Genomic DNA, 181,325 nt, shown 5'->3' on the forward strand with positions numbered 1-181,325 from the left:
GAACGGCGACAAGACCGTGCTGTTCCTGCTTGACGCCGATGGCGAGAGGGTCTCGCACAACCCGGATTTGACCGGCAGCGACATTCCGCTCGCCGGCGTCCCGCTGTCCGAGAGCGGTACCTACGTCGTGGTGGTCGCCGTCGGTCTGGGCGCCTTCGCCCCCCTGGAGTACGAACTCTCCGTCGAGGAGGGGGTCGACGAACCGGGAGACGACCTTCGGTCGATCTCGATCGGCGAGACGAAGCGTGGTGAGATCGACCTCGCGGACTCGTTCGGCGGGGAGTACGACCTCTACTACGAGCCCGTTCGTTTTCGTGGGGAGGCCGGGGAGTCCGTGACGATCGAGATGGTCGCCGACGACATGCTGCCCGAACCCGCTCTATACGGACCGGACGGCGACAAGGTCGCGGAGATTGACGGCAGCGGTGACTTCAGTACGGGCCGGATTCCGGACGTGGAACTTCCCCGGACGGGCGAGTACACGATCAGAGCGCGAGTGCTGGGCGGGATCGGAAGACAGGAGTACGAACTGACCGTCGAATCGGCCTGACCGGGCACAACGCTCCACCGCCGCCGGCGTAGTTCGGAGGCGATCAGTCGAGCGAGATGTACGTCTTCGTGTCGGTGACGCCGCCCAATCCCCGGACGCCCGAGGACGCCGTGTCCAGAACCTCGTACACCTCGCCGACGTCGAGCTCGGCGATGATGTCGTAGTCGCCGGCGACGATGTGGGCCTCGGCGACCTGCGAGAGCTCGCGGATCGACCCGAGCAGATCTTCGGACTTCCCCGCGGCCGTTTTCACCATTATAAACGCGTGGACCATCGTGGTCCGTGGTACGCTTTGACACGACAAAAACGTTTGCCCGCCGTCCCACCGGTTCGACCGGTGTGGCGGCGCGCTCGGCGACGGAGCGGGGTAAAGTTATTCAAGGACCGTCGCGTACGGACTGACATGCGGTTTGTTATCATAGGAGCGGGTCGCGTCGGACTTCGAACCGCCCGCGTGCTGCAGGAGGAGGGCCACGAGGTGACGCTCATCGAGCGTGACCCCTCGAAGGCCGACCGCGCTCGCAAGCAGGACTACGAGGTGATCGAGGGCGACGGGTCGCGCGAGGACGTCCTCGAGGACGCGGGCGTCGACGACGCCGACGCGCTGGGGGCGCTGTCGGGCGATCTGAACGCGAACTTCGCCGCCTGTCTGATCGGCGACCACTACGGCTGTCGCACCGTGTTGCGGATCGACGAGGACTACCGCGAGGACATCTACCGAAAGTACGCGCGTGAGGTCGACGAGATCGTCTACCCCGAGCGCCTGGGCGCGATCGGCGCCAAAAACGCCATGCTGGGCGGCGACATCCGTGCCATCGCCGACATCGCCCAGCACCTCCAGGTCGTCGAGTTGACGATCACCAGCGAGGCGCCGACGGCGGGCTACACCATCAGCGAACTCCAGTTGCCCGCCAACGCCACCGTGCTCGCCTTCGGCAAGCGCGACGCCGCGGTCGGGATTCCCTCGCCCGACGAGTCGATCGAGCCCGGCGACCGCCTGATCGTGCTCGCTGACTTCGCCGTGCTCGACGACGTCAGACAGATCTTGGTCGGCGACTCCAGTCGCGCGACCGCGCAGGCGGGGGGTGTCTGAGATGGTGACTGCCTACGTGATGATCAAGGCCAACACGGGCGAGGCCGACCGACTCCGCGACGACATCGAGTCGATCGAGGGCGTCGAGCACGCCCGCATCGTCGCCGGCGACGTCGACATCATCGCCAAAGTCGCCGTCGGGACGCCCGCGGAAGTCAAGGACATCGCGGCGACGGCGATCCAGGACATCGACGGCGTCGAGGACACGCAGACGTACATCGCGATGGACTAGCGACGACCTTTTTGACGGTTCGGGTCGCCTTCGGCGACCGCTCACCGCAAAAAGCTCGGCCAAAAACTCTCCTCACTCGCTTCGCTCACGGCTTCGCCGTTCGCGTGGTCGCGGTTCTCGCGCCTGCGGCGCTCCGAACCGCGCACCGCTCGTTCGGAGTGAAACGGCGGCTTCGCCGCCGTACGCTGGACCGCACTACCACATCCGCACAGCTCGGGCAGCTACAGCGGCGTCCCGCCGCGATTCGTGCCCTCGCTGTCAGCGTTCTGCTGGGCGCGATTGAGCAGGCCGGCGACCGGTTCGCCGTACTCGTAGCCCGGGATGACGCCCTGGACGTACGTGCCCTCGACGTAGTCGATCAGCGCCTTGGCGTCGTCGGCGCCCTGATCTGCGGTCCACGCCTGGACGCCGAAGCGCGCGACGACCTCGTCGTCGAAGCGCTCGATCTCGGGGTCGAGCCGGTCGCTGGACTTGACGACGTCGTAGGCGTCTTCGAGGCGGCGTTCGAGCGTGTCGAACCAGCCGTCCTCGACGACCTCGGCGACCGTCTCGCTCTCGACGACGGCGTCGAGCGTCGGGACGCGGACCTCGACCTCGAACGTGGCGTCCCGGTCGCCGGGAGCCGGCGAGAGCGTCGCGACGGCGTCGAACGGCGTCGTCGTGCAGCGGTACTCGTCGGCGTCGACCTCGAACGCGCCGTGGCGTTCGAGCGCCCGGCGGGCCGCGTCGGATACGTCGTCGGTCATCGTCGAAAACAGGCGTCGAGCGGTGTTGGGCGTTGCGCTTTCAGAGCTCGTCGCGGAGCACTTCCTTGATCGACGTCGTGACGTTCTCGAAGTCCTGCATCGTCAGTCCGTCCGTCGTGACGAACACGCCCTCGCGCTCGTCGGTCACGCGGACCAAGTAGCCGTTGTCGAACGCCCGGATCGTGTAGTTGTACGCGCCGAGTTCGGTCCCCTCGTAGGCGGCGTGGGCCGTCTTGAAGTCGTGCCACTCGTGGCCGATGAAGCTCGTCAGGTCGGCGTCCTGCTCCAGATCGTCCCGGAGGTACAGCTGGTCGTAGTCGTCGCGCGTGAAGTACGTCACCGACCGGAGACTGTCGCCGATGGCCGTTCGGCTGACGGTGACGATCTTGTCGGCCGCCTCGTCCGCGAGTAGGTTGCTCGCCATCCTAGCTGGTCCTTGCGTACAGCCCTACAAGAAACTGCCCCCGCCGGAATCACCCGGCGAGTCGCGGGCCGCGCCGCGGTTCGGCGCCGACGTTTTATGTCCGCCCGCGCCCCACACCGGAGCATGCAACGTCGTGGTGGTTTCTGTGGCTGATCGGTTCCGCGGGCTCGCGACGCTCGGGGCAGTGTTGGCGGGCGCGGCGATCGCAGCCGTGATCGGCTACGTCCTGTTCGTCGAGATCCCGTTCGGGCTGGCCGAACTTCTCGGAATCGTCCTGACGCTGGCGCTCGCGCTGGTCGGTGCGCGTCTGGCCGGGAACGCCGTCCAGTCGCTGCTGCCGGGCTACGACGTCGCGGAGGTCGCCGTCGAGGGGCCGATCACGCGCGACGGCGGCGGCGGGCCGCTGCCGAGCCAGCCGGGGTCGACGCCGGCCGACGACATCGTCGACCAGATCGAGCGCGCCGACGCCGACGACGCGGTCGACGCCCTGCTGGTTCGGCTGAACACGCCCGGCGGCGAGGTCGTCCCGAGCGACGACATCAAGCTCGCGGCCGAGTCGTTCGACGGCCCGACGATCGCGTACGCCCAGGACACCTGCGCCAGCGGCGGCTACTGGATCGCCAGCGGCTGCGACGAGCTGTGGGCCCGCGACGCCACGATCGTCGGGTCGATCGGCGTGATCGGCTCGACGGTCAACGCCGCCGACCTCGCCGAGAAGGTCGGACTCAGCTACGAGCGGTTCGCGGCCGGCGACTACAAGGACGCGGGCACGTCGCTGAAGGAGATCGACGACGACGAACGCGAGTACCTTCAGGGGATCGTCGACGACCTCTACGATAACTTCGTCGAGCGCGTCGCGGAGGGCCGGGGGCTGGATCCCGAGGCGATCCGCGACACCGAGGCCCGCGTGTACCTCGGCGAGGACGCCGCCGAGATCGGGCTGGTCGACCGGCTCGGGACGCGCGAGGACGTCGAGGACGAGCTGGCGAAGCGGCTCGGCGTCGACTCGGTCGCCGTCGAGGAGTTCGAGCCCGAGCGCGGCATCGCGGCGCGCATGCGCGGCGGCGCCGAGCGGGTCGCGTACGCGCTCGGCGCGGGCGTCGCGAGCGTCGCGGCCGACGACCGCGAGATCGACCTGCAGCTTCGCTGAGGCGTCGATCGCGCTGCGGCCGACGCTTGCGAGCGTGCGAACGCGGCCGGACGCCGCCGCCGCGGCGTCGCGACGATTCTGCTCCGGCGTCGCGGTGACTGATCTCGCCTCACGGCGTTGCGCCGAGACGAGAGTTTTTATTCCGGGGTCGACATGGTTTCGACAGTGACAACGCTGGTGCTCTGCGTCGACCGGGCGAACGACGTCGGCCACAAGACCGGCCTGGAGACGCCGGTCGTCGGGTGGGAGGCCGTCCGCTCGCTCGTCGTCGACGTCGGCCTCGCCGACCCCGAAGACTCGAGCGTCAACTCGCTGCTCGAGACGCTCTCGGTGGCCCGCGAGCTGCGGGACGGCGACGACGACGCCGTCGTGGCGGTCGTCTCCGGAGCCAGCGACTCGATGGTCGGCGCCGACCGCACCGTCGCGCGCCAGCTCGACGAGCTGATCGAGACCCACGACCCCGACTCGGCGATCGTCGTGATCGACAGCGCCGAGGACGAGCGGCTGGTCCCGATCGTCGAGAGCCGGCTGCAGGTCGACTCGGTCGACCGCGTCGTCGTTCGGCAGGCCCGGGATATCGAGTCGACGTACTACCTGCTCAAGCAGTTCCTCGCCGACGAGGAGCTGCGCCAGACGGTGCTGGTGCCGATCGGGCTCGCCTTGCTCGCCTTTCCCGCGCTCACGCTGTTCACCGGGATCGCGGAGGCGCTGGCGACGATCACGGCCGTGATCGGCGTGTTCCTGCTGTACAAGGGGATCGGCGTCGACGACACGCTCCGGCAGCTGGCCGGCCAGGCGCGGGACTCGCTGTACTCCGGACAGGTGTCGGTGGTGACCTACGTCGTCGGCGCCGGGCTGACGCTGGTGGGCGTGTTCGCCGGCGCGCTCGCGGTCTCGGATCTCGGCCGCACTACCGACGTGTTCCTGCCGGCGATGCAGTTCGCCCACGCGAGCGTCCCCTGGCTCGCGATGGCGGCGCTGGCGGCCTCGACCGGCCGGCTGCTCGACGAACTGATCCAGAACGACGGCATCCGTCCCTCGTATCTCAACCTGCCGTTCGTGGTCGTCGGGCTCGGCCTCGTCGTCCGCGGGTTCGCGGGCTACTTCCTCGAACGCGCGAACCTCGTCCCGCCGATCGACGTGCCCGCCATCGAGGCCGGTGCGGTCTCGGTCGAAGGATTCACGCTCAGCCTGGGCAACCGACTGGGCGTGTTCGTCGTCGGTGGCGTCCTCGTGACGCTGATCGGCGTCCGCGTCGCCACCTCCTTCAACGGGTCGGCGATCGAGGACGCCGAAGCCGAGTTGCCCGACGGCGACGACGGCAATCCCTCACGACCCGACCCGTAGTTCGGCGCCGCGGACGCCTCACGCCGGCTTGCAGGTCGAGGCGACGGAGCGCCGCGGTGACTCGGCCGCTGTGGCTTCGACGCATCTATCCTCCGGGCCCGACAACGATGCGGCATGACAGACGACGCCGGCCGCTGGGTCAGCCTCTTTTCCGGCGGCAAGGACTCCTCGTGGGCGCTGTACCGCGCGCTCGAACGCGACCTCGACGTCGGACGGCTGCTGACCGTGCATCCGGAGGGCGATTCGTACATGTACCACGTCCCCGCGACCGAACTGGCCAGCCTCGCCGCCGAGAGCGTCGGCGTCCCGCTCGTCGACGTCCGCCCGGACGACTTCGAGGCCGAGGCCGCCGCCGACTCCGGGACGCAGGGTGACGCCGAAGTCGAACCGCTGGAGGCCGCGCTGCGCGACCTCGACGCCGAACTCGACGGCGGCGTCGCCGGCGTCACGGCCGGTGCCGTCGAAAGCGAGTACCAGACCAGCCGGATCGAAGCGCTCTGCGACCGGCTCGGGATCGAGCTGTTCGCGCCGCTGTGGCAGCGCGACCCCCGCGAACTCGCCGACGAGATGCTGTCGGCCGGCTTCGAGATCCGGATCATCCAGGTCGCCGCGGAGGGCCTCGACGAGTCCTGGCTCGGGCGGCGTCTCGACGCCGACGCGCTGGCGGAACTCGAAGAACTCAACGAGGAGTACGGCGTCCACATTCTCGGCGAGGGCGGCGAGTTCGAGACGCTCGTCACCGACGGCCCGCACATGGACCGCCCGATCGAACTGGAGTACGAGACGGAGTGGGACGGAACGCGGGGGAGTGTGCGGATCACGGACGCGCGACTGGGCGAGTAGCTCTACCGTGAGGAGGGGAGCGAAGCGCGGTTCGGAGCGCCGAAGGCGCGAGAACCGCGACCACGCGAACGGCGAAGCCGTGAGCCGAGCGATCGACGAGCGGATTTTTGGTCCAGATTTTTGCGCCGAGAGGTGGGCGAGCGAAGCGAGGCCACCCGAGGCGAAAAAAGGTGGGTGCGGACGGGACGCGTGGGAGCGTGCGGATCACGGACGCGCGGCTGGGCGAGTAAGGTCGATCGACCGCGGGAGTTCGTCGTCGATGTCTTACCGGTACGGATGAGTAGGTTGCCAATTGTACCGACCAACCGCAGCACAGTAAAATGAAATAAAATTATACTATTTATTAGCTATCAAAACTCTGAAAAGATTTTTCAACACGGTTGTACTATCTACGAATGCGATGAGAGAAACTACGTCACGGCGAGCACTGCTCCGAAGTCTCGGCGGCGCACTCGCGGCGACGGCCGGAATCGGCGCTGCGGGAACGGCATCGGCCGAAACGAGTCAGGGCGCGGGCAGCTACTGGTCCGAGCCCCGCGTGATGATCGACGCGGTCTCTTACGACGGCGCCGAGCGCAAGGGTGCGCTGCTCGAAGACGTCGTCTACGACGACCCCGACGCCGGGCTGATCTCGGACATACACTACGTCGTCCACGACGGGGCCGACGCCCACGACGTGCGCGACGACGCGGCGACCAGCGAGGTCGGCGCGACCGCCGCGCAACTCGAGGAGGTCTACCTCTCGACGACGCTCCCGGTCGCCGACGGCGACGCCGAGCTGTACCAGCAGGCGCTGGTCAGCGAGACCGACAACGCGCCGGCGCTGCTGATCGACAACGAGCTGACGCTACCCGCGGCCGGCGACTACGTGGTGACGACGCTTCCGAACCCGGATCTCGGCGACGGCGACAACGAGGCCTACACCGTCGAGGACGGGCACTATCAGCTGCTGGTCGCGACCGACGGGACCTACTACGCCGCGTTCGCACAGCGCGAGTCCTGGCGCAAGCAGTTCGACGACCAGCGCGTCGGCGTCGAGGGCGTCGCCAGCGGCGAGGACAAGTCCGCCTGGCGCGACGCCTACGTCGAGGGCGACGGCGACCTCGACACGAACGCCTCCAACGACGGCGACATCGACCTTGCCTTCGAACTCGACGCGAGCGGGTACTCGGAGCTCTCGTGGACGACGGCGATCGGCTTCGGCTTCGAGGAGGCGGCCGCTGTCGACCGCGCCGTCGCGTCGCTCGACAGCGGCTTCGACGCCGAGCGCCAGGAGAGCTACTGGTAACGCGCTCCGGAACGGTGAGGAGGTGACAGTGGCGGGCTCGTCGTCGGCGTCATTCCACCGACTCGACCAGTCGGGCGCAGGGCGGTTCGTCGGCCAGTTCGATGTCCGGTTCGCTACAGAGGCCGCTGAGACACGCGTCGCACAGGTACAGATCGATCTGCTTCGCGTGCCTGCCGGCCGGTGAGAACCGAAGCGTGTACCGCACCGCGAGCGGGCTCGACCCGCAGTTCGTGCAGGTCATCTCCCGGCCCGACCCTCGCGCTCGCTGCTGTCGACGATCATCGTGCCCCGAATGACCCCCGGGGAGTATCATGTTATCCCGTGGGATCTGTGCAGACCGTGCACGCGCCGGCCGAGTTCAAAACTCGTCGATCGGTTTCGGCTGCGCCGCCGCTCGGTACTCGTCGTAGACCGACTCCGCCCACTCCCTGACCGCCGTCGTATCGGTGTCGAGCAGCGCGCGCGGGAACCCCTCGTCGTCTTCGACGCCGATCTGGACGCGCTCGTCGTCAGCCAGCCCCAGGTAGAAGGGTAGATCACCGTCGTAGACGAGCACGGTCAACTGTCCCGTCGCCAGTTGCTCCCGGAACAGGTCGGCGTACTCCTCGGTTTCGATCGTCTCGTCGACCCCGGCAGAGACGACGATCTCGGCCGCGAAGTCGCGTTCGGTGATCTGCTCGTGGACGACCTCGCTTCCCTCGAGGTCGATCGCCGGGAGGAATCCCCGGAAACGGGTCGTGGACCGCAGCAGCTCGGTCTGCGCTCGCCCGGGTGCGTACGGGTCAGAGGACGTCGAGGTCGTGATCGTCGCCGCGCGCAGCGCGGCACGGTCGAGATCGAACTCGGCGTAGGGGAACCACCGCAGGAACGTCGACTGTTCGTCGGTCAGTCGGAGCGCGTCCACCATGTTTCCGAACTCCTCGGCCACGATCGTCCCGGCGGGGGTGAGACGGTACGCACCGCCGACCGACTCGATCCAGCCGCGCTGTTCCAGCCCGGTCAGCGTACGCGCGATGGTTGACCGGGAGGCGTCGAGGTGGGTTCGCAACTCGCGTTGGGTCGCCGGTCCGGACGCCAAAAGCCGTTCGAGCGCTCGAACGCGCGACTCCGAGCGCGCGAGAAACGATATCTGTTCGATTGGGTCTCCCTCGTCAACCATCGGTGTACACTCCCCGGAACACTCACGGCTATAAACCGCTCGCGGTCGCGCGCTACCGGCCGTTCGAGATCTGCGTGTGCGCCCCGATCAGCGCGCCCTGAAGGTTCAGCCCGTTCAGATCGGTGTCGCGATCGATGATCGACGACCGGATGTCGCAGTCACGCAGCGTCGCGTCGGAGAAGACGATCGACTTGTCGAGGTCCGAGTCCACCACCTCGGCGTCGGGCATGACGTGGACGTTCTCGCCGAGCCGGGAGTTCTCGATCGTCGCGCTCTCGGCAACGTGCGTGTCGCCGCCGAGATACCAGGCGATCGCTTCGAGGTAACTCTCGGGCGTGCCGATGTCGAACCACGCCTCCTCGAACGTGAAGGCGTACACGGAACTGCGGTCCTGCAGCCACTGGATGAACCAGCCCGGCTCGTCGGGGTTGTTCCCCGATTCGAGGTACTCTTCGAGCAGGCCGAGCGCGTCCGCGGGGAAGCCGTAACACGCGATCGAGACGAGCGTGCTGTTGGGATCGTCGGGTTTCTCCTGGAACTCGACGACCTCGTCGCCGTCGAGATCGACCAGCCCGTAGGATTTGGCCTTCTCGCGGGAGCCGACGTCGTAGGCCGCCAGCGAGGGCGAGCCCTTCGACTCGAAGAAGTCGATGAACTCCGAGACGTCGAAGCTGATGAGGTTGTCGCCGGCGATCACGACGGTGTCCTCTTCGACGTTCTCGCGGTCGACCAGCTGGGCGAGCGCGCCGACGACGCCGAACTTCTCGTCCTCGGCGACCGTCTCCTCGATCGTCAGCGTCGGCTTCTCGAAGCGGCTCTCCGCGAGGTGCTCGCGGAAGTCCTCCGCGAAGCGCTCGTTCGTCGAGACGAACACCTCGGAGATCCGATCGTCGTCCTCGAGATCCGCGAAGATGCGGTCGATAACCGTCGTGTCGCCGATCGGGAGGAACATCTTGGGCCGATTCTTCGTGATCGGCCAGAGTCGGGTGGCGTAGCCGCCGGCCAGAACGATCGCTTTCATACTCCAACACTCGTAGACCGCCACTAAGGCCTTTTTGCTCCGCGGCGCCGGGCTGCGGTTTTCCGGCGTGCCATTCGACGGTTCGGGGCCGGGCCGCGGCCCGGACGGTGCGGTGTTATTACCCGCGCCGTGGAACAGTCGATGGAGGTACCTGTTCGTGGAATGGGGGGTCGTCGCGGCGGGGCAGGTACAGCCCCCGCCGACCGACGCGCTGGTCGTGTTCGGGCTGGTCGCACTGGCGTTTCTGGCGTTCGTCACCGAGCCGCTGCCGATCGACGTCTCGGCGATCCTGCTGATCGTGCTGCTGGCGGTGCTGGAGCCCTGGACGGGGATCTCCTCGGCCGAGAGCGTCTCCGGGTTCGCCAGCGAGGCGACGATCACGGTGCTCGCGATGTTCGTCCTCAGCGAGGGGATCCGACGGACCGGGACCGTCCAGTTGCTGAGCCGCCGGATCGTCGCGTTCGCGGGCGGAGACGAGCGAAAGCAACTCGCGTCGATGATCGGCGTCTCGGGGCTGGCGTCGGGCTTTATCAACAACACGCCGGTCGTCGCCGTGCTGATCCCCGTCGCGACCGACATCGCCGACCGGACGCGCACGTCGCCCTCGAAGCTGCTGTTGCCGGTGTCGTTCGCGTCGATGTTCGGCGGCATGCTGACGCTGATCGGCACCTCGACGAATCTGCTGGCGTCGGACGTCTCCGCGCGACTGATCGGCGAGCCGTTCTCGATGTTCGAGTTCACGCGGCTCGGCGCCGTGGTGCTGGTCACCGCTGCGGCCTACCTGCTCGTCGTCGGCCGACACCTTGTCCCCCCGCGGATTCCGCCCAACGAGGACCTCACCGAGGAGTACGGGATGGGTCCGTACCTGACCGAGGTCGCTGTCGGGCCGGCGGCGCCGCTCGTCGACCAGCGCGTCGGGAGCGCCGCCGCGCTGGCGGCCGTCGAGGTGCTGGAAGTGGTCCGCGACGACGAGCCGGTCGCAGCGGACGACCCGCGGATTCGGGCGGGCGATCGGCTCGTCGTCACGGCCACGGGCGAGGCGGCCGCGGACCTCTCGGAACTCCGGGGCGTCGACGTCCTGCCGGACGCGAACGTCGAGGACGACCTCGCGACGCGGCAGGCCGATCGCGACGTGCTGGCGGAGGTCGTGTTGACGCCGCGGACGGGGACCGCCGGCCGGACGCTCGCCGAGCTGGCGTTCGGCGCCGAGTTCGACGTGTCGGTGCTGGCGCTGCGCCGCGGCGAGACGGTCGTTCACGAGCAGATCGAGGACCTACGGCTTCGCGGCGGCGACACCCTGCTGGTCCGGGGCGACGAGGCGTCGATCCGCCGGCTGCGCGAGCATCGCCACTACATCGTCGCCCAGGAGATCGCCCGCCCGTCGTACCGCACCGAGCGGATCCCGATCGCGCTCGGCATCGTCGGCGCCGTGGTCGCGCTGGCTGCTCTGAACGTGCTCTCGATCCTAACGGGTGCCCTCGCCGGGGTCGTCGCGATGGTCGCGACCGGCTGCGTCAGGCCCGGCGAACTGTACGACGCCGTCGACTGGAGCGTGATCTTCCTGCTCGCCGGCGTGATCCCGCTGGGCGTCGCCCTCGAGCAGTCGGGCGGTGCGGCGTACCTCGCGAGCCTCGTCGTCGCGGGCGCCGGCGACTACCCACCGATCGTCGTGTTGGGGCTGTTCTACTTCGTGACAACGCTGATGACCGAAATAGTCAGCAACAACGCCAGCGTCGTCTTGATGATCCCCGTCGGCGTCGACGTGGCGTCCCGCATCGGCGCCGACCCGTTCGCGTTCGTGCTCGCGGTCACCTTCGCCGCCAGCACGTCGGTACTGACGCCGATCGGCTACCAGACGAACCTGATGGTGTACGGCCCCGGCGGCTACCGCTTCTCGGACTACTTCCGGGTCGGCGCGCCGCTACAGGCGATCATGGTGGTCGTCACGACGCTGGGGATCGCGTTCTTCTGGGGGGTGTAGCGCCCCCGAGGATAGTGTTCTACGTCGCGGCGTCGGTGCCCCGCATCGTTCAGGCGATCGCGTAGACGAGCACCGTCGCCGCCGGAACGGCGAGCAGCGCGAGCACGGTGACGACCGGCCGGTCGCGACGGGACGCCGCCGCGGCGTACAGTCCGCCGAAGACGCCGATGGTCCCGAGCAGGCGCAGCAACGCGGCCAGCCATAGTTCGGCGCCGCCGGACAGCAGGACGGCCGAGACGGAGACCTCGCCCGCGAACGCGGGGCCGACGCCGAACCAGATCACGTCGGCGAGGCGCTGGGCGATCAGCCCCCAGACTGCGACCACGCCGGCCTCCCACGGCGTCGTCGCCGGACGACGGCGACCGTACGCGAGGATCCCGACCACGACCGGTACGAGGATGACGAGCCGTTCGAGTTCGATCGTCAAGGACGTCGTCGTGGTCGCCAGATACGCCTGTATCGCCAGGCCGAGGGCGGCAATCCCGACCACCAGGCCGACGAACCACGGCCGGCTCAGGGCGGCGATCGGCGAGCGACGGGATGGAGGGTTAGACACGATCGAACATCTCCGCGATCACATAAGTGTTTTCGGATGATATCTATCGTCGCTTGTCCCTTCGCCGGCGCCGCTGGCGCTCAGGCGTCCAGTTCGTCGGCCAGCTCGTGAAAGTCCTCGACGGTGACGTCCGGTTCGATCTCGTAGGGGCCCCACGTCGTTCCCTGCCGGTTCACCCACGCGCCGGACATCCCGGCGTCGACCGCGCCGGGCACGTCCCACCAGCCCGCCGCGGCGAACGCGACGTCCTCGGTCGACTCGCCGATCCGGTCGGCGGCGTGGCGGTACACTTCGGCGTCTGGCTTGAACGTCTCGATCTCGGCGACGCTGATCGCGTCCTCGACGTACTCGTCGATGCCGGCGTGATCGAGCAAGGTGTCGAGCATCTCGGGGCTCCCGTTCGACAGGACGTACAGATCGTAGCCCGCGTCGTGGAGCCGCTCCATCCCCTCGGGAGCGTCCGCGAACACGTCGAGCTCGTCGTACGTCGAGAGGATCGCCTCGCGCTCCTCGGCGCTCGTCTCGGCGCCGGCGACCGATAGCGCGTACTCCAGGGCTGTACGGTTCATCTCGTAAAACGAGTCGTACTCACCGACGTGGTTAGCGACCATCGCGTAGTTCAGCGAGCGCTCGCGCCAGATCTTCGAGACGAGCTTCGGCCGGTCGACGTACTCCGCGAGCGGTTCCTCGACGGTCGTCACGTCGACGATCGTTCCGTAGGAGTCGAACGCGACGGCCTCGACGTCGTTCGGATCGATTGGCACGGTCGAGCGTTCGACGCGGCGGTCCAAAACACCCCGGTGTGAGGCAGCCGATCGACCGCGGGCGTCACTCCGCGACCGCCGGCTCGGCGTCCTCGACGATCGCGCGCTTCCACGTCCCGCGCGTGAACCACGCGACGGCGGCGATCGCGCCCACGACGTCCCCGATCACGACGGCCGTCCAGATGCCGGTGGTCCCCCAGTCGGCGGCGAACACGAGGACGTAGGTCGCCGGGACGCGAGCGATCCAGAGGGTGACGACCGAGAACACCAGCGCCGTCTTCGTGTTCCCGGCACCCCGGAACGCGCCGAGCATGACCTGTAGCACGCCCATGAACACGAACATGCCGGCGACGAACCGCAGGTACGTGCTCCCGTAGGCGATCGTCTCCGCGGCGCCCTCGGTGTCGGCGGTCATGAACACGCTGACGATCGGTTCCGGGAACGCGAACGCCGCCAGTCCGGCGGCGGCCATCACGCCGGCGATGGCGACCGCGGCGACCCAGGTCGCTCGCTCGGCCCGCTCGGGGTTGCCGGCGCCGAGGTTCTTCCCGACGATCGTGTCGGTGGCCTGTCCCAGTCCCATCGCGGGCAGCAGCGCCAGCGAGATGAGCCGGTTGCCCAGCCCGTAGGCCGCGACGACGGTCGGCGGGAACGACGCCACCATCGCTGTCAACGTGACCATCGCCAGCGAGCTCATCGACTGTTCGAGCGCGGTCGGGACGCCGATGCGCGTGATCTCCCGGACGTACTCCAGCCGGGGCACCAGGTCGGACCGCGAGATCGCGGGCCCGACACCGCCGCCCAGCAGCAGGTACATGCCGAGCACGGTCGCGACCGCGCGCGAGAACACCGTCGCCACCGCGGCGCCCTGGATCCCGAGCTCGGGGAACGGCCCGACGCCGAAGATCAGCAGGGGGTCGAGCGCGAGGTTGAGAACCACGCTGACGAGCATCACCCGCATCGGCGCGCGGGTGTTGCCGTACCCGCGCATCAGCGAGACGAACACGAAGAACCCGAACACGAAGGGCACGCCGAGCATGAACAGCCGCATGTAGTCGGCCGCGAGCGGGACGATCAACGCTGCCGTCTCGGCGTCCGCGGGCAACCGCGCGAGCAGGGGGTCGGTCACAAAGTAGCCCACGACCGCGAGGACGATCGAAACGAGCGTAATAAAGGAGATCGTCTGCCCGGCGACGAGACCGTCCTCGCCGCTGTTCGCGCCGGTGTGCTGGGCGATCAGGATCGCGCCCGCGGCGGTGAACCCCCCGCCGACCGAAATCAGCAGGAAGATCAGCGGAAACGCGAGGCTCAGCGCCCCGACGGCGTTCTCCGAGAGCGCGCCGAGCCAGAACGTGTCGCCGACGTTGTACGCGACCTGCAGCAGTTGGATCGCCACCAGCGGCCACGCCAGCCGGAACATCGGCCGGAGGAGCTCGCCGCTGGTGAGCTCGCTCGCGTCGCGTTCGTCGCCCGTAGATGCCACTTCCTAACGGATTTGGTCGTCTGTCTTCAATTTTCATACTCGATCGGCGTGTGCGACGCCGTTCCACGGGTGCGGCGCACACGCTGTGCTATCGGTTGGGGGCAAGAACGGCGTCGCAAAGAGACGACCGCGCTACCCGTCGATGCCCAGCAGGCGGTCGACGAGTTCCTCGGGGTCGAACGGCTCGATGTCGTCGTACCCCTGACCGGTCCCCAGGAAGAGGATCGGCTTTCCCGTGACGTGGGCGATCGAGATCGCCGCGCCGCCCTGCGCGTCGGCGTCGGCCTTCGTCAGCACGGCGCCGTCGATCTCGGCGGCGTCGTTGAACTGCTTGGCGCGCTGGACCGCGTCCTGACCGGCGACGGCTTCGTCGACGAACAGCGTCATGTCGGGCTCGACCACGCGGTCGATCTTCGAGAGCTGCTCCATCAGGTCGTCGCTGGTGTGCAGGCGCCCGGCCGTGTCGCCGAGCACGACGTCGACGTCGTTGGCCTCCGCGTACTCGACGGCGTCGTAGATCACCGCGGCGGGGTCCCCGCCCTGCTCGTGGGTGATGATCTTCTTGTCCAGCGCCTCGGCGTGCTCCTCGATCTGCTCGTTGGCGCCGGCGCGGTAGGTGTCGCCGTTGGCCAGCACCGTCGAGAGCCCGCGCTCCTCGAAGTAGCGGGCCATCTTGGCGATCGAGGTGGTCTTCCCGACGCCGTTTACCCCTGTGAACACGATCGTCAGGGGCTTGTCGGCCTCGGCGACGTGCTCGTCGAAGTCGAACTGCCCGACGCTGATAACCTCCAGCAGGGCGTTCTTGAGCGCGCGCTGGACGACGCCGGTCGTCGACTTCGTGAAGCGGTGGGTCTCGCCGACCAGCTCCTCGCGGAGCGTCGCCATGATCTCCTGTGCGACGCTGAACTCCACGTCGCTCTGGAGTAGCGCCATCTCTAACTCTTCGAGGGGCGCTTCGAGGTCTTCCTCCTCGATGACGGTCTGCCCGGTGGCGAACGACTTCGCGCGCTTGGCGAAGCCCGGCCCGCCGTCATCGTCGTCCTCGGCGACGGTATCGGTGACGGCGCCGGCCACGTCCGCGCCGCCGGAGTCGCCTTCGGCGTCGCTCCCGGGCTCGCCGCCGCCCGTCTCGGTTTCGGCTCCGTGCTCGGCGTCGTCGCCCTCAGGCTGGGTCGCGTCGGACCGGGCCGCCGCGGCGGTCGCTTCGGCTGTGGCGTCGGCCGCCGTCTGTTCGGTCGCGTCAGCCTCGGCGTCGGCCTCCTCGACCGCCTCGGCTTCTTCGGCCGCGTCCTCGCTCTCGGCTTCCGCCGCCTTCTCCTCGGCGGTCTCCTCGACGTCCTCCCGGAAGCTGCCGAGCTTGTCCTTCAGGCTGTCGAACATGCGCTACTCGTCGCCTTCTTCCTCGCCCTGCATCTGCTGCATCTGCTGTTGCATCTGCTGTTGCTGGAGCTGCTGGGCCTTCTGCTCGAGCTGCTCGCTCTCGGTCTCGATCTCGGCGATCTCCTCGTTGACCTCGTCGATGCGGTCGTCGAGCGTCTCCTTCTTGCTCTCCAGGGTCGAGACGGCGTCGCCCTGCTCCTGCTCGGCCGCGTAGCCGCCGCCGAGGCTGACGATGACCTCGTCGATGTCCTGAACCTCCGCGCGGAGGTAGGCGTCGCCGCCCAGCGGGACCTGCACGGTCGAGCCGGTCTCGAGCGTCTCGATGGCCTCGATGGCCTCGTCGACCTCGACCTTCTCCTGCTGCAGATCGTCGACCTCGCCCTCGAGGGCCTCGATCTGTTCCTGGAGCTCCTGAAGCTGCTGGCTCAGTTCCTGGAGTTGCTGCTGACCGCCGCCACCGCCCATCATTGTGCCACCTCGTCGATCTCGATCTGGCGGCGCTTCAGGCCGTGCTTGCTGCCGAAGTTGGAGTAGACGTACTCCTCGGCGACGTCGTCGTTCTCCGCCTCTACCTCGGTCTGGAACGTTTCCCACCCGTCGCGGGCCTCGAACCGTCCGCTAACCGAATACTGGTTCATGCCCTACACTGCGTCGGGGAGTCGGAAGAATCTTCCCTTCCGTATCGGTCCGACGGGCGACGATCAAAGCGGCGGGAAACGCAGGAAAGCGTCGCCGTAACGACCCGATCGGGCCGATCAGTCGATGTAGCCCAGCGCGTCCTCGATCCGGCCCAGCTCGGGGCCGGTGGTGTCCTGGCCGACGACGTAGCCGTGCTCGTTGGCGAGCAGGCCCGAGCCGACCAGCGGGGCGCCGTAGTTGATCGTCCCGACGTCGGCGTGGACGTCGAGCAGCTCCTCGAGGTAGTCGAGCTCCGGATCCGAGGTCTTGGGGTGACAGAGCACGCCCTCGTCGTTGACGACCGCGGCCGTCCCGACGGTCCGCACGCCCGCGAGCTCGCCCTGCTCGACGGGGACCTCCAGCGCCCGTTCGACGGCGTCGATCGCCTCCTCGGGAAGGTCCGGGTGGACGTACGCGCCGTAGTCGTTGGCGAGCACGACGTTACCGGCGGCGTTGATCCGTCCGGGCAGTTCGACGATCGGCACGTCGATAGCCTCCTCGAGCCGGTTCCGCTCGCGGTCGGTGACGCGGCTGCTGACCAGCAGCCCGTTCTCGTTCCCGACGACGAGCGCGCCGACGGTGGCCGAGCCGGCGATCGTCGTGGGCGTGACCGGCACGCCCAACTCGTCGCCCAGATCCTCGACCAGATCGTCGTCGGCGTCGGGACGCACCAGCAGGTGATCGTCCGTGGCGCGCGCGAAGACGCCGACGTACGCCGATCCTGTGAACGCGGCGCGAAGCAAAGTTACTCTGCGTGCTCGGCTTCGACGATTGCCTCGCCCTCTTCCTCGAATCGGGCGGCGCGCACGCGGAGCTTGCTCGGCGGGTTCTTGCGGCTCTGTGACCAGATCGCCTCGTTAATCGAGGGGTCGAGGCGGACCTGCTCTCCGTCGACGGAGAAGTGCTTGGCGAGGTGCTCGCGCAGCAGCTTCATCGCCTTGTCGGCGGCTTCGTGCTTGGGTGCCGCTTTGGCGTCACGCAGGGGAACGGTCATGACCCGCTCCTCGAACTCTCCGGCGCTCATTATTCGTCAGTGCTCTGGCGCCGCCAGTTGCGCCGCTTGGGGTTGCGAGTGACTTCGCGGTCCGTCTTCAGCATGACCCACGCCGGAACGCGGCTGTTCTGGCGCTCCAGCTTGGAGAGGCGCTTCTTCTTGGCCTTCGATTTCTTACCCATAGTGGGCGCATCTACCCGACCGTAGCTTAAAATCTTGTTCCTTTGCGGGCGGAGCCCCGCCGCGGACGTCGACGGCATCGGGGTGGCGTCGCGTCGCGGGACGGGGACGACTGCCGTCGCGACTGTTTCTTCCGTCCGCCGAACCGTTGAAGTGTCCGCTGGGCGAACGTCGTCGACATGGATTCGTCCGCGCGCGAACGCTCCGGCCCGTTCGGCCGCATGATCTGGGACTACCACGAGGGCGATCTCGCCGAGCAGCCCCGCCATCGCCGCGACGACGGCGAGGAGAGCGAGGCGCCCCTGGAGTGGTACTTCTCCGGTCCCGACGCGTGGCCCGAGGTCGAGCACACCGCGTTCGCGGACGTCTGCGGCCGGGTGCTCGACGCCGGCTGCGGTGCCGGGCGCACCGCGCTGTGGCTCCAGGAGCAGGGGTACGAGGTCGTCGGCGTCGACCGCAGCCCCGGCGCCGTCGCGGTGGCGCGCGATCGGGGCGTCGAGAACGCGGTCGTCGGCGACATGGGCGACCCCGGACTGTTCGAGGACAGCTTCGACACCGTGCTCGTCGCCGGCCAGCAGGTGGGCGTTGCCGGCGACAGGGACGGCGTCCGCGAGCTGTTCGACGCCTTCGCCGAGCTCACGGGGCCAGACGGACGGGTCATCGCTGACGTCTCCGACCCGACAGAGGCGCCGCCGGAGTTCCGCGAGTACCTCGGCGACGTCTCGGACGGCACCGCGTCGCGCACCTTTCGAACGGTGTACGACGGCGACGTGGGCGATCCGATCTCCCTCCTGATGTTCTCGCCCGACGCGCTCCGACGAATTGTCGCCGACACACCGTGGTCGATCGAGACGCTGTACGGCGTCGACGAGGAGGGCGGGCACTTCTACTTCGTGCTTGAGAAGTAGCCCGGACGGTCCAATTTCGACCGCAACCCCACCGTTTTTCGACGCTGGCGTCCGTCTCCCCGCGCATGGACGTCGTCACCGTCACGGCCGACGCCGACAGTTTCACCTGCAACGCCTACCTCGCGCTGGGCGAGCGCGACGTACTGGTCGACGCCGGCGCGATGCCGGGCGTCGAGGACGTGGTTCGGGAACACACCGATTCGCTGGACGCCGTCGTGCTGACCCACCAGCACGGCGACCACGTTCAGGAGCTGGACGCCGTGCTCGACGCGTTCGACGCCGATCTGTACGCTTACGCCGACCACCCGCGCCGGACGCACGAAATCGCCGATGGCGATTCGGTCGAGATCGGCGACGAGTCCTTCGACGTGGTTCACACGCCGGGCCACGCCGACGACCACGTCTCGCTAATCAGCGACTCGACGATCTTCAGCGGCGACGTCGTCGTCCACGACGACGGCGCGTTCGACTACGGCAGCTTCGGCCGGACCGACATGGCCGGCCAGTCCCGCGAGGTGCTGATCGAGAGCATCGAGCGCATTCTGGATCGACTGCCCGACTCCGTGGAGCACATGTACGCCGGCCACGGGGACGAGTTCCACGGCGAGGTCGTGGACGTGATCCGCACGGCACTGGAGCGAGCCGAGAAGCGCGAGCCGAAGTACCCCGACGAGTAAGTGATTCGCCGAACAGTCACTCCATCGTGACGTGCTGGCAGTCCGCCTCCATGCGGAGCGACGGCGTCCCGTCAGCGCCAGTCTCGATCCACAGCTCGACCCCGGCCCAGTTTGACCCGTCGCAGGGGAGTTCGGGCTGCTCGAACCCCGGCCAGTCGCGCTCGAACCGCGCCTCGTCGACCGTCACGACGACGGTCGCGGGGTCGGACGATTCGGGAAACGGGGCGTCCTCGTCGGCCTCGTTGCTGTCCGAGAGCGAGTACTCCTTCTCGAAGACGGCGTCGCCGCTGTCGTCTCGCACGGTGACGCTGACGTCGTACGCCGCTTCGCGGTCGGCCAGATACACTGTCACCCAGTGGGCGGGCGTCGGCGACGAACTCTGAGCAGTACATCCCGAGACGCCGGCGAGTGCGGTCCCCGCACCGGCGAGCAGTGATCGTCTGTGTATGGAGGGCATTCATCCCAGAGAAGTCAACCGTCTTACGTTACTCTTACTATGAGCAGTACATAGCCGAACGTACTTTCGCCCCGATTTCGCGGGCTAATTGCTACCGTTGGTTCCGATGGATCTACTCAGCCCAGATACGTCTCGAAATCCCGCCCCAGCTCGAAGCCCTGTTCTTCGGCGGCATCAGCCATCGTTGCTGTCGGACCGTCGAAGAACTCGTTGATGTGGACGAGGATCGTTCGATCCGCCTCCGCTTCGGCGACCATCTTCACGAAGTCGATCTCGTCGTAGAGGTCCTCTCGAAGGATCGGCGACCCCTCCACGAACAGGATATCGGCGTCCCGGTATTCGGTGCCTGCCGGTCGATCGGGACAGAATCGTTCGACGTCCGGAGCGTAGACCACTTTCGTCCCCTCGTGATACACCGCGAACCCGACCGTATCGAACTCCGGTCGACCGTGCGCTACCGGGAACGGAACGACGGTGAGATCCCCGACTGTGACCCGGTCACCGTGTCGGACGGTCTCGACGCCGATATCGTCGAGCAAGTACTCGCGTTCGTTTCGAAGGTGTTCGACTGCAGTTTCCGTCATCCGAACGTCGGTCCCCACGTGCGGTACGAGGAGACCGAGATCGTCGATACCGCCGACGTGATCGTGGTGGAAATGCGTCACGAACGCGGCGTCGAGCGTGTCGATCTCGGCTTCGAGAACCTGTTCGCGTACGTCAGGACTGACGTCGAGCATGACGGTCGCCGCTGCAGTTTCGACGAGCAGTCCCGGCCGACGGCGTCGTCGTTCGGCGCCGATCGACTCTAGATCCGTGAACATCGGCGGGACGCCGGTCATTTCTCCGCTTCCCAGTAGAGTTACATTCATATCATTTCTCTCGAAGAGTTTCTGAAAAGCGTGCTGGTGGGTGGCCTGCTTACGCGTATGCTCGCTACCCGGTGATTGGCCGCTGCATTCCCGTCGGTCTTTCGGCGATTCACTCGTCGGAGTCCGGCGGGTCGACCCGGTAGTCGTCGGGGTCGTACGAATCGGCGAGCGAAAGCAGTAGCAGGGCCGCGAACGCGACGACGGTAGCGTAAAACGCGTCGAACTGCACTGCCCCGACGCCGATCCGGTGAACGCCCGGCTCGTGGAACGCCACCGTGTACGCCAGCCCGGCCGCACCGATCACCGGATAGTGGTAGTAATCGATCCTCGATAGGATCCGGAGCCAGCGTTCCATGCTGTAGTCGACCTCAGTTGTCCTCCAACTGCTTCGCGTCCTCGCGAGCTTGCGAGCGAGGGCTCGATGAGCAAAGCTCATCGGCGATCGACGCCAAACTGTCGTCGGGCGCCTCGGTGGCGTCGTAGAAGACGCGCTCGCCGGGCTCGCGGACGCCGTACTTGAACCCCGCCTCGATCACGTCGACGAGCACCGACTGGCCGAGTTCGAGCCCGGCGTCGTCGGTCCAGTCGACGAGCCGGTTCGACGCCGAGCCCGGGTTGCGCGCGATCGACGGCGCGTCGTAGGCGCCCGGGATAGAGCGATCGCCGGCGTACTCCTCGATCTTCGCGTGGCGCTCGGCGCCGTCGACCACGAGGCGGACGACTTCGCCCGCGGGGAACGCGTCGGCCCCCGAGGAGTCGGGCAGTTCGATCGCCGGGCGGTTCGTCGAGCCGCGTCGGGCCAGCGTGGCGCGGACGGTCGTGATCGAGTCGTGGTCGGAGGCGACGCGGTCTGCCATCGTCTCCCGCTCCGGGCCCGCGGCGCTTAAATCGTACGTCGCCAGATTGCCAGCGCGCCTACGCCGAGCGTCGCCATCGCCCCGCCCAGCGCCGCGAGCGCGCCGGGAAGCAGCCAGTTGCCGCCGAACGCTGGCTCTCGCGAGAACGCCCTCGTCAGGCGTTCGGGCGGCGACTCGAGCGCGTCCGGAACGTCGACGATCGCCCCGTCGATCGGGTTGCCGTCGACCGCTTCCGGCGCGTCAGCGTCCACCGGCGATCCGTTCCCCGTCACCTCCGGGGCCCCGTCGACGTTCGCGAGGTCGTCCACCGCGTTCGGATCGAGCGCCTCGTTCGACGGATCGTCGCCGTCGCCCGGCGCCCTCCCGAGGTCGATGCCGTCACCGGACAGGTTTGCGATGTCGAGCGCGTCGGGATGCTCGGCGACCGACGGTACGGGTTCGACGCCGTCGCGGTCCGCGTCGCCGCGCTCCCGGTCGAGTTCGGTCACGACGGTTTCGGTTCCCCCGTCCGTCCTGACGACGACGACCAGCACCGCCCGGTCGTCGTCGAGTTCGTGGACTGCGGCGTCGACGACGCGCGGGTCGGAACTCGTGGCGGCGGCGTCCGCGGCCGACGCGCCGGCCTCTGTACTGGCGTTTTCGTCCGCCGCCGAGGCCGGATCTGCGACCGCACCGACCGTCGCCGTCGCTAGCAGGACGACCCCGACGACGATCGCGATCCGGCGGACGACGCCGCTCGCCGCGGCGGATCGACACCGTGCTCCCCCCACTTTTTCTCGTAATCATCGACTTCCGTAATTAGTATGCGCAGCGTGGAAAACAGTAGACATCGTCTGAACGGCAGTAAAGAGTCTCTACGAGCCGGTTCGTTCCGGAACACGGCGCCGCGGCTGTCGGGCGTCGACCGACGAAAAAGTCGGGGAGTTACTCCTCGTCCTCGTCGCCTTCGCCGAGCAGCTCCTCGACGTCGGTGGAGCCGCGCTCGGAAATCTTGGCGTTGATCTGGGCGACGGCCTCGCTGACCTCGGCGCCGCGGACGGTGACGCGCTTGCGCTCGCCGTCGCGGGACGGCTCGTAGCCGACGCCGCCGGTCAGCAGCACTTCGCGGAGGTCGGGGCCGTCGACGTCCCCGCGCATCGGGCGTCCGGCGTCGTCCGAGCCGCCGGTGAGTTCGACCGTGTAGCCGTCGAGACCGACGGCGCCGCCGTCGACGTCCTCGCCGATCGATCGGCCGATGAACCGGTTGGCGTCCTGTCCGTCTACGTCGCGCTGGTACGTCGCGCCCGTCTCGGGGTCAGCGACGACGACCTGAAAGCTTGCCATACGCCAAGGGAGCGGGCCGTGACTCAAAAGCGTATTGAAACGCCGTTCGTCGTATCGCCCCTCGCACTACCGGTTCGCTGCCGCTCGGTTCGTCACTCCGGCCCGACGACCTCGACCTTGAGGCCTTCGGGATCCTCGCAGTAGAGCGCGTAGTAGCCGCCGGCGAAGGGGTGCTGGTCCTCGTAGAGCACCGCGGCGTCGTCGCGCTCGCGGACGCCCGCGGTGATCCGGTCGACCCGTTCGCGGGAGCCGGCGTGGAAGGCGACGTGATTCAGTCCCGGCTCCCGCCGGTCGAACGGCCGGTCGGTCCTTTCGGTCGACGCGAGGACGACGTACGTCGGGCCGTTCTGCCACGACCGGCCGCCGTCCCACTCGCGTTTCGGTTCGTACCCGAGTTCGCCCAGCAGCCATCCCCAGAAGTCGACCGACGCGGCGAGATCCGACGCGTACAGTTCGACGTGGTGGAGCTGTCCGGCGCGGTCCGGATCGGCGTGGTCCTCCTGCACGGGTCGTCGCTATCGCTCCGAGTGCAAAGTTCCTCGGCCGCTCGAACCGACGAACGCAAGCCGCTCAGATCGCTTTGCTTCGGTAATGGAACTCCGGTTTCTGGGCGGCGCCCGCGAAGTCGGGCGCAGCGCGATCCTCGTCAACGACTCGCTGTTGCTGGACTACGGCGTCCTGACGGACACCCCGCCGCAGTACCCCGTCGGCGACGTCGAGCCCGACGCCGTCGTCGCCTCGCACGGCCACCTCGATCACGTCGGCGCCATCCCGTCGCTGCTCTCCGGCAGTTCCCGGCCGCCGATCCACTGGACGCCGCCGACGCGCGAACTCGCGCTGACGCTCGCGCGGGACACGCTGAAACTGCACGGCAGGACCCTTCAGTGTCCGTTCACCGAGAACGACGTCCGGCGAGTGACGCAGGTGTCAGAGACTCACGGCTACCGCGAAACGTTCGAGGCCGCGGGCCACGAGGTGACGCTGTTCGACGCCGGGCACATCCCGGGGAGCGCGCACGTGCTCGTCGACGACGGGGAGACACGACTGTTCTACACGGCCGATTTTCACACCGGCGATCAGCGGCTGGTGTCGGGCACGACCGCGCGGCCGGACGCCGACGTCGTGCTCTGCGAGAGCACGTACTCCGACGTCACCCACGAGGATCGGGCGGTCGTCGAGGAGCGGTTCGTCGAGAGCGTCGAGACGACGCTGTGGGAGGGCGGGACGGTCGTCGTTCCGGCCTTTGCCATCGGGCGAACACAGGAGATGCTGCTGATCTGCGACGCCTACGACATTCCCTGTTACGTCGACGGGATGGGCACGGACGTCACCGAGATGCTCCGCCGGCATCCCGAGTTCGTCCGGGACGCCGACGCCCTGCAGCGAGCGACATCTCACGCCCGGTTCGTCACGGGTCGCGACGGCCAGCGCAAGCGCATCGCCGACCAGCAGACCGCGATCGTCACGACGAGCGGGATGCTCTCGGGCGGCCCCGCGATGACGTACGTCCCGGCGATCCGGGCCAATCCGACGAACAAGGTCACGATGACCGGCTATCAGGTCCAGGGGACGCCGGGGCGGGAGCTCCTGGAGACGGGCAGCGCCGAGTTCGACGGGCGCGTGCTCCCGGTCAGCGCGCGCGTCGAGCAGTACGACTTCTCGGCCCACGCCGATCGGAGCGGGATTCTGGACGTGCTCAACGACTACCGCGACGCCGAGATCCTCGTGAACCACGGCGACCGCTGTGAGGCCTTCGCCGAGGAGCTCCGTGCGGCGGGCTTCGACGCGAGTGCGCCGGCGCTCGGCGACGTGCGGGAACTGTCAGCTCATCGTTAATCGCGACCTCGAACGCCCCTCCGTCACCGACCGACGGCGCCCGCGCGAGTTCTATCAGCCCCGGTCTATTTTCGACCCCGTTAGTCGAGAAGTCCCTGATTAGCGCTCCAAACGGGCGTATAAGCGCACAATGACAAAGGAGGGGCGTCCAGTACGGCATCGCATGTTCGAACGTCGGCCGGCGGTGAGACGCCGTAGTATCACCGACGCGGCTCGGACGGCGACGCGGGCCTATCGGGGCGCCCGAGTCGTCGGGAACCGGGCGGTGATGACCGCTCGCCGCCAACTCCGAGAGTCCGATGTCGGCGCCGTCGCCGAGTCGCGACTCGACGCCGTACTCGATCGATACGACGACCACGCGACGGTGTTCGTCCACGTCGGCCTCAGCGACGTCGAGACGGCGTTCGGCTGCGATCCCTACGAGTTCCTGCTGGCCAAGCTCGACGAGCACTTCGAGAGCGTTCTCGTCCAGGGCTTTACGCCCTCTTTCCGGCATCCCGACGTTCGCGTCTATCACAAGGAGTACTCGGTTCCCAAGTACGGGACGTTCTCGTCGCTGTTCATGGAGGACAGCGACTACCGGACGGACGACGCCACGAACTCGATTCAGGTCCGCGGGGAGTACCGCTTCGACGACTGCGACCACCACGATACCTGGTCGCCCGAGGGCTGTTTCGGCGCGCTGGATCGCGATAACGTGCTCTTTCTCGACATCGGTACCGACTGGATTCGGGCGGCGCAGATCCACTACCTCGAAGTCCTGCTGAACGTGCCGTACGTGACGACCGCCGAGTACGAGGGGTACATTTACTACGACGAGGCCGACCACGAGCCCGTGACACAGCGCTCTCACGAATACGAACTCGCGATGACGTGGAATCGCGCGAAGATCCGGCAGTATCTGGAGCGACGCGGCGTCCTCGATCACTACGACTTGAACGGGCTGACACTGTTCGCGTTCCGCGCGCGCGATCTCCGTCACGCCCTCGCGCCCCGCATCGAAGAAGAGCCTTACTTCTTGGTGACGTGAGCGGCCGACGCGCTGGCTCGTAGCCGCTGCCGGCAGCCGAGCCGAAACGGATTCGGCGTCCGACCACGTAGCTCGCGCCGTGCAACGCGCTTCGCTCGACTTCGAGGAGTACTTCGAGGTCGTCTTGGAGACCGACGACGCCCAGGCCGCCGAGATGACCGTCGCCCCCGACCGGACCGTCGGCGGGCCCGACAACCGCCATCCCGACAGCGACCAGTGGCTGTTCGCCGCCTCGGGGTCGGCGCTGGTCACCGTCGAGGGCGAGGACCACCGAGTCGACGCGGGCGATCTGGTCTGTATCGAGGCGGGTGAGGGCCACGAGATCACGAACGACGGCGACGAGCCGTTCGAGACCGTGAACCTCTACGTTCCCCCGCGCTCCTAGAAGTTTCCGTCACCGTAGTCGGCGCCGCCTCCCGGCCGCGTTCGACCCGATTCTGTAGTAGCTGATACGAACGACGAGCAAAGCGCGATCAGATTGCGTCGTCCCCGCCGTCGGCTTCCACCGTCCCCACGTCGCCGACCTGCGCGCGCCAGAGCCGGGCGTAGTGGCCGTCCTCGGCCAGCAGCTCGTCGTGGCTCCCGCGTTCGACCACCGCGCCGTCCTCCAGCACGACGATCGTATCCGCGCCGGTCACCGTCGAGAGCCGGTGGGCCACGGTGAACGTCGTCCGATCGGTCGCCAGCCGATCGAGCGCGCGCTGGATGCGCCGCTCGGTCTCGGTGTCGACCGCGCTGGTCGCCTCGTCGAGCACGAGCACGGCGGGGTCCTGCAGGAACACCCGGGCGAGCGCGATGCGCTGGCGCTGACCGCCGGAAAGCTTGACGCCGCGCTCGCCCACCTCGGTGTCGTACCCGTCCGGAAGTTCGGCGATGAACTCGTGAGCCTCCGCGGCCGTCGCCGCCTCGACCACGGCCTCGTGATCGGCGTCGAACCGCCCGTACCGAATGTTCTCGGCGATCGTGCCGTCGAACAGGAACGTGTCCTGACTGACGTAGCCGACCTGTCGGCGCAGGCTCGCCAGTTCGTACTCGCGGACGTCCCTGTCGTCGACGCGGACCGCGCCGTCGGTCACGTCGTACAGGCGCATGAGCAGCTTGACGAGCGTCGACTTGCCCGCGCCGGTCGGGCCGACGAGCGCGACCGTCTCGCCGGGCTCGGCGTCGATCGAGACGCCGTCGATCACCGTCTCCGCCTCGCCGTCGGCCGTCAGCGCCGAGTCGTACCCGAAGGTCACGCCGTCGTACTCGACGCGGCCGTCGGGGTCGGTCAGCTCGACGGCGTCCTCGGGATCGTGGAGGTGGACCGGGATGTCCGAGAGCCCGAACACGCGCTCGGCGGAGGCTTTGGCGTTCTGGGTCTGGTCGACGATGTTCGAGACCTCCGCCAGCGGCGCGACGATCCGCTGGGTCATGAACACGAACGTGACGAACGTGCCGATCTCGACGGGTTCGGTCAGAAACAGCGGCGTGGCGCCGGTCATCAGCGAGTAGCCGCCGACCAGAAAGGTCGCGGTGAAGGCGACGCCCGCCAGCAGCTCCATCCCGGGTCGGTAGAAGTAGCTCAGCCGCAGCACCGACATCACCCTCCGGTAGAGGTCGTGGGCGGCGTCGTCGACGCGGTCGACCTCGTGGGATTCGCTGGCGGTGGTCTTGGCGAGTTCGACCCCGCTGATGCCGTTCTCGATGCGCGTGTTGAAGTCGGCGACCGACTCCTGGCGTCGGCGGTACCGCGGCGCGATCGCGCGCATGAACCACCACGTGAACCCGACCATCACCGGCACGGCGACGAGCGTCACCAGCGCCAGCTGGGCGTGGAGCTTGAACAGCACGGCGGCGATCCCGGCGACCATCACGACCAGCCGCAGCGAGTTCATCAGCGCGTCGTCGAGGAAGCGTTCGAGGTTCGCGGCGTCGTTGTCGAGGATCGCCATCACCTCGCCGGTCTGCTTGTCGTCGAAAAAGGCCATGTCGAGCCGGAGCAGCTTCTCGAAGCTGTCCGACCGGACGGCGTACATCACGCCGTGGGCGAACTCGTTGCCGACGACGCCGTAGAGCCACGTGAACGCCGCGGTCACCAGAAAGGAGCCGCTGATCAGCGTCACCGAGAACCAGAACTGCGCCTCGGCGCCCGCCGGGATCACCGCCTGCGGGACGAAGATGAGGTCGTAGGCCTGATCGCCGCGGAACAGCGAGTCGATCGCGGCGCCGAGGACGATCGGCGGAACGAGCGAGGCTACCTGCGCGAACACGTTCGCGACCACGCCCAGTACCATCCAGCGCCAGCGCGGGACGCCGTACTCCCGGAACAGCCGGACCAGCGGCCGGTCGACGTGCTCGCGGTAGCGCTCGAACGCGCTGGACTCGTCTGCGCTCATTACAACCGTGCAAGCCTGCGCGTCCCAAAGACCCCGCGGCTTCGAACGGACTTGCCGGAGGCAACGCGGCGCCGTGACGCCATCTCCGCCGCGGCGTCAGGATGCCGCTCCGGCCGCCGTGGCAGGATGCCGCCTCCGCCGCGGCGTCGTGACGCCGCACCGCCGGTGTTCGCCCCCGGTCGACGCCGCCGCTACCCTCAGCCCTAACCGGGCGAGCATCCACAGTGCGAGTATGGTCACAAACGAGAGCGATGTCTTCGAGCTCGGCGGCGAAGATGAGATCCACCGACTGGGGTACGGCGCAATGCGCATCACGGGCGAGGGGATCATCGGCGAACCGGACGACCCCGAGAACGCCCGCGAGGTGCTCCGCCGGGCGGTCGATATCGGCGTCGACTTCATCGACACGGCCGACTCCTACGGTCCCGGCGTCAGCGAGCGGCTGCTCCGCGAGGCGCTGCTCTCGGATCCGGAGTACCGCGACGAGGTGCTCGTGGCCACGAAAGGTGGTCTCCTCCGGAACAAGGGCGGCGACTGGCTCCCGAACGGCGATCCCGATTACTTGCGGGACGCCGCGCTGTCCAGTCTCGACCGGCTCGGCGTCGACGAGATCGACCTCTACCAGTTCCACCGCCCCGACCCGGACACGCCGTTCGAGGACTCCGTCACGGCGATCGCCGAGCTGCAGGACGAGGGGCAGATCCGCCACGTCGGCGTGAGCAACGTCACCGCCGAGCAACTGGACGAAGCGCGCGAGATCACCGATATCGTCACGGTGCAAAACGAGTACAACCTCGGTAATCGCGAGGACGAGGCCGTCCTCGAAGCCTGCGAGGAGCACGGGATCGGCTTCATCCCGTGGTTCCCGCTCGGCGCCGGCGACCTCGGCGACAAGGAGGAGGTTCTCGAGGAGATCGCCGACGCCCACGACGCCACGCGCTACCAGATCGGGCTGGCGTGGCTGCTCGAACACTCCGACGTCATGCTGCCGATCCCCGGCACCTCCTCGATCGAGCATCTGGAGGAGAACGTCGCCGCCTCGGGGATCGACCTGACCGACGAGGAGTACGAGCGGCTGTCGGCGTAGGACGACCAGTGCGCCAGAGGGTCGACTAGCGCTCCCACGCGCTGGGCGCGTAGCCCAGCCGCGCCACGAGCGGTCGATACCCGACGGCGATGACGAAGGCGATCAGTAGCTCTACCCAGAGCCCGACGTCGCCGACGAGCACCCGCACGGCGGTGAGCGCCAGCAGCAACAGTACCACCAGAGCGACGTAGTGGGGAACGAGTTCCAGCAGCTGGTCTCTGTCCATAGGTGCCGTTTGTCTACGATTCGTTAAAACAGTGCGCTCCGCGCTTCGGCGCCCCCAGATTGCGCACGCCCGGGTTCGACGGCGCCGCGTTCGCCGGTGTGTCGACGGCGCCACGTTCGCCGGTGCGTCGACGGCGCCACGTTCGCCGGTGCGTCGACGGCGCCACGTTCGCCGGTGCGTCGACGGCGCCGTGTCCCGCTGGTGCGTCGATCCCGACCATGGGTGGGGTGAATTACTATCACATCGGCGGCCGATGGATCACCTATGAGCCAGACAGCCGACGCGGATCTGCACCGACACTACATCGGCGGCGAGTGGAGCGACGGCGCGGGCGAGGAGACGTTCGACAGCGAGAATCCGGCGACAGGCGAGACGCTGGCGTCGTTCCGCCGCGGCACCGAGGACGACGTCGACCGCGCGCTGGCGGCCGCCGAAGACGCCGAAGACGAGTGGCGCGAGCTCTCCTACATCGACCGCGCGGAGTACCTGTGGGACATCTACCACGAGCTTCGCGATCGCACCGACGAGCTCGGACGAGTAGTCACGAAGGAGTGCGGCAAGGAGATCAGCGAGGGGCGAGCCGACGTGATCGAGGCCTACCACATGGTCGAGTGGGCGGCGGGCAACGCCCGCCACCCCCACGGCGACGTGGTGCCCAGCGAGATCGCCAGCAAGGACGCCTACATGCGCCGGAAACCGCGGGGCGTCGTCGGCTGCGTGACGCCGTGGAACTTCCCGGTCGCGATCCCGTTCTGGCACATGGCCGTCGCGCTGGTCGAGGGCAACACGGTAGTCTGGAAGCCCGCCGAGCAGACGCCGTGGTGCGGCCAGATCATCGCCGAGATGTTCGAGGACGCCGGCATTCCCGACGGCGTGTTCAACATGGTCCAGGGCTTCGGCGACGCCGGCGCGGCGATCACCGAAGACGAACGCGTCGACACGGTCCTCTTTACGGGCTCCGCGGAGGTCGGCCTCGAAATCGCCAGCAAGGTCGGCGGCGAGCCCGGCAAGCTCGCGGCCTGCGAGATGGGCGGCAAGAACGGCATCGTGATCGCCGAGGACGCCGATCTGGACATCGCGGTCCACAGCGCCGTGATGTCGAGCTTCAAGACGACCGGCCAGCGCTGCGTCTCCAGCGAGCGTCTGATAATCCACGAGGACGTCTACGACGAGTTCAAGGAGCGCTTCGTCGAGGTCGCGGAGAAAGTGACCGTCGGCGACCCGCTGGAGGAAGGCACGTTCATGGGACCGGCGATCGAGGCCGAGCACGTCGAGAAGATCCACAAGCACAACGAGCTCGCCCGGAAGGAGGGTGCGAACGTGCTCGTCGATCGCGCCGACCTCGACGCCGACGAGATTCCCGACGGCCACGAGGACGGCTACTGGGTCGGCCCGTTCGTCTACGAGACGGAGTACGACTCCGACCTGCGCTCCCTCCAGGAGGAGTGTTTCGGCCCGCACGTCGCGCTGATCGAGTATTCGGGCGATATGGACCGGGCGATCGAGATCCACAACGACACCGACTACGGGCTGGCCGGCGCCGTCATCAGCGAGGACTACCGCAAGATCCACCAGTTCCGCGACGACGCCGAGATCGGGCTGGCGTACGCGAACCTCCCCTGCATCGGCGCGGAGGTCCACCTGCCGTTCGGCGGCGTCAAGAGTTCCGGCAACGGCTACCCCAGCGCCCGCGAAGTGATCGAGGCCGTGACCGAACGGACGGCGTTCACGCTCAACAACTCGAAGGACATCGAGATGGCCCAGGGCCTCTCGGCCGATATCACGACGCAGGACGACGACTGACCCGCCGCGGTGCGCTGGCCGATCGGCTCGTCAGGGCTCCATCCGAAGCGCGTAGAGTATCGTCAGCAGGCCGACGAGCTGGCTGCTCTGCTGGACGACGAAGGCGACGGTCCGACCGTTCGTCCCGAGCAGTAGCTGCAACGGGAACAGCGCGAGCGGGATGCCGAGGGTCAGAAAGAACCCGAGGGCGATGAACAGCATCGGCCGCGAGTCGTTGCGCTTGTACCCGCGATAGGCCTGGTACGCGATGAACAGCCCGATGACGGCGCCGACGAGGCCACTGAGCTGGCCGAACGCGACGACCCAGTCCGGCGGCCGGAACGTCTCGGTCAGCTGCAGGACGATCAGCTCCACGGTTAGATCCCCTCGATGAGCTGAGTGAACCGGTCGGCGATGTCCTCCCGGCGGTCGACGCTGAGGTGCAACTCGCCGTCGCGAAGCTCGACGGTGATCCGGTCCATGTTCGTCGAGTACACCGTCCGGTGGTGGCCGCCCTCCGGGTCGGGCTCGGTCTGCTCGACCAGCAGGTCGAGCTCCCGAAGGTCCTCCAGGCGTCGGTACACCGTCGGCTTCGAGGCGTCGCAGCGTTCGCTCAACGTGTTCGCTGACATGGGTTCCAGGCTCGTCTGGGTGAGGATCGTCCGGGCCGTCGCGTCCTCCAGCATCGCCGCGACGGCTTCGATCTCGCAGTCCTCACTCACTGTAGGGGAGTCGACGCCCGAATCACATAAATCGGTACCGACGACTGCACGAGCTGAAGCTGCGCTGGCGGTACTACGTCGTTCCGGACCGTTTCTCCGATCGTGATGCCCGCGACCGCCACCTCGAACGACGACGCCGCAGAACCGTTCCTCGACCGCCTCGCTCGGCTGTACCGCCCGCTCCAGAGCACCGCCGTCGCGCTGACCGTCCTGACCGTCGCGGTCGGCGTCTGGGCGGCCGCGACGCTGTCCGATCCGATGACGATCCGCTGGACGCTCGGCGCCGACGGCGGCCTCGTCGCGGACCGCACCGTCGACTCGTTCGTCGGGAGCTTGCTACTCCCGGCGTTCTCGGCCGCCACATTGCTCGTCTGCGCGACGGTGGCTCGGTTCGTCGAGGATCGCGCCGCGGGAGCGCTGGCCTACGGCGTCGCCGCGCTCACTCTCCTCGCACTCTCGGGCTCAGAGCTGCTTCTCGTCTGGCTCAACCTGGGCTGAGTCGTTCGCCTCGTCCATCGGGTCCCGTAGCTCGCCCATCACTTCCTCGACGGCGTCGGTCGTCGTCACGAGGCCGACGACCTCCTCGTCCTCGCGAACGAGCGCGAGTTCCTGGCCGGCCTCCTGGAACCGGTCGACGGCGCCGCTGACCGACTCCTCGGCGTCGACGGTCATCGCGTCGTGCGCGATCGCTTCGAGGTCGACGTTGCCCTCGCCGAACCGCTCCCACTCGCGAGTGAGTTCGGGGACGTAGACGATCCCCTTGAACTCCGAGAGGTCCTCGCCGATCAGCGGGAACCGGGTGTGTGGCGACTCGGTGACCCGGCGGACGTTCTCCGCGGCGTCGATGTCCGTCGAGAGCGCGACGATATCCTCGCGGGAAACCATCACGTCCCGGACCGGCGTCTCGCCGATCGCCAGCGCGCGCATCACCTCGGCCTGCCGCTCTTCCGAGAGCTCCCCCTGTTCGAGCACGTCGTTGAGGCGGTAGTGCAACTCCGCCCGCGACTCGACGACGTCCTCCTCGGCTTCGAGCCACGCGCCGGTCATCTCGACGCCCATCAGCCCGAGCGTCCACTTCGCGACCGTGTCGCCGACGCTGATGATCGGCGAGATGAGCCACGTGAACCAGTACAGCGGGCCAGCGCCGTACCGGCAGACGGTCTTCGAGCGCTCGACGCCGAGGTACGTCGGCGTCTGCTCGCCGTGGGTGAGGTGGACGAGGTTGATGATCAGGAACGCGATGACGGCGCCGGCGCCGATCGACGCCAGCGCCGTGTTCGCGAACAGCGGCTCGAAGATCGCGGCCAGCGCCGGCTCGGCGACGATCCCGACCGCGATGCTGGAGGCCGTGATGCCGACCTGACAGCTCGTCAGGTAGATCTCCAGATCGTCGGTCATGTCCCAGGCGCGCTGGAGCCCCGCCTCGGCGAACTCCGATTCGGGGTACTGGCGCGCCCGCGTGAGCGCGAACTCGATCGCGACGAAGAACGCGTTCGCCAGGATCAGGCCCAACCCGGCGATGATCCGCAGTATGATCCAGAGCGGTTCCATCTCGACCCTCCCTTCGTCGTTGCGACAGGAAAATCCAGGGGTCTTTCGTCGTATCACAACCGACAAGTTCGTCGACCGTCCGAGCGCGTTGCTCTCCCCGGTTCCCCGGTCTTGGCGGCGTATCGCCACGATTTAGACGCCGACTCCCGTTCGGACGCCCATGACCATCGAGGACAGCGGTACCTTCGACATCGGCGGCGAGCTGACGGTCCATCGGCTGGGCTACGGCGCGATGCACCTGACCGGCGAGCACATCACGGGCCCGCCGGCAGACGAGGAGTCGGCCCGCGACGTGGTTCGCCACGCGATCGAGCTGGGCGTCGACTTCGTCGACACCGCCGACTCCTACGGCCCGGCCGTCAGCGAGCGGCTGGTCGGCGAGGCGCTGGCGGGCGCCGCCGTGGCTCGCGAGGACGTCGTCGTCGCGACGAAGGGCGGCCTGATCCGCACGGTCGACGAGGAGTTCGAGTGGGACCGCCACGGCCACCCCGGCCACCTCCAGCACGCCGCCTACTGCAGCCGGGACCGGCTCGGCGTCGACGAGATCGACCTCTACCAGCTCCACCGCGTCGATCCCGAGGTCCCGATCGAAGACTCGGTGACAGCGCTCGCCGAACTGCAGGACGAGGGCGTGATCCGCCACGTCGGCCTGAGCAACGTCGGCGTCGAGCAACTCGACCGCGCGCGGGACGTCTGCGAGATCGCGACCGTCCAGAACCAGTACAGCGTCGTCGAGCGAGACCACGAGCGCGTGCTGGACGCCTGCGAGGAGTACGGCATCGGCTTCATGCCGTGGTCGCCGATGAACTCGGGCGACCTCGGGGCGAAGGCCGACGCGCTCGACGCCGCCGCCGAAGCTCACGACGCGACCCGGCGCCAGATCGCGCTGGCCTGGCTGCTCGAACGCTCGCCGAACCTGCTGCCGATCCCAGGCACGGCGTCGATCGACCACCTGGAGCAGAACGTCGCCGCCGCCGAAATCGAGCTGACCGACGACGAGTTCGCGCGACTGACCGAGTAGCGGCATCGAGACGCCGCTGCGACCGCGGCGCCTGCAACTGTTTTGTCCGCTGCCGTCGTACTATCCGTATGTCGCGCGAGGATCTCACCGACGACGAACGCGACGCGCTTCACGAGTTTCAGCTGGCCGCCGAGTACCTCCAGCGAGCCTACGGCGACTTGCTGGAGTGTCACCACCAGGTCGGCCACGCGATGGACCGGATGTCCGACGCCGAGGAACTGCTTCGCGGCGCCGGCCACGAGGAGCTGGCGGACGAACTCCGCCACGAGCATCTGCCCGCCGGCGCGATTGAGGATAAGTGGACCTACGAGATCGTCGAGTCGTTCCGCGACGGCTTCTACGCTGATCTCACCGACTACGAGGCCGCCGTGCGGGAGGAACTGGCCGACGGTGAGCGCCACATCACCGAGAAGCGACAGCGCGATCAGCTCCGGGAGCGCGCCGACGACGGCCTCGCCGACAGTCCGGGGGAGTAGCTCCCGGCGAATCCGGACTACTCCGACTGCGCCGACTCGACCTTGTCGGCGTGCTTCTCCAGATCGGCCGCCAGCGTCCGGGCCTGCTCGGGCGTCAAGTGGACCTCCTCCATGTGAGCCGGCAGGTATTCTTCGGTCATGTTGTCGAGTTCGAGCTGGAGCTTCACCTCGTCGGGGTTCTTGCGCGGCGAGGTGGCGTTCAGCACCGCCAGCGAGTCGTCCTCGAAGTCCTGTCCGGTCACGGTCGCGTCGATCAGGTCGAACGTCGTGTAGGCGTTGACCTTCATCAGCCGGTCCGTCATGTCCGGAGCGTGGTGCCGGGCGCACTTAGCCCTCGCGACAGTCGGTGGCGAGTCTATAGATCGGGGTCTCGCTGAGCGACAGAAACTGAAAACGGGAGTTACGATCGACCGGAAACGGTGGCGTCAGGGATCCGGCTCGACGCAGACGGGCCCTCGCGACCGATTAATCGTCGGACGGAAGCGGCTCGCCGTCGGCCGTCGCCGGCGCCGGGCTGTCGTCCAGACCGTCCTCTTCGGCGTAGGGGTACCAGGTCTGCTTGGTGTTATGCATGAACGGGTCGTCGTAGCTGGTCTCCTCGGGCTCGACCAGCTCGGCCAGCTCCTCGTCGTCGCGGTCGACGACGAACTCGCGGAACGTCTCGCCGTCCTCGCGTAGTTCGGCGTAGTTCGCGACGAGGTTCTTGATCGCGCCGGGCACCTCGTCCGCGGGCACGCGCTCGGTGACCCAGGAGGCGAACTCGGGGTTCTCGCCGAGGCCGCCGCCGAGGCCGATGTCGAGCGCCTCGACCGGCTCGCCGTCCTTGCGCGTCTTCATCCCACGCAGCGAGACGTCGGCGATCTGGGGCTGGGCGCAGGAGGCCGTGCAGCCCGAGAGGTGGACGTGGAAGTCCTCGAGATCGTCGGGCAGCTCGACGTTGTCCTTGAGCCAGCGGGCGTAGCGCACCTGGCGGTTCTTCGTCTCGACGATCGACAGCGAGCAGAACTCGGTGCCGGTGCAGGCGATCGAGCCGCGCATGAACGGGTGCGGGTCGGGCTCGTAGTCCTCCAGCAGCGGCTCCTCGAGCAGCGCGTCGAGGTTCTCCTCGGGCACGTCGGTGAGGATGACGTTCTGGCGCTGGGTGACGCGAGCCTCGCCGCTGCCGTACTCGTCGGCGATGTCGGCGAGCTCGATCACTTCGTCGGCGCCCATCCGTCCCACGAGGACGTTCAGGCCGACGTAGTAGTTACCGTCCGCCTGCTCGTGGACGCCGACGTGGTCGGCGTGGCCGTGGTCAACGCCGGCGTTGTAGGAGTACTCGTCGCGGTAGTCCTCGCCCGCGGAGTGGAGCTCGAAGTCGACGTACTCCTCCTGGAGCACGTCGCGCATCTTCTCGGTCCCCCACTCGTCGACGAGGAACTTGATGCGGGCGTTGTAACGGTTCTCGCGGTCGCCGTAGTCCCGGAACAGTCCGGACATCCCGCCGGCGACGTCGGTTGCCTGCTCGGGCGTGACGAACACGTCGATGTCGCGGGCCAGGCGGGGCTCGTTGCGCGAGAGACCGCCGCCGACGCGAATATTGTACCCCTCGACCTCTTCGCCGTCGATCTCCTTGGTCGCGGGCTCGAAGGCCAGATCGTTGATGTCGCCCTGACCGCAGCCCTCCGAACAGCCCGTGACGCTGACCTTCCACTTGCGGGGCAGGTTCGCGTAGTCGGAGTTGCCCTTGAACGTGTCGTGGAGTTCGTGGGTCGTCTCGATGGCGTCGACGTGCTCGTGCTTGTCCTTGCCGGCGACCGGACAGCCGACGATGTTCCGCCAGGAGTCGCCGCAGGCCTGCAGGGTAGAGAGACCGACTTCTTCGAGTTCGTCCCAGATATCGGGCACGTCCTCGATGTTGATCCAGTGGAGCTGGATCGCCTGTCGCGTGGTGAAGTCCGCCCAGCCGTTGCCGAACACGGGGTTCTCGGCGGGGCCGGTCGAGTACTTCTTGGCGATTTCGCCGATCTTGCGGAGCTGGCCGGGCTCGAGGATGCCGGCCGGCGGGCCGATCCGCATCATGAAGTAGCTCTCCTGACCGGCGCGCTGGTGGTACAGACCGTACCACTTGAACCGCTCGAACCAGGCGTCGTGCTCGTCGTCCGGGATGGCGTCCCAGCCCTCCTCCGCGAATCGCTCCATGTGGTCACGGATGTCCGTTCCGTAGACCTCGTCTTTCCATTCCTCGACGTCGGTAGGCATGTATACCCTCTCTATACGTCCCCCGCTTAAACGCTCCCGTCTCGCGTCAGTTCTCCCCTCGTCTCGCGCTTACCGGAAAACGTTGCCTGGCAGGGGCTTGCATGCCGCGTGCGGAGGTCTCACACTCTAACGATCGAGCGCTCTGACGCACCTCGGCCGCCGGATTCGGGCGCCGACAGCCTCGACCGGTGCGCTCAGTTCTCGGGTTCGATCAGCGACTGGAACTCGCTCGCCTCGTAGGCGTAGAACTCGCCGTCGACGATCCGCCCGACCGGGAAGTCGTCGATCGAGTCCTGATGACCGCACTCGATGCACTGGCCGATCGTTCCCACGACGACCTCGTGGTGGTCGATCCCCACGTCGTAGAACGACTCCAGCAGGACGTACGCGACCTCGCAGTCACAGAAGTCGTAGTGGGTTAGCGGCCAGATGCCGCTGTTCGAGACAGCCCGCGAATCGTTGATGCTGATCCAGGCTCCGTCGTCGAGCGTCCGCACGGCGACAGTCATTGTTTAAGTACAACGGATCCAGCTACCTTAGCCCCTCGGCGGTCACAAGGATTACCGATGGTATGACGCGACATCTCTGGCAAAAATGGATGACGTGAGCGGAATCGGTCCCGAAACCGACGACCGAGAAACCGGATACGATTTCCGGTACGCGGGAGCCCGGGTAGGGTTTGTTGGTGAAGCTCTTTTTTAAGGTAATCGCGATAATAGAGATGGGTGATGACAGACCGTTCCCGCGGAGAGTCGGCGTCGCGACACGACGCGCCTGCGGACGTCGCGCCGGAGCTCTACGAGGGACACGAGACGGAGGTTCAGCGATGACAAAGGCAACAGCTACTCACGAGACTGACGAAGAAGAGCCGGAGGACGACCATCTCGCGGATATCGAGGAAGGCGCCGGCTGCACGGAGATCTGGGAGCACCTCTCCGAGCAGCGCGACGACGACTGACGCGGTCGACGCGGACCCTGCCCCCGTCGAGTAGGGGGCTTTTTTACGCTGCCCCTACTAGCTCGCAGTGATGACTGCAGACCGGCCGGAGGACCAGCGAGAGGCGGGTAGCCGAGACGCGAGGGACTCCTCGAACGCGTCCGGACAGCCCCGCGACGACGCCTCCGGCGAGGCGGTGCAGCTCCCATCGGATCGGGCTGAACCCGTCGGCGCTCCGGTCGTCCGCGGCGACGAGGCGGTCACCGGCCAGCACGCCCACGAGGCAGTCCAGTTCGATCCGGACGACTCCGAGAGCCTCGAACAGGCCGCCGAGACCGTCCGCGCGTTCGCCGAGAACACCGCCGGTGCGGACGACAACGTCTACATGTTGCGCGGCGCCGCCGCCTGCGCGGCGCTGGTCCGCGGCGAGGGGTCCTACAAGGCGGCCGCCGAGCGCGCCGGCGGCGAGGCCAGCGTCGCCTTCATCCGCAAGTGGGCCCGCGTTCACGACCTCCCGCAGTCGATCCGCCGCCACGTGGCGATGGGCCACATCGCCCCGACCGCCGCCAAGCACGTCGCCCGCGTCAGCGGCGAGGCGCGGTTCGACCTCGCGTGGGCCGTCCTCGACAACGATCTGACCGTTCGCGAAGTTCGGACGCTCGCGAGCGAGGTCAACGACGGCACGAGCGCCGAGCGCGCGCTCGCCGACCGCGAAGTTCGGCTGGGCCGGATCGCGCTCGATCTCCCGCCGGACGTGTATCGGGAGCTTCGGCGCCGCGCCGCGCTCGACGGCAGCGACCCGGACGACCTCGCGGCCGAGGCGCTGGCCCGCGAGTTCGACGTCGACTGATCGGGGGGCATCAAAAGCGTTTAACCGTCGCTGCTCCAAACGAGTGACAGAGGGCCGGTAGCTCAGTTAGGGAGAGCGTCTGGCTTTTAACCAGACGGTCGGGGGTTCAACTCCCTCCCGGCCCGCTACTTTTGTCTCGAACGGACGTGAGCGACAAATTGAGGACCCGGAGAGCGTTGAACCCTGGAAGACGAGCGAGGCGAGTCTTCCTCCGGTTCAACTCCCTCCCGGCCCGCTTCTGCGAGGAGCGGACGCGACGAGCGAAGCGGCATCGGTGGAGTTGAAGTAGAGAACGCCGAGCGGTAGCGAGGCGTTCGCGTAGTTCAACTCCCTCCCGGCCCGTTTTCCTGCGTCGTCGCGAACGCCGTAAACGACGGCTCGGGGCGGCAAAGCCGTCCCGGCGAACGAAGTGAGCAGTAAAAACGCCACGGCGGAGTTGAACCCTGCCAGTCGCGCGCAGCGAACAGCGTGAGCGAGCACGTCTGGCTCCGGTTCAACTCCCTCCAGTTGCTTTTCTCGCCGCCGCGTCCGATGTCGCCCACGTTCACAGTGCTGCATCGACGACGAGCGGCGGGTCGTGCGATCGAGTTGTGGCGTCGAACGAGCAGTGGCGGCGACCGGGCGTAAATCGAGTCGAACGAACGAACAGCGGCGTCGAGCGGCGTTGAGAAAAGCGGTTGGCGCGTTACTCCCGGCGCGGCAGGTAGGCCATCCCGAGCAGGATGAACCCGGTCGCGCCCGAGAGGAACGAGATCATCAGCAGGCCGTCGGTCCGGTCGTGGAAGAACGACTGCTGGTCGGCCTGTTCGGAGTACGCATCGAGGTTGGTGCTGAGCACCATCGCGCTGTCGCTCGTGAAGTGCGCGACGAACGTTTGATCGGCGATCTGATCGGTCGTATCACCTTCTGCCAGCGCGACGTCCTGGGTCACCTGCTCGGTCCAGGAGACTTGCACCGTGCCGTTGGACACGTTTCCGACCGTGGCGTTCTGATCGTTGTACTGGAGCGAGTCGCCCTCGGCGAACTCGATCCGTTCGAGACCCTCGTACTCGTCGATCGGCACGATCCGCGTATCGCCGCCCTGCTCGACTTCCACGACGCGGTTGCCGTCGGCGTCGGTGTAGACGGTGACGTTGTCGCTCGGCGTCTCGCGGAGCGTGAACTCCGAGACGTTCGTGGCGTTTTCTATGACGACCTCGTACTCGCTGCCGCTGTACTCGACGGCGTTGTCCGGACCGGTCGCCCACTCCTCGCCGCCCTCTTCGGTCACGTTCCATTCGATGGTGGCTTCGAGGTGCGCGCCCCCACCGCCACCGTGGCCGCCGCCGCTGGCTTCCGTCATGCCGAGACTGGCTACGGTGTAGGTGGTGCCGTTGATGTCGAACTCCTCGCCCTCCGAGAGATTGTACTCGGGGTCGTCGACCGTAATCACGGGTTCCTGTGCCGCCCCCGCGAACGCGAACGCCCCGACCGCGATGACGAGAAAGAGAGCGGTATACACGGCCGCTGCTCGTCGTTGCATAGTCGGGAGGTGGGACGCGTACCGTATAACGATTACCTTTCGTCCGAGGCTCCGCCCGGCACCGTTTCGATCCGCGGCGACGCCGCGGATACATTATTTTTATCTATCATATCGAAGCTATTAATATCGCGTCGATCCACGTTTTCGATGCCAGCGTCTGCTGGGATGCCGCGTCCAGCTGTGTATCCTCGCGTTCGTCGACTGGTCGGGCATCGGACGTAATACGCGGGTTCCCGCGGGCGGGCGAGTCCCGCCGTCCCGTTTCGACGCGAGCTGGCGTTCGACACGTAGAGCGTCGCTGCTCGTCGGTGGCTGTTCCATTCGACGCCGCCAACGTTTTTACCCGTTCGCTGTTCATCTCCTCAGTATGATATTCGACCGTGACGGACCGGCGGGCGGACGGAGCGGAAGTGTCGCGGGTGAGCCATGAACGTGCTCGGGCGAGTTCGGCGACCCGAGTATACGGGGCGGAACCGCTGTTGGCCCTGTACGATCACGAACGCCGTACTGCTGGTCGCTCTGAGCGCCGTCGCCGGTGTCGTCTGGCTGCCGCTTACGGCCGCGGTGCTCGTCGCCGGCGCCGCCGGGATCTGGCTGCGGGGGTATCTGGTGCCGTACACGCCGCAGGTGGCGCCAGCGCTGTTCGACCGGCTTCCGATTCCGTCTCCGAAGTCCCGCGAGCCGGTCGGTCGGGGCAGCATCGCGGGCACCGGCGACGAGGCGGTGCCGGACGGCGAAGCCGTGCTCGAGGCGCTACTCGACGCCGGCGTCGTCGACGCCGACGAGGAATCGCTCGCGGTCGACCCCTCGTTCCGGGACGCGTGGAGCGACGAGCAGCGTGCGCTCCAGAACGCCGACGGCGAGGCGTTAGCGGCAGCGATCGAGTCGACGACGCCCGTGGGAGTGACTGCGCGGGCGCAAGGGAGCGACGGCTCGCTGGTCCTCGTCGAGGGAGCGGGCGGAGGCGTCACGCTTGCGCGGCCGATCGCGATCGCCGAAGCCGCGGCGGCGCGGGCTCTCGAAGCGACGGCGCCCGAGCTGTCGGCCGAGGTCCGAGCTGGCGCAGTCCGCCCCCTCCGCGGCTTCCTCGAGAGCTGTCCGGTCTGTGACGCTGACGTCGTCGAGACGACGCCGCGGAGCTGCTGTGGCACGACGAACCCCCGCGACGAGGATGATCGCATTCTCGCCTGCCCGTCGTGCGATCGTCGACTCTACACCTTCCCCTCCTGACGCCTACACGTTCCCTTCCTGACGCTCGCGTCCGCAGCAGGCCGGAATCTTTTCACGACGGGATGAATATCTACGTTCCATGCAATCGTGCGACCGTCTGACGGGACGTGCTCCGACGCATCGCTGTTCGGGTCCGTCGATAGACCGCAATGGACCGCCGATCGGCACCGACGGCGAAGCTCCCGCGAGCAACTGACCTCATGGAGTACGACGACCTCGTTTCGATCCTCGAGAACGCCGGGCTGTCGCCGTATCAAGCGGACGCCTACGTGACGGTGCTCGAACTGGGCGCCTCGCCCGCAACCGAAATCGTCGACGCCTGCGGCGTCCCGGACCCACGAATTTACGACGTCCTGCGCGATTTGGAGGACCGAGGATACATCGAGACCTACGAGGAAGGATCGCTGCACGCCCGCGCTCACGACGTCGAGTCGGTGTTGGAGGATCTTCGGTCCCGCGCCGAGCAGCTTTCGGAAGCGGCCGAAGACATCGAAAAGCGGTGGGAGCGCCCCGAACTAGAGGACACGGACGTTCGGATCGTCAAGCGGTTCGATACCGTCCTCGAGCAGACGGCAGAGGCGATCCGTTCGGCCTCCAATCAGGTACAGATCTCGGTCTCGCCCTCCCAGTACGAGACGCTCCGGCCCGCACTGGCTGACGCGCGCCGGAACGACGTGAACGTCAAACTCTCGATCCACACCGCCGGAGAGGGGCAAGAGGAACTCCCTACGCCCGAGGACGTGGCCAAGGTCTGTTCGGAGGCACGCCACAGGGAGATCCCCTCGCCGTTCCTCGCCATCGTCGACCGATCGAAGGTCTGTTTCGCGCCCCACGCCGGTTCGATCAACGAGTACGGCATTATCGTCGAGGATCGAACCCACGCCTACGTGTTCCACTGGTTCTTCCTCAGTTGCCTGTGGGACGTCTGGGACCCGCTGTACGCGGCCGATCAGGACGACCTGCCGCGGACCTTCAGTGACATCCGCTACTGCATCCGCGACATTACGCCGCACTTGGAGGCGGGTGCGACGGTCCGCGTCGCGGTTCGAGGGATCGATACGAGAACCGGCGAGGAACGTAGCTTCGAGGGCGACGTCGACGACATCATCACGACCGGCAACCTCCATACCGACGACGACGTCTCGGTCGCGCAGTACGCTGGACAGGCGACGATCGTCGTCGAGGCCGACGACGGCCCGATCGAGGTCGGCGGCTGGGGGGCGACGCTCGAACAGATCGAAGCGTTGCGCATCGTCGTCACCGACATCGATCCGTAGGGGCGTCGGGTCCTGCGAGCGACTCCGCGTGATCACTTTCTGCCGACGAGTCGTCGAGTGGACTTCCTTCTGAGCCCAACTCTATTCTGGGCGCGCTGCCGCGTTCACCGGAGCTTGCGTGAGGCGATGTCGCGTGGTGTGTTAACTCTAAACAAACATTTATGCGGGACTACGATGTGTGTTCGCACGGAACGATGAGCAACAGATCGCGTGGCGCGGTGGTCGCCGCTCGACGGAGTTCAGCGCCAGTGACGTGCATCCTGTTTTCAGTCGTTTTATCGGTGTAGTTCCACCGTAGCGTCGTAGTGTCCTCGATCCGCCGTCGTCCGGACGGCCGATTCCGCCTCTTTGTACTATCCATTTACAACAGCAGTTGTATTACACCATTAATTATATATAGCTCTCTACGGACTGTGTAGTAGATGCCTGGTAAACAATCGGACAATGGATCGCGAGTGTCGCGACGAAACTTCGTCAAGGCGGCCGGCGCGTCGGGTGCGGCGGTCAGCATGGCCGGCTGTATCTACGGTGGCGGCGGCGACAGCGATGCCGTCGTCTGGGGGTTCGACCCGAACGCGGCCGACGAAATCGGCGAAGACGTCAAGCAACTGTACTCCGACAACGGCGTCGACGCGGATATCGAACTCCGCCCGGGCGACTCCGACACCGGCGCGCGGCGTGACAACTACCAGCGCCTCCTCGAGGCCGGCGAGGCCGAGCCCGACATCTTCATGATGGACAGCGGCTGGGTGAACGTGTTCATCCAGCAGGGACTGATCAGCAACCTCAGCGAGGAACTGGAGAGTTCCGAACTCCAGACGGTCCAGGACGACTACTTCGAGGGCTTCACCGCGACGGCCCGCGACCCGGGATCGGGCGACCTCTTCGGGATGCCGATGTACCCCGACTTCCCGGTGATGCAGTACAACAAGGAGTACGCCCGGCAGGCCGGCTACGGCGAGTCGGACTTCGAGACCTGGGCGACCGAACCGATGACCTGGCAGGAGTGGTCCCAGCTCACCGCGGAGATCCAGGAAGCCGCCGGCGTCAAACACGGCTTTACGACCCAGTGGGACATCTACGTCGGAACGTCGTGCTGTACGTTCAACGAGGTGATGTCCTCGTGGGGCGGCGCGTACTTCGGCGGCCGCGAGAACCTCTTCGGGCCGGTCGGCGACCGCCCGGTCACCGTCAACGGTCAGGAGACGATCGATTCGCTGCGCATGATGCGCACGTTCGTCGACGAGGACTACGACGACGCCCTCGACGGCTACGCCAGCGGCATCATGCCGTCGAACGTCACCCAGTGGACCGAGGAGGCCTCCCGCTCGCCCATGGCCGACGGGGACTCGGTCATGCACCGGAACTGGCCCTACGCGATCGGGCGGAACGCGGCCGAGGACGCGCTCGGTCAGGAGAACTACGGGACGATGCCGATCCCCTACGCCGTCACGGAAGACGAGGCCGCCCAGCCCGGCACCGGCGGCACCACCTCCGCGCTCGGCGGCTGGCACATCGTCCTCAACCCCAACTCCGAACGCAAGGAAGAGGCCATGGAAGTCATCCGCACCACCATGAAGGACGACGTCTACCTCGGCCTCTTCGAGCTGTGGGGATGGCTGCCGCCCAAGCCCGAACTGTTCGAGTCCGAACGGGCCGCGGAGACCGGCGTCGTCGGCAACTACCTGGACACGATCCGCGTCGCCGGCGAGAACGCGATGGCGCGCCCGTCGACCACGGTGTGGCCCACCCAGGCGACGATGATCGCCGAGCAGGCAAACGCCGCCGTCGCGGGCGACAAGTCTCCCGAACAGGCGATGAACGACCTCCAGAGCTCGCTCGAAAACACCGAACAGCAGTAGGACATGGCAACTGAAACACAGCCGGACGCGACGACGCGGGAATCTCGGCGCTCGGGGCCGCTGGTCGCGCTCACGCGCCGGATCGAGAATCTCGGCGAAACCGGGTTCGCGTACCTCCTGTTGACGCCGGTGTTTCTCCTCCTGGGCACCGTCGCGCTGTATCCGCTCTTGCGGACGTTCGAGCTGTCGCTGTACCAGGGACTCGTCGGGCTCGGCGAGGCTGAGTTCGTCGGGATCGAGAACTACGTCAACCTCTTTACCGGCAAATCGGACCGGTGGCTGCCGGGATCGACGACGTTCCTCCCCGGCGTGAACGTCAACGGTACGTTCCCGTTCGTCCACCTGAACGGACTGTTGCGTAGCGCGCTCGCGGTGACGCTGATCTTCACGCTCGTCAGCGTCTTCTTCGAGACGCTGATCGGCTTCGGACAGGCGCTGGTGCTGGATCAGGAGTTCCGTGGCCGCGGCTGGGTCCGCGCCGCGATCATCATCCCGTGGGCGATCCCGATCGTCATCCAGGGGATGATCTTCTTCCTGATGTTCCACCCCGACACCGGCTTCCTGACGTCGTATCTGGCCGAGTGGGGCATCGTCGCGCAGACCAACACGCTCAACGACACGTTCAGTGCGCTGTTGATCGTCACCGTCGGCGACATCTGGAAGACCTCGGCGTTCATGGCGCTGTTGATCCTGGCGGGGCTCCAGAGCATCGACCGAGGTCTCTACGACGTCGCGAAAGTCGCGGGAGCCACGAAGTGGCAGCGGTTCAAGCTGATCACGTTCCCGCTGATCCTCCCCACGCTGGGGATCGCGATCCTCTTCCGGACGATCTCGGCGATGCGCATCTACGGGCTCATCGACTCCGTGTCGAGCTGTACCGTCGTCCCGTCGCTGTCGTGTATGGTCGTCGAGACGTTCAACAGCCAGCGCGGCCTGTCGGCGGCGCTCGCGTTCGTCACGGCCGCCATCATCGGGGTCGCCGTGATGGGTGTGATCTACCAGCAGTACAAATCGGGTGATATCTAGATGGCAACCGATCCGGACTCCAAATCGAACCTCGGCCCGCTCTCGCGGTGGACCAACCGCATCATTACCGACCAGGACGCCCGCGACCGACTCTACCGGGTGTTGTTCTACGCCATCACGATATTCTTCCTCGTGACGACGCTGTTCCCGTTCTACTGGCTGCTGGTGCTCGCGTTGACGCCGAATAACGAAATCCTGAGCGGCGGCTGGGATCTGCCGTTCCTGCGCCCACAGGGGTTCAACCCGGCGGCGTTCCAGGAGGTGTTCCAGCAGATACCGTTCCACCTCTACGTGCTGAACAGTTTCATCCTCGCGACGATGACGACGATCATCGTTCTGGTCATCGCCAGCCTCGCGGGCTACGTGTTCGGTCGTCTGGAGTTCCCCGGCCGAGGGCTGTTGATGCTCGGGATCCTGATGATCTCGTACTTCCCGCCGGCGGCGTTCCTGCTGCCGCTGTTCGACGCGTTCGTCGGCAACGCGATCGAGGTGCCGTTCCTCGGCGTCGAGCTGTTCACGCCGCCGCGGCTGGTCAACACGCCGGGAGCGATGGTGCTTCCCTTTAGCGCGTTGTTCCTGCCGCTGTCGATCTTCATCCTCACGACGTTCTACGCCCAGATCCCCGACGGGCTGGAGGACGCTGCGCGCGTCGAGGGGACGACCCGACTCGGCGCGCTGTTCAGGGTGATTATCCCGCTGTCGGCGCCCGGCGTCGCGACGGCGGCGGTGCTGACGTTCATCTCGGTGTACAACGAGTACTTCTTCTCGTCGATCATGTCGCTCCAGAACGAGCCACAGGAGTGGTCGCCGCTGGTCGGCGGGATCCTCAGCTACCAGACCCAGTACACAACTGAGTTCAACCTCATGGCCGCTGCGGCGGTCGTCGGCGTGTTGCCGGTCGTCATCCTGGTCATCATCGCACAGGAGAAGATCGTGAGCGGACTGACCGCGGGCGCACTCAAAGAGTAACCATGGCAAACGTAACACTCGAACACGTGACGAAAAGCTACGAGGACGTCGTCGCAGTCGACGACATGAACCTCGATATCAGGGACGGCGAGTTCGTCTGTCTCGTCGGCCCCTCGGGCTGTGGCAAGTCGACGACGATGGAGACGATCGCCGGCCTCACCAAACCGACCGAGGGGACCATCAAGATCGGCGACAGGGACGTGACGAAGCTGCCGCCGAAAGACAGGGGCGTGGCGATGGTGTTCCAGAACATCGCGCTGTTTCCCCACATGGACGTCTACGATAACATCAGCTTCGGGCTGCGACTCCGAGACTACGACAAGGAGGAGATCGACCGTCGGGTCGAACGCGCCTCCGACATCGTCCAGCTCGAAGGGATGCTCGACCGAATGCCCGAGGAGATGTCCGGCGGTCAGCGCCAGCGCGTCGCCATCGCCCGCGCGATCGTCCGGGAACCCGACGTGTTCCTGATGGACGAGCCGCTGGCTAATCTGGACGCCAAGCTCCGGGTCCACATGCGCACGGAGCTCCAGCGACTGCACAAGCAACTGGACACGACGATCATCTACGTCACCCACGATCAGGCCGAGGCGATGACGATGTCCGACCGCATCGCGGTGATCAACAGCGGCGAACTCCAGCAGATCGACCCGCCGCTGACCTGCTACAACGAGCCGACGAACCGGTTCGTCGCGGGTTTCATCGGCTCGCCCAGCATGAACATGGTCGACTGCGAGCTCGCCCCCGACGGGCTGGAGTCCGACTCCTTCGCCGTCGACCTCGATCCGGCGACGCTGTCCGGCGCCGGCGTTGGCGATCACGTCGCGCTCGGAATCCGACCGGAGGACGTTTACCCCGTCGAGAAGGCCGACGAACTCACAGCTTCGACCGCGCCGATCGAAGTGACGACGGACGTTCTCGAGCCGATGGGCGACGAGATCTTCGTCTACCTCAAGTTAGAGGGCGCTCCCGAGGACGAAACGATGGAAGGCGAGCGCTCGTCGAACTCGCTCCTGATGAGCGTCGACCCCGACAGCGACATCGCGGAGGACGACCAGATCAACGTCGTGCTCGACGCCTCGAAGCTCCACCTGTTCGACGGCGACTCCGGCGACGCGATCGCCCACGGCATCGTCGACATCGGCGCCGCGGCAGCCGACTCCGCGGTCGCCGAGTCGGAGGGAGGTGACTGAGCGTGGCCAGCACGGTCGCGCTGGTGTACTTCGGTGGTATGGCGGTCCTGTTTTTCTTCTGGATCTACGGGATCGTCTCGTTCGGCCTCGATCTGAAGAACAAGATCGTGCCCGGAACTCGCCAGTACCTTCGCGGCCGCCGGAAGCTCAAGGAGAAACGCAAGCAAGAGAAGGAACAGGAAGAACGCGAACAGCAGCTGTACTGACGGCGGTTTCGAGTTCTCGATTGCCGGTTCTCTTTTCGCGGCGAAGCGGACCTCTGACGCCAGCCCGGCTGTGGAGCTCACGTCGCGGTCGCTGACGATCTCGACCGGAACGTCCTCCAGAGGGTAAGCGGTAATCGCGCCGCTCCGGATGTCGTGGGGCGACTGCGAGGACGGGCGCTCACTCACCTCCTTCGGTTCCATCGCCTCGACGATCGATCTCGAGCCCGAGCGTACGATCATAGGGACTGCCGTCGTACCGGGACGTATGCGAACGTTCGAACTCCGCGCCGACGATACCGGAACGATCGAACTCGTCTGCGAGCGGACCGACGAGGACGCTCCCGCACCTCACGTCCGGTCGTTCGCGGGACGAGATGAGTTCGGGCTGCTCGTCGACGATCTGACGCCCGGCGAACGCGTTCGGTTGTTCGTCGACGACGCCGATCCGGAAGAGTAGCACCGATAGCGGTCACGTCGACCACCCTCGACAGAACTGTTCTCGTGATAGCCGGGCGACGTTTCCGGGTCCAACGTCCACACGTCGAGTCTGACGGCGCTTCTTTCCTGCAGTCGTACCCGGGCATCGCACCGTGGGCAACGATGGGCGCGATCGTCGGCGTCGCCGTAGACTCGTCGGAAGTCTCCCGAGACGTTGGCCTCGCAGTGGAGACAGTCGCTACTGCGAGCTGCCGATCAGGGTGAGATCGTCACACCGAACACCCCCGTTCGGCTACGGTGATCGCCGGACTGCGCGGGGCACCGCTTCGGAACGGAGCGAACTCACCGAGCGCCCCCGAAAATTCGGAAACGCTATTCGCTACTCTTCTCGGTTCTCGGGCGCTATCGCGTACGTTTCGGAGCCGGCCACAGAACGCTTCGTTTCGAAGTGGGCCCGCTCGGATTTGAACCGGAGGAAGACTCGCTTCTTCGTCTTCCAGGGTTGCAAATCCGATCGGCGTACATTTTTCTCTCCTCACGTCCGTTCGTCGCCGAAAAATGGGCCCGCTCGGATTTGAACCAAGGACGAAGCGGTTATGAGCCGCTCTCTCTAACCAGACTGAGATACGGGCCCGTGAGTCGTCGTTGGATGATCCCGAACTAAGGTTTGTCGCATTGGGGACTGCGGAATCAGGACGGACTCTCGGCTTCTCACGAGGTGCAGCACAGAAACGACGCCACCGCCAGGGCTCGAACCTGGGACAACCTGGGTAACAACCAGGTGCTCTACCAACTGAGCTACGGCGGCCCGTTGCACTCCGATGTAGTCGGGTGGTTTTGATAGGGCTTTCGTTTTCGCTCGGGGTCGGGCATCGATATCCTTTCACGCGGCGCGGCGCAACTGCCGAGCGATGAGCGATGCCGAGGACTTCGAGACCGCCGTCGCCGCGGTGCGCGAGGAGGTCGACCCGTCGGCGGCCGAGCGCGAACGGATGGAGTCGGTCGCCGCCGAGCTGCGCGAGCGCGCCGGGCGCGCCATCGCGGCGCTGCCGGTCGACGCCGACGTGTTGCAGGTCGGCAGCACCGCTCGGGGGACCTGGATCAGCGGCGACCGCGACGTCGACGTGTTCGTCCGGTTCCCGACCGATCTCGACCGCGAGGAGCTAGAGGAGCACGGCCTCGCGGTCGGCCACAGCGTCCTTCCGGAGGGCCACGAGGAGTACGCCGAGCATCCCTACGTCAAGGGAACCGTCGAGGGGTTCGACGTCGATCTGGTGCCGTGTTACGACGTCAACGACGCCGCGGCGATCCGCTCGGCGGTCGATCGAACGCCGTTTCACACCGAGTACGTCGCCGCGCGCCTCGACGACGATCTCGCCGCCGACGTCCGGCTCGCCAAGCAGTTCCTGACCGGGATCGGCGCGTACGGTAGCGACCTTCGAACTCGCGGGTTCAGCGGCTACCTCACCGAGCTACTCGTGCTCGAGTACGGCGGCTTCCGCGAACTCGTCGAAGCCGCCGCGGAGTGGCACCCGCCCGTCGAGATCGATCCCGAGGACCACGGCGAGGAGACGTTCGACGACCCGCTGGTCGTGATCGACCCGACCGATCCCGGTCGCAACGTCGCCGCGGTGCTGTCTCCCGAGAACATCGCTCGGCTACAACACTACGCCCGCGAACTGCTGGCGGAGCCCCGCGAGGAGCTGTTTTTCCCCGCCGCGCTCGATCCGCTCTCGACGGGCGACGCCGAAGCCGCGATCGCCGACCGCGGGACGATCCCGGTCGCGATCAGGTTTGCGGCGCCCGACGTCGTCGAGGATCAGCTCTACCCGCAACTCGCTCGGTCGCTCGACGGCGTCACCGAGGAGCTCGACCGGCGGGGGTTCGACGTGGTGCGCTCGACCGCGGTCGCCGCCGATCGGGCCGTCCTGCTGGTCGAACTCGGCGTCGCCGAGCGCCCGACGATCGAACGCCACGAGGGGCCGCCCGTCCACGTGCGCGACCACGCGACCGGCTTCTACGAGAAGTACGTCGACGATCCCGACGCCTACGGACCGTTTATCCACGAGGGTCGATACGTCGTCGAGCGGGAGCGGGAGTTCCGGACCGCCGCGGCGTTTCTGGAGAGCGACCGCCTGCTCGACGTCCGCCTCGGGACCCACATTGAGAGCGCCCTCGAAGAAGAGTACGACGTGCTTGTCGGCGACGACGTGGCGACACTGGCGGAGGAGTTCGGCGTCGAACTGGCGCGGTACTTCGATCCCACACCCTGAAAACCGCGATCGCTATCGGGACGACCGTACCCGGATACGCTCGCTTCGGTGCCGCTCAAAATCCGCTCAAATCCCGGTCAGCAGCGGGTGTCGCGAGCCGACGCCCGTCAGTAGCTCCTCGACGTCCTCGTCGATATCGCCGTCGGGCTGGACGGGGTCGAGCCCGTCGAACACCTCGTGGACCATCGCGACGCCCTCGGCGAGCACGTCGAGCCCGTATCCGCCTTCGAGGACGAACGCGAGCGCGGCGCCGGTCCGGTCGGCGAGATCGCGCAGGCGTCCGGTGAGCACGCCGTACCCGTCGGTGGAGACGCGCAACCGGGAGATCGGGTCGTGGCGGTGGGCGTCGAAGCCGGCGCTCACCAGCAGGAGATCGGGATCGAACGCCTCGACGGCCGGCTCGACCGCGCGCTCGAACGCCGCGGCGAACTCGGCGTCGCCCGCGCCGGCGGGCATCGGCAGGTTCAGCGTCGCCCCCTCGCCGTCGCCGGTGCCGGTCTCGCCGGTGCCGCCGGTGCCCGGGTAGATCCCCTCCTCGTGGGTCGAACAGAAGAACACGTCCTCGCGCTCGTAGAAGATGTCCTGCGTGCCGTTGCCGTGATGCACGTCCCAGTCGACGATCGCGACCGACTCGGCGTCGGTGTTCTCGAGCGCGTGCTGGGCCGCGACGGCGACGTTGTTCACGAAGCAAAACCCCATGGCGTCGTCGACGACGGCGTGGTGGCCCGGCGGGCGCCCGAGCGCGAACGGCGTCGAGCGGTCGTCGTCGCCGGCCAGTGCGCGTTCCGCGGCCCACGCCGAGAGGCCGGCGCTCTGGAGCGCGGCGTCCCAGGTTCGTTCGACGGCGACGGTGTCGGGGTCCCAGTTGCCGCCGCCGTCGGCGCAGAACGAGCGGAACTCCTCGACGTAGTCGTCGTCGTGGATCGCCGTCACCGTCTCGACGTCGGCCGGATCGGCGTCGACGTACTCGACGCCGTGTTTTCGCTTCAGCCCCTCGCGGATCGCCCGCAGGCGGTCCGGCGTCTCGGGGTGGCGATCGCCGGTGTCGTGGTCGAGGCACGTCTCGCTGTAGCCGAATCTCATCTCATTCGAACAGCTCGAAGTACGTTTGGATGTCCTCGGCCTTGACTGTTCGCCGGTCGGCGTGTCGCGCGAGCGTCGCTGCCGCGGCGGCGACGTTGTCGGCGTAGTCCTCCAGAATGTCCGCCAGCGCGATCCGGGCGTCCATCGCGACGCGATAGGAGTCGTCGATGTCGATGCGGGCGATGCGATCGATCGGCGCGATCGGGAGCGTGAGGGCTTCCTTGTCGACGACGGTCTCGACGCCGAAGTCCTCGGCCATCAGCGTCTTGCGCCCGTCCTCGGTCGCCAGCTCGGCGGCGTCCTCGGCCAGTTCGGCCCCGCGGAGCTGGATCCGGTGGGCGAGTTCCTCGGCGGCCTCGGCGCTGACGCGCAACTCGCCTGCGTTCCGACGGATAATCGTGTCCACGGGCGCAAACGGTAACTCGACGCTCATACCCAATTTCGGGGAAGTGGGACCCTTAACATTTTCCGTTACGCTCGTTTCAGCCGGGGAAACGGGCAGAGAATCCGTCGTTCGAAGCCGAATCCACCGCGTCGGCGCTCTCAGAACACGTCGTCGGCGTCCAGCCGCCCGTCACGGAGTTCGCCGCGCGCGGTCACTTCCTGGCCGAGGTGGACGTCGGCGTCGGTCTCGACGCTGATCGTCTCCTCGCCGTCGTCGAGCACGACCGGTTCTCCGGCCTGCACGACGGTCCCGGTGAACTCCGTCTGCTCGCCGTCCGCGAGCGCCGCGCCGCCGCCGGCCGCGACCGCGGCGTCGCCGCCGGACTCGTCGTCGCCGGACGCCGAAGCGCCCGCGGCGGTCCCGCCGTCGGCGTCCGACGCGTCGGCCGCGCCGTCACTGCCGCCGTCGTCGAACGAGCCGAGCGTCTGGTCGGCGCCGCTCGACGCGCTCGCACTCTCGTTCGCCCCCTCGCCGTCGGCGTCGATGGCGCCGGTTTCGAGCACCGTCACTGTCGATTGCCAGCCCGCGGAAGCTTCGAGATCGTCCTGCCAGCCGTCCTGAATCTCCACGTCGGCCAGCGCCACCTCGTCGCCGGGCGCGATCTCCTTGTCGGCCTTCTCGCCCCACAGCGCGACGCGGATGTCGCCGCTATCGTCCTGCACGCGGACGTTGCGGACCTGGCCTTCGCTGCCGTCGTCGCGATCGAACGTTCGCTTGGGATCGGCCGAGCGGACGACGCCCGCGAGATCGACCGTCTGGCCCATCTCGACGGTGTCGATCGGCGTCCGATCGGGCTCGTACTCGATCGTCTCGTCGATCTCCTCGACGGCGCCGTGATCGCCGACGTGCAGTTCCAGCGAGCCGTCGCGCTCCCGGACGTAGCCGTCGACGACCTCGACGGCGGTGCCAGGGTCGATCTCCTCGGCTCGATCGGCGCGCTCGTCCCACATCGTGACGCGGATCTTCCCCGTCGGGTCGCCGAGCACGAGGTTCGCGACCTTCCCCTCGCTGCCGTCGTCGCGGTCGAACGTCCGGACGGACTCGGTGTCGAGCACCAGCCCGGCCAGATCGACGTCCGAGAGGCCCAGCGAGAGATCCTCGACCCGATAGGTGTCCGTGATCGCGACGTCGACCTCGACGTCGTCGTCGGGCTCGGCGTCGTCGACGCTCACTTCGATCCCGTTGAACCCCTCCTTGGGGCGGCCCTTGATGCGCAGCACGTCGCCTTCTTCGAGCTCGTTTTTGACGGCTTCCGCTCGCTCGTCCCAGAACGCCGCCCGGAGGCTGCCGGTTTCGTCGGCCACCTCGACGTTGATCACCTGTCCCTCCGGTTGCTCGTCGTCGTCGCGCTCGAACGTGCGCAGCTCGCCGACGTCGATCACCTTGGCGATGAACTTCACCTCCTCCATCCCCGGCTCGATGTCGGCGATGCCGTTGACCTCCTCATCGTTGACCTCGTGGGCGACGAGCATCGCCGCGGTCTCCTCGTCGGCCAGCCCGCCCATCTGGTCGACCTTGGCCTCGACGGCCTCCCGGAACTTCTCCAGGTCCACGTCGGCGTCGAGGTCTTCGTATACGTCCTCGATAGCTCCCATTCTAGTAGTCTGTGGTGGTGTGGGCTCCGGTTAAGCGTTGTCCTTGCCGGGCACGACGCCGCCCTCGTGCGATTCCGCTCGCGTCGACGCCCGGCCGGATTGCCGACATTTCGGGGATGCTGGTGATCACAACGCGGCGTCGCCGCCCCCTCGTAGAAAAACCTGTGGCGCGCTACCGGCGCGAGTCCTCGGCGACCGTGGTCGTCTCGCCGCCGGGAGTCTCGTGGCGCACCGTAACGTGGATCGGCGTCCCACCGTCGAAGGTGGCTTCGAGCGCGTATTCGATGCCGGTGACGACCTGCGCGCAAAAGCCGTCGGAGTCGGCAGCCTCGGTCGTCATCGTCACCCGGAACTCGTCGTCGGCTTCGCTGTACTCGGCCGACTTCACCGCCGCCTCGTGGCACGGCGTCGGCGCCGAGATCGCCCCCTCGACGGTCACGGATTCGTCGCCGAACGAGACCTCAGCCTCGTCGCGCGCCTCGTCGGCGTCATCGTGCGTCTCGACGTCCGTCCCGACGAGTTCGGGCGAGGACACGCCGCCGTCGGTCGCGACCGGCTGCTCCTCGGGTTCGGCGTCTGGGTCGTCACCCCCGGCTCCCGGTCGATCCGCGATGCAGCCCGCCAGCGTCGCCGCCGCGCCGGCACCGGCCCACTGGCACAGGAACGCTCGCCGGTTCATACTTGTCGGTACTCGCGCCGGTATGAAGTGAATGCCGTTGGCTCGAACGACCGTTTGAGTGTCGGCAATCTCCCCGACGGCACCGTCACGCAATACCACTCCGCCCCCGTATCGTAACCCCTTTAAGTAAACGCGGGATACGTAGAGATGAGTCCGGATAGGGTAGTGGACTATCCTCTTGGCTTGCGGAGCCAGGGACCGGCGTTCAAATCGCCGTCCGGACGTTCCTTCATTCCTTTCAGTCGTTCAGTCACGACCGGACGAGCCTCACGCTCGCTACCGCTCGCGTGAGACGCCGTCCGGACGCTACATTTTGTGCGAACTACACGGCTAGCAGCCTCTCTGTCACTTACTTCTTGAGCGCTTATGCGGTTCTGAGGCGATTTGAGCAGCGAGTGAGCGATAATCGAATTCGGAGGCTCGTCAGGACTGTTCTGCAGTCAAAAACCGCCCGAAATTCACGCTCGACTGATCCACAGCCGACTCGCACCGTCGAACTCGACGGACACGCCGGCGTACGAGAACGTCAGGCGGTGGTCCGCGCCCTCGATCGAGTCGAGAAAGGCGTCGAGCGCGTCGGGGTCGATCGCGTCGTACAGCGGCGGCAGCGACAGCGGGTCGACGTCGAGCGCGTCGGCGACCGACGTGACGACCGTACGGCTCGGCGACTCGCCGTCGGGAATGTCGTACGATCGTGGACCACCGGAGAGAGATTCGTCTGTCGGGGGTGCTCGGGCGGCGCTGCCGTGTGTTCCATCCATACTGAAACTCCGACGGTGGCCCACATTCGCGTTGCCCCTACCTACGTAACGTGTTCAAATAGGGGTGACAACTCGGTGACGGCACCGCCGTCCGGTTTTCGAACTCCCCCGCCGCTCGGCCGCGGGTCGCACCGCTTTTCCCCGTCCGGACGAAACGGCGCGTATGACCGACGCTCGCGAGGAGTTTCTGGCCGGACAGCGCCCCGAGGACGTCGCCTTCTACGTCGCGGACGACGCCGTCGACGACCCGTCGACGCTCAACGAGTACGGCGACCGGGTCGACGACGGGACGCTGATCGTCGTCGAGGGCGAGGCGGGACGCAGCGCGTTCCAGGCCGCTACGGGCACCGACGCGATGGGCTTCGCCAAGCAGGCGATGGGGGCGGAAGGCGAGATCCGCGAGGATCTCACCGGCGGCGCGTGTCCGGACGCCGACGGCGGGGACGGCGACGCCGGCGACGGGGACGCCGACGGCCACGACGCGCGGTTCGTGTTCGCGTTCGCGGAGGAACAGAACGAGGACGTCGGCGGCCTCTACGGCGAGGGCGACGTGATCCACGCGTACGCCCAGTGCGCCTGTGGCGCCGCGTACTCCCACAAGTGGGTCGCCGGCGAGCGGTGAGAACGGGGTTCGGCGTCGTTACGACTCGTCGTCTTCGGCGTCTTCGGACTCGTTCTCTTCGGGGACGACGTTCCGAAACGCGTCGAGAATCACCTGCTTCGTCGTGGCGCCCCGAGAGGTCCAGTGGTTGGCGTAGTCGAGCATGTCGTCGTAGATGTCGGGCTTGCAGCCCGCCGCCTTCGGGTGGCCGCCGCCGTTGACCTGCCCGGCGACCTCGTGGCACAGCTCGAAGCCGTCCGTGCCGCGGATCGACGCCGAGCCCGCGGGCTTGACGATCACCGAGGCGTCGGCACCTTCTTCGCGCATCGCCTCGGCGACCTCGTTTTGCGAACAACGGCCGTACGTTACCCCGACCGTCCACGGGCCGATCTCCTCGTACTCGGCGCGGGTGACCGCTCGCTCGATCAGGTCTTCCTTTTCGACGCGCTGCTCGTCGAGGAACGCCAGCACCTCTTCGGGGAGGTCGGCACCGTGATCGAGCACCGTCGCGACGTACTCCTCGGGATCCGACCAGTAGGAGTAGTCCGCCAGATCGTCGCTGCGGGGGTCCTCGCGGATCCAGAGGTCGTGGTCTCGCGTCACGGCGGCCAGCTCCTCGAAGCGCCGCGGGAACTCGTGGTCGAGTTCGCGCAGCGCAACGTCTGCGGTACACTCCTCGTCGGACTCGCCGACGACCAGCTCGACGCCGGCGTCGCGCACCGCGGCGGCGACCTCCTCGTCCCACTGGTGGTGGTCGAACCAGCGGACCTCGCTCGCGCGCTCCGATAGCGCGGCGAGCTCCTCGTCGACGTACTCGAACTTGTCCGGACAGAGGTCACAGACGAACGCTCGGATTCCCTCCTCGCCGTACTCGGCGACGTACTCCATCCCCTCTTCGAGGTCGTGGGGGCCGGCGGGCACGAGCGCGGCCTCGCCGTACAGTTCCCGGAGCAGGGCGACGCAGGCCAGCCCGTCGGCGTCCGGGTCCGCGACGACCGCGACCTCGGCGCCGTCGAGTTCCTCGGCGGCTTCCTGCTCCTCTAAGTCCTCCTCGAACGAGTCGGGGACGAAAAAGCCCTCGCCGGGCAGCACGGACTTGCGCGGCGGGGCGAGCTCCTCGTCGTCGATGAGTTCGTCGTCCATGTAATCCGGTGTGGCCCGCGGACGCAAGAAGCCGCCGATTGCTCGACTGCGGCGTCGGACGACGCCGTGTCGCCGCCCGATCAGGCGAGCTGGCGCACCGACAGCACGGGCACCGGACAGGAGCGAACGACCCGCTCGGCGACGCTGCCCAGCAGGAAACGGTGCTCGCCGTGGCGCCCGCGGGTGCCCGTCGCGACGACGTCGGCCTCGACCTCGCGGGCGTAGTTGGAGATCTCGACGGCGGGCCGGCCCTCGCGCACGTCGGTCACGAGTTCGCGGTCGGTCCGCTCGCGGACCGCATCGAGCGCGTCCTGGCCTTTCTCTTCGAGCGCGTCGCGCAGTTCGTCGCGCAGCTCCTCGGGCGACCCGTCGACTTCGCTCTCGTCGATCACGTACAGCGCGTGGACTTCGGCGTCGAAACGGGTTGCCAGGTCGAGCGCGACGTCGACCGCGCGCTGGACGCTCGCCGACCCGTCGGTGGCGACGACGACCGTGTCGATCATACTGGTGGGTTTCGCCGCACTCGGCATTAAACCTCGGAACGCGACCCGCCGCGGTGACGCCGCTCCCGCCGCGGCGTTCGCGAGGGGAGAGTTTTTGCACCGCGGCTTCACAGGGGTACGTATGAACGCGAACGAACAGGGTGGGGCGCAAGACGCCCAGACAGCGGCCGGGGACCCGCTCTCGGTCGAGCGCGTGCTCGTCCCCGTCGACGGCAGCGACGAGTCGACGGAGGCCGTCGAGTACGCCGTCGCGATCGCCGACCGGTACGACGCCGCGGTCTCGGCGGTGTACGTCGTCGGCGAGGACGTCGTGCGCGGCCTCGAGAGCGGCGAGATCGACGAGGACGACGTCGCGGAGAACAACCGAGCGTATCTGGAAACGGTCGCCGAGATCGCCGCCGAAAGCGGCGTCCCGATCGACACGACGATCGCCTTCGGCTTCTCGACGCGCCGGAAGACCCGCCATCCCGGCAGCGTCGTCCTCGACGTCGCCGAGGAGGTCGATGCGGACTTCCTCGTGATCCCGCGAGAGTCCCACACGGACGACGAGCCGGACGTTCTCGAAAAGGCCGCCGAGTACACGCTGCTGTACGCCAGCCAGCCCGTCCTCTCGGTGTAGGTCGGGCGAGCTGTCTTCGCTCGATCAGCCCAATCGGAGCGACATCTCCAGCTCGAAGCTCTCGGTGCCGCTGCGCTCGAACCCGACGTCCTCGTACAGCGCGACGGCCGCGCGGTTCCAGCGCTCGACGGTGAGCCAGACGTGCTCGACGCCCTGGCTCGCGCCGTGGCCCAGCAGCGCGCGGATCAGCCGCCCGCCGATGCCGGCGCGCTGGTACTCCTGGGTGACGAAGATCGCCAGCTCGTACGCCTCGGCGCCGTCCGGAACCAGCGTCGCGTGCCCGGCGACGGCGTCGCCGTGCCAGGCGATCACGTTGTGGCCCTCGTCGACGATCAGCTCTAGCCAGTCGCGGATCCGCTCCTCGGTCGACGGCGGGATCCCCTGGGCGCGGTCGGCCGGATCGAACGCGTCGTACATCGCGACCAGCGCCTCGACATCGCCGTCCTCGTAGGGGCGCACCTCGATCGCCCTGCCCTCGCGGTCCTCGAACTCGACGGGCGGTTCGGGGAAACCGTCGGCCGGTTCGTCGGGGTAGATGCGGTCGCTCATCGTACCAGCTTCACCGTAACCTGGGCGTTCAGGAGGACGAACTCGGTGACCGATCCGAGCTGGATCTTCCCCATCGGGCTCACTTCGCCGCCGCCGATCACGAGCTGGTCGTACTCCTCGGCCTCCGCGATCTGGACGAGCTTGCTTCCGGGGTCGCCCTCCAGATGCCGGATCGTGGCGTCGACGCCCGCCTCGTCGAGGCGCTCGCGAGCCGTCGCTTCGATCTCGTCGGGATCGCGCTCGACGCCGGGCTTCTCGAAGATGGCGATCGTCAGCTCGTCGTCCGTCTCCGCGGCCCGCGCGACCGTCTCGTCGAGTGCGCGCTGGGACTCGTCGCTCCCCCCGATCCCGAGCAGTACCTTCATCGGGTGGAGGTTTTCGTCCCCCCGTCAAAACAGTTGTGCCGGGACGGGTCGCAGGCCTGACCCGCAGAACGCGCGAGCTGGCGTCCTGCGGAGGTCCGATCGCTCGGCTTGAATACTCAAACGGGTGTTTGAGTCATCGGTACCGGAATGGTACCGTTCGTCGTAGGTGCCCTCACGATGCCAGAGACGAACAAGCTCGCCGCGGTGGGACTCGTCGTCCTGTTCGCCGGCGCGCTGGCGGTCGCCGGCTTCGCGCTGGGACCGCCGGGCGCCGACGACGGGACCGACGAGCCGGCCGACTGGCGAACCGAGGGCGCGACCGTCGAGACGTTCGACTCCGAGGCGCAGTTCCGCGACTACCTCGGCAGTACGCAAGCACAGAGCGGCGTCACGTTCGCCGGCGGAGTGTCGGGCAACGCCGACGTGGTTCGAGAGGACGCCACGACGGGCGCCGACGACGCCGCGAGTTCGGACGGCGCCGCCGGCGGCGCGAGCGGGGGCGAGTCGGCGTCCGGCGGCGCCGACCGCCACGCCGACACCAACGTCCAGGTCGAGGGGATCGACGAGCCCGACGTGCTCAAGACCGACGGCCGGTCGGTGTTCTACGCCGGCAACCGGTACGGCCGCTACGTCGACACGCGCGTGCTCGACGCCGCGGAGCCCGCCGACCCCGAGATCGTTTCTGGCGTCCCCGAGACCGGCCAGTTGTTGCTCGCGAACGACACGCTCGTCGTGCTGCAGGGCGACGAGCTCCACGGGTTCGACGTCTCCGACCGCGAGAACCCCGAACGGGTGTGGACGAAATCTCTCGACGGGCGGCTCGAAACGGCCCGCCTGAAGGGCGGTGACGTCTACCTCGTCGTCGCCGAACACACCGACCGCGAGAATCCCTGCCCGGTCGAACCGCTCGGCGCGGGCGACGACGCCGCAGACGCGGCCCGCGTCGCGTGCTCTGACGTTCACTACTCGCCGGACGCGTCGGGCGCGGATACGACCTACAGCGTCGTCCGGATCGATCCGGCCGACGGCGAGATCGAGGACACCGCGAGCTTCGTCGGTTCGGCGGGCCACACCGTGACCTACGTCTCCGCGAACGCGGTGTATCTCACCTACCCCGACTCGGCGTCGCGCGCGGAGATGCGCATGGAGTTCCTGCTCGGTCCCGGCAGCGACGTCCTCGACGAGCGGGCCGTCGCTGATCTCGAACAGCTTCGGGAGTACGACCTCTCCGAGCGTGCCCGCTTGGCCGAGATCGAAGCGATCCTGAGCGAGTGGCGCGCCCGCCTCGACGAGGACGAGCGCGGTGACGCCCGGGAGGAACTCGAAGACGCCTTCGAGACCTACAGCGAGGAGCACCTGCGCGAGTTCCAGTCGACGGGGATCGTCCGCGTCGACACGAACGGCTCGCTCGACGTGAGCGCCACCGGAAAGGTCCCCGGGCGCCCGCTCGACCAGTTCTCGCTCTCCGAGCACGAGGGGCACCTCCGAATCGCGACGACCGTCGAGGCGCCGGCCGCCGAGTCCGAAAACGACCTCTACGTGCTCGACGGCGAGCTGGATGTCGTCGGCGAGGTTCAGGGGATGGGCGTCGACCAGCGCATCTACTCGGTGCGCTACGTCGGCGACGAGGCCTACCTGGTGACCTACCGGCAGATCGACCCGTTCTACACCGTCGACCTCTCGGACCCCGAGGATCCCGAGATCATGGGCGAGCTGAAGCTGCCGGGCTTCTCGACGTACCTCCACCCGCTCTCGGAGGACCGCGTGCTCGGCATCGGTCAGCAGGACGGCGAGGTCAAGGCCGTCACGTTCGACATCTCCGACCGGTCGAACCCGACCGTCGAGGACGACGCGATCCTCGACGCGCGCTGGTCGGCGATCTCCGAGACTCATCACGCCTTCCTGCTCGACGAGCGCCACGGCGTGTTCTTCCTGCCGACCGAGAACGGAGGGTACGTCTACGACTACGAGGATGGCCTGACGCGCGAGATGGTCGTCGAGACCGACGGCCCGGCGGTGCGCGCGACGTACCTCGACGACTACCTCTACGTATTCGGCCAGCAGGAACTCGTCGTCGTCGACGAGACGACCTGGGAGGAAGAGCGCCGCGTCGATCTGTAGCGCGATCCGCAACTACGCTCGGTCCGGGCGTCCTCGACCGTTCGCGTCGCGCGTTCGGGCGTCGAACGCCATCATTCCCCCGACGATGCCGATCACGACCGCGACGTCCTCCGGACCGAAACTGAACGCGAGCGGCCCGACCGACCCTTCGACCGTCCCGACGCCGATCGTCAGCGCGAGGAAAGCGGCCGGGACGGCGATCAGCCCGGCCGCGACGGCGGTGACGCCGACGTCGACCGCGCGCCGCTGGACCGACGCCGATTGGTACTGCGCCTCCGCGACGGCGTCGTACCCGGTGAACGCGGTCAGCGTCGCGAGCACCGCGGCGACGTACGCGGCCGTCGTCGCGGCGCCGTAGGCGTCCGGCGCGCCCAGTCGATCGAACACCGTCCCCTCGACCGTTCCGACGATGATCGCTCCGACGATCAGCGCGGCGGCGATCGTCGCGAGTTGCTTCCAGTTCACGGCCGGACGTTGCGCCTCGAATCACCTAAATGTCAGTGCGACGGCTCGACGGTGATCGGCGACGCTCCACGCCGGCGACCGCGTCCGCTTCACCACGACAACGCTTTTAGTGGGGCCACGGCAACGTCTCGCCATGTCCGACGAGTCGCCGAACCCTTCTGTCGACCGAGACGATCTCTCTGCGGACAGCTCCGACGATCCCGCCGACTCCGACACGACGGCCGAACCGGCAGCCGCGTCCGACGACGCCGCGGACGCCGCAGCGTCGGCCGCCGCCGATGCGCAGGACGCCGCCGATGCGCAGGACGCCGCGACGGCCCAGCCGTCCGTCCCGGACCCCGACGCGGCGTCGGGCGGCGACGACGCGCCCGACGTGCCGCCGGACGTCCAGAAGTACGCTCGATTCAAGAAGATGGACGGCGCCCAGTACGATCGGGTCAACGAGTTCCTGCGCGAGCGCACGTACGTCACCGCTCGCGAGTGGGCGATCGCCCGGCTCTGCGCGGACTTCCGAACCGAGACGGGCGTCGAGATGACGAAGATCGGCGAGAACCTGCCCGACCTCGTGCCCTTCATGACCGACACGTACACGCCCCAGGCGGTCAACCAGGCCCGCTCGTCGTTCGAGGAGAAGGTCCGGAAAGCGGGCGCGACGTTCCTCTACGGCGCGATGTGCGACTTCTTCACCGCCGAGGAGCTCGACGACGTGATGTACGAGGCGACCGAGGTCGCGAAGTTCCTGCTGGAGGTCGAGGGCGTCGATCTCACCGTCGAGGAGGAGCTGGACGCCGAAGATCGGATCTCGGCGGTGATGCGGGACGTTCGCGAATCCAGCGCCGAACTGCGCCACGACCACTCGGAGTGCCCCGAGTGCGGCCACGACCTGACCGCCGACGACTGAGCCGCCGGCTCCGATCCTCGCCCGGTCAGCGCACCAGGTAGTACGGATCTTCTTCGATCTTGGGCTTCAGCGCGTCGAGCAGCTCGTCGGCCCGCACCGAGATCACCGTGAGTCCGTTGAGATCGAACAGGTCGAGGACGCCCGCTTCCATCAGGTCGCGCTGGACGCCGACGCGGTTCCAGTAGTATACGTACTTGTTCTTGCTGTAGTTGCGCTGGACGACGTCCTCGCGCTCCCCGTCCGCGTCCTCGACGGTGCCCTCGACCTCGGTCGTCCGCGCGTAGGGGACGTCCAGCACGCGCTCGACGTAGTGGAGCTGGGTCGAGACGAGCCACGGCGTCCCGACGTTGAGGATGCGAACGCCGTCGTCGTGGAGCTTGCCGAAGCAGCCGTCGGGCGCGAACGTGTCGCGGTGGGTCCGGTCCTCGAAGCGGTAGTCGCCCCGGACCAGGATCGAGTGTAGCGGATCGCGCGTCCGGTAGTCGGCGTCGTCGAAGAACAGGCTGGCGAAGGCGCCGACGGCCGGCTCGGTCTTCTGGCGGTGGAAGTGGCCCGTCTCGCGGAACGACTGGGTGTAGCCCGGCGTCAGGATCGATTCGAACTCGGCGTCGAGCCGATCGAGCAGGAACTCGTAGGGGTTGCCGTCGAACGCCGCGCTCACGTCGCTCAGGCCGGCGTGAACGAAGGCGGCGTCCTCCTCGTACTCGGCGAGAATCGACTCGAACAGGTCGGGGGAGGCGGGGCCGGTCGGCTCGTCGCGCTGCTTGCGGACGTAGTGCGTCGCGCTGCGCCAGAGCGTCTCCGGCAGGTGGGCGACCATCACCACGAGACTCCCCCTCGACGCCGGTTAGTTATGACCGGCTTATCGGCGGACGTTCCGCCCGACGGCGTCGCCGAACTCGCCGTCTCGATAGACGACCTCGCCCCGAACGAGCGTGAGTTCGGGGAAGACGCCGCGCCGGCCCTCGAACGGCGTCCATCCGCACTTCGAGTTCAGATCCTCGCCCCGAATCTCCCGGCTCGCTTCGGGGTCGAACAGCACCAGGTCGGCGTCGCGCCCCTCCTCGACCCGGCCCTTGCTCGGCAGGTCGAAGATGTCGGCGGGATTGGCGGCGATCAGGTCGCGGACGCGCTCGTAGGAGAGGTTCTCCCGTCTGGCTTCCTCCAGCAGCAGCGGGAGCATCGTCTCGACGCCGGGGACGCCGCTGGGCGCATCCCAGAGCCCCGATTCCTTCTCCTCGCGGGTGTGAGGCGCGTGGTCGGTCGCGATCACGTCGACCGTCCCATCGGCCACGCGCTCGTAGACCGCTTCGCGGCGCTCGGCGGATCGCAGCGGCGGGTTCATCCGGCCGTACGTGCCCAACTCGTCGGCGTCGTCGCGCGAGAGAAAGAGGTGATGCGGCGTCACCTCGCAGGTCGCTCCGCCGGCACTGGCGGCGTCGATCCCCTCGGGCGTGCTGGTGTGGGCGATGTGGATCGCCGCGTCGCTCTCGCCGCCGACCTCGACGGCGCGCTCGACGGCGGCTTCCTCGGCTTCGGCGGCCCGGAACGCGCTCCAGAGATCGGCGTTGGCGTCACGCCCCGCACCGCCGGCGTCCTCGTCCCGTGCGGACTGATCGAACAGGTCGGCGTCCTCGGCGTGGACGGTGACGGTCACGTCGTCTTCGGCCGCCCGCGCGACGGCGTCGCCGAACAGATCGGCGTCGATCCCCATGTCGCCGGTCGAGTCCGCAAGGAACACCTCGCCGAGCGCGAACAGCGGCCGATCGAACAGCTCCTCGGGGTTCCAGCTCTCCGTGACGCCGCCGTTGAGCCCGTAGTCGACGTACGACGCCGCGGCGAGGTCGGCCTTCTCGTCGAAGCCGGCGCCGTCGACCGTCGCCGGGTCGGTGTTGGGCTGGTCGACGACGGTCGTCACGCCGCCCGCGGCGGCGCTCTTCGAGCCGGTCTCCCAGGTCTCCTTGTGCGAGTAGCCCGGCTGGCGGAAGTGGACGTGCACGTCGATCGCGCCCGGAAAGAGGCGCTTGCCCGCGGCATCGACGTCGGGATCGCCCGACAGCGAGGGCTCGACGGCGTCGATCTCCCCGTCGGCGATCCGGACGTCGCGCTCGCGGCCGTCCGGCAGCGTGGCGTTGGCGATGAGCATACTCGCCCTCGTCGGGGCGCACTCCTAAACGTCCCGGAAGCGCGCGGTTACGAGATCCGATCGACCGTCGCCTCTCGATCCCCGACGACGGCGTCCTCGATGGCTCTGGCGACCGTCTCCGAATCGTCCGGTCCGCCCGCGTCCGCGACAGATCCCACCGTCTCGGGCTCGAACTCGACGCCCAGCGCGCCGTAGACGGGCGCCAGCACGTCGGCGATCTCGCGGCGGTCGTCGACCACCACGACGGACGCGACGAGCGCGGTGTCCTGCTTGACGCGCTGAGCGACGCCGGCGATCTTCCGACCGTCGACCCGCAGCGAGTGCGTCCCCGGACAGAAGGCGTTCGGCGGCTCGCCCGGTTCGGCGTCGACGCCGAGGCTCGACAGGGCGGAGCGGAGCTGGTCGACCGCCTCGTCGTAGCGCTCGTCGAGACCGCGCCGCACGTCGTCGATCGGGCGGGCGTGTGCGACCGCGAGCGTGGTGCCGGTGTAGGCCACCGCCCGCCCGCCGACGCTGCGCTCGACCGGCTCGAAGCCGCGCTCGCGGGCGGCCCGCCGCGCCCGATCGTACCCCTCGGCGTTGGCGTCCCGACGCCCGAACGCGATCTGCCGATGTGGGCGCCAGACCCGTAGGGCGGGTTCGCCGGTCTCGGCGGTTCGGTGGTGGGCATCTGCCGTCGCCCTTCGGTCGGCTTCGGGAGTAGCCGGACGGCCGTGAAGAACGCGCACGGGTACACGACACGTTCGTCCGTGATATAAATATGAGCGCTGTCAGAAAAACGGGAGATCCGAGTAATGGAACACGCCAATGACCGCAAGCAGCTCCAAAAGGAGAAACAGTCCGAGGAGTCCGACCGCTACTGCCAGAGATGACTGCGCTCGTTTGAGCAATTTCCTCATCCGGTTGTTCCTCCGGTTGTTGTCCCTGGACCAGATCATATGCGCCTCGACCAGTCGTTGCTCGAATTCGGCTTCGTTGAAATCGAGCGTCAGCACGTATCGTACATCACGGAGATCGGGACCGACGATCCGCAGCGCCTGCCGGTACGCCCAATACGAGTACAGTATCGGGAGAATCAGGAAGAAAAACAGCGGAACAAGAAGGATCGAGTACTGAAACACTGATATCAAGGGCGTTCCCGCGGACCCTGTTCGGAGATTGGCCAACAGCGTTATCGCGGCAAACACCACGCCGAGGATGAGAAATGTCTGTTCGGTCGATCGAAGGCTCATCTCTTCGAGGGTAGTGCGTCGGTCGACCGATTGCAAGAACGTCGATTTCGTCTCGTCGACGAGCTGTGAGAGCACAGCGTCGTCCGGAGGATCCCTGACCAGCACTTCGGTATCGTCGTCGATCAGCATCGGCGGAACGTTCGAAAAAACATCTACGTCTCGCTCACCGACTGGATCGGCCTGGGCAACTCGGATCGTGGTCGGTTCGTCGAGTTGTACGTCGAACTTGTCGTCGTACGTAACGACCGAGCCGTTTAGATGTTTCTGGACTTCGTGTTCGATCCCTCGGGTACTCGTGCCGGCCGTAGAGTCTGTCTTACGGCTGTTCGACCCTTCCCCGTCCGATACGGCGTTGTCGAGTGAGTCGGCCTCTACGGGCGCGAAAACGACAAACTTCGCTGACACGTATTCGCACTCTCGGATTCCGACGGTCTCACCGTGTTCGACGTTCGCGTTTTCGCGCACCCGTTCGCCGAGCGCGATCTCGTCACTAGCGAGGGTCCCATCGGAACTGTCGACGGTAGCCGCTGTGGTCTGGCGCCCCGTGAGGAGGACGACGTCTTCCTCTTTGAGACTGACATTCTGCATGAACTCGCGATTCAGGCGCACCTTTTGAGAAGGCGGTTCGTTCTCTCCCTCGCCGATCGTCAGTCGCCACTCCCCGGTGGTCGGTCCCGTTTCCGCCGATGTGTGGTTCCTCGTCACGGCTGGAACTAGAAGTCCTTCTCGGCCGATCGGTCGTATCTTACCATTAGTATCGGTGTATGGCAATACGACTCCGATGATAGCTAAGAGATTTTTTTCGTGTTCGATTGACCTGGCTGACGGAATACAACGATATGCATCGGATTACTACTGACAGCTCGAAGGAATCGTATACGCCGCGATGCAGTCGACCGACGCAACTTTCGAGCAGCACCGGCTACTACGATTCGATGCCGATCACCCTCTCCGGTGAGGTCCTCTCGCGGTACCGCCGCTTCTCGCTGTACAACTCCCCGTTCGACGCTCACGACCGGGGCTGCGCAATCGACCTGTACCCGCCCGCCGACGCGACGGTCGCGCCCAGCCCGGTCGCTGGCGAGGTGGTAGACACTCGAACCGTTCGGGCGCCGCCGAAGCCGTACGCCGCCGAGCACGACCACCTGATCGTAATCGATCAGGGCGACCGCGTCGCCCGGATCCTCCACGTCGATCCCACCGTCGAACAGGGCGAGCGCGTCGCGGTGGGCGACCCGCTGGGCGAGCTGGTGCGAGCGGGCTTCTTCGCGCCGTGGGTTCCGAATCACATTCATCTGGGCTTCCGGCCGGCTGACGCCAATCCCTATCGGGCGGCGGGCTCGCTTCGGGTTGAGCCGGCCGTCGACGTCGAACCGCTGGCGTGGGACGGCACCGGCCGCGTCGTCGAGCGCGGCAAGACGTTCGTCGTCCTCGACGAGCCCGCTCATCCGGCTCCGGGCGAGCGCTTCGTCGGAATGGCGGCGGGAGGAATCGACGGTGACGACCGACTGCTCGGCGTCCTCGACGGCGGCTTCCCGCACTACGAGGGCGGCGGTCTGCTGTCGGCCGACGCCGGAGCGGGGCACCCGTCGGCCGACGCCGGATCGACCGCGGTGCCGAGCGGGGCCGACGCCGGATCGACCGCGGCGTCCGAGAGCGATCGGGCCGTGACGCTGGCTGGCAGCGCTATCGGCGTCGCGACGGGTCGCCACGTCACCTGGGACGGCGTGACCGTGCTGGCCAACGGCGAGCCGATCACCGGCATCGCGCTGTTCGCCGCCCGTGACGACTTTGGCGCGAAGCTGATCTGTCCTGACCGGTCGTTCGATGTCCGGGAGCGTGTTCAGGTTGCGGTCCGAGCCGACTGAGTTGCGGCGTCAGGCGAACTCGACGTCCTCTCGCTCGACGACCTCTCCAAACAACCACTCGGCGTGCTCTAAGGCGTACTCCTGGTGCTCGTCCTCGATCGCGCCGATGGCGTCCTCGACGAGCAGCGGGCGGTAGTCCCGCAGCCCGGCGCTCCCCCCGGTGTGAAGCACGCAGACGTTCGCGAGCGTGCCACAGAGCACGAGATCCTCGACGCCGCGCGCGCTCAGCCACCCGTCGAGCTGGGTCTGGTGGAACGCGTCGTAGGTGTGTTTCTCGACGACGAGATCCTCCTCGCGCACGTCGAGTCCGTCGACGATTTCGGTCTCCCAGCTCCCCTCGACGACGTGCTCGCCCCAGCGCTCGAACTCGTCGTAGTAGTGGTTCCCCTCGAACTGCTCGGGCGGGTGGACGTCGCGCGTGTAGACCACCCGCGCGCCGGCCTCGCGCGCTCGATCGACCAGTTCGGCGATCGGTTCGATCGCGGCCTCGCTCCCCGGAGCGTAGAGGCTGCCCTCGGGGTGGGCGAAGCCGTTCTGCATGTCCACCACGACGACCGCGGTGGCGTCGGGATCGAGTTCCATACCCGATGGTAGCGGCCCGCAGGGAAAAAATCACGCGGGAACTGGCCGCGTGAGCGCGGGTAGTCGAGTTGCTCGGCGACATCTTTCCGACGCGATGGTGGGGGAAGGATGCCCGTGGAGTTTATAGTACAGCAGCCGAAAGCCGGTGGTATGTCCGACATACTCGCCGAGAACCTCTCGGGGAAGGCCGTCATGGGGAGCGACGGAACCGAGCTCGGAATGCTGTACAACATCACGATGGATCTCAAGAGCGGCGAGCTCGACGAGGTTCTGATCGAGCCCGACGAGGAGACGATGGGCCGCAACGTGAGCCTCGACACCGACGAAGCGGGCCGCTACAGGGTGCCCGTGCAGGCCGTGCAGGCGGTCAAGGATTACATCGTCGTCAGCCGCTAAATGTACGTTCTCGACTCCTCAGCGTTCATCAACGAGTATCACACGACGGAGGACACCGCCTCGATCCCGCTGGTTCGGGAGGAGCTCGAAGACGAGAGCGCCTACCGGTACGACGCGATGGAGGGATCGGGGATGCACGTCCACATTCCCGGAGAGGAGACCGTCGAGACCGTCGAGCGCGCGGCCCGCGAGAGCGGCGACTTCGCCGAGCTCTCGAGCACTGACGTCAGGCTGATCGCCGCGACGTTCGAACTCGACGGCACGCTGGTCACCGACGACTACGCGATGCAAAACGTCGCTGACAAGCTCAACGTGGCTGTCGAAGTGATCGCCCGCGAGGGCATCGACGAGCAGCGCGATTGGCAGTTCCAGTGCCAGGGCTGTGGCCGCGAGTTCGACGAGAACCGCGATCGCTGCCCGATCTGCGGGAGCTCGCTGTCGCGGAAGAACCCCTCGAACGCTTAGTCTTCCTCCAGCGCCTCGCGCAGCAGCTGGCGGATGACCTCCTGTTCGGTCAGGTCGTACTGCCGGGCGAGCGCCTCGACCTGATCGCCGAGGTCGTCGTCGCAGACGACGGAGTACCGACGGGACATCGACTACCGGTTCGCAAGCCCGTGGCAAAAAGTTCAGTCAGACGGCCGTCATACTTGGGGCTCTGATGGAACACGGGCGAACGCCACCACCTCGGCGCAGGCGCCCGTCCGCACCGGCTACACCGGCCGATGGCGACGCGTCGAATGCCACACTTTTTGTGCGACTGTCACGTCCACTCACCCATGCGCCAGTTCTTCGCCGTCGGCGCGGCGCTGCTGTTCGTGCTGTCGGGCGTCGCGGCCCCCGTCGCAGCGGCGCCGGCGTCGAGCGATCAGCCGTCGACTGGTGTCGTTCAGCCCTCTACTCTTCAGCCGGCCGCCGCCGACGCCGCGGCCCCGCCCGACGCCGCGCTCGCCGCGGCGGCCGCCCAGCAGTCCGGTCCGGTCGGCGACTGCGCCGCCGCGCCGCCCGCGGATCTCGACGATCCCGACGCCGACGTGCTCGGCTGGTCGGAGGGGTACTGGTACAACGAGTCGGTCGCAGTCAACGACTCCGACGGGCTCAACGAAACCGAACTCGACGCCCTCGTCGGGCGCACTCAGGCCCGCGTCGAGGCGATCCGCTGTCTGGAGTTCGAGGAGGACGTCGAGGTCGACATCAGGACGCGAGCCGAGTTCCGGAACGCGTCGGTGTTCGGGAACATCTCCGAGAGCCAGCGCCGCTTCGAGAACGTCACCTACGAGGCGCTGATGCTCGTCGGCGCCGACGAGGACGCCGTCGAAGTGCAACAGGAGAACCTCGGCGCCGGCATCGGCGGCTACTACGAGCCGACGACCGATCGCCTCGTCGTCGTCTCGGACGATCCCGACGCCGTCCAGTTCTCCGAGCCCGTCCTCGCCCACGAACTCGTCCACGCCGTACAGGACCAGCAGTTCAACCTCACGCGCTACGACGCGCGGACGATCGACGACGCCAACGCCGAGAACGGATTGATCGAGGGCGACGCCCGCTACGTCGAGACGCTCTACCGGAACGCCTGCGCGGGCGCCTGGGACGGCACCTGCCGCACCGTCGAGAGCGGCGGAACCGCCAGCGGGGACCTCGCGAACCTGCCGCTGTACCTGCTGTCCTACCAGCCCTACAGCGACGGCCCGGCGTTCGTCGAGCACGTCCGCGAGAGCGGCAACTGGAGCGCCGTCGACGACGTGTACGACCGGGCGCCGAACACGAGCCAGGAGGTGATGTACCCCGTCCGGTATCCGAACGAGACGACGCAGAATCTCTCCGCGCCCAACCAGTCTACCGACCGATGGGAACAACTCTCCGTCGCGCGACGGCCGAACTACGAGATCGCCGGCGAGCCCGCCGTGTTTATGATGTTCGCGGCGCCGACGTTCGACGGCGACCGCGGCTCGCCGTTCGTCGACCGCCGCGAGTTCCTCCAGGGCGGCCAGAACTCGCTCGATCCGTACGACTACTCCGCGGACGTCACCGACGGCTGGAACGGCGACCGGCTCACGCCCTACCGGAACGACGACAACGAGACGGGCTACGTCTGGCAACTCGCCTGGGAGTCCGGCGCCGACGCCGAGGCGTTCGCGAGCGGCTACGGCGACCTCCTGCGGTACTACGACGCCGATCCGGTCGACGGCCGAGCCGACACGTACGAACTGTCCGGGGAGTTCGAGGGCGCCTACTCCGTCCAGCTCGACGACTCGACGGTCCGGATCGTCCACGCGCCGACCGTCGAGGAGCTCCGCCAGCTCGATCCGGACGCCGCGCCCGAGGGCGAGTCGAACGTGACCGAAGCCGACGCCGACCGGCAGGATGCCATCCCCGGCTTCGGCGCCGCGGCGGCGACGGCGGCGCTCGTCGGCGTCGCCCTGCTCGCGGCTCGACGCGTCGCTCGGAACTGAGCCGACCGATATCGACGCCGCGGACCGGCCGGTTTTATCACGTCGCTCTCCTACCGTCGAGCCATGCACGGACGGGCCGCGGCGCTGCTGGCGGTGCTCACGGTCGCGCTGCTCGCCGGCTGTTCGGGAGCCCCTCTCACGCCGGGTGCGGACGGCAGCCCCGACGACGGCGACGCGACGGCCCGCGAGCTGACCGACGACGAGCTCGGGCTGGTCGACGGCTACCGCTGGAACGAGTCGATCGACGCCGACGGCTCCGACGGTCTCTCCGAGGCCGAACTGGACGCCGTCGTCGCGCGGGCGATGGCCCGGATCGAGCGCGACCGGGGACTGAACTTCGAGCGGACGGTTCCGGTCGACGTCGTCTCTCGAGCGGAGTACCGGGAGTCCTCCAGCGGCCTCTTTGGCTCCTACGATCGGGTCGACGCCGTCGCGTGGCGCGCCTCCTTCGTCGTCGGCGACGAGGGCAACGTCACCGCGGCGTTCGACGAGCTGTACGGCTCGTCGGTGGCCGGCTACTACACCTCGGCCGACGGCGGCAAGATCGTGCTCGTCAGCGACGACCCCGGCGCGGTCCGGATCGACCGCTCGACGCTCGTCCACGAACTCGTCCACGCCCTGCAGGACCAGCAGTTCGGCATCGCCCGGGCGACCGAGACGCGCGACGAGCGCCTCGCCTGGAACGGGCTCGTCGAAGGCGAGGCCAACTACCTGATGCAACGGTACGACGAGCGCTGCGGCGCGGACTTCGCGTGCGTCGACGTGCCGACCGACGGCGCCGCTCCCGCGTCGGAGTCGCTGAACATGGGGCTGTATCTGACGACATTCGTACCCTACAGTGACGGCCCGGCGTTCGTCGACGACCTCCATCGGCGCGGCGGCTGGGACGCCGTCGACCGGGCCTACGAGGACCCACCGACGAGCACCGCTCAGATCATCCATCCCGACCGGTACCCCGACGATCCGCCCCGCAACGTCACCGTCCCCGACCGCAGCGGCGGCGAGTGGGAGCGGTTCGCGGCGGGCGGGGACGGCGAGGACGGTGGGAGCAGCGAGCCCGACGCCCGCACCGAGCGCCTCGGCGAGGCGTCGCTGTTCGCCGGGTTCTGGCACAACGGCGTGATCGGCTACCAGTACCCGTTCTCGGGCGCCGGCGAGCACTCCACGTACCGCTACGACCACCCGCTCACCGACGGCTGGGCGGGCGACGCGCTGGTGCCCTACCGCGACGGCGACGGCCGGACGGGCTACGTCCTCCGGACGGCCTGGACGAACGCCTCGGAGGCGGCGGCGTTCCGCGGCGGCTACGAGCGACTCCTCGATTCGCAGAACGCGACCGCGGTCGACGACGGCGTCTATCGGGTTCCCGACGGCGCCGCCTTTTCGGGCGCCTACCGGGTGACGCGGACCGAGGACGTCGTGACGGTCGTCCACGCGCCGACGGTCGCGGCGCTCGACGGCGTCCACGCGGCACCGGCCGCGTCGGCGTCGCTCTCGGACGCCGCCCCCGCCGCGGCGCCGACGAACGGATAGCTTTTGTCCGACCTCGCGCAATTCCTGTGCATGAGCGGCCCATTCGACACGGTCTCCGACGAGGCGATCAGGGAGGGCACCGCGACCGACGCGTACTTCCAGCGGACCGAGCGCACGCTCGAACACGCCGACGAGAACCCCCGCGTCGTCGCGGAGGTGACCGTCGACCAGTTCGCGACCGGCGAGTTCGACGTCCTCGCTGGCGTGAAAGACGTCGCCCACCTCTTCGAGGGGCGGGACGTCGACGTCGATGCGATTCCCGAGGGTCGGCTGTTCGACGGCGGTCCGGTGATGCGGATCGAGGGACCGTACCTGGAGTTCGCGCGCTTCGAGACGTCGCTACTCGGATTCCTCTCGCAGGCCAGCGCGTTCACGACGCGCGCCCTGGAGGCCCGGCGAGCCGCACCGGACTCGCAGGTGCTCTCCTTCGGCGCGCGCCACGTCCACCCCGCCATCACGCCCTTGGTCGAGCGCGCCGGTCTCGTGGCGGGGATGGACGGAATCTCCCACGTCGCCGCCGGCGACGTGCTGGGCCGCGAGGCCGGCGGGACGATGCCACACGCCCTCATGCTGATCTTCGGGAAGGGCGAGCAGGAGGCCGCGTGGACCGCGTTCGACGAGGCGGTCGGCGAGGACGTTCCCCGCGTCGCGCTCTGTGACACGTTCACCGACGAGGTCGACGAGACGCTGCGGGCGGCGGCCGCGCTCGGCGACGATCTCGACAGCGTGCGCATCGACACGACTGGCTCGCGCCGGGGCGACTTCCGCCACATCGTCCGAGAAGTGCGCTGGGAGTTAGACGCCGTCGGGCGCGAGGACGTCGGCATCTTCGTCAGCGGCGGCATCACGCCCGACGCCATGCGGAACCTGCGCGACGTCGTCGACGGGTTCGGCGTCGGCAGCTACGTCACGAACGCCGACCCGATGGACTTCGCGCTCGACATCGTCTCGATCGACGGCGAAGCGATCTCCAAGCGCGGGAAGCTCTCGGGCGTCAAAGAAGTGTACCGGACGGCCGCCGGCGGCCACCACGTCGGGCTCGCCGACGCGGAGGCGCCGGCGGACGCCAAAGCGCTGTTCGAGCCGCTCGTGCGCGACGGCGAGGTCGTTCGCGAGTTCGATCTCGACGCGGCGGCCGCACGGCTCCGGGAGGACGTGGAAGCCGTCGATCGATAGTGGCCGCGTCGCCGTCTATTCGAGCTTCAACTGCTCGACGCTGCCTTCCGGCTCGCGCTCGCGGAACGTCTGGCCCTCGAACAGCGTGACCATGACGTCCTCGCGCTGCCAGGCCTGCGGCGGCAGGCCGGCTTTCCGGCACGTCCGCCCCAGATACTCCTCTGCCGTCCAGTTGTTCTCGACGGGCACCGTCGGGTAGAGCCAGCCCGTCTCGCTGCCGGCGTCGACGACGACGCCGTGGCGGCCGAGCTCGATATCCTCGATCGGATCGTCAGTCAGAACGAGGTTCGTCACCGCGCAGACCGAAACCGTGATGTTCGACAGTTCGGCGGGTCGTACCTCCGACCCGCACGAATCGTCGCTGGCCGCGCGGATCGCGGCGTCGACGATGACGTGACCGAGCTGGTCGCCCCCCTGATGGCCCCCGGCACAGCCCCGGAGGCTCCCTCGCCCGCGTGTCGACTGCAGGCGAACGTAGGCGCCAGTGCGCTCGTAGAACGCTTCGCGCATGCTGCCGGGTTGTTCGCGGGATCCGTTCTGGACGTACGATTCGACGGCTTCCCGAGCCAGCTCCACCGCCCTCGCACCGTCCTCGTAGGAGAGTGTGACGCTCTGAGCCTCGGACATATACACGTACCACGTCACTCAGCACCTTCAAGCCTTTCCTTCGGTTTGTTTCACCCTACCACACTGGTAGGCGCGCGACTAACGGCTGCTCTTGACCGGTAACGACCGCCTAAAACCGGTCGACGTCGCCGGTATCCGGCGTCGAGGGAGCGGGCTATCGCGACTGGAGATCGTCGTAGGCCGTTGCCCCCACAAGCATGGTCCCAAACACCATGGCCATCATCCCCAATACCAACAACACGCCATTACCTCCCAGCAGTAGCGCCATAAACCCGCCCGCGACGGTCATTTGCACGCCAGTGATCGCGGCGATATACTTGTCCATGATCGCCGGATGGTCCCGCCGCCACAAATTGTTTCTGCACTGAAAGAATAGTCATAGGGAGCACCGTTCGACGTCGAGACGCTCCGATCCGTCACCTACTTGCCCGGCGACTCCTAAGCCGCCGATAATGGAGTTTCTGGAGCGCCGGCGGACGCTCGTCGAGGATCGGCTCGAAGCCGTGATCGACGGCGTCGAGCCGTCGGAGCTGGGCGAGGAGGTGGGCCACGTCGCGCTCTCGGGCGGCAAGCGCGTCCGGCCGCTCGTGACGCTGCTGGCCTGCGAGGCCGCGGGCGGCGACGCCGAGGACGCCGTGGACTTCGGCGTCGGCGTCGAGCTGGTCCACAACGCCTCGCTGGTCATCGACGACGTGATCGATCAGTCGGACGTGCGCCGCGGCGTCGAGAGCGCCTGGACCGCCTTCGGCTACGGGCCCGCGATCGTCGCCAGCGACGGCCTGCTCGGCGAGGCGTTCGAGCTGTTTTCCGGCGAACCGCGCGCGATGCAGGCCGCCACCGAGTCGATGATCGAACTCGGCGAGGGCGAGGCGACCGAGCTGGTCGCGATCCCCTCGAACGAGGAGGAGTACATGGAGCTCGCGCGGCGCAAGACCGGCGCGCTGTTCCGCGCCGCGGCCGAACTCGGCGCCATCGCGGCCGACGCCGACCCCTTCACCGTCGAGGCGTTCGGGGAGTACGCCGAGCGCGTCGGCGTCGCCTTCCAGATCCGCGACGACGTCCTCGACGCCACCGCGGACGCCGACGAGCTGGGCAAGCCGACCGGGCAGGACGCCGAGATGGGGCGTCCCTCCGTGGTGCAGGTCACCGAACTCTCCACGGAGGAAGCCAACGCCAAGGCTCGCGAGGAAGCCGATCAGGCGCTGGCAGCGTTAGAGCGGACCGACGCCGCCGATACCGAAGCCGGCGAGTACCTGCGGGATCTCGCCGAGTTCGTGGTCGTACGCGAGCGGTGAACGTGGCGAGCCGCGAACGCAGTTCGTAAATGGTGAGTGCGATCGTGACCCGTGATGCACCGCGCCGCGTACGCGCTGTACCATCAGAATGACCAGTAATTGGTCGTTTATGGGTTTTTGCACGCAACTATCTGTGAACGCCACGGTAAGTACAGGGAGCTGATCTAACGCTACGGAGTGTGATCTACCGAGGATTTGTTAGGAACAGCATGCTGAATACGAAAATTCAGGTTTACAGATTGTCACAATCAAGGTGGGCTTCCGGAATTGAGAGTTGCAGTTCGTTTTCTGGCTGTTCTAAGTGTGCCGTGGCCCACGTACACTCTACGCCCCATTCATGGGGGTGTGCTGTTTTAGTCCTGTCATTGACCCGGACTCTAACCGTATATTGGCTGGGCCTTCTCCCTTCCTCAAATTCATATCCCCACGTATCGCCACTTTCCACCTCATTTGATCCCCAATAGAGGATTTCCTCTTTTTCTTCATCTATTACTATGGAGTGAACTGTCTGGACGGTTCCTGTACGGTTTGTTGCACCAACTGCGAGGAGCTCAACCGTCGCAGTATCGCTTCCCGTTATCATTGAGCACCCAGCAGATCCAGCAAGAATTCCAGCAGATGTAGATAGCATTTGACGCCGGGATACTCGTCCCATGTTTTCAACTGATTCACTTACTTACATGAATGTTTTCAAACTGTACTTTTCCTCAGGGAGGCTTCATTGCTCAGTTTGCACACGCACGTACCGGAACGTACGCTCCGGTTCCCGGCGGGAGGTCGGATTCATCGAGGACTGGGTTCTCACCGTAGCGCTGCCGCGGCCAGCTTCAGCTCGGTCCATCCCCCAGCGACGAGCGCCTGCGGGAATCGACGCCGTGCACCCGCGAGCGCATCGGCGAGCGCGGCGTCGGCGTCCTCGAACACGCCCGCCCCGTGCCCGAACAGCACCCGCTCGACGTCGAGCTCGGTCAGCTGGTCCCGGGGCGGCCGGAGGCGAATCAGCACGAAGAGTGCGATCCGCTCGTCGCCGACCAGCGTTCCTTTCTCGGCGGCCATCGAATCGGGGACGTACAGCGTCCCCTCGGACTCGCGGTAGAGAAACGCCTCGGTCCAGCCGGGAAACGGCGCGTACTCGATCGCGCGAAAGCCCGAGCCGCCGAGGTCGCCCTCGAACCGCTCGACCGGGGCGTCGATGCGGTCGTCGACGCGGTCGATCCACGCCGGGACGTGGACCGGAACGTCGTGTCGGCGCGCGAACGCGGCGGCGTCCCGCGCGTGGTAGTCCGACAGCACGGCGACGCCGGCGACGTCACCGAGATCGGCGACGAGGTCGTCGACGCCCGGCGCGTCTATCGGGTCCAGCAGCCAGACGCCGTCGTCGCCCCGCACGGCATGGCTCGCCCGCTGGCCCTCCTCGTCGGGGTGGGCGATCCAGCCGACGCCGTCCGCTCGGCGGTCGATCGCCTCGAAGCCGTCGGGGTCCTCGCGGTCGTAGATCGGCATACGTCGGAGTGAGGACTCTCCGCAGAGAAAACGTTTCGGTTCCGCAACAGGTCGCCGGCGCTACGACGCCACTTCGGCGTCCCGCGGAAACCGCGCTTCCGCGATGGCGAACGTGAGGGTGCTTGCGATCCCCAGCAGCGTTCCGGCGGTCAGTGCGCCGGCGAGAATGGACAGATCGACGATGCCGAGCACGTACGCGCCGACGGCGTGGAGCACGAGCGCAATCGCCAGCACGTAGAACGGAGCGTTGAGATAGCGCCAGCGCAGCCGCTCGGCCAGGTACTCGTCAGTGATCTGGCCGAGGCTGGTCGTCAGCCCGGCGGCCGCGAACCAGCGGACGGCGCCGTACACCAGCGCCGCGGCGACCTCGACGGCGCTCAGCGGCGCCGCGCTGCTCGACTGGAGCGCTTCGAGCTGTTCGACGCCGCTGGCGCCGCCGATCACCAGCAACACGGTGGCGACCAGGTACGTGATCAGCGTCGCCCGCCCGGCGTAGAGGCTCCGGCGTCCGCGCTCGACCCATCGATCGATCGACTCGCTCAGGCCCAGCCCCCGCGAGAGCAAGTAGAGCCCGAGTAGCGCCGACGTGGTGCCCAGCACCAGCCCCGGTAGCTCGAAGTAGCTCGCCAGCACCGACAGCGGGTACATCATCAGCAGGATGCCGATCGGCACCAGCAGCGTCCCCCGCGTCTCGGGGTCGTTGAGCACCTGCTTGATCGTGTAGTACATCGATTCGAGGTCCTGGGCCTGCCGGACGACGACGCGCCGGACGCCGTCGACGGTCACGCGCGAGCGGATCACCGGAATCACGCTCTCGTCTTGCGCGCCGTCGGTGACGACCAGCGCCCGGACCTCCTCGCTGGTCGAGAGGCTCGCCAGCACGGTGTCGACCTCCTCGCCGACCGCGCGGTTGGCCGCGACGTCGCTGCCGTCGGTGCCGGTCACCGCGGCGACCTCGACGGCCTCGTCCTCGACCTCCTCGGCGATGTGAAGCCCCTGGAACAGCACGTTGACGTCGCTGTCCTCGGGATCGGCCGTCGCCAGCGCGACCGCGGCTTCCCGCACCGGCTCCTCGCCGATCACCGGTGATCCGACCGGGGTCTTGCGACCCAGGTCGTCGTCGAGGTCGACGCACAGCACCAGCAGCATCGGCCGAGGCTACGAGGCGGTTCGGTTTACCTTTTTCCCGACTCGCTGCTCCGAACTCGCTGCGGACGGCGACGATCAAGAAGCCGACAGCGATCAGGCCGCCCGAGGCCGAACGTCACCCGGCGACACAGGCTATCGTGGCAGATGCGGTCTCGACGTTCTCTTTTCCTGGCCGGCGTTTCCGCGAGTTCGTGTGTTCGGCGTCGGACCCGCTATTTTTCCTATGAGTCGTTGTATCGTGACACATGGACTCGATTCGCTGGGCGAAACTGTCCGACGATGAACTCGACGAGTTCCTCGACGATGGCGGGACCGGCGTAATTTCCTTTTCGACGGCCGCCGACGAGCCGCCGTTCACCGTTCCGGTGTCGTACGGCTACTACGCCGACGAGCGGCAGTTCTACTTCCGCCTCTCGTTCCCCGACGAAGGGGGCAAGGCCGAGTTTCTCGACCACCCGGTCGCGTTCGTCGCCCACGGACGGGAGGACGGCCAGTGGCGAAGCGCCGTCGCGACCGGTCAGCTCGAGGAGGTGTCGGATGCACCCTACGAGTCGATGCAAGTACAGGGGCTGTGGGCGGTGCGGATCCCCAGGGTCGACATCTTCGATCGTCCGCCCGAAGACGTTCCATTCCGCGACTTCCGTCTCGTCCCGGACACGCTCGACGGGCGCAAGGAGTTCCGATCGGACGCGGAGTCGTAGCGTCGGTCGCTCTGTCCAACGTCGCCGACCGGCGGACGCCGGTTTCCCGCACCGTACCAGCTATCCCGCGGGACGCTGCTGGGTATTTTTGCATCAGTGCTCTAGAACACGACGTGTCCCACAGACTGACTGCGCGTTCGATCGACCCCGACCGTCTCGACGATCGCACTGCACTTCGATTGCTGCTCCGCGACTCGACCGACGGATGACTGCGGGAGAGCCCCATCGCCTCGAAACCCCGGACGGTCTCACGCTCGCTGCCGCGCGCCACCGCGCTGACGGTCCCACGAAGGGGGCGGTCTTGCTCGCGCACGGACTCGCTCAGGACATGGACGAGGGCGGGATGTTCGTCCGCCTCGCCGACCGTCTCACCGAGGCCGGCTTCGATGCCGTCCGGTTTACCTATCGCGGTCACGGGGACAGCGACGGCGACCCGAGCGGCGTGACGGTCGCGGGCGAACGCCTCGACTTCGAGACCGCGTTCGAGTACGTCACCGCCGAGTGTCCGGGCCCGTACTTCGTCGTGGCCAAGAGCTTCGGCGCCGTCTCGACGTGCCTTTCGCTCGACCGCTTCGGCGACGACCTCTCGGGCGTCGTTCTCTGGAACCCGGTGCTGGACGTGGACGGGACCTTCCTCGATCCGACGCTCCCGTGGGGCGTTCGAAACTTCACCGGCGAGCAGTTGGCGGAACTCCGGGCGACCGGGACGCTCAGCGTCGACGGTCGATTCGAGATCGGGCGGGTGCTGTACGACGAACTCCGGCGATACGATCCCGACGACCGTCTCGGCGAGAGCTCGCTTCCGGCGCTCGTGATCCACGGCGACGCTGACGAGATCGTCCCCTACGAGGACGCGCGACGCGTCGCGATGCAACACGGAGCCGACTTCCACACAATCGAGGGAGCAGGCCACGGTTTCGTCACACCCGGCGAACCGACGCCGGGTCGCGATGCCGACCGAGAACAGGACCGCCGCACGGTCGCGTGGATCGACGAACGGGTCGATCCCTGACCGAGCGCCTACAGTTCTTCGGAGGGGTCGGCGTCCCCCGGGTCGTCCAGCCACTCGTCGGCCCACGTTTCGAGATCCTCGAACACCGGTCGGAGCGCCTTCGCTTTCTCGCTGAGACTGTAGTACACCGCGATCGGATCCGCCTCCTCGGAGCGCCGCTCGACGAGGTCGTTCTCCAGCAGGGTCTCCAGCGTCTGGGACAGCGTGCGCGACCGCGCTTCGGTCTCGCGTTTCAGCTCGTTGAATCGCAGTTCCCCGTCCTGGAGCGCCAGCAGCACGTTCAGTCGCCACGTCTCGCCGATGATGTCGACCGCGTGGACGATCGGACACGAGGTGCTGTTTGCCCGCTGGATCGCCTCTTTTCGTTCTTCAGCTGCCATCTAACAGCCCTACCGAGGGGGACGACGACAATAAAACTGCGCGCCCGGTGTACTTCGGTATACCTGCCGCTCGCCCCTATCGGAGCCGCGTGTCGCTCCCGTACTATATGCGATGCCGACGTACCATCGCGCACGCTGAATCCAACAGCCGCGGCGGTCCCATCCGACGGGTGAGTCTCGGTGTCCACAGAATCCCTCAAAGAACGACTCAGCCGACAACTGTCGTCGATACTCCCGGTGCTGGAGTGGCTTCCGCGATACGATGCGTCGTGGCTTCGACTGGACGTCGTCGCGGGGATCACCGTCGCCGCGTCCGTCATCCCCGAAGGGCTGGCGTACGCGTCGCTGGCGAACCTGCCACCGGAGACCGGCCTGTACGCCGGGTTGATGGCCGTCGTCGCCTACCTGTTGTTTGGCACTTCTCGGCAGCTCATCGTCGGACCGACTTCGGCGCTGGCGATCTTGCTCGCAAGCGGCGTCGGAGCGGTCGCCAGCGGGACCACCGCCTCGTACGCGTCGCTTGCTATCGTGACGACGCTCCTCGTCGGCGTCTTCGCGATTGTCGCGTGGGCGTTTCGGCTGGGATTTCTCGTCCACTTCATCTCGGACTCCGTACTCACGGGATTTTCCGCCGGCGCGGCGCTGTACATCATGTCCACACAGCTCGGGAAGCTGTTCGGGATCGAAGGCGGAGCCGGACCGTTCTACGAACGACTCTGGTACACCGGCACTCGACTCGGTGCGACGAATCCCGAGACCCTGGCCGTCGGCGTCGCCGGCGTCGCGTTGCTCGTCCTCGGAGAGCGGTACCTGCCACGATTTCCGAACGCGCTCGTCGTCGTGGTCCTCTCGATCGTGCTCGTGTCGGTGACTGATCTGCAGGCCCGCGGCGTCGCTGTCGTCGGCTCGATCCCGAGCGGGCTGCCCGCGCCGACGGTCCCGGCCATACCCAGCATCTCGACGCTCGGATCGCTCGTCCCGATCGCCGCCGCGCTGTTTCTGCTCTCGTACGTCGAAGGTATCGGCGTCGTCGAGACGTTCGCCCGACGCCACGACGACGACCCCGACGCGAACCAGGAGCTGCTGGCCGACGGCGTCGCCAACCTGGCCGCCGGCTTCGGTGGCGGGTTCGTCGTCGGTGGCAGTATGTCCCGGTCGGCGCTCAACGACGCCGTCGGCGGCAAGACACAGCTCACGAACGCCGTCGTCGCGCTCGTGCTCGTCGCCGTCTTGCTCTTTCTCACCGGCGTGTTTAGGTCGCTCCCGGAAACGATTCTCGCGGCAGTCGTCATCGTCGCCGTCACGAGCCTGATCGACGTGCCCGCACTCCGGGAGCTGTACCACGTGAGCACGAGCGAGTTCGCCATCGCGATGGCGGCCCTGCTTGGCGTTCTCACGGTCGGGATGCTCTGGGGCGTCTTCGTCGGTGTGGGCCTCTCGTTGCTCGTTGCCATCGGCCGGGTCAGCAGTCCGACGACGCACGAACTCGGTCGGATTGACGGGACGGACCATTTCGTCGCTCTCGACCTGTATCCAGCGGCGGCGACCAGCCCGGACGTGTTCGTGTATCGCGTCGAGGCCGAACTGTTCTACGCGAACGCGGAGACGGTTCGAACTGACCTCCTCGATCGGCTTGCGAACCGCGATGCCGATAGCGAACTGGTCGTCTTCGATCTGACCTCGTCGCCGACGGTCGATTTCGGCGCCGCACAGATGCTCGAAAAACTCCGGCAGGACCTCGACTCCCGCGGAATCGATCTTCGATTTGCGGGCGCGGACGCAGAGGTCGCCCAGATGTTCGAGACGACGGGACTCGCAGCCAGCGTCGACGGTGTGGCTCCCGAGGAATCGGTCGACGAGGTCGTCGAGCGCTGGCGAGCGGAGCGGTCGTCGTAGCTGATGTGAGGCGCTACTTATTCTACGGTGGTGTCAAAATTATAATAAAACGATAGCTTCAGATGAACAGCCGATACCTGTGTGTACGCACGTCATACCGATCCTTGCTTGAGGATTTCGACACGGCCCGTCCGTCATCTCACCTCGATATTTGAGGCCTGGAAGAGATGTTCTGGCCGAGGAATACTCTGTGTTGTCCTCGAACTGTCGTTCTGGGAGAGCAACGGCTATCTATGGCTAAAGACTATTATAAACCGTGATGCAAGCAGCGACATATCACGGCCGAAAAGACATCCGCGTCGAAGAGGTCACAGAAGAGACAGTCGGTCCAGACGACGTCAGAATCGACATCACTGCCTGCGGTATCTGTGGGTCAGACCTCCACGAATACACCGCCGGTCCGATTTTCGTTCCGGAGGGCGACCCGCACCCCGTATCCGAGGAAGTCGCGCCGATCAGGATGGGTCACGAGTACAGCGGCACCATCTCGGAAGTCGGCGACGCCGTGACCGGCCTCGATGTCGGTGACGCCGTTGCGGTCAACCCCATCCTCTACTGCGGGGAGTGTCGGCAGTGCCGAGAAGGAAACTACCACATCTGCGATTCGATCGGGTTCATCGGACTCTCCGGGGGGAGCGGTGGCTTCGCCGAGAGCGCGGTCGTCGACGCAGAACACGCCGTCCCGCTCGGGGAGGACGTCCCCGTCGAACACGGCGCACTGGTCGAGCCGCTCAGCGTTGCACTACACGCGGTGCGCCGGTCCGGACTCCAGGCCGGCGATGCCGTCGCCGTGTTCGGGAGCGGACCGATCGGCCTCGCAGTGATCCAGTGTGCTCGCGTGGCCGGTGCGGGAACGATCTTCGTCTCCGAACCGCGCGACGCCAGGCGCGAACGGGCGGCAGACTGCGGCGCGACGGAACTCATCGACCCGTCGGCGACCGATCCCGTCGAGTACATCCACTCGCACACCGACGGTGGCGCCGACATCACCTTCGAGGTCGCCGGCGTCGAACCCTCGTTCAATGCGGCCGTCGAGAGCACGGCTCCGAGCGGCCGTACGACGATCGTGAGCATCTGGGAAGAGGAGGTCAGTACGCATCCGAACAACCTCGTCCTCGGCGAACGGACCGTGACCGGGACGCTCGCCTATCTCGGTGGACCGCGGTCCGACGAAGAGTACGGAATGGTGATCGACATGCTCGCCGATGGCCGTCTCGATCCGGACCCGTTCATCACCGGCCGAATCGGCCTCGACGAGATCGTCGCCAACGGGTTCGACCGACTTATCGATCCCGAGAGCGACCACGTCAAGATCCTCGTCAAGCCCGATATGGAGTGAACTACCCCACCCTACTCGCTCACGCTGACGCCGCTCGCGTTCGTCGGATAGACTGAGCGATTCGACGGCGGTTCCGTCGGTGTCGTGGGCGTCCGTGAGACTCCCCGCGTCGATGCCGATGCACCGCTCGGGGTTCTCCGGGAGTCGTCGGGCAGATCACGGTGATAAGTGAGCGGGATCTAATCGGGTTTCGAGAGTCACAGTCGCGTCCGACCGCTCTTGAGACAGTCTACGATCTCCGGAGCGGTCGTGTTCTGGGGGAGAGTAGTCTCTCAACTTCTCGATCAGGCTCGTGGGGGCACGTCTCAGCGGTTTCTGACGAATCGAGGGGATGACCACGCCCCGGATATTTGGCCATCAAAATCATGAGGCTACCTATGACCCCGGGAGAGTCTCCTTCAAACGGGAGTCCTTCTCAATCTGGGGGAATACAGCCGAGGATACAATACTGGGCTCCAGCAATCGCCGTGAGTCTGACGACGTTCCTCGTGGTTCTCAATGCATCCCTGATGAACGTGGCGATCCCTACGATGGTAGACGAGTTCGACACCACGATCACCGTGATCCAGGGGGCCGTTTCACTCTACTCGCTGGTGATCGCTGCGCTGATTCTGCCGGCCGGTACGTTGCCGTCTCGCCATAGTGTCAGGCGTGTAATGACAGTCGCACTGATCGTCTACGCCGGGGGGACGCTGGTGGCGTCGATTAGCTGGAACACCACGATCCTCTATCTCGGCTGGTCGCTCGTCGAAGGGGCCGCAGCCGCCGTGTTGTTTCCCCTGACGTTCACTGTATTGACGGTCAGTTACGAAGACGACGACCGGGCGAAGGCGTTCGGACTGTTGGCTGGTGTGAGCGGGGTCGGTTCGACTCTCGGACCCATCATCGGCGGCGCGCTAACCACGTACGCGAGTTGGCGATGGGGATTTACGCTCCAGATTGTCGGTGTCGGGTGTATTCTCTATTTCGTTCAATACGTGAGTCCGACTCCGCTGTCCGAAACGCGCAGTTCGCTGGACAAAGGTGGGACAGTGCTGTCCATCGTCGGTGCGACGACGCTCGTCACCGGGTTCCTTCTTACCGGCAAGTACGGGTGGTTAGTCGAACGACGGCCGTTCTTCGTCGGTGCGGTGCAGTTCAATCCGCTTGGGACGTCGCCGGCGATCTGGCTTTTCGGGGTCGGACTGCTCGCGTTTGCCGCGTTCGTTCAGTACGAACGCCGACTGGAACGTGCCGGAGAGTCACCGCTGGTACCGATGAGCGTACTGACGAACCGTCCCTTTTTAGCCGGCGTTATTACGTACAACATCCGATCGATAATCTCGGCTGGTTTCCTGTTTATCTTCCCGGTCTATCTTCAGGCAGTACTCGGATACACCGCCTTTGAAACCGGGCTGGCGTTGTTACCGTATTCTCTCGCGTCGGTCCTTTTTGCGGCGTTTACGACCAACTGGCGAACGTACGTCTCGCCAAAGACGCTTATCCAGGTCGGTATCGTGTGTATGGGCGTTGGACTGGTGCTGTTGTACGAGCAGACGGGCCCAGACCAGACGATCAGCGGGATGGTTATCCCAGTAACGCTGTATGGAATCGGCGTCGGGCTCATACTGGGACAGATCACGAATATGACGATGTCGGCTGTCCCCACCGCGGACTCCGCCGAGGCATCCGGCGTCCTGAACGTCAGCAGTTCGATCGGGTTTGCCCTGGGGACAGCAGTCGTCGGCTCGTACTTTCTCGGACACTTCTACGGTGGTGTCGTCGATAGAGTGCTCCGAGCGGAACACGTGGCCGTTTCGACGGAGCAACGAAACGATCTGGTGATCGCTCTCGAAGATGCAGCAGAGACGGCGACCGAAGCCACACAGCAGCGCTTCGTGAGCCAACTCACTCCGACACAACAACAATTGCTCGAAGGGATCTTCGAGGCCGCGATGTTCGACGCTCAACGAGCGACGCTGCTCCTCCTCGTACTGATCGTGCTGCTCCTGCTTATTGCATCGACGTTCCTTCCGCGGCAGATACCGGAAGCCGACGAGTGAACGGTCTACCCTGGGTTCGTCTCGGGATTCTCGACGACTCTCGTACCGACACCGGGCAATTCTCGACAGCGGTCTGTCGTCGATGCGCCTGCGAATATTTGTGACTGGGTGTGGGAGAACGTCGCATGTTGGTCGTGTGGGCCGAGAGTTGCGGTTCCTCCGGTGCGTGGTACACGGATACTCGTGCTCCCGGTTTCGGAGGTCGATGAACAGTGTCCGTTCACGTCAGCCTCGACGTGGTCGCCCTCGTCGCGGCCATCGTCGGCCTCGGTGTAGGGGCGCAGTTGCTCGCCGCGAAGTACCGGGTGCCGAGCGTACTGTTTCTCCTCCTCACGGGCGTCGCCATCGGTCCGGAGGGCCTCGGGTTGATACCGCCTGACGCCGCCGGCGGTGCGCTCTCGACCATCGTCGGCGTGAGCGTCGCCATCATCATCTTCGAGGGGACGTTTCGCCTCGAGTACGGGGCCATCTGGAAGACGTCGAAGGCGGTCAGCCGGATGATCACGATCGGAGCGGTCATCGCGTTCGTCGGGACGGCGCTGACCGTGCGCCTACTGCTGGGAGCGAGCTGGGACATCGCGTTTCTCGTCGGCGCGCTGCTGGTCGCCACCGGCCCGACGGTCATCGCGCCGATTCTCGCGGTGGTTCCCGTTCGCGAGGAGGTCGCCACGACCCTCGAAGTCGAAGGGATCGTAAACGACGTCACGGCCGCGGTGCTTGCGGTCGTCCTCTTCAAGGCAATGACGGCCCAGCAACTCGCGCCGGGCGGGTACGTGTGGCTCTTCGTCCAGCGTCTCGCGACGGGAGTGATCGTCGGACTCGTGGTCGCCGGGATCGTCTGGTATCTCCTTACTCAGGTCGAACATCCATCCGAGACCGCGCCGCAGACGGCCCGGTTGCTCGTGCTGGCCGGTGCCGTCATCGCGTTCGCCGCCGCTGACTCGGTGTTCTCGGAGGCCGGGATCGTTGCCGCCGCCACTGCGGGATTCGTCCTCGGAAGTCTCGAACTGCCCTATCAGGAGGAGATACTACAGTTCATGAGGGACGAGACGTTACTGGTCCTTTCGTTCGTCTTCATCACGCTCGCGGCGTTACTCGAGTTCGAAGAACTCCTCGCTCTGGGAGTCGCCGGGCTGGCGGTCGTCGCGGTCCTGATGCTCGTGATCCGTCCGCTGGCCGTTTTCGTTTCGACAATCGCGGTCGGCTTCACGACGAGCGAACGGCTGTTCGTGAGCTTCGTCGGCCCGCGGGGGATTATCCCCGCGTCGGTCGCGACTCTGTTCGCCGTCCGGCTGCAGACGGAGAGGCCCCCGTCGGATCCTTCGGGAGCGCATTTGCTGCTCGGCACCGTGTTTCTCACCATTCTCGTCACGGTCGTCATCGAAGCGGGGTTGGCGAGACAGGTCGCCGGTGTGCTTGGGGCGACCGAGTCGGAGCAGTGAGTGCCGAACTCGATCAGTGAACAGGGTGTACGACCACTCGGAGAACGCAACGCTCCAGATGAATGCGGAACGAAAGGTCGGGATCAGAGAGAATCAAAGAGCGAAACCGCTGGCACCAGAGGCGCGTGCAGAATGTGGTGAGAACACTCCAGTCGCACTGGACGTGCTGTCCGCTGTGTGGAACACAATACGGTCCCTGAGAAACCGCTCTATCTGGATCAGCAGGTTCTGCGCGGTCCGGAACGCAGACCGGATGAGAATCACCAGCGGAGGAAAGAACGTTTTAGCCTTGGCGGGATATTCGTTCGACAATGAGTGAATCGGACGGTCCGAAACAGGTCTCGGACCCGGAGTACCACAGCGAGAACCACACCGCCGCCCAGACCTGTGGATGGACCGCCAACGCCCTTCGCGGCGAGGGTAAGTGCTACAAGTACGCGTTCTACGGCATCGAGTCCCACCGCTGCATCCAGATGACGCCCGTCGTCAAGTGCAACGAGCGCTGCGTGTTCTGCTGGCGAGACCACGCGGGCCACGCCTACGAACTCGACGACGTAGAGTGGGATGATCCCGAAGCCGTCGTCGACGCCAGCCTACGCCTGCAAAAGCGGCTCCTCTCGGGGTTCGGCGGCAACGACGAGGTCCCACGCGAAGTGTTCGAGCAGGCGATGGAGCCCCGGCACGTCGCGATCTCGCTGGACGGCGAACCCTCGCTGTACCCCTATCTCCCCGAGCTAATCGACGAGTTCCACGCCCGGGACATCACCACGTTCCTCGTGAGCAACGGCACCAACCCCGAGATGCTCGCGCGCTGCGATCCGACGCAGCTGTACGTCAGCGTCGACGCGCACAACCGGGCGATGTTCGACGACGTCGTGAAGGCCGTCGAGGACGACGCCTGGGAATCGCTGATCGACACGATGGACGTGCTCGCAGCGAAAGACGAGACGCGGACGGTCCTCAGAACGACGCTCGTCGAGGGCGAGAACATGCGCGATCCGGACTGGTACGCCGCCTTCTACGACCGCGCCGACCCCGACTTCGTCGAGCTCAAGGCGTACATGCACGTCGGCCACTCGCGCGGGCGACTCGATCGGTCCTCGATGCCCGACCACGAGGACGTGCTCGCCTTTACCGAGGAGATCCAGGAGCACATGCCCGAGCACGACGCGATCAAAGACGTCCCCCAGTCCCGCGTCGCGCTGCTCGCGCGCGACGCCGACACCTGGGTGCCGAAACTGAACAAGGACAGCGAGTTCTGGGCGGACGACCCGCTGGCAGGCGATTGATCTTCCGGCGGTCGGCGGACAAAATTTACTTCGGTTCGTCGAGGGGGTCGCCGACGACGTACCGCTGGAGAACGGTCATCTCGTCGCCGTCGTCGCTTCGCCACACCACCTGGACGACGTCGCCGGTCTCGATGAACTCGTAGGGCGGCGCCGTCTGCTCGCCGTCTTCGGGATCGCTCTCGACCTCGTCGGCGGGTCGGATCACGGTGCCGTTGAGCGAGTCGCCGTAGACGGCGATCCGCGCGCTCGTCTCCTCGACTGCGGCGTCCTTCGACGTCCAGACGGGCGCGATCCGGACGGAGCCGTTGTCGAGTTCGCGGACGGTCCACGCGCGCTCGCCGTTGACCGTGACGACGACGTTCTCCTGGTCGATCTCGAGGCCGCTCTCCTGGGTGATCGTCAGGGTCGTTCGGTTTGCGTCGCCGCCGTGTGGGATCGTCTCGTTCTGGGATTCGTACTGGAAGCTCGCGTACGGCATCCCGTTGCGTTCCTGATCCGTGTCGATCACGAACGCGTTCGCCGCGAGGGCGACGGCACCGACGAGCGCGGCCGAGAGGAGGATCAGCGCTACGACGGACGCGACGACCCTGCGATCTACCGCCGGGAGTCTATCTCGTGGATTCATCGGACACCGCTGGTGGGTACGGCCGGTACGACCGACCGTCGCTTAAGCGCGTTGGTGCGGTTCGGTCGCCCCGCTGTCCTGCCATTCGGTCAGGACCGCACCTTCCGACGGACGCCAGTCCCGACGACGTACGCGAGTCCGGGGACCTGCCGCGGCTCGGGGCGCTTCGCGGCGACCAGATGCCCGGCACCGCGCCGGAACTCCCCCTCGCTGAGATAGAGCCGGGCGATCATGTAGTCGTGCGCCCCCGTGATGTCGCGTCCCTGTGCTTCGAGGCGCTCGACCGTCTCGGAGAACGTTTCGAGGTAGTGGTCGTCCGCTTTCCTGACCGCCTCGGCCGGCGGGCTGCCGGTCGCGTACCGACGGACGAGCTGGTCGTCGACGTACGCGAGTTTTCCGCGACGCAGCACCCGGATCAGGAACTCGGGATCTTGGAACCGGTCGAACGACTCGTCGAACCCGTCGATCGCGCGCGCCACCTCGGTGCGGACGAGCAGCGTCGAGCCGGCGCTCGTGTGGAGTTCGTCCGCGAGTACGTCACCGATCAGTTCCGCGCCGCCCTCGTCGCCTTCGGTGTGCGTCTTGCGTGAGATTGCTGACGCGAGGAGCTCGTACACCGGGTGTCGGTCGCCCGCGATCTCGACCCCGCAGTAGGCTGCGACCCATTCATCGGAGCGCGCCTGGAGCGTCCACACCTGCCGTTCGAGTTTCTGGGGCAGCCACTCATCGTCCGAGTCGAGGAAGGCGACGTACTCCCCCTCGGCGTGCTCGATTCCGGTGTTTCGGGCCGCGCTGCCGCCCCGGTTGGTCTCGTGTGCGAGGTACGTCACTCGCGGGTCGTCGTACCCGGTCACCACCGACTCCGTGTGGTCCTCCGAGGCGTCGTCGACGACGAGGAGTTCGAAGTCGTCGAGCGTCTGGTCGAGCACGCTGTCGATCGTCCGCGGCAGTGCGTCCGCGCGGTTGTAGGTCGGAACGACGACGCTGACAGTTGGCATGAGCGGTCCGTTCGCGGGGACGGCACTTTATTACGGACCAGATAGTCGACGGCAGGCGCGGATCGGCTTCCGTGTGGGCGATTCGACGCCGCAGGCGCGCGGTCCGACGCCGTGGGCAGGTCGCTGTATCCGCTCTTTAGCACCTCCGTAGTCCTTCGCCGCGCCGTCTACGCGGCCGATAATAACGACCCCCGCTCCCGACTGGGGAGACGATGACAGACCGGTCACGAATCGTACGGTACGCGGGTATCGCACTCCTCGTCGGCGCGCTCGTCGTGACGGCGGGTTGCACGTCGGCGCTGGACGGCGGCGGGCCGTCCGACGGGAACGAAACTGCACCGACGGAAAACGAGAGCGCGGTCAACGAGACCGACACCGAGTCGTCCGACGGTGACGACCAAGAGAGCGGCGACGGTCACGATCACGGGGACGGAGACGGCCACGACCACGGTGGCGCTGACTCCGACGAGGGAGAAAACTCGTCGTCGGCGTCAGCCAGCGGTCGCATGACCACTGTGGTCGCCGGAACCGAACTATCACCCCAGCCGTCGGACGACGCCGCGATCCAGTTCGCGGAGAGCGACGACACCTGGCAGCTGGACGAGAGCGGCGTCACCGTCGCGTCGGCGCTCTCCCAGGCCTACGGCGTCGACGTGACGGCCGACGCCGTCACCCACGACGGGACGACCTATCACGACGGTGACGGCGGAACGTCGGTTCACGTCCGGGTGAACGGCGAACCGGTCGACCCCACGAGCCGCGAACTCTCGGACGGCGATCAGGTGTGGCTCACCGTCGAGACCGACGAGATGGACGTCGACGTGCCCGGCGAGTACATTCCGCCCGAGGACCAGCACATCCACGGCGACATCGAGTTCGTCGTCGAAGGCGAGGAGATCGACTTCAGCGCGGATCGGTACCAGTCCGGCCACCAGCACTTCCACTTCGAGGGCGGCGCGGCCGATCCCTGGCACGCCCACTCTTGGAGCGTCTCGCTCGGCTACGCGATGTCGACGCTCGACGGGATCGACGTGACCGACGGCGAGGTCACGTACGACGGGACGACCTACACCGACGAGGAAGTGACCGTCGAAGTCAACGGCGAGTCGGTCGACCCGGACGAGTACTTCCTCAAGGACGGCGACTCGGTGCGGATCGTCGCCGGGGGAACGTAGGCGCGCAGCGCTATTTTAGACGCAGACCGAGCGTTACCACTCCGGGAAGCTGTTTTCCGACATCGAGAGGTCCGTCGCGCCTTTGTCGAGATACCCGCCGTACAGTTCGTTGTCGACGATCGTCGCGTCGTCCGAACTATCGAGCAGCTTCAGCGCCTCGAAGCCGTCGTACGATCGGGCGGTGACGTCTGAGACCTCGGCGCCCGCGACGTCGATGATCGGGTGGTGCGTGGACACGTACGTCCCGCCCGTGACCTCGCAGTTTTCCCCGTGGATCTCGATCGCGCGGCGGTAGTCGGGTCCGGGCTGGTCGACGATCAGGTCGTCGAACTCGCAGTTGGCCCGCTCGCAACGGATGGCATTGCGCCCGCTCGCGCCCGAGGCGTCGCCGTCGATCGTCGCCCGGCGGACCAGCACGCGCTCGTCGTCGGCGGCGTTCCGCCCGCGAATCTGGAGGGCGTGCCCGCCGCCGTCGATCTCGATATCGGTGTCGAGGACGTCGACCGCGCCGGCGTAGGGGTTGATCACGACGCCGTGGTTGGCGCGGTCGCCGATCGTGACCGTCGTCTCCTGGATCCGCGCCGAGTCGACGGCGTTCAGCACCGTGATCGCGTTCCCGTTCGGCTCGGGAAGCCGGACGTCCGTGTTGTACACCCAGAGGTGCTCGCCGGCGTCGAGGCGGATCCCGCGCTGGTTGTGTCCCTCCCGCCGGTCGTCGACGACGACCGTGGCGTTCCGGACGTAGCTGTAGTCGCCCGCCAGACGGATGTTGGCGACGTTGCTGTTCCTGTAGACGCCGCCCTCGACGACGACCCGGCCGTCCGCGCCGGAGACGTACAGGCCGTTGTCGGGGAACTCGCCGAGTTCACAGTCCCGGACCCACAGCTTGCCGGAGTGACTCGCCGAAACCAGCATCCCGGTCGGGCCGACGTCGATGTCGCCGACGGTGTTCTCGGAGAACGCGCCGCCGTCCGGCGCGCGGAACCCCTCGACGGTCCCGATGCCGTCGTCGTCGGTGACGCAGAACAGCGCCGGTCCGAACGTCCCGGTGTCGTGTTGGCCCAGAACGTCGATATCGCGAACCTGCATGCCGTCGCTGACGTACGCTTCGACGGCGCGCAGGCCGCTGTTCTCGGCCGTGAAGTCGAAGTCGAACCCCTCGAACCGCAGATCCCGCCCCGGCGAGTAGATGACGCCGAGCCGGAACAGCCTCGCAGCGCCGCCGAACGTTCCCTCCGTGACGACGTTGTCGTCGACTGCCTCGACCGTCCCCGGGACGATCGTGGCGTCCTCGCCGACCAGACCGAAGTTCTCGAAGCCGGTGTATCGAAACTGCTCGGTCATCAGGTACCGACCCGGCGGAAACACCAGTAGGGTGTCGTCCCCCCGGAGCTCCACCAGGAGGTCGTCGATCGGTTCGCTGCCCGTGTTGTCGGCGCCGGCCTCCACGACGTTGATCACCGTCCCGTACTGGTCGTCGTACTCGCTGGCTGCCGCCGCGCTGGACGGAACCGAACCGGCGAGCAGCGACCCGGCGATGCCGACTCCTGCGAGTCCGAGGAAGGTTCTGCGATTCCTGACCGTCGAAGGACTGTCCGAAGCGCCCTCTGTAGCAGAGCCGCGCCGATCCACCGATGTGCCGTTTTCTTGTTTCATAGTCGAGATCACGCACCAAGTTTTCGAGTCCGCTACAACGGCTGTTTAGCGCGCATGTAAAACTTTGTGTTTCTGTTACTAATATACAATATGCGGCTAAAAAGGGCTTCAAATGGCCCAAAACTGGGTTTTAGTACATTAACGTAGTCCGTCATATTGTAAAAAATTAAAATAGCCAGACGAGGTTCATGTCTGCAACGATACATCACGACGCCGGCCGACCGCGCCGTTCGAAAGCCGGCCGCCAGTCGGTGTCGGAATCGCTTACCGCATCTATAATAATACCCGCCCCAGCCCTGGCTGTGAACACCCGACCAACGGGTTTGACCGAAACCATGAGCCGAAAGAGCAAATCGCTACTACTGGGTGCTATCGTCATCACCGCCGTCCTCGCGTATCGGCGGCTCCGAACACCGTCGAACGACGCCGCGGCCGAATCGGCGATCGAGAAATCGACCGAAAACCGGCCGTCGGGTGCGTAGCATGTACGGTGGCAAGACGATCGCTGCGGTGATCCCAGCGTACAACGAGGAGTCGTTCGTCGGCGACGTCGTCGAGACGCTGCCCGAGTTCGTCGACCGCGCGTACGTGATCGACGACGCCTCGACCGACGACACCTGGGCGGAGCTCCAGCGCGCCGCCGAGACCGTCAACGACGAGTGGGACGCCGAAAACGACGCCTCTCACGCCGAGGTGGCGCCGGAGGACGCGCACGCTTCGCCCCAGACCGCGTCCGACGGCGGCGTCGGCTTCGGTCGTCGCGTCGTTCCGATCCAGCACGAGGAAAACCGGGGCGTCGGCGGCGCGATCAAGACCGGCTACCAGCACGCGCTGGACGACGGCGTCGACGTCACGGCCGTGATCGCCGGCGACGGGCAGACCGAACCCGACATCGTCGAGCGGATCATCACGCCGGTCGTCGAGGGTGACGCCGACTACGCGAAAGGGAATCGTCTGCTCTCGCAGGACCGCAGCGACATGCCGCTGTTCCGGCAGGTGGGCAATTTCGTGCTCACCGTCATCACGAAGATCGCCAGCGGCTACTGGAAGCTGATGGACCCCCAGAACGGGTCGACGGCGATCTCGCACGAGGCGCTCGCGGCGGTCGACATCGACGAGATGTACGAGGACTACGGCTACTGCAACGATCTGCTGATCCGGTGTAACACGAACCAGCTGCGCGTCGCCGACGTCTCGCGGCGGGCGGTCTACAAGGACGAGGAGAGCCACATCACCTACTCGACGTACATTCCGAAGGTGTCGGCGCTGCTGCTCCGAGGATTCCTCAGGCGGTTGCACGCCCGATATCTCGGTCGAGACTTCCATCCGCTGCCGTTCTTCTACTACCTCGGCGCCGCCGGCGCGGGAGCGGGGCTGGTCGCCACGCTGAAAAACGTCGTCTCGGACGACGCCGACGTCGCGGGATCGCTGGGGTTGTTCCTGCTCGGCTGGCTGTTCATGCTGCTGGCGATGGTGTTCGACCTCGACGAGAACCGCGGGCTCGACGTGCAGGTGTACGACTAACCCCGCGACCGGTCGCATTTTCGCGTCGCTCGATCCCTCTCGCAGACGCCGGAATCGACGCTTCGCCGTTAGAACCGGCCGTCGCACTCCGAACTGTTCTTCGACGTGTGCGTTTCTCGCCCACCGTATCGTCTCGCGTTCCAGAGAGGTTTAGCGCCATCGTAGCCTCGATCGGCATTCGAAATTCCCGGCTCTGAAGGCCTGAAACCGTCATATTCGCTTAGCTGGCGGGTAATAAAGCCCCTCTCGCGGGTAGGGACGTCCGCGATGACAGACCTATCCAGACGACGCGTGCTGCTGACGGGCGGCGGGCTCGCGATCACGGCACTCGCCGGCTGTACCGGCGACGAATCGAACGACGGCGACGAGAACGAGCCGATGGACGGCGGCAACGAGACGGACGACCCGGCGGCGAACGAGACGGGCGACTCGGCCGCGAACGAGACCGACGGAGAGACCGAGACGGACGCCGCCCAGGAGCCCTACGACAACGGCGACGTGCACAAGCACGGACAGCTGTACCTGGAACTAGACGGCGAGTCGATCGCGCTCGGAACCGAAGAGGAAAACTGGGAGCAAAACGGCGCGGACGAACACTTCTACTTCACGGAGGGTGACAGCACTACGTGGCACCTCCGATCGCGCGGCGTCACGCTCGAGTACGCGCTGAACGCGATCCCGACCCTCGAGGCGACCGCCGACAGCCTGACCTACGACGGCACGACGTACGAGGACGGCGACGACGCGTCGGTGTCGTTCCGGGTGAACGGCGAATCTGTCGACTTCGAGCAGTACGCGCTCGAGCACGGCGACGAGATCCGGATCACCGTCGATACCGACGGGAGCGACGCGACGACTGACGAGGGATCGATAGACGGTGGGAACACGACTGACTTGAACACGTCCGACGGGAACGAATCCCAGACCGACAGCAGCTTCTGACACACCGGCGCGCGGCGACGCCTGCTGGACGCCGTCGACCGGGTCCCATCACTTGATCGTCGCACCGCGAGTGATGCCGCTCAGTCGCTCGACAGCGTCACGTCGTCCAAAAACTGTTCTTGCCACCGGCAGAGCCGCTCTAGCTTTCGTATTCCCTCGTCGGTCGCGTCGTACAGGTTCGTTCGGCCGTCGCAACGCCGCTTTTCGACGAGCCCGCGCTCCACGAGCGCGTCCAGGTTCGTGTACAGTCGTCCCGGGAGGACGTCGCGGCCCTGGGACGACTCGAGACGCTCTTTGATCTGCTGTCCGTTCGCCCCGCCCGCTCCGGCGGTCACGAAAAGCAAGTCGCGCTGGATGCCGCTCAGTTCGTACACCTGCATAGCTCGGCCGTCCGACAGTCGTGGGGGGCGGGGCAAGTACGCACCACACCGTTCGCAATTCTACGCACCTGATAAGTTCGTTCGCGCGGCGAGCGCATCGTCGGCGAGCGAGCTTAGCAGGCGTATAATAACGGGACGCGGCGCCGTCGGTTCGGCCGTACCGCCGGCCGGATTTCACCTTCCCCATTGGCCTGGTTGTTCGCGGTCGGCGGTACGTGGTGTGAGAGCCGCTCCCCGCGCAAGCCCGCCGGCCCGTCGTGCGGGCTTGCGTCGTTGTTGCTTCGGCGTCTCGGCGCCACGGTGAACGATCACCGGCCGTCGAGCGTCGTCGAGATGGCTTCCAGCTGCAGCCGCCGCTACGGGACTGCCGTCTGCCTTACCTGCCGCTTAGTAAACCCCCCGTAGCCCCGACGATCGGACGATGCAAGCAGTCGTTCTCGCCGCAGGAAAAGGGACGCGCATGCGACCGCTCTCCGACTCGGTTCCCAAGCCCATGCTCCCGGCCGCCGACCGTCCGCTCGTCGCCCACACCGCCGACGCGGCGATCGACGCGGGCGCCGACGAGCTCGTGCTGGTCGTCGGCTACGGCGCGGAGACCGTCAGGGAGTACTTCGGCGACCGATACCGCGACGCGCCGGTCCGGTACGCCGTCCAGGAGGAACAGGCCGGAACGGCCGACGCCGTCCACGCCGCTCGCGACCACCTCGACGGCCCCTTCGCCGTGCTGAACGGCGACAACCTCTACGAACCCGCAGGGGTCGAGGCGCTGTTCGAAGCCGGTCCGGCCGTGGCGTCCTACCAAGTCGAGACGCCGTCGAACTACGGCGTCCTGTCGACCGACGACGGGGCGGTCACGGACGTCGTCGAAAAGCCGAGCGATCCGCCGACCGACCTGATCAACGCGGGCGCGTACGTCTTCCCCGAGGCTGCGCGCGAGTGGCTTGACGTCCCCCGCAGCGAGCGCGGAGAACGGGAGCTCACCGACGTTCTCCTCGACGTCGTCGAGCGCTTCGACGTGACGCCGGTCGAACTGACGCGCTGGCTCGACGTCGGTCGCCCCTGGGAGCTGCTCGCGGCGAACGAGTGGACGCTCGCGACCGCCGACCGGGAGCTGGCCGGAACCGTCAGCCCGGACGCGACCGTCGAGGGGTCGGTCGTCGTCGAGTCCGGGGCCACGGTCAAGTCCGGGGCGGTGATCGAGGGCCCGGCGCTGCTCAGATCGGGCGCGAGCGTCGGTCCCAACGCCTACGTCCGCGGGGCGACGCTGCTGGGCGAGGATGTCTCGATCGGTCACGCTGTCGAGATCAAGAACAGCGTCGTGCTGTCGGGGACGAGTATCGGCCACCTCTCGTACGTCGGCGACAGCGTCGTCGGCCGGGACGCGAACTTCGGCGCCGGGACGAACGTCGCGAACCTCCGGCACGACGATCGCCCGGTGGAGGTCACGATCAAGGGCGAGCGCGTCTCGACGGGTCGGCGCAAGTTCGGCGCCGTCGTCGGCGACGGCGTCAAGACCGGGATCAACACGAGCCTCGACCCCGGCGTGACGCTGTCGACCGGCGTGACGACCGTCCCCGGAGAGCGGGTCGCACGCGACCGCTATGACGATCCGGATTGACGGCCGTCGGGGGGTCGGGTCCGTAGCCATCGCGACCCCACCCGCCGCCAGTCCGACGCGCGCCGTGGTCGCTCCCTACCCTCTCCTCATCGACGCGCGAGGTGAACAGTGAACCGGAGCATCACCAGCGGGTTCCTGTCGGTCGTCAGCACCAAGGTCGTCGTCATGATGCTCGGCCTGCTGACCTCGCCGCTCCTGACTCGCTATCTCGGCGGGCAGTACGGCGACTACGCCTTCCTGCTGTCGCTGTTCGCGATCTTCATGATCTTCGTCAGTTCCGGCGTGAGCGACGGCGTCCGGAAGTACCTCGCCGAGGAGCGCCCGGATCCCAACTGGGACGAGCACGTCGTCGGCTTCTACTTCCGGTTCGCCGCGTTCGCGGCGCTGGTCGGCGCCGCGGCGCTGGTCGGCGCGGCCGAGTCGGGGATCGTCGCGGAGCGCTTCGGCGACGAGCGCTACCGGACGTACTTTTACCTGCTCGCGGCGCTCGTGGTCACCGCGCAGTTCCGCGAGTACGCCCGCCGGACGCTGATGGGGTTCGGACTGGAGCCGTACTCGGAGACGCTGAAAGTCCTACAGAAGCTCACTTTCGTCGGTAGCGCCGTGCCGCTGGCGGCGCTCGGCTTCGGCGTCCCCGGCGTGCTCGCCGGCCACATCCTCTCCAGCGCGCTGTCGGCGCTCATCGGCTTCGCGATCATCGTTCGACAGGTCCCGATCTCGTCGGTCGTCCGGATCCCGTCGCTGTCGTTCCCGCGCCGGGAGCTGCTCACGTTCAACGGTCTCAGCGTCGTCCTCGTGTTGCTACTGACGTCGCTGTACCACGTCGACGTCATGATGCTCCGGCCGATGGCGGGCTCGGAGGCGACGGGGTACTACAAGATCTCGCTGACGCTGGCCGAGCTGCTCTGGTTCGCGCCGCTGGCGATGCAGACCGTGCTGTTGCACTCGACGTCGAGCCTCTGGTCGACCCAGAGCCGACAGCGGATCAGCAGCATCTCGGCGCGGGTGACGCGGTACACGCTGCTGTTCACCGCGCTGCTCGCGCTCGGCGTCGCGGCGCTCGCGCCGACGGCGATCCCGCTGCTGTACCCCGACGACTACGTCGCCAGCGTGACGCCGCTGTTGCTGTTGTTGCCCGGCGCGGTCGGGTTCGCGGTCGCCCGCCCGATCCTCGCGATCGGTCAGGGGAAAGGCGACCTCGGCCCGCTGATCCTCACGACCGGCGTCGCGGCCGCGCTGAACCTCGCGCTCAACTTCCTGCTGATCGGTCGCTACGGGATGTACGGGGCGGCCGTCGCCACGAGCGTCGGGTACGGCTCGATGTGCGTCCTCCACGTCTGGAGCGCCCGCCGCCTCGGCTTCGACCCGCTCGCGGACGCGCGGCTCCTGCGGGTGACGGCCACCGCCGCGCTGTCGGCGGTCCCCATCTTCTACGCCGCCGGTCTCTTCGACCGACCGATCGCCGCGGTGGCGGTCGTTCCGCCGGTCGGCGCGGCGACGTTCTTCGCGATCGCGATCCTGACGCGCGCGATCGACGTCGCGGAACTCCGCGGTCTCCTCGGCTCCGTCCCCGGCGTCGAAGGGGGACACTCGCTCGGATCGAACCGCGTTTCCTCCCCGAACGGCGGCTTGATCACCGCCGGCGGACTGCAGAAGGCGCTGCTCGCCGCCGGGACGCTGTTCTTCCTCGTCGGCATCGTGCTCTCCTCCGTCGGTCCGGGACTGCTCGGCAGCGGCCAGGCGGCGACCCCGGACGGCCCGACCAACGAGACGGCCGAAACGACGGACCCGGCCCCAGAGGACGATACCGCGGGGGACGACAGCACTGCCGGCGAAGACGACGCCGGCGACGGAGGTGGTGACGGGTCCGACGACGGGTCCGGTGGTGGTAGCGACGGCGACGTCGGCGACGACAACGAGTCCGCCGGAACGGTCGACGACAACGAATCTGATGGCGACCTCGCTGACAACGAGTCTGATGGCAACGTCAGCGATAACGAGTCGGGCGGCGGCTTCGACGATAACGAGTCGGACGGTAGCTTCAGCGACAACGACTCCGGCGGTTCAGTCGGCGATGATAACGAGTCAGACGGTGGCTTCAGCGACAACGACTCCGACAGTTCGGTCGGTGACGATAACGAGTCGGATGGGACGGTTGGCGACGATGATGAGTCGGACGGCGGCTTCAGCGACAACGACTCGGACGGCAGCTTCGACGATAACGACTCGGACGGCAACGTCAGCGACAACGATTCGGGCGACAGCTTCGACGACAACACGACAGACGGCGGCGGTAACACGTCCGGCGACGGCAACACGTCCGACGACGACCTGCTGTTGCGCGTCGCCGAGTACGACGGCTGACCGCCGTCCGCGTTCGGCATCGCCTGAGGATCCGTCGTCGCCCGACTGACGAACGCGCCGTTCCGTGTCGCTCATATTTTCCGTGACATCGAGAACAGACCACCGCTGGAGAGCCACCCCAAGTGCCTCGGCCGATCGCGTGGGAGTTCTCGGCGTCTCTCGCCGCTGGAAGGCGACGGGCGCTGCTGAGCGCATGAGAGACGAACCGACCGGTCGACGCCCTACGCGTCGCAGTGCTCTGCTCGAAGAAAGGGAGTCTTCGCAGCCGACGTCAGGCCGTTCCGGACGGACACAGCGCGTCCTCCGGCGTCAGCGTCTTCTCGTCGAGCGCGAGGTCCAGCCAGGTCGTGACGTCGTTGATCCGGAGCTTGATCCGCGGGGGAAGGTCGTGGACGGCCGGATACTCGAAGAACAGCTCGCGGTCGAGATCGGCCCGCTCGTACAGCTCGCGCCGATCGGGCCAGGGGCTGCCGAACGACGAGACGACCGGTAGCTTGCGCCGGAGGAACTTCTCGACCTGGTTCAACCTGTGGGAGTCGTGGGGCCGGTCCGGCGGCCGGTGGCGCAGGAGGTTCGGGTCGATCTTCCGGAGCGCCGCCAGGAACGTCCGCGTGTTCCGGTGTTCCGGCGGCGTCCGGAGATGCCAGTCCAGCAACTCGGCGTCCGCCGCGAGGAACGACTCGACGTAGTTGTCCGCGAGGTGCGACCGGAACGACATCGACGGCTGGTTCTGGATGCCCAGCAGCGAGATGGCGTTGTAGGTCGAGTCGTACCGCTCCTCGAGATCGTCGAGGTGCGTCCGGATGCGCTCGTGGACGTACTCCTCGCTGTCGTCGGCGTCGACGCGGTCGCAGTTCGGGAAGACGTCGTCGCTCTCGGGCATGTACCCGAGCTTCGAGGAGAGCGTCTCCGCGGGGTCGGGGTCCGGATCGAGGCGCCCGCGGGGGAACGGGTGGCCGAACACGTCCTTCGTGTCTCGCGGGAGGAAGTGCCCGCGGAGGTACGTGTCACAGAGCAGCCCGTGGTACATCGTGTCCACGTCGATCTGGTCGTCGTACCCGGCGTGGTGGATGTGCAGCGACTCTCGGATGCCGTGCCCGTACTGGACCGTGTCGGGCTCGACGTTGAGGTACGACTCGTCGGGCGGCAGCGCCCGGTGGTCCGCGCCGTACTGCGAGGCGATCCGTTTCGCCACCTGCACCTCCGCGGACTCCGGCGATCCGACGGTGTAACAGACGTCGATGTCGTCGACGCAGGCGAGCATGAGCCGCGAGTCGTAGCCCCCGCTCAACAGCAGCCCCTTCCGTCCATTCACCGTCGCTCGCCGCCGCACGGCACGTTCGAGACGCTGTGCGAGTTCGTCGACGTAGTCGAACTGCTCGGGCTCGTACACGAACCGGTCGAGCGTGCGCGTCGCGTCGGCCTCCAGGCAGCCGTCGAACGGGATCCGCCTGAGCTGGCTGACGACGGTCCGGTCGCCCAGCGCCGTGCCGAGGTGGAGAAACTCCAGCAGCGGATCGCCGTCGACCTCCGGCGCGGGGATGTGCTTCGCCACCGCGGCGGGATCGGTCCCGAACACGCGCCCGAACGGCGTGTCGGCGTAGTAGCAGTCCCACGACCGGACCGGATCGGTTGCGACGAGCGCTTCCTGCCCGTCGTCGACGAACGCCAGGAACGAGCCGTTCAGTTCTCCCAGAGCGTCGGTCCCCGACTCCCGATACTGTTCCAGGAACCACTCGGCGCGCGAGACGCGCTCGGGCATGAACACCTCGCCCCAGAGGGCGCACGCGCCGTCGTCGTCCGAGTGGACCGTCGTTCGGCTCGGAAGCTCCTGGGCGACGTCCCGGACGCCGACCGTGGCGGCGCCGCCCTCGACGACGCGGTCGAACTCCGTCGGCGATCGCAGCTTCCGGAAGTCGTTCTCGGACCCGAACACGCCGAAAAATTCGTTGTTCATCGTGTGTCCTCCGCCCGCGATCATTCCACGGTGACGCTCTTGGCGAGGTTGCGCGGCTTGTCGATCGCCCTGTCCAGCTGGTTCGCGGTGTGATAGGAGACCAGTTGCAACTGCACGTTCGCGAGCAGGCCGGCCCACACCGGATGGACATCCGGCACCGTCAGGTGGGCGTCGGCGGCGTCGACCGCCGGGTGGCCCTGACTCGCGACCGCGACGACGTCCGCACCCCGCGTCTGGGCCTCCGAGGCGTTTTTCAGCGTTTTCTCGTCCTGGTCGCCCCCGAAGACGGCGAACACCGGCGTGTTCGGCGTCACCAGCGACAGCGGGCCGTGCTTGAGCTCGCCCGAGGCGAACCCTTCAGCGTGCTCGTAGGTGATCTCCTTGAACTTCAGCGCGCCCTCCAGGGCGACGGGATAGCAGCGTCCCCGTCCGATGAAGAAGAACGCGTCGCTGCCGAGGTAGTGCCTGCCGACCTCCCGCGCGTCGCTCGCCGAGAGCATCCGGTCGAGCGCGTCCGGCAGGCGTTCGAGCGACTTCGCGACCGCCTCGAAGTCGTCCCGGGGATCGCCGTGGGGAACGTCCACGGCGAGTCGACGAGCCAGCAGCGCCAGCGTGACCGCCTGGGACGTGAACGTCTTGGTCGCGGCGACGCCGATCTCGGGCCCCGCGCGGATGAACAGCGCGTCGTCGCACTCGCGGGCGGCCGTCGAGCCGACGACGTTGGTCACCGCGAGCGTGCGGGCGCCCCGATCGGTCGCCCGTCGGATCGCGCCGAGCGTGTCGGCGGTCTCCCCGCTCTGGGTGACGCCGATCACGAGCGTTCGCTCGGTGACGGGAACGTCGGCGGTGCCGTACTCGCTCGCCCGGTACGCGCTGGCGTTGATCCCCGCGCTCTGGAGGAGCTGCTGGCCGTACAGCGCCGCGTGGTAGCTCGTCCCGCAGGCGACCAGCTGCACCTCCGAGACGCCCTCGAACGCACCCGGCGGGAACTCCTCCAGCGAAACCTCGCCGTCCTCGGCGTCGATCCGGCCCTCGATGGTGTTGGCCAGCGACGTCGGCTGGACGTTGATCTCCTTGAGCATGTAGTGGCTGTACTTGCCCTTCCCGGTCTCTTCGGGGTCCCAGTCGACGTGCTCGGTGTCGCGCGCGACGTCGCCGCCGTCGAGGTCGGTGACGCCGACCGAGTCCGGCCGAAGTACGGCGACGTCGTCGTCTTCGAGGTAGACCACCGTGTCCGTGTGCTCCAGGAACGCCGGGACGTCGCTCGCGAGGAAGTACTCGGAGCCGGCGACGCCGAGGACGAGCGGCGATCCCTGCCTGGCGCCGTACACCGCCTCCTCGCCGTCGACGATCGCCGCGATCGCGTAGCTCCCTTCGAGGTCGCGGACCGTCCGTCTGAACGCCGCCTCGGCGTCTTCGGACCGCTCCAGGTAGTGTTCGAAGAGGTGCGGGACGACCTCGGTGTCGGTGTCGCTCGTGAACTCGCACCCGAGGTCGGCGAGGCGCTCCCGCAGCGCCTCGTGGTTTTCGATGATCCCGTTGTGGACGACTGCGACCTCGCCGTCGCCGTCGGTGTGGGGATGGGCGTTGGCGTCGGTCGGCGGCCCGTGGGTGCTCCAGCGCGTGTGGCCGATGCCGACGTTGCCGCTCGCGACGCCGTCCCGGATCTGGGCCGACAGCTCGCTAACTTCGCCCGATCGCTTGTACACGTCGATGCCGTCGCCGTTCCGGACTGCGACCCCCGCCGAGTCGTAGCCTCGATACTCGAGATTCTCGAGCCCCGACAGCACGAGCGGGACGGCATCGCCGCGCCCGGCGCGGGCGATGATGCCGCACATCTACGCCACCTCCCGCTCCGGCGCGGCGGTCGTCAGCTCGGTGTCGACGGTCGTCGTCCGCTCGTCTTCCGCGTTCGTCGTCCGATGCGTCCCGACTGCGGTTCTCTGGCGTGTCATGGTTGATCTGAGTCCTCCGCGCCCCGATTCGTGAGACGCGGAGCTTGTCAGCCACCTCTCGACGTAGCCCGTTTACTATAGTCGCTCTAAGACGCCGCTTAGCCCGCCGATAAGCGCTCCCACGATTTCGTTCTGTGCTTACTGACCCGATAGTAACGCCCGCTCTCCCTCACGGTCTCGCTATGGGACCTCCCGCCTCGCGACGACGCGCACTGGAACTTACGGGCCTGACGCTCGCGGCCGCGCTTCCGGGCTGTGCGAGCGTCGCCGATCGGTTCTCGTCGGGCTCCGACCCCGGCGATTCGGACTCGAACAGCTCCGCCGGAAACGCGGTGGCGCGCGGCGACTCGTCGACGGACGACCCGACGTCCTCCGGCTCCGCGAACGAGTCGTCGGCGTCCGACGAGCCACTCGCGGTCACCGCTCCGGACGTCTCGTTCGCTGACGCGCCGCTTCCCGACGACCCGGGCGCGCATCCGTACGCGCGGATGGGAACCGGCGCGGACGTCACGGCGACCGCGTTCGGCAACTGGAAGTGTCCGTACACGCGGGCGATGGTCGTCGAGTACCTCCCGTCGGTCGTCTCGACGTTCGTTCGGCCCGGCGATATCGATCTGGAGTTCAGATTTCTCGCCTACCGATCCGGCGATCCGTTTCTCGGCGCCGACGCGCCGCGGGCAACCCGCGCCGGGCTGGCGGTCTGGGACGACGCTCCCGAGTCCTACTGGTCGTACTTCAGTCACGTCTTCGCGAACCAGCCGTCGTCCGACGAACGGTGGGCGACGCCGACGGCGCTCGGACACCTCGCCGACGCGGCGGGCGCGAACGGCTCCCTCGACGACCGACTCGACGCCGACGACGCGCGCCTCGACCGGACCGTCGCGGCCGCTCGGGAGCGATCGGTCTACAGCGTCCCGCGACTCGTCGTGGACGGCGAGGTGTTCGCGCCGACGATCGAACCGGCTATCACGACGGACGCGCTCGCGGCCGCGACGAAGTAGCGGTCGGTTGGTCGCTCACTCGGCGGGCAGTACACCGGGAGGACTGGCGGTCACTCCGACTCGAAGGGTGCCTTCGCGGCCTCGGGTTCCTCGTCGTGGAACGTGACGAGGTTCTCCCGACCCACCGAGATTTTGCTGATCAGGTCGTCGTCCTCCATCTTCGAGAGCCGTCGACTCACCTTCGACTTCGACCAGTCGGTCCGCTGGACGATCGCCTGCTGTCGGACCCGACCGCCGTTTTCTTCGAGAATCTCGAGGATCCGGTCCTCGTCGGTGACCGGTTCCGGCTGTGGCTGTCGGGACGGGCCACCCGTCGATTCCCCGGTCGCTGACGGTCCGTCGCCGGCGGTCGGCGGGGCGGTCCCGCCTCTGCCCGACATCGGAGCGCCGTCCCGGTCGTCGCGGTCGATATCGGGAAGTTCCGGTTCGAACTGCTTGACGACGAGCCCGAACAGGCCCATCAGCACCGTCACGGGGATCGTCGCGATTCCCAGCAACAGCGGGGTCGTCCCCGGGTCGGTCGGGTCGGTGTTGATCATGACTTCGGCACTGTCCGGAATTTGGTCGCCGTCCGTGTCGATGTCGAGCGGATCCGTGCCGTACGTGTACACCTCCTCGTAGTCGTTGAGTCCGGATCGGGTCGTGTCCGACACCGCGAAGTTCGTCCCGCGGCGCAGCTCCTCCTCGTTCGTCAACCCGTTGTTGCTCGCGTCGCCGTCCTTCTCGAGGATGTGGACGGTTCGGTTCGCCCGCAGCACTTCGATTTCGTTTGTTCCGATCATCGCGGGGACTTCCCGGACCATCACGACATCGACGGGAATCTCTCCCGGTTGTACCTCCGTCCATCCGCGGACATCTATCTCGAACGAGGCGTCTCCTCCAGTGGTAGACGTGTTGTACGACGCCGAACATGCGAGTTCCACGGGGTCACTCTCCGCGCCCGCGTCCGACGCGTTCGGTCGTGCTTCGAGGCAAGCGAAGTAGTCGCCGGTGGCGTTGCCCGAATCGAATTCGACCGTAACCGTCGCGTTCTCGTCCCTGAACGCGTACCCCGTCCCGTTGTCGGCTCGGATCATTCCGATCCCGGAGTACGCGACGCTCTCGATCGTCTGATTGGACTGGTTCACGCGTTGCTCGGTCGTGTTGTCCTGTGCCGCCACGTCACTGGCGGCCGGTCCCAGCAGTCCTACCAGCGAAATTCCCAGGAGCACGATCACGAAGAGCAGGACCGCACTCTTGGTTCGAGATGGTAGCGCCGGGCGCGGTGGAGGGGTCATTAGTCGTGCTGACCGTATACTTACTGAACTCCTCCCGCTTGTATATGTTTCCTCCTCTCTTTGACCCATTCTCCTCGTTCTGCTGGTACAATACGTACGAAAACATTATTTTTCAAAGTATAAAATCGCAGTTTTGTCGTGGACGTTTCACGTTCAGGACGGCGACACAGTGGAGGCTAACCGCCGTACGGCGCGGTACGCTACTCTTCTTGCGGCGAGCCGTCAGTCCATTGCCAGGCTGCGAGGAGCGTGAACGCGACGACGAGCAACGCCCCGATCGCGATCGGGGTCACTGCGCTCAACACCGGTACGCCGAGGCCGGATCCGACGAGCAGCGCACCCGCCGCGGCCATCGTCCCGAAGTAGTAGGTGCTCCAGTCGCGATCGTCGGCGAGGGACGGCTCGTCGGCGTTCTCGCTCGATGCGGTGGTCGCGGCGTCCTGCGCCTCGACGTCTGCCTCATCGCGGGTGCCCTCCTGAGACGCCGTCAGATCGCCTTCTTCCACGATGTACTGTTCCAGACGCTCGGCTCGCGGCTTCTGCTCGACGATGCCCCGACTCTGGTTGTAGTCGATGATGCCGTGCTTGTCGAGCTTCGGAAGGTGGGCCTGGTAGAGGGCGATGTACACGCGCTGTCGCTCCTGGGAGGTGAGTTGCTCGACTGTCGTGTCGTACTCCCAGGCGGCGACCTGTTCGGCCACGTCGCGCATGCGTGCGGCTCCGTCGACGCCCTTCATGTACCGGAGCACGCTCCGGCGACGCTCGTTCTGGAGCAGGTGGTAGACATCGTCCGCCTCTAGCTTTCCCGATTCTTTATTACCGACTTCTGATAGGATGTCTTCTGCAGCGGTGTTCTCGGCGGTCTGTGTCTGGCTCATATCGACACTCACCCCGTTTTCGTGAGTGGGTAATAAAGCTGGAACTATGTCTCGACTGTTGCGGACTGTTTCACGGTACTCGGCGCCTGTTTGGCGTCGCAACAGTCGCCGAAACAATCGTAATAGAAAACGCTCACGTACAGTGGTTCTAATTGTTTCGTATCATGCTGTGTATGTAAATATGGTCCCGCCGAGATCGACCGACGATCCGCCGTTTTCGCGGGTCGTTTCGGCCGCCCGGAGCGCCCGTTTCGACCGGGACAATCCGGGCCGCCAAACCGCATCCCAGCCCAAGTAGAATAATAGTTATTTGGATCTGATACTTGGGCCAAATAGAGCCTCCCTGTAGCGAGCCGATCCGGGCCAGCAACGGCGAGCGTACGGCGTCGCTCGCTCGACCACACGAAGTCACTCCGACGGGAACAGGTCGCTCGCGACCCGTCTATGGCGTCTTCGCACCTGGCCGGAGCTCGTTTCGAATCTACGACCCGCTCTTGGCGGGTCGAACCCCTGGGAGTTCGGTGACCAGCAGGCGCTCGATTGCTGGCAACGATGTCGACCGAGTTGTCACTCCGTGCGGAGACGCCACTGAGGCGTACTCGCTGGCCTTCAGAGGAGCGTCGCGACATCCAGGGACGTTGGTCGGCGTCACTGCGGCCGGCGGTGACGCCGACGCTCAGCCCGTTACCAGCGGCGCTCGTCAGCGGCGCGCAGCGAAGAAAACGGCGGTCGACGATCGGCAGCTTCCGGACGCCAACCCCGTTCGATCAGGGCGCCGTACACATCCGGACGTCGCCGTTGCCGTAGACGTGGTTGGTCGTCTCGGGGCAGACGGCGGCCTCCGAGAGGTCGAGGTTCGCGGCCGTCTCGCGTTCGGTCAGGAAGTACGACGCACCCGCTGACTGGTACTGGCGGTACACCGCCGTCTCGTGCGTCGTCGGTCGCCCGTCCCTGAGCTCGATCGGCTCCGCGTGGTGGGCGCCGGTCCGCTCGAAGACGGTCTGGTAGGGATGGTCGGTGTACAGCGGCCGATCGGTCGATCGGTCGATCTCGTCGATCGTCTCGACGGCGGCGAGCTCCGTTTCGGTGTAGGATAGGCGCTCGCGCTCGCCCGGGAACACCGGCGAGTCGGGCGTCCCGTCGCTCGACACGAGCATCACGCCCGGGAACAGCACGGCGAACAGCACCAGGCCCGCGAGGACGACTCGCGGCGAGAGGTACGACGAGAGATAGCTGAGGCCGGCCACGCCCACCAGCACCATCGGCGCGTAGAGGAACGCGAACCAGCGGCCGGGGACGAAATTCCGGATCCCGAACAGCGGCAGTCCCAGCGCCAGGAACAGCATCACGACGATGCTGGTCAGCAGCGTGAACGTCGTCTGGCTGGCCAGGTCCTGCCGGAGCACGACGAGGCAGCCGACGACGGCGAGCAACAGCAACAGCAGGAAGCCGACCGTGTCGAAGTAGATCGCGAGTTCGGCCGCGAGTTGCGACCCGCCGCCGCCGGCTGCGGCCGCCTCCCCGCCGCTCGCCTCGGACCCGCCGGCGAGGTTCAGAAACCCGGCGGAGGTCGCGAGCGTGTCGTAGAAATACCCCAGCATGGTCTGGAGGAACGTGTCGCCCTGGTAGGGCGTCAGCGACCACATCAGCGTGATGAACCCGAGGTCGAACACCAGCAGGCCGATCATGTTCACCGGCTCGCGGATCCGACTGAGCAGCGGCGTGATCGTGTCGCCGGTGCCCACGACGTCGAACTTGACGAGCCCCTGCGCGAACAGGCAGGCCGCCACCAGCACCAGCATGATGAACGAGGAGATCTGGTGGGTCAGGATGACCGCGACGCTGATCCCCACGAGCAACAGGAACTCCCGGTGCTGGTAGCCGGTGTGCATGAGCAACACCAGCAACAGGAGCACCGCGAGAAAGAAGATGAGCCCCATGCTGGTCGGGATGATGTGGATCCCCCACCGAATCACGTGGTCGGAGACGGCGTACAGCGCCGTCGCGAGCAGCGACCAGCGGACCGGCAACAGCGTCCGGGCCGTCCCGTACAGCAGCAGCAGCGACAGCGGCATCGCCACGCCGAGCGTGAGATGGAGGCTCGTTCTGAGCGACACGTCGAACAGCTGGGCGCCCGTGACGACCAGCAGGTGGTACAGCGGCGACGCGTAGTACTTTTCGTCGGCGATCGGGGCGAGCGACCCCTGTTCGAGGATCGCCCCGGCGTACTGGGGCACGTGCGTCCAGATGTCGATGCCGATGAATCCGGGCGTCGTCGCGAGCGCGGCGAAGCGGACGACGAACGCGAACGCGAGGATCTGTCCGAGCGCGACGCCGGCGTGGACGTCCTCGTCGTTCGCGAACAGGATCTGGCCGAGCAACAGCGCGCCGACGACTGCGCCGAGGTCGTAGAACAGCCTCGTGCGGCCCCCGCCGACGGCGGCTGCCAGCACCATCGCGGCCAGGCCGAACAGCGTGACGCTCGGGAGCAGGCGCGTCGTGGCGCGCGAGAACCGAATCGGGGCGCCGGATTCGCGCGTCCTGCGGGCCGCCAGCAGGTACAGGATGCAGGCGACGCCGAGCACGATCGGCAGCGTCCGGATGTAGATCTGCGACGCCAGGAACCGCATCGGAAAGAGCAACGCTGCCGTCAGCAGCCCGAGGACCGCCGCGACGACGTCGATGCCGACGGACTGCAGTCTGTCGGCGATGCGACGCCGGACCCCGATCACGGACCTCCACCTCTCGACGCGGTCACGAAATCACCCTCCCCGGGACTGTCACGCGTCGGCCCTCCCGGACGGGCGGTCCGCCGTCGCGCGATCGGCCGAGCGTTCGAGCACGTCCTCGTAGACGTCGACGAGGCGTTCGCCCATCCGTTCGAGGCTCGTCGCTTCGAGCTGTTCGCGCCCATTCGAGCGCTCGTCGGCCGCGAGGACGCTCGCGAGTCCCTCGACGAGGTCGTCCTCGGCGTCGCAGACGCGGGAGTGCGCGACGCCGTCGAGGCTCTCCGCGACGAAGCCGACGTCGGTCGCGACGACCGGAACGTTGCACATCGCGGCCTCCTTGACGACCATCGGGCCGCTCTCGCGCCGCGAGGTCACCAGCACGGCGTCGCTGGCGTTCATGTACGTCGGAACGTCCTCGTGGGGCGCGTCGTACACCGCCTTCAGCGTGACGTCCTGTGGCACCCGCTCGACGACGCGCTCGGCCAGCGGATGGTTCTTCACCTCGCGGTCCGGGTCGTAGGGGAACAGGACGACGCGCTCGTCGCGGTCCCAGTCGAGTTCGTCTCTGGCGGCCGCCCGCGACGTTGGTTGAAATCGCGAGGCGTCGATCCCGAACGGGACGACGCTGTGGGGACACTCCAGGTGCTCCGAGACCGCCTCCGAGGGTGCGACGACCGCGTCGCTGCGGCGCGCGGCCAGCGCGCTGACTTCGTCGAGCCACTCGGCGTGGCCCATGATCTCGGAGCCCCAGAGGCTGAGCACGACCGGGCGTTTCGGCTGCGCGAGGGCGAACAGCCCGACGAGCCCGTAGTTCGCGTGGACGACGTCGTAGTCCCCGAGCGACTCCTCGAGGATGCGCGCGTAGAACCGGAGGTAGCTCGACCGTGATCGGCGCTCGCCGCCCCTCGGGGGCAGCGAGACGGTCGTACACGAGACGCCGTTCTTCTCTAAGGCCCGCACCTGCTGGGTGAAAAACGGCGACTCGGTGGTGACGAGCTGGAGGACGTTCACGCGATCCCCTCCGTTCGCTCGGCGGCCCGGTCGGTCGCCAGCAGTCGATCGACGATCACGTCCGTCGTGTCGCACTTCTCCTCGAGGAGCCGGTCGCGACGCCGCTCCCAGTCCGGCGGATCGTCGTCCTTTAGCAGCGAGACCGCCTTTCGCAGGGCGCCGATCTGTCGGTTCTCGCCGTGGAACCGGTAGAGCAGCCCGTACTCGCGGTCGAGCTCGTCGGTGAGGCCGGTTTCGAGCGAGTTGACGTACAGCGCCGGCGTCCCGAGCACCGCGCTCTCGGCGGCCATCGTCGCGCCCTCGCCGACGAACAGGTCCGCGCGGGCGAGCAGGTCGTGCATCCGGTGGGGCGCGACCGTCGCCCGCCGGTCCTCGATCCGCTCGGGCAGCGGCGCCTCGGAGGTGACCAGCACCGTCGCCCCCGCGGCTTCGAGTTCTTCGATCGCGTCCCGCACGTCGCCGAAGCCGCCGTTGCCCACGTCGTGGGAGGCGCTCCAGTCGACCAGTCGGAACACGACGACCGTGTCGTCCTCGTCGACGCCGACCTCGTCCAGCACGGACGGGTCGGGGGTGAACCGGTCGGGATGGAGATAGGCCAGCTCGTGCTGGCCCGGGTAGCGGTACTGCTTGGGACCGATGGCTTCGCGGTAGCACTCGGGCGTGCAGATCTCGTCGGCGAAGGGGAACGTAAGCCGGTTCGAGAGCGTCGCGTGTTCGGTGTCGGTGAACGCGATTCCGCGAGCGCCGACGAGCGTCGCGACGTGGCACGCCGAGACGCCGCCGACGCCCGCGACGACGTCCGGACCGATCCGTCTGGCGGCCCGCAACAGCCGCCACTCGTAGCTCAGCTGGGTCACCGGGAGCGAGGAGACCGATCCGGACTCGTCGACGAGCACCGTGTACTCGATCCCGTAGGTGTCCAGCAGCTCTCTGATGATCGACTTGTCCCGCACGAACACGTGCGCGTCGTGCCCGCGAACCCGAAGTTCGTCGATCGCGTGCCGGAAGAAGTGGACGTGCGCCGGGTGCTGGATCGACAGCAGGACGTCCATCAGCCCCACCTCCGGGCGCGGATCGCGCTCGTCGATCGATGCGCTACGCCGGTCTCGTCCGTGTTCTGTCCGTGCTGGCCGTTCGTGCTACGGCTGTGCTGACAGTTCATAATCTCGTGTACGCGATGCCGTTCGCCTCGGCGCTCGATTCGTCTAAGACGCCGGGAACGTCCACGACCAGCGGGTCGTCGTTCAGTTCCGCAGCGACGTCGGCCAGTTCCAGGCCGGCGAACTCGTCGTGACCGGTGGCGACGACGATCCCGTCGAACCCCTCGAACGACGGCACCGACTGGATCTCGACGTCGAAGCGCTCCCGCATCGCCGCCGTGTCGGCGTGCGGGTCGAAGCCGACGACCTCGACGTCGAACGTCTCTAACTCCTCGATGACGCCCTCAACCTCCGAGGTCCGGATGTCGCCGACGTTTGGCTTGTACGCCAGCCCCAGCACCAGGAGGCGGCTGTCCTGGAACACCTTGCCGCAGTTGTTGAGCTCCTTGAGCGTGAGCTCGGCGGCGTGCTTGGGCATGTACTCGTTGATCTCCCGGGCCTGCAGGGTGAGTTTCGGCGAGAACCCCTCGCGCTCGCTCCGGTGAGCGAGATACAGCGGGTCGACCGGGATGCAGTGGCCCCCGACCAGTCCGGGGGAGTAGTCGTGGAAGTTCCACTTCGTCCCGGCGGCCTCCAGCACCTCGTCGGTCTCCAGGCCCAGCCGATCGCAGACGATCGCGAGCTCGTTGACCAGCGCGATGTTGATGTCCCGCTGGACGTTCTCGATCACCTTCGCGGTCTCGGCGGTCTCGATCGTGTCCGCCCGGTGGACGCCGGCGTCGACGATCGTCTCGTACAGCCGCGCGAGGTCGTCGCGGACCGCGTCGGTCCGTCCGCTGACGATCTTCACGACGTCGCGGACGCCCCGCCCTTCGTCGCCCGGAGAGGCGCGCTCTGGCGAGTAGCCGACCTCGAACTCGTCGCCGAGGGTGTATCCGGATGCTTCCTCGATCGCCGGGACGAGCACGCGCTCGGTCGCGCCGGGGAACACGGTCGACTCGAGGACGACCGTCGTCCCGGGGTGGGCGTGCTCGCCGACCGTCTCGCCGGCGGCCTCGACGTACTCCAGGTTCGGATTCTGCAGGTCGTCGATCGGCGTCGGCACGGTCACGACGACGTAGTCGGCGTCGCCGATCGCGGTCGGGTCGTCGCTGAAGAAGACTTCGGAGCGCTCGACGGCGGCGTCGCCGACGTCGCCGGTCGGGTCCTCCCCTCTATCGAGCGCCGCCACCTTCCCGGCGTCGACGTCGTAGCCGAGCACGTGGTGGCCCGCGTCGTCGAACGCGAGCGCGAGCGGCAGTCCGACGTAGCCGAGGCCGACGATACAGATCCTGTCAGCCATCCAGGCCCACCCCCTCGTACCGGACGCGGCCGTCGCCGCGCAACTCGGTCAGCGCCTGCCGGCCGTCGACGACGACCAGCCGGTCGTCACCGTCGCCCTCCCCGCCGAGTTCGGGGACGTCGATCCGCTCGAACTGCTTCTGGGCCGTGACGAGCACGACCGCGTCGTACGACGGCGACGGCAGGGTCGTCTCCTCGCCGACGGCCCCCGACGCGATCCGCGACGCGGCCAGCTGGTCCGCGGCGACGATCGAGGCGCCCGCGTCGCGGAACGCCTCGTACTCGTCGAGCACCGGATCGACGGCGTGGATCGTCGCCCCGGCGTCGTCCAGGCGCTCGATCGCGGGCAGCGCCGGCGTCGCGCGGATCTCGGCGACGCCCGGCCGGTAGGTCAGCCCCATGACGAGCACGTCGGCGTCGGCCGGGTCGATCCCCTCCGCGCGGAGGCCGTCGAGCGCGAGCTCGGCGGTGTAGCCCGGCATCGCCTCGTTGACATCCCGGGCGGTCTCCATGAGCCGCGAGTCGGCGTCGAACGGCTCGATCAGGAAGTGCGGGTAGTAGGGGATGCAGTGGCCCCCGACGCCCGCGCCGGGATCGTGGATGTCGCAGTACGGCTGGCCGTTGGCGGCCTCGATCGCCTCGACGACGTCGATCCCCAGCCGGTCGCCGTGGCGCGCCAGCTCGTTCGCCAGCGCGATGTTGACGTCACGGTAGACGCCCTCGAACACCTTCACCGACTCCGCGGTGGTCGCGTCCGAGACGCGGACGACGTCGTTGTCGGTGATCTCGTCGTAGACCAGCTCGGCGGCTCGCGCGCTCTCGGCGTCGGCGCCGCCGACGATCTTCGGGTGCGCGCCCCGGATGTCGGCCAGGGCCCGGCCGCTGGACGTCCGCTCGGGACAGAACGCGAGGCCGAACTCGCCGAGTCTGAGCCCGCTGCGCTCTTCGAGCAGCGGCAGCAGGACGTCCCTGCACGTCCGGGGTGGCAGCGTCGACTCGAAGACGACGAGATCGCCCGGTTCGAGCCCCGCCGCGACGTCGGCGGCGACGTCCTCGACGATCGAGAGGTCCGGCTCGTCGTCGTCGACGAGCGTCGGGACGATGACGACGTGGACGCTCGCCTCCGCGGCAGCCTCTTTTCCCGCCGTCGTCGCCTCGAACGCGTCGTCGGTGACGGTCTGCCAGACGAGCTCGGCCAGCCCCGGCTCGCCGCCGACGTGGCACTCGCCGTCGTTGACCGACCGGACGACCTCGTCGTCGACGTCGACGCCGGTCACGTTCCCGGTGGCCTCTGCGTACGCGGCCGCGAGCGGGAGGCCCATCTTCCCGAGGCCGTACACCGCGACCGGCACGCGACCGGTCCGCAACGCCTCGCGACGCCGCTCCTCGGTGACGTCTGTGCCGTAGAGCTTCTCGGCGGTCTCCGTGGCGCTCATATGTCGTTCCCCCCTTCGAGCGCGGGCGGCAGCGGCTCGTGCTCGCTCGGCGTCCCGACCGCGAGCGCGTCCGCCGGAACGTCCTCGGTCACGACGGCGCCCGCCGCGACGAAGGCGTTCTCGCCGACCGTCACGCCCGGGAGCACCGTCGCGTTCGCGCCGATCGAGGCGCCGCGCTCGATCGTCGGCCCCTCCAGCTCCGCGTCGTCGCGCACCGGGTACCGGTCGTTCGTCAGCACCGCGTTCGGGCCGACGAACACATCGTCGCCGATCTCGGTGCCGGGCGGCACGTACGCGCCCGTCTGGATGCTCACGTTCGAGCCGATCGTCGCGTCGCCGTCGACGACGGCGTTCGTCCCCACGAGCACGTCGTCGCCCAGCCGCGACCCCTCGCGGACGAGCGCGCCGTGACCCGTGGAGAACTCGTCGCCGATCTCCACGTCGGCGTAAATGATCGTCCCGGAGCGGATCGTCGCGTCGTCGCCGATCTCCGGGTCGGTGCCCTCCGGCGGGTAGCCGATCGTCGCGCCCTCGTCGACGTTCTGGGGGCGCTCGACGGTTCGCGTCACGCGCTCACCTCCGTGGCCCGGTCCGGGTCGTCCCGTCGGGCGAGAAGCGCGTACGCGAGCAGTGCTACGACAGTTGCGGCCAAGGTTCGCTTCGATAGCATGGTGTGATCCGACCGCGACGCCGTGTCCGCGGTCGGTACCCACTCCCGGCCCTACCCGGTTTACTATCGGTCGGATAAATCTCCGCGTTAGCCGTCCCGTAAGCGGTTCAGGACCGTTTAGTCGGCGCCGCCGTCCGCCCGAAGCGCACGCCGGTCGTCGGTCCCGATCTCGTCGGCGATCGTCTCGGTCAGTTCGAGCGCGCGCAGCCCGTCCTCCCCGCTGACCACGGGTTCGGTGTTCGTCGCCGCCGCCTCGACGAACGACCGGAGCTCGTTCTTGAGCGGCTCGCGCCGCTCGACGGTGACGCGCTCGACGACGTTCTCGTGGCGGTGCCGGACGTTCCCGTCGCCCCGGACGAACTCCGGCGACGACGACCGGTGGATCTCGATCGTCTGGTCGATGAAGTCGGCCTTCACCCGACAGTCGCGCGCGGAGATCGTCAGCTCCCGGACCTTCTCCTGAGTGACGCGGCTGGCCGCGAAGCGCGCCACGACGCCGGAGTCGAATTCGGCGTTCGCGACGGCGTAGCTGCCGTCGTCCCGCCCCGTCGCCGCCACGGACTGGACGCTCCCGCCGAACGTGTCGAGCACGACATCGAGATCGTGGATCATCAGGTCCGTCACGACGGAGTCGCCGATATCGCGGTCGAGCGGCGGGCCGAGCCGCTCGGCGCTCACCGCGAACACGTCGAGGTCGTCGACGAGCTCCTGAAGCGCCGTGACGACCGGGTTGAACCGCTCGACGTGGCCGACCTGCAGCGTGACATCCCGCTCGGCGGCTCGCTCGACGAGATCGCGTCCCTCTGCCGGGTCGGCGACGAACGGCTTCTCGACGAGGACGTCGACCTCGCGCTCGATGCACTCGCTCGCGGTCTCGTGGTGGAATCGCGTCGGGACGGCGATCGAGACCGCCGCCGCGGTTTCGAGGAGCTCGTCGAGCGGGAGCGCCTCGGTGCCGAGCCGGTCGGCGACCTCCCGCGCCCGCTCCGTGTCGGCGTCGTAGACGCCCGCGAGTTCGGTCGCGTCGAGTTCGTCGTAGACGCGCGCGTGGTTCGCCCCCATGCTGCCGACGCCGACGACGCCGGCGCGGATCCGGTCGCTCACGCCGGCACCCCCGAGTACTCGGCGATCGCGCGGCCGATCCGCTCGACGTCGTCCTCGTCGACGCCGGGGTGGACGGGCAGCGAGAGCACCTCGTCGGCGAGCCGTTCGGCGACGGGCGCGGCCGCGCCGACGCCGTCGTATGCCGGCTGCTCGTGGATCGGTGTCGGGTAGTAGACGCCGGTGTCGATCCCGCGCTCGTCGAGCGCGGTCGCGACCGCCTCGCGGTCCGAACAGCGGACGGTGTACTGGTGGTAGGCGTGTCGCCGCCGGTCGGGCTCGGTCGGCGTCGCGAGCGGCGACTCGGCGAGCGCCTCGTCCAGCAAGGCCGCATTTTGCCTGCGCGCCGCGACGAACTCGGGGAGCCGCTCCAGTTGCGCGCGGCCGATCGCCGCCGCCAGGCTCGTCATCCGGAAGTTGTGGCCGAGCTCGACGTGCTCGTACCCGTCGGCGGACCGACCGTGGTTGACGAACCGCTCGGCGGCCCGCGCGATCTCCTCGTCGTCGGTCGTGATCATCCCGCCCTCGCCGGTCGTCATGTTTTTCGTTGGGTAGAAGGAGAACGCCGCGGCGTCGCCCATCGAGCCGACGCGCCGCCCGTCGAACTCGGCGCCGTGGGCCTGCGCGGCGTCCTCGACGAGCGGAACGTCGTAGTCGTCGGCGATCTCGCGGAGCCGCTCCATCGCCGCCGGGAGCCCGTAGAGGTGGACCGCGAGGATTGCGTCGACCTCGTCGTCCCGCGCGCGGATCACCCGCTCGACGCTGTCGGGATCCAGGGTGAACGTGTCGGCCCGCACGTCGGCGAACACGGGCTCGCCGCCGGCGAAGCGGATCGCGTTCGCGCTCGCGACGAACGAGAACGGCGACGTGACGACGGCGTCGCCGGGTTCGACGCCGACGGCGTGCAGCGCGGCGTGCAGCGCGGTCGTTCCGTTCGACGTCGCGACGCCGCGCTCGGCGCCGCAGTAGTCGGCGAACTCCGATTCGAAGGCGCGGACCTCGGGACCGTCGGCGAGTTGGCCCGATTCGAGCGCCGTCAGGACGCGCTCTCGCTCTTCGGCGCCGACCGCCGGGTCGGCGATGGGGACGCGGTCGGGCGGCTGTTCGTCTGCGGTTCGTGTCGACGAGGACTGATCGTTCGTTCCACTCATGTGTAGTTCGGCGGCTGCCCTCGGACGAATCGACGGGAGCGGGCCGCCTTCCGGTCGATACTGGCGCGCCTCGGGCCCATTATTATCCGTCGGATAAGCTAGATAGGGGCGGGGCGAGTCCGTCGACTCGCCCGTCCGGACTCGCCGGATTTCTCTATACCCCCGCGTTCGCTCGTCTCCCCCTCGTTTACGGTGTGGCCAAGCTCGGGGGCCCGTCGCTGGCAGCGCCTTACGCGGTGGCCAAAAACGTGAACGGTCTCGACCGTACTTCATCGCGGCGCGCGTTTCGCCCGGTGATGCTCGGAACAGCAGTTCGATCGACGCTCGACGTGGTGTGTGCCGTCCTGTTTGCGATTCTGGCGACGGCGGCGATCCTGCGAGGCGATCCCGGGACACCGCTCCGGATCGTTCTGGGGCTGCCGCTCGTACTCTTCGTCCCCGGCTACGTCCTGATCGCGGCGCTGTACCCGGAGCGCCACAGCGGCGCCTCCGTCAGCGACGAGTCCCCGATCAGCCGGCCCAAGGAGACGATCGACGGGCTCCCGACCGCCACGCGGCTCGGCCTCTCGCTCGCCGGCAGCCTCGCGATCGTTCCGACGGTCGCGTTCGTCGCGAACTTCGCGGTCGGCGGCGTCGGCCTCCGGCCCGTGCTGCTCGGGACCGTCGGAATCGTCGTCATCTCCGGCCTCGTCGCGATCGTCGCCAGGGTCCGGCTTCCGCCGGACGGCCGGTATCGACCGCTCTCGGGAGCGAGCGTCCGATCTGCGCTCGATCGGTACTACCGGCGCGGGACCGACGGGATGATCGGCAACCGCCCGTTCGAGGCGGGATCTCGCCGCGGGGTGATCCTCAACGTGGTGCTCGCCGCGAGCGTGCTCGTCCTCCTGAGCAGCGTCGCGGTCGGCTTCGCCGTCCACGACGGCGACGAGTTCACCGAGTTCTACCTCACGACCGAAACGGGCGACGGCGAGTACGCCGCGGCGTCGACCGACGCCTTCGCGTCCGGCGACGCGCCGACGCTGCACCCCACGGTCACGAACCAGGAGGGCGGCGCCCGCGCGTACACGGTGGTCGCGCTCCATCAGGAGGTCGACCGGACCGAGAGCGGGACGACCGTGGTGGACGAAACGGAACTCGATCGGTTCTCGCTGTCGGCCGACGCCGGCGAAACCGCGCGCGTCGCCCACGACGTCGATCCGCCGGCGACCGGGTCGGAACACAGGATCGTCTACCTGCTGTACGTCGGCGACGCCCCGGACGATCCCTCGCGCGAGGGCGCGTACCGGTACGTCCAGCTGTGGACTGGCGACGGTGGCCAGCAGCAGCTCGACGCCGGAGGAGAACTGCGGCTCGACGCCGGAGGCCGGTAGCGATGTGGCCCTGGGAACACCTGGCGTTCGGCTACGTCTGGTACTCGCTGCTCTCGCACCTCGGTCGCGGGGAGGCGCCGACGTCCGGGCCCGTCGTCGCGCTTGGCGTCGCGACGCAGCTCCCGGACCTGATCGACAAGCCGCTCTCGTGGAGCGTCGGGCTGTTCTCGACCGGCTCCGCGCTCGGCCACTCGCTGGTGTTCGCCGGACCGCTGTGTCTCGGTGCCGTCGTCGCCGCCGAGCGGCTCGACCGGCCGCGCTACGGCGCCGCGATCGCGGTCGGCTACGCGTCGCACCTCGTCGCCGACGTGCTGAGCCCGCTCCGGTCGGGCGGCGGGCTCGCGATCTACCGAGTCCTCTGGCCGTTCGTCTCGCTCCCCGCGTACGAGACGCAGCTCGGCTTCGTCGAGCGGACCGCGCTGTACCTCCGGCAGTCGATCGCCGCCGCGGCGACCTCCGATCTCCTGCTGGCGCTGGTCGCCTACACCGCCGTTCACCTGCTGGTCGTCGCGCTCTGGCTGTACGACGGGGCGCCGGTGCTGCGGTGGCTGCTGGACCGCGGCGCGACGACCCGGCGTCGCTGAGCGGGCTATCGCAGGCGGGTAGGGTTTCGGCCCAGCGGATCGGTTTACCGTCCGCGTAAGCGGCGTCCCGATCGTCTCTCCCGACCGCTTAGACTGCGTATAGGAAAGCAGTCGGGACGACGTGCTCCGGGTACCGAATGACGCGTACCGAGCGCCCCTTCGACCGCCGACGGATCGAGCGCGAAACGAACCCCGCAGTGTGGCTCCCCGCCGGTGATCTCCGATGACGACCGCGGCGAGCCGACGGGTCGACGGCGTCCGGCTCGCGACCGCCGAGATCGCCGGCTTCCTCGACGCCGCCTGGACCGGGCCGGACGTGACGATCCGAGGCACCGACGCGCTGGACCGCGCCGGACCGGAGGACCTCGCGTTCTGCGTCTACGAGGACCCCGATCGGCTCCGCGAGTCCGACGCGGGCGTCGTCGTCTGTCCGGAGACGATGCCGGCCCTCTCCGGCCGGTCGCTCGTCCACAGCTCGTGGCCGAAGTTCGACTTCGTCAGAGTCGCCCGCGAGTTCTTCCGGCGGCCGGTCGAGGAGACGGAGATCCACCCGACGGCGGTCGTTGAGGAGAGCGCCGAGATCGGCGAGCGGTGCCGGATCGGTCCGCACGCCTACGTCGGCGACGCCGTCACGATCGGCGACGACTGCACGGTCGGCGCCGGTGCGTCGATCGGCGGCGCCGGGTTCGGGTTCGTGCGCGACGAGACCGGGCGACCGCTGCGCCAGCCCCATCAGGGCGAGGTCGTCATCGAAGACGACGTTGCGGTCGGCGCGAACGCCTCGATCGATCGGGCTGCGTTCGGCGAGACGGTCGTCCGCGCGGGCGCGAAGCTCAGCGGCAACGTCCACGTCGCGCACCACGCCGAGCTCGGGCCGGACGTCACGGTCGCCGCCGGCTGCTGTTTCGCGGGCGGGTCGACCGTCGGCGCGCGGGTCGAGGTTCACCCGAACGTCACCGTCGCCACCGACGTCAGCGTGGGCGCCGACGCCGAAGTCGGCGCGAACTCGGCCGTCCTCGACGACGTCCCGCCTGGTGTCACCGTCGCGGGCTCGCCCGCGGAGGTGCTCGAATGACGATCGCGGAGACCAGGGTCGAGGAGCTGACGTTCACCTTCGAGTGGTACGAGCAGTTCCTCGACGCGCTCCGCGCTCGCGGCCGCCGATTCCGCGGCTACCGCGACGACCTCTCCGCCGGCGACGTGGTCCTTCGCCACGACGTCGACTGGTCGCTCCGGAGCGCGCTCGAAACCGCCCGAATCGAGTCCGATCGCGGCGTCTCGGCGACGTACTTCGTTCTCACCACGTCGCCGTTCTACAACCTCCTGCACAAGCCCAACCGGCGGATCCTCGATCGAATCGAGGCGCTCGGCCACGACGTGGAACTGCACTTCAGCACCCACCAGTACTGGGACGTCGAGCCGCCCGAGCGCGAACTCCGCGAGCGCGTCCGGTCGGAACGAACCGTGCTCTCGGAACTGGTCGATGGCTCCGTCGACGTCGTCTCGTTCCACCGCCCGCCGGAGTGGGTGTTCCGACGCGAGTTCGACGGGTTCGTCAGCGCCTACGAGGAGCGGTTTTTCACCGATATCGCGTACCGCGCCGACTCGAACCAGCGCTGGCGCGACGAGTCGCCCCTGGCGGGGCCGCTCCCGGACAAGATGCAGGTGCTCACCCACCCGGGGCTCTGGGGCGTCGAGGACGCCGGGTTCGCGGAGCGACTCCGAAGCCACGAGGAGCGCACCCTCGGCCGCACGCGGCGGTTCATGGAGGACCAGTTCATCGAGAAGAAGTACAACATCGACGACTTCTGCCCGGTCGACGCCCGGTGACCGGCGTCCGTCGTTGCGTCCGCTGAACGCCCCGTTAGAATCCGACTTCTTCGACTGTTTCGGCCAGTTGCGAACCCTCCCGCCCGGTAAACAGCTACTGTTCTCGCAACATTGTTGCTTATCTGCACTATAGTAAATCAACCGTCTCCTGAACGGGTAGATGCGGTTCCAACCATGGGAGAGCAACTCAAAAGACGGCGATTCGTCAGTATCGCTGCTGCGATCGGAACGGCAGCCGTCGCCGGCTGCACGGACAGCAGCTCCGGCGAGGACGGCAACCAGTCCGATCCGGGGGAAGACGACGAGTTAGGATCGAACGAGTCCGACTCGAGCGACGAGATGGACGGAGACGACGAGTCCGCGCTCGACGATAACGAAAGCGAGGAAGACGCCGGCAGCGAGACGGACGACGAGTCCGATTCGACGACCGACAACGAGAGCGAGGGGACCAACGAGTCCGACTCGACGACCGACGACGAGTCCGCGCTCGACGACGAGGAGACGACCACCGGCGACAACGAGAGCGACGCCGAGGACGGGGGTGACGACGGACTCTGAGGCCGCGATGATCGACGACGATTCCTGACGCCAGCGGTACCGCGGCCGTGTCTGGCCGTACCGCTTTTTGTGCTGCCGAACTCTACGCAGTCTCGCGAGGCCGATCCCCACCGATCGTAGCGGCGCGTCGACCAACGATTTTCCGTCCCGACGTGGTACCCGCAAACGGGGGATTCAGAATGAGCCAGGACGCAGCCAAAACGACCAGCGACGAGGTCGACGACCGACAGCTCGAGCTCGCGAAGGCCGAAGGCGAGGCGTACACGCGCTCGCTCGACTACATGATCGAGGTGGTCGCCGACGCCGGCGGCGACATGCGGACCGCGGGCGACTACGTCGTCGGCTACGCCCAGGAAGAAGCCGAGGGGATGTACCGGCTCGAAAGCGAGGGCGAGGGCGAGTGGGTCGAGCCCGACGACGAGAACTGCCACCTCGAAGTCGCGGTGACGGACGCCGCTGACGGGCGGTTCGTCCCGGAACTCGACGTGCAGGCGACGCTGGACCCGGCGGACGACGACGCAGATACCGTCGGGCCGTTCGAAGTGCCGTTCGTCTGGCACCCCGGCCTGTTCCACTACGGCACGAACCTCGAGGTGCCCGGCGAGGGCGAGTACGACCTGACGATCGAGATCGATCCGCCGACGTTCATGCGCCACGACGAGGCGAACGGCGACCGCTACGGCGAGCGCGTCGAGGTGACGTTCGAGGAGATCGAGATCGAGACCGGACAGGACTGAGAGCGCTCGCCCGCGCCGGCTCAGAGTTCGTGGTCGATCGCCCAGCGGTGGAGGTGCCCGAACACCGGGAACAGCGCTTTGGCTTTCGGCGTCGGCTCGTACTCGACGCGCGGAGGCATCTCGTCGTAGGATTCGCGCTCCAGCAGCCCGGCGTCGGTCATGTCGCGCAGGCGCGCCGACAGCGTGTTCGGCGCGACGTCGAGCTCGGCTTCGAGATCGCTGAACCGGAGCGGCTCGCCCGCGAAGGCGAACTCGCTCAGCACCGCCATCGCGTGGGCCTTGCCCAGCAGATCCAGCAGCGTCGCGACGGTCTCGCGGACGCGCTCGCGCTCGTCGGGGTCGAGCGAGTCGCGCAGTTCCGTCGCTTCCTCGCGGGACAGTTCGGGGAGATTCGGCGGGGCGCTCACGGGCGCCGTTCGGCGTCGTCCGAGCAAAAGCGTTGTGACGAGTTCCGACCAGACGGCAGCGTCCGTGTCGTTGCTTCGAAGCTTCGAAGTTGCAAGTATTAGCCTACTCGCCGTCTAGAGTCGGTATGCAGATCGCAGTCTTCGGCGCAACCGGACGGACCGGCGTCCCGCTCGTCCGGCAGGCGCTCGACCGAGGTCACGACGTCGTCGCGTTCGCGCGATCGCCCGAGAAGCTCCCCGTCGAGGACTCCGCGCTCACGGTCGTCGAGGGCGACGCCTACGGCGGCGACGGCGTCGCCGAGGCCGTCGCGGGCGCCGACGCCGTCGTCTCTGTGCTCGGCCAGACCGACGAGGGGCCGGACGACCTGCTGACCGTCGCCGGCGACAACGTCCTCGCGGCGATGGAGACGGCCGGCGTCGACCGGTTCGTCACGCTCGTCGGCGCCGGCGCCCGCGAGGAGGGCGAGCGCGTCTCGCTGTCGGGGAAAGCGATGGGCGCGCTACTCAAACTGTTCGCCCGCGACGTGCTCGACGACGCCGCGGAACACGTCCGGCGCGTCGGGGCGACCGACCTCGACTGGACGGTCGTCCGCGCGCCGCGCCTGACCGACGGTGCCGGGAGCGGCGAGTACCGCGCGGGCGACATCGACCTCGGCTTCGAGTCGGTCGCGCGGACGGATGTCGCCCGCTTCGTCCTCGATTGCGTCGAAGAGGACCTGTATCTCCGGGCGATGCCGAAGGTGGGGTCGGCGTGAGCGACCGCTCCACCCAGTCCGTGCTGGTCACCGCCGCGACGGGCACCGTCGGCCGCCACGTCGTCGCCGAACTGGGCGACGCCGACTGCGAGGTCCGCGCCGCGACGCGGGACCCAGACGCCGCTCGCGAGCGCTTCGACGCCGCCGACGCCGTCGTCGCGTTCGATTTCGACCGACCCGAGACGTGGGGCGCGGCCCTGACGGGCGTCGACGCCGTCTTCCTCGTCCGGCCGCCGGCCGTCGACACTGACGACGTCTGTGCCGTCGTCGACGCGACCGCTCGGGTCGGCGTCGAGCGGATCGCCTACCTCTCGACGCTGGGGGCCGACCGGAACCGCCTGCTGCCGCACTACCGGATCGAACGCCGGATCGAGGCTGCGGGCGTCGGCTACGCGTTCCTCCGAGCGTCGTTTTTCGCCCAGAACCTCCACGAGGTCCACCGCCGGGACGTGCTCGACCGGGACGAGCTGTTCGTCCCGGCGGGATCGGGTGCGACGAGCTTCGTCGACGCGCGGGACGTCGCCGCGGTCGCCGCGCGCGTGCTCGTCGAACCGGGTCACCTGCACGTCGCCTACGACCTGACCGGTCCCGAGGCGCTGACCTACGACGAGGTCGCGACGATCTTCTCCGAAGAACTCGGACGATCTATCGAGTACGCAGACCCGTCGATTCCGGCGTTCGTCCGCCGGATGCGCTCTCGAGGCCACCCGCTCGGCTACGTGCTCCTGATGGTCGGCATCTACACGACCGCGAGACTCGGGCTGGCCGAGCGCGTGACCGACGACGTAGAGCGCGTGCTCGGGCGTCCCCCTCGGAGCATTCGGGCGTACGTCGCGGACTACGCCGACGAGTTCCGGACCGCGGGGCGGGACGCGGCCGCGTCCGATCGGTAGGCGGCAGCGCCGAACACGTTCCCGAAGACGTTTATCGTGCTCGCGCCAAGATACGTCAACGACCGGAAACCGGCGACCGGTTCACGTTTCTGTTACGCGTCTCGTATTCGTTATCCTTATGCCGCGGGCGGCCCAAGTCGCTTCTATGTCTAACGCAGCGTCGACCGCCGTCGGGCACGACGAACTGGCCGTCCTGAAGCTGCTGGCGCTCGACGGCGGCACCGGCGGCGAGATGAAGATCTCCTGTGCCGACGTCGCCGAGCAGGTCGACGCCTCCACGCAGACGGCGTCGCGGCGCCTCCAGCGCCTCGACGACGCCGGCTACGTCGAGCGCGAGACCGTCACCGACGGGCAGTGGATCTCCATCACCGACGACGGCGAGCAAGCCCTGCGCGCCGAGTACGAGGACTACCGTCGGATCTTCGAGGGTGCCTCGTCGGTCGAATTGGCCGGCACCGTCACCAGCGGGATGGGCGAGGGGCGCCACTACATCTCGCTGCCGGGCTACATGCGTCAGTTCGAAGAGCGACTGGAGTACGCGCCGTTCGAAGGGACGCTCAACGTCGACCTGACCGACGCGAGCGTCCGGCGGCGCTCGGCGCTGGAGGCGCTCGAACCGGTGCCGATCGACGGCTGGGAGGACGAGGAACGCACCTACGGACCGGCGATCTGCTACCCGGCGACGATCACGACCGCCGGGGGCAGCAGCTACGAGGGCGCCCACCTCATCACGCCCGAGCGCACCCACCACGACGAGGACCAGGTCGAGCTGATCGCGCCCGATCGGCTCCGCGACGAGCTGGGTCTCGAGGACGACGACACGGTCACCGTCACCGTCGAGGAGCGGCAATGAGCGGCGAAACTGACGTCGAGATCGGCGACGCCGAGGCCGCCGGCGCGGTCGACGAGGCCGTCGCGGCGTTCCGCGAGGGCCGGCCGGTCTGCGTCCACGATTTCGACGACCGCGAGGGTGAGACCGACCTGATCTACCCCGCCGGCGCGATCGACGCCGACGCCGTCGCCCGGATGCGCAACGACGCCGGCGGGCTGATCTGCACGGCGTTCTCGGACGCCGTCGCGGACGCTGCGGATCTCCCGTTCCTCGCGGACGTGATCGACCACCCCGCCGGCGAGACCGAGCACCTCGCGTACGGCGACCGCTCGTCGTTCTCGCTGACGGTCAACCACCGCGACACGTTCACCGGCGTCACCGACGACGACCGCGCGCTGACCATCTCGGAACTGGGCGCGTTCGCCGAGCGCGCCGCCGACGGTGACGCCGTCGACGCCGCGGCGTTCGCCGACGAGTTCCGCGCCCCCGGCCACGTCCACGTGCTCCGGGCCGCCGAGGGGCTCCTCGACGAGCGCCGCGGCCACACGGAACTCGGCCTCGCGCTGGCCGACGCCGCCGACCGGCCGCCCGCCGTCGTCGTCTGCGAGATGCTCGACGACGAGACCGGCGACGCGCTCTCGACCGCCGCCGCCCGCGAGTACGCCGCCCGGAACGGGATCCCGTTCGTCGACGGCGCGGCGCTGGTCGAGCGGCTGGGATAGACTCGGCGGTTGCTCTGGTGCCGTTTTCACCGCGCTCTTGCCGTTTTCACCGTGCTCTCTTTTTGCCGGTCGTCCTACGGTTGCGGCGGCGCGCGCTCTCGCGCCCTCGTGGCGCGAGGACATTGTGCGAGGGACGGCGCCGAAGGCGCCGAGGCTGGGGAGGCGTGAGGCCGCTGTTCGGGGAGACGAAGTGGCGTTACTCGCTGCGCGGCGACGCCACTGGACGCGTCGATACCGCAAAAAAATACAGAGAGAGCGAGGTAGCCGATCAGTCGTCCGCGGGAGCGGGACTGTCGCCGGACTCCTCGGCCTGCTTTTTCGTGTGTGCGAGCTTGCCACCGGCCGCGAGAATGTCGCGCTCGCGCTCGGAGGCGTCGAGCTGCGCGGTCGCCTCCCAGTCGTCGTTCACGCGGATCGTGAACTCCTCCTGGCCGGACTGGACCGCCTCGGCGACGTCGTCGACGATCTCGACGTCGTCGCCCTGCTCGATCTTCTCGTAGGTGTCCTCGTCGATGGCCAGCGGGATCAGGCCGAAGTTGAAGAGGTTCGCCTTGTGGATGCGGGCGAAGCTCTGGGCCAGCACGCCCTCGACGCCCAGATACATGGGACAGAGAGCGGCGTGCTCGCGGGAGCTACCCTGACCGTAGTTCTCGCCGGCGACGAGGAAGCCGCCGTCGGCCTCCAGCGCGCGGTCGGCGAACGTCTCGTCGATGCGCGAGAGGGTGAACTCCGAGAGCTTCGGGACGTTCGACCGGTACATCAGGATGTCCTGAGTCGCGGGGATGATGTGGTCGGTCGTGATGTTGTCGTCCATCTTCAGCAGGGTCGGGCCCTGCAGCTTGGAGTCCAGCGGGTCCTTCAGCGGCACGTCGCCGATGTTGGGGCCCTTGACGAGTTCGTCGTCGACGGCCTCGTCGGGGCTGATGAGGTCCGTCTTGGAGGCGTCGTACTCCTCGGGGAGCTCGATGCCGGGGGCCTCGAGGTCGTCGAGTTCATCCGACAGGTCGCGCGGGTCGACGATTTCGCCCTTGAGCGCCGCGGCGGTCGCGACTTCCGGCGAGCACAGGTAGACGTTGTCGTCCTCGATGCCCGAGCGACCCTCGAAGTTGCGGTTGAAGGTTCGCAGCGAGACCGAGTCGCTGGCGGGGACGTGGCCGATGCCGATACAGGCACCGCACGTCGCTTCGGAGAAGTTGACGCCGGCCGCCATCATCTCGGCGACCCAGCCCTGACGGGCCAGGATCTCGGAGGCCTGCTTCGAGCCGGGGGCGACGATCATGTCGGTCTTCTTGTCGACCTCGCGGCCCTCCAGCATCTTCGCGCCGGGGAGGATGTCCTCGTAGCCGCCGTTCGTACAGGAGCCGAGGATGACCTGGTCGACGGACTGGCCCGCGACCTCGCGGACCGGCACGACGTTGTCGGGCATCGACGGCTGGGCGATCAGCGGTTCGAGATCCGAGAGATCGACGACGATCTCGTCGTCGTACTCGGCGTCGTCGTCGGGCTGGAGCTCGACGTACTCCTCGCCGCGGCCGACGCGCTCGAGGTAGTCCTGGGTCTGCTCGTCGGTCGGGAAGATCGACGTCGTGGCGCCCAGTTCGGTGCCCATGTTGGTGATCGTCATCCGCTCGGGCGCGGTCAGCGTCTCGACGCCCGGACCGGTGTATTCGAGGATCTTGCCGACGCCGCCCTTGACGGAGAGGCGACGGAGCATCTCGAGGATGACGTCCTTCGCGGTGGCCCAGTCGGGCAGCTCGCCTTCGAGGCGAACGTTGACGACTTCGGGCATCTCGATGTAGTAGGGCGCGCCGCCCATCGCGACGGTGATGTCGATCCCGCCCGCGCCGATCGCGAGCTCGCCGAGCCCGCCGGGGGTCGGCGTGTGGGAGTCGCTACCCAGCAGCGTCTTGCCGGGCGCCGCGAAGTTCTCCCGGTGGACGTTGTGGCAGATGCCGTTGCCGGGGCGCGAGAAGTGCGCGCCGTAGGTGCCGGCCGCCGAGCGGAGGAAGCGGTGGTCGTCGGTATTCTTAAAGTCGAACTGATAGGTCTGATGGTCGCAGTACTGGGCGGCGAGTTCCGTCTGGACGTTGTCCAGTCCCATCGCCTCGAACTGCAGCCAGACCATCGTCCCCGTGGTGTCCTGCGTGAGGACCTGGTCGATCTCGATGCCGATCTCCTCGCCGGTTTCCAGCTCGCCTTCGACGAGGTGGTCATCGAGAATTTTCTCTGTCAGAGTTTGTCCCATAGCGGCCGGATATCGTCTTTCCTCGGATATAAATCCCGCGAGTCCCTCCTGTACGACCGTTCAGAATCCCCGCCATCGTGGCGGTCTTTAAGTTAAAGAGCTGCGAAGGATACGTACGTTCGTACGCATCCATCTTAACCCTGAGATTGTTCACCGAGGAGGGCGTTCGATCCGGCGTCGCGGTCGCCCGCAGCGACGTCAGACTGCGCCGCGGCGGCGTCCGGACGTCTCGTCGCGGCCGGACGCCGCGTCGGGACCCGAAGCACGACCGTCGTTCCGTCACAGTCCTCGCACTCGAACGACAGGGTGGCGTCCAGCCGCCGGGCGCCCCACTTGACGAGCCAGAGCCCCACGCCGCTGGCGTGTCTGAGCGACGTCTCCCGGCCGTCGAGGATCGCCTGTCGATCCTGCTCGGGGATGCCGCAGCCGTCGTCCTCGATCGCGATCTCGACGCCGTCGTCGCGGTCGTCGACGACGATGCGGACCTCGTCGCCGCCGTGCTCGATGGCGTTTCCGACCAGTTCGACGACGACGTCTTCGAGCACGTCGGGATTCGTTCGGATCCGCACGTCCCCGCTGACCGACAGCGAGAGTTCCGTCTCCGGACTGTCCGCCCGAATCGTCTCGACGACGGCGTCGAGAACGCCGCCGACGTCAGTGTCGATCAGATCGGGCTCGGTTCCGGGCGCAAGCTCCTCGATACGACGCATCTTGTCCGCGACCGACAGCAGATCCCCCGTGCTCTCCTTGATCCGGGAAATCCGGTGTGCCGTGACCTCGGGCACCTCGCGTTCGAGCAGGTTGGCCTGTCCCTCGACGACGTTCAGCTCGTTCCGGAGGTTGTGCCGCAACAGTCGCTGGAGCACCTGCAGTCGCTGACGGTGCTGCTCGACCGTCGTGACGTCCCGGCACAGCAGCGTCCGTCCGATCGACCGGCCGAAGTCGTCGGTGACCGGCGACGAGGAGACGTCGATCCGCCGACGATCGTCGGTCGAGTACGACGCCGGAAGCGCCGAGAGCGCCGGGAACGCGTCCCCGACGACGTCGCGGAGCGGAACGCCTCGGACCTCCCGGTTGGCACAGTCGAGCACCGTCTCGGCGGCGGGATTGATCCGGACGATCTCGTCGGCGGCGTTGAGCACCACGACGCCCTCCTCCAGATCGTCGAGTGCGGACTGCTCGCCGATGCGTCGGGTCGCCGGAGAGACCGACAGCAGCTCGTGCGAAAAGAGCGCGTAGCCGAAGGCCAGCGCCGAGAGCGGGAACGCGAACGGCGTCGGGTTGACCGGAATCTTCGACAGCACGCCGAGGCTGACGAGCAACCCGGTGACGATACAGGCGCTCGCGCCGGTTAGCAGCGCGAGCGTCTGGGCCATCTCGACGCTGGACGAGAGGAGATGCCAGACCAGCACGACCAGTCCCGCGAGAAACAGCGCGAAGATGAACACCAGAACGCCGGTTCCCCAGGGCCCAATCGTTAGCTCGGCAACGGCGAGCCCGTGGTCGGTGTACGTCGTCGCGTCGCGCACGGCGACGCCGCCGGGGTTCGCCGCGAGGACGGGGAGCGACATCGCCGGAAACGCGAGCAGCCCTGCGACGCGCGCCAGAGACAGCGTCCCTCTGCCCGTGTACGCGAGGATGAACCCCAGCCAGGCGACGCTCATCACCGACCCCAGCCACAGGAGCGCCACTTCGACCGCGGCGGCGTACTCGACCGGAAGCACCGCGCCGGCGACGACCAGCAGCGTCCAGACCGACTGCAGCGCGAGCAGCGCGATGAACCAGTCGACGCCCGCTTCGCGGCGGCGCATCGCGGCGTACGCCGCGAACGCTCCGGCGATTCCCGCCGAACACAGCAGCGCGAGTACGAACCCCCAGGCGGGAATCATAGTTTACGAGACGGACTCTAGTATACAATGATTCGACTTTACTCTTACGTAAAAATAGTACGAAATTAGTTGTAAGGCGTGGCACCATCGCTAAGCGCCACGGTAGCGCGCCGTCAGCTTCGAGACCGTCGTTCGGAGCGCGTGGCGGTCCGAAACTGTCTTGCCGACCGGGCGACCTCGTGCTCGCATGTTCCGATCCGGCGCGTTCGTCGCGGAGCACGTGTCGCCGCTCGACGCCGAGCAGGTCCAGCCCAACGGCGTCGATCTCACGGTCGAGGCCGTCTTCGAGCAGGTCGAAGCGGGACGGATTTCCCGCGACGGCAAGCGCATCGGCGAGCGGCGCGAGCTCGACCCAGAGAACGCCGACGAACGGAGCTCGTCGAGCCCGCAGGCTCGCGAGGACGCCGCGGCGTCGGCGCCGACCTACCGGCTCGAACCGGGCGGCTACGTCGCCCGCTACGGCGAGACGATCTCGATCCCGGAGGGTCACGTCGGGTTCGTCCTCCCGCGATCCTCGCTGATGCGTAACTCCGCGATGCTCCACACGGCGGTCTGGGACGCCGGCTACACGGGCCGCGGCGAGGGGCTGCTGGAGGTCAACCACGATCTCGAACTGGAGCGCGGCGCCCGCATCGCCCAGCTCGTGTTCGCGCGGGCGGACCACGAGGACACCTACGACGGCTCCTACCAGGGCGAAAATCTGGAGTAAGTCGGTCCCACTGTGCCGTGCTGGCAAAACGGAAGCGGCCACGGTACGGCCCCCACGAACCACGTAGGGCGAGGTAACCCCACGTTACCGTCGCGTAATGCACATTCAAAACGCCTGTAGAACCCTCCAAACGCTCCGGTGCAGCGTGAACGGTTCTCGGTGTTCAAGGCGGGCCCTCGCTAGTGGATCGAACGCAGGTCACTCTATGAGCCAAAAAATGCGAGGACAAGAGTCAGACGTAGCGGCGGAGACCGGAACGGACTTCGCGCTGTTCGCATCGGTCGTGTCGGTCGCGATGTCGTTGTACGCCTTCTTCGGGCGAGGCGACCGGGAGCTGGGAATCTTCGTCGGGCTGTGGGCGCCGACGATCCTCACGCTCGCGAACCACTTCAAGCAGCGCCAGTTCGAACAGCGCCTCAAGATGATCCCGATCGCGCCCTCGGCGTCGAACGTCCGAGAGACGATCGAGGACCTGCTGAGCTCGAGCCAGTAGATCGGTCGTCACTGCAGCCATTTTTCGGAGCGCTCCCGTCCGAGTAGCGGCGCCCGTCAATCGGCTCGGCCGATCGCTCAGTCGCCGGTCCGGCCCGCGGGATCGAGCGCTGCGGCGTCGAGGTCGTACTGGCGAATCGCGCCGACGATGGCGTAGACGACGGGCGTGTCGAGGACGGCGATCGCCAGCTTCAGCAGGTACTGGCCGACGATCAGCGACGCGAGCAGGCCGATTCCGGGGACGTCGCCGTTGCCCAGAATCGCCGGCGCGATCGCGAAGCCGACGGTGACGAAGATCACGGTGTCGATCGCCTGACTTGACGCGGTCGAGCCGATGTTGCGGAGCCAGAGGTGGTCGCCGTCGGTGTACTCCCGGAGCCGATGGAAGACGAGCACGTCCCAGTTCTGGCTGACGACGTACGCCAGCAGGCTCGCGATCACGATGTTCGTGCTCGCGCCCAGCACCGTCGCGAACGTGTCGGCGGCGACCTGGGAGGTCGGAGCGACCGGCGCGGCGATCGTCGACCAGACCAGCGCCAGCAGCACGAAGTTCATCGCGAAGCCGACGTTGACCATCACCTGCGCGGCCCGCCGGCCGTACAGCTCGGCGTAGCAGTCGCTCGCCAGGAACGTGACGGCGTAGGCCAGCGCGGCGCCGGGCAACGCGAGCTGGGCGCCGACGACCGGCAACTCGAAGGGCAGCGAGAACCCCAGAATCTTCGAGGCGGTCAGCTGTGCGGTCACCAGCGCGGTCACGAAGAGGCCGATCAGCGTCACCTGCCCGATCGTCGGCGTCGCCGCGGCGCGTGTGCTGTCGCGTGTCATCTCTGTCATCGACCAGTCGTGGCGGGATGAAGTTGGTTTCTACTCGCGACCGCGCTGACCGAGGACCCTCCGTGACGTTCCTCTGAGGTGACAAGACATATGCTTCGCGAATGAAAAATTCGCGGACGAAATGGCCGACGCCGCCCGCACCCTCCGCCAGTTCCTCCTGTCGCCGAGAGCGTTCTTCGAGGAGCGACCGCCCGCCCGAACGCTGCCGATCGCGGCGGGACTCGTCGTGCTGCTCGCCGCCTGTCTCACCGCCGGTATTCTGGCCCTCGAAGTGCTCATCGAAGGCGCGATCGACGCGACGGTCACGATGGACAACCCCGATCGGCCGCCCGAACCGTTCTGTGACGGGCAGTTCGGGGAGTCCGGGTCGTTCGACGACGGCTGCGACGAGCCCAGAACGATCGAGCGCGACGCCGGAACGCTGGTCGCGGAGGCGATGCGGAGATTCCTCTGGATCGGGATGGTCGGCCCGTTCGTCATGTGGTTCCTCGGCGGCGTGGTGCTGTTCGGCGTCGGGCGGCTCGCCGGCGGCGATCCGTCACTCGGCGGGACGTTCGCGCTCGCGGGCTGGGCGACGGTGCCGGAAATCGCCAGGCTCGCCGTCGGAATCGGCGGCCTGTGGCTCGTACTGTCGAACACGACGATCACCAACGTCGATCAGGGCTCCGCTGCACTGGAAGCGGCACTGGCGCCGGTCTCGCCGTGGCTGACGCTGGCGTCGCTGCTGGCGATCGGCTGGCAGTGGCAGATCCTCACCGCCGGACTCGCCGAGGACGCCGATCTCTCGCGGGCGGCGTCCGGCGTCGCTGTTGGGGTTCCGCTTGCGATCTTCGGACTCCTTTACCTCCTGTAGCTCACGGTCGAGCGGAACTACTGTATGGCCTTCGCCCGTTGCCCTCGACTATGCTCGTAGGCGTCATCTCCGACACGCACGACAACGTCGCGGCGGTCGACCGAGCGGTCGAGATCTTCGAGGACGCGGGCGTCGACGCCGTCGTTCACTGCGGCGACGTGATCGCCCCGCCGGTGGTCCCCCACTTCGACGGGCTGGAAGTCCACGCCGTGCTGGGCAACAACGACGGCGAACTCGACGGGCTGGAGTCGGCGTTCCGCGCGCTCGGCAACGGCAGCGAACTGCACGGCCGGTTCGCGGATCTCGACCTCGGCAGCGCGCGCTTCGCCGTGCTGCACGGCGAGGACACCGACGACGTCGAGGCGCACGCCCGGTCCGGCGAGTACGACTACGTCTGCTACGGCCACCACCACGTCGCCGAGGAGCGCGACGTCGAGGGAACAACGGTGCTCAACCCCGGCGCGCACTTCCCGGACGTCCCCGACGAACAACACAGCGTCGCGCTGGTCGACACTGAGAGCGACGAGGTGGAGTTCCGCGACGTCGACGCCTGATCACCACCGACGACGAGGAAACGCAAAAGCTCAACTCGCCGGCGCGCGAGCGATTCGCGCATGGACAAGCAGGAGCTTCGCGACCGCGTCTGGGACGAGTTGGAGGACAGCGGCGAGGCCCGGTTTCCGTACCCGCCTCACGGAAGAATTCCCAACTTTGCGGGCGCGGACGCCGCCGCCGATCGGCTCGCCGAGACGGACGCCTGGCGATCGGCCGACGCCATCAAATCCAACCCCGACGCGCCCCAGCTTCCGGTCCGGCGCGCGGCGCTGCGAGCCGGAAAGACGGTGTACATGGCGGTCCCGCGGCTTCGCGACGAGGAGTGTTTCCTCCGGCTCGATCCCGCGGCGATCGACGACATCGACCACGCGACGACGATCGGCGGCTCGGCCGAGGTCGGCGTGCAGGTCCGCCCGGAAGCGATGCCGCCGATCGACCTGATCGTCGCCGGCAGCGTCGCCGTCACCGAGGCGGGCGCCCGCGTCGGCAAGGGCGAGGGGTACAGCGATCTGGAGTACGGCGTCCTGCAGGCGTTCGATCTCGTAGGCGAGTCGACGACCGTCGCGACGACCGTCCACGAGCGCCAGGTCGTCGCCGAGGACGTACCGGTCGACGCCCACGACGTGCCCCTCGATCTGGTGGTGACGCCCGAGCGAACGATCGAGACGGAGACGCCTCACGACCGGCCGGCGGGACTCGACTGGACAGTCCTGTCCAAGGAGCGGATCGAAGAGATTCCCGTGCTGGCGTCGTTGCGACCGTAGCTAGTTCGTCTGGGCGGCTGCGACCTACGGCTCCCACTCCGAGGCTAACAGTCCGTAGAGGGACGCGTCGACCCGTTCGCCGTCGACGAAGTAGTGTGCTCGCAGGCGCCCCTCGCGTTCGAAGCCGATGCGTTCGAGGATCGCCCGCGAGGCGTCGTTCGTCTCGAAGACTCGCGCCGATATCTTCCGCAAGCCCCGCTCGCGGATGGCGTAGCGCACCGCGAGTTCGGCCGCGCGAGTGCCGTAGCCGACGCCGCGCTCGTCGGGGTGAATCCAGTAGCCCAGTTCGGCCCGATCGGCGACGTCGTCGATATCGAACAGCCAGACGAACCCGACCGGACCGTCGGACGTGCAGGGGAGAAATGAGATCACGTCGTCGCCGTCGAGCCAGTCGTCGAGGTCGTCCGCCGCCATCGGCTCGGTGCCGGCGATCCCGTGGCGGACGTCCGGCGCGTTGAACTGTCGGCGGAGGAACTCGTGGTCGTCCGGCTCGACGGTGCGGAGCGAGAGTCGGTCGCCGCGGAGGAACACTGGACCGGGCATAGGCGGGCCGACACACGCTCGGCGTATCAACGTTCGGACCGATCAGCCCCGGGAGTCGAAACGGGTTTCCACTGCGATGGGAGAGATGTGCCTATGCCCCCACAGGACTGGCGAACCTATCTCGTCACCCAGGAGAGCCTCTCGGCCGGCCGGAGCACCGTCGAGATCGCTCGCGCCGCAATCGAGGGCGGCGTCGACGCGATCCAGCTCCGGGACAAGAATCGGAGCGCGCTACGGCGGTACGAGACCGGACAACGGCTTCGGGAGCTCACGGCCGAGACGGGCGTCGACCTGATCGTCAACGACCGGGTCGATCTCGCGCAGTCGATCGACGCCGACGGCGTCCATCTCGGGCAGTCGGACTTGCCGGTCCCCGTCGCCCGCGATCTGCTCGGCGAGGATGCGGTGATCGGGAAGTCGACCTCGTTCGTCGAGGAGGCACGAGCGGCCGAGCGCGAGGGCGCGGACTACCTCGGTGTCGGCGCGGTGTACGGCACGTCCTCGAAGAACGTCCCCGACGACGAGGCCGATTTCGGCCCCGAGCGCGTCCGCGAGATCGTCGACGCCGTGGAGATCCCGGTGGTGGGGATCGGCGGCATCGACGCCGCCAACGCCGCTGCGGTCGCAGCAGCGGGTGCCGACGGCGTCGCGGTCATCTCTGCGATCACGAGCGCCGAGGATCCGGCGGCGGCGACGCGAGAGCTTCGCGAAGCCGTCGAACGCGGCCGAGAACGCTGAGGCGGCACCACCGTCGCGGGAGTCGCGCTACTGCATCGTGACGTACGTCAGGACGCCGATCGCGAACAGTTGGAGCGTCCGGAGCACGAGGATGGCGCGCTGGGCGAACGGGTCGCCGGAGTACAGCATGCTCGTGCTGAAAAAGAAGTAGATTGCCAGCGCGTTTTCGAGCAGGAGAACGGCGCCGAACGCCACCAGCCCGAGGCTCAGCGGCGTCCGGAACGTCCGATAGTTGCGGACCCAGACGCCGAGGAGCCCCGCCAGTAGCAGGATGCTCAACCCCGACAGTACGCTCGCGATCATGATTGTGGTGTTCATCGCCATCGTCAGTCCTCCATGTGCTCGGTGATCCGCCGGAACTCGTCCTCGTGTCGCTCGAACCGGTCGGTGAGAAAGTACAGCTCGCCGTAGTCCTCGCCGCCGGTTTCGAGGACGTCGTGGTCGACCAGCTTCTCGAGGTGGTACCGGACCGTGTTGTAGTCCAGATCGACCGCCTCGCTGATCTGGTTGGCGTTCCGGGGGCGCTCGAACAGCACGCGGATGATGCGCGCCCGGTTCTCGCCGCCGCGCGTGCCGGCGAACAAGTACCACAGCACTTTCTCCATCCGGTCTCGCCTCGGTGTTTCGGCAGGACCGGTTTAATGGTGCCCCTTCGAGAGGGGTGACCGGTTCGGCGAACTCTCTTCCCGCGTCGTGCCACCTACATCTCCATGCCGATGGAGACGATCGGACAGTTCACCGTCGCGATGCCGGAGTCGAGCACGTTCGCGTCCAGCGCCGAGTCGAGGTCGGAGACGCTCTCGAAGTCGGCGTTGTCGTAGGGGCTGACCGACCAGAGCGGCGAGTATCCCTCGTCGCCGGGGAGCGTCGCGACGACGTTGTGCGTCCGGTCGCTCCCCGCCTCGGTGACGAAGCCGGAGGCCGGGCCGCCGCCGTCCTCGCCGGGGTTCGTGTTGAACGTGACGTAGATGGGTGACAGCGGGACCGATCCCTCCCCGGTGGCCGTCAGCGGCGCCTCCTCGAACAGGAAGTAGCTCACCACCATCCCGTCGTACCAGCCCTGCACGAGCCCGGCGTCGCCGTCACCGTGGCGCATCGAGGCGGTCGACCCCTCGGGGACGATCGGGCAGTTCTTGATCGTGTTCGTCGCCTCGATCTCGTAGCCCGCGTCCATCAGGTCCTGCGCGCTCGTGGCCGAGTTCGCCTCGTAGTCCTCGGGGACCGTCACCCGGTGGACGTGCCAGAAGTCGTTGTACCCCTCGTCGCCGGGGATCACGTCGACGATGTTTTGCTGGCTCTCGACGGGCGTGTCCTCGCCCTCCCGGAACAGCGCGTAGATCGGGGCCGGCGCGGTCGGCTGGACGTCGAAGTTGTAGTACGCGACCGGCTCGCCGTCGGGGCCGAGTCCGCGAGTCAGGAACGGCGCCTGATCGAAGTCGATCGGTTCGTCCGGCCCGGGGAGATCGTTCTCCTCGGTGCGGACCATCAGCGTGCCGGCCGCCTCGCTGAACCGGTCGATCGCCGCTCGCTGGGCGTCCTCCGGATCAGTCACGTCACCCATCCCGTCGTCCATGTCGTCTCCCGCTCCGCTGTCAGAGTCGTTGTCCGTGGCGCCGTCGTCCATCGTCTCGTCGTCCGAACCGAAGCAGCCGGCCAGCGCGCCGGTGGTGACTATGCCTGTCGTCGCCAGAAACCGTCGTCGAGTCTTGTCTCGGGACATCGCGTGTGGAGCGTCGCAACCGCCGGTAAAGGCGATTTTTCAAAGTCGAACTGAGTTCGAACGAAACTCCGGCCGAACTCCCTCTAGAATCTTTCCGAACTCACGGAGGACGACAGAGACGTGACGGCGTCCCAGCACTCCGAGCAGGGGAGCGACGGCGCGGGCGAACTCGTCGAGCCGGCTTTGTGGGTCCGACTCGCGCGCGTCGACAGGCTCGATGCTTCGGCCTCGCTATCTCTCGATCCCGTACGCTCGATACTGGCGGACTGCGTACACGTACGCTCCACAGGCGCTCCCGACGAGGATGAGAAGTGCGAGACCGGCACCACCGAGTACCGGCACGCTCGCGGGAACGCCCTGGCTGAGGGCGATTCCCGTCAGCACGAGACTGATGATCCCGAGAATGCCGACGGCGAAGCCGTGGCCCAACAGCACCGGAAGCGACGGGACGACCGTTTCGACGCCGTACATGGTCCTCGAATCGTACATGGGGACCAGCGTCCCGAGACCGACCGCCCACCCGGCACTGAGCACCGCGAGTACGAGTCCGACGGCGACGAATGCGGCTCCGTCTACGAACGACGGCGGGCTGATCGTCACCACCGCGAGCGGGATGGCGACGACGAACGGGACGCTCGCGGTCGTCCCGGCGACGATCCGACCGCGAACGAACCGGCTCGGCTGCGTCTCGGTCAACAGCAACAGCGGGAGCGTGCGCTGTTCGTCGCCGAAGGGGTTCAGACAGAATGCCGAGCCCGCGAGCAACGCCCCGAAGATGACACTGCCGCCGAGCGCGAAGAGGTACGCGAGGTCGGGTGCTTCGGCGAGGGTGCTGGCGACGGGGGCGAACGCGAACAGGAACACGATCAGGTGGACGAACTGCTGGGGGGACCGCAGACCGTATCGCAGATAGTGCCATCCGATTCGGCCGGACTTCGACCACGCGAACGGGCGGGGAACGGTCGTCGGCGTCGATTCGGCCGGGACGTCGCGCGAGGGAGCGTTCACGCTCGTGTCCGTCGTCCAGAACCGCGTCGCAAGACGCCCGGCGACGGTGAATCCGATCGGCACACCCGCTAGAAAGACGCCCAGCACGGCGAGCGCTGTGACCGAGAGCGGGCGCGCGACCGGCGTTCCGAGGAGGAAGACGTCCGCGTAGGCCGCGAGGGGCGACTGCAGCAGCGCCCGTTGGATCGGCGCGAGCGAAAACGGGAGATCGCCGTCGAGCGCGAGGCGCGGCACGATCTGCGAACCGAGGATTAGGACCACGAAGCCGAGCGGGTACAGGACCGTCTTGACCGAGGAGGGCAGCGGGACGTACCGGCTGACGTACAGCGCCGCGATACCGAAGAGATAGCCGGCGACGGCCGTGAACGCGAGGATCGGTCCGAGACCGACCGGCACCGTCACGATCATCGCGGGCGTCTGGGCACCGATGGCAAACGCCGCGACGACGAGGAGCGTCGGCGGGGCGAGCCAGAGCAAGAGGCGGATCGTCTCGGCGGTCAACAGCCCGACGACGACCGCGCGGGGCGTCGTGGTCGTGAGCATCATCTCTTCGCCGTCGATGTGCGCGAGGCGTTCGACGGTTCTGAGAGCGAACACGACGATCAGCCCCGCGACGAGCACCGTCATCTGCTGGCGGAACGTCGCCAGGAGCGGGAACTGTTCCTCGACCCGAACGGTCGTTCCCATGACGTGGGCCGCCGGAACGACGCCGAACACGACCATCGATCCGAAGACCAGCGCCATGAGCGCGAGGGCGATTTTCGCTCGCGGCTGCTGGAAGTACCAGCGAGCGCTCCGTCGGACCTCGACGCGCGCGATGCGCCAGCCGGTTCGAAGGTCCGACCGTAGCTCCGTCATTGGCCGAACCCGTGTTTCGGACTGCTCGTCACGTCGAGGAACACGTCTTCGAGCGTGCTTTCGGTCTCGGATTCGGCGCGATCCTTGAGTCCGTCGGGCGTCCCTTCTGCCACGAGCCGACCGTCTTTGAGGACGCCCACGACGTCGGCGAGTTCCTCGACGACCGGGAGGATATGCGTCGAGAGGAAGACCGTCGTGCCGTCGTCGGCGAGCTGGTGGACGTGCTCACGGAGCGTCCGGGCGGCACGCGGATCGAGCCCGCTCGTCGGCTCGTCGAGGAAGACGACGTCGGGGTCGTGGAGAATCGTCTGGATGTACGCGAGCTTCTGTCGCATCCCTTTCGAGTAACCGTCGATGCGTCGCGCGGCGTCACCCGCGAGATCGAACGTGTCGAGGAGAGCGTCGATCTTCTGGGTTGCCGCATCGTCGGGGATGTTACGCAGATCCGCAACGTAATCGAGTTGCTCTCGTCCCGACAGCTCGTCGTAGAGCGGCGGTGTTTCCGGAAGATAGCCGATGTGCGGGACGAGCGCGCGACGGTCACGGATGGATTCTCCGACGATAGTTCCCTCCCCGCTCGTCGGCTGGAGGAGTCCGGTCAGCATGCGCATCGTCGTGGTCTTCCCGGCGCCGTTCGGCCCGAGGAAGCCGTAGATGGAGCCCATCGGGACGGCGAGTTCGAGCTCGTCGACGGCGTGGGTTCCGGTGTACACTTTCGTCAGGGCGGTCGTTTCGATCGCGTGCGAAGTTGACATCGTTGTGTGTGTGTTGTGGGGTTCAGTGAACGATACTATGCAGTCTGTACGTGCCCACTCTGTGTCCGAGCGTTGTCATCCGGCCCCAACCGCACGGAGCGACTGATGGACATTCGGTGGGCGGCGGTTCTGGGAGCTCTCAACAGCTGCCAGCACCGGCACAGGTGACAGCGTTCGCACTGCCCCCGGCAACGGCGGCGTCGCGGAGCGCTTCGTCAGCGTCGTCCTGTCGAGATTCGACAACCCGTTCGTCCGGGGTCCCGTCGCCAAGCAAGCGTTCGAGCAGGGAGGGCATCGTAGCGGGGCGTTTTATGACAAAGAACTTTATTGTTTTGATAACTGATCGGACTGCGACACGGCCGCCGGTGCTGGTCGTTCCGATACCCGATCTCGGATCCGAAAAAATACGCCCCGATCGCACCGATTCCAGCCGTGCTATGCGACGGCGAGGACTGCACCGGCGAAAAACGCGACCGCGGCGATCCCGAGAATGGCCGCCGATCGGTTGCTTCCTGCCGGGTCCTGGTGGAACGCGTCCCAGTCGAGCAGAATTCCGAGGCCGACGACCGTCGCAGCACACCCGCCGAGCAGGGCGGGGACTGACCAGAGCGAAAGCCCGGTCTGGACGATCGAAGCCGCTGATTGGAACGCGAGCAAGATTCCCGTGATCAGGGGCGCAGCGCCAGCTGCCTTTCTGGAGAGCATGCGCCCACGAGATTCATTCTCCAGACTGATAATAGTACTCGTCAGCTACAACTCTCCTCCCGAGTCGCCAGTTCCCCGGAGCCACCACTAGCTGTGAACCTATCGCATTGCTGGAGTTATACAGAACCGCTTCGCCACAGCTAGTCCCGTCGACCGTCACTCAGACGAACTCGTCGAGCCCGCTCTGTGGATCGGATTCGGGCGCGTCGACCGGCTCGACGATCTCTGGCGAGTCGTTCGACGGATCGTTGACCGCCGTCGAGATCGGATACTTCTCGAAGCCGTCGCCGGAGTGTGGTTCCAGCAAGTCGGCTTTCGCCGGCGGCTCGTCGCCGAGCCAGTCGCGTTCGTCGTCGGCGTCGAAGATCACCGGCATCCGGTGGTGGAGCGGGTCCATCAGCTCGTTCGGCTCGGTCGTGAGGATCGCCGTCGACTCGACGGCGCGGTCCTCGCCCTCCCAGCGCGCCCAGACGCCGGCCATCGCGAACGGCTCGCCGTCAGCGCGCTCGACGCGGAACGGCTGGGTCCCGTCGGTGCGATCCTGCCACTCGTAGAAGCCGTCGGCGACGATCAGGCAGCGTCCCGCCGCCGAGCCGTCGGTGTCCCGCTCGAACGCGTCTCGGAACGCCGGCTTCTCGTCGATCGACTCGGTCCGGGCGTTGATCAGGCCGTTCCACTCGCCGGGGTCGTCGGCCCACCCGGGGACAAAGCCCCAGTGGAGGTGTTCGAGCGCGTCGGGCGAGTCGTCGCGAATCGTCGCGATCGGCGTCTCCGGCGCGACGTTGTACCGCGGTTCGTACTCGTCGGCCACCGCAACGTCGAACCGCTCTTCGAGCGTCGACGGCGAGGCAAACAGCGAGGTGCGGCCGCACATACGGCTCGCTTCGGACCGCAGGTGCCTAAGTCGTCCGAACGATCGCTTTCGACGACCGACCGTCGGCGTCGAGCGACGGTCGGCCGAGCCGCGCGACGGTCGTCGGACGCCGACGCCGGGCGAGCCGGGACGCAGATTCATATCCGTGGAGCGAGTAGTGTGTGAACATGGACCGAGACGACACCGACCGCGACTTCGTCGTTCTCGACGACGACCCGGGAACCGAGTTCGTCATCGTCGAGGAGAAATCGGCGGACGCCGACGCCCGGCGAGACGACGAACTCGTCGCGGTGCCCGACGCCGACGCGCGATACCCCGGACTGGTGCCCGTCGACTCGCTCACCGAGACTGGCTTCGTCATCGTCGACGAGCCGGTCGCGGAGACCGACTTCGTCATCGTTGAGGACGAGCGCGAGGGCAGCGGTGGCGAGTCGCCCGAGGGCGTCGCGCCGGACGCCGACGTCGAGATCGTTCCCACGCCGGACGCCGAACTCGTGCCGGTCGAGGGGGGCGAACTCGTGCTGGCTGCGGACGCCGAACTCGTACCGGCTCGCGACGCTGCGCCGCGCGATGATGCCGTAGTCACTACGCCGAACCCGTTCATCCCCGACCTGTTTCGTCCGGACCGCGGGAGCTGATCCTCGACGACCACGCCGGAGAGGCGATCACACGCAGCCGGGGAACTCCTCGCCCCGCACGTGAACGGAGTCGACCCAGTCGGGCCGGTCCGCGGCCGATTTCGTGAACCGCGACCGGGCGTTCATGTAGGACATGATGAGTGCGCGCCGCCAGTCGTCGGTGTCGTTAGGCGAGGTGTAGTGTGGCACCAGACAGTGCGTGAACAGGGCGCTGCCAGCCTCCATCGGCACCGGCTCGGCGTCCGCGGGCTCGTAGTCGCGCTCGCCGATGACGATGTCGGTGTCGTACTCGACGGCCTCGTGACCGAGCAGCCCGTCGGTGTGGGCGCCGGGGACGACCTGCATGCAGCCGTTCTCGGGTGTAGCGTCGTCGAGCGCGATCCAGACCGTCACGTGGTCCAGCGGGCGGATCGGGTAGTAGGCGGCGTCCTGGTGGAACCCTTTCTCGCTGCCGACCTGCGGCGGCTTGAACATCGCCGCGCTGCGCAACAGTTTGAGATTCGGCCCGAGCAGATCCGCGGCGACCGCGGTAATTCGATCATTCTGCATCACGTCGCGGAACACGTCGTCGTTCTGGACCATCCCGAGCCCCTCGAACTTCCGGACGGCGTCAGCCTGCTCGTCGACTTCGATCTCGCCGCGCTCGACGGCGGGTTCGAGCTGCGACTGGAACGTCTCGGGCTCGCGGTCGCCGTGCGTGTACTCGTGGAGCCGTTCGCGGACGGTCTCGACCATCTCGGCCGAGAGCGCGTCCTCGACGACGACGTAGCCGTCGGTCTGGTACTGCTCGAACTCGGCGTCGGACAGGTGCATGCGCAACACTCGGTTGTATTCTATGGTAATCATTTTGGTTCTGAATGATATTTGGGTGGTACCACCGAGTAGAATAGTTTTTACCGCAGCGGCGGTTTCGATCGTTCGATGAGTAACGCGACGAGCGACCCGGCGAACGGATTGCGAGGAAAAGTATCCCAGTTGGGACCGACGTGGATCGCGGGCGCCATCGCCGCGGGTCCAGCGTCGCTGGCGGCGGTGCTCGGGGCCGGAGCGACGTTCGGCTACACGCTGCTGTGGGTCGTCGTACTCTCGGCGCTGCTGGGCGCGACCGCGCAGTACCTCTCGATGCGGCTCGGGCTGCTGACCGAGCAGGGGATCGTCGGCGCCGTCGAGGAGCACCTCGGCGAGCTCTGGGCGTGGGTACTGGTCATCGACACGGTGCTGGCCTCGGGGCTGGCCCAGATCGTGATCATGAAGACGGTCGCGGAGGTCAGCGGGACGGTCGTCGGCTTCGACCCCAGAGTCTGGGGCGTCGTCTGGGCGCTCGTGCTCGCGGTCGGCCTCGCCGGCGGCGGCTACCGCTTCCTGGAGGTCGGCGCGAAGGCGATCGTCTCGGTCGTCGTGCTGGCCTTCGTATCCACGGCGTTCCTCGTCCCGATCGACGCGGGTGCCGCCGCGGGCGGGCTGGTGCCGACGCTCCCGGCCGGCCTCGACGGCGCCTTGCTCGCGGCGGGCGTGCTCGGCGGCGCGGTCCACATCACGCTGATCACGATGCAGAGCTACACGATGCGCGCCCGCGGGTGGACCCGCGACGACTACGATCTCGGGCTGTTCGACGTCGGCACCTCGATGCTGGTCGCGTTCGGCGTGTTCAGCGTCGCAACGTTCCTCGTCGCCGCGAGCGTGCTCGCGCCCGAGCTCTCGCCGGGCGGCAAACTGCAGGCCGCGGCCGCGGCCGCGTCGCTCGGCCCGCTGGTCGGCAACTTCGCCGAAACGCTGTTCATGCTCGGGCTGTGGGCAGCCGCCGTCTCGACGCTGGGCGCGAACACGGTCGTCCCGCCGTACCTGCTGGCCGACAAGCTCGGTTGGGACACCGACGTCTCCGACGGCCGGTTCCGCGCGGCGGTCGCCGCAGTGGCGCTGCTCGGCGGACTCGGCGCGTTCCTCGGCGGGAACTTCTTCTCGCTCTTGACCCAGATGCTCACATTCGGGCTGATCGGGACGCCGTTCGCGCTCGCGATCGTGCTGTACCTGCTGAACCATCCCGACGCCGTCCCGGAATCGAATCCCTTACACGCGAACGTCGGCGGTCTGATCGTGTTTGGAATCGCGTCGGTGCTAGCCGGACAGTACGTCCGCCAGCAGCTCCGGACCGGTCTCGGCGATCCGGTTCCGACGTTCTTCGTCACGTTCGCGATCGCGATCGGCGCGGCGACGATCGGCCTGATCGCCAAGTACGCCCGGGATGCGCGCCGACCATCACAGCCCGTCGACGCCGGCTCCGATGCCTGACGCGCCGGATCTGCCGTTCCCGCTACGGGGGACGACGCTGATCACCGGCCCCTCGAACACCGGCAAGACGCGGCTGACCGCCAGCGCACTCGACGCCTGGCTCGCCGATCGCGACGCCGACGGCGTCGTCGTGCTGGAGTTCGCCCCCGAAATCGAGCGCGACGGCGTCCTGCTCGGCGGGCGGCTCGATCGCTTCGTCGAGATTCCCGACGCCGCGTTCCACGGCGTCCTCGACGCCCACGCGCCGCGAGCCGCCGCGGACGACGAGGGCGAGGCCTACGAGTTCGCCGCGGACAACGCCGAGCGCGCGCGGTCGATCCTGCGCGCGGCGCCGGACGCTCCGGAAGCGGTGTTCGTCAACGACGCGACGATCCCGTTTCAGCACGCCACGGGCGATCCCGATCGGCTCTCCTCGTACTGCGAGGACGCCGACGCCGCCGTGCTGAACGCCTTCGAGAGCGACGAACTCGGGGCGGACCACCCGGTCACTCGTCGCGAGCGGGACGCACTCGACCGACTGGCAGCCGGCGTCAACCGACGCATCGAGCTCGGGGACGGATCGTGAGCGCGGCGCGACGCCGCTCCTGAGCGCGAACTGACGTCTCGGACTGTCGTCCAAATTGCTTATGTTCTGTGGCACCGTATCTCAATACGTCCGACGAGGATTCGAGGACACACCGGACGACCCGGAACGAGTTGCCCGATTTTCGGGCGGACCGTTCCGGGTTAGGGGCAAAACTAAACTCCCCGTAACAGGGGAACAAAGTGAACACCCCGAAGGAGGCTCGAAGCGGCCCGTCAATCGTCCGCCCGGGCGGACGATCGCGAAGGCCAAGTACCGGACGTCGCGCGAGCGACGTTCGAGAATCTGGAACGTCCAGCACGGCCGTAGGGGCTGCGGAAAACGGCTCCCGTCCGGGTCCGAATCGGTCCCCGTCGGGGTCGCTCGACGATTTATCACGCGTACTGATGGCGCCGCCGAGAGGAATCCGACACCGCGGATCGTCAGCCGATGTCGAAGTTGAGCCTGTCTTTCGCCCTGTCGACCAGCGCGTCGATCCGGTCTTGGAACTCCTCGACCGAGCGCTCGACGTAGTACACCCGATTGCGCGGAATTCTGCGGATCACGTCGTTCCCGTCGTCGTCCTCGCCGATCTTGACCTGCCAGTGGTCCTGAAAGAGGACGATGTGCTCGTTGTCGACCTCGAACGATTCGACGTCGCCGTCGGGGCCGTCGAAGACGATCGTCGCCTGGCCCAGTTCCGGGTCGGGCATGTCGAACTGCGTCTCGGACATGGATCTAGACGCCACGACGGCGGCCAAAAGCGTCGGGGGCGCTCCACCGAGACGGTCAGTTCGTCTTTCGAGCCGCTGATACGAATGGTGTGTCTTAACATCGCACGCGACGAACGCTCGAACGAGATGGCGATCGCGCAAAGGACGCGACACCTGGTCGACGAGAATCTGGGCGTTATCGGAGCAGCGCTCGCGTATCTGGTCGCCGGCATCCACCTCTTTCATCCCCAGTACGGCTTCTCTCGGTTCGTCGGGCTCCTCGCGACCGGGAATCTGTCGTTGCTCAGCTACGATCCCCGTCCGCTGGCGTTCGTTCTCTCGGCGTTCGCCATCCTGCTCGGGATCAAGCTCGTGCTCCTCGATTTTGGTCGCAAACCGGTCTACGCGCTCGGAATGGTGCTCGTGGGCACCTACTTTGTCGGCTACTTCGCGTGGCACCTGACGGGCCACGGCGGTTTTCTCCCCGGACGAGCGCCGCTGTACCACGGCATGCACCCCGCCGAGGCGGTCGTGTCGCACCTCGCGAACTATCCGCTGGCCGCCGCGGCGAAGTTTGCGGAGGCGGCCCTGGTCGGCGTTCTCGCGGTTCTGTATCGACGGGAGGCGCGAACCCCGCCGTAATATGCGCTACCAGAATCAAGGAGAGAGTCCCGGCCTTTAGGCCGGGAGTGAATCCGTCTCTCCACTTACAACCACGTCCGATGCTTACTCTGGGGTATCCTCTCTGACTTTCTTCTCGCCTTCGAGGAGGAACCCTCGCCGTTCACGGCGAGGAGGATGTCATAGGTACGTGTCCCGCATCGTCTCTTCGAGGATCCCGTCGGGATCGAGCACGATGTAGACGAGCACGAACGGCTCGCGGGGATCGAGCACCCACACAGAGAACGGCGGCTCGGCGGACTCGGCGGCGCGGGCGACCAGCGGCTCCAGGGGCTTGACGCCGTCGCGGAACTCCGAGAACAGGTCGCGCTGGCCGGCCTGCTCGGCGAACGTGTAGACGACGCCGTTGGGCTCGTTGTCGGTGCTGTAGGTGACCCGCGAGTTCATCGCCTCGCCGGCCGAGCGGGCGGCCTCGAAACACTCTTGCGCGGCCTGGAACACGGCTTCCTCGGTGCGGACGAACCGGAACCGCGTCGGCGCGGTGACCTCGACCTCGTCGATCGACGGATCGCCGTCGGTCCACCGTAGCGATGCCGACACTCGATTTCCGACCGCCAGGTCGGGCGCGTCCGCCGCCGGGACGTAGGTCGGTTCGGCCGACTCGACGTCCAGCAGGAGCCACTCCTCCTCGTCGCGCCCCGGCAGCACGCGGAACCGACCGTCCGACGACTGTTGCATTGGGTGGAGGTAGGTCCCCCGGCGTACATGAGTGCCACGACCTGCGGAGGCGCCGACTGCGACCGTCTCGGGCTGCCCCGAGACACAGGCATATCCAGCCTGAGCGCGTAGGCGGCCCCATGAGCGATGGAGCCGCGTCGCTGACCGATTCGCCCGGAATCCACCACGTCACAGGGATCGTCGGGGACGCCCAGCGAAACGTCGACTTCTACGCCGGGACGCTCGGCCTGCGGCTCGTCAAGCGGACGGTCAACTACGAGGACGTGCTCCGGTATCACCTCTACTACGGGAACGAGCGCGGCGAGCTCGGGACCGTGCTGACGTGCTTTCCCTACCCGGACGACGACCCCGGCCGACTCGGCAAGCCCCAGATCGAGTCGGTCGGCTTCGTCGTCCCGCCGGGTTCGCTCTCCTACTGGATCGATCGCCTCGCGGAGCGCGGCGTCGATGTCGAGGGACCCGACCGCAGGTTCGACGAGCGGTTCGTTCGCTTCGAAGATCCGGCCGGAACGCAGGTCGAACTCGTCACCGGCGAGTCGCCGGTCGAGCCCTGGACCGGCGGCGGCGTCCCGGCCGACGCGGCGATCCGCGGCGTCCACGGCGTCGCGACGCTGCCGGCGGACCCTTACGCGACCGCGAGCATCCTCGAAACGCTCGGGTTCGAGCTCGTCGAGCAGGACGGCGACCGCATCCGCTACCGAGCGAGCGGCGATCGGGCGACCGCGATCGACGTGCTCGACCGCGAGGCAGCCTACGGGCGCGAGGGGATCGGGACGATCCAGCACGTCGCAGTCCGGGCCGAGAGCGTCGACGAGCTGTACGAGTGGCACGACCTGTTCCGCGAACGCGACTACAACGTCTCGCGGGTGCGCGACCGCCACTACTTCCACTCGCTGTACGTCCGCGAACCCGGCGGGATCCTGTTCGAGTTGGCGACCGAGACGCCCGGACTGACGATCGACGAGGACGTCGCGACGATGGGCGAGTCGCTGGTGCTGCCCGATCGGTTCGAGCCCGACCGGGAGATGATCGAGGGGCAGCTGCCGCCGATCGAGTTGCCCGAGCCGGAGAACTCGGACTGACCGTCCGGAGCTACTCGGCTCCCGAATCGTCCGGGGCGACCGAGGGATCGGCGATCGTCGCGTTCACGATGATCCCCGTCAGGAGCACGGCCGACGCGAGATAGAGGCTCGTGAGCATGACGATGATCCCGCTGAGAACGCCGTACACCGCGAACCGGCCGGCGTTGACGGCGTAGAGGTGGACGCCGGCGTGGATGGCCGTCAGCCCGACCGCGGCCGTGATCGCTCCGGGGAGCGCCGCCGCGGGCCGATCGAGCGTCCGCGAGGGGACGTAGTACAGCGGGACGAACACGACCGAGAGGGCGACGACCAGCGAGCCGAGCCCGATCGCCGTTCCGCTCGGCGTCCCGAACAGCGTGCTCGCGAGGACGATGGCACCGATCGTCAAAACGAGCGAGCCGAGGACGACCGCGGCGTCACGGAGCTGGTCGCGCAGCGGGCGCTCCCGGACGCCCTCGACGCGTTCGACGACCGCGAGAAATCCGACGGCGACGTTGGTCGCGCTCCACGCGAGGACGACGACCGCCAGCGCCGCCGCGCCGGTCCGGCCGGTCGCGGTCGTCGTCGCCTCGTACACCAGCTGCCGGGCGCCGAGCGTGAGAAACCGAGGCGTCGACGTCTGGACGCGCGCCGCGAGCTGCTCGCCGAACAGCGCGAACACGATCAACAACACCGGAACGAACGAGACGAACGCGTAGTACGCGAGGGCTGCGGCGGGGTACTTCACCTCCTGCTCGTAGGCCACCCTGACGACCCGCCGCGCGAGGACGAGCCCGTCGGAGAGCCGCCCCATGGCACACTGTTCGTGACACGCGCCCATACGTCTGTGTTCGACGGGGACGGACAACCGCGGACTGCGAGCGCGCTACGAGAGGTGGGCGGTGACGTCCGTCGAGGAGACCATCCCGACGTAATCGTCGTCGACGACCGGGAGGTGCTTGATCCCGTACGTCGTCAGCATCGCGGCGACCTCCTCCATGTAGAGGTCCGGCGTGACGGTTTCGACGTCGGTCGTCATCACGTCCGAAACCGCCAACTCGGACGTATCCCGCCCGTCGGCGACGGCGTCGAGCACGTCCGTGCTGCTGACGATCGACCGCGGCGTCGTCGGGACGACCAGCGCGCTGATGTTTTTGTCCCGCATCCGCCCGGCGGCTTCTTCGACCGTGGCGTCCGCGGGAATCGTCTCCAGGGGTGTCGACATCACGTCTTCGACGGTCACTCTGTCCTCGGAACTCATACGTCTACAGATGAGTGGGGGGAGTAAGGAGCTTTGCACCCGGTCGACCTCGTTCTCGGGCTTGCGAACCGCTGCTTCGCTGCACCGTCGATCGCGCCGGCCGAGATCCCGGTATCAGGCGCTACAAACGCTGTGAAGGTCGTCCAGCGAGTCGATGTCCCAGGTCGGCCAGACGTTGAGCTCCCAGTTCGTGCGGTGGGGACGACGGATGAACGCCGAATCGATGCCGGCGCGCTCGGCGGCCCGGATGTCGGACTCGTTGTCGCCGACGAACAGCGCCGAGCCGGCGTCGAGGTCGGACAGCGCGCGCTCGAGGTAGTGCGGGTTGGGCTTGCGCAGGTCGAGGCTCTCGACGGTCGGCTCGCGCCCGTAGGCGGCGCCGAAGCGGTGGGAGATTTCGTTGTGCTCCAGCACGAAGTCGACCGTCTCCTGCTGATTGGAGCTGACGATCCCCATCGCGGCGTCGAGATCTGTCAGCGTGTCGATGTCGTCGTAGAGCGCCTTCCGGCCCTCGCGAACCTCCACCTGCTGAGCGCGCGACAGCGCGCTCTCGCGGGCCTGCCAGAATGTCTCCGGTTCGAGGTCGTACGTGCCGCAGATGCTGTCGACCTGTCGGGGGGTCGCCCCGACGGTCATGTCGTCGACGTGATCGGGCTCCAGGTCGGTGACGCCGAACTCCGAAAACGTCTCCCGGGTCGCCTCCCGGAGGACGTCGAAGTCCGTTCGCTCGACGAGGACACCGTCGTTGTCGAAGATGACGGTATCGTATGTCATATTAACTACTGGGGGGTCGGACTGATAAGAGTTTCAGTTGGTGCGCCCCGCTGACGCGCTGGATAGATGTCGGATCCGTGGGTCTTGGATAGCACAAGCCCGCAACATGATGACAGCGGAGCTACCTCTCCAGGATGATCTGGGATTTCTCCGTCCGTAGCGGAGTCCACCCGGTCGGCTGATGACAACCCAACCAAAAATGACAATTCCCAAATGTCACTACCATGCAGTCATTTTTAGTATATTACGTACCGGCCGCCCGAGGAAAAGTATGTTTTCTGATAGTACCCGGTTTAGGGCAGTTTCACTATCCTTCCGAATGTCGATGTAGTTCCCAGCGGCCCCGGCGACAACTTCGACTGCGGGCGAGACCTCGAAAGCGATCGGAGAAACAACCGCGGGGAGGGCGGATCCGACGTCTCAGAGGGCTACGCAATGCTCTATGGAAACGCGTACGTCCTCCTGAGCGAGTCGGCGTGCGCTCGCCGACGGTAGCGGTGAACCCATACGGTCTGATTCCCGGACGGACGGTCGACAGTGGTTCGGTTCTACGGGGGAGCGTCAGCGAGGCCGACGCCGTCGCGGCGTTCGGCGTCAAGATCGTCCATACCAGCGTCGTCAACTGGAGCCCGGCGGGTCTTCGATGTCCATTTTCGGTCGGCCGGGGACCGCGCTGAATCCCCGACCCCGTGTCGCCCGATCCTGATCGCCGAACTGGCACAAAAATACTATACCTTACATACCAGTCATTCTAACATGTGTCCCGGGACGGACCGACAGTCCGCGGGACTGTTCGGATGAAACGCCGACCACTTTTCGGAGTTTGCCGGACGGTCGAGCGGACGCGGATCCCGACTCTTGGATATGTATCTGGCCCCTATGCGTTACGTCTCGTCATCAATCTCATCGAACGGATAGTGTATGGGTGCCTACTAGATGGATATGGATGCTTAACGACAGTACGATAATGACGGTAGCGATACCACCTAGACGGGATGTTCCCAGTAGACGATACGCCCCTCACACGGGACGGGAAGATGGTCATCCTGGCGTACGATCACGGGATCGAGCACGGCCCGGCGGATTTCGAGGACGTTCCGGAACGAGCGGATCCCGAACCGGTGTTCGAAGCCGCCACCCACCCCGCCGTGACCTCCTTCGCGGTGCAGAAGGGACTCGCCGAGGCGTACTACCCCTCCTACGAGGACGACGTGGACCTGTTGATGAAGCTCAACGGGACCTCGAACCTCTGGATGGGCGAACCCGACACCGCCGTCAATTGCTCCGTCGAGTACGCCCGGGAGATCGGCGCATCCTCGGTGGGGTTCACGATCTACGCCGGCGCGAACAACGAAATCGGCATGGCTGAGGAGTTCCGAGAGGCCCAGGAGAGCGCCCGGGAACACGACATGCCGGTCGTGATGTGGGGATACCCGCGCGGCCAGGGCGTCAAAAACGCCTCCAAGCCGGCGGTGATCACCTACTCGGCCCGACTGGGGCTGGAACTGGGCGCGGACGTGACGAAGATCAAGTATCCCGGTTCGCAGGAAGCCATGGAGGACGCCGTCCGGATGTCCGCGAAGTCGAAGATCGTGATGTCCGGCGGCTCGAAGACCACCGACCGGGAGTTCCTCGAAGACGTGAAAGCGACGATGAACGCGGGCGGCGACGGCGTGGCCGTCGGCAGGAACGTCTGGCAGCGCGACGATCCCGAGCAGATCCTCGACGCGCTGGAGCAGGTCGTCTTCGAGGACGCGACCGTCGACACCGCACTCTCGAACACCGGCGCCGAAGGCCCAACGGCCGATGAGTAACCAGCCGGTCGAGGACGTCTTCGACGCCGTCGCCGAGACCGCCCCGGAGATCCGCAACACCCTCGTCGAACGCGTCGGGTTCGAGAGCGAGGAGAACCCGAGCGGCGAGGAACAGATCGCGGCCGACGTGTTCGCCGACCGGCTGCTCGAAGAGCGGCTGCTTCCCATCGACGGGATCGGGCAGTACGCCAGCGAGGAGCGCGACGAGATCGTTTCGGGCGGCGAGGGGTACGGCGTCGCGGTGGATCCAGTCGACGGCTCCTCGAACATCCAGACCAACAACGCCGCCGGAACCATCCTCGGGATCTACGACGCCGACCTGCCCGCTCGCGGCGAGACGCTCGTTGGCGCCGCGTGCGTCCTGTACGGGCCCCGGACGACGATGATCGCGGCGGACGAGGAGTCTGTCACGGAGTACCTGCTGGAGGACGGCGACCGGAAAGCCGTTCGGGAGAACGTGACGATCCCCGACGAGCCCGACGACCACGGCGTGTACGGGTTCGGGGGTCGCGTTCCCGACTGGCACGAGGATTTCAGGGCGTACGCCCGCGAGCTCGAACACGAACTCAGGCTCCGCTACAGCGGCGCGATGATCGGTGACATCAACCAGGTGCTCACGTACGGCGGGATTTTCGCCTACCCGGCGCTCCAGTCGTCGCCCCAGGGGAAGCTTCGCCTGCAGTACGAGGGCAATCCCATCGGCTACATCGCCGAAGCCGCCGGCGGTCGGTCGTCGGCCGGGGACCGCTCCATCCTGGCGGTCTCCGCTGACGACGTCCACCAGCGCGTTCCGGTCCACATCGGGACGACGGAGTACGTCGACAGGTTGGAAACCGCGCTGGACTGACGGTAGCGACGCCCGGTTCGAGCGCGGTGCGAGCATGCGACGCCCGATTCGAGCGCACGAGCGCAGTTCGAGCACGCGACGGCTGCGTCGGACCTACCCTACGCGGTAGTTCACCGTTCCTCCGTGGCGGCATCGCCGGTAGAAACTTACGTCAGTCGTCCTAAGTTCGCGTATGTCTGTCGAAGCAGACGTACTCGTAGTCGGTGGCGGTGCGACCGGCGCCGGCGTCGCTCGTGACCTCGCACTCCGTGGAATCGACGTGACGCTGGTCGAGCGCGGCGGACTGACCAGCGGCACTTCCGGCCGCTCTCACGGGCTGCTTCACAGCGGCGCCCGCTACGCGGAGGCGGACCGCGTCGGCGCCGAAGAGTGCATCGAGGAAAACGAGATCCTCCGCGACATCGCCGGCGCCTGCATTCGGGACACCGGGGGCCTGTTCGTCCAGCTCGCCGGGGACGACCCCGACTACTTCGAGGCCAAGCGGGACGCCTGCGAGGAGATCGGGATCCCCGTGAAGACGCTCGACGGCGACGAGGCGCGCGAGATGGTCCCCGACCTCGCGGACGAGACCGAGCGCGCGTTCGAGGTGCCCGACGCGGCCATCTACCCGTCGCGGCTCGTCGCCGCGAACGCGGCCGACGCTCGCGACCACGGCGCGACGATCCACCCGCACGCGCCCGTCGAGGACGTGACCGTCGACGACGGACGGGTGAGCGGCGTCCGCGTCGGCGGATCGGTCGACGACCGGATCGAGGCCGACTACGTCGTCAACGCGACGGGGGCGTGGGCGGGCGAGTTCGCCGCGATGGCCGGTCTCGACGTCGAGATGCAACCGTCCCGCGGCGTGATGATCTCGGTCGACTACGACGACCTCGGACCGGTACTCAACCGCTGTCGGAGCCCCGACGACGGTGACATCGTCGTCCCTCACGAGACCGAGGTCGTCCTCGGGACGACGAGCGTCCCCGTCCGCGACCCGGACGAGTACGAAACCGAGGACTGGGAGATCGAGACGACGATCAGCGAGTGTGCGAAGATGCTCCCGCCGGTCGAGGACGCGCCGGAGGTCCGGACCTGGTGGGGCGTCCGCCCCCTCTACGCGCCCGACGAGGAGGAACGCGGCGGTCGCGGCATCTCTCGCGGATTCTTCCTGCTCGATCACGCCGACGACGGCGTCGACAACGCGGCGAGCATCGTCGGCGGCAAGCTGACCACGTACCGCCAGATGGCCGAGGCGACGGCCGCCCTCGTCTGCGAGGGACTGGGCGTCGACGCCGACTGCGCGACCGCCGAGCAGACACTCCCGGCTGTCGACGATCCGGACCGACTGGACGACCTCGTCGCGGAGTTCGACGGGCAGGGGCCGACCGACGAGGACGTCGTCGGCGCGGAGTGACCTCGCAGTCGTGCGGACGGTCGCGACCGCAGTCGATTTTTAACTTGGTACCGTAGCTTCATGACCGATCCGCGCGTACGTCTCGCCATGGTAACAAGCGACAATGGCGCAGCGCCGACCGTAGCGGAGGCGTCGGCAGATGCGTAACGCGAAAATCGTCTGCACGCTGGGGCCGGCGACGGACTCGGCCGAACAGATCACGGCGCTGGCCGAGGCGGGGATGTCGGTCGGGCGTCTCAACGCCAGTCACGGCTCGCCGGAACACCGCCGAGAGATGATCGACCGCATCGACGAGGTCGACGACGCGGTCGACGCCCCGGTGGCGTCGATGCTGGACACGCCGGGGCCGGAAGTGCGGACGGCGCCCATCGACGCCCCGATCCGACTGGAGAAGGGCTCGACGGTGCGGTTCGCCGTCGGAGCGGACGCGACGCCGGGGGAGATCGGCCTCTCGAGATCGATCGCGGCCGTCGACCCGGGCGATCACGTTCTGCTCGACGACGGTCGGATCGAAACCACCGTCGAGCGCGTCGACGACGACGCGGTGTTCGCGCGCGTCGAGAACGGCGGCGAGCTCGGCGCTCGCAAGGGCGTCAACGTCCCCGGTGTCGAGCTCGGTCTCCCGACGATCACCGAAGACGACGAGGTTGAACTCGACGTCGCCGCCGAGAAGGAACCGGACTTCGTTGCCGCCTCGTTCGTCGGCTCGGGTGAGGACGTCGCCGAGATCAACCGCGCGCTCGCGGACCGCGGCGTCGACATCCCGGTCGTCGCCAAGATCGAGCGGCTGGCCGCCGTCCGAAACATCGACTCCATCGCGGCGGAAGCCTACGGGGTGATGGTCGCGCGCGGCGACCTCGGCGTCGAGTGTCCGCTCGAGGACGTCCCCATTTTCCAGAAGCGCATCATCAGGCGGTGCCACCGGGCCGGGGTCCCGGTCATCACGGCGACGGAGATGCTGGACTCGATGACTCACGCGCGCCGGCCGACGCGCGCCGAAGCCTCCGACGTGGCCAACGCCGTGCTCGACGGCACGGACGCCGTGATGCTCTCGGGCGAGACGGCCGTCGGCGACCACCCCGCCAGAGTCGTCGAGACGATGGACCGGATCGTCCGCGACGTCGAGGACACCGAGGAGTACGCGGAATCCCGCGAACGACTCGTCCCGGACGCTGGCGAGTCGAAGGCGGACGCGCTCGCCCGCTCGGGGCGGTTCCTGGCGCGCGATATCGGCGCGGACGCGATCGCCGTCGCGACCCAGTCGGGGTACACGGCGCTGAAGGCCGCGAAGTACCGCCCCGGCGTCCCGGTCGTCGCGTCGACGCCGAGCGACCGCGTTCGCCGCAGGCTCGCGCTCTCCTGGGGCGTCACGCCGATGTACACCGGAATTTCCGACAGGGAGGTCGACACCCTCGTGGAGGGGGCGGTCCAGTCCGCACTCGACGCCGGCGTCGCGGAGAGCGGCGACACGGTCGTCGTCTTCTGCGGGATGATGACCGAACTCGAAAGCGGAAGCACGACGAACATGATGAAGGTTCACGTCGCCGCGGAGGTGCTCGCCAGGGGCAGGTCGGTCGTCGAGGGGATGGTCACGGGTCCGATCCACCGCCTGACTGACGCCGACCTCGTGGACGTTCCGGACGGTGCTGTCGTCGCCGTGCCCGATGAGTTCGACGACGAGTTCCGGGGCGATACGGGCCGCATCGGCGCCATCGTCGACGCTCACGAGGGGACAACGGGATACGCTGCCATCGTCGCACGCGAACGCTCGATCCCGATGATCTCCGACGCGTCCGTTCCCGGCGCCGTCGACGACGGCTCGACCGTGACGCTGGACGCCGAACGCGGCGTCCTGTACGACGGGGCCATCAGCCGCGAAGCGCGGGACGGTGAAAAATAACTGTCCGGTTCGGCCCATCGCACTCGTCCCGGTTCGGCGTCCGGCCGCGTACTCGCGTCGCTTCGCCAGCGCCGCTACTGGCGGGTCTTCCTCTCACGCCGTTCATTCCCGATCGACGTATACCGGTTCGGGTAAGACTGGTTTGATTAGAAAAAGATTCTACGTATGGACACGGTACTATCACGCTGCGACGATGAGTCGTTCCCGAATGTCGATTACACAGATACCGATGTAAAAAACCGCGGTCGCGCTCGGAACTTCGCGGTCGTTCGTCGGGTCTCCAACTGGTAAGCAGAACGTTTTTAGAAGTCTAAAGATCTTACTGACGATTACTAGTCATTTGTAGTAGCCGCGTCTCGTATGTTCGGGCCAGCGGTTTCGAGTCCGTGCGGAGACACGGGCGGGGCCCCACCTGCGGTGCCGAGGACGGGTCCTGAACGACACTGTTCTGGCGTCTTCGGAGCCGCTCCGATATCTGCGCAGAGTGCGGGCGGTCTGGGTGTGTTCGTCCTCGGGGGAGGCCGCCCGGTCAAACGAACGAAGCGCCCGATAGCGCGCGACGTCGCGGGACGGGTGGATATGTGGGAGAGTAGCATAGTAGTACGCATGATCGACGAGACGGTCACCCAGATCGAGGAGATGCAGACCCAGAGCGCCTCCGCGGTCGCCGTGAAAGCCGCCAGAGCGCTGCGGGAGTTGACCGAACGGGAGTACTACACCGTCGAAGAGTACGTTCGTGCGTTGAGTCGCAACAGCAAGGCGCTCTATCGGGCGAGTCCGTCCCACGCGATCCTGTACACGACGCAGCGACGCATCGTCTCCGAGGTCTCGGACTCGGATCCCGATACCGTCGAAGCGGCCAAAGAGCGGACGCTCAGCGTCATCCGGGACGTCGTCACGGACGTCGAGTTGAGCAAAGACCGGGCCGCGCAGCGAGCGGCCGAGCTCGTCGACGACGGCGACGTGCTGTTGACCCACGAGAACTCGTCGACCGTAATGGCGACGCTCAAGCGCCTGCTCGCCGATGATGTGAGCTTCGAACTGTTCGTCACGGAGTCGCGACCGCGATTCCTCGGGCGGCGAACGGCCCGCGAGCTAGCCGATCGCGACGGCGTCGACGTGACGCTCATCGTCGACGGCGCTGCGGGGCACTTCCTCTCGGAGTGCGACCGCGTGCTGGTCGGCATGAACTGCATCATCGACGAGACCGTGTACAACCGCGTGGGGACGTACCCGATCGTCGCCACCGCCGCGGATCTGGACGTTCCAGTGACGGTCGTCGGCGCGTCGGCGAAGTGTATCGACGGCGGCTTCGTCTTCGAGAACGAGTTTCGATCGCCCTCCGAGGTGATGCTCGAACCGCCCGACGGATTCGCGATGGAGAACCCGGCGTACGACGCGACGCCGCTGCGAGTCGTGGACACGGTGGTGACGGACGAACGGACGCACGAACACTGATCTCCGCCGGTCGCACCAAACCTGTTCCCGCCCTCCCCGGGAAAGCGGCGCGTGACGGCTCAGCCGAGTTCATCGAGTTTGTTCCGGAGCGTCGTGCTGATCGCTCCGATGTCGCCGCCGATGCGAACGATCTGGTAGCCGGCGTCGGCCGCCTCCCGAGCGGCGGTCACGTCGTTCCGGATGCGACCGATCGGAACGTCGGCCGCCAGGCAGGCCTCGAGGGTGCGATCGATCGCGGCCTCGACGGCTTCTTCGTTCTTTTCGAGCGGCTCCCCTTCGGACATCGACATCGCGAGGTCGGCCGGGCCGACGAACGCGAAGCCGAGTTCGGGCACCGCGAGGATCTCCTCGATGTTCTCGACGGCGCGCTCGTTCTCGATCATCGTGCCGACGAGGACCTCGGCGTCCTCGCCGCCGACGTGACTGTCGACGTAGCCCGCCCACTGGCTCGTCCGTCCGATGCCGACCCCCCTGTCGCCGACGTCGCCGCCGTACGAGAAGTGCGCCGCCTCGACGGCTCGCTGCAACTCGTCGGCCGTTTCGATTCGGGGCAGAAGGATCGTGCGGACGCCGGCGTCGAGCGCCTTCCGGACGAGCGGGGGCTCGGGCGACGGGAGCCGAACCAGCAGTTCGACGTCGCCCGCCTCCGCGGCGCGGGTCAGCTCCTCGAAGACGGTGCTGTCGTAGGGGCTCGGTCCGCCGTGCTCGAAGTCGAGCCAGACGAAGTCGAGCCCGATGTTGCCCAACGTCTCGACCACCGTCGGCGAAAACGTCGCACAGCTCGCGCCGAAGATCGTCTCGCCGCGCTCGATCGCCCGGCGGAACTCGTTTTCGGTCCTCACGGCGTCACCTCTCGGTCGATGGCGTCCCCGTTTACCGTCGACTCGGGAAGGCCGCCCTCGTAGACCGTACGAACGTTCGCCGCCGCCCGTCGACTCATGCGTTCCAGGGCCTGTTCGGTCACGCCGCCGACGTGGGGGGTCAGGAGCACATCGTCGCGATCGAGGATCGGGTTGTCCGCGTCCGGCGGCTCCGACTGGAAGTTGTCGAGGCCGGCGCCACCGACGACGCCGCCCTCGAGCGCCTCGACGAGCGCCGGTTCGTCGACGATCCCGCCGCGCGACGTGTTGAGGAGAACGCCGCGCTCGCCGAGTGCCGCCAGTTCCGCGGTCGAGATCGCGTGTCGCGTCCCCTCGACCAGCGGGACGTGGATGCTCACCGCGTCCGATCGATCGCAGAGATCGACGAGGTCGTCGACCCGGACCACGTCGTCCGGAAAGTCCTCGTCGGCCTGGTGCGGATCGTACGCGAGGATCTGCTGTCCGATTCCGCGGGCGATCGTCGCCGTCTCGCGGGCGATGGAGCCGTACCCCATCAGCCCGAGGGAGTCCCCGGCGAGTTCGCGCCCCGCGAACGCGTGTCGCTCCCAGCCGCCCTCGCGGACGTGTCTGTCGGCCGTGCGGAGGTTCCGCCGGACGCCGAACAGGAGCGCGATCGCGTGTTCGGCGACCGATCGCGCGTTGACGCCGGGCGTGTTACAGACGACGACGTTCCGGCGCGAGGCCGCCGCCACGTCCACGTTGTCGAGCCCGCTCCCGTGTTTCGCGATCACCTGGAGCCGATCCGCTCGATCGATGACGCCGGCATCGATCGTCGCGGTCCTGACGACGACGGCGTCGTACCGGCCGATGTCGTCCAGCGCGGCGCCGCGACTGTCGTACTCGTCCATGCTCGTACACCGGGCGAACTCCGCGATCGACGCCGGACCCGACGGATCGATTCGCTCCGGGAGAAGCACCTCCCACCGTTCAGCCATATGGTAGCATCCGGCACGAAAGGACAAAAGCGTACACCCCGGTTGTGCGGAACGGGAACGGTGGGGAGAGCAGTGCCCCCAACCACACGCACAGACACCTCGTGGAGTACCGACGGATCTGTCTGTCGACGTCCGAACGAACGGCGACAGGGCCGTTGCTGCTCCCACCGAGTTCCGAACGCCCCGTCTGACGAGTCAGTCGATGGGATTCGGCACCGCTCCGTCGGTGGGTTGATGAATAATTTTAAGCCGCGTGTGACAGATATACACATCCACGCCACATCCGCGACCGTTGCTCGAACGGCCGCCGAGCACCGCGGACGGAACAGGTGACAGGGGGTATCTAGCAATGTCAACACAGAATACGTACGTCGGTGCGATCGATCAGGGGACGACCGGAACGCGCTTCATGGTGTTCGACCGCGAGGGGACGGTCGTCACGAGCGCGTACGAGAAGCACGAACAGATCTACCCGGAACCGGGGTGGGTCGAACACGATCCCCGCGAGATCTGGGAGAAGACGAAGCGGGTGATCCAGGACGCACTGCAGAAAAAGGATCTCGACGCCGAACAGCTCGCGGCGATCGGCGTCACCAACCAGCGCGAGACGACCGTCCTGTGGGAGCGAGATACGGGCGAGCCGATTCACAACGCGATCGTCTGGCAGGACCGGCGGACAACCGATCGGATCGACGAACTCGAGGCGGAGGGGAAGATCGAGGAGATCCGCGCGAAGACGGGACTGGAGGCGGACGCGTACTTCTCGGCGACCAAGGTCGAGTGGCTGCTCGACAACGCCGCACCCGTCAAGACGCAGCGCGCACGACCGGCGTCGTACCGCGAACGAGCCGCCGACGGGGAGATCTGCTTCGGAACGATCGACGCCTGGGTGATCTACAACCTCACCGGCGCGCACGTCACCGAGGTCACGAACGCCTCGCGGACGATGCTGTACAACATCCACGACCTCGAGTGGGACGACGAACTCTTAGAGGAGTTCGGCGTTCCCGAGGAGATGCTGCCGGAGGTACGACCCTCCAGCGACGACGAGTTCTACGGTCACACCGATTCCGACGGCTTCCTCGGCGCCGAGATCCCCGTCGCCGGAGCGCTGGGCGACCAGCAGGCGGCGCTGTTCGGCCAGACCTGCTTCGACGCGGGCGACGCGAAAAACACCTACGGGACCGGGTCGTTCTTCCTCACGAACACCGGCAACGAGGCCGTCGAGAGCGACCACGGCCTGCTGACGACGATCGGCTTCCAGCGCTCGGGCGAGCCCGTCCAGTACGCGCTTGAGGGAGCGATCTTCGTGACGGGGGCGGCCATCGAGTGGCTCGAGGACGTCGAGTTGATCGACGACGCCGCCGAGACGGAGGATCTGGCGAGAAGCGTCGACTCGACGGACGGCGTCTACCTCGTGCCGGCGTTCACGGGGCTGGGCGCGCCCCACTGGGACGGCCGCGCGCGAGGGGCCATCCTCGGCATGACGCGCGGCACGCGACGGGAGCACATCGTCCGGGCGACTCTGGAGTCGATCGCCTTCCAGACGCTCGACGTCGCCGAGGCGATGGAGGCCGACACCGGGCTCGAGATCACCAGCCTGAAAGTCGACGGCGGCGCGGTGAAGAACAACTTCCTCTGCCAGCAGCAGGCCGACATCATCGGCGCCGAGATCGTTCGTCCCGAAGTCGACGAGACCACGGCGCTCGGATCGGCCTACGCGGCCGGACTCGCAGTCGGGTACTGGGATACCGTCGACGAACTCCGGGAGAACTGGCGGGTCGATCGCGAGTTCACGCCCGAGGAGACCGACGACGTCGACGAACGCCACGAGCGATGGACCGAAGCGATCGAACGGGCCCGCGACTGGGCCCGGGAGGAGTGAACCGGCCGTCGAATACGACTTCGCCCGGCAGTCGCCGCCGTCCGCACCGGGGCGCTCGGCACCGTACCCGCCTTACCGCCGGCGTTAGGGGTGGTTCGTCACAAAACGACCGTTCGTCGCCAAAAGTATTGATACCGTAGCACATACACGACGCATGGACAGGATAGCGTTCGGTACCGACGGCTGGCGCGCGACGCTCGACACGTTCACCGAGCGACGAGTCCGCATCGTGGCGCAGGCGGCGGCCTCGTACTTCGACGGACGCGACGCGGAGACGGTCGGCGTGGGATACGATGCCCGCGAAACGTCGCCCGGGTTCGCCGACGCGATCACCGACGTGCTGACCGACAATGGACTCGACGTCGTCGTCAGCGAGCGGGACTGCCCGACGCCGGTGCTGGCGTGGACGCTTCGCGACCGCAATCTCGACGGCGGCATCGTGGTGACCGCGAGCCACAACCCACCCGAGTACAACGGCGTGAAGTTCCTCTCGCCGGACGGCTCGCCGGCGACCGAGGACATCACCGACCGCCTGGAGGAGCTGCTTGCCGAACCGGAGAGCCTTCCGGCCGACCAGCGCGGCGACGTCACCGAAGAGCCGCTCGTCCCCGAGTACATCCAGCACGCGTTGGCGTTCGCGGACGCCGACCTCGACGGGCTCTCGGTCGCGTACGATGCGATGTACGGCAGCGGCCGCGGCGTCACCGACGAGCTACTCGAAGCGGCGGGCGCAGACGTGCGCGGCCGCCGGTGCGAGCTGGACCCCACGTTCGGCGGCGGGTCGCCCGAACCGACGGCCGAGAAACTTGAGGGGCTCGTCGAACGCGTCACGGACGGCGACGCCGACCTCGGCGTCGCGAACGACGGCGACGCGGACCGCATCGCCGTCGTCACGCCGGAGCGGGGCTACCTCGATCCGAATCTCCTCTTCGCCGCGCTCTACGAGTACCTGCTCGAGTCGGGGAGCGGCCCCGCGGTGCGGACCGTCTCGACCACGTTCCTGATCGACAAGGTCGCGGCGGCCCACGGCGAGGAGGTCGTGGAGGTCCCGGTCGGGTTCAAGTGGGTCGCGAGAGGCATGCGGGAGGCGGACGCGCTCTGTGGCGGCGAGGAGTCCGGCGGGTTCGGCATCACGCGACACCTGCGGAACAAGGACGGCGTGCTCCTCGCGCTGGTGATCGCCGCCGCGCACGCCGACCGATCGCTCGACGAGCGCGTCGATGCGATCCTCGACGAACACGGAGCGATCTACCAGGATCGGGTCAGCGTCGACTGTCCGGACGATCGAAAAGCGGCCGTCATCGAGGAACTGGACGGAGCGCTGCCCGGGACCATCGCCGGACGGCCGGTCGAGCGCGTCGGGACGAAAGACGGGTTCAAGATCTTCCTCGACGACGGGACGTGGCTGCTGATGCGTCCCTCGGGGACCGAACCGAAACTGCGGATCTACGCGGAAGCCGACAGCGAGGATCGGATCGGCGAGTTGCTCGACGCCGGACGAAACGTGGTCGAACCGCTCGTGTAAACGCCGGCCTCTGCGCTCGCACGCCGGCGGCTCCGCTCGCACGATGTCGACGGCGATCGGTCACCGCCGGTCGCAGGGTCGAAACACTGCGATCGCCCGTCGCCCGATCGATCGCGAGCCGTTCAGTCGATCGTAGGAACCTCGGTCATCAGGGCGCCCGAGATGTCGAGATCCTCGATCTCGACGTCCTCGCCGACGATCGTCTCCTCGAGGTCGCAGTTGCGGACTTCGGCGTTCGGGAACACGATCGCCGTGTCGAGGCTCGCGTCGATCACCTCCGAACCCTCCATCACGTGGACGGTGTCCCCGATCTCGGAGTTCTCGACGGTCGCGTCGGGGTGGATCAACGACTCGCCCTCCAGCTCCCAGTCGACGGTCTCGAAGTACGAGTCGGGGGTACCGATGTCGAACCACGTGTCCTCGAACGTGAACGCGTACACCGGTTCTTCGGACTGGAGCCACTCGATGTACCAGCCCGGCTCGTCGGGGTTGTTCTCCTCGGAGAGATACTCCGAGAAGCGCACCGAGTCCGCGGGGAACGCGTAGCACGCGATCGAAACGAGCGTGCTGTTGGGCTCGTCTGGCTTCTCCTGGAACTCGACGACGCGCTCGCCGTCGAGTTCGACCAGTCCGTAGGACTTGGCTTTCTCCTTGCTGCCGACGTCGTACGCGGCGAGCGCCGGCGCCCCCTTCTCCTCGTAGTAGTCGAGGAAGTCCGAGATGTCGAACCCGACGAGGTTGTCGCCCGCGATGACGAACAGCTCGTCGTCGATCCCCTCGCGGTCGACGAGCTGGGCCAGCGCGCCGACGACGCCGAACTTCTCGTCTTCGTCGCTGGTCTTCTCGACCGACAGTTGCGTCTTCTCGTACCCCTTCTCTTCGACGTGCGCCTCGAAGACGTCGGCGAAGGCCTCGTTGGTGCTCACGTAGGTGGTGTCGATGCGATCGTCGTTCTCCAGTGCTCGCAGGATCCGGTCGATGACGGTCGTCTCGCCGACCGGCAGGAGCATCTTCGGACGATGCCGGGTGATCGGCCACAGTCGTGTTGCGTACCCCCCAGCCAGTACTACTGCCTCCATACGAAATAATCATCGTCAATAGTGATAATTATGACGGGGTCGTGAAGTACTGTCAAGTGATCAGCAATCGGGAGCGCGTATACTCGGGCCGCCAGAACGACGCCTGCTCCGCGGGATCCGACGCGCGCTCGATGAATCCCGGACATCGAACCGGCGAGTTCCTCCGGACCGGTCCGGCTCACGACAGAACAGTTCCAGCGTATCGCCGACCCGGTTGATGCAACAGCCTGATAGAGTTCCGGCATCAGTCGAGATCTACCGATGAGAGGAGCTAACCGGTATCCGAAGCGTTCGATCCACTATCTATCTCTCAGCTCCTGCACCTCGGGCATCCCCCGAACTCCCGAATATCGAGTTCCTTAGGATCGGCGTTGCGACAGATAATTACCAAATTAGCATACTACAAATCAATATTATACTATGAGGACTTGCCACCACTGTTCGAAAACGCCTATAATCTCCCTCCCAAATAATTTCAATATATAAAACAAGAATGAAATCATATAGTGTTCAAAAGAATTGATGTAAGGCCTAAATTCCACTATTATATAAAATTCTTTGTGGGACACCAATGGGGATGGGGAACTGGTGCCAGAGAGACACCATGACAAAATAAATAGGGTTCTTTTGATTGATTCCAAATATGAAGTAAAGGAGCAGGTCCTGACCTTCTCCCAGTACAGTTTGATGGGTTCCTGATTGCGCTTCTACTCGAGAAATATCTGGCCAGAATAGACCTACCAACTCTCCACTAGTTCTATCCTCTAGTTATAATCCCTCAAAATTAATTTGAATAATGTTTCCAGAAACGGTATGGGAACACCAAGGGCAACAGGATGGCCAGTGGTGCGTGATCGAGAATGTCGCCGTGACTACGAGGACGTTCCCAGCAAGTCGAACGGGCACGATGGGATTCGAACCTGGTGCAAACGCTCACTATCGCTCGCATTTGCGTGATTCGAATCCCACACGGTCAGCTGTTCGTTCGTCACGTCGGTTCCTCACAGAATAGCGGGCGCGACGGGGTCCGTACGCCTCGCGGAGATAGTTGGCAAGCTATCCCGATTTCCGGGGTCTGAGCGGAAACGGCGCCGCTCGCGCCAATTGATTGGCGCCGTCGTGCGGTTCGCCGGAAAGCGAACCATGAACCTGGAACCCATCGATCCCGAGACCGCGCTCGACCTGTACCTGGCGGGAAAAGAGACCGAAGCCGCGACGGCCACGATCAACTCTCACCGCTCGCGACTGAGTTTCTTCGTCGAGTGGTGCGACAAGCGAGACATCGAGACCCTGAACGAGCTGACCGGGCGGCGACTCCACGAGTACCGGCTCTGGCGGCGCAACGTCGGCGAGCTCGCGCCGGCCAGCGAGAAAACGCAGATGGACACGCTGCGCGTCTTCGTCCGGTGGCTGGAGTCAATCGACGGCGTCGAGCAGGACCTCCACGTCAAGGTCCGCTCGCCGAACATCACGGCGGACCAGAACACCAGGGAGGTGATGCTCGACGCCGATGACGCCGAGTCGATGCTGGAGTACCTCGAACGGTACGAGTACGCGTCGCGCCGCCACGTGACGGTCTCGCTCCTCTGGCACACGATGATGCGGATCGGCGCCGCCCACGCGCTGGACGTCGAGGACTACGACCCGGAGGGGCAGTGCTTGGAGATTAGGCACCGGCCGGATACCGGGACGCCGATCAAGAACCAGTGGAAAGGCCAGCGGACGATCGCACTCTCCGGCGAGGTGTGCCTAGTGCTCGACGACTGGCTGCGGGATCGGCGCCCCGACGTGACCGACGACCACGGTCGGCGCCCGCTCCTGGCGACGAGTCACGGCCGGTTATCGAAGTCCACGCTTCGGAAGTACTGGTACCAGAGTACGCGCCCCTGCGTCTACGGTGACGGGTGTCCGCACGACCGAGATCCGGACGAGTGCGAGGCTACAGATCACGGTACTGCCGGCAAATGTCCGTCGAGCGTCAGCCCGCACGCCTTCCGACGCGGATCGATCACTCGGCATCTGAACAGCGACGTGCCGGAGACGGCTGTGGGTGATCGGGCGAACGTCAGTCAGGACGTCTTGGAGCAGCACTACGATCAGCGGTCAGAGAGGGAGAAGATGGAGCAGCGGCGGCAGTACTTAGATAATATCTGAGAAGTCGATCGGATTCTTCCCGATCGGCCTGTGATGATCAGAGATACCATCTCCTTAGAAACCACACGTATATCGGCGTCCACAGCCTTAGATTGTGATTATTGCTCCCAACGTACAAGCCTCCCATCATCGTCCCGAACCAGCGGTCCAAGTGGATCGGGTTGTTCACTCGAAAGATACTCGGTGAACTCCTTCTGAAAGTCTTGAGGCGGCGAATCCCATAGGTCAACCGCATAATCGACAAGCTCCTCGACAATCGCATACTCCCGATCAAGACCAGAGGTGACACCATAAAATGCTGTGCTCGCCATCTCACGCAGCAGCAATACTGGTCTCCAACAAAACATACAGTCATGATAGTCCGGGCCGATCAGAATACCGCGATCCGAGTGCTGTGGACAGACCGTCGTATCAAGACTACCGATGTTACGAAGGTCGATATCGAACGGAGGTTCGTCTTTGAGGTCCACTACGAAGTAGCCCCCATAGATAGCCGTGTCGGCTTTTGAGTCATCCCGGTAGAGAAATGCGGAATTGAGCATCCGTTCCTTGTACCGGCCCGTATGAGTGTGTCCGCAAAAATAAGTCCGTCCGCAGAAATGATCGATCATCTGTTTCTTTTCTACATGAGTGACAAGGATATCGTCATCACTGACTACGCCCGGATCTTGGGTGAAACGCTGACCGTCAACGGTGATATGGCCCTCTGTGGGGATATGTATCCCAATATTGAATTCATAATCAAGATCACCGTAGTAGTCTCGATTGCCGTATACGTAGAGCAGACCATGCTTCGCTCGACCCGCAAGTTTCTCGAGATACGGCTCTACTGCTTGCAGTTGCTCAACTCCAACATCTCGACCCTCGTTATGGGCATTCGAAAAGTCTCCAACGTGGACCACAAAATCAAACTCTTCGCCTTCCGTACCCGAGACCACCCGCTCCAGCGATTCGGTGTTCCCGTGATTGTCTCCCATCACCAGAAACCGGTGTCTTGTCATACTCACTAGTTCGATTCCTGGCATATGAATGCGCCGTCGCCCCCCTGAAACCATCGCGGGCACAAATAATGTGTCGCCAGAGCTCTGGCTCTCCCTCTTAGTGTTACCTCAGCGTAGAGCTTTTCGCTAAAAGCCGTATGGAACCTTCAAGGAAGATAGTTGTCAAGCGACTCTTCCAGTTGCAGAAGAGCTCTTGTACCCTCCTTTAGCTCCTCCAGAACCTCAGTTTCATTCTCAAATGATAGCGGAACCTGTTTTGAATAGATGTGATATTTATTGATATCTACATCAGCATCAGCTGGAAGCTGCTCTCTGATTTCCACAAAACCAGCATTCTGGAGAATGCGGTCGTAATCGGTGGATAAATGTGATAGAAATGCATCGCGTTCCTCGGGGTTTGCGCCTTGGTATGTCATCGTCATTTCAATATGTGGGTCCAAGGTGCGATATTTGTCCCAGTCATTCGCATGACTTTCAGCCCTGTATAGGCGCATTTTTGTCCCGTGAACCTCGAATCGGATGCCGTTGTCATCCCACTGTGTCTTCGAAAATTTGACCCGGGGCGTGTCCTCTCTAATCATCGAAGGCATCAGCTTTTCGTCCCAGCCATCCTTTCCTGAGGTGACATCTTCAAATTGTTCCTCTACCCACTGCCAATATTTTTTAAAAAGGCGCTTGCGATCGCGATATACTGTTGCCTCATCGATAGTAATGTCGAAATGCTCGACTAAATCATTATAGCGAAGTTGAAGTTCCGTATCTGGAGTGAAACTGAATGAGTTAATGACCTGATCTTCCAGACATTGAATCCACTCTCGGGTCCGAATGACATCACAATCACGCTCAAACTCAGGTAGCAGCATCTTCAATTCATCGACAACTTCCCGCCAAGTGATCTGATTAGCAAATTCGAGGTCATGAGATTCGTCCGGGGATAAATATAGGTATTCATATGATTCGACCCGCTCACTCGTATCAGTTATCTGGTTTTTAAGATATTCAATTTGCCTATCATACTGGTCTTCTGTAAGTTGGTGCGTCGTCTTGATCTCAACACAAATGATAACAGATTCTGTTTGAATTAGGATATCAAGCTCAGTTCTGTCTGGTTCTTGGGAAAATGTCCTTACATTAGCCCCTGAGAGTCCATTCAAATCATTCACATTAGCACGTTCTAAGAATCTACGAATGAATTTTAAGTCCAGACCGTGGCTATTGTCGGGGTTGAGCAACCATGCCAGGATTCGCGTGTGTGAACGTTCGTCATCCCCCACAGCAAGAAGGTCAAACGTGCTTGGTGATGACTGATTTGCTTCATTAATCAACTTAAGAAACCGATCATCTACTTCTGATGAACTGCTCATGGACTGATCCATTATCTCATAGATAATATTCCCTCAGAATCAATAGACGTTACGTCCCCTGTCAACGGCGGTTTTCCATCAATGGTTGGCCCAACTATTGGCAGAATTAACGTTATGATGGACCGATATCGACGATTAAACCGATTCGACTCCGCAGGAGATCGACGGCGAAATGTTATACCACCCAACTGAGTCGTTGATGTGCGCCAGCAGGTTTCGGAGGTAACAGTCTGTTACGTACGTTCAACGGTCTACAGGAGCGTTCAGTCCACCCATATTTAGCGTGGATTCTGCACCCCGATTCACTATACGACGTCCCGGAGAATCGTTTCTAATTCGTCTTCCAATTCGGAGGCTTGGAGTACGGCAATCTCGTTATCGGATTGATCGTCGACCGAGGCGGTTTGATCGTCGAGGTCCTGTACAACTAGCAATCCGTTCCAACCGGAACCGAAGTAGTCGCCCTCGTTGCCGCCGAACACGAACTCCTCGTTGACGCGAAGAAACGCGAGGTATTCGAGCGTCTCCTTGATTCCCTGACGAATTGTACTCTCGTTGGTACTGTTTTTCACCTCGACGATCAGGTACTCGTGCTCGTCGTCGTCCTCCGAGATAATCTCGAGAACGATGACGTCGGGGCGACCAGTGTGGTTCTCGTAGTCTTTATCGAAGTAGTCGCCCGCGATCTTCTGCGCGGCGAGTTGCACCTTCTCCGTCCGAGAGGGTTCGTCCTGATCTTCCTCCGGCACGGCCACGAAGGACAGGTTGCGGTCGCGGGCGGAGTTGTCGTGATAGAGAACGATCTCCTTGTCGCCGTCGAACCGGGCGACTTCCTGGCGATCGGTCGCGATCGTCTTGAACTGCGGTTGGCTCTCCCGCATATCTTCGAGCGTCGCGACGAACCGGAACAGGACGAACAGCTCGAAGAGCGAGTCCGTGTCGTCCGGCGCGATGGCGGTTTGCTCGAGGAGACGCCGTATCTCCTCTGGCTCGCCTCGGAACAATCGTTGGCGCGAGCGGAGGAGTGACGCCGCGTCGCGATACACTGCGTGGCGCGAGTTCGCAGCCGTCGTCAGCATTCGCTCGGTCGGCTCGTAGCTGCCGGGGTCGCGAATGCGGCGAACGTGGACGTTCCGCTCGACGATCCGCTGCAGTTCGTCGATCAAGTCCTCGTTCCCTTTCCACGTCTCGCTCACCCAGTCGTAGTCCGCCCGAAGATACTCCTCCGCCTCACGGATCGTCGTGTGAATGACTGAGATGAGTCGCTTGAGAACGAGGTTTTCTGGGATATCGTAGTTCTCCGAGCGATTGTCGCAGACGAAGATCGAGTTATCTCGCGGATGCTCCGTGTATCGCTTCTTGATCGTGTCGCCCCAGTTGATTCGCCCGTCGACGGTTCCGCGTCGCGTTCGCGACGTCGTTCGGGTTTCGGTTCGGATACTGCGTAGTTGCTCCGAGAGATCTCTGACGAACGCGACGACATCGTCCTGTAGGATGAAGTGGAGGTCGAGGAGGAGTTCGTACTCCTCGAACCGCTCGTCCAACTGCTCGGGCTTGATCGACCGAGCTAGCTCGCTCTCCGGGAAGCTCCCGTGCATCGCGTAGGCCAGGATGTCCTCGGTGAGCCGCTCGAGGAGCGCGTCTCTATTCATTGTCGGCGAACGTGACCTGGAGCATCTCTCTGGCCGCCTCCTCGATCAGGCTCGTTTCGATGTCCTGGACGTCCTTGATCTTCCGGACGATCGTCTTCCGCTTCGGGACGCCCTCTAACTGCGGGAAGATGTAGCTGATGACCGCCTGCGTGAGATGGTACTCGATCTGGTCGTCGGGATGCTGATTCACGTACCGGAGGACATCCTCGATGATCGCCGGCCCGATCGCGCGCCCCTCGACGGCGGTGTTTGCGGTCCGCCACACGCGCTCAACCACCTCTGCCTCTCTGGCGGTGATATCGAGATTCCACGCATTCGCGTAGTCATAGACGATATTCGATCCGAAATCATCGCCTTCCGTCGGCTCCGGAAGCTCCGGCGCCGGGACGCGGACGAACGCGAACCGACGCATGAACGCGTAGCTCATCTCGTAGAGCGACGTCTTGTCGTAGGTGTTCATCGTCGCGAAGATGCGCCACGAGTTCGGGACGACGAACTGGTTGGTATCGGTGGACCCCTCAACGTCATCGTAGGTCGTCAGTTTGACCTCTCGCCCGTCGACAGTGTACGGTAGCTGGACAGACTGTCCCGAGAGGAGGGTAAAGAGCTGTCCGAACGCCTTATCGATGTCCGCGCGATTGAGTTCGTCGATGACCGTCAGCTCGTTCGACTGGACGCCCGTCTCGTTGTTCTTGAGCCGGTTGAGGACGATCCCGGGTGTGAACGAGAGGTTCTCACCGTCTTCACCGGACTCGTTGGGCATGTATCCGCCGACGGTATCGAACGTCGACCAGTCCGCGGTGGCCGTGGTCATCTCGAAATCCGAGTAGAGGTACGGGTGCGTTTCGGCCAGGTACTCGCAGACGCGCTCGGCGATCTCGGTTTTCCCCGTTCCGGGCGGCCCAGTGAGGAGCACGTGCTTGCCGGTTCGAAGGGCGGTCTCGATCTGTTCGAGGATCTGCTCGCCGCGGCCGTCGCTGAAGTGAAGCCCCTCGAGGACGGCGTCCGGAACCGATCCCTGAAACGGCTTGTGCGGGTTGATGGGCGCGATCTCTGTTAGATCGCTGGCCATGGCCTCGATGAGCGCTCGTGGCCGGTCGTAGTCTATCTTGCTGGCGGACGTACGGAACGTAGCGAACATCGACTGTACGGGGAACTCCGTCCCGGAGACGTCCGTACAGATCTGGTTAGCTCTCCCGATTGGCAGGCAGTTCGCTGTTAAGACATCCAGTTCTCGGGAGATCTCCGACGGGTCTTTCTCCTGGATTCCGCGAGTGGTGTCAATATTGTCTACATCACCTGTGAGGAACAACCGGTCGAAACTCGCGACCATCGAGAAGGATTGCTCCCCCTCGTGCTCGTCCCACCACCACGGGTCCTCCTTCTCGAACGTCTCCCCGATAATCCCGGCACCGATCACTCCGCTCGGCTGGTCGTCGAGGTCATCGTTCGAAGGTTCGGCTCGGGAGTGGAGCAATGCGACATCGCCCTCGTCGAGTTGGTTCCACCGATCACGGTGTTCCTCCTCGAACGAGACCGACGCGTACTCGACGGTCGTAAGCCAGTAATCAGGTGGGGCGGTGAATTTGTAGACGGTTGGCTCGGCGTCCTGGATATGCGTCGTTAGAGGGTGATTCGCTTTCGGCGAGGGCTCGGAGGCTTCGAGATCGACCGTGGAGTAGGTGTCGTTGAGGACACTGTTGAGACGAGGTTGATTGAGCGGTCCTCCGTTAACGTCCAAATCGTTCTGGATGAGACGGATTCCACCGAGGAACAATGTTTGAGTGGGCGAAAAGGCATCGAGCGACCCGACTCCGAGTTCCTCAGCTTTCGATTCTAATTCGGGTTCCAATGACTCGTAGATGGCACGGAGTTGATCCAGCTTCGCGGCAGTGGCTGGCGAGACTTCGTCCGACGGTCTAAAGCCATCGAGGGCCACCGACCAATCTTCGATAACGGCCTCACCGATGCGGCTCTTGAGCCACGATGATTCCTCTCCCGATCGATCAAGCTTGTCCTGGATATCAGCGAGCGCTTCGTCGAGCGAGTCGTACTCGTCGATAGAAGTATCGGGATAGAGCTTCCGGCCCTTGATCCGGTCTACGAACTCTTCGACGGAGGCGTACTCGTCGTAAAAGCTCGATCCGTTACGATCGAAGTTGATAGCACTGTACGTATCGTTCGGCCACCCTTTGAAGCCCAACAGCTCCCAAAACGATTCCCGGTCGAGATCAGCCTCATACACTGGGTCGAGGAACATCACGTGGGAAAACACCTGGTCGGTAACATCGCCCCAACCGACCGCATCGGTGAACTCCGCTGCCGTGTCGTGATCCAGGATCGTCGCGTGAGCGACGCGAGCCACGACCGTGTATGCGCCATCGCGGCGCCCCTCGCGATCGGCGAATAGCAGATAGCCGCCCTCGTCTGCAGGTTCGTCTTCTTGGTTCCCCCAAACGCGGAGTACGTCGCGGTCGATCGGGGGATTGTAGACGTCTTCCAGTTGGTTTCGTCGAACGCTCTCGATCACCGTTCGGTCGAAGTTCGTTCGGATCGGTCCGTCACCGGTCTTCACGGGGACCTGATAAACCGTCGGATCGCCAAACTGCCGAATATCGGAGTTCATCGGTTTGTCATCTACCTCGGATTCGGACTCGGTAGGTTTCCGGAGTGAATCCGGAATACCTTCTTCGTCGACCGGTGCGAGTTTGAATCGAATCGCTTCCCGAAGATTACCCTCCGAATCGGGGAGTTCCTCGAAAAAGTGTCCGGCGTACAGGAACTGCCCAACGTACCGTACGCCCTCATCTTCCATCGTGAAGTAATGAAGCTCTCGATCCTGCCCGACGTGCTCTCTAATCGCGCGATTCCCGCGTTTCATCTCCATGTCGCCGACCTGTCCCTCGCCGGTGTAGAGCACTGTTCCATCCGGCTGGAACTCGTCCAGATAGCCGTGGTTTTCGCCGGTCCCGCCGGAAAAGAGAAAGACGACAGGTTCGTCTCTGGACGGCGCGATCCCGCCCTGGATGCTACCACCGTATTCCGAGTGTAGCTCCCGTCGCTCGTAGATCGATCCGGGTTCTAACTCGACAGATGAGACGCCGCGAAGTTGATCGGCAACTGCCTCTCCGGCTGCCGTTAACTGGTTCTGGTCGCCGACGCGTTCTACGTAGCCGACGGTCTGTAACCACTCGCGGTGTCGCTTCGCAACCCCCGGCGTCTCCATCTGACACTCCTCGAACTCGCTCACGAGCAAGTCCATGAGCTCCTCGTCGGTTCTCGGCTCGATCGACAGCGCATGAACTATCGTATCGAAGCCCTTGACGGTCGTTCGGAGGGCGTTGTACAAGACGTCCGGCTCTCGTTTCCGGAGATAGCAGCGACCGATCCGCGTACAGTCGTACACTCCATCTTCGATCTCGATTATCCCGATCTCCTCGAGAAAATCCAACCGGTTCTCGATCGCTCCGGGCGTCTCCGCATTCGTATTAGATACGATCCAGTCGATAACACTGTCTCGGGCAACACCCTCGTCTCGCGTATTTGTCTGCTCGAGGAACGAGAGAAAATCCGTGAGGATCTGCAACCGCTCGTCGATTTTACCGTAAAATCGAGAGGTAGACATCCGGCGCTCGTCTGTCATTGTTTCGTAACACGAGACAGTATCCTACCATAAATCCTGCTTTGATTAACCGAACCGGGGTTGAGCAGGTCGGAGATCTGCCCTCGTTTCCTCCTGCGATGGACGACATCCTCGAAATAACCGCGCAGAATCCGACGGAGGAGTTCTCCAATAGCGAGCTCGGACCTTACCGGCTTCGGCGGCCCGAGCGTCTCGAAAGCGCTCTCGCTGCTCGAAGCACTCGGACTCGTCTTCCGCCGCGACGTCGGCCGGAAGACGCTGTACCGAATCGACGAAACGCGGCTCGGTGAGGCCGACGATCCGCTCCTCGAGATACCGCAGGGGGAGTTCCGAAAGCCGCTCCGGGCGTTCGTTGATCGCGTCACCGACGAACTATCCGGCGTCGCGAGATACTCGTTTCGGAAGCGTAGCGCGAGGCGAGGCCGACCGTGCAAGCGATATCGACGTGTTCGTACTCGTCAACGATGACAACGAGTTGGTGAGCGCTCGTCGCACAATATCGGACGTCAAGCGAGACCTCAAAGAACAAACATTCGACCGACAGCGGTACGAGTTCGAGCCGTTCGTTGAGTCGTCCGCAATCTTTCGCCGGCTCGGGGAGGGCCTACGACCATCTTTTGCGAAGGGATTGACCTGCACGCTACAGAGGCATTTGACGAGGCGAAGCGCGACGTTTAGAGGAGTGACGGAGTGACGTCGAAGGACGCGTTTCAGCGACGCCCGAATATCCGGAGATCGGGTAGTCGTAGAGGAAACCCGGACGCGAGATTGCATTTGCGAGTGAGCACGGGAGGAGCACCAGCTCGTATCATAACCGATTCGAAGCATTTTCTGGTAGTAAGAACTGCTCTCGGACCCAGAGCGAGACTCCTCCTGCATTCATAATCGGCTCTCTGCACCGCAAGAGATCGGTAGAGGGTACTTCTGGAGGTGATCTAGGAAAGCATGGCTGGCACCGACGGAAGCGTTGGCAGTCGCCAGAGTAGACATCAAGAGGCCTGTAGATGCCATCTAGTGGGGTTTCGTTGTGAGGCCAGATGTTGGTGAGTCACCACACTGACCCAATAGAACTAAAATCGCCAGACGGGAGTCGACTATGAAGATAAAATTCAGCAGGTGTGCTTTGGGGGGAATGAGCGAGGGACTGGAGAGGGGATCTAGCAGCCCTCTATTGGTGTTTTGTACAGGCCCCCAAGTGAGGGAACGACTCTGCGAGTGCATCCTAGGTCAGTTTGATAGATGAATGTATGTCTATTACCGGACTTTCGATCCGATTATGACCACTGTTTGGAGAATTTAAATCCATCTAACACTTATATAGACGGATATCAAGCAACGAATCTAGCTATGCTGATCAAGTCGAGTTCCGTCTCATAACGAAGGGCGCGACGGGATGCCAACTGCCGCTCCCCGCTTTAGCGACCGTTGCTGGCCAATTATGCAGAGTGCGACTTATCCGTGAACTCGGCCTCGAACCCATCTGGGTAGGCGGTGAATCCGCACTTCGGCGTCACCGTTCCAGACTTCAGGGCGAGTTGACTGTCGCCCGTCCGTCGCGACGACTGTTGGCCACGACGGACGTACCGCAATCCGATGTTCTTCGCCGCGTTGTAATCCGCATTCGCCGTCGATCCACACTGACCACAGCAAAAGGCAGAGCGAGATCGACGATTTTCCGTTGCCGTGAATCCACAGTCCGAACAGCGTTTGGAGGTGTCGACTGGATCGACCTGTTTCACTGCAATCCCAGCGACTTCAGCCTTGTACTCTACCTGCTCGTAGAGCGTACGGAAGGCCCATCGATGCCCCCACGGTCCAGAGGTGTTCTCCCTGATGTGCGTTAGGTTCTCGAAGGCGATGATGTCACAGTCATACTGCAGCGCCTCATCGATGATCCCATTCGAGACGTCGTGCATCGTAGACCGAATGTGGCGTAATTGCCGTCCACTCAGTTGCTCCAGAGTATGGTGGGCACTCCGTGTACCCGTTTGCTGGAGCCCAGCACGAACCTTCTCGAACTCTCGCAGACGGTGATTTAGCTCTTTACCGGGGAAGAACCGAGCTGTGCTGGTGACCGCAATGTTTTCGACACCGAGATCTACCCCAAGGACCGTTCCGTCCTCGGCGGTATTCCGTTCAGCATCGGTCTTTAGCCGTCGAAAACCGATATGCAAGAGATACTCATCGTCGTCGACGGTGAGCGTGCTTTCGGTCACCTGCCATTCGTCAGCGTTGAGATACTGTTGTTGGTAGCCGTCCTCCTCACTTGGCAATGCGAGTGGACAGCGAATTCTGTCCGCTGTCGTCGATAGAGAGACAGTGCCGTCGTCGAATAGCGTCATCGTCCGCGTATCGTATTTTACTGTCGGAGCAGTGAACAGCGGCTGGGTCGCCTTCTTACCCGCTGTTTTGCGTTCGATGCACCCTGAGACGGCTTGAGCGGCTTGATGCGTCGCAAGGACCGTATGCTGGCTACCGAGAGACGTCTGTTCACGAATGGAATCGTAGGCAAGCGGTTGAACCTCTGTTTTTGCGCTACACGTCCCCCAGGCCATGTCGGTAGCAATTTGACAACCGCGCTTCCATTCGGTGATGGTCTCCTCGAACAATTGCCGCTGCTCCTCGGTCACTTTGAGGCGAGTAATTGCAGTCCGACGCACGTACTCCTTGCCCGGCACATACTCTTTGGCCCCGTATTGCTATTTAAATGTGAGGAGGGGAGAGAAGTACGAGAACAGCGGGCGCGATGGGATTCGAACCCACGGCATCTTGGTCCGGAACCAAGTGCTCTGTCCGCTGAGCTACGCGCCCTCGAATGTCGTTAGGACTGTGCCGAGGTATAACCGTTTTGAACCGCAATCGAAGAACTCCGGACCGCGGTCAGGGCTGCTCGCCAGTTTCGATCGAGAACTCGCCGCGGGGGTAGGCGACGCAAGTGAGCGTGTAGCCGTCGGACATCTCGCTCTCGCCGAGCATCGACTGATTGTCGTGTTCGACCAGCTCGTTGGCGTCGCCGTCGATCTGGCCGGCACACGAGACGCACTGTCCCTGTCGGCAGGCGTAGGGGAGGTCCCAGCCTTCCTCCTCGCCGCGGTCGAGGATGTTCTCGTTGTTGGCGATCTCGATCGTCTCGCCTTCCTTGACGAACTCGATCTCGTAGTACTCGATCTCGTCTTCGGGGATGTCGGCGGGGCTGCTACCGCCGGCACCGCCCTCGCCGCCCTCTTCGAGTTCGCCGCCGGCTTCGCCGCCGCCGATGGCGCCCGCCGGGGCGCCGCCGCCGATCGAGCGATTCATCGGCTCGGGGAAGTCGGTCTCGGGGACGCTCTCGGCACGTCGATCGAGAACCTGCTGGGAGATATCTTCGTTTGCAGTCCAGCCCGTGCCCCGCGAGAAGTGCATGAGCACGGCAACCAGGGTCAATCCGATCCCGATAGCGACCCCCAGTTCGTTCACCATATGCGCCCAGATTCGGAGCGCGGGTTTAATTGGTTTGTGATTCCACCTTTTTCTTCGTCGGGTGCCCTCGCTTCGCTCGGGCACCACTCCTCGAAAAACGTGGGCGAAAAAAGCCGAACGCTCGCATACGCTCGCGTTCGGTGAAACGCCTCGCTTGCGCTCGGCGTATGCTTACATCAAAACCGCCATTGCCGTGGGCTACTCGTCTTTCCGGGCGACTTCGTGCCGTCCGAAGCCGTAGCGAAGCCGGTTGGCGAGTCGGCGGGAGAACCGATCGTCGCGGCTGGCGAACCGCTCCGAGAGCGCCTGGTAGATCAGCGGGAGCGGCACTTCCTGTTCGAGCGCCTCCTGGACGGTCCAGGTGCCGGTCGAGCCGCCGGCGACGTAGTCGTCGACGTCGCCGAGGTCGGAGCCTTCCTCGCGGAACGCCTCCTCGCAGAGTTCGAGCAGCCACGAGCGGATCACGGCGCCGTTGTTCCACGTGCGCGCGACGGCTTCCAGATCGAGGTCGTAGCGACCGTTCGCCAGAAGCTCGAATCCCTCGCCGTAGGCCTGCATGAGCGCGTACTCGACGCCGTTGTGGACCATCTTGACGTAGTGACCGCTTCCGGCGGGGCCCATTCGGTCGTGGCCATCGGGGCCGGTCGCGACGGCGTCGAAGATCGGTGTCAGCTCGTTGTAAGCCCACTCGGGACCGCCGATCATCAGCGAGAAGCCGAGTTCGGCGCCGGCGGGGCCGCCGCTGGTGCCGCAGTCCAGATACGCCGCGTCGGTCGTCTCCGCTCGGCGCACCGAGTCCTCGAAGTGGGAGTTACCGCCGTCGACGACGACGTCGTCCCCGTCGAGCGAATTCTCTATATCGTCGAGCGCAGCGTCGACAGCTTTGCCGGCGGGTACCATCAGCCAGATGCGCTTGTCGTCACCGAGTTCGTCCACGAGCCCCGTGACGGAGTCGGCCGGTGTCGCGCCGGCGTCCGCCGCTGCCGTGACCGCGTCGTCGTCGAGGTCGAACGCCACCACGTCGTGGCCCGCGTCGAGCACCCGCTCGACGACGATCTGTCCCATCCGGCCGAGTCCGATAACGCCGAGTTCCATGGAACCCCCTCGTCCGGGGACGTAGGTAGTGATTGCGATTCGTCGGCCGACGCTGTCGGACGGTACAGCCACGCGATAGCGGGCGGATGATGGGCTACGTCTGCCCACATCTAGTATAATTATAATCGGAGCTACAGTATATTTTTCTAACAGTTAGAAGTAATTTTAACTATCATGGTTGTATATTGGGGCCCATGCCATCCGATCACAACGGACGTGGCACGACGTACGGCGCGGACAGACGAACAGTGCTGAAAGGTATCGGCGCGACGGGCGCGGCCCTCGCCGGCGGCGCAGTTGCGCCCGGTACGGGCGCCGCCGCGATCGGCGACTCGGCGGTCCTGCAGTTTTACCACACAAACTGGTCGGACGTCGAGAATCAGGTGAGCGCCATCGCGGACGCCGGCTTCGACGCGATCCAGCTACCGCCCGCACAGGAATCGAAGCTGACGCGCGCCGATCAGGACGATGACCACCACCCGCCGCTGGGGTACCAGCCGATCAATCACAAGAACTTCGACAGCGAGTTCGGGACCGAAGCCCAGTACCAATCGCTCGTGGACGCTGCACACGGGAACGGGCTGAGCGTCATCGCCGACGCGGTGATGAACCACATGGCTGCCGGCGTCAACTTCTCGAACTTCCCGTACTTCAGCTACAACGACTTTCACCACAACGGCGGGATCGACGACTACAGCGACGACTGGCAGGTCGAGAACTGCGATCTCTCCGGGCTGCCGGACCTCGACCAGGACTCGAGCTACGTGCGCGGCCAGCTCAAAGACTACGTCGACAAGTACGCCAGCCTCGGCGTCGACGGCATCCGCTGGGACGCCGCCAAGCACATGTCGGAGTCCTTTTTCTCGAACTACGTGAGCAACTGGGCGAACCAGCACGGCCTGTACTCGGTCGGCGAGGTGCTCCAGGGTTCGAAGAGCTACTGCGACGGCTACGCCCAGACGGGCATGTCGGTGACGGACTACCCGCTGTACTACACGATGAAAGAGGACGCCTTCCATCAGAACGGCGACCTCAGCACGCTCGACGGCGGCGGCTACGTCGACTGGAACTCCTACCGTGCGATGACGTTCGTCTCGAACCACGACAGCGACCCGCCGCAGTACCAGAAGATGGCCTACGCGTACATCCTGACTCAGGAGGGCTACCCGCGTGTGTACCAGAAAGACATGCCCTACTGGGACGGCGACATCAAGGATCTGCTGTGGGTCCGCCGCAATCTCGCAGCCGGATCGGCGATCACGCGTCATTCTAGTCAGGATCTCTACATCTTCGAGCGGGAGGGGAACCTGCTCGTCGGACTCAACCGCTCCGGCTCCTGGCAGGGCAAGTGGGTCCCCACGAGCTGGACCAACACCGAGCTCTCGGACTACGTCGGCAACAACGGCGACAACTTCACAACGAACGGCGACGGCTGGGTGCAGATCTGGATCCCGCCGCAAGGGTGGGTCTGCTACGCCCCCGCCTGATTCGCGAGCGTACGACTGCGGCTCGGCCGGGTGAGACCGAGCACGCGATCGCTGTTATGTCGTCCGGTTGTCTCTCGTTTCGGAACTACGTTTGAGTACCACACGTCGACGAGAGCGGGCACCTCGGCCGTGCGGTCTGGTACAGAAGCTGACGAACGACGCGATCGCTGGTCGATCGAATTCCCAAAAACTGCAGCAACTGGCGACGAAAACGGCGTCCTGCCCTCAGCGATACCAAGAGCGCTGGTCGAAGATGTATCCCAGGCACGCGACGGTGATCACCAGGGGAACGAGCCACTGGAACAGCCCGTCGGCGTAGGAGACCGGTACGTTGGAGTTCGTCTGGACCCACACCAGAGCGCCGAGGAACAGGACGGCCTGTCCTCCGAACATCGCGATTCCGGCCGGCCAGGCCCACGACTTGATGTTCCAGACGCCGCCGATGACGTACAGCTGAACTCCCGTCATCAGCATCGCCGCGAACATCATCCACGCGATCCCGTCGATCGAGAGGAACGAAAACTGGAAGAACCCGGATCCGGCCATGTCCGAGAGTCCGATCATCGCGAAGGCCATCCCGAACAGGATCAGATATCCGTCTACGACACAGGCGGCTCGAATACCCGTGGGGACCGATGTCAGTTTCTCGTCTGCGGTCATATACCACGTGATGGTCGCGACCCCCTAAAAAATTTTCTAACGTATTACGATTGAATTCCTCATCTCTTTCACCCGCGACCGACCCCCGACGCTCGACGACGAAACGAAGCCCTTAACTCGGGGAGCGGCCTTCGTGGAAATGCAACCCGGGACCGTGGGGTAGTGGTATCCTATGCGGATGGGGTCCGTATGACCCGAGTTCGACTCTCGGCGGTCCCACTTCTAATTCCCTACATGTTCATCCCCAGAGGGTAGAGTGGCATCAAAAGCCTGCTGACAACGTTCTGGGGTGGGCGTGATGTCGGCTGGATTATTCACACACTCAGCCGACTC

182 protein-coding genes, 6 tRNA genes and 2 pseudogenes (1 of these 190 running past the window's edge) are annotated in these 181,325 nt (G+C 66.3%); 87 read left to right on the plus strand and 103 right to left on the minus strand.

What is annotated here, in order from left to right; genetic code table 11:
* Positions 1-550, plus strand: the 3' portion of a protein-coding gene (locus tag NO931_RS06690; RefSeq protein WP_256391860.1) for a hypothetical protein. Its footprint begins 323 nt before the window's first position; the window shows 550 of its 873 coding nt (coding positions 324-873); the start codon falls outside the window, past its left edge; its stop codon occupies positions 548-550.
* 43 nt (positions 551-593) lie between these two features.
* Here NO931_RS06690 and NO931_RS06695 read toward each other — a convergent pair whose 3' ends face one another.
* On the minus strand, positions 594-824 hold the full coding sequence (locus NO931_RS06695) for an Lrp/AsnC ligand binding domain-containing protein (RefSeq protein ID WP_256391861.1): 231 nt from the start codon (positions 822-824) through the stop codon (positions 594-596).
* A 129-nt stretch (positions 825-953) separates the two neighbouring features.
* On the opposite strand from NO931_RS06695, the gene NO931_RS06700 reads away from it, so the two are divergent.
* Both NO931_RS06700 and NO931_RS06705 read left to right on the plus strand, forming a co-directional pair.
* Positions 954-1,643, plus strand: coding sequence for a potassium channel family protein (locus NO931_RS06700; RefSeq protein WP_256391862.1), 690 nt, complete (start codon positions 954-956; stop codon positions 1,641-1,643).
* Between the two features lies 1 nt (position 1,644).
* A complete protein-coding gene (locus NO931_RS06705; RefSeq protein WP_256391863.1) occupies positions 1,645-1,875 on the plus strand; it encodes an Lrp/AsnC family transcriptional regulator in 231 nt (76 codons plus the stop codon).
* Between the two features lie 221 nt (positions 1,876-2,096).
* Here the strand turns inward: NO931_RS06705 and NO931_RS06710 are convergent, their stop codons facing one another.
* Complete coding sequence (locus NO931_RS06710; RefSeq protein WP_256391864.1) at positions 2,097-2,621, minus strand: DUF5813 family protein; 525 nt, start codon at positions 2,619-2,621, stop codon at positions 2,097-2,099.
* Between the two features lie 40 nt (positions 2,622-2,661).
* Positions 2,662-3,045 (minus strand): DUF7522 family protein, encoded by a 384-nt coding sequence (locus NO931_RS06715; RefSeq protein WP_256391865.1) that lies wholly within the window; start codon positions 3,043-3,045, stop codon positions 2,662-2,664.
* Between the two features lie 145 nt (positions 3,046-3,190).
* On the opposite strand from NO931_RS06715, the gene sppA reads away from it, so the two are divergent.
* The 4 genes from sppA (at position 3,191) to NO931_RS06735 (ending at position 7,673) form a co-directional block, all read left to right on the plus strand.
* On the plus strand, positions 3,191-4,195 hold the full coding sequence (gene sppA / locus NO931_RS06720) for a signal peptide peptidase SppA (protein WP_375142036.1): 1,005 nt from the start codon (positions 3,191-3,193) through the stop codon (positions 4,193-4,195).
* A gap of 165 nt (positions 4,196-4,360) precedes the next feature.
* Positions 4,361-5,542 (plus strand): DUF373 family protein, encoded by a 1,182-nt coding sequence (locus NO931_RS06725; RefSeq protein WP_256391866.1) that lies wholly within the window; start codon positions 4,361-4,363, stop codon positions 5,540-5,542.
* Positions 5,543-5,656: 114 nt separating this feature from the next.
* Positions 5,657-6,385 (plus strand): diphthine--ammonia ligase, encoded by a 729-nt coding sequence (locus NO931_RS06730; protein ID WP_256391867.1) that lies wholly within the window; start codon positions 5,657-5,659, stop codon positions 6,383-6,385.
* 400 nt (positions 6,386-6,785) lie between these two features.
* Positions 6,786-7,673 carry a hypothetical protein gene (locus NO931_RS06735; protein WP_256391868.1) on the plus strand — a complete coding sequence of 296 codons (888 nt, stop codon included), beginning with the start codon at positions 6,786-6,788 and terminating at the stop codon, positions 7,671-7,673.
* A gap of 49 nt (positions 7,674-7,722) precedes the next feature.
* Here NO931_RS06735 and NO931_RS06740 read toward each other — a convergent pair whose 3' ends face one another.
* The 3 genes from NO931_RS06740 to NO931_RS06750 all read right to left on the minus strand — a co-directional run bounded on the left by NO931_RS06740 (position 7,723) and on the right by NO931_RS06750 (position 9,853).
* The gene (locus NO931_RS06740; RefSeq protein ID WP_256391869.1) at positions 7,723-7,914 is read right to left on the minus strand and encodes a hypothetical protein; all 192 of its coding nucleotides are present in this window, start codon (positions 7,912-7,914) and stop codon (positions 7,723-7,725) included.
* 117 nt (positions 7,915-8,031) lie between these two features.
* Positions 8,032-8,832: a helix-turn-helix transcriptional regulator gene (locus NO931_RS06745; RefSeq protein ID WP_256391870.1), complete on the minus strand. Its 801-nt coding sequence runs from the start codon at positions 8,830-8,832 to the stop codon at positions 8,032-8,034.
* Positions 8,833-8,884: 52 nt separating this feature from the next.
* Entirely contained in the window at positions 8,885-9,853 is a 969-nt protein-coding gene (locus NO931_RS06750) for a nucleotidyltransferase family protein (protein ID WP_256391871.1), read from the minus strand.
* 157 nt (positions 9,854-10,010) lie between these two features.
* Here NO931_RS06750 and NO931_RS06755 point away from each other — a divergent pair, with 157 nt between their 5' ends.
* Entirely contained in the window at positions 10,011-11,834 is a 1,824-nt protein-coding gene (locus NO931_RS06755) for an SLC13 family permease (protein ID WP_256391872.1), read from the plus strand.
* Between the two features lie 49 nt (positions 11,835-11,883).
* Here the strand turns inward: NO931_RS06755 and NO931_RS06760 are convergent, their stop codons facing one another.
* The 9 genes from NO931_RS06760 to NO931_RS06800 form a co-directional block, all read right to left on the minus strand.
* Positions 11,884-12,390, minus strand: coding sequence for a hypothetical protein (locus tag NO931_RS06760; protein ID WP_256391873.1), 507 nt, complete (start codon positions 12,388-12,390; stop codon positions 11,884-11,886).
* Between the two features lie 80 nt (positions 12,391-12,470).
* Positions 12,471-13,154 (minus strand): haloacid dehalogenase type II, encoded by a 684-nt coding sequence (locus tag NO931_RS06765; protein WP_256391874.1) that lies wholly within the window; start codon positions 13,152-13,154, stop codon positions 12,471-12,473.
* 64 nt (positions 13,155-13,218) lie between these two features.
* The gene (locus NO931_RS06770; protein WP_256392049.1) at positions 13,219-14,574 is read right to left on the minus strand and encodes an MATE family efflux transporter; all 1,356 of its coding nucleotides are present in this window, start codon (positions 14,572-14,574) and stop codon (positions 13,219-13,221) included.
* A 195-nt stretch (positions 14,575-14,769) separates the two neighbouring features.
* A complete protein-coding gene (gene ftsY / locus NO931_RS06775; protein WP_256391875.1) occupies positions 14,770-16,017 on the minus strand; it encodes a signal recognition particle-docking protein FtsY in 1,248 nt (415 codons plus the stop codon).
* A 3-nt stretch (positions 16,018-16,020) separates the two neighbouring features.
* On the minus strand, positions 16,021-16,485 hold the full coding sequence (gene pfdA / locus NO931_RS06780; RefSeq protein WP_256391876.1) for a prefoldin subunit alpha: 465 nt from the start codon (positions 16,483-16,485) through the stop codon (positions 16,021-16,023).
* Positions 16,482-16,655: a 50S ribosomal protein L18Ae gene (rpl18a, locus tag NO931_RS06785; RefSeq protein WP_256391877.1), complete on the minus strand. Its 174-nt coding sequence runs from the start codon at positions 16,653-16,655 to the stop codon at positions 16,482-16,484. The genes pfdA and rpl18a overlap by 4 nt, the downstream gene beginning before the upstream one ends.
* Positions 16,656-16,772: 117 nt before the next feature.
* On the minus strand, positions 16,773-17,438 hold the full coding sequence (locus tag NO931_RS06790) for a translation initiation factor IF-6 (RefSeq protein WP_256391878.1): 666 nt from the start codon (positions 17,436-17,438) through the stop codon (positions 16,773-16,775).
* A gap of 2 nt (positions 17,439-17,440) precedes the next feature.
* On the minus strand, positions 17,441-17,719 hold the full coding sequence (locus tag NO931_RS06795; RefSeq protein ID WP_256391879.1) for a 50S ribosomal protein L31e: 279 nt from the start codon (positions 17,717-17,719) through the stop codon (positions 17,441-17,443).
* Complete coding sequence (locus NO931_RS06800) at positions 17,719-17,871, minus strand: 50S ribosomal protein L39e (protein WP_256391880.1); 153 nt, start codon at positions 17,869-17,871, stop codon at positions 17,719-17,721. The genes NO931_RS06795 and NO931_RS06800 overlap by 1 nt, the downstream gene beginning before the upstream one ends.
* Before the next feature lie 177 nt (positions 17,872-18,048).
* Between NO931_RS06800 and NO931_RS06805 the strand changes: the two genes are divergently transcribed.
* Both NO931_RS06805 and NO931_RS06810 read left to right on the plus strand, forming a co-directional pair.
* Positions 18,049-18,777 (plus strand): class I SAM-dependent methyltransferase, encoded by a 729-nt coding sequence (locus NO931_RS06805; RefSeq protein ID WP_256391881.1) that lies wholly within the window; start codon positions 18,049-18,051, stop codon positions 18,775-18,777.
* 65 nt (positions 18,778-18,842) lie between these two features.
* Positions 18,843-19,454 (plus strand): MBL fold metallo-hydrolase, encoded by a 612-nt coding sequence (locus tag NO931_RS06810; RefSeq protein ID WP_256391882.1) that lies wholly within the window; start codon positions 18,843-18,845, stop codon positions 19,452-19,454.
* 16 nt (positions 19,455-19,470) lie between these two features.
* Here NO931_RS06810 and NO931_RS06815 read toward each other — a convergent pair whose 3' ends face one another.
* The 7 genes from NO931_RS06815 to NO931_RS06845 form a co-directional block, all read right to left on the minus strand.
* Positions 19,471-19,911 (minus strand): hypothetical protein, encoded by a 441-nt coding sequence (locus NO931_RS06815; RefSeq protein ID WP_256391883.1) that lies wholly within the window; start codon positions 19,909-19,911, stop codon positions 19,471-19,473.
* A 116-nt stretch (positions 19,912-20,027) separates the two neighbouring features.
* On the minus strand, positions 20,028-20,780 hold the full coding sequence (locus tag NO931_RS06820) for an MBL fold metallo-hydrolase (RefSeq protein ID WP_256391884.1): 753 nt from the start codon (positions 20,778-20,780) through the stop codon (positions 20,028-20,030).
* 109 nt (positions 20,781-20,889) lie between these two features.
* Positions 20,890-21,135 carry a hypothetical protein gene (locus NO931_RS06825; RefSeq protein WP_256391885.1) on the minus strand — a complete coding sequence of 82 codons (246 nt, stop codon included), beginning with the start codon at positions 21,133-21,135 and terminating at the stop codon, positions 20,890-20,892.
* Positions 21,136-21,148: 13 nt separating this feature from the next.
* The gene (locus NO931_RS06830; RefSeq protein WP_256391886.1) at positions 21,149-21,637 is read right to left on the minus strand and encodes a DUF7112 family protein; all 489 of its coding nucleotides are present in this window, start codon (positions 21,635-21,637) and stop codon (positions 21,149-21,151) included.
* Positions 21,638-21,663: 26 nt separating this feature from the next.
* Entirely contained in the window at positions 21,664-22,407 is a 744-nt protein-coding gene (locus NO931_RS06835; RefSeq protein WP_256391887.1) for a hypothetical protein, read from the minus strand.
* A 154-nt stretch (positions 22,408-22,561) separates the two neighbouring features.
* The gene (locus tag NO931_RS06840) at positions 22,562-22,960 is read right to left on the minus strand and encodes a 30S ribosomal protein S6e (RefSeq protein WP_256391888.1); all 399 of its coding nucleotides are present in this window, start codon (positions 22,958-22,960) and stop codon (positions 22,562-22,564) included.
* A gap of 92 nt (positions 22,961-23,052) precedes the next feature.
* Positions 23,053-23,466, minus strand: a complete 414-nt coding sequence (locus NO931_RS06845; RefSeq protein ID WP_256391889.1) for a VOC family protein — start codon at positions 23,464-23,466, stop codon at positions 23,053-23,055.
* An 85-nt stretch (positions 23,467-23,551) separates the two neighbouring features.
* Here NO931_RS06845 and NO931_RS06850 point away from each other — a divergent pair, with 85 nt between their 5' ends.
* From NO931_RS06850 to NO931_RS06860, 3 genes are all read left to right on the plus strand, one after another.
* The gene (locus tag NO931_RS06850; RefSeq protein WP_256391890.1) at positions 23,552-24,796 is read left to right on the plus strand and encodes an MBL fold metallo-hydrolase; all 1,245 of its coding nucleotides are present in this window, start codon (positions 23,552-23,554) and stop codon (positions 24,794-24,796) included.
* 184 nt (positions 24,797-24,980) lie between these two features.
* Positions 24,981-25,826, plus strand: a complete 846-nt coding sequence (locus NO931_RS06855; RefSeq protein ID WP_256391891.1) for an AAC(3) family N-acetyltransferase — start codon at positions 24,981-24,983, stop codon at positions 25,824-25,826.
* Positions 25,827-25,905: 79 nt separating this feature from the next.
* Positions 25,906-26,211, plus strand: coding sequence for a cupin domain-containing protein (locus tag NO931_RS06860; protein ID WP_256391892.1), 306 nt, complete (start codon positions 25,906-25,908; stop codon positions 26,209-26,211).
* Positions 26,212-26,299: 88 nt separating this feature from the next.
* On the opposite strand, the gene NO931_RS06865 is transcribed toward NO931_RS06860, so the two are convergent.
* On the minus strand, positions 26,300-28,204 hold the full coding sequence (locus NO931_RS06865; protein ID WP_256391893.1) for an ABC transporter ATP-binding protein: 1,905 nt from the start codon (positions 28,202-28,204) through the stop codon (positions 26,300-26,302).
* 232 nt (positions 28,205-28,436) lie between these two features.
* Between NO931_RS06865 and NO931_RS06870 the strand changes: the two genes are divergently transcribed.
* Complete coding sequence (locus NO931_RS06870) at positions 28,437-29,291, plus strand: aldo/keto reductase (protein WP_256391894.1); 855 nt, start codon at positions 28,437-28,439, stop codon at positions 29,289-29,291.
* Between the two features lie 25 nt (positions 29,292-29,316).
* Here the strand turns inward: NO931_RS06870 and NO931_RS06875 are convergent, their stop codons facing one another.
* On the minus strand, positions 29,317-29,517 hold the full coding sequence (locus NO931_RS06875; RefSeq protein WP_256391895.1) for a hypothetical protein: 201 nt from the start codon (positions 29,515-29,517) through the stop codon (positions 29,317-29,319).
* Between the two features lie 264 nt (positions 29,518-29,781).
* On the opposite strand from NO931_RS06875, the gene NO931_RS06880 reads away from it, so the two are divergent.
* The gene (locus NO931_RS06880; RefSeq protein WP_256391896.1) at positions 29,782-31,320 is read left to right on the plus strand and encodes an aldehyde dehydrogenase family protein; all 1,539 of its coding nucleotides are present in this window, start codon (positions 29,782-29,784) and stop codon (positions 31,318-31,320) included.
* Positions 31,321-31,350: 30 nt separating this feature from the next.
* Here the strand turns inward: NO931_RS06880 and NO931_RS06885 are convergent, their stop codons facing one another.
* Together NO931_RS06885 and NO931_RS06890 are read right to left on the minus strand one after the other, a co-directional pair.
* Positions 31,351-31,674, minus strand: coding sequence for a DUF7521 family protein (locus NO931_RS06885; protein ID WP_256391897.1), 324 nt, complete (start codon positions 31,672-31,674; stop codon positions 31,351-31,353).
* A gap of 2 nt (positions 31,675-31,676) precedes the next feature.
* On the minus strand, positions 31,677-32,021 hold the full coding sequence (locus NO931_RS06890) for a helix-turn-helix domain-containing protein (RefSeq protein WP_256391898.1): 345 nt from the start codon (positions 32,019-32,021) through the stop codon (positions 31,677-31,679).
* A gap of 105 nt (positions 32,022-32,126) precedes the next feature.
* On the opposite strand from NO931_RS06890, the gene NO931_RS06895 reads away from it, so the two are divergent.
* Complete coding sequence (locus NO931_RS06895; RefSeq protein WP_256391899.1) at positions 32,127-32,519, plus strand: hypothetical protein; 393 nt, start codon at positions 32,127-32,129, stop codon at positions 32,517-32,519.
* Here NO931_RS06895 and NO931_RS06900 read toward each other — a convergent pair.
* Entirely contained in the window at positions 32,484-33,572 is a 1,089-nt protein-coding gene (locus NO931_RS06900) for a CNNM domain-containing protein (protein ID WP_256391900.1), read from the minus strand. The two genes, NO931_RS06895 and NO931_RS06900, sit on opposite strands and share 36 nt — an antisense overlap.
* Before the next feature lie 160 nt (positions 33,573-33,732).
* Between NO931_RS06900 and NO931_RS06905 the strand changes: the two genes are divergently transcribed.
* Positions 33,733-34,593, plus strand: a complete 861-nt coding sequence (locus NO931_RS06905) for an aldo/keto reductase (RefSeq protein ID WP_256391901.1) — start codon at positions 33,733-33,735, stop codon at positions 34,591-34,593.
* Between the two features lie 68 nt (positions 34,594-34,661).
* Entirely contained in the window at positions 34,662-35,069 is a 408-nt protein-coding gene (locus NO931_RS06910; RefSeq protein WP_256391902.1) for a hypothetical protein, read from the plus strand.
* A 17-nt stretch (positions 35,070-35,086) separates the two neighbouring features.
* Here NO931_RS06910 and NO931_RS06915 read toward each other — a convergent pair whose 3' ends face one another.
* The 3 genes from NO931_RS06915 to NO931_RS06925 all read right to left on the minus strand — a co-directional run bounded on the left by NO931_RS06915 (position 35,087) and on the right by NO931_RS06925 (position 37,819).
* Positions 35,087-35,371 carry a DUF6360 family protein gene (locus tag NO931_RS06915; protein ID WP_256391903.1) on the minus strand — a complete coding sequence of 95 codons (285 nt, stop codon included), beginning with the start codon at positions 35,369-35,371 and terminating at the stop codon, positions 35,087-35,089.
* A gap of 163 nt (positions 35,372-35,534) precedes the next feature.
* Complete coding sequence (locus NO931_RS06920) at positions 35,535-37,310, minus strand: nitrite/sulfite reductase (RefSeq protein ID WP_256391904.1); 1,776 nt, start codon at positions 37,308-37,310, stop codon at positions 35,535-35,537.
* A gap of 194 nt (positions 37,311-37,504) precedes the next feature.
* Complete coding sequence (locus NO931_RS06925) at positions 37,505-37,819, minus strand: DUF8134 family protein (protein WP_256391905.1); 315 nt, start codon at positions 37,817-37,819, stop codon at positions 37,505-37,507.
* A gap of 317 nt (positions 37,820-38,136) precedes the next feature.
* Between NO931_RS06925 and NO931_RS06930 the strand changes: the two genes are divergently transcribed.
* The 3 genes from NO931_RS06930 (at position 38,137) to NO931_RS06940 (ending at position 39,222) form a co-directional block, all read left to right on the plus strand.
* Positions 38,137-38,268 carry a DUF8595 family protein gene (locus tag NO931_RS06930; RefSeq protein WP_256391906.1) on the plus strand — a complete coding sequence of 44 codons (132 nt, stop codon included), beginning with the start codon at positions 38,137-38,139 and terminating at the stop codon, positions 38,266-38,268.
* Positions 38,269-38,338: 70 nt separating this feature from the next.
* Positions 38,339-39,097, plus strand: a complete 759-nt coding sequence (locus tag NO931_RS06935) for a DUF7119 family protein (protein WP_256391907.1) — start codon at positions 38,339-38,341, stop codon at positions 39,095-39,097.
* Between the two features lie 51 nt (positions 39,098-39,148).
* Positions 39,149-39,222, plus strand: a tRNA-Lys gene (locus NO931_RS06940).
* Positions 39,223-39,782: 560 nt separating this feature from the next.
* On the opposite strand, the gene NO931_RS06945 is transcribed toward NO931_RS06940, so the two are convergent.
* Positions 39,783-40,619 (minus strand): DUF8231 family protein, encoded by an 837-nt coding sequence (locus NO931_RS06945; RefSeq protein ID WP_256391908.1) that lies wholly within the window; start codon positions 40,617-40,619, stop codon positions 39,783-39,785.
* 426 nt (positions 40,620-41,045) lie between these two features.
* Between NO931_RS06945 and NO931_RS06950 the strand changes: the two genes are divergently transcribed.
* From NO931_RS06950 to NO931_RS06985, 8 genes are all read left to right on the plus strand, one after another.
* The gene (locus tag NO931_RS06950) at positions 41,046-41,849 is read left to right on the plus strand and encodes a DUF8054 domain-containing protein (RefSeq protein ID WP_256391909.1); all 804 of its coding nucleotides are present in this window, start codon (positions 41,046-41,048) and stop codon (positions 41,847-41,849) included.
* Between the two features lie 149 nt (positions 41,850-41,998).
* Positions 41,999-43,126 carry a TrmB family transcriptional regulator gene (locus NO931_RS06955; protein WP_310737314.1) on the plus strand — a complete coding sequence of 376 codons (1,128 nt, stop codon included), beginning with the start codon at positions 41,999-42,001 and terminating at the stop codon, positions 43,124-43,126.
* Positions 43,127-43,548: 422 nt separating this feature from the next.
* Positions 43,549-44,988, plus strand: coding sequence for an extracellular solute-binding protein (locus tag NO931_RS06960; RefSeq protein WP_256391910.1), 1,440 nt, complete (start codon positions 43,549-43,551; stop codon positions 44,986-44,988).
* Between the two features lie 3 nt (positions 44,989-44,991).
* Complete coding sequence (locus tag NO931_RS06965) at positions 44,992-46,014, plus strand: carbohydrate ABC transporter permease (protein WP_256391911.1); 1,023 nt, start codon at positions 44,992-44,994, stop codon at positions 46,012-46,014.
* Positions 46,015-46,983 carry a carbohydrate ABC transporter permease gene (locus NO931_RS06970; protein ID WP_256391912.1) on the plus strand — a complete coding sequence of 323 codons (969 nt, stop codon included), beginning with the start codon at positions 46,015-46,017 and terminating at the stop codon, positions 46,981-46,983. It abuts the gene before it with no gap.
* A 2-nt stretch (positions 46,984-46,985) separates the two neighbouring features.
* On the plus strand, positions 46,986-48,176 hold the full coding sequence (locus NO931_RS06975) for an ABC transporter ATP-binding protein (RefSeq protein WP_256391913.1): 1,191 nt from the start codon (positions 46,986-46,988) through the stop codon (positions 48,174-48,176).
* Between the two features lie 2 nt (positions 48,177-48,178).
* Positions 48,179-48,382, plus strand: coding sequence for a DUF8005 family protein (locus tag NO931_RS06980; protein WP_256391914.1), 204 nt, complete (start codon positions 48,179-48,181; stop codon positions 48,380-48,382).
* A gap of 265 nt (positions 48,383-48,647) precedes the next feature.
* Positions 48,648-48,839: a hypothetical protein gene (locus NO931_RS06985; RefSeq protein WP_256391915.1), complete on the plus strand. Its 192-nt coding sequence runs from the start codon at positions 48,648-48,650 to the stop codon at positions 48,837-48,839.
* Between the two features lie 119 nt (positions 48,840-48,958).
* On the opposite strand, the pseudogene NO931_RS20915 reads toward NO931_RS06985, so the two are convergent.
* The 3 genes and pseudogenes from NO931_RS20915 to NO931_RS06995 form a co-directional block, all read right to left on the minus strand.
* Positions 48,959-49,048 (minus strand): annotated as a pseudogene (locus NO931_RS20915) (DUF7563 family protein); the annotation flags it as partial.
* 331 nt (positions 49,049-49,379) lie between these two features.
* Positions 49,380-49,454, minus strand: a tRNA-Ile gene (locus tag NO931_RS06990).
* A gap of 101 nt (positions 49,455-49,555) precedes the next feature.
* Positions 49,556-49,628 (minus strand) — tRNA-Asn (locus NO931_RS06995).
* 103 nt (positions 49,629-49,731) lie between these two features.
* Between NO931_RS06995 and cca the strand changes: the two genes are divergently transcribed.
* The gene (gene cca, locus NO931_RS07000) at positions 49,732-51,093 is read left to right on the plus strand and encodes a CCA tRNA nucleotidyltransferase (RefSeq protein ID WP_256391916.1); all 1,362 of its coding nucleotides are present in this window, start codon (positions 49,732-49,734) and stop codon (positions 51,091-51,093) included.
* A gap of 66 nt (positions 51,094-51,159) precedes the next feature.
* Here the strand turns inward: cca and NO931_RS07005 are convergent, their stop codons facing one another.
* The 4 genes from NO931_RS07005 to NO931_RS07025 all read right to left on the minus strand — a co-directional run bounded on the left by NO931_RS07005 (position 51,160) and on the right by NO931_RS07025 (position 54,895).
* Positions 51,160-52,176, minus strand: coding sequence for a histone deacetylase family protein (locus NO931_RS07005; protein ID WP_256391917.1), 1,017 nt, complete (start codon positions 52,174-52,176; stop codon positions 51,160-51,162).
* A gap of 1 nt (position 52,177) precedes the next feature.
* Positions 52,178-52,609 (minus strand): histone, encoded by a 432-nt coding sequence (locus tag NO931_RS20700; protein ID WP_310737315.1) that lies wholly within the window; start codon positions 52,607-52,609, stop codon positions 52,178-52,180.
* 110 nt (positions 52,610-52,719) lie between these two features.
* On the minus strand, positions 52,720-54,216 hold the full coding sequence (locus NO931_RS07020; protein WP_256391918.1) for a single-stranded DNA binding protein: 1,497 nt from the start codon (positions 54,214-54,216) through the stop codon (positions 52,720-52,722).
* Positions 54,217-54,388: 172 nt separating this feature from the next.
* Positions 54,389-54,895, minus strand: coding sequence for a hypothetical protein (locus tag NO931_RS07025; RefSeq protein ID WP_256391919.1), 507 nt, complete (start codon positions 54,893-54,895; stop codon positions 54,389-54,391).
* Between the two features lie 151 nt (positions 54,896-55,046).
* Between NO931_RS07025 and NO931_RS07030 the strand changes: the two genes are divergently transcribed.
* Positions 55,047-55,119: transfer RNA gene (locus NO931_RS07030), tRNA-Arg, on the plus strand.
* Positions 55,120-55,353: 234 nt separating this feature from the next.
* Here the strand turns inward: NO931_RS07030 and NO931_RS07035 are convergent.
* A complete protein-coding gene (locus NO931_RS07035; protein ID WP_256391920.1) occupies positions 55,354-55,656 on the minus strand; it encodes a HalOD1 output domain-containing protein in 303 nt (100 codons plus the stop codon).
* Positions 55,657-55,819: 163 nt separating this feature from the next.
* Between NO931_RS07035 and NO931_RS07040 the strand changes: the two genes are divergently transcribed.
* The gene (locus NO931_RS07040; RefSeq protein WP_256391921.1) at positions 55,820-56,278 is read left to right on the plus strand and encodes a DUF5807 family protein; all 459 of its coding nucleotides are present in this window, start codon (positions 55,820-55,822) and stop codon (positions 56,276-56,278) included.
* An 18-nt stretch (positions 56,279-56,296) separates the two neighbouring features.
* Here NO931_RS07040 and NO931_RS07045 read toward each other — a convergent pair whose 3' ends face one another.
* Both NO931_RS07045 and NO931_RS07050 read right to left on the minus strand, forming a co-directional pair.
* Entirely contained in the window at positions 56,297-57,400 is a 1,104-nt protein-coding gene (locus NO931_RS07045; protein ID WP_256391922.1) for a DHH family phosphoesterase, read from the minus strand.
* Between the two features lie 80 nt (positions 57,401-57,480).
* On the minus strand, positions 57,481-57,903 hold the full coding sequence (locus NO931_RS07050; RefSeq protein ID WP_256391923.1) for a universal stress protein: 423 nt from the start codon (positions 57,901-57,903) through the stop codon (positions 57,481-57,483).
* A 121-nt stretch (positions 57,904-58,024) separates the two neighbouring features.
* Between NO931_RS07050 and NO931_RS07055 the strand changes: the two genes are divergently transcribed.
* Positions 58,025-58,522: a universal stress protein gene (locus NO931_RS07055; protein WP_256391924.1), complete on the plus strand. Its 498-nt coding sequence runs from the start codon at positions 58,025-58,027 to the stop codon at positions 58,520-58,522.
* Between the two features lie 24 nt (positions 58,523-58,546).
* On the opposite strand, the gene NO931_RS07060 is transcribed toward NO931_RS07055, so the two are convergent.
* A complete protein-coding gene (locus NO931_RS07060; RefSeq protein WP_256391925.1) occupies positions 58,547-59,071 on the minus strand; it encodes a GNAT family N-acetyltransferase in 525 nt (174 codons plus the stop codon).
* Positions 59,068-59,436 (minus strand): universal stress protein, encoded by a 369-nt coding sequence (locus NO931_RS07065; RefSeq protein WP_256391926.1) that lies wholly within the window; start codon positions 59,434-59,436, stop codon positions 59,068-59,070. The genes NO931_RS07060 and NO931_RS07065 overlap by 4 nt, the downstream gene beginning before the upstream one ends.
* Before the next feature lie 177 nt (positions 59,437-59,613).
* Between NO931_RS07065 and NO931_RS07070 the strand changes: the two genes are divergently transcribed.
* On the plus strand, positions 59,614-61,557 hold the full coding sequence (locus NO931_RS07070) for a beta-propeller domain-containing protein (protein WP_256391927.1): 1,944 nt from the start codon (positions 59,614-59,616) through the stop codon (positions 61,555-61,557).
* A gap of 12 nt (positions 61,558-61,569) precedes the next feature.
* Here the strand turns inward: NO931_RS07070 and NO931_RS07075 are convergent, their stop codons facing one another.
* Positions 61,570-62,022 carry a hypothetical protein gene (locus tag NO931_RS07075; RefSeq protein WP_256391928.1) on the minus strand — a complete coding sequence of 151 codons (453 nt, stop codon included), beginning with the start codon at positions 62,020-62,022 and terminating at the stop codon, positions 61,570-61,572.
* A gap of 133 nt (positions 62,023-62,155) precedes the next feature.
* On the opposite strand from NO931_RS07075, the gene NO931_RS07080 reads away from it, so the two are divergent.
* Positions 62,156-62,923, plus strand: a complete 768-nt coding sequence (locus NO931_RS07080) for a DUF5806 family protein (protein WP_256391929.1) — start codon at positions 62,156-62,158, stop codon at positions 62,921-62,923.
* A 25-nt stretch (positions 62,924-62,948) separates the two neighbouring features.
* Here the strand turns inward: NO931_RS07080 and NO931_RS07085 are convergent, their stop codons facing one another.
* The 4 genes from NO931_RS07085 to NO931_RS07100 are packed head-to-tail and all read right to left on the minus strand — an operon-like array spanning position 62,949 to position 67,006.
* Positions 62,949-63,743 carry an AAC(3) family N-acetyltransferase gene (locus NO931_RS07085; protein ID WP_256392052.1) on the minus strand — a complete coding sequence of 265 codons (795 nt, stop codon included), beginning with the start codon at positions 63,741-63,743 and terminating at the stop codon, positions 62,949-62,951.
* 42 nt (positions 63,744-63,785) lie between these two features.
* Positions 63,786-65,069, minus strand: a complete 1,284-nt coding sequence (locus tag NO931_RS07090; RefSeq protein ID WP_256391930.1) for a dihydroorotase — start codon at positions 65,067-65,069, stop codon at positions 63,786-63,788.
* Positions 65,070-65,116: 47 nt separating this feature from the next.
* Positions 65,117-65,797: a lipoate--protein ligase family protein gene (locus tag NO931_RS07095; protein WP_256391931.1), complete on the minus strand. Its 681-nt coding sequence runs from the start codon at positions 65,795-65,797 to the stop codon at positions 65,117-65,119.
* Between the two features lie 42 nt (positions 65,798-65,839).
* The gene (locus NO931_RS07100) at positions 65,840-67,006 is read right to left on the minus strand and encodes a hypothetical protein (protein WP_256391932.1); all 1,167 of its coding nucleotides are present in this window, start codon (positions 67,004-67,006) and stop codon (positions 65,840-65,842) included.
* A gap of 230 nt (positions 67,007-67,236) precedes the next feature.
* Here NO931_RS07100 and NO931_RS07105 point away from each other — a divergent pair, with 230 nt between their 5' ends.
* On the plus strand, positions 67,237-68,169 hold the full coding sequence (locus tag NO931_RS07105) for a DUF8155 domain-containing protein (RefSeq protein ID WP_256391933.1): 933 nt from the start codon (positions 67,237-67,239) through the stop codon (positions 68,167-68,169).
* Between the two features lie 9 nt (positions 68,170-68,178).
* Here NO931_RS07105 and NO931_RS07110 read toward each other — a convergent pair whose 3' ends face one another.
* Positions 68,179-68,751, minus strand: coding sequence for a cysteine hydrolase family protein (locus NO931_RS07110; protein WP_256391934.1), 573 nt, complete (start codon positions 68,749-68,751; stop codon positions 68,179-68,181).
* Between the two features lie 150 nt (positions 68,752-68,901).
* Here NO931_RS07110 and NO931_RS07115 point away from each other — a divergent pair, with 150 nt between their 5' ends.
* A complete protein-coding gene (locus NO931_RS07115; protein WP_256391935.1) occupies positions 68,902-69,147 on the plus strand; it encodes a PRC-barrel domain-containing protein in 246 nt (81 codons plus the stop codon).
* A complete protein-coding gene (locus tag NO931_RS07120) occupies positions 69,148-69,612 on the plus strand; it encodes an NOB1 family endonuclease (RefSeq protein WP_256391936.1) in 465 nt (154 codons plus the stop codon).
* Here NO931_RS07120 and NO931_RS07125 read toward each other — a convergent pair.
* Positions 69,609-69,740, minus strand: a complete 132-nt coding sequence (locus NO931_RS07125) for a ribbon-helix-helix domain-containing protein (protein ID WP_256391937.1) — start codon at positions 69,738-69,740, stop codon at positions 69,609-69,611. The two genes, NO931_RS07120 and NO931_RS07125, sit on opposite strands and share 4 nt — an antisense overlap.
* Before the next feature lie 183 nt (positions 69,741-69,923).
* Here NO931_RS07125 and NO931_RS07130 point away from each other — a divergent pair, with 183 nt between their 5' ends.
* From NO931_RS07130 to NO931_RS07140, 3 genes are all read left to right on the plus strand, one after another.
* Positions 69,924-71,597: an Hvo_1808 family surface protein gene (locus NO931_RS07130; protein ID WP_256391938.1), complete on the plus strand. Its 1,674-nt coding sequence runs from the start codon at positions 69,924-69,926 to the stop codon at positions 71,595-71,597.
* Between the two features lie 63 nt (positions 71,598-71,660).
* Positions 71,661-73,130: an Hvo_1808 family surface protein gene (locus NO931_RS07135; protein ID WP_256391939.1), complete on the plus strand. Its 1,470-nt coding sequence runs from the start codon at positions 71,661-71,663 to the stop codon at positions 73,128-73,130.
* Between the two features lie 30 nt (positions 73,131-73,160).
* Positions 73,161-74,306 (plus strand): nicotinate phosphoribosyltransferase, encoded by a 1,146-nt coding sequence (locus NO931_RS07140; RefSeq protein WP_256391940.1) that lies wholly within the window; start codon positions 73,161-73,163, stop codon positions 74,304-74,306.
* Between the two features lie 15 nt (positions 74,307-74,321).
* Here NO931_RS07140 and NO931_RS07145 read toward each other — a convergent pair whose 3' ends face one another.
* Entirely contained in the window at positions 74,322-74,933 is a 612-nt protein-coding gene (locus NO931_RS07145) for a TIGR00296 family protein (RefSeq protein ID WP_256391941.1), read from the minus strand.
* A 154-nt stretch (positions 74,934-75,087) separates the two neighbouring features.
* Entirely contained in the window at positions 75,088-75,258 is a 171-nt protein-coding gene (locus tag NO931_RS07150; RefSeq protein ID WP_256391942.1) for a hypothetical protein, read from the minus strand.
* Positions 75,259-75,385: 127 nt separating this feature from the next.
* On the opposite strand from NO931_RS07150, the gene NO931_RS07155 reads away from it, so the two are divergent.
* Entirely contained in the window at positions 75,386-76,228 is an 843-nt protein-coding gene (locus tag NO931_RS07155; RefSeq protein WP_256391943.1) for a polyprenyl synthetase family protein, read from the plus strand.
* 232 nt (positions 76,229-76,460) lie between these two features.
* Here the strand turns inward: NO931_RS07155 and NO931_RS07160 are convergent, their stop codons facing one another.
* The 3 genes from NO931_RS07160 to NO931_RS07170 all read right to left on the minus strand — a co-directional run bounded on the left by NO931_RS07160 (position 76,461) and on the right by NO931_RS07170 (position 78,880).
* Positions 76,461-76,883, minus strand: a complete 423-nt coding sequence (locus NO931_RS07160) for a hypothetical protein (RefSeq protein WP_256391944.1) — start codon at positions 76,881-76,883, stop codon at positions 76,461-76,463.
* Positions 76,884-77,029: 146 nt separating this feature from the next.
* Positions 77,030-77,731 carry a hypothetical protein gene (locus NO931_RS07165; protein WP_256391945.1) on the minus strand — a complete coding sequence of 234 codons (702 nt, stop codon included), beginning with the start codon at positions 77,729-77,731 and terminating at the stop codon, positions 77,030-77,032.
* A 60-nt stretch (positions 77,732-77,791) separates the two neighbouring features.
* The gene (locus NO931_RS07170; RefSeq protein ID WP_256391946.1) at positions 77,792-78,880 is read right to left on the minus strand and encodes a DUF373 family protein; all 1,089 of its coding nucleotides are present in this window, start codon (positions 78,878-78,880) and stop codon (positions 77,792-77,794) included.
* 245 nt (positions 78,881-79,125) lie between these two features.
* Between NO931_RS07170 and NO931_RS07175 the strand changes: the two genes are divergently transcribed.
* Together NO931_RS07175 and NO931_RS07180 are read left to right on the plus strand one after the other, a co-directional pair.
* A complete protein-coding gene (locus NO931_RS07175) occupies positions 79,126-79,581 on the plus strand; it encodes a pyridoxamine 5'-phosphate oxidase family protein (protein ID WP_256391947.1) in 456 nt (151 codons plus the stop codon).
* A 205-nt stretch (positions 79,582-79,786) separates the two neighbouring features.
* Entirely contained in the window at positions 79,787-80,593 is an 807-nt protein-coding gene (locus tag NO931_RS07180) for an alpha/beta hydrolase (protein WP_256391948.1), read from the plus strand.
* Between the two features lie 8 nt (positions 80,594-80,601).
* Here the strand turns inward: NO931_RS07180 and NO931_RS07185 are convergent, their stop codons facing one another.
* On the minus strand, positions 80,602-80,973 hold the full coding sequence (locus NO931_RS07185) for a winged helix-turn-helix transcriptional regulator (RefSeq protein WP_256391949.1): 372 nt from the start codon (positions 80,971-80,973) through the stop codon (positions 80,602-80,604).
* Between the two features lie 180 nt (positions 80,974-81,153).
* On the opposite strand from NO931_RS07185, the gene NO931_RS07190 reads away from it, so the two are divergent.
* The gene (locus NO931_RS07190; RefSeq protein WP_256391950.1) at positions 81,154-82,869 is read left to right on the plus strand and encodes a SulP family inorganic anion transporter; all 1,716 of its coding nucleotides are present in this window, start codon (positions 81,154-81,156) and stop codon (positions 82,867-82,869) included.
* 259 nt (positions 82,870-83,128) lie between these two features.
* Positions 83,129-84,208 (plus strand): 2,3-butanediol dehydrogenase, encoded by a 1,080-nt coding sequence (locus NO931_RS07195; protein ID WP_256391951.1) that lies wholly within the window; start codon positions 83,129-83,131, stop codon positions 84,206-84,208.
* A 15-nt stretch (positions 84,209-84,223) separates the two neighbouring features.
* Here NO931_RS07195 and NO931_RS20815 read toward each other — a convergent pair.
* Positions 84,224-84,349, minus strand: a pseudogene (locus tag NO931_RS20815) (RNA-guided endonuclease TnpB family protein); the annotation flags it as partial.
* Positions 84,350-84,675: 326 nt separating this feature from the next.
* On the opposite strand from NO931_RS20815, the gene NO931_RS07205 reads away from it, so the two are divergent.
* The 3 genes from NO931_RS07205 to twy1 all read left to right on the plus strand — a co-directional run bounded on the left by NO931_RS07205 (position 84,676) and on the right by twy1 (position 88,981).
* Positions 84,676-86,250, plus strand: coding sequence for an MFS transporter (locus tag NO931_RS07205; protein ID WP_375142044.1), 1,575 nt, complete (start codon positions 84,676-84,678; stop codon positions 86,248-86,250).
* 212 nt (positions 86,251-86,462) lie between these two features.
* On the plus strand, positions 86,463-87,692 hold the full coding sequence (locus NO931_RS07210) for a cation:proton antiporter (protein WP_256391953.1): 1,230 nt from the start codon (positions 86,463-86,465) through the stop codon (positions 87,690-87,692).
* A 311-nt stretch (positions 87,693-88,003) separates the two neighbouring features.
* Positions 88,004-88,981: a 4-demethylwyosine synthase TYW1 gene (gene twy1 / locus NO931_RS07215; protein ID WP_256391954.1), complete on the plus strand. Its 978-nt coding sequence runs from the start codon at positions 88,004-88,006 to the stop codon at positions 88,979-88,981.
* Between the two features lie 25 nt (positions 88,982-89,006).
* Here the strand turns inward: twy1 and NO931_RS07220 are convergent, their stop codons facing one another.
* Both NO931_RS07220 and NO931_RS07225 read right to left on the minus strand, forming a co-directional pair.
* The gene (locus NO931_RS07220; protein ID WP_256391955.1) at positions 89,007-89,606 is read right to left on the minus strand and encodes a hypothetical protein; all 600 of its coding nucleotides are present in this window, start codon (positions 89,604-89,606) and stop codon (positions 89,007-89,009) included.
* An 89-nt stretch (positions 89,607-89,695) separates the two neighbouring features.
* Complete coding sequence (locus NO931_RS07225; protein WP_256391956.1) at positions 89,696-90,604, minus strand: glycosyltransferase family 2 protein; 909 nt, start codon at positions 90,602-90,604, stop codon at positions 89,696-89,698.
* A 212-nt stretch (positions 90,605-90,816) separates the two neighbouring features.
* On the opposite strand from NO931_RS07225, the gene NO931_RS07230 reads away from it, so the two are divergent.
* Positions 90,817-91,779, plus strand: coding sequence for a hypothetical protein (locus tag NO931_RS07230; protein ID WP_256391957.1), 963 nt, complete (start codon positions 90,817-90,819; stop codon positions 91,777-91,779).
* A gap of 33 nt (positions 91,780-91,812) precedes the next feature.
* Here NO931_RS07230 and NO931_RS07235 read toward each other — a convergent pair whose 3' ends face one another.
* Positions 91,813-93,435, minus strand: coding sequence for a hypothetical protein (locus NO931_RS07235; RefSeq protein WP_256391958.1), 1,623 nt, complete (start codon positions 93,433-93,435; stop codon positions 91,813-91,815).
* A 483-nt stretch (positions 93,436-93,918) separates the two neighbouring features.
* Here NO931_RS07235 and NO931_RS07240 point away from each other — a divergent pair, with 483 nt between their 5' ends.
* Positions 93,919-94,959 carry a glycosyltransferase family 2 protein gene (locus tag NO931_RS07240; protein ID WP_256391959.1) on the plus strand — a complete coding sequence of 347 codons (1,041 nt, stop codon included), beginning with the start codon at positions 93,919-93,921 and terminating at the stop codon, positions 94,957-94,959.
* A gap of 267 nt (positions 94,960-95,226) precedes the next feature.
* Complete coding sequence (locus tag NO931_RS07245) at positions 95,227-95,901, plus strand: hypothetical protein (protein WP_256391960.1); 675 nt, start codon at positions 95,227-95,229, stop codon at positions 95,899-95,901.
* 80 nt (positions 95,902-95,981) lie between these two features.
* Here the strand turns inward: NO931_RS07245 and NO931_RS07250 are convergent, their stop codons facing one another.
* Complete coding sequence (locus tag NO931_RS07250; RefSeq protein ID WP_256391961.1) at positions 95,982-96,281, minus strand: PadR family transcriptional regulator; 300 nt, start codon at positions 96,279-96,281, stop codon at positions 95,982-95,984.
* Positions 96,282-96,702: 421 nt separating this feature from the next.
* Here NO931_RS07250 and glmU point away from each other — a divergent pair, with 421 nt between their 5' ends.
* Together glmU and NO931_RS07260 are read left to right on the plus strand one after the other, a co-directional pair.
* On the plus strand, positions 96,703-97,899 hold the full coding sequence (gene glmU, locus NO931_RS07255; protein WP_256391962.1) for a bifunctional sugar-1-phosphate nucleotidylyltransferase/acetyltransferase: 1,197 nt from the start codon (positions 96,703-96,705) through the stop codon (positions 97,897-97,899).
* Between the two features lie 108 nt (positions 97,900-98,007).
* The gene (locus tag NO931_RS07260) at positions 98,008-100,263 is read left to right on the plus strand and encodes an oligosaccharide flippase family protein (protein WP_256391963.1); all 2,256 of its coding nucleotides are present in this window, start codon (positions 98,008-98,010) and stop codon (positions 100,261-100,263) included.
* Positions 100,264-100,534: 271 nt separating this feature from the next.
* Here the strand turns inward: NO931_RS07260 and NO931_RS07265 are convergent, their stop codons facing one another.
* Both NO931_RS07265 and glmS read right to left on the minus strand, forming a co-directional pair.
* Entirely contained in the window at positions 100,535-102,220 is a 1,686-nt protein-coding gene (locus NO931_RS07265; protein WP_256391964.1) for an asparagine synthase-related protein, read from the minus strand.
* 20 nt (positions 102,221-102,240) lie between these two features.
* Positions 102,241-104,058 carry a glutamine--fructose-6-phosphate transaminase (isomerizing) gene (gene glmS, locus NO931_RS07270; protein ID WP_256391965.1) on the minus strand — a complete coding sequence of 606 codons (1,818 nt, stop codon included), beginning with the start codon at positions 104,056-104,058 and terminating at the stop codon, positions 102,241-102,243.
* A gap of 299 nt (positions 104,059-104,357) precedes the next feature.
* Between glmS and NO931_RS07275 the strand changes: the two genes are divergently transcribed.
* Positions 104,358-105,176: a DsbA family protein gene (locus NO931_RS07275; RefSeq protein ID WP_256391966.1), complete on the plus strand. Its 819-nt coding sequence runs from the start codon at positions 104,358-104,360 to the stop codon at positions 105,174-105,176.
* Positions 105,177-105,226: 50 nt separating this feature from the next.
* Here the strand turns inward: NO931_RS07275 and NO931_RS07280 are convergent, their stop codons facing one another.
* From NO931_RS07280 to NO931_RS07325, 10 genes are all read right to left on the minus strand, one after another.
* On the minus strand, positions 105,227-106,453 hold the full coding sequence (locus tag NO931_RS07280) for a DUF7343 domain-containing protein (protein WP_256391967.1): 1,227 nt from the start codon (positions 106,451-106,453) through the stop codon (positions 105,227-105,229).
* A gap of 200 nt (positions 106,454-106,653) precedes the next feature.
* Positions 106,654-107,331 carry a DUF7344 domain-containing protein gene (locus tag NO931_RS07285; RefSeq protein WP_256391968.1) on the minus strand — a complete coding sequence of 226 codons (678 nt, stop codon included), beginning with the start codon at positions 107,329-107,331 and terminating at the stop codon, positions 106,654-106,656.
* A gap of 767 nt (positions 107,332-108,098) precedes the next feature.
* Positions 108,099-110,063, minus strand: coding sequence for a hypothetical protein (locus NO931_RS07290; RefSeq protein WP_256391969.1), 1,965 nt, complete (start codon positions 110,061-110,063; stop codon positions 108,099-108,101).
* Between the two features lie 48 nt (positions 110,064-110,111).
* On the minus strand, positions 110,112-111,071 hold the full coding sequence (locus NO931_RS07295) for a glycosyltransferase family 4 protein (protein WP_256391970.1): 960 nt from the start codon (positions 111,069-111,071) through the stop codon (positions 110,112-110,114).
* Entirely contained in the window at positions 111,068-112,123 is a 1,056-nt protein-coding gene (locus NO931_RS07300) for a DUF354 domain-containing protein (RefSeq protein WP_256391971.1), read from the minus strand. Before NO931_RS07300 ends, NO931_RS07295 begins: the two co-directional genes overlap by 4 nt.
* 106 nt (positions 112,124-112,229) lie before the next feature.
* The gene (locus tag NO931_RS07305) at positions 112,230-113,513 is read right to left on the minus strand and encodes a nucleotide sugar dehydrogenase (protein WP_256391972.1); all 1,284 of its coding nucleotides are present in this window, start codon (positions 113,511-113,513) and stop codon (positions 112,230-112,232) included.
* The gene (locus tag NO931_RS07310) at positions 113,506-114,948 is read right to left on the minus strand and encodes a nucleotide sugar dehydrogenase (RefSeq protein ID WP_256391973.1); all 1,443 of its coding nucleotides are present in this window, start codon (positions 114,946-114,948) and stop codon (positions 113,506-113,508) included. Before NO931_RS07310 ends, NO931_RS07305 begins: the two co-directional genes overlap by 8 nt.
* Positions 114,945-115,517 carry an acyltransferase gene (locus NO931_RS07315; protein WP_256391974.1) on the minus strand — a complete coding sequence of 191 codons (573 nt, stop codon included), beginning with the start codon at positions 115,515-115,517 and terminating at the stop codon, positions 114,945-114,947. The genes NO931_RS07310 and NO931_RS07315 overlap by 4 nt, the downstream gene beginning before the upstream one ends.
* A gap of 218 nt (positions 115,518-115,735) precedes the next feature.
* The gene (locus tag NO931_RS07320) at positions 115,736-116,722 is read right to left on the minus strand and encodes a Gfo/Idh/MocA family protein (protein WP_256391975.1); all 987 of its coding nucleotides are present in this window, start codon (positions 116,720-116,722) and stop codon (positions 115,736-115,738) included.
* Complete coding sequence (locus tag NO931_RS07325) at positions 116,719-117,870, minus strand: DegT/DnrJ/EryC1/StrS family aminotransferase (protein ID WP_256391976.1); 1,152 nt, start codon at positions 117,868-117,870, stop codon at positions 116,719-116,721. Before NO931_RS07325 ends, NO931_RS07320 begins: the two co-directional genes overlap by 4 nt.
* Before the next feature lie 296 nt (positions 117,871-118,166).
* Here NO931_RS07325 and NO931_RS07330 point away from each other — a divergent pair, with 296 nt between their 5' ends.
* The 6 genes from NO931_RS07330 (at position 118,167) to NO931_RS07355 (ending at position 122,949) form a co-directional block, all read left to right on the plus strand.
* Complete coding sequence (locus NO931_RS07330; RefSeq protein ID WP_256391977.1) at positions 118,167-119,240, plus strand: DUF1616 domain-containing protein; 1,074 nt, start codon at positions 118,167-118,169, stop codon at positions 119,238-119,240.
* Positions 119,241-119,242: 2 nt separating this feature from the next.
* On the plus strand, positions 119,243-119,824 hold the full coding sequence (locus tag NO931_RS07335) for a metal-dependent hydrolase (RefSeq protein WP_256391978.1): 582 nt from the start codon (positions 119,243-119,245) through the stop codon (positions 119,822-119,824).
* A 223-nt stretch (positions 119,825-120,047) separates the two neighbouring features.
* Positions 120,048-120,899: a DapH/DapD/GlmU-related protein gene (locus NO931_RS07340; RefSeq protein WP_256391979.1), complete on the plus strand. Its 852-nt coding sequence runs from the start codon at positions 120,048-120,050 to the stop codon at positions 120,897-120,899.
* Positions 120,896-121,654 (plus strand): polysaccharide deacetylase family protein, encoded by a 759-nt coding sequence (locus NO931_RS07345; protein WP_256391980.1) that lies wholly within the window; start codon positions 120,896-120,898, stop codon positions 121,652-121,654. Before NO931_RS07340 ends, NO931_RS07345 begins: the two co-directional genes overlap by 4 nt.
* Before the next feature lie 174 nt (positions 121,655-121,828).
* Positions 121,829-122,212: a DNA polymerase V family protein gene (locus NO931_RS07350; protein WP_256391981.1), complete on the plus strand. Its 384-nt coding sequence runs from the start codon at positions 121,829-121,831 to the stop codon at positions 122,210-122,212.
* Positions 122,213-122,391: 179 nt separating this feature from the next.
* Complete coding sequence (locus NO931_RS07355; protein ID WP_256391982.1) at positions 122,392-122,949, plus strand: iron transporter; 558 nt, start codon at positions 122,392-122,394, stop codon at positions 122,947-122,949.
* A gap of 20 nt (positions 122,950-122,969) precedes the next feature.
* On the opposite strand, the gene NO931_RS07360 is transcribed toward NO931_RS07355, so the two are convergent.
* Positions 122,970-123,356, minus strand: a complete 387-nt coding sequence (locus tag NO931_RS07360; protein ID WP_256391983.1) for a winged helix-turn-helix transcriptional regulator — start codon at positions 123,354-123,356, stop codon at positions 122,970-122,972.
* 125 nt (positions 123,357-123,481) lie between these two features.
* On the opposite strand from NO931_RS07360, the gene NO931_RS07365 reads away from it, so the two are divergent.
* The 4 genes from NO931_RS07365 (at position 123,482) to ribB (ending at position 126,558) form a co-directional block, all read left to right on the plus strand.
* On the plus strand, positions 123,482-124,111 hold the full coding sequence (locus NO931_RS07365) for an NAD(P)-dependent oxidoreductase (RefSeq protein ID WP_256391984.1): 630 nt from the start codon (positions 123,482-123,484) through the stop codon (positions 124,109-124,111).
* The gene (locus NO931_RS07370; RefSeq protein ID WP_256391985.1) at positions 124,108-125,004 is read left to right on the plus strand and encodes an NmrA family NAD(P)-binding protein; all 897 of its coding nucleotides are present in this window, start codon (positions 124,108-124,110) and stop codon (positions 125,002-125,004) included. Before NO931_RS07365 ends, NO931_RS07370 begins: the two co-directional genes overlap by 4 nt.
* A gap of 145 nt (positions 125,005-125,149) precedes the next feature.
* Complete coding sequence (locus NO931_RS07375) at positions 125,150-125,857, plus strand: DUF120 domain-containing protein (protein ID WP_256391986.1); 708 nt, start codon at positions 125,150-125,152, stop codon at positions 125,855-125,857.
* Positions 125,854-126,558 (plus strand): 3,4-dihydroxy-2-butanone-4-phosphate synthase, encoded by a 705-nt coding sequence (gene ribB / locus NO931_RS07380; protein ID WP_256391987.1) that lies wholly within the window; start codon positions 125,854-125,856, stop codon positions 126,556-126,558. The genes NO931_RS07375 and ribB overlap by 4 nt, the downstream gene beginning before the upstream one ends.
* 268 nt (positions 126,559-126,826) lie before the next feature.
* On the opposite strand, the gene NO931_RS07385 is transcribed toward ribB, so the two are convergent.
* Complete coding sequence (locus tag NO931_RS07385; protein ID WP_256391988.1) at positions 126,827-128,803, minus strand: aconitate hydratase; 1,977 nt, start codon at positions 128,801-128,803, stop codon at positions 126,827-126,829.
* Positions 128,804-128,937: 134 nt separating this feature from the next.
* Positions 128,938-130,692, minus strand: coding sequence for a sensor histidine kinase (locus NO931_RS07390; RefSeq protein WP_256391989.1), 1,755 nt, complete (start codon positions 130,690-130,692; stop codon positions 128,938-128,940).
* Positions 130,693-130,879: 187 nt separating this feature from the next.
* Between NO931_RS07390 and NO931_RS07395 the strand changes: the two genes are divergently transcribed.
* Complete coding sequence (locus tag NO931_RS07395; RefSeq protein ID WP_256391990.1) at positions 130,880-131,401, plus strand: deoxyuridine 5'-triphosphate nucleotidohydrolase; 522 nt, start codon at positions 130,880-130,882, stop codon at positions 131,399-131,401.
* Between the two features lie 217 nt (positions 131,402-131,618).
* Positions 131,619-131,894, plus strand: a complete 276-nt coding sequence (locus NO931_RS07400; protein ID WP_256391991.1) for a hypothetical protein — start codon at positions 131,619-131,621, stop codon at positions 131,892-131,894.
* A gap of 77 nt (positions 131,895-131,971) precedes the next feature.
* Here NO931_RS07400 and NO931_RS07405 read toward each other — a convergent pair whose 3' ends face one another.
* The gene (locus NO931_RS07405) at positions 131,972-132,727 is read right to left on the minus strand and encodes a queuosine precursor transporter (protein WP_375142037.1); all 756 of its coding nucleotides are present in this window, start codon (positions 132,725-132,727) and stop codon (positions 131,972-131,974) included.
* 121 nt (positions 132,728-132,848) lie between these two features.
* On the opposite strand from NO931_RS07405, the gene NO931_RS07410 reads away from it, so the two are divergent.
* The 3 genes from NO931_RS07410 to NO931_RS07420 are packed head-to-tail and all read left to right on the plus strand — an operon-like array spanning position 132,849 to position 134,899.
* Positions 132,849-133,580 (plus strand): Yip1 family protein, encoded by a 732-nt coding sequence (locus NO931_RS07410; RefSeq protein ID WP_256391993.1) that lies wholly within the window; start codon positions 132,849-132,851, stop codon positions 133,578-133,580.
* Between the two features lie 50 nt (positions 133,581-133,630).
* Positions 133,631-134,134: a metallophosphoesterase gene (locus NO931_RS07415; RefSeq protein ID WP_256391994.1), complete on the plus strand. Its 504-nt coding sequence runs from the start codon at positions 133,631-133,633 to the stop codon at positions 134,132-134,134.
* A 60-nt stretch (positions 134,135-134,194) separates the two neighbouring features.
* Positions 134,195-134,899 (plus strand): 5-formyltetrahydrofolate cyclo-ligase, encoded by a 705-nt coding sequence (locus tag NO931_RS07420; RefSeq protein ID WP_256391995.1) that lies wholly within the window; start codon positions 134,195-134,197, stop codon positions 134,897-134,899.
* A gap of 24 nt (positions 134,900-134,923) precedes the next feature.
* Here the strand turns inward: NO931_RS07420 and NO931_RS07425 are convergent, their stop codons facing one another.
* Positions 134,924-135,442, minus strand: coding sequence for a GNAT family N-acetyltransferase (locus NO931_RS07425; RefSeq protein WP_256391996.1), 519 nt, complete (start codon positions 135,440-135,442; stop codon positions 134,924-134,926).
* Between the two features lie 93 nt (positions 135,443-135,535).
* Here NO931_RS07425 and thiE point away from each other — a divergent pair, with 93 nt between their 5' ends.
* Complete coding sequence (thiE, locus tag NO931_RS07430) at positions 135,536-136,180, plus strand: thiamine phosphate synthase (RefSeq protein WP_256391997.1); 645 nt, start codon at positions 135,536-135,538, stop codon at positions 136,178-136,180.
* Between the two features lie 27 nt (positions 136,181-136,207).
* Here thiE and NO931_RS07435 read toward each other — a convergent pair whose 3' ends face one another.
* The 7 genes from NO931_RS07435 to NO931_RS07465 form a co-directional block, all read right to left on the minus strand.
* Positions 136,208-136,498, minus strand: a complete 291-nt coding sequence (locus tag NO931_RS07435; RefSeq protein WP_375142038.1) for a DUF8036 family membrane protein — start codon at positions 136,496-136,498, stop codon at positions 136,208-136,210.
* Positions 136,499-136,506: 8 nt separating this feature from the next.
* Positions 136,507-136,785: a winged helix-turn-helix domain-containing protein gene (locus NO931_RS07440; protein WP_256391999.1), complete on the minus strand. Its 279-nt coding sequence runs from the start codon at positions 136,783-136,785 to the stop codon at positions 136,507-136,509.
* Between the two features lie 95 nt (positions 136,786-136,880).
* The gene (locus NO931_RS07445) at positions 136,881-137,900 is read right to left on the minus strand and encodes a hypothetical protein (RefSeq protein WP_256392000.1); all 1,020 of its coding nucleotides are present in this window, start codon (positions 137,898-137,900) and stop codon (positions 136,881-136,883) included.
* 231 nt (positions 137,901-138,131) lie between these two features.
* Positions 138,132-139,766 carry a hypothetical protein gene (locus tag NO931_RS07450; protein WP_256392001.1) on the minus strand — a complete coding sequence of 545 codons (1,635 nt, stop codon included), beginning with the start codon at positions 139,764-139,766 and terminating at the stop codon, positions 138,132-138,134.
* Positions 139,763-140,521 (minus strand): ABC transporter ATP-binding protein, encoded by a 759-nt coding sequence (locus NO931_RS07455; RefSeq protein WP_256392002.1) that lies wholly within the window; start codon positions 140,519-140,521, stop codon positions 139,763-139,765. Before NO931_RS07455 ends, NO931_RS07450 begins: the two co-directional genes overlap by 4 nt.
* A 435-nt stretch (positions 140,522-140,956) precedes the next feature.
* The gene (locus NO931_RS07460) at positions 140,957-141,226 is read right to left on the minus strand and encodes a hypothetical protein (protein WP_256392003.1); all 270 of its coding nucleotides are present in this window, start codon (positions 141,224-141,226) and stop codon (positions 140,957-140,959) included.
* A 160-nt stretch (positions 141,227-141,386) separates the two neighbouring features.
* On the minus strand, positions 141,387-142,100 hold the full coding sequence (locus NO931_RS07465; RefSeq protein ID WP_256392004.1) for an SOS response-associated peptidase: 714 nt from the start codon (positions 142,098-142,100) through the stop codon (positions 141,387-141,389).
* Between the two features lie 167 nt (positions 142,101-142,267).
* Between NO931_RS07465 and NO931_RS07470 the strand changes: the two genes are divergently transcribed.
* Positions 142,268-142,738, plus strand: coding sequence for a hypothetical protein (locus NO931_RS07470; protein WP_256392005.1), 471 nt, complete (start codon positions 142,268-142,270; stop codon positions 142,736-142,738).
* A 27-nt stretch (positions 142,739-142,765) separates the two neighbouring features.
* Here the strand turns inward: NO931_RS07470 and NO931_RS07475 are convergent, their stop codons facing one another.
* Positions 142,766-143,551 carry a phytanoyl-CoA dioxygenase family protein gene (locus NO931_RS07475; RefSeq protein WP_256392006.1) on the minus strand — a complete coding sequence of 262 codons (786 nt, stop codon included), beginning with the start codon at positions 143,549-143,551 and terminating at the stop codon, positions 142,766-142,768.
* Between the two features lie 108 nt (positions 143,552-143,659).
* Between NO931_RS07475 and NO931_RS07480 the strand changes: the two genes are divergently transcribed.
* Positions 143,660-145,027 (plus strand): NRAMP family divalent metal transporter, encoded by a 1,368-nt coding sequence (locus NO931_RS07480; RefSeq protein WP_256392007.1) that lies wholly within the window; start codon positions 143,660-143,662, stop codon positions 145,025-145,027.
* On the plus strand, positions 145,020-145,592 hold the full coding sequence (locus NO931_RS07485; RefSeq protein WP_256392008.1) for a P-loop NTPase family protein: 573 nt from the start codon (positions 145,020-145,022) through the stop codon (positions 145,590-145,592). The genes NO931_RS07480 and NO931_RS07485 overlap by 8 nt, the downstream gene beginning before the upstream one ends.
* 440 nt (positions 145,593-146,032) lie before the next feature.
* On the opposite strand, the gene NO931_RS07490 is transcribed toward NO931_RS07485, so the two are convergent.
* Positions 146,033-146,323, minus strand: coding sequence for a hypothetical protein (locus NO931_RS07490; protein WP_256392009.1), 291 nt, complete (start codon positions 146,321-146,323; stop codon positions 146,033-146,035).
* 84 nt (positions 146,324-146,407) lie between these two features.
* Here NO931_RS07490 and NO931_RS07495 point away from each other — a divergent pair, with 84 nt between their 5' ends.
* The gene (locus tag NO931_RS07495) at positions 146,408-146,944 is read left to right on the plus strand and encodes a hypothetical protein (RefSeq protein ID WP_256392010.1); all 537 of its coding nucleotides are present in this window, start codon (positions 146,408-146,410) and stop codon (positions 146,942-146,944) included.
* A gap of 159 nt (positions 146,945-147,103) precedes the next feature.
* On the opposite strand, the gene NO931_RS07500 is transcribed toward NO931_RS07495, so the two are convergent.
* A complete protein-coding gene (locus NO931_RS07500; protein ID WP_256392011.1) occupies positions 147,104-147,661 on the minus strand; it encodes a DUF6663 family protein in 558 nt (185 codons plus the stop codon).
* 119 nt (positions 147,662-147,780) lie between these two features.
* Here NO931_RS07500 and NO931_RS07505 point away from each other — a divergent pair, with 119 nt between their 5' ends.
* Positions 147,781-148,743: a VOC family protein gene (locus NO931_RS07505; RefSeq protein ID WP_256392012.1), complete on the plus strand. Its 963-nt coding sequence runs from the start codon at positions 147,781-147,783 to the stop codon at positions 148,741-148,743.
* Positions 148,744-148,753: 10 nt separating this feature from the next.
* Here NO931_RS07505 and NO931_RS07510 read toward each other — a convergent pair whose 3' ends face one another.
* The 3 genes from NO931_RS07510 to NO931_RS07520 form a co-directional block, all read right to left on the minus strand.
* Positions 148,754-149,536 (minus strand): YhjD/YihY/BrkB family envelope integrity protein, encoded by a 783-nt coding sequence (locus NO931_RS07510; RefSeq protein ID WP_256392013.1) that lies wholly within the window; start codon positions 149,534-149,536, stop codon positions 148,754-148,756.
* Positions 149,537-149,608: 72 nt separating this feature from the next.
* Entirely contained in the window at positions 149,609-149,983 is a 375-nt protein-coding gene (locus tag NO931_RS07515; RefSeq protein WP_256392014.1) for a CBS domain-containing protein, read from the minus strand.
* Positions 149,984-150,097: 114 nt separating this feature from the next.
* Positions 150,098-150,757 carry an HAD family hydrolase gene (locus NO931_RS07520; RefSeq protein WP_256392015.1) on the minus strand — a complete coding sequence of 220 codons (660 nt, stop codon included), beginning with the start codon at positions 150,755-150,757 and terminating at the stop codon, positions 150,098-150,100.
* A 995-nt stretch (positions 150,758-151,752) separates the two neighbouring features.
* Here NO931_RS07520 and NO931_RS07525 point away from each other — a divergent pair.
* The 5 genes from NO931_RS07525 (at position 151,753) to NO931_RS07545 (ending at position 158,172) form a co-directional block, all read left to right on the plus strand.
* Entirely contained in the window at positions 151,753-152,571 is an 819-nt protein-coding gene (locus NO931_RS07525) for a class I fructose-bisphosphate aldolase (RefSeq protein WP_256392016.1), read from the plus strand.
* The gene (locus NO931_RS07530; RefSeq protein ID WP_256392017.1) at positions 152,564-153,418 is read left to right on the plus strand and encodes a class 1 fructose-bisphosphatase; all 855 of its coding nucleotides are present in this window, start codon (positions 152,564-152,566) and stop codon (positions 153,416-153,418) included. The genes NO931_RS07525 and NO931_RS07530 overlap by 8 nt, the downstream gene beginning before the upstream one ends.
* A gap of 172 nt (positions 153,419-153,590) precedes the next feature.
* Positions 153,591-154,814: an FAD-dependent oxidoreductase gene (locus tag NO931_RS07535; protein ID WP_256392018.1), complete on the plus strand. Its 1,224-nt coding sequence runs from the start codon at positions 153,591-153,593 to the stop codon at positions 154,812-154,814.
* Positions 154,815-154,953: 139 nt separating this feature from the next.
* On the plus strand, positions 154,954-156,714 hold the full coding sequence (gene pyk, locus NO931_RS07540) for a pyruvate kinase (RefSeq protein WP_256392019.1): 1,761 nt from the start codon (positions 154,954-154,956) through the stop codon (positions 156,712-156,714).
* 606 nt (positions 156,715-157,320) lie between these two features.
* Positions 157,321-158,172 (plus strand): eIF2B alpha/beta/delta subunit family protein, encoded by an 852-nt coding sequence (locus NO931_RS07545; protein ID WP_256392020.1) that lies wholly within the window; start codon positions 157,321-157,323, stop codon positions 158,170-158,172.
* Positions 158,173-158,231: 59 nt separating this feature from the next.
* Here NO931_RS07545 and NO931_RS07550 read toward each other — a convergent pair whose 3' ends face one another.
* Both NO931_RS07550 and NO931_RS07555 read right to left on the minus strand, forming a co-directional pair.
* Positions 158,232-159,014, minus strand: coding sequence for an HpcH/HpaI aldolase family protein (locus tag NO931_RS07550; protein ID WP_256392021.1), 783 nt, complete (start codon positions 159,012-159,014; stop codon positions 158,232-158,234).
* The gene (locus NO931_RS07555) at positions 159,011-159,988 is read right to left on the minus strand and encodes a hydroxyacid dehydrogenase (protein ID WP_256392022.1); all 978 of its coding nucleotides are present in this window, start codon (positions 159,986-159,988) and stop codon (positions 159,011-159,013) included. Before NO931_RS07555 ends, NO931_RS07550 begins: the two co-directional genes overlap by 4 nt.
* Before the next feature lie 349 nt (positions 159,989-160,337).
* Between NO931_RS07555 and glpK the strand changes: the two genes are divergently transcribed.
* Both glpK and NO931_RS07565 read left to right on the plus strand, forming a co-directional pair.
* Positions 160,338-161,873, plus strand: coding sequence for a glycerol kinase GlpK (glpK, locus tag NO931_RS07560; RefSeq protein WP_256392023.1), 1,536 nt, complete (start codon positions 160,338-160,340; stop codon positions 161,871-161,873).
* Between the two features lie 154 nt (positions 161,874-162,027).
* Positions 162,028-163,398 (plus strand): phosphoglucomutase/phosphomannomutase family protein, encoded by a 1,371-nt coding sequence (locus NO931_RS07565; protein WP_256392024.1) that lies wholly within the window; start codon positions 162,028-162,030, stop codon positions 163,396-163,398.
* A 122-nt stretch (positions 163,399-163,520) separates the two neighbouring features.
* Here the strand turns inward: NO931_RS07565 and NO931_RS07570 are convergent, their stop codons facing one another.
* Positions 163,521-164,477, minus strand: a complete 957-nt coding sequence (locus NO931_RS07570; RefSeq protein WP_256392025.1) for a nucleotidyltransferase family protein — start codon at positions 164,475-164,477, stop codon at positions 163,521-163,523.
* Between the two features lie 1,143 nt (positions 164,478-165,620).
* Between NO931_RS07570 and NO931_RS07575 the strand changes: the two genes are divergently transcribed.
* Positions 165,621-166,631, plus strand: a complete 1,011-nt coding sequence (locus NO931_RS07575) for a tyrosine-type recombinase/integrase (RefSeq protein WP_256392026.1) — start codon at positions 165,621-165,623, stop codon at positions 166,629-166,631.
* Positions 166,632-166,729: 98 nt separating this feature from the next.
* On the opposite strand, the gene NO931_RS07580 is transcribed toward NO931_RS07575, so the two are convergent.
* The 4 genes from NO931_RS07580 to NO931_RS07595 all read right to left on the minus strand — a co-directional run bounded on the left by NO931_RS07580 (position 166,730) and on the right by NO931_RS07595 (position 174,291).
* Positions 166,730-167,608, minus strand: a complete 879-nt coding sequence (locus tag NO931_RS07580; RefSeq protein ID WP_375142039.1) for a metallophosphoesterase family protein — start codon at positions 167,606-167,608, stop codon at positions 166,730-166,732.
* A gap of 170 nt (positions 167,609-167,778) precedes the next feature.
* Complete coding sequence (locus NO931_RS07585) at positions 167,779-168,996, minus strand: PD-(D/E)XK nuclease family protein (RefSeq protein ID WP_256392028.1); 1,218 nt, start codon at positions 168,994-168,996, stop codon at positions 167,779-167,781.
* Positions 168,997-169,301: 305 nt separating this feature from the next.
* A complete protein-coding gene (locus tag NO931_RS07590) occupies positions 169,302-170,648 on the minus strand; it encodes a hypothetical protein (protein ID WP_256392029.1) in 1,347 nt (448 codons plus the stop codon).
* The gene (locus NO931_RS07595; RefSeq protein WP_256392030.1) at positions 170,641-174,291 is read right to left on the minus strand and encodes an SRA domain-containing endonuclease; all 3,651 of its coding nucleotides are present in this window, start codon (positions 174,289-174,291) and stop codon (positions 170,641-170,643) included. Before NO931_RS07595 ends, NO931_RS07590 begins: the two co-directional genes overlap by 8 nt.
* Before the next feature lie 286 nt (positions 174,292-174,577).
* Between NO931_RS07595 and NO931_RS20820 the strand changes: the two genes are divergently transcribed.
* Entirely contained in the window at positions 174,578-174,985 is a 408-nt protein-coding gene (locus tag NO931_RS20820; protein ID WP_375142040.1) for a nucleotidyltransferase domain-containing protein, read from the plus strand.
* A gap of 742 nt (positions 174,986-175,727) precedes the next feature.
* Here the strand turns inward: NO931_RS20820 and NO931_RS07600 are convergent.
* The 4 genes from NO931_RS07600 to gnd form a co-directional block, all read right to left on the minus strand.
* A complete protein-coding gene (locus tag NO931_RS07600) occupies positions 175,728-176,969 on the minus strand; it encodes an RNA-guided endonuclease InsQ/TnpB family protein (RefSeq protein ID WP_256392031.1) in 1,242 nt (413 codons plus the stop codon).
* A 60-nt stretch (positions 176,970-177,029) separates the two neighbouring features.
* Positions 177,030-177,102 (minus strand) — tRNA-Arg (locus NO931_RS07605).
* 69 nt (positions 177,103-177,171) lie between these two features.
* Positions 177,172-177,750, minus strand: a complete 579-nt coding sequence (locus NO931_RS07610; RefSeq protein WP_256392032.1) for a 2Fe-2S iron-sulfur cluster-binding protein — start codon at positions 177,748-177,750, stop codon at positions 177,172-177,174.
* Positions 177,751-177,948: 198 nt separating this feature from the next.
* Positions 177,949-178,845: a phosphogluconate dehydrogenase (NAD(+)-dependent, decarboxylating) gene (gene gnd, locus NO931_RS07615; protein ID WP_256392033.1), complete on the minus strand. Its 897-nt coding sequence runs from the start codon at positions 178,843-178,845 to the stop codon at positions 177,949-177,951.
* 194 nt (positions 178,846-179,039) lie between these two features.
* Between gnd and NO931_RS07620 the strand changes: the two genes are divergently transcribed.
* Positions 179,040-180,332 carry an alpha-amylase domain-containing protein gene (locus NO931_RS07620; RefSeq protein WP_256392034.1) on the plus strand — a complete coding sequence of 431 codons (1,293 nt, stop codon included), beginning with the start codon at positions 179,040-179,042 and terminating at the stop codon, positions 180,330-180,332.
* A gap of 225 nt (positions 180,333-180,557) precedes the next feature.
* Here NO931_RS07620 and NO931_RS07625 read toward each other — a convergent pair whose 3' ends face one another.
* Positions 180,558-180,992, minus strand: coding sequence for a hypothetical protein (locus tag NO931_RS07625; RefSeq protein ID WP_256392035.1), 435 nt, complete (start codon positions 180,990-180,992; stop codon positions 180,558-180,560).
* Positions 180,993-181,140: 148 nt separating this feature from the next.
* Here NO931_RS07625 and NO931_RS07630 point away from each other — a divergent pair.
* Positions 181,141-181,211 (plus strand) — tRNA-Pro (locus tag NO931_RS07630).
* Positions 181,212-181,325 lie beyond the last annotated feature (114 nt).

The sequence above is a fragment of the Natronoarchaeum rubrum genome (assembly GCF_024494695.1).

Coding starts and splice junctions, on each gene's coding strand:
- NO931_RS06695 (WP_256391861.1), bottom strand. CDS start 824: ATGGTCCACGCGTTTATAATGGTGAAAACGGCCGCGGGGAAGTCCGAA.
- NO931_RS06700 (WP_256391862.1), top strand. CDS start 954: ATGCGGTTTGTTATCATAGGAGCGGGTCGCGTCGGACTTCGAACCGCC.
- NO931_RS06705 (WP_256391863.1), top strand. CDS start 1,645: ATGGTGACTGCCTACGTGATGATCAAGGCCAACACGGGCGAGGCCGAC.
- NO931_RS06710 (WP_256391864.1), bottom strand. CDS start 2,621: ATGACCGACGACGTATCCGACGCGGCCCGCCGGGCGCTCGAACGCCAC.
- NO931_RS06715 (WP_256391865.1), bottom strand. CDS start 3,045: ATGGCGAGCAACCTACTCGCGGACGAGGCGGCCGACAAGATCGTCACC.
- NO931_RS06730 (WP_256391867.1), top strand. CDS start 5,657: ATGACAGACGACGCCGGCCGCTGGGTCAGCCTCTTTTCCGGCGGCAAG.
- NO931_RS06735 (WP_256391868.1), top strand. CDS start 6,786: ATGAGAGAAACTACGTCACGGCGAGCACTGCTCCGAAGTCTCGGCGGC.
- NO931_RS06740 (WP_256391869.1), bottom strand. CDS start 7,914: ATGACCTGCACGAACTGCGGGTCGAGCCCGCTCGCGGTGCGGTACACG.
- NO931_RS06745 (WP_256391870.1), bottom strand. CDS start 8,832: ATGGTTGACGAGGGAGACCCAATCGAACAGATATCGTTTCTCGCGCGC.
- NO931_RS06750 (WP_256391871.1), bottom strand. CDS start 9,853: ATGAAAGCGATCGTTCTGGCCGGCGGCTACGCCACCCGACTCTGGCCG.
- NO931_RS06770 (WP_256392049.1), bottom strand. CDS start 14,574: ATGTTCCGGCTGGCGTGGCCGCTGGTGGCGATCCAACTGCTGCAGGTC.
- ftsY (WP_256391875.1), bottom strand. CDS start 16,017: ATGTTCGACAGCCTGAAGGACAAGCTCGGCAGCTTCCGGGAGGACGTC.
- pfdA (WP_256391876.1), bottom strand. CDS start 16,485: ATGATGGGCGGTGGCGGCGGTCAGCAGCAACTCCAGGAACTGAGCCAG.
- rpl18a (WP_256391877.1), bottom strand. CDS start 16,655: ATGAACCAGTATTCGGTTAGCGGACGGTTCGAGGCCCGCGACGGGTGG.
- NO931_RS06795 (WP_256391879.1), bottom strand. CDS start 17,719: ATGAGCGCCGGAGAGTTCGAGGAGCGGGTCATGACCGTTCCCCTGCGT.
- NO931_RS06800 (WP_256391880.1), bottom strand. CDS start 17,871: ATGGGTAAGAAATCGAAGGCCAAGAAGAAGCGCCTCTCCAAGCTGGAG.
- NO931_RS06805 (WP_256391881.1), top strand. CDS start 18,049: ATGGATTCGTCCGCGCGCGAACGCTCCGGCCCGTTCGGCCGCATGATC.
- NO931_RS06810 (WP_256391882.1), top strand. CDS start 18,843: ATGGACGTCGTCACCGTCACGGCCGACGCCGACAGTTTCACCTGCAAC.
- NO931_RS06815 (WP_256391883.1), bottom strand. CDS start 19,911: ATGCCCTCCATACACAGACGATCACTGCTCGCCGGTGCGGGGACCGCA.
- NO931_RS06820 (WP_256391884.1), bottom strand. CDS start 20,780: ATGAATGTAACTCTACTGGGAAGCGGAGAAATGACCGGCGTCCCGCCG.
- NO931_RS06825 (WP_256391885.1), bottom strand. CDS start 21,135: ATGGAACGCTGGCTCCGGATCCTATCGAGGATCGATTACTACCACTAT.
- NO931_RS06830 (WP_256391886.1), bottom strand. CDS start 21,637: ATGGCAGACCGCGTCGCCTCCGACCACGACTCGATCACGACCGTCCGC.
- NO931_RS06840 (WP_256391888.1), bottom strand. CDS start 22,960: ATGGCAAGCTTTCAGGTCGTCGTCGCTGACCCCGAGACGGGCGCGACG.
- NO931_RS06850 (WP_256391890.1), top strand. CDS start 23,552: ATGGAACTCCGGTTTCTGGGCGGCGCCCGCGAAGTCGGGCGCAGCGCG.
- NO931_RS06865 (WP_256391893.1), bottom strand. CDS start 28,204: ATGAGCGCAGACGAGTCCAGCGCGTTCGAGCGCTACCGCGAGCACGTC.
- NO931_RS06870 (WP_256391894.1), top strand. CDS start 28,437: ATGGTCACAAACGAGAGCGATGTCTTCGAGCTCGGCGGCGAAGATGAG.
- NO931_RS06875 (WP_256391895.1), bottom strand. CDS start 29,517: ATGGACAGAGACCAGCTGCTGGAACTCGTTCCCCACTACGTCGCTCTG.
- NO931_RS06880 (WP_256391896.1), top strand. CDS start 29,782: ATGAGCCAGACAGCCGACGCGGATCTGCACCGACACTACATCGGCGGC.
- NO931_RS06895 (WP_256391899.1), top strand. CDS start 32,127: ATGCCCGCGACCGCCACCTCGAACGACGACGCCGCAGAACCGTTCCTC.
- NO931_RS06900 (WP_256391900.1), bottom strand. CDS start 33,572: ATGGAACCGCTCTGGATCATACTGCGGATCATCGCCGGGTTGGGCCTG.
- NO931_RS06905 (WP_256391901.1), top strand. CDS start 33,733: ATGACCATCGAGGACAGCGGTACCTTCGACATCGGCGGCGAGCTGACG.
- NO931_RS06910 (WP_256391902.1), top strand. CDS start 34,662: ATGTCGCGCGAGGATCTCACCGACGACGAACGCGACGCGCTTCACGAG.
- NO931_RS06915 (WP_256391903.1), bottom strand. CDS start 35,371: ATGACGGACCGGCTGATGAAGGTCAACGCCTACACGACGTTCGACCTG.
- NO931_RS06920 (WP_256391904.1), bottom strand. CDS start 37,310: ATGCCTACCGACGTCGAGGAATGGAAAGACGAGGTCTACGGAACGGAC.
- NO931_RS06925 (WP_256391905.1), bottom strand. CDS start 37,819: ATGACTGTCGCCGTGCGGACGCTCGACGACGGAGCCTGGATCAGCATC.
- NO931_RS06930 (WP_256391906.1), top strand. CDS start 38,137: ATGACAAAGGCAACAGCTACTCACGAGACTGACGAAGAAGAGCCGGAG.
- NO931_RS06935 (WP_256391907.1), top strand. CDS start 38,339: ATGACTGCAGACCGGCCGGAGGACCAGCGAGAGGCGGGTAGCCGAGAC.
- NO931_RS06945 (WP_256391908.1), bottom strand. CDS start 40,619: ATGCAACGACGAGCAGCGGCCGTGTATACCGCTCTCTTTCTCGTCATC.
- NO931_RS06950 (WP_256391909.1), top strand. CDS start 41,046: ATGAACGTGCTCGGGCGAGTTCGGCGACCCGAGTATACGGGGCGGAAC.
- NO931_RS06955 (WP_310737314.1), top strand. CDS start 41,999: ATGGACCGCCGATCGGCACCGACGGCGAAGCTCCCGCGAGCAACTGAC.
- NO931_RS06960 (WP_256391910.1), top strand. CDS start 43,549: ATGCCTGGTAAACAATCGGACAATGGATCGCGAGTGTCGCGACGAAAC.
- NO931_RS06965 (WP_256391911.1), top strand. CDS start 44,992: ATGGCAACTGAAACACAGCCGGACGCGACGACGCGGGAATCTCGGCGC.
- NO931_RS06970 (WP_256391912.1), top strand. CDS start 46,015: ATGGCAACCGATCCGGACTCCAAATCGAACCTCGGCCCGCTCTCGCGG.
- NO931_RS06975 (WP_256391913.1), top strand. CDS start 46,986: ATGGCAAACGTAACACTCGAACACGTGACGAAAAGCTACGAGGACGTC.
- NO931_RS06985 (WP_256391915.1), top strand. CDS start 48,648: ATGCGAACGTTCGAACTCCGCGCCGACGATACCGGAACGATCGAACTC.
- cca (WP_256391916.1), top strand. CDS start 49,732: ATGAGCGATGCCGAGGACTTCGAGACCGCCGTCGCCGCGGTGCGCGAG.
- NO931_RS07005 (WP_256391917.1), bottom strand. CDS start 52,176: ATGAGATTCGGCTACAGCGAGACGTGCCTCGACCACGACACCGGCGAT.
- NO931_RS20700 (WP_310737315.1), bottom strand. CDS start 52,609: ATGAGCGTCGAGTTACCGTTTGCGCCCGTGGACACGATTATCCGTCGG.
- NO931_RS07020 (WP_256391918.1), bottom strand. CDS start 54,216: ATGGGAGCTATCGAGGACGTATACGAAGACCTCGACGCCGACGTGGAC.
- NO931_RS07025 (WP_256391919.1), bottom strand. CDS start 54,895: ATGAACCGGCGAGCGTTCCTGTGCCAGTGGGCCGGTGCCGGCGCGGCG.
- NO931_RS07035 (WP_256391920.1), bottom strand. CDS start 55,656: ATGGATGGAACACACGGCAGCGCCGCCCGAGCACCCCCGACAGACGAA.
- NO931_RS07040 (WP_256391921.1), top strand. CDS start 55,820: ATGACCGACGCTCGCGAGGAGTTTCTGGCCGGACAGCGCCCCGAGGAC.
- NO931_RS07045 (WP_256391922.1), bottom strand. CDS start 57,400: ATGGACGACGAACTCATCGACGACGAGGAGCTCGCCCCGCCGCGCAAG.
- NO931_RS07050 (WP_256391923.1), bottom strand. CDS start 57,903: ATGATCGACACGGTCGTCGTCGCCACCGACGGGTCGGCGAGCGTCCAG.
- NO931_RS07055 (WP_256391924.1), top strand. CDS start 58,025: ATGAACGCGAACGAACAGGGTGGGGCGCAAGACGCCCAGACAGCGGCC.
- NO931_RS07060 (WP_256391925.1), bottom strand. CDS start 59,071: ATGAGCGACCGCATCTACCCCGACGAACCGGCCGACGGTTTCCCCGAA.
- NO931_RS07065 (WP_256391926.1), bottom strand. CDS start 59,436: ATGAAGGTACTGCTCGGGATCGGGGGGAGCGACGAGTCCCAGCGCGCA.
- NO931_RS07070 (WP_256391927.1), top strand. CDS start 59,614: ATGCCAGAGACGAACAAGCTCGCCGCGGTGGGACTCGTCGTCCTGTTC.
- NO931_RS07080 (WP_256391929.1), top strand. CDS start 62,156: ATGTCCGACGAGTCGCCGAACCCTTCTGTCGACCGAGACGATCTCTCT.
- NO931_RS07085 (WP_256392052.1), bottom strand. CDS start 63,743: ATGGTCGCCCACCTGCCGGAGACGCTCTGGCGCAGCGCGACGCACTAC.
- NO931_RS07090 (WP_256391930.1), bottom strand. CDS start 65,069: ATGCTCATCGCCAACGCCACGCTGCCGGACGGCCGCGAGCGCGACGTC.
- NO931_RS07105 (WP_256391933.1), top strand. CDS start 67,237: ATGCCGATCACCCTCTCCGGTGAGGTCCTCTCGCGGTACCGCCGCTTC.
- NO931_RS07110 (WP_256391934.1), bottom strand. CDS start 68,751: ATGGAACTCGATCCCGACGCCACCGCGGTCGTCGTGGTGGACATGCAG.
- NO931_RS07115 (WP_256391935.1), top strand. CDS start 68,902: ATGTCCGACATACTCGCCGAGAACCTCTCGGGGAAGGCCGTCATGGGG.
- NO931_RS07120 (WP_256391936.1), top strand. CDS start 69,148: ATGTACGTTCTCGACTCCTCAGCGTTCATCAACGAGTATCACACGACG.
- NO931_RS07125 (WP_256391937.1), bottom strand. CDS start 69,740: ATGTCCCGTCGGTACTCCGTCGTCTGCGACGACGACCTCGGCGATCAG.
- NO931_RS07130 (WP_256391938.1), top strand. CDS start 69,924: ATGCGCCAGTTCTTCGCCGTCGGCGCGGCGCTGCTGTTCGTGCTGTCG.
- NO931_RS07135 (WP_256391939.1), top strand. CDS start 71,661: ATGCACGGACGGGCCGCGGCGCTGCTGGCGGTGCTCACGGTCGCGCTG.
- NO931_RS07140 (WP_256391940.1), top strand. CDS start 73,161: ATGAGCGGCCCATTCGACACGGTCTCCGACGAGGCGATCAGGGAGGGC.
- NO931_RS07145 (WP_256391941.1), bottom strand. CDS start 74,933: ATGTCCGAGGCTCAGAGCGTCACACTCTCCTACGAGGACGGTGCGAGG.
- NO931_RS07150 (WP_256391942.1), bottom strand. CDS start 75,258: ATGGACAAGTATATCGCCGCGATCACTGGCGTGCAAATGACCGTCGCG.
- NO931_RS07155 (WP_256391943.1), top strand. CDS start 75,386: ATGGAGTTTCTGGAGCGCCGGCGGACGCTCGTCGAGGATCGGCTCGAA.
- NO931_RS07160 (WP_256391944.1), bottom strand. CDS start 76,883: ATGGGACGAGTATCCCGGCGTCAAATGCTATCTACATCTGCTGGAATT.
- NO931_RS07165 (WP_256391945.1), bottom strand. CDS start 77,731: ATGCCGATCTACGACCGCGAGGACCCCGACGGCTTCGAGGCGATCGAC.
- NO931_RS07170 (WP_256391946.1), bottom strand. CDS start 78,880: ATGCTGCTGGTGCTGTGCGTCGACCTCGACGACGACCTGGGTCGCAAG.
- NO931_RS07175 (WP_256391947.1), top strand. CDS start 79,126: ATGGACTCGATTCGCTGGGCGAAACTGTCCGACGATGAACTCGACGAG.
- NO931_RS07180 (WP_256391948.1), top strand. CDS start 79,787: ATGACTGCGGGAGAGCCCCATCGCCTCGAAACCCCGGACGGTCTCACG.
- NO931_RS07185 (WP_256391949.1), bottom strand. CDS start 80,973: ATGGCAGCTGAAGAACGAAAAGAGGCGATCCAGCGGGCAAACAGCACC.
- NO931_RS07195 (WP_256391951.1), top strand. CDS start 83,129: ATGCAAGCAGCGACATATCACGGCCGAAAAGACATCCGCGTCGAAGAG.
- twy1 (WP_256391954.1), top strand. CDS start 88,004: ATGAGTGAATCGGACGGTCCGAAACAGGTCTCGGACCCGGAGTACCAC.
- NO931_RS07220 (WP_256391955.1), bottom strand. CDS start 89,606: ATGAATCCACGAGATAGACTCCCGGCGGTAGATCGCAGGGTCGTCGCG.
- NO931_RS07225 (WP_256391956.1), bottom strand. CDS start 90,604: ATGCCAACTGTCAGCGTCGTCGTTCCGACCTACAACCGCGCGGACGCA.
- NO931_RS07230 (WP_256391957.1), top strand. CDS start 90,817: ATGACAGACCGGTCACGAATCGTACGGTACGCGGGTATCGCACTCCTC.
- NO931_RS07235 (WP_256391958.1), bottom strand. CDS start 93,435: ATGAAACAAGAAAACGGCACATCGGTGGATCGGCGCGGCTCTGCTACA.
- NO931_RS07240 (WP_256391959.1), top strand. CDS start 93,919: ATGTACGGTGGCAAGACGATCGCTGCGGTGATCCCAGCGTACAACGAG.
- NO931_RS07245 (WP_256391960.1), top strand. CDS start 95,227: ATGACAGACCTATCCAGACGACGCGTGCTGCTGACGGGCGGCGGGCTC.
- NO931_RS07250 (WP_256391961.1), bottom strand. CDS start 96,281: ATGCAGGTGTACGAACTGAGCGGCATCCAGCGCGACTTGCTTTTCGTG.
- glmU (WP_256391962.1), top strand. CDS start 96,703: ATGCAAGCAGTCGTTCTCGCCGCAGGAAAAGGGACGCGCATGCGACCG.
- NO931_RS07265 (WP_256391964.1), bottom strand. CDS start 102,220: ATGAACAACGAATTTTTCGGCGTGTTCGGGTCCGAGAACGACTTCCGG.
- glmS (WP_256391965.1), bottom strand. CDS start 104,058: ATGTGCGGCATCATCGCCCGCGCCGGGCGCGGCGATGCCGTCCCGCTC.
- NO931_RS07275 (WP_256391966.1), top strand. CDS start 104,358: ATGGGACCTCCCGCCTCGCGACGACGCGCACTGGAACTTACGGGCCTG.
- NO931_RS07280 (WP_256391967.1), bottom strand. CDS start 106,453: ATGACCCCTCCACCGCGCCCGGCGCTACCATCTCGAACCAAGAGTGCG.
- NO931_RS07285 (WP_256391968.1), bottom strand. CDS start 107,331: ATGAGCCAGACACAGACCGCCGAGAACACCGCTGCAGAAGACATCCTA.
- NO931_RS07300 (WP_256391971.1), bottom strand. CDS start 112,123: ATGGACGTCCTGCTGTCGATCCAGCACCCGGCGCACGTCCACTTCTTC.
- NO931_RS07305 (WP_256391972.1), bottom strand. CDS start 113,513: ATGGCTGACAGGATCTGTATCGTCGGCCTCGGCTACGTCGGACTGCCG.
- NO931_RS07310 (WP_256391973.1), bottom strand. CDS start 114,948: ATGAGCGCCACGGAGACCGCCGAGAAGCTCTACGGCACAGACGTCACC.
- NO931_RS07325 (WP_256391976.1), bottom strand. CDS start 117,870: ATGAGTGGAACGAACGATCAGTCCTCGTCGACACGAACCGCAGACGAA.
- NO931_RS07330 (WP_256391977.1), top strand. CDS start 118,167: ATGCTCGGAACAGCAGTTCGATCGACGCTCGACGTGGTGTGTGCCGTC.
- NO931_RS07335 (WP_256391978.1), top strand. CDS start 119,243: ATGTGGCCCTGGGAACACCTGGCGTTCGGCTACGTCTGGTACTCGCTG.
- NO931_RS07340 (WP_256391979.1), top strand. CDS start 120,048: ATGACGACCGCGGCGAGCCGACGGGTCGACGGCGTCCGGCTCGCGACC.
- NO931_RS07345 (WP_256391980.1), top strand. CDS start 120,896: ATGACGATCGCGGAGACCAGGGTCGAGGAGCTGACGTTCACCTTCGAG.
- NO931_RS07350 (WP_256391981.1), top strand. CDS start 121,829: ATGGGAGAGCAACTCAAAAGACGGCGATTCGTCAGTATCGCTGCTGCG.
- NO931_RS07355 (WP_256391982.1), top strand. CDS start 122,392: ATGAGCCAGGACGCAGCCAAAACGACCAGCGACGAGGTCGACGACCGA.
- NO931_RS07365 (WP_256391984.1), top strand. CDS start 123,482: ATGCAGATCGCAGTCTTCGGCGCAACCGGACGGACCGGCGTCCCGCTC.
- NO931_RS07375 (WP_256391986.1), top strand. CDS start 125,150: ATGTCTAACGCAGCGTCGACCGCCGTCGGGCACGACGAACTGGCCGTC.
- ribB (WP_256391987.1), top strand. CDS start 125,854: ATGAGCGGCGAAACTGACGTCGAGATCGGCGACGCCGAGGCCGCCGGC.
- NO931_RS07385 (WP_256391988.1), bottom strand. CDS start 128,803: ATGGGACAAACTCTGACAGAGAAAATTCTCGATGACCACCTCGTCGAA.
- NO931_RS07390 (WP_256391989.1), bottom strand. CDS start 130,692: ATGATTCCCGCCTGGGGGTTCGTACTCGCGCTGCTGTGTTCGGCGGGA.
- NO931_RS07395 (WP_256391990.1), top strand. CDS start 130,880: ATGTTCCGATCCGGCGCGTTCGTCGCGGAGCACGTGTCGCCGCTCGAC.
- NO931_RS07400 (WP_256391991.1), top strand. CDS start 131,619: ATGCGAGGACAAGAGTCAGACGTAGCGGCGGAGACCGGAACGGACTTC.
- NO931_RS07405 (WP_375142037.1), bottom strand. CDS start 132,727: ATGACAGAGATGACACGCGACAGCACACGCGCCGCGGCGACGCCGACG.
- NO931_RS07410 (WP_256391993.1), top strand. CDS start 132,849: ATGGCCGACGCCGCCCGCACCCTCCGCCAGTTCCTCCTGTCGCCGAGA.
- NO931_RS07415 (WP_256391994.1), top strand. CDS start 133,631: ATGCTCGTAGGCGTCATCTCCGACACGCACGACAACGTCGCGGCGGTC.
- NO931_RS07420 (WP_256391995.1), top strand. CDS start 134,195: ATGGACAAGCAGGAGCTTCGCGACCGCGTCTGGGACGAGTTGGAGGAC.
- NO931_RS07425 (WP_256391996.1), bottom strand. CDS start 135,442: ATGCCCGGTCCAGTGTTCCTCCGCGGCGACCGACTCTCGCTCCGCACC.
- thiE (WP_256391997.1), top strand. CDS start 135,536: ATGCCCCCACAGGACTGGCGAACCTATCTCGTCACCCAGGAGAGCCTC.
- NO931_RS07435 (WP_375142038.1), bottom strand. CDS start 136,498: ATGAACACCACAATCATGATCGCGAGCGTACTGTCGGGGTTGAGCATC.
- NO931_RS07440 (WP_256391999.1), bottom strand. CDS start 136,785: ATGGAGAAAGTGCTGTGGTACTTGTTCGCCGGCACGCGCGGCGGCGAG.
- NO931_RS07445 (WP_256392000.1), bottom strand. CDS start 137,900: ATGTCCCGAGACAAGACTCGACGACGGTTTCTGGCGACGACAGGCATA.
- NO931_RS07450 (WP_256392001.1), bottom strand. CDS start 139,766: ATGACGGAGCTACGGTCGGACCTTCGAACCGGCTGGCGCATCGCGCGC.
- NO931_RS07455 (WP_256392002.1), bottom strand. CDS start 140,521: ATGTCAACTTCGCACGCGATCGAAACGACCGCCCTGACGAAAGTGTAC.
- NO931_RS07460 (WP_256392003.1), bottom strand. CDS start 141,226: ATGCTCTCCAGAAAGGCAGCTGGCGCTGCGCCCCTGATCACGGGAATC.
- NO931_RS07465 (WP_256392004.1), bottom strand. CDS start 142,100: ATGTGCGGCCGCACCTCGCTGTTTGCCTCGCCGTCGACGCTCGAAGAG.
- NO931_RS07470 (WP_256392005.1), top strand. CDS start 142,268: ATGGACCGAGACGACACCGACCGCGACTTCGTCGTTCTCGACGACGAC.
- NO931_RS07475 (WP_256392006.1), bottom strand. CDS start 143,551: ATGCACCTGTCCGACGCCGAGTTCGAGCAGTACCAGACCGACGGCTAC.
- NO931_RS07480 (WP_256392007.1), top strand. CDS start 143,660: ATGAGTAACGCGACGAGCGACCCGGCGAACGGATTGCGAGGAAAAGTA.
- NO931_RS07485 (WP_256392008.1), top strand. CDS start 145,020: ATGCCTGACGCGCCGGATCTGCCGTTCCCGCTACGGGGGACGACGCTG.
- NO931_RS07490 (WP_256392009.1), bottom strand. CDS start 146,323: ATGTCCGAGACGCAGTTCGACATGCCCGACCCGGAACTGGGCCAGGCG.
- NO931_RS07495 (WP_256392010.1), top strand. CDS start 146,408: ATGGTGTGTCTTAACATCGCACGCGACGAACGCTCGAACGAGATGGCG.
- NO931_RS07500 (WP_256392011.1), bottom strand. CDS start 147,661: ATGCAACAGTCGTCGGACGGTCGGTTCCGCGTGCTGCCGGGGCGCGAC.
- NO931_RS07505 (WP_256392012.1), top strand. CDS start 147,781: ATGAGCGATGGAGCCGCGTCGCTGACCGATTCGCCCGGAATCCACCAC.
- NO931_RS07510 (WP_256392013.1), bottom strand. CDS start 149,536: ATGGGGCGGCTCTCCGACGGGCTCGTCCTCGCGCGGCGGGTCGTCAGG.
- NO931_RS07515 (WP_256392014.1), bottom strand. CDS start 149,983: ATGAGTTCCGAGGACAGAGTGACCGTCGAAGACGTGATGTCGACACCC.
- NO931_RS07520 (WP_256392015.1), bottom strand. CDS start 150,757: ATGACATACGATACCGTCATCTTCGACAACGACGGTGTCCTCGTCGAG.
- NO931_RS07525 (WP_256392016.1), top strand. CDS start 151,753: ATGTTCCCAGTAGACGATACGCCCCTCACACGGGACGGGAAGATGGTC.
- NO931_RS07530 (WP_256392017.1), top strand. CDS start 152,564: ATGAGTAACCAGCCGGTCGAGGACGTCTTCGACGCCGTCGCCGAGACC.
- NO931_RS07535 (WP_256392018.1), top strand. CDS start 153,591: ATGTCTGTCGAAGCAGACGTACTCGTAGTCGGTGGCGGTGCGACCGGC.
- pyk (WP_256392019.1), top strand. CDS start 154,954: ATGCGTAACGCGAAAATCGTCTGCACGCTGGGGCCGGCGACGGACTCG.
- NO931_RS07545 (WP_256392020.1), top strand. CDS start 157,321: ATGATCGACGAGACGGTCACCCAGATCGAGGAGATGCAGACCCAGAGC.
- NO931_RS07555 (WP_256392022.1), bottom strand. CDS start 159,988: ATGGCTGAACGGTGGGAGGTGCTTCTCCCGGAGCGAATCGATCCGTCG.
- glpK (WP_256392023.1), top strand. CDS start 160,338: ATGTCAACACAGAATACGTACGTCGGTGCGATCGATCAGGGGACGACC.
- NO931_RS07565 (WP_256392024.1), top strand. CDS start 162,028: ATGGACAGGATAGCGTTCGGTACCGACGGCTGGCGCGCGACGCTCGAC.
- NO931_RS07570 (WP_256392025.1), bottom strand. CDS start 164,477: ATGGAGGCAGTAGTACTGGCTGGGGGGTACGCAACACGACTGTGGCCG.
- NO931_RS07575 (WP_256392026.1), top strand. CDS start 165,621: ATGAACCTGGAACCCATCGATCCCGAGACCGCGCTCGACCTGTACCTG.
- NO931_RS07580 (WP_375142039.1), bottom strand. CDS start 167,608: ATGGGAGACAATCACGGGAACACCGAATCGCTGGAGCGGGTGGTCTCG.
- NO931_RS07585 (WP_256392028.1), bottom strand. CDS start 168,996: ATGAGCAGTTCATCAGAAGTAGATGATCGGTTTCTTAAGTTGATTAAT.
- NO931_RS07590 (WP_256392029.1), bottom strand. CDS start 170,648: ATGAATAGAGACGCGCTCCTCGAGCGGCTCACCGAGGACATCCTGGCC.
- NO931_RS07595 (WP_256392030.1), bottom strand. CDS start 174,291: ATGACAGACGAGCGCCGGATGTCTACCTCTCGATTTTACGGTAAAATC.
- NO931_RS07610 (WP_256392032.1), bottom strand. CDS start 177,750: ATGGTGAACGAACTGGGGGTCGCTATCGGGATCGGATTGACCCTGGTT.
- gnd (WP_256392033.1), bottom strand. CDS start 178,845: ATGGAACTCGGCGTTATCGGACTCGGCCGGATGGGACAGATCGTCGTC.
- NO931_RS07620 (WP_256392034.1), top strand. CDS start 179,040: ATGCCATCCGATCACAACGGACGTGGCACGACGTACGGCGCGGACAGA.
- NO931_RS07625 (WP_256392035.1), bottom strand. CDS start 180,992: ATGACCGCAGACGAGAAACTGACATCGGTCCCCACGGGTATTCGAGCC.